The organism is Paenibacillus nanchangensis, from assembly GCF_046543445.1.
GTDB classification, from domain to species: domain Bacteria; phylum Bacillota; class Bacilli; order Paenibacillales; family Paenibacillaceae; genus Paenibacillus_AQ; species Paenibacillus_AQ nanchangensis.
This window is the reverse complement of sequence record NZ_JBHOFD010000001.1, coordinates 1-230,686: the sequence shown is the minus strand read 5'-3', so window position 1 is coordinate 230,686 and position 230,686 is coordinate 1. Positions and strand designations below refer to the sequence as shown.

Here is a 230,686-nt window from a genome sequence, read left to right as displayed (position 1 = left end):
GAGGGCAGCGGACCAAGGTCCTGCTGGCCAAGCTGCTGCTGGAGAAACCGGACATTTTGCTTCTCGACGAACCTACCAACTATCTGGACGAGCAGCACATTGTGTGGCTGAAGCGGTATTTGCAGGAATACGAAAATGCCTTTATTTTGATTTCACACGACATCCCGTTCCTGAACAGTGTCATCAACCTGATTTATCACATGGAAAATCAGTCGTTGACTCGTTATGTGGGGGATTACGACTATTTCCAGCAGGTGTACGAGGCGAAAAAGCAGCAGCTTGAATCGGCTTATAAACGCCAGCAGCAGGAAATCGCGGACCTGAAGGACTTTGTTGCCCGGAACAAGGCCAGCGTTGCAACGCGGAACATGGCGATGTCACGTCAGAAGAAACTGGACAAGATGGAGGTCATCGAACTCACGAAGGAGAAACCGAAACCGCAGTTCAACTTCAAGGATGCGCGCACGTCGGGCAAACTTATTTTTGAAACAAACGAGCTTGTGATCGGCTACGATTCGCCGCTGTCGCGGCCGCTGAACCTGCGAATGGAGCGCGGGCAAAAAATCGCGCTTGTCGGGGCAAACGGCATCGGTAAAACGACGCTGCTGCGCAGCATTTTGGGTCAGATCCCGGCGCTTTCGGGTACGGTAAGACTTGGCGATCTGCTGGAAATCGGTTATTTTGAGCAGGAAATGAAGGAAGCCAACTACAACACCTGTATCGAGGAGATTTGGAGCGAGTTCCCGGCATTCACCCAGTTTGAAGTGCGGGCGGCGCTTGCGAAATGCGGCTTGACCACCAAACATATCGAAAGCAAAGTCGCCGTCCTCAGCGGCGGCGAAAAAGCCAAAGTTCGCCTCTGCAAGCTGATCAACCGCGAGACAAATCTGCTGGTACTGGACGAACCGACCAACCACCTCGACGTCGATGCAAAAGACGAGCTGAAACGTGCGCTTAAGGCGTATAAAGGCAGTATTCTGCTGATTTCCCACGAACCGGAGTTTTACCAGGATGTCGTGACGGAGACGTGGAACTGCGAATCGTGGACAACAAAGGTATTTTAATCAATCGGCTGGCTTTAGCGCCAGTTTGGAATAACGGCCCGTAGCAGGAAGCTTTGGATCAAAGCGCCCTTTACGGGTCTTTTTCTTGATTTCAGCTTCTAATTCCATAGGAAAAGGCTGTTCCCAAGTCACAAATCACTAACTTGAGCGCAGCCCTTTCTTACGATATACGGTATAAAAGTATGCCAATGTCGACACAGCCGATGAATATGAAAATATGCACATTAACGGCTGCCTGTTACATGAAAAGTAATGCGGAGGGGACAGATTACTCCACGCTCTTAGTATTCGGCTCCGTGGTTAAAAGGATGAATCCCGCCGTCTGCGCTGCTGCCTGCCGAAGTGGAGATCAAACCGCTAGTGCTGACCAGACTCAACAAAATGGCTCCCAGGACAATTGCTTTTTTCATGTTCATTCGCTCCTTTAAAAATTTTTTTTAGTATATTGGAATACTCGTTTAATTGAGAGGCAGAAGCGTGAGTTTTGAGTATTTCAAACAAAGCGACTGACTTCTTGAAATATCCGTCATTGCCCAAGTTGTCCGATTGCATCAAGGTATGTAAGGAAAGGTCTAAAGCCTCGGAATAGCGATGGTTGCGGTACTTATAAAAAGCTAATAAGTAATGAAGCGATAAGTATTTGGCTGCCGCGATTTGATCGGAATAGCAGCCCGGGTCTTTTATGTAAGCCATCAATGTCGTAAGTTCCGTATCAACGGTGTATATATGGTGAAGCGCGGATTCAAGAATGGTAATTAGGCCGGAGAGAATTTGGTCAGGGTGTTCTTCCAGATAAAGGACATAATCATTTAGCCGCTCTCTGTTTCCCCTCAACACTTCCAGCGTTAACCCATTCGCCTTGGCAAACTGCTTGTAGTCGTCAATAATTTGTCTGGATTCTTTAGTAGAGTCGCCGAGGTAATCTAAATTGGAATAGAGGGCTACACATTCAAGTGAGGCAGAGAACTGCTCTTGTTTCTGATAGGCCAGGCCTCGCATTAAATAAGCGTATCCAAAATAATAGGCGATATGCCTGTCCATCTTGGTATAGGGTTGGCTTTCGGTAAGAAGTATTTCGTTCACCGCTTCCAGTAATTTGGCGGATAAAGTGAGTACCTTCTCCCAGTTCTCAAAAGCATAAGCCATCTTTATCATCTTCACGAGGGTATCCACCTCTACTGGCCCGGCCAGTATACTTCCATCCAAAGGCAATCACCTGCCTCATACCATTTATTTACAATCCTAGTATATGGAATGATTTACCTGCGGTCAATAACAAAATTCTCATAGGAGTGTAAATATCTGAGGTTTGGAAAATAACAGTCATCTTGTGCCCGCTATTCGCCTATTCGAATACAATACGTTATAACAATTTCCTCCAGGAGGGTGAATCATTTGAGCGGCTATTTAAACATAACACTGAATCATTCAATGCAAGGCAATCCAATTCAAGGAGCCCAGATATTTGTCACAGAGCATGGGAACAGAGGGACGGTTGTAAAAACACTTACCACAGACGGTAATGGACAAGTGAATTACATTGAATTAGAATCGGGTGAAAATGCTGGAGAGCCTCTTAGAAAATATGATTTAATCGTCCAGAACCCAGACTATCTAGGAACGGATAATAAACCGTATGAGTACACTAAATCGGGGGTTCAAATATGGAAGGACAAAGTTACGATAAATCAAGATGAATTCACTCAAATCCTAAAATTTGAGCAACTAAATGCAGAAACGAGACAGAATGTTATAAACTTACCGGAAAATAACTATTTTTCACCTGAAGAAGATAAGGTTTATCAAAATCCATTAGCTATACCAGATCCGTATGTTAATCCAGATTGGGTGTGGCCGCTGGACGTGATACCTTTTGTACCAAATGAAATAAGTATCTATCATGGCACTGTCAACCCTTATGTTGCAGGAAGTAGAATAAACCCTAAAAAAATAATTACTGAAAATTATAAAAAATATTTGAAAATAGTCTCTACTCAAGAGTTTGGAGGAATTCCAAACTTAACAGAAAATGCGGCGATTGCAAATTTACTTCTTATTAATTCATTTGCTTTAAACAGGGTGTTTACTGAAATGTATCGAAATAGTGGTTATGATTTTGTAATTACAGACTCGGTACAATTTGATCAACATTATCCCTTAGGTGGAACCATATTTGAAAATATAGAATCATACGTAGATAATAATTTTAGGAGATATATTAAACTTGCAGATAAGAAACAACCTTTGTTAGCTCAATATTGTGCAGGAAAAAAAGGAAACTGTACAAACAAAGGTGTCCCTCAGTTGGGATTGCAATCTCTTTCCTCTAAAAATAAAACATGGACACCTGAACGACTACTCAAAGAATATTATGATGCGCAAGGAATAGAATTTGAAATAGTGACCGCAGAAATAATAGAGGGTAGCCCCAAATCTTATCCTGGTTATGTATTAAAGTTAGGTATGAAAGATAATCATGTCAAAGTTGTGCAAGAATTTTTGAATACTATTCGAACACGATATCCGAGTAAAATCACCCAATTAGACGTCGATGGAGAGTTTGGACAAAAGACAAAAAATGCTGTAGTTGCTTTCCAAGAACTATTCGAGAAGACTAAGAAAAATAAAGGTGAGGTAGATGAAGCAACATGGTACAAAATGCAATCGTTATATGTAGAGATAAATAAAATGGCAGAACCAGGAAGAGGCTTTATGAAAGCATTTATGTATGAATAAGAAAAGGTACACTTATAATCATATCTAGTCAAACAGATTAGAGCCTGTACGCAAACTTATTTCAGCCATAACCTCATCGAAATCAACGCCAAAAAAGCCTTGAACATGCTCGCTTTCTTTTCATAGCGGGTTGCCAAGCGCCGATAACTTTTCATTTTATTAAAAAAGCATTCGATTACATGCCGTTCTTTATAAGTATCCTTGTCGTAAGCTCGTTTCTTTCGCCGGTTTCGCTTGCTCGGAATGACGGGAGTTGCATGTTATTTCTCCAATAAAGTAACAATGGCATCCGTATCGTAAGCCCGATCTGCCAACACTTCACGGTTCTGTAGATCCAGAGCAGAAAGCATTTCGTAGCCCATTACTGAATCATGTGCCTGTCCAGGTGTTAATTCAAAGCGTAGTGGGTTTCCCAGTGCATCGACCACGGCATGAATCTTGGTTGTTAATCCGCCCCGGGAACGTCCGATCGCTTGCTTGCTTTGCCCCCTTTTGCGCCGGCCCCCTACTGATGGACTCGGACTATGGTTGTATCAATCATCATCTGCTCAAAGTCGGGCTCAATGGTGACATGCTTCAGGATTTCATCCCAGATTCCCGCCTTCTGCAAGCGCCAGAAAAAGCTGTAGGCGGAAGACCAAGGGCCATAATAATCGGGTAAATCACGCCATGGAGCACCGGTACGGGCGACCCACAGGACGGCATTTAACATCTGACGACGGTCTTTAGGTGGTCGACCCCCTTGTGATTTTCGGGATGGCAGTAAAAACATCTGAATGACCACACTCACGGTCTGTGATCTCGTATCTTCGTCTCATAGCTCATATTTTACCAGACTATTTCCTTAATTTATAGTTTGCGTACACACCCTAATTTAACTTTTGGGATAAGGATTCTTTTGGTTCGTTCGATTGAGTAAATAGTCAGTACTTGTCATATGAAAATCTGCCAGCTTGATCAGAATCGTCGTGGGAATATCGACATCTCCACGTTCATAATTACTGTAAATCCGCTGGCTGCATTGCAAATACTCGGCCATTTGAGTTTGCGTCAAATCCTTATCTTCGCGTAAATCCCGGATACGTTGATACATATTTGAACACCTCCAACGCAAGCATATCTTAGCGATTTATTCGCTATTGACTCTTAGCGAAAAATTCGCTAAAATTATCAAGAAGATGATTTGGGAGGGGTTGTAAGTGAGTCTTTTAGAAGATCTATATTACGGAAAAATCTGCCCAAATGAACAAATCTGTTTAAATGATCCCGAGTATGCACATTACTCTAAGCTGATCTCGGAGCGTATGCACATACTGCAAGCAAACCTGTCCCTAGAAGACTTTACCATGCTCGAAGAAGTAATGGACTTGAACAATTTACTGATCTCTATTTCAACCGCTTCTGCCTATACTCTTGGCTTCAGAACGGGAGCTACGGTGCTCGTTGAAGCATTGGAACATAAGTAAAACCTCTACACACCAAGGAGAAGTTGATCTTTAAACAAATAAAGTTGGATAGGAGAGAGTTATGATAATTTTAATTCTAATTCTAAGTTGCCTATGTTGATCGACGAGCTTCTTCAGGCAGAAAGTTGGGGCATTGTTCAAGAGAAGTGGATTCCTGCTATTAGGGAAGCTATTGCCTTGCGAGAGGTTGATAAGCTGATTGAGCTTAGAGGTAGGTTTCCGTATTCTTTCGAGAACTCATTAAAGCAATTGAAAAAAGCGGAGCGGGAATTTATTCGAAATAGTTTGAAGTAAAAGAAGCCACTGTGTATAGACGTTTACGCATTGGCTTCTTTTACTTTTATAAGGTTAGGATTCTTAAAGAGAATTTACCGGACCATAAAGTGGAATCAATTTTGGACATATTGCGATGTGGTTAACGGATAACAAAATAACTACGCCATACAACATTAAGCCGGATGGAAGGGACAAGGGATGGTGACTGTGCAGAGGCTGCTGTTAAGCGAATTTCATCTTGGGTATATCACCTATGAGAAAATACGAACCAAGCGTGGTCAAGTAGAAATTGTCCCTGAAGAGGAACGAATCCAGGTCATGGGAAAACATGAGAAGTTGAAGACACAGGAAGAACATGATGCCATCGTAAAACGTTTAGTGCAGAACAGGCTGATGAATCCCAATAACCGGAGAAATATAATTTCACTTTCGGGACTACTCTACTGTGTAAATGCAGCTGTAGAACGCAGTTCAGAGTGGGCCAAAGCAAAAAACAGGGCCAATACTGGAGCGCGTTATGCTATTACCATTATAAGGATGGCAGCAAATGTGAGCAGAAGGGGAAGGTATTGGACGAAGAGTTTTTCAATGCTTTATTTTTGCGGATCATTAATGTAGACCCGAACATGTTGCAAGAGATCGAGCTACAAGGTCGCGGTTATAACGATACGAAGACTATGATTGCCGTGAAGGAGCGGGAGCTGCAAAGCATAAACGGGCATTAGATAAACTATATGAATCTTATATTATTACGAAGCAAGTATTTTTAGAACGAAAGGCTGTTAGGACAAGACAGATTGAGCATTTGGAGAAAGAATTGGAGGATTTGCGAAAGCTGCTAGTAAATGAAAGTAATTATCCTACGTTAGAGCAGATCGTTGAGCGAATTGGATAGTTTAGGGAGCTGTGGAGTGAGGCAGTGACTAGTGAAGAGAAGAATTGGGCGTTGAAGAAGTTGGTGAGCGGATAGTTTATAATCGGAAAGGGAATCGGGTCGAATTAACGGTTTGTTATAGATAATTAAGACAGTGGGATGCTGTTGTTGACTTCTGAAATTTTTTCCAGGAGTCTCTTTTTTTGTGGTACAATATACCCAAGTATTAGGAGGGATGATCTAAATTGCAGACAGAGCGTTTTAGCAAACTTAGAAAATCAGAATTAGAAAAGATATTCGAAAAAAAGAATATAATTGAGATCTGGAGAAAAATAGTAAGGAATCAATTGCGTAATATTGATCTTAAAGATCTCTTTGACCACTATGATTTTAATTTTAATATTGACGAAAGAGCAACTACAATACGAAGTGATATTTTAAGCGGGAATTATAAAGTTTCTCAGGCACTAACCTACAGAATTGAAAAGAAATTTGGCGTTTGTAGGCATCTTGTAACTCCGCAACCAACTGATGCTTTAGTTTTTCAGGTTCTTGTCGAAAGTGTATCAAAGGGAATTTTAGAAAACCAGCCTTCAAAAAATGCATTTTATTCGAGAGATAAACATAGTGTATCTAAGCCTCATGAAGTTGATGAGTATATGTTTAATTGGAGACAACAATGGAAGAAAATGCAGAAAATGATCTATAATTTTAATGATGAGCAGGATTTTATAATTGTTACTGATCTTTCTAATTATTACGACAGTATAGATATTAAGGAGCTTCGTAAAGTATTTTCTAGCTATTCAAAAATGAATGAAGTCTTAATTGATCTTGTATTTAAGATAATTGAAGAGATTTCATGGAAGCCGGATTATTTGCCTTATTCCTCAAGAGGGCTACCTACTACTAATATAGAAGGAGTACGATTACTTGCTCACTCTTTCTTATTTGAAATAGATGAAGTTATAAAACAAGAAACAAATAACAGTTTTGCGCGATGGATGGATGATATAACAATTGGTGTTAATTCAAAGAAGCATGCCGTAGAAATAATAAGTTCTATATCGGATATGTTAAAGAGTAGAGGTCTTGCTTTAAATCTTTCAAAAACAAATATTTATGATGAAAAACAGGGATATTATCATTTTCAAATCGAAGAGAATAGGTATTTAGATAGTATTGAAAAAGTTAAAAAAGGTGACTCGAATTATAAAGAAGTATGTAAAGAAGTGCATAAAAAATTCAAGCAACATTTCAAAGATCAAGGAGCGAAATATTGGGAGAAAGTTACTAAGCGATACATTACAGCCTTCGGACGTCTTGAATCAAAAAAGCTTTTAGTTGATTTGCCGAATATATATGCTGATTACCCGAATCTAAGAAGTAATTTAAATATTTACTTGCAAATACTAGGATATGAAAAAACTACTTCTGCTAAAATTTTGGAAATAATAAAATCAATTGATATATTTGATGACATTTCAATGTATCAATTATGCTTTTTAATTACTCAATGGGAAATCCCAACAAATGAAGAAGCAAAAAAATTCTTGAAAGAATTTGAAGCTCTAATTACTAAGTTTTCATTTACTAGGAAAGTAGCTTCGGACTTTTATTGTTTACTATGGTTCAAAGCCAAATACAATCATCCAGAGGATTTGCTTAAGTTTATAACTAAATATAAAAATCTATGGCAAACAGAAACCTTCCTACGAAGACAAGTAACAGCTATTATTTCAAGGTTTCTTACAACAAATGAGAAGTCCGGTGAAGCATTATTATCAAGTCAGATTTCTTCTGGTGTGCCTAATACGGTAACTTTGGCGAGTCAGATTCTAGCTTTTAGAGATTTGGAAAAATTGGAAAGCAAGATGTTATTGTATTTATTTCCCACACCTAGTCAAAGACCTTATCCACTTCCTAAATTTCTTGTATTATGTTCAGTACTAAATTCCGAAAAAATAAGGATCGACAGTTCGGTAAGAGAAAAAATTATTTCTTACATCAAAGATCCATATTACTTAAAATGGATTGACTTACAATATAATATTAACTAGAAGTAATCAACTTTTTGATATTTTTTCATTGCTGAAATTTGATGTTGTTAATTTAGACTTACCGATCACTGGAGGTAATATGGAGAAGCTTAATGACATTATAAAAAGAAGTAATCCAACTTTGTGGGAAACATTTGAATATTGTACATCAAAAATTTCAGGAGTAGCGGAAGAAGAACTTGATGATAAGGAGTTCTATTCAAGTAAAGTAAAGAATTTAGATGTAGAATATACAGAACCTTATATGATTTTTTTTGTTCTAGCTAGATTAAAAAGTTTACCATATCAATATCAACCAATGGAAAAGGTATTATATGTAATACCGTTCAAATATAAAGAACATTACTGTTTCTTCTCAATGGAAAAATTCGGACTAAAGTTTGCGAGTACTACGAACAACGAAGAGATAATACGTCAGTTATTTAAAAGTATAAATAGTGCCAATAAAATAGCGAATAGATTGCTCAGCCCATTTATTGAGAAAGCCATTAACAATGGAGAATTTACCCTGGAAAATACGTCTGGTGTATTGAGAAGACGGTATTTATATTTTCGCAATAATGTACAACTATGTTTGGATTTTGATCATGGGAAGCCAGGGGTTGATATTTCAGAAATAGTTGCTTCAATGAATAGTCGCTCTAATAAAGAATGGGAAGCTTTATTTAACACACAAGCAATGTTGGATGCTTACTTCAGTTTTCAGGAACATATTCTTATATTATTATTACCATTTAGTCAGTTTAATAAAGATGAGGATAACATAACTAATTTGATAGGAAGTGATTGGACTACAAAATTTAATCGTATCTTTAAACCGCAGCAAAACCCATCAGTAATGCAATTTTATGACTGCATAAGGGGGATTAAGGAACTTCGCAATAAATATGCTCATGGAGGATTTGAGAAAAAGAAAGGCTCGTTATTAGCTCATGTGCCTACAGTAGGTGCTATTCCGGTGGAATTACCTCAACGTAATGAAAGAGGGTATTGAATGATACCCATTGGTGATGTTAATTTCACAGAAATATGTAAAGTGTTTGATGAATTTGATTTGTATTTACAGACTTCTGAGTGGTCTAGAGCGATTCGAATTCTAGAAGCGGGTATAGATATTAGATATGATAGAGAATTTATGGAACAATTGAATATCGCAACACAATCAGATGAATCTTTAAATTCTTTTCTTCAGATAGAATCGGAAGAATATGCTCGAAATGCGAACATGGATTGGTAATAAAGAAGAGTTATTTCATATAACAATAGTACTTAAAAATACAAACATGAAGAGGAAATTGAAATGTTTAGTAATAATTTTAGAGAGGGACTATTTGATCTGTCAATAGCAAGAAATCCTAGTGAAGTAATCTTAGGTTGGAGTAAGTTGGATGATGATAAAATCAGTAAAAGTGTAATAATTTCTTTGGATGATTATGAAAAGAGTGCCTACTCCCCTGGTATATCGAATTTAATACAAAGTGATGATAGTCATTTAATACCTTATTTTAAAAATGAAAATTTGTACTTTATGAACACTGATTTATTAAATGACATGATAGCTAGTGAAAATGGGCCCTTCGAATTTAAAATAGATTACTCAATCATGTTGGATACTAACTACGCTAGCTATATTGATGATTTTATTAAGGGAAACTGGCAAAGTATATCTAATGATGTTTTCGCAACGATTGATGTATTACTAAAAAATGATTTTCACTATGACTACTTATTTTATATGATTGAAAATTATAAGAACTCATTTGTTTCGGATAGCACCGAAAAAATTTCAAATAAGAAAATTAAATTCTATGAAAACTTAGTCAATTTAGAGTTATTTAAGAGTATAGATTCAATGAAATACCAACATACAAACCAAATAGAGTATAGAATGACAAAAGAAGAAGCGTTTATTTCTGCCGATCAAATTTTTAATGGGATATTTAATTCAAGTCATGGTAGAGAAATGATGGAAATATTCTTACCAATTCATAAAAATATGGTTCTATTATTAATAGGTATCTATCAGGTGAAATTCTCAGATAAATCTAATATTAATAGCAAAACACGAAAATTATTTGATTATTCTGACAAAGTTATGGGAATTTACCTTGAGAGAGAAGTAATGATAGCCCATAAATACTTTTCAAAAGCTGAGAATGTAAAGATTCTAGCTAAAATAAATAGAGGTATGAAAACAGAGAATTTGTACAAAATAATAGAAAACATTGCTTGGGATTTTACTGTACCAAGACTAATGGAGTTTTTTCTTCCAAGAATGGGGGAAGGGCGCTTTTTCATTCCGTTCTTTCTGTCAAATGATTATCGACTCCGAGAATTGTTAAGATTATTTGCAGTAAAGGGAGTAGTTTATAACACAGAAGAAGGTATATTCTTACCTCTTTCAGATGAAAATACTGAAGATTATTATACAAGACATAACTTCGATGTTAAACCATATTTCACTAATAAAGCAATTGAAGAGAGAAATTCTGTTTATAAACGTAATTGTGAGAATAATTTTAACGTCATAGAAGAGCAATACCAAAAACTACTAGGTATTTTACATTAACTTATAATGGTAGCTAATTCTTCCTTTGATCCTTCCCCCACCTTTTTGGGTAAACTATCCTTAAGCAACACTTTACCCAAATCCAACACGAAAAGAGGTGATGCCCCATGACAACTCACAAAGTACCCAATAGATTAGCCAAGGAAAAGTCGCCTTACCTACTGCAACACGCGCATAATCCGGTGAACTGGTTCCCCTGGTCTGAAGAGGCTTTTGAAGTCGCGAAGCGCGACAACAAGCCTGTCTTCTTATCTATTGGGTATTCGTAGTGAGCCTTTAAGCGACCTGTCATTGGTGTCACGTAATGGAACGCGAATCGTTCGAGGATGCTGAGGTGGCGGAGCTGCTGAATCAGCATTTTGTGGCGATCAAAGTGGACCGGGAGGAACGGCCGGATATCGACGCGCTGTACATGTCGGTGTGCCAAGCACTGACTGGATCGGGCGGCTGGCCCTTGACGGTGCTGCTGACCCCGGACCGGAAACCGTTTTATGCCGGAACCTATTTTCCAAAAAGACGGCAGTGGGGCCGGATGGGCCTGATGGAGCTGCTGGAACAGGTACGGGTAAAGTGGGAGGAAGACGCCGCCAAAATGCACAGCTTAGGCGACGACTTGCTCGCCGAGCTGCGCAGGGCAGCGGAAGATGGCATTGAAGGGGAAGCAGGCGCAGAGGATATGCCGGATGCCGCAGGCGAGCAGCTGCTGCATGACGCCTACAGAACCTATCGCAGCCAGTTCGATGAGGCTTACGGCGGGTTTGGCGCTGCGCCCAAGTTTCCATCGCCGCATAACCTGTCCTTCCTACTCGCATACAGCCGGACTTATAACCAGCCGGAAGCGTTGGAGATGGCCGAGAAAACGCTGGAGGCAATGTACCGGGGCGGCATGTACGACCATGTCGGGTACGGGTTCGCCCGGTATTCGACGGACAAGCGCTGGCTTGTGCCGCATTTTGAAAAAATGCTGTACGACAATGCGCTGCTTGCTTATGTCTACCTGGAAGCCTACCAGGCGACGGGCAAGACCTTATATGCCGAAATTGCCGAAAGTGTGTTTGCTTACGTGCTGCGGGACATGACGTCGCCGGAGGGCGCGTTTTATTCCGCTGAGGATGCCGATTCGGAAGGGGTGGAGGGCAAGTTCTACGTCTTTTCCCGGGACGAAATTGAGGAGGCGCTCGGCAAAGAGGATATGCACTCCTACTGCAATGTCTACGGGATTACGCCGGAAGGCAATTTTGAAGGGCGCAGCATTCCTAACCTCTTAAAGGGACTCCCTGATGATCTGGCGGAGGAGCTTGGAATGAATCCGCTTGGGTTGCGGACCCGGATGGAAGAATGGCGGGAGAAGCTGTATGCTTACCGCGAGCGGCGTGTACATCCGGCAAAAGACGACAAAGTGCTGACCGCCTGGAACGGGCTGATGATCGCAGCCTTGGCCAAAGGGGCAAAAGCGCTTCAGAAGCCGGAGTACGCCCAGGCGGCTGCCCGGGCCGCGGATTTCATCTGGACAAAGCTGCGCCGGGAGGATGGCAGGCTGCTAGCCCGGTATCGTGACGGCGAAGCCGCTTATCCCGCGTATGTGGACGACTACGCGTATCTGCTGTGGGGCTTGACCGAGCTGTACGAGGCGACAGGACAGCCGGAGCCTTTGCGCCGGGCGATTGAGCTGAAGGACGGGCTGCTGGCGCTGTTCCAAGACCAAGAACGCGGCGGTTTCTTTTTTGCCGGTACGGACGGCGAAGAGCTTCCGGTGCGGACCAAAGAACTGTATGACGGCGCGCTGCCGTCAGGGAACGCGGTGGCGCTGCGGATGCTGCTTAAGCTGTCCGCGGTGACCCAGGATGCCGGGCTGCGGGAGACGGCTATCCGGACTGCCCGGCTGCTCGCCGGGGCAGCGGTGCAGTATCCGCCGGGATATGCGATGGCGCTTCTAGGCGTACTGGAGCTGACTCAAGGCGGAGCGGAATGGGTGCTGGCCGGGAAAAAAGGAGATCCTGCGCTGCACGGCATGATTGCCGCGGTGCAGCAGACTTATCTTCCGGGTGCCTCCCTGCTGGTGCATTGGACGGATGGAGACAGCTTGACCGGGCTGCTGCCCGCACTTGGCGACAAGCCGGCCATACACGGAGAAGCGACCGCTTATGAATGCCAAAACTTCGCCTGCCGCGAGCCGCTGACCAGCCTGGAGGCGGTTCGGGAGCGGCTGAGGATCAGCGTGACGGAATAACTCGTCTTTTTAGCATAGACTATATCGTATAGGCCAGAGATTAAGGTATGTAGGAGCAATTCACCGCCGTATTTTCTGTCTCCGCGGTCTAACCGTAAGGGGAGGGAGATACGGTTTTTTTGTGCCTATTTGACGACACTGGGACTGTACGCCCTTCTAGTACAGTTGTCTGGGCAGGAGCGGAACGCTTTCCTGGGCATCCGCATAGGATATGGCAAAACCAAGACGGAGGTTGAGCAGCCATGTCGACTTACCCCGGCCAGCAAACGGTGATTTACCAGGCCGATCCGGCGGTGATCCAGCATTTGCACAGTGTAAAAAACTCCCTGCATAACTGCTGCAAGCCGTATATTAATCACAAAGCGAAGGTTCAGATGATGGACGGCATGATGCATGAAGGTGTGATCTCGGGCATCGACAGCCATTATTTGTTCCTGAAGGTGACCGTAACGGAAGAAACGCGCCAATTCTACAACCCGTATTACCCGCCTCGTCCGAGACCGCCGTATCCTTATCCGTATCCGTACCCACACCCACACCCACACCCATACCCGTATCCGTATCCGTATCCCTACTATAATAACGTGATCCTGCCGCTGGCCTTGTTTGACCTGCTTGCCGTAGCACTGATTTAGACGGGAATGGCCGCATTCACGAAAAAAAAGGTTTGGCCCGGGATCGGCCAAACCTTTTTGCATCTTATCATCCGCGCGGTTTACGTATTCACGACCGCGATAATCTCGTCTTCCAGTTCCAGGCGGACATCTTCACGATACGCCCGGATGTTGTATTCGTTGTGCAGATAGCGCAGGATCGCTTCCATCAGATTGGACTCGACGAGATACTGGCTGCGCCCGTTCACCCACACTTCGGCGGTGAATCCAAGGTCTTCATCCCAGCTGAGTTCTACCATCACGTCGGTAGGCTTCACCTGCTTGCGCTCCGCCATATGCAGGCAGACCGCATTAATAATTTCATCCATCGACAAAACAGAAGGCATTAAGACTCACCCCGGCGATGACGGTCGTAATTGCGGCGGCTGGTAAAACGGCGGATCAGGTTCATGATCAGAACCACAATCAGCAGGATAAACAGTGCGTTAACCATAAAGCCGAGAATCTGGCCGAAACCGCCCATGCCGGCAAACATGCTGCCGAACAGGAAGCCGGCGATGCCGCCGATCATCATGCTGCGCATAAATCCGCCGCCGGAGAAGAAGCCGCGGCCGGAGTTTTTGCCGACGGTGGAGCTGGTTGTACCGCTATCGCTACGCTTTACGTTGTCTGTCGTCGATTTCTTCGGCGTGGTGGTGAAGCTGCGCGCGCCGGATTTAAAGCCCCGGCGGGCATCCGCCATGTCGGGAACCACGGTGGCGAAGAACAGCGTGAAAGCCATTACAATTAATAGAACGCGTTTCATTTTCATTTCGGGAAATGAGCCTCCTGTATATATAAAATAGTGGGTATGTCCGGTAATACGCAAAGGGTTCCCTAATGGTTTCAATTTTATTTTAAATTTTTGCCGCCAAAATAAAAAAAAGCGCGCGGATACCCATCCGCGCCAACAGCAGTAGAGAGATGTCTTAAAGTTGCCCGTACCCGTCCGAGACAAGCTCAAGCGCTCCGGTCGACGGATCGATGATCATGCCGTGAACGGGGACGTTGGGGGGGAGTAGTGGATGCCGCTTAATGAGCTCCACAGTTTGAATTACCCCTTCCTGCACGTTGTCAAACCCGCGCAGCCACTTTGTCAGTTTAATGCCGGAATTCTCCAATGTGGACAGCACTTCCTCGGATACGCCGCGGTCTTTAATCGTTTCGATCATCTGGTCCGGATTGATTGCGGCCATGCCGCAGTCATGGTGTCCCACCACGATGACCTCGTCCGCATTCAGGGCGTAAAGGGCGACCATGACGCTTCGCATAACGCTTCCGAAAGGCTGGGAAATGATAGCGCCGGCGTTCTTGATGATCTTGACATCGCCGTTGCGGAAGTTCATTGCACGGGGAAGCAGTTCCACCAGCCGGGTATCCATGCAGGTAATGATCAGCATTTTTTTGTCCGGATAACGGCTGGTCAGGTAGGCTTCATATTCTTTTTGTTCGACAAAGGATTTATTGTACGCCAGGATTTCTGAGATTGGATTCATGCTGGAAGCCTCCCTTAAAGTAAGTAGTGTTATTTGTTAAGCGAACAGGCTGCGGAGCTGTTTGGCACCGCGGCGGCGCCCCGAAGATCGACGGCTTTTACATTTTTGCCATACGTCATGGAGTCACTTCGAAGCGAGAAGGACGGGTAGTTCGGGTCTGCGTCCAAACGCAGCGATTCATTAAAAAAGATCTGCTGCTGCCGGTCGACCACAAAACTCAGCTTGTTCGACGCTACGGACAAATCATGCTCGGAAGGTTCGGAAACCGTCTGCAGCACGCTGATGCCGTCGCAGCCGCAGCCTTCCGTGTCGTAAAACAGCCGGAATACGCCGCCGCTTCTTCCCAGATGCTCTTCCAGCCGGCGTTCTGCCAGCGGAGTCACCTCGATGTTCATTACGAATCACGCTCCTTGTCAGGTTGTGTAATGGCTGTATGAAAATCATACAACTTTTTCATCAAATTAAAAACATCTAAATTTGACCTTCTCCCGGACCCGCCGTGAAAGTTGCGTCTCCCCGCTCTACAAAGTATCATCTAATAGAGTATGGAACAAACAGGGAAGCGGGTGTTTTATTTGGAACAACAAGTAAAGGAAGCGTGGGAACGGTTCAGCACACTGCTAGGAAAAATCAGCGGTTATAACGAAGCGATTGGACTGCTGCATTGGGATATGCGGACCGGCGCGCCGCGCAAGGGCATCGAGGTTCGTTCCGCTACGGTGGGCATGCTGACGGGAGAGGTGTTCCGCCTGGAAACCTCGGAAGAAATGGGCGAGTTTACGGCCTTATTCAGCCGTCCGGAAATTCAGGAGCAGCTGTCACCCGTCCAGAACAAAATCGTCAAGGACTGCCGCAAGGAATACGAACGCAGCAAAAGCATTCCGCCCGAGCAGTACGAAGCATACGCGGTATTGGCATCCCAGTCGGAGAGCATGTGGGAAGAAGCCAAGGAGAAGAACGATTTTGCGTCTTTTGAGCCGTATTTGAGCCGGATTATCGAGTTCAAGCAGCAGTTCATCGACTACTGGGGCGTCAAGGGCACACGTTACGATACGCTGCTGGACATGTACGAACCCGATTTGACGGTGGAAAAAGTGGACGCTGTATTCACCCGTCTCAGGGGCCGCCTGGTGCCGCTGGTCGAGCAAATCGCTGCTTCGGGGAATCAGCCGGATGTGTCTTTTTTGGAGCAGCCGTTTGACAAAGCGGGCCAGCAGGCCTTTGGGCTGTTTTTGCTGAAGGAGATGGGGTACGACTTTGAAGCGGGCCGGCTGGATGAAAGCGTGCATCCGTTTGCGACCGGCCTGAACCCGGGTGACGTGCGGATTACGACCAACTATCTCCTGGATCATGTAACCAGCTCCATCTTTAGCTGCCTGCACGAAGGCGGACACGCGCTGTATGAGCAAAATGTGTCCAAAGAGCTGGTTGGCACACCGCTTGCGCAGGGCGCATCGATGGGTATCCACGAATCCCAATCCCGCCTGTGGGAGAATATGATTGGACGGAGCCGGGCCTTCTGGCAGCGGTACTACGGCGATCTGCAGCGGCAGTTTCCGGAGCAGCTTGCGAACGTTGCGCTGGAGGATTTTTACCGGGCGATTAATAAGGTGGGGAACTCCCTGATCCGGATCGAAGCCGATGAGCTGACCTACAATCTACATATCATCGTCCGTTACGAAATTGAAAAAATGATCTTTAACGAAGGGCTGACCGCGAAAGAGCTGCCGTCCGTCTGGAACGCAAAATACCAGGAGTACCTCGGCATCACGCCGCCAAACGATTCGCTTGGTGTCCTGCAGGATGTCCATTGGTCGGGCGGTGATTTTGGTTATTTTGCCTCCTACTCACTGGGGAATATGTATGCGGCTCAAATGCTGCACACGATGCGCGAGAAGCTGCCGCAGCTGGACGAATGGATTGCGGCGGGAAACCTGCTTCCGATCAAAGAGTGGCTGACCGAGCAGATTTACCGCCACGGACAAAGCCTCACCCCGTCCGAAATTATCGAACGGGTAACAGGGGAACCGCTGAACCCGGATTATTTGGCCGACTACCTGGAAACCAAGTATAAGGAAATCTACAGCCTGTAACCAAGTGGATCACGGTCCCCGGAAGGGTTATAATAGAAGAAAACGACCGGGAGGAAGGATTTTTATATGGCAAACACCTACACTTACAGCCGCCGGGAAGAAATCGCAAATGCCATCACGCATGGTATCGGCACGGTGCTCAGCGTTGCTGCGCTGGTGCTGCTAGTCGTTTTTGCCACCCAGAAGGGGACCGCCTGGCATGTCGTCAGCTATTCAATCTACGGCACCACGATGCTGCTCCTGTACCTGAATTCAACACTCGTTCATAGTCTTAAAGAAGGCAAACTCAAAGACTTGTTCGAGTTCTTCGACCATTCGTCGATCTATTTGTTTATTGCCGGAACGTATACGCCGTTTCTGCTGATTGCCGTTCGCGGGACGCTGGGCTGGAGCCTGTTCGGCGTCATTTGGGGCATCGCTTTTGCCGGGGTGCTGTTCAAAGCGTTTTTTACGAAACGCTTCCTGTTCATGTCGACCCTATTCTACATCGGTATGGGATGGCTGATCGTGCTGGCCTGGGGGCCGCTGACGGCTTCAATCGCAAGCGGGGGAATCGCGCTGCTGGTGGCGGGCGGACTGTTGTACACGCTGGGTACGATTTTTTATGTATGGAGAGGGTTCCCTTACCACCATGCGATTTGGCATGTTTTTGTGCTCGCCGGCAGCGTCACCCATTTCTTTGCGGTGCTGATATATCTGTTGCCGATCCGCTAAGCCGCGCAGCCCAAAATTTCTTTGAAAGATGACAAGTAATAATGCTTGACATCTTTCTTTGTTTTCGGTATGATAAGGAACGTTGAAAAGCTGTAAAGTGTTTTTCCTTGACGAAGGGAGTGCCCTTGATGAGTCAGGAGAACCGGCTCGAGAAGACCAACCGGATCAATCTGCTGTTCGCTTTCTATGAGAAATTGCTGACCGATAAGCAGCAGACGTTCCTGAAGTACTATTTCCACGACGACTTCTCTTTGGGAGAGATCGCCGCGGAATTCGAGATCAGCCGCCAGGCCGTGTACGAGCATATCAAGCGGGCTGAACAGGTGCTGGACATGTACGAAGAGAAGCTGGGACTTCTGGAGAAACACGAATCCCGAATGAGATATTTGGAAGAACTCCGCAGTATGCCGGAACAAGCGGCGCTGCCTGAAACGTATAGAACGCGGTTCGCCGAGCTGGTGGACCTTTTAGAACGGTTGGAGTAAGAGGAAAGGCGGTGACCTTATGGCGTTTGAAGGCTTAACCGGAAGATTGCAAAATGTGTTCAGCAAGCTGCGGGGCAAAGGCAAGGTTTCCGAAGAAGACGTAACCGAAGCGATGCGCGAGGTGCGCCTCGCGCTGCTTGAAGCCGACGTCAACTTCAAGGTCGTAAAGGATTTCGTCGCCAAAGTAAAAGAGAAATCCGTCGGCCAGGAAGTCATGAGCAGCTTCACGCCGGGCATGGTCATCATCGACATCGTCAATAAGGAATTGACGGAGCTGATGGGCGGCAGCCAGGCGAAGCTGGCGAAGGCGAACAAGCCGCCGACCGTCATTATGATGGCGGGCCTGCAGGGCGCCGGTAAGACGACGACCTCCGGGAAGCTGGCGAAGCTGCTGCAGAAGAGCAATCACAAGCCGCTGCTGGTAGCGGGCGATATTTACCGCCCGGCTGCGATCAAGCAGCTGCAGATTCTCGGCGAGCAGATCAAGGTGCCGGTATTTTCGCTCGGTGATCAGACAAGTCCCGTCGAGATTGCGAGACAAGGCGTTCAGCACGCGAAGGACAACGGACTGGATTACGTTATTATTGATACCGCGGGCCGACTGCATATCGATGAAGACTTGATGGAAGAGCTGAAGCAGATCCATAGCACAGTGCAGCCCGATGAAGTGCTGCTGGTCGTCGATGCGATGACCGGCCAGGACGCCGTCAACGTGGCGGACAGCTTCAACAAGCAGCTCGAGCTGACCGGTGTCGTGCTGACGAAGCTCGACGGCGATACCCGCGGCGGTGCGGCCTTGTCCGTCAAAGCGGTAACCGGCTGTCCGATCAAATTCGCCGCGCTTGGCGAAAAGATCGACGCGCTGGAGCCGTTCCATCCCGACCGGATGGCGTCGCGGATTTTGGGCATGGGCGACATGCTGTCGCTGATCGAGAAAGCCCAGGCCGGCATCGATGCCGACAAGGCGAAGGAAATGGAACGGAAGATGCGCAACGCGGAATTCACGTTCGACGATTTCCTCGAGCAGATGGACCAGGTGAAGAAGCTTGGGCCGCTGGACCAGATTCTCGACATGCTGCCCGGCATGGGCAAAGCCAAGGGAATCAAGGATTTGAAGGTCGACGACAAGCAGATGGGCCGGGTCGAAGCGATTGTGCATTCGATGACGAAGGAAGAGAAACAGCAGCCTGAGATCATCAACCACAACCGCCGCAAGCGGATTGCCGCAGGCAGCGGGACGTCGCTGGCCGAGGTGAACCGGCTGATCAAGCAGTTTGATGAAATGCGGCGTATGATGAAGCAGTTCTCCGGCATGATGGGCGGAGGCGGCAAAGCATCAAAGAAAAACGCCATGAAACAGCTTAAAGGTCTCGGCAAAGGAATGAAGTTCCCGTTCCGTTAATGCCGTAATCTAAATACATCCGATTATTCTTTAAGGGAGGTGAATTTTCGTGGCAGTACGTATTCGTCTGAAACGCATGGGTGCACATAAAGCGCCTTTCTATCGTGTAGTGGTTTCCGATTCCCGGTCCCCTCGTGACGGTCGTTTTATCGAGGAAATCGGTTACTATAACCCGGTTGAACAACCGGCTGTAGTTAAGATCGATGAAGAGAAGGCTCTGAAATGGCTTCAAAACGGTGCGCAAGCATCCGATACCGTCCGCAATCTGCTGAGCAAAGCAGGCGTGATGAAGAAGTTCCATGAGCTGAAGCTGCAGAAATAAGACTGATTGCGAGGGTCCTCTATGGAAGAATTAGTTGCAATTATTGCTAAGGCTTTAGTGGATCATCCCGAAGATGTGGCGGTGCGGACCGTGGAGAAGGAGCACCTGATTGTGTATGAGCTGTCTGTACATCCCGAGGATGTCGGCAAGGTCATCGGCAAGCAGGGGCGGATCGCCAAAGCGCTGCGCACCGTCGTTACATCAGCAGCAGTCAAAAGCGACAAACGCGTGACCGTGGATATTTTATCTTGAGGAAACGCGCAAACAGGGGTTGGGATGGTATATCCCAACTCCTTTTTGTTGAAATATATAGGGTCAAGTGTTTTTTCGTTATACAGCTACTTCAGGCAAGGCAGGAAGGGGGATACCAATGTCCGAACAGCAGTTGACCGTCGGCAAACTGGTGAATACGCACGGCATCCGGGGCGAAGTGAAAGTTTTGTCGCGGACGGATTTTCCCGAAGTGCGGTTTAAAGCAGGCAGTAAGCTGTTTATTGTCCCGGAGGACAGCAAGCAGCGTCCCGTGGAAGTGACGGTGGAATCGGCGCGGGAGCATAAGGGGATGTACATTCTCAAGCTGAAGGATTACCACGACATCAACCAGGTGGAAAAATATAAGGGCAGTCTGATGAAGGTCGCCGGAGACGATCTGGTCGAGCTCCCGGAAAACGAATATTATTTCCATCAAATCGTAGGTTGTGAAGTGTACAGCGACGAAGACGAACAGAACGCGATTGGCGTCATTACGGAAATTTTGACGCCGGGGGCAAACGATGTCTGGGTTGTGAAACGCCCGCAGGGGGCGGACCTGCTGATCCCGGTGATCGGCGACGTGGTGCTCGACGTGAACGTGGAAGCTAAACGGGTGAAGGTCCATCTGATGGAGGGGCTGCTGTAATGATGCGGATCGACGTGCTGACCCTTTTTCCGGACATGTGTGAAAGCGTGTTTGGCACCAGCATTCTCGGTAAAGCGCGCGAGAAAGGGCTGGTATCGCTGCAGGCCGTCAATTTCCGCGATTATTCCGGCAACAAGCACGGCAGTGTGGACGATACGCCCTACGGCGGCGGCGGCGGTATGGTGCTGAAGCCGGACCCTATTTTCCATGCTGTGGAGGATTTGCCCGGCATGAGCGAAGAGGGCGGGGTCAAACCCCGCGTCATCCTGATGTGTCCGCAGGGACGTCCGTATAATCAGCGTATTGCGGAGGAGCTGGCCCAGGAGAGCCATCTTATCTTTATCTGCGGCCATTATGAAGGTTATGATGAACGAATCCGGGAGTACCTTGTCACCGACGAGCTGTCGATCGGGGATTATGTGCTGACCGGAGGGGAACTGCCCGCGCTGACGGTGATCGATTCCGTTGTCCGGCTGCTGCCGGGAGCACTCGGCAATGAGACGTCAGCGGTAACCGACTCCTTCAGCACCGGGCTGCTGGAATATCCGCATTACACCCGTCCGGCTGAATTCCGGGGCTGGAAGGTGCCGGATGTGCTGCTCAGCGGACATCACGCACAGATCGATTCCTGGCGCAGGGAGCAGGCGCTGCGGCGCACGCTGGAGCGCCGTCCGGATCTGCTGGATTCGGCCGACCTGTCTCCGCAGGACCGGAAGCTGCTGGAAGGGCTCCGGCAACCTGAATAAACGAGATACAAGCCTTGGCTGACTTGCTCCTGTCGGCCGGGGCGTTTTTTATATAAAAGGAGAATGAATTTCCTTCGCCGGACTTAGCTTGCACACGGCCTGATCCGGCAAATTGCCGGGTGGCAGACATCAAAGGTTCAAAAAATAATTCCGGGTGCGGGTTACTTTCTTCCTGAAGCGGGTAATAATAAGAGGCGCCGATAGATGACAACCAAGAGACGCAGCTTATCAGCGAAAGGATGAATGCAAGTGAACACGAATACCCAAGAACCTGTGAAACAGGACGCGAACCCTGTGGGCAAACCGGTGGAGCAGCTCCGCACCGTAAACGACATCATTGACTTTTACACGAACCGTAAAGCATAGAACGCCCCAGGGCACCACCATATAAGGATGGCAATCAGCCGCCCCTTTCCGTTGCAGTCCATACGGAAAGGGGCGGCTTTGTCGTAACAGATGGACGTACAAGCAATGTTATTCAACCCCCCCCCCGTATAGTAAGGGGGAATCAGGCGAACGAAGTAAGCAGGTATAAAACCACATTGATAAAGCACGTATGAATAAAGATAATGTAAAGGCAGGTGAAGAAAAGGGAGGGGAAATAGGCATTGAAGAAGAGGTTACCCAATATTTTGTCTTGCAGCAGAATGGTGTTATCAGCAGGTTTGGCAGTCACCGCAAACAATGAGTTGTTGTTTTTAGTGATCTATATGTTATGCGGTCTGACCGATGCAGCTGACGGCTATCTTGCCCGCAAATGGAATGGTATGACCTCCCTTGGAGCCAAACTGGACAGCATCGCGGACGCCATCTTTACGGGCATGATCCTTTACTTGATATACATGCATATGCATGGAATACTTAGCCGATTATTTATCCTTGGTGTACTGCTTGTTTTAGGAATACGGGTCCTGAACTTGCTAATCACAAAAACAAAATTTGGAGAATGGAATGTCATCCATACGCTGGGCAATAAAATGACGGGGCTGGCCTTGTTTGCTGCACTGCCTATTTTTTATACCATTGGCGTGACGCCAACCGGCGGCGTTGTCTTAAAGATGATTGCTGTTTTGGCGCTGCTTGCTTCAATAGAAGAAACAAGCATTCTTTTGTTGTCTAAACGTTATGATGTGAACCGCAAAAGTCTGATAAGCGGAGTGAAGTGGAGAGGGTAGCCGCTATCCGAAGAAATGGAGAAGGTAAATGTTGTTCGCAGAAATGGAGGAGGCAACCGTTATCCGAAGCAGCGAAAGGAAAACGAAGCCTGCAAATAAGAGAGATAAATAAAATGAGGTAAATAAAAAAGACCGTCCGAAGACGGCCTTTCTACCCGTGGCGCTTGTGCTGCTAAGTTCCGTATCCCGCGCCACCAGCCTGAAGCTTATTAACGGCTGGTCCGGGTAAGGGATACGTTCAGCATATCGTGATTGATGTGAACGCACCTCCTTTCCTTATACCGACAGTATAGCATAGGCGGCTGGCGATATCCATCAATTTTTAATAGATAAAGAGTGAAAATATAAAAAAGTTCGGAACATTAACTTCATCGTAAAATGAAATAAAAAACGCTCTCCGTAACGGAAAGCGCTTCTTAAAGGGAATATTCAATCGGAGTAGCGGGATTCGAACCCACGGCCTCACCCACCCCAAGGGTGCGCGCTACCAGACTGCGCCATACCCCGATAGTATGTAAGACATACCCGCGTCATACCGCGTGCTGTCAGCGTTCGTTCATTCACTATTTCCAGCGTCATTCACGAACAATAACGATTATAGCACGTAGGCGCGCGTTATTGCAAGAATTATGCGCGCGTCATTGCATCAAGCTCTTCGGTCTAATTCAGAAGGATCATGCGACAGAATCGATGCAGGAAAGCGTACGGCTCAAATGTGCTGGACTGCTGCCGGGACAAAAACGATCTAAAATTTTATCCAACACCTTTTAAAGTAGGATGATACTTTTGTATGAGGCATTATCGCGCTATTTCATCTAAAATTAAATCTATTCGAATTTTTATTTAAAACAATCTGACTGCAAATCAGGCACAAAGGGTGGGACGGTGAAACTGTGAGTAAAAAGCTTAAGAAGGCATTATTTATCTTGTCAGTAACGGTTAACTTACTATTATTAGGCGGGTTGGGGTATGTGTTTGTGAATGATTTGGGATTAGATTATTTATTCCAAAAAAGATTGGATATAAAAAATCAGGACCGGTTAGCCGGTATTGAAATTCCGGATAAGTTTGATATCTATCCAACGAATATTGATCCTATAATCATGCTCGGCGACGATATCACTGAGGGGATAAACTGGTCTGAGTTTATAGGTTCGAAGGTAGTAGGGCGCGGAGTTGAAGGAGAGACTACTCAGAACATTATAGACCGGTTGGACTCTATTGCTTCAAATGAGCCAAGCCAAGTATTTATCCTGGCGGGCGTGAATGACTTTGCTAAGGTAAAAACTGAGAAAAGTGCCGAACAGGCGAAGCAAGGGGTAATCCGTAACTACCAGATGATATTGGAGAGAATCAAAAAGTCCAATCCTCAAACGGGGATATACGTGCAGAGCATTTTGCCTGTTAACACAAAGATCTCATTTTTCTTTTATAAAGATATAAATGAACTTATTAAGGAAACGAACAAAGAGTTAAAAGAAACTGCTGAGGAGTTTGGCGCTACTTATATTAATTTATTCGACAGTTTTTACGATGGAGGAAATCTTTATTCAAACTATACGGTAGACGGTGTACAGTTAACTAGCCTTGGCTACTTAAAATGGAAAGAGATCGTTACGCCGTATATGAATCAGCGCGTACAATAAACTCCCAAATGTCAAAAAGTCCCGCACGCTTAAACGAAAGCCCCGCACGCCGTAGCGTCGGGGCTTTTGCTGCCAATTGTCTGTTATTGCACCGATGGATATCGTAATCAAAATGGCGGGGAAAACCCGTAGCTTCCCGTACAACGATTATTTCTGTTTGATGCTGATTGCGCCCACACTGCTGCGCAGAACGACTTCGGGCCCGCCTTGGCCGAGACGGCTTGTGCCTTGCGCGGCTCCGGAGATGGCTCCAAGCTCCGTATCCACCTTCAAATCGCAATCAAGCGAGGCAGGGAACGTTGCGTTCAGGCTGCCAACCTCGGTCTCGGCGGTTACACTTGCGGACGGATCCAGTTCGTTCACATCAAGCCAAATGCCGCCTGTTTGGGATTCGAATACGGATCTGCCTTTGATCACAGCTTGCTCCAGCGAAATTGCGCCAACATCACTGTCGATGTCGAAGCTGCCGGCGACGCTGGTCAACCGGACTTCGCCTACGCTGTTCTGGATTTGGAACGTATCCACACTTTCGGGGACTTCCACAACGTAGTCGATGCTGAAATCCGAATAGCCGATTTTTTTCTGCGCCCAGGACCACAAGTCGGTCCGGGGCTGATCCTGAGGATGTACGTTTACCTTCAATTTGCTGCCGCGAACGTCGATCGATAGTTCGGCTTCGTCCATGATCTTTTGCAAATCGTCCCGGTGGCTGGATTTGTCCGCCCCCCAGATCGTGGCATGCACAATGACCTGATCCCCGGTAACCGGTTTGACTTCAATTTCGCCGACTGCGTTATTTAAACTTAGCTCCGCGGAAGCTTCGACTTTTTGGCTGGCTGCAAGCTCTTCCGACATGCTGCCGGCTTTAGCGTGTTCTTTCCAGTCCGAGGCTTCGTTTTGTACCGCCTGTTCCAGGTTCACTACGGTTTGGCCAATCGTCTGCGTGATGCCTTCGGAAATGGAATCTCCGATCGTCTCTATATGGCTTTCGGATGCTTGGTTCGCGCCGGAACAGCCGGTCAATAAGGCTAAGGTAAAAGCGGCAGCGAGCAGCGGCAGTTGTTTTTTATTCATTTCAGATGTCCTCCCGGTTCCAAAAATGTTATCTGTTTCTGTGCCGATATGTATGGTTTACATTATAATCAAGATAGAAGACGGCCAAAACCGTCCAGGGGACGGCTTGCGCCCTAGACCAAAGTTGGGGATCGGACCGGATGGCGGATGTGCTACGTCGCGTGAAGTTAGCGAAGACGGATGGAATCGATTATAATGAAACATGGAGAAAGGATGGACCCGATGAAAGCTGCGCTGATCCTTATCATTGCAGCGGCCGCCGCTGCAGCCGCCTATTTTGCCGTGACGCGAATGAACCGGTCGAAACCCGTCCGGGGGAGCAACGTCATTGCGCTGGATGCCCATCGGAAAGCACGAAGCAAGTCAGGCGGGGAGCAGGTATGTTCCCACTGCCATGCCAAGGGCAAGCTGATTTTTTATGCGCAGGACAATGGTTCTGTTGTAGGGCTGTGCAAGAACTGCCGCTCCAAGGCTGACGAGCGGGACATGATGCCGCTATAACTAGCAGAGGACTGCCGGAATCTTTGATAACTGAATCTCTGGAATCAAGCATAAATCTGTTGAAATGCAGTCTGAGATATGGTACTATTATTTTTGTTGTGTGGAATACGGTGGTCCGCTGCGGATGATGAAGGAGAACGAGATTCTCCGGAAGAGGCATGAACACCTGTACGGAAGGAGGAAGTCCTTAATGAATATCCTGCAAGAGATTACGAAAGAACAGCTCCGCTCGGATATCCCTAGTTTTCGTCCTGGCGACACATTGAAAGTGCACGTTAAGGTCGTCGAGGGTAACCGGGAACGGATCCAGTTGTTCGAAGGCGTTGTAATCAAGCGCCGTGGAGGCGGAATTAGCGAGACCTTTACGGTCCGCAAAATTTCTTACGGTGTTGGTGTGGAAAGAACATTCCCAATCAACTCGCCGAAGCTTGAGAAGATCGAAGTTACCCGTCGTGGTAAAGTTCGTCGCGCCAAGCTGTACTACCTGCGTGAACTGCGCGGTAAAGCAGCAAGAATTAAAGAAATCCGCCGTTAATTTCCGGCAAAGCAGAGAGGGCTTGATTTCAAGCCCTTTTCGTTTTATTTAGATACATGCACCGGTCTCGCGCGAGAATGGACAAGATTGCAGCGGATTACAGGAACCGGCCAGGATTGCCGTGACATGCGAATAGGTATCACGGGGCAGACAGCTTCTCCGAAAAGCTTCCTGAGGCATGATGGGCGAGGAGCTTTTGCGGCGGAGTTTTTTTGTGGGCATTTATACAACCGGGCAGCTTCGCAGTGTGGCTGGCGGGATTAACAAATAACACATACTTAATCAGAATCGAACAGTGGCAACACGCCCTATCCGCCGCAGGGACATCTGAGCGTAATCTATACTTGCGGATTCAGCGGAGGACTGCGTGCCGTTTTTAATCAGGCAGTAATAAAAACAAACCATGCAGACAAGCATAAGGAAGGACGGTGAACCTATGCAGCAGGATTTGCAGCAGGGGCAAGGAGATACGGAAGAACGGAACGAGCAGCCGGTGAAAAAACCGAAAAATGAAGTGCTGGAATGGATCAAAGCCATTGTGATCGCGCTGGTGCTCGTCATCTTGATTCGTTGGCTGCTGTTCAAGCCGTTTATTGTGGACGGACCTTCGATGCAGCCGAATTTCCATACCGGTGAGCGTCTGATCGTCAATGAAATTCTGTATGACATCCGCGCGCCGAAGCGGGGCGAGATTATCGTCTTCCATGTGCCGGCGGAAGGCCGGGATTTCATTAAACGGGTCATCGGTGTAGCCGGCGATAAGGTGGAGGTAAAAGGCGATACGGTAACCGTTAACGGTGAAGTGATCGAAGAACCTTATCTGAAGGAAGCGATGGACAGCGCGCACAGCCAAAACCGGCTGTGGAACAACAAGGATTTTCCGAATGAAGAGGTAGCTGAATCCACCGTGCCGGAAGGGCATGTCTTTGTCATGGGGGATAACCGTTCGGACAGCAAGGACAGCCGGATGATTGGCTTTGTTCCGCTCGGCGATATCGTAGGGCGTGCCGATTTGATTTTCTGGCCGATTCAGGATATCGAACTGATCAAGCATTAATAAGGAAAGCCGGACGGCCGGCAAAAGGTTTAACAGCCAGGGAAGCAGGCCGTCCGGCGGGGAGGTTCGTAGATGACCATTCAATGGTTTCCGGGACATATGACCAAAGCCAGGCGGCAGATTGAAGAGAAGCTGAAGCTGATTGACGTGGCGATTGAGCTGCTCGACGCGCGGCTTCCGATATCCAGCCGCAATCCGATGATTGATGATATATTGAAGGACAAACCGCGGCTCATTATCCTCAATAAATCGGATTTGGCTGACCCTGCGGCAAATGCCCGCTGGATGGAGTATTTTAAAGCAGAGGGGCATGCCGTCCTGCTGGTGGATGCTTCGACCGGCACAGGGGTCAAAGATATTCCCGAACGCGTAAAACAGCTGCTTAAGGAAAAGATTGACCGGCAGCTGGCTAAAGGAATGAACCCTAGAGCAATGCGCGCATTGATTGTGGGGATCCCGAATGTGGGCAAATCGACGCTGATTAACCGGATGGCCGGACGCAGTATCGCGGCAACAGGCGACCGTCCGGGCGTCACCAAGGGACAGCAGTGGATTAAAACCGGGGGCGATCTGGAGCTGCTGGATACACCGGGTATTCTTTGGCCCAAGTTTGAAGACCAGGACGTCGGTTACCGGCTGGCCATTACCGGAGCGATCCGCGAAGAGATTTTAAATGTGGAGGATATCGCGTTTTATGCGGTAAAATATCTGCTGCGGGATTACGGGTCAAGGTTCCAGGAGCGTTTTGGCATCAGCGAGCTCCCGGAGGATATGGACAACCCCAACGAAATTGTTGCCGTGATGGAAGCAGTGGGCCGGAAACGGGGCTGCCTGATTTCAGGCGGACGGGTCGATTTGGAAAAAGCTTCGCGTACGCTGCTGCATGAGCTGCGGGCGGGCAAGCTGGGTCGGTTTACATTGGAGACCCCTGAATAAATGGATACGACGAGACAGTCCGCCATGGGCTGTCTTTTTTGATGCAAAGGAATGGGCTATATAGTCTGAACTATTGAAGACAGGAAAGAGGAGATGTCACGGAGGGAATTTGGAGATGGAGGTGCGGCTGCGTGAACCGAATTTTCGGAGCTCTAGGTTATATCCAGACTGAACTGTAGGAAAAACAGGATGGCGGGGAAGGCATGGAGGGAATTTGAAGCTGCGAGTGGCAGCGCAAGCCTTATTTTCGGAGTTCTTCGCTCTATACAGACTGGAACAGTTGACATACAGGATGGCGGGGATGGCACGGTGGCAATTTGAAGCTGCGGAGCGGCAGCGTAAGCCTTATTTTCGGAGTTCTTCGCTCTATGCAGACTGAACTGTTGATATACAGGAAGGCGGGGATGGCACGGGGGCATTTGGAGCTGTGGAGCGGCAGCGCAAGCCTTATTTTCGGAGTTCTTCGCTCTATGCAGACTGAACAGTTGATATACAGGAAGGCGGGGATGGCACGGAGGCATTTGGAGCTGCGGAGCGGCAGCGTAAGCCTTATTTTCGGAGTTCTTCGCTCTATGCAGACTGAACTGTTGATATACAGGAAGGCGGGGATGGCACGGAGGGAATTTGGAGATGGAGGAGCGAACGCGATTGCCTTTATTTTCGGAGTTCTCCCGCTAACTTAAATACCAATCAAGAACTCCGAAAATAACAGCAACCGGAAGTCCCAAATTCGCCGCAGTGACAGTCCCGCCCAACCTGTTTGCCATTCGTTCAGTCTATACTGCGCTCCGTTGAACTCCGAAATAACAGCAACCGGAAGTCCCAAATTCGCCGCAGTGACATCTCGCCCCACCTGTATGTCATTAATTCAGTCTATACTGCGCCCCGTTGAACTCCGAAATAACAGCAACCGGAAGTCCCAAATTCGCCGCAGTGACATCTCGCCCCACCTGTATGTCATTAATTCAGTCTGTACTGAGCACCTTTGAACTCCGAAAATAACAGCGGGCCGAAGTCCCAAATTCGCCGCAGTAACAGTCACGACCCACCTGTCCCTCTCAAGTTCAGTCTATATAGCGTTAAAAATTTATATTTGCCGGGGTAAAGGCGTTGCCGTTTGATGTGGCAGGAGAGTTCGACAGAGCACTTTCATATTTGCGCTATATATATGGAAGGAATACGCTAGTCTTCGAGCCATGGTGAAAGCAAATCCAGGCCCGGCTGGCAGGAAGGTCTACTTATTTTATACATAAGTTAAAAGATTGATGACCCTGCGCGGCCCATGTGATAAGCTGGGAATACCATTTTAGAAACAAAAGATGCGGTGGGGATGGACATGGAAGAGATGAAGCAGGTGGAAGCAATGAACGAAATGGAAGATCTCGCAGCGGGCGGAGTAATCAGCAGAGATCAGGACAGCCAAGCTGCTAAAGCGGGCAAAAAAAATAAAGAAATCCAAGAATATAAAGATATGCTGGCTTATGAAAAAGACGTGTGGAGCCGGTCATACCGGCACATTGCCGGCGTGGATGAAGTGGGCCGGGGCTGTCTGTTTGGCGATGTAATTGCCGCCGCTGTCGTGCTGCCTGAAGGGCTCGTTATCGAAGGAGTGGACGATTCAAAAAAGCTGACGGCCAAAAAACGAGAAACGCTTTACGAGCTGATTATGGAATCAGCTGTCGCGGTAAGCGTGGGCCGGGTTGCGCCGGACCGGATTGACGAAATCAACATCAAACAGGCATCAAGGCTGGCGATGAAGCTTGCCGTAGAGGGTTTGGAAATTTTCCCCGATTACATGCTGGTGGATGCCGAAAAAGTGGACGTGGATCTGCCGCAGCAGGCGATTATCAAGGGAGACGGGAATTCTCAGTCCATCGCAGCGGCTTCCATTGTGGCGAAGGTGACGAGGGACCGGCTCTGTGAAGGCGAATGGGCGGAAGCTTATCCCGGCTACGGCATTGAAATACATAAAGGCTACGCCACCAAGCTGCACCGGGAGCGGCTAAGTGAACTGGGACCAACGCCGATGCACCGGCGCAGCTTTTTGGGCAGGATTTTGTCTGAGCAGATGACGTTATTCTGAGTGTACGGGGAACGGTGTGTTTGATAAACAATAAATTCAAAGCTTAGCGGAAAGACCGTCTGGAGTGTACAGAGTGCGGACGATCTGCTTTATCAATGGCGCTTTTTGACCGATAGAGTAATAAAAGAGGAAAGGCCGGAAAACTCAAGCAGGAAAACAAGCTGTCCGCAAGCGCTTTTACAGATGCGGCGCAGCCGGATGATTCCTGGAGTACTGCTGAATGAAAGGATCTCCTCTATAGAGAGAACTAAGGAATAACAGGGGAAATGGGCTGGCACATGAGCGGCTGAAGGCTTATCGAACGTGGCGTGTACCTTTATTTTGGAAATGAAAGGTGTATCATGAAAGACCCTTCAGACACTCCAAAAACACCGCCATCATTTAAATTCGCCGCAGCGGCCGTTCTGCTTAACCTGTGTATCTTAAGTTCAACTGCTATAGAAAGGGACTTTGAAGCCACTCGGCAAACGGCACAGCATGAGAGGAGGCTGGGTTCGCGTGAACATCGGATCGCTGATACGCGGATTGATAGGCGACGTCAAACCGGGGGAACCAAAGGCGCTGGAATTAAAAGAGGGTCAAGTGGTGCGCGGCGTTGTGCTAAACGTCTCGGAGGATGGAAAAGAGGCCACGGTGCAGATTCAAGGGACGCCGGTAAAAGCGGAGCTGGAAACCCCGCTGCAGCCAGGACAATCGCTTGCACTGCGCGTCGGTGCGCCTGGAGAGCATGGTCTCCCGGTTCTGCAGCTGGCCCCGTCCGGCGATGGGGAAATCACCCCGCAAAATATGGGTGAAACGCTGAAACAGCTCGGTTTGACTGATGCCAAGCTTGGACGGGAAATCATAACTGCGCTCCGTTCGGCGGGCCTCCCGCTTACGCCCGAGACGGCCGGCCAGCTGCAGCAGGTCATGAACGCCAAACCAGCCGCCGTGCCGGCGGCGGAGTGGCTGGAAGCGGCGGTGGTGTCGATGAAACGAGGACTGCCGGTAACACTTGAGAGTGTAAAAGGGCTGCAGCAGGCGATGTTTGGGCCGCCGCTGCACCAACTGCTGTCGGCGTTGGAAGAACAGCTGAACGCATGGAGTAATACCGCAGGCGGCAAACCGGCGGCTGGAGCTGGACCCGGCGGCCCGGCGCAGGGCGCAGGAACGGGCCAAACTGGCGGTGCAGCGTTAGGAGCTGGTACAGGCCAAACGGGCGGTTCGGTGCCAGGAGCAGGTGCCGGCCAGGTAGGCGGCGCAGTGCAGGGAGCAGGAGCGGGCCAAGCTGGTAGTGTGGTGCAAGGAGCAGGTGCCGGTCAAGCAGGTGGAGCGGTGCAGGATGCAGGAGCGGGTCAGTCTGGCGGCGCAGTGCAAGGAGCAGGAGCGGGCCAAGCGGGCGGCGCAGTGCAAGGGGCAGGTGCCGGCCAGGTAGGCGGCGCGGTGCATGCCGGAGCAGGTCAGACTGGTGGAGCGGTGCAAGGAGCAGGAGCGGACCAGGTAGGCGGCGCGGTGCAAGGAACTGGTGCAGGTCAGGCTGGCGGAGCAGTGCAAGGAGCAGGGGTGGGCCAAGCTGGTGGTTCGGTGCAAGGAGCAGGAGCGGGCCAAGCTGGCGGTGCGGTGCAAGGAGCAGGTGCTGGCCAGGTAGGCGGCGCAGTGCAGGGTGCAGGAGCGGGTCAGTCTGGCGGAACAGTGCAGGGTGCAGGAGCAGGTGCCGGTCAGGCTTGCGTTGCGTTGCAAGGAGCAGGTGCGGGTCAGGTAGACGGCGCGGTGCAAGGTGCAAGTGTGGGCCAAGCAGGCGGTGCAGTGCACGGAGCAGGAGCGGGCCAAGCTGGCGGTGCCGTGCCAGGAGCAGGAGCGGGTCAGGTAGGCGGTGCGGTGCAGGATGCAGGAGCGGGTCAGTCTGGCGGAGCAGTGCAAGGAGTAAGTGTGGGCCAAGCTGGCGGTGCGGTGCAAGGTGCAGGTGTGGGCCAAGCAGGTGGTGCAGTGCAAGGAATAGTTGCGGGTCAAGCAGGGGGCGCAATGCAAGGAGCGGGCCACCCCCTGCACGCGAAGCTGCAGGGGGTGCTCACCGAGCTGCGTGCTTCGCTTCCGCAGCTCGCCTCTGTCCCGCCGGGCGAAGCGGCGGGACCCGCGCCCGCCCCCGCGCAGGCAGCGCCGCGCGGGGAGGGCGCCCCGGCCGCAGGGAACGCGGCCGGCGGGGCACCCGCCCCGACCCACGACACGGAGTCGTGGGTCGGGCGGGTGCTGAAGCTGCTCGGTGCGGAGCACGAGCAGCAGGCGGTGCGCGGCGCGGCTGCGGACGCGCCGCGGGGTGCGGCCGGCCCGGAGCTGGCCGGCCGGGCGCTGGCCGCCGAAGGGCAGGCGGCCGAACGCGCGGAGACGCTCAAGGGCGTGCTGCTGCAGCTGCTGGGTGCGGACGATGTCCCCGCGCCGGTTAAAGAAGCGGCAGGACAGCTCGTACAGCATATGACGGGTCAACAGCTGCTGCTGAATACGGACCGGACGGCGCCGTTTGCGCAGGTGACGATGTTCCTTCCGCTTCACGGACAGGACGGGGTGGAGACGGCTTCGCTGCAGATTCAGTCCAGACGGGGCCGCAAAGGCGAGCTTGATGCCGCCAACTGCCGGCTTTGGTTTGATCTGGACATGCGTGCTTTGGGGCAGACGCTGGTCGATGTGCAGGTGGTGGACCGGATTGTAAGCCTCAAGCTGCATAACGATACGCCTTGGGCATTGGAGCTGTTGGAGTCGCACAAAGAAGCGATTTCGGCGTCACTGGAGTCGATTGGCTATCAATTGTCCGGACTGCGGACCGAGCCGCTTCCCGAGCGGTACGGCCAAGGAGATGACCAGACCTTGTCCAAAGCGGAGAACTACGTTCCGGATGCCTACAAAGGAGTGGATTTCCGGATATGACCGAACCGGAGAACGACAAGCCGCTGCCGCTGAAGAGAGCGGTTGCGCTGAAATACATGCCCGAAAAAAGCGAAGCGCCGGTCGTAGTCGCCAAAGGGCACGGAGAAGTGGCGGAGGCTATCCTCAAAAAAGCAAAAGAACACGGCGTCGCGGTCCAGGAGGATGCGGCGCTGGTAGAGGTGCTGTCCAAACTCGATTTGGATCAGCAAATTCCGCCGGAGCTGTACCAGCTGGTTGCCGAAATTCTCAGCTATATCTACCGGAGCGACCAGGATGCTGCCAGCCGGCAGCGTAAGGAGCAGGCGGATGGATAACAGCCGTATTTTTGGGGAGCGGGGATCTGCTGAAGATTCTACGCCAGAGCTGGCGGTAAACCACTGGAACCGGAAACAAATCGGGGCGGCAGCCGAAGAGGCGGCCGTCCGTTATTTGCTGGCAGCGGGTTACACGATTGTGGACCGGAACTGGCGCTGCCGCAGCGGGGAACTGGATATTGTGGCGGAAGACAAGTCTGGACTGGTGGTTGTGGAAGTCCGGAGCCGGACGGCGGAAAGCCGGCGGGGAACGGCGGCGGAATCCATCAGCCCGCGCAAAATCAGCCAGGTGCGGCAAACGGCGGAACGTTATCTTTTTGCCAAAGCTTGGAGCGGACGCGCTGTTTCCTTTGATGTCATTACGGTCAAATACCGTTCGGGGATGGAGACCGCGGAGCTTAGCCATTATAAAAATGCTTTTTAGTGCATTTGCTTCCTTTTCGTGAGCCGGGGACAGCGGAATCCCGCAAAAGCTCACTTCATCGCTTAGGAATCGGCAGAATGAAAGGTGCGATGACAGCGGCAGATCCTGTTATTTGCGTAGAGGTTCCCGTTTCAATTGCTTGAGCTGGGTCACAGCAGGAGGGAATGGGGTATACATAAGTGTAAAAGAAACTACCACGTAGAGGAGGTCGGTCCGGAAATGAATACTCCACCCCACCCGATAGAGGTTAAATTCCACTGCCAGCATTGCGGACAGGCTGTCGAAGTGGTGTTCGGCCAAGAACCGGTATCAGCCGTCAGCTGCCCCAAGTGCAGCCATTTATTTACCGTAATGAAACCGACAATCGCTGAAGAGATTCTTATAGATTGGGAAAACGAAGCGCTGTTCCAGAAGATCCGCGCTGACAAATCCGAGCACAATCACATCAGTATGATGGCCCTGGTGATTCGTGTAATCGAGCTGCTGACCTGGCGGGACAAGGGGAACGGACAGGTTGAGGCGATCAAAGAGATGCGCCGGTGGCTGATGGAGAATGAACCGCTGCCTCCGTTAGCCGAGCTGATCCAGATGGATTCGGGCCGTCCGCATTTTCGGCGGGATCTGGAAAAATAGCACCTGCCGCAGCCTTGGCTCCGCTCAAACAAAGCAGCGTTTACAGGGTTGAGTGTTTTCGTAAATATGCAATTGCTCCTCCTATAGGTATCCCGGCCGCTGCCGTGCAGGGCTTCTTTGCTCTTTTCTTCCGGGTTGGTTTTTGCACCCGATGCTGCTGCTTTAAGTAGCGTTTCACACTGGATGGAGCGGATGGCGTCAGCCCTTGCGCGGCCGATCCGGTGATTGTATCCTTCGGCTCCAGAGAGTTGGGGCCGATGAGCCATAAGGTGCGTTGCGGCGAGGAATGATGAGGATAGGCCATACATAAAAGTTCGTATAGGTAACAAAATGAGAAGTAAGGAGGCGGTGCATGTGGCAGCGGTTTTTGTTACATCTGACCACCATTTTGGCCATCAAGCCATTATTGCTTATGAATCCCGGCCTTTTGCCGATGCGGAGGAAATGAACGAACGGATGATATCCGTATGGAATGAAGTTGTCGGCAAACAGGACCGGGTGTTTCATCTCGGGGATTTTTCGTTTCTGAACATGGAGCGGACCCGGGAAACAGTTGGCAGGCTGAACGGCTACAAAACGCTGATCCTGGGCAACCATGACCGCGACCGCAGCCGGAAATGGTGGCTGGAAGCAGGTTTTGACGAAGTTAGCGAATATCCGATTATTTACCGCGATTTTTTCTTTCTTTCGCATGAACCCATGTATATGAACAAACAGATGCCTTACGTAAATGTGCATGGACACATCCACGGGCAAAAATACGAGGGTATCCAGCATTTTAACGTGTGTGTGGAACACTGGGAGTATAAGCCGCTTGCTTTTGAACAAATTATGGAGCTGCTGCGTGCTCAGGGGGCGTCTGAGTAACAATCTGTTATCCTGTTAGGCTATCGTTTTTTTGCGAAAGCTCCAAAGCACTAAATGACGCAAACCGGCAGCCTGCCTTGTTCCGGCCCGCGCTGATTTCCGTTTCGTGTTTATTATAATTCTCCTGGCAATCCCGCTCTCCTATGCACTCGCACCCCAACCCATGACCGGTTACGGACGGCTGCCGCGATATCGAACCCTACCCGTTTTGAAGTATGCTGTTTTTAAGCAGAACCCCCGAAAATCCTGCCTTCTATGTTTGACATTCTCGCTGCATGCATCCGCTTCTGTATGTACTCCCCTCCTTTTCTGGAGCAACCTGTTTTGGATGGAGCATTTTCTATTCATGAGCATTTTCTTTCCGAACCATGAACTGGAACAGCTTCAGAACACCTCGTAAACGGAACAAGCTGCCCAATTCCTTGCATTAAAAGCAGTGGCTAGCTGTCATTGCTCATCGGCAACCGGGCTCCGGTCCAAATTCCGGTATTGTACGGCTTCCGCGATGTGTGAGGGCAAAATTTGAACGGCTGCCTCCAGGTCCGCGATGGTCCGGGCAATCTTGATAATGCGGTCATGCGCCCGCATGCTGAGCCCAAGATGCTCCAGCGTTCCTTTCAGCAAAGCGGCTGCTTCTTTCCCAAGCGGAGCGTACCGCCGCAGTGCGGCACCGCTCAATTCGCTGTTGCGCCTGATTCCAGTTCCGCGGTAGCGTTCGGTCTGGATGGCCAGCGCGAGCATGACCTGCTTTTTCATCTGTGCGGTTGTGGCGGATGCCTCACGGCCCGCATCTTCTCCCGGCCGCGGCACATCCACCTGCAGATCGATCCGATCCAGGAGAGGACCTGATAATCTGGAACGGTACCTGGCGATGGCGGGGAGCGAGCAGGTACAGCGTTTTTCAGGATGCCTGCTGCCGAGCAGCCCGCAGTAACATGGATTCATCGAACCAGCCAGTAAGAAAAAGGCGGGGAAGGAGCAGGAGGCCCGCGCCCTGCTTATGGTTACGCACCGGTCCTCCAGCGGCTGGCGCAGCACCTCCAGCACATTCCGCGAAAATTCAGGCAGCTCGTCCAGGCAAAGAACGCCGCGGTGTGCCAGGCTGACTTCGCCGGGTTTAGGCATGCTGCCGCCCCCGATGAGTCCCGCGGACGAGATCGTATGATGCGGCGAACGGAATGGGCGGTTCCGCAGCAGCCCGCCTGCGGGATCCTTCAGCAGGCCTGCCGCGCTGTATATTGTGGTAATCTCCAATGCTTCTTCGTCTGTCAAAGGCGGCAAAATACCGGGGAGCCGCTTGATCAGCATCGTTTTGCCTGTACCGGGAGGGCCAATCAGCAGAATGTTATGCATGCCCGCCGCCGCGATCGTCAGCGCCCGCTTAGCCTGATGCTGACCCACAACATCCTGATAATCTTCAGCCAGTTCGCCAGCTGTACCCTCTATTTCCTTCATCGTCACACGGGGCTTATAACGCAAATGTTCCAGTGACGGGACAAGCACTGGCGATTTTCTTACAGCATGTCCATCGTCAGTTGCGGCACTCCCAAGTTGTCCAGGCTCCACAAACGCCGCCGAAGTTGACGCAGCTTCTGAAACCTCATCATGGAGCGCTAGCGGGACATCCGCTAAGGCGGCGGGGACCCCATTTTCACCCGAACCAGCAGCCTCCATCCCGTACAGATCACGAAAAATCCCCCGCATATCCACGTTGACTGCAGGCATATCCAATAAACTGTCCGTTTGACCGGCATCCGCTACGTGACTGCTATCCCGCTCCAGAGACACTGACGGAGTCCCAGGCGGCGCCAGTTCCGACAAATGATTTGCTGCGTAGACAGTCATCCCCTTGATGAGAGCGGCTTCCGCCGCATTTGCAGCTGGCAGTAGAACGGAAGTGTACCCTGCCCGCCGGGCAGAATCAACCATAGGCAGCACACCGGTAACCGGACGCAGGCTGCCGTCGAGCGCAAGCTCTCCGATCAGCAGCATTTGTTCTGCCAACGGCAGAACGAGCTGCCTGCTCGTAATTAAAATACCAAGCGCGATGGCGAGGTCAAAAGCCGAGCCTTCTTTTCGAAGGTCTGCCGGCGCCAGATTGATCGTCACACGCTGCAGAGGGTAACGGTACCCGCAGTTTTTAACCGCAGCCCGCACCCGTTCCACCGCTTCCCGAATCGCCGTGTCCGGCAGGCCGATGATATAGGTGTGAGGCAAACCATTCGATATATCAATTTCCACGCCGATCATGATACCCTCTATGCCGAGCAGACAAGCGCTGTGCAGTTTCCCATACATAACAAAAAACACCTCGTTTTCAGAATACAGGCCGGATTCTATCCAGTGCCTTGTAGTTAGAAAACAGGTGCTTCCCGCTTCTTCCGGTTCGTTGAACATCTGGATATAATAGTAAGTTGGCTGGCGGCTTCTGTCAAGTTTAACTCAGCATGATTGTAAAAAGACAGGCACAATAAGGACGAGGAATTATTCGACAAATTTCGATTAAATAATTTACCAATTCGACAAAATATGATAAACTTAAAGTTAATTTCATCCAGTGTGATGAACCAAAGAAAACAACGTCACTCAAGTCCAGAATTAATCCAGCCTAAGGTATCAGCCGTTTGATTTAGTACATGTGCAGGAGGGTTTATTATGACAGCGTTTACAAACAACAGTGCAAAAAAACGGGAATTCGCAATATTCGACAAAATATCTAAAAAGATTTCATTTGTGCTGTTAGTCGCTATTGTGATTACGCTGTCGGTTACAGGTGTCTTTATTTATACGTATTCAAAGGATTTACTCACGCAGAATATTGAGGAAAACCTCGAAGCCCAAAGCGTGTCCATGGCCAAAGAAATCAACGCATTGTTTAAAGAAAAAGGAACGATTGTTAAACAATTTGCAACTAATCAAGAACTTGTGAATTTTATTAAAACCGCTAATAACCGTGATGCCGTTGCGGGTAACCCGTACAGCAAATCCCTTTATAAGACAATGGATGCCATTCGGGATACGGATCAGCAAGTGGCAATGACTTGGGTTGCCAGCGTGCCCGGAAATTTTTTGGCGGGAAGTAATAATGTGTTGTCCGCTCCGGATTATAATAACCAAGACCGTCCCTGGTTCAAACCCGCTCTTGAGGCCCCTGATGTTTTTTATTCCCAGCCTTATCAGGATCAAATATTTAACAAGGTTATCATGAGCGTGATGACAAAAGTAAAAGACGGAAACGATGTAATTGGGATCGTCGCTTTGGACATCTTTATTGATGCGATGCCTGATATTCTGAAATCCTATAAAATAGGTGAAGATGGCTATAGCTTTTTGCTGGCGGCCGATGGAACCATTATCTATCACCCTGAGCAGGATCTGATTTTGAAGAAAATGCAGGATACCGATGGTGATTTGGCTGCAGTCGCTCAGAAGATGGTTTCTGGAGAAGAAGGGCTGGAACGAATTCATCAAGACGGCCAAGAGCAGTTTATCCACTATTCCTCCATTCCGTCTGCAGGCTGGTCGGTTGCAACTGTACTACCTGTCAAGTCGGCCACTGAAAGCCTTGGCACATTGGGGAAGTTGATGTTTGTTTCGTTTGGAATTTCGCTTGTAATCCTCGTAGCTATTGTATTTATTTTGATCACTTATCTGCTGCGTGACATACCGCGTATTTCTTCTGTGATCAATGAACTGGCACAAGGCAATCTTTCGTTGCGGCTTAAACCTCGCTCTAAGGACGAGCTTGGACAGGTTGCGCACAATATAAATGAAGCTTTGGATAAATTGACCGTTATGATAAGTAATGTACATGAAAATACAGAGCTGCTTGCTGCTGCTTCTGAGCAGCTAATGGCTACCTCTGATGAATCCGTCCGGGCGACAAGTCATATTTCTTCCCTGATAGAGGCCAACGTGGAGGGCGGAAAAACCCAATTGCAAAGTACAGAGCAAACAGCAAAAGCAATGGAAGAAATGGCTGCGGGGATTCAGCGAATTGCCGAAGCGACCTCCTCGGTTTCCGAAACTTCTTTGTCCACTTTCAAGGAAGTGGATAACGGAAATCAGGTGATTGTGCAGGCTATCAAGCAGATGCAATACACCCGGGAATCCGTTGGACAAACAGCGAAGGAATTGACGCATCTTGAAGAGTACTCCAACAAAATCGGTGACATTGTGACGTTAATTAAAGAGATCTCCAACCAAACCCAATTGTTGTCGCTTAACGCTTCGATTGAAGCGGCCAGGGCAGGTGAGCAGGGGCGGGGGTTCGGCGTAGTAGCCAGTGAAGTGAAAAAGCTGGCTGAGGAATCCACCGCTTCCTCGGAGCAAATCTCCAATCTGGTCAAAGACGTGCAGATTATGGTTCAGGCGGCTGTCCAGCGGATGACCAAGGGTGTTATGGATGTGGACCAAGCGGAGAACATTATGAATGAGGCAGGGGCTGTTTTTACGAAAATCATGGAGATGAATGGCTCGGTTTCGAACGAGATTTTTGAAATTTCCACGGCTGCCGAACAAATATCCGCAGGTACGGAGGAGGTTTCTGCTTCGATGTCGGAGGTAGCCTCCATTTGTAAAGAAACCTTTAACAACTCCCAAAGCATTTCCAAATCCGCTGACCATCAATTTAATGCTTTTGGAGAAATTGCGGCCGCATCTGAAAAATTAAGTGAAATGGCCCAGCAGCTATTTGAGTATTCCAAGCAATTCAAAGTAAAATAAAACAAAGCCTTCCTTTACAAAATGGTGATGCAAGGTGGAGTTAATATGAAAAAAGGCAGCTGGTTTACGCTGTTCGCTGCGGGGATATTGGTTGTAGGGTACTTTTCCGTAACAGGTTTGCCTCATAAAAAGGATGAAATTGAACAAGAGGTGAAGACTTATTTAATGACCGAAGGATCTTATCAAGAGACAGACATCCTCGACATTAAAGGCGTGTACAGCCTAAAGTCCACTCACTATGAAGCGATTGTGGTTTACAAGGATGAGCCGCAAGTAAATTATACTTACGAAAAAATGAATGGAAGTTTTAAACTCGTTAGTACCTCCAACCTAAGTGGAAAGCACATGGACGGAACTTTTTATCAATAACTGGTGATCGTATCCCTACAAAAAAGGCAGCGATAATTCTGCTTCTCCGATACAAGTCTGTGCAAAATACTACGGCCATACAAAAAGGCCTCGCAGGAATCATGCTGAAATGATCCTGTGAGGCCTTTTTCGCTCTATAAGCTGCTTACAGTACGTTCAGCTCAACTTCAATATTGCCGCGGGTTGCACGGGAATAAGGGCAGGCTTGGTGTGCGGCTTCGGTCAGGGACAGCGCAGTCTCGCGGTCCACACCCAGCACTTTCACGTTCAGCTTGGCGGCGATGCCAAATCCGCCGTCCTCCACTTTGCCGAAACGAACGGTAGCTGTTACCTCGCTGCCTTCAATTTTAACTTTGCCAAGCCGGGCCACCATGTTCAGTGCGCTGTCAAAGCAGGCGGCATATCCTGCCGCAAATAACTGCTCAGGGTTGGTTCCCGCTCCGCCAGCTCCGCCCATTTCGCGGGGCGTGCTGATTTCGAGATGCAGCTCGGGGCTGGAGGAATCCACATGACCGCTGCGTCCGCCAACCGCGGTAACCGTAGTTTCATACATTTGTTGTTGGATCTTCATCATAAAAACCACTCCCGGTTTGATATGTATTTTACACAATTAAATATAACACAATAAAGTTTGTTGTCAAATTATTTGCAGCATTTATATGCCGGAGCGGATAAATTGTGATAAGATTAGAAACGGAAGGCAGGTGAACAGCCATGAATGATATCAATACTCACCCGGAGCTTTTGCTCGACAACCAGCTCTGTTTCACGATATACGCCTGCTCGCGCGAGATTACAAAGCTGTACCAGCCTTATCTGGACCGGCTTGGCGTAACTTATTCCCAGTACCTGGTGCTGCTGGTGCTGTGGGAGAAAAATCAATGCACCGTGAAGGAACTTGGAGAAGCGCTGTATTTGGACTCCGGTACGCTGACTCCGCTGCTCAAGCGTCTTCAGGCGGCAGGGATCATCCTGCGGGAGAGATCAACCGAAGATGAACGCAAAGTGCTGATTTCGCTGACCGAACAAGGGTTGGCGCTGCAGGAACAAGCGAAAGCCATCCCCGGGATGATGATGGAAGGGACCGGCATGGAAGCTGAAGAATTCCACGCTCTGCTCGGCCAGTTTAAGGATCTCCTGCACCGTGTGCATGAGGCGAACACCGGCGGGATGCGTAAATAGGAAAACTGGCATTTAAACCTTCATAGGCTCCGGCGGATCTGAAGAACTTTTTCGTTCTGAGGGTCCGTTTTGCTTTTCAAGCGGGCGAAAACCGGGTAATGAATGTTGAAGTATGTCTAAAGCCATACATATTGTCAATGAAATCTATATCAGATCGGTATGATATCGTTGCGAAATTGTGTGTAGATTTGGCGAATCTTTTTAAGGTAAGCGTTTTAAAATCGTGTTACAATAATCTGGGTTTCCTTTTTACCTCGGGTACGACTTGTATACCGGTCCGAACCCGACTTGCGGCAATCAATACGGAACGCGGGAGAGCCGATGCATCGGCTCAGCGCTCGCAACACTTAGGAGGCTTCCGGAATGAATATCCACGAGTATCAGGGAAAAGAAGTATTAAGGCAGTACGGCGTGTCCGTACCTAACGGCAAAGTCGCCTATACGGTAGAAGAAGCGGTCGAAGCGGCCCAAGCGCTGGGCAGTCCGGTCACGGTAGTCAAAGCGCAAATTCACGCCGGCGGCCGCGGCAAAGCGGGCGGCGTTAAAGTCGCCAAAAATTTGGACGAAGTGCGCGAATATGCCGGCGAAATCCTGGGCAAGGTGCTGGTGACGCATCAGACCGGTCCGGAAGGCAAAGAAGTCAAGCGGCTCCTGATTGAAGAGGGCTGCCGAATCGCCAAGGAATACTATATCGGACTTGTGGTGGACCGGGGCACCGGCCGCGTGGTCATGATGGCGTCTGAAGAAGGCGGCACGGAGATCGAAGAAGTTGCGGCAACGCATCCGGAGAAAATTTTTAAGGAAGTTATTGATCCGGCCGTAGGGCTGCAGACCTTCCAGGCGCGTAAGCTGGCCTATGCCATCTCCATTCCGCGCGAACTGGTGAACAAAGCTGTGAAGTTCATGCAAGCGCTGTATACGGCTTTTGTGGAAAAAGATTGCTCCATCGCCGAGATCAACCCGCTTGTCGTCACAGAGGACGGCAATGTGATGGCGCTTGACGCCAAACTGAATTTTGATTCCAACGCCCTGTTCCGTCACAAAGACATCCAGGCGCTGCGCGATCTGGACGAAGAGGACGAGAAGGAAATCGAAGCTTCCAAATTTGATCTCAGCTATATCGCACTTGACGGAAATATCGGCTGTATGGTCAACGGCGCGGGCCTGGCCATGGCAACCATGGACATTATCAAATATTACGGCGGCGAACCGGCCAACTTCCTGGATGTGGGCGGCGGTGCTACGACCGAGAAGGTGACGGAGGCGTTTAAGATTATTTTGTCCGATGCCAAAGTCAAAGGGATTTTTGTCAACATCTTCGGCGGCATTATGCGCTGTGACGTCATAGCGAACGGTGTGGTAGAAGCGGCAAGACAGCTGGGCCTGACCAAACCGCTGGTCGTGCGTCTTGAAGGAACGAATGTCGCTCTCGGCAAAGAAATTCTCGCCGGATCGGGCCTGAACATTCAGCCTGCCGACTCGATGGCGGACGGCGCGCGCAAGATCGTATCGCTGGTCCAGTAACGCTGGTTTCGACAATAATTCGCATATGACTATATAGATAGGGATGTGAACCGATCATGAGCATTCTGGTCAATAAAGATACGAAGGTGATCACGCAGGGCATTACGGGAGCAACGGGGATGTTCCACACCAAAGGCGCGCTGGACTACGGCACGCAGATGGTCGGGGGCGTTACCCCGGGCAAGGGCGGTACGCAGGTGGAGATAGAACTGGAGAACGGCGAAAAAGTCAATCTTCCCGTGTTCGATACGGTAGCCGAAGCCAAAGCCGCAACCGGTGCGACGGCCAGTGTCATCTATGTTCCGCCGGCTTTTGCCGCGGACTCCATCATGGAAGCGGTGGATGCCGAGCTAGATCTCGTTATCTGCATTACAGAAGGCATTCCGGTTCTGGACATGGTTAAGGTGTCCCGTTACATGGAAGGCCGCAAGACCCGTCTCATCGGGCCAAACTGTCCTGGCGTCATTACACCGGGCGAGTGCAAAATCGGCATTATGCCGGGTTATATTCATATGCCGGGTTATGTCGGCGTGGTCTCCCGCAGCGGAACGCTCACCTACGAAGCGGTTCATCAGCTGACAACCCGCGGCATCGGCCAGTCGTCTGCGGTGGGCATTGGCGGAGACCCGGTGAAGGGCTCGGAGTTTATCGACATTTTGAAGCTGTTTAACGAAGATCCCGGTACGAAGGCCGTTATTATGATCGGCGAAATCGGCGGTACGGCGGAGGAAGAAGCGGCGGAGTGGATCAAGGAGAATATGACCAAGCCGGTGATCGGCTTTATCGGCGGCGCCACCGCCCCTCCAGGGAAGCGGATGGGCCATGCGGGTGCGATTATCTCCGGCGGTAAAGGTACGGCGAAGGAAAAAATCGCTGTGCTGGAAGCCTGCGGGATCAAAGTCGCTCCGACTCCGGCCGAAATGGGCTCCACGCTGGTCGGCGTTCTGGAAGAGCGCGGAATTTTGACCGCTTGTACCACGCACTGATTTTTTCGTGTATAATCGATTTTAAGGTAAGCAACCTTTTATCCCTTTTGCGGATGAAAGGTTGCTTTTTTTGTTGCCCGATGGCCGGCCAGGGGGCCAGCAGGGCTATTATACGCGGGTGGACCGCAGGGAAGGGATGCTGTGGAATATGAGTGAGGGAATGAATGAACGCGAACGCAAGCTGCTGTTTGGATTAAACGAAACGCCGGGGATCGGCTGGAGGACGATCGACAAGATTTGCCGCCGTCGGCTGCTGTCGTCTTGTGGAGAAGCGCATGGCAGACCGTTTTGGGAGGAATACGGATTTGGACCGGCCGTCTCCGGGGCGCTGGAAAAAGGGCTGAGTCCGGCATGGATCGACAGCCGCCTGGAGGCGCTTGAACGGGCTGGAATCGGTTACATCCTTGCAGGGGATGCGGCTTACCCTCCGCGGCTTGCAGCGGCGCCTGAGCCGCCTTGGGTGCTGTATTTTAAAGGCAGACAGGAGCTGCTGCACTCTCCATCCATCGCAATGGTCGGGACACGGGGCCCCACTTCGTACGGAAAAAAAGCCGCAGAATCGCTCTCCGGCGCTTTGTCCGCTGCCGGGATGACGATAATCAGCGGACTGGCGCGCGGAATCGACAGCGTCTGCCACGAGGCGGCGCTGCGGAATGCGGGAAGCACGATCGCTGTGATGGCAACTTCACTCGACCAGGTTTACCCGCCCGAGAACCGGGAGCTGGCCGGACAAATTGCGAAACAAGGGCTGGTCTTGACCGAATATCCGCTGGGCACGCGGAGTCATCCGGGGCTGTTTCCGCAGCGCAACAGGATTATCGCCGGGCTTGCCCTCGGCACAATTGTAGTGGAGGCGGACCGGCGCAGCGGATCGCTGATTACGGCGGATGCGGCGCTCGAAGCGGACAGGGATGTATTCGCGGTTCCCGGGCCGATTACTTCGCCCAAAAGCAGGGGAGCGAATGACCTGATCCGGCAGGGGGCAAAACTCGTCACTTGTGCGGATGATGTGCTGGAGGAATACCCGTCCTTCCTGCCGCCGGCGCAATTGGGAAAAGCCGCAAACCGGGATTTTCAGACCCCCGCGGAACGTGCGCTTGACGAGTTGGAATTGACAAGTGACGAGTCCCGCCTATACCATATACTGTTGCAGGGGCCGTTTACTTCGGACGAACTGATTGAATGGACCAATTGGGAGTTTGGACTTTTGCATTCAGTTCTGTTATCTTTAATCATAAAAAAAGCGGTGGCACAATTACCCGGTGCTTTATATAAGGTTATATAAATGAATAAAGCAGTTTTTTTACTTGTCGAGAGGAGGACGAACCCGTGGCGGATTCATTGGTTATCGTCGAGTCGCCGGCGAAGGCGAAGACGATTGGGAAATACCTGGGCAGCAAATATATTGTAAAGGCTTCAATGGGACATATCCGCGATCTGCCGAAGAGCCAGATCGGTGTTGAGGTCGAAAACGACTTCAACCCCAAATACATTACGATCCGCGGAAAAGGGTCCGTATTGAAGGAACTGAAGGATGCAAGCAAGAAAGTGAAAAAAGTGTACCTGGCGGCTGACCCGGACCGCGAAGGGGAAGCGATCGCCTGGCATTTGGCGCATGCGCTTGAATTGGACGATACGCAGGATTGCCGCGTCGTCTTTAACGAGATCACGAAGCAGGCGGTTAAGGACGCATTCAAGACACCGCGCAAAATAAACATGGATCTGGTGAACGCGCAGCAGGCAAGGCGTATCCTGGACCGGCTTGTTGGTTACAAGATCAGCCCTCTATTATGGAAGAAAGTGAAGAAGGGGTTGTCCGCCGGGCGGGTACAGTCAGTTGCCGTCAAAATTATTTTGGACCGGGAAAATGAAATCTCCGCATTTGTTCCTGAGGAGTACTGGAGCATTACCGCCAGACTCGGCATCCGGGATTCCGTGTTTGAAGCGAAATTTTACAAAATGAACGGCGAGAAAAAAGAGCTGCAGCGCGAAAGCGATGTGCAGGAAGTGCTTGAAGCGATCAAAGGCAAGCCGTTTGTCGTCGGCGAAGTCAAAGAGAAGGAACGCCAGCGTCATCCTTCCGCGCCGTTTACAACCAGCTCGCTGCAGCAGGAGGCTGCCCGTAAGCTGGGCTTCCGTGCGGCTAAGACGATGTCGGTCGCGCAGCAGCTGTACGAAGGCGTTGAACTGGGCAAAGAGGGCACCGTCGGTTTGATCACCTATATGCGTACGGACTCCACCCGGATTTCCACCACGGCCCAAGACGAGGCAAAAGAACTGATCCTTGGCAAATACGGCGAGAAATTCGTGCCAGAAACGCCAAGACAATACTCCAAAAAGGCTGCCGGCGCACAGGACGCGCACGAAGCGATCCGTCCCACTTCGGCGCTGCGCGAACCCGAAACCGTCAAAGAATTCATGAGCCGGGACCAATTCCGTCTCTATAAGCTGATTTGGGAGCGTTTTGTGGCAAGCCAGATGGCTTCCGCCGTGCTTGATACGTTGTCGGTCGATATTACGGCTGGCACCGTTTTGTTCCGCGCGGTTGGATCCAAGGTGGCGTTTCCAGGCTTTATGAAGGTGTATGTCGAAGGCAACGACGACGGCACAACGGAAGAAGACAAGTATTTGCCGGAACTGAAAGCCGGAGATACGCTGAAGACCGAAGAAATTGAACCAAAGCAGCATTTTACGCAGCCGCCGCCCCGCTACACGGAAGCCAGGCTCGTCAAGACGCTGGAGGAGCTGGGCATAGGCCGCCCAAGTACGTATGCGCCTACGCTGGAGACGATCCAGAAACGCGGGTATGTCGCGATTGAAGAAAAGAAGTTTATGCCTACCGAGCTTGGCGAGCTGGTCATCGAGCAGATGGAGCAGTTTTTTCCCGAAATTCTTGATGTGGAGTTCACTGCCCATATGGAAGGCGATCTGGACCACGTCGAAGAAGGTTCCGAAGACTGGGTGAAGGTGCTCGGCGAATTTTATGAATCCTTCGAGAAGCGGCTGGAAGTCGCTGAAGAAGAAATGAAGGAGATCGAGATCGAAGACGAAGTCTCCGATGAACTGTGCGAAAAATGCGGGAAACCGCTCGTATACAAAATGGGCCGGTTCGGCAAGTTCCTCGCTTGCTCCGGATTTCCGGACTGCCGGAACACGAAGCCGATCGTCAAGGACATCGGCGTGGAATGCCCGAAATGCCATGAGGGCCAGATCGTGGAGCGGCGCAGCAAAAAAGGCCGGGTGTTCTATGGCTGCAACCGGTATCCCGAATGCGATTTTGTGTCATGGGATAAGCCGTCAGCCAAGCCATGCCCGTCTTGCGGCTCCTGGATGATCGAGAAGCGCAACAAGCAGGGCGTAAGACTGCAGTGCACATCCTGCGACCATACCGAAACGGTGGAAGACAACGAAGAAATGGCGGAATAACCGCTGGTATTAGGAGGTATTTTATTTTGACGCAAACAGCAGGGGTTACGGTAATCGGAGCGGGTCTGGCGGGCAGCGAAGCCGCCTGGCAGATCGCTTCGCAAGGCGTACCGGTCACCCTTTATGAAATGCGGCCCGTCGTTAAGACGCCCGCTCACCATACCAATCAATTCGCCGAGCTCGTGTGCAGCAACTCGCTGCGCGCGAACGGTCTCGGCAACGCCGTCGGCGTGCTGAAAGAAGAAATGCGCAGACTCGGCTCACTGGTGCTTCACGCCGCTGACAAGCACGCTGTGCCTGCGGGCGGGGCGCTTGCGGTGGACCGTGACGGATTCTCCGGCGATATTACCGGCACGCTCCGCAATCATCCGCTAATTACGGTTGTAAATGAGGAGCTGCAGCGTATTCCGGAAGAGGGGATCGTTGTCATCGCTACCGGACCGCTGACTTCCCCGTCCTTGTCCTCAGAGATTAAGCAGCTGCTTGGCGAAGAATATTTTTATTTCTATGACGCTGCGGCGCCGATCGTCGAAAAGGATTCGATCGACATGAGCAAGGTTTATCTGGCCTCCCGTTACGATAAGGGAGAGGCAGCGTATCTGAACTGCCCGATGACCGAAGAGGAGTTCGACACGTTTTATGACGCTTTGGTGAACGCAGAAGTGACCGCTCTCAAGGAATTCGAAAAAGAGATTTATTTTGAAGGCTGCATGCCGATCGAGATTATGATGAAGCGCGGCAAGCAGACCGCATTGTTTGGACCGATGAAGCCCGTTGGTCTTGTGAACCCGCATACGGGCAAACTGCCGTTTGCGGTCGTCCAGCTGCGCCAGGACAATGCCGCAGGCACGCTGTACAATCTGGTAGGGTTCCAGACCCATTTGAAGTGGGGTGAACAGAAACGTGTGTTCTCGCTCATACCGGGACTTGAGAACGCGGAGTATGTCCGCTATGGCGTAATGCACCGCAATACATTTATCAATTCACCGAAGCTGCTGCATCCGACCTACCAGCTGAAAGGGCAGGAACGGCTCTTCTTTGCCGGTCAGATGACGGGAGTGGAGGGTTATGTGGAATCGGCGGCCTCGGGCCTTATCGCCGGTCTCAACGCCGCACGAGCCGCCACAGGGGCAGCTGGACTGGTGTTCCCGGCAGAGACGGTACTTGGCAGCATGCCGGCTTATATTACCAGCGCGGATCCGGAACATTTTCAGCCGATGAATGCCAACTTCGGCCTGCTGCCGAAGCCGGAGCAGCGCATCCGCAACAAAAAAGAAAAAAATGAGTGGCTGGCGAACCAGGCGCTGAAGAAGCTGGCCGAGTTTGCCGAGTCCAGCGGACTTTCGCATATAACGCCGGAGGAGGCGCCGGTCCAGGGATAATCCCCTGGTTCGGCCTTTCTTCATAAACGGTGAGGAGGGTGAATATTGATGTTGCCAAGTTTTCACGCTACGACGATTTGCGCCGTCAGACATAACGGGCAGGCGGCGATTGCCGGCGACGGGCAGGTGACGATGGGCGAAAATGTCATCATGAAGACGACCGCCAAAAAAGTGCGCAGGCTCTACAGAGGACAAGTGGTTGCCGGGTTTGCAGGCTCCGTGGCCGATGCCATTACACTGTTCGAGAAATTCGAAAGCAAGCTGGAGGAGCATCACGGGAATCTGCAGCGTTCCGCGGTTGAACTCGCCAAGGACTGGCGCCAGGACCGCGTGCTGCGCAAGCTGGAAGCGCTGATGATCGTGATGGACAAACACAGCATGCTGCTTATTTCCGGCGGCGGCGAAATCATCGAACCGGATGACGATGTCCTGGCGATCGGTTCAGGCGGGAATTTTGCTTTGTCCGCGGCCCGGGCGATGAAACGCCATGCTGCCGGGCTGGATGCCGCAGGCATCGCGAAGGAAGCGCTTCAGATCGCCTCCGAGATCTGTGTGTACACGAACTCCAACATTATTGTCGAACAATTGTAGGCGGCATAGCCCCTGCCAAGGAGGAACGTTCAATGACAAACCAAGCTTTGACTCCCCGTCAGATTGTTGCAGAGCTGGATAAGTATATCGTCGGACAAAAGCAGGCGAAAAAGTCGGTGGCTGTCGCTTTGCGCAACCGGTATCGGCGCAGCCTGCTGCCCGAAGATATTCGGGATGAAGTGGTACCCAAAAATATTTTGATGATTGGCCCGACCGGTGTCGGCAAAACGGAAATTGCCCGACGTCTCGCCAAGCTTGTCAACGCGCCGTTTGTCAAAGTGGAAGCAACCAAATTCACCGAAGTCGGTTATGTCGGCCGGGATGTCGAGTCCATGGTGCGCGATCTGGTCGAAACGGCAATCCGTATGGTGAAGCTGGAGCGGACTGAAAAAGTGAAGGACCGTGCGGAGGAACTGGCCAATGAACGGATTGTCCGGATTTTGGTGCCTTCTGCCTCCAAAAACAAATCCCAGCGCAATCCGTTTGAGATGATTTTCGGCAATAACTCCGGCTCAGCGGATGAGACGAAACAGGAGGAATCCGAAACGGAGGGCGGAGTTGGCGAACGCCGCCGCCAGGTGCGGTTTAAGCTGCTTGCGGGCCAGATGGAAGACGAACTGATCGAAATCGACGTAGAAGACACCGCTCCCAATATGCTCGATATGTTTATGGGCCAAGGCAATGACCAAATGGGCATGAACATGCAGGAAATGTTCGGCAGCCTGCTGCCCAAGCGGACGAAGAAGCGTAAGCTGCCGGTCAAGGAAGCGCGTAAAGTATTGATCCAGGATGAGGCGACCAAGCTGATCGACATGGACGATGTCATTCAGGAGTCCGTCCGCCGAGCGGAGCAGTCCGGCATTATTTTTATCGACGAGATCGACAAGGTGGCCAGCCAAGGAAGAGGCAGCGGTCCTGACGTATCGCGCGAAGGCGTTCAGCGGGACATTTTGCCAATCGTCGAAGGTTCTACCGTTATGACCAAATACGGCCCGGTTAAAACCGACTACGTGCTGTTCATCGCGGCGGGCGCCTTTCATATTGCGAAGCCTTCGGATTTGATTCCCGAGCTGCAGGGGCGGTTTCCCATCCGGGTGGAGCTCAGCAGTCTGACTCTGGAGGATTTTGTGTCTATTTTGACCGAACCGGAGAACGCGCTCACGAAGCAGTATGTCAATCTGCTCAAGACGGAGAACATTGAAGTTCAATTCCAAAAGGAGGCAATTGAAGAAATTGCCCAGATTGCGGCCACCGTTAACCGGAACACGGAAGATATCGGGGCAAGACGTCTGCATACCATTTTGGAAAAGCTGCTGGAAGACCTTTCTTTCGAAGCACCGGAGCTTACCCTCGAAACTATGTCGATTACCCCGGAATATGTTCGCGAAAAACTGGCAAATATCGCTCAGGATCGCGACTTAAGTCAATATATCCTTTAAATTGCATGCATTCTCCATTTGGCTTCATAGGTAGGAAGTCCGAATAGTTTCCTATATTCCTTCTAAATACGCAAGAAAATTGCGTAAACTCGTCGTATTTATGAAAAAAACAGGCTGAAAAAGGAACAATATAGCAAATATGAGCTTTAAGCCCTCTCTTTTTCCTAAAGATAGGGCTTATTTCTTATTGTAATATTCTACAAATTCTACGAGAATCAATATATGAAAAAGTGACTGAACACAGCCTTATATGACAAAAATCGACATTACAAATGCATTTTCATCGAAAATGTGTCGAAAGGAGAAGGATTTCGCGCAAAGACGTGGAATTCTTTTCTTACGAAGATGGAAAGGAAGGGGGATTTTAATGGGACTTCTGAATAGTCTCAGCTTTCAGCGCCTGCAAGGGGGCATCGATGCCGCCAATATCCGACAGATGGTGCTTGCAAACAACGTGGCGAATGTCGATACACCGAACTTCAAACGGTCGGATGTCTCCTTTGAGAATCTGCTCCGGCAGCAGGAACGGGGACTTCAGTCCAACCTGCCCGCCAAAGTAACGGACGCAAGACATATTCGTTTCGGCGAGCAGCCTGGGATTCCGGGTGCAGCTGTTAATACCGATAAAGTCACATTGATGAACAATAACGAAAACAATGTGGATATCGACCGGGAAATGTCACTGAGCGCGGAGAACCAACTCCGTTACAATTCCTACGTGCAGCTGGTTAACAGCCAGATCACGATGATGCGAACTGCGGTTGAAGGGAGATAAGTGAAGTGAATTTTGGCAGCAGCTTTTCTATTAGCGCTTCGGCGCTGACCGCACAGCGGCTTCGGATGGATGTCATTACCTCGAATATCGCCAATGCGGAGACAACTCGCGCGTCAGTGGTGGACGGCAAAGCGGTTCCTTACCGCCGGAAGCTTGTGGAACTGGAATCGGTAAACAGCGGCAAGTTCTATGACACCCTGCAAAGTCAGCTGAACCGGGGCGAAGCAACAGGCGTAAAGGTACGGAAAATCAGCGAGGACTCCTCGCCGTTCAAACCGGTCTATAATCCTACGCATCCTGATGCCGACGCTAACGGGTATGTATACATGCCAAATGTGGATGTAACCAAGGAAATGGTCGATATGATCTCGGTTTCCCGGTCGTATGATGCCAATGTAACCATGTTTAATGCGGCGAAAGCCATGGTATCCAAAGGACTAGAGATTGGCCGGGCCTAGGCGGATATTCCGCCGGTAATCACTGGACAGAGGGCTAACGAACTAGCCGGACACATCAAGGAGGAAGACAATTGATCCCTAATATCGTAATTGGCAGCCAAAGCGTACAACCGCTGGCCATGAAGACGAACTCGGTCCAAGCCGCATCCGCACAGGATTCGGAGAGCTTCGGAACCTACTTGCAGAACGCGATCGATCAGGTGGCCGCCCAAGAACAGCAGGCCAAAGAGATGAGCAACAAATTTGTGCTTGGAGAAGTGAATGTGGATGAAGCGATGATCTCATCCCAACAAGCTTTGCTCGGTTTGCAGCTCACCACGCAGGTCCGGAACAAAGTTATCGAAGCCTATCAAGAAATTATGAGAACTCAGATCTAAATAATCTAAGCTTGGTTTCGGATGGGGTGACACTGTGAATGAAAGGTTTGCCCAGTACCGGGAGAAGGTAACCCAGTATTGGAACAGATTCAGCGGTAAACAGAAAATATTATTTTTCTCCACAATCGGCATATTGCTCATCGTAATTGTGGTGGCTACACTGCAGTTCTCCAAGACGGAATACGAAGTAGCGTTCAAGGAGCTGGACAGCACCGACGCAGCCGGCGTCATTAATTATCTGGAGTCGGCGGGCATCGATTACAAGCTGAGCCCGAACGGCAAAGACATCTCGGTCCCGAGTACGCAAGCTGCGAGAATCAAGGTGGATATCGGTTCTCAAGGAATCGTGCAGGGCGGCTCGATTGGCTACAAGGTCTTCGACGAGAGTTCATCCATGATCGGTACGACGGACAGCGAATTTAATGTCAAATACAACAACGCGCTGAACGGCGAAGTTGAAATGCTGATGAAACGGATGCAGGGCATTCAAGATGCCAAAGTGCTGGTTAATCTGCCAAAAGAAACGGTATTCGCTTCTCAGGCGGATCAGGAACAAGCTTCCGCTTCCGTAGTGCTGTCGTTTAAGCCGGGCTTCCGGCCTACACAGGACAACATTGATGGATACTTCAACCTGGTGAAGACGGCGGTGCCGAATCTCCCGGTCGAGAACATTACGATCACAAATAACGAGATTGAACTGATCCCTACAGCTAGAGGCGGTCAAGGCGGCGTTTCCAATCAGGTCGAAGAAAACTTCGCTCTCAAGAAGAAATTCGAGGAAGAAGTCAAAAAGAATGTTAAACAATTCCTCAGCACATTTACCGGGCCGGATAAAGTAGATGTACTGGTTATCTCCCAATTGAACTTCGATAAGGAAGACCGGACGGAAAACCGGGTTGAACCTGTTGATGTTGAAAACATGAGGGGGATCGAGATCAGCTCTCAGATCATCAGTAACAGCTATAGCGGTCAAGGAAGTGTGGACGGTGGTGTGGCCGGTACAGGCGAGCAGGATGTCGCCGGGTATCCGGGAGGAGCCAATTCGGGCACCTCTACTTCGGAGGAATCTTCCGAGACGCGGAACTTCGAGGTCAATCGCATTACGAAAAATGTAATCGCCAGTCCCTATACTGTTAAAGATTTAACCATTAATGTGGCGGTTGAACCACCTAATGGACAAGAAAGTTTGGATCAGCCGACATCGGATGCGATCCGGAATATTCTGGTCAACATCGTCCGCGCGTCGCTTGCTGATTCGGGTGTCACTTATACAGACGACGAATTGGCTAAAAAAGTTTCGGTTTACTCGCAGTCGTTTGGCGGAAATGAGGCGGAAGCCGCAGCAGCGGGACTACCGGCATGGATGTTGTGGGCGATCGGAGCAGCACTTTTGCTCATTGGCGCAGGCGCGGGTTATATCATTTATCGCAGACGGAAAAACAACATCGAAGAAGAAGAAGAGGAGCTTCCGCTGCAGGTTCCGACCGAATTCCCTTCCATCAATCTCGAGAGCGTAACGAACGAGAGCCAGGTCCGCAAGCAGCTTGAAGGGCTGGCGAAAAATAAACCGGAAGAATTCGTGAATCTGCTGCGCACGTGGCTTTCTGACGAACAGAGGTGAATAGGTAGTGGCTAAAGTGGCCCAACAGGGACTGAGCGGCCGGCAGAAGGCAGCCATCCTGCTGATTACGCTGGGACCGGAAGTATCGGCGCAAATCTTCAAACATCTTCGCGACGAGGAAATCGAACAATTAACGCTGGAGATCGCCAACGTCCGCAAAGTGGACAGCGGTGAAAAAGAGGCAGTCATGGCGGAATTCCACCAGATCTGTCTCGCCCAGGAATATATTTCACAAGGCGGTATCAACTACGCCAAAGAGATTTTGGAAAAGGCGCTTGGTTCGCAAAAAGCGCTTGAAGTGATCAACAGGCTGACCGCAACACTGCAGGTTCGACCGTTTGACTTCGCCCGCAAGGCGGATCCTAATCAGATTCTGAACTTCATTCAGAATGAAAATGTACAGACGATCGCGCTTGTGCTCTCGTACCTGCAGTTTGAGCAGGCGGCTTCCATTCTGTCCGCGCTCCCTCAGGAGAAGCAGGCAGAGGTGGCCCGCCGGATTGCGGTGATGGACAGCACTTCGCCGGAAGTCGTCGCCCAAATCGAGCGCGTGCTCGAACAAAAGCTGTCGGCAACCGTCACCCAGGATTACACGAACGCAGGCGGCATCGAATCGATTGTGCAAATTTTGAACGGCGTCGACCGCGGTACGGAGCGGACGATCTTGGATTCGCTGGAAATTCAGGACCCCGAGCTGGCGGAAGAAATCAAAAAGCGCATGTTCGTATTCGAGGATATCGTCAATGTGGACAACCGTTCGATTCAGCGGATCATCCGCGATATCGACAACGCCGATCTGCAGCTTGCCCTCAAGGTGGCAAGCGAGGAAGTGCGGGACGTTATTTTCCGCAACATGTCCAAACGGATGGCGGAGACGTTCCGGGAAGAAATGGAGTACATGGGGCCTGTGCGGCTGCGTGACGTAGAAGAAGCGCAGACGCGTATCGTAGGCACGATCCGGAGACTGGAAGAATCCGGTGAAATCATCATCGCCCGCGGCGGAGGAGATGACATTATTGTCTAGGCTGATCAAGAACTCCCAATACGTTCCGGTTGAAGTGCTGAAACGCCTGGAGCTGGCCCGGCAGCACGCCGGACTGCAGGAAGAGGCGGCGGACGAAACGGCGGAAACGCAGACCGTCGTCCATAAGGACCCGGCGAACGAGGAAGCGGAGCAGGCCCGCAAGCAGATGCTGGCGGACGCCAAGGAATTCGCCGAATCACAAGTGCGGCAGGCCGCGGAGCAGGCGGAGCAAATGCTGGCGGACGCGCAGGCGCAGATCGAGGAATGGTGGAGCGAACGCCGCGAACAGGATGAACACCTGATCGAAGCAGTTAAGGCGGAGGGATATCAGCAGGGCTATGATGAAGGCGTACAAAAAGCCGAAGAAGAAATGATACGGAAAATGGCGGAAATGATGGAAGAAGCGCGTACCATTTTGGCGGAGGCTTACCGCTCCCGCGATCAAATCATTCAGGAAGCCGAGCCGTTTCTCGTTGACCTGAGCTGCAATATCGCTGAGAAAATCGTGGACAAGCAGCTGACCGTTGAACCGGCTTATGCCATGGACCTTATTAAAAAGAATCTGGCGCGCAAGCGCGAGCAAGGCGTCATTTCGCTTTGCGTTTCGCCCAAGCAGTTCGCTTTTGTCAACGCGGCCCGGGAAGAACTGGCCTTGACCGTCGATTCCCAAGCCGAGCTGCAGATCCTGCCGGATTCGACCGTAAAAGATAAAGGCTGCGTCATCCGCTCTGCTTACGGCAGCGTGGATGCGCGAATTGACACACAGCTGGCCGAAATCAAAAAAGAATTGATTCGGATCGCACTGGACACCGAAGAACACGGAAATGGGGATGAAGATGCTTGACACCCGGCGATATAAAGAGCATTTGCGGAATTTCGATCCCGTCAGAGTAAACGGTAAAGTTACTCAGGTCATTGGACTGATGGTGGAATCCGAAGGACCGGATGCAAGTATCGGCGACGTATGCTACATCTACCCGTCCAAAGGAACCAAGCCGCTGCAGGCGGAGGTAGTAGGCTTCAGAGATAACAAAGTGCTGCTGATGCCGCTTGGCGAGCTGCAGGCCATCGGCCCGGGCTGTGATGTGGTCGGCACCGGGAAGCCGCTGAGCGTGCAGGTCGGCTCGGAGCTGCTCGGAAAAGTGCTGGACGGATTGGGCCAACCGCTCGACGGATCGCTTATCCCGGCGCGGATGCCATACAGTTCAACGTTTAACATTCCGTCCAATCCGCTGAACCGGCCCCGGGTACATGAGCCGATCAGCATCGGCGTCCGGGCAATCGACGGCCTGCTGACAATCGGCAAAGGCCAGCGGGTCGGCATCTTCGCCGGCTCGGGGGTCGGCAAAAGTACCCTGATGGGAATGATTGCCCGCAATACCTCGGCGGACGTAAACGTGATTGCTTTAATCGGGGAGCGGGGCCGCGAGGTATTGGATTTTATCGAGCGGGATCTCGGTCCTGAGGGACTGCAGCGGTCGGTTGTGGTCGTTGCGACCTCTGACCAGCCGGCGCTGATCCGGATCAAGGGTGCGTTGATTGCAACAACCATCGCTGAATATTTTCGCGACCGCGGGCTGAACGTCATGCTGATGATGGACTCGGTCACCCGGTACGCGATGGCGCAGCGCGAGGTCGGACTGGCCGTTGGCGAGCCGCCTGCGATGAGAGGATATACGCCTTCTGTATTCGCCAGCCTGCCGAAGCTTCTGGAGCGTGCGGGCACAGGTCCTGTCGGATCAATCACCGCCTTCTACACCGTTCTGGTGGACGGAGACGATATGAACGAACCGATTGCGGATGCGGTGCGGGGGATTCTGGATGGTCATATTGTCCTGAACCGGAGCATCGCGAACAAAGGCCATTTTCCCGCAATCGACGTGCTGGCGAGTATCAGCCGGGTGATGAAGGATATTGCTCCTGAAGACCAGATTGAAGCAGCCGAAAATGTCAAACGATTGATGGCTCTCTACAAGGATTCGGAAGATTTGATTAACATCGGGGCCTACCAACGCGGCTCCAACGCTCAAATTGATGAATCCATCCACTACATTGACAGCATCTGGAGTTTTACGAAACAGAAGGTCAATGAAAAGGTCACCCTGGCAGAAGCCCAGGAAGCGCTCATTTCACAGTTCTCAAGGAGATGATTAGCAAAAGATGAAGTTCCATTACAATTTTCAAAAAGTCGTGGACTTGAAGGGCAATGAAAAGACCCAGGCCGAGTGGATGCTGTCGACCGCAATCGGCGAGCTCCGGGCGGAAGAAAAAAGCCTCGAAGAGCTGCATGAGCAGCGTGCCAGCCTGATGGCTGAACTGCAAATGGCTGCGGAAAACTGCACGGGGATGGCTAAGATTAGAGAGCTGCAGAACTACATTGATTACACCGACCAATGCATTGCCCGCAAGCATGCCGACATTCACCGGGCGCATAAGCAGGTCGAGACCCGCCAGGGACAGCTGAACGACAAGATGCTGGACGAAAAGGTGTGGCTGAAAGCTAGAGATAAAGCGCTGATGCTGTTCCAGCAGAACATGCTGCTGCGGGAACAAAACGAGCTGGATGAGATGGCAACGGTCCGGTTTGCGATGAAGTCCTTCTAAATTAGGATGCAAACCGCCGCAGATGGTGTTTTTATGAAAGGAACTTGTCCGAAGGGACGGGGAAAGACAGAGAAGCATAGTTTTATAGTTTTGCCCGGCAAAACTTTGGGAGGTTTACGTTGTGGCTCAAAATGACGAAGAACTCGAGCAGGAAGAATCCGGCGGCGGTGGCGGTTTTGAACGGTTTTTGCTGCTGATGGTGCCCATTCTTTTTACCTTGGTCCTGCTCGGCGTACTGCTGACTCTGTTTAATATGGACATCCGCAACAGCGTATTTGCCGTGGCGAACAAGATCCCGTTCGTCGAGCGTTTTGTCCCGGATCCGCCCACAGACCCCGGTGAGCAGACCGCAAAAGACAGCAAGCAGCAGGAAAATAGCTCGGAGGCCACGATCAAGCAGCTCAAGGAGCAGCTGTCCCAGAAGGACGCCGAGCTCCAAAAGCTGAATGAAGAGAAGGCGGCTCAGCAGCAAAGTGCGGCGACGCTGCAGGCGGAGCTGGATAAGGCGAAAGCCGATGCGGCAGCGGCGCAGCAGACGGAGCAGGCGGAAGATCCTTACGAGAAGCAGCTGAAGGATGTGGCCAAGCTTTACGCATCCATGAAAGCCTCCAAGGCGGCGCCCATCCTTGAGAATCTGACGACAGACGAGGTCGTCCAGATTTTCAGCGTGATGAACAACGACAGCAGACGGGCGATCCTGGAGAAGATGGATCCGAAAAAAGCGGCAGAAGTATCCCTTAAGATGAAAGATAGTGTCGATTCGTCCGACCAGGCAATTGCGGCGCTGCAGTCGAGATTGAAACAGGATCAGCAGACAGCACCCGCGACTACGCCAAACCTTGACCAGACGGCACTCGGCCAGACGTTCGAGGCGATGAAAGCCGATGAAGCGGCCAAACTGCTGGGCGAGATGTATGCCATCAGTCCCGGCAAGGTGCTGACGATTCTGAAGTCGGTCAGTGACAGCTCCAGATCATCGATTTTGGATGCGATGACGGCCGAGAACAGCGCACGTACAGCCAAAATTGTGAACCGCCTGATGGGCGGCAGCTAAACCACTTGAAAGGAGGTGAAAACAAAATGAGTTTAGTATTTCAAATGATTTCCAGCGGCGGCGGAACCGCGGCGCAAGGTATGGCAGGAACCCAAACGGCGGCTGTATCAGCGGCGGCGGGTGTGCCTTTTGCCCAAACGCTGGTGCAGCAGATGAACGCCGGTGCAGGCCAACTAACCGCGGCAAATGCACAGACAGCCGGGATGGCGGATGTGATGGCTTTGCTGCAGGGGATGCTGATGCAGGCACAGCCTGAAGAAGCAGGACAGACACAGGCGGAAGGCGCGGAAGAGCTGCTTGCCAAGCTGCTGCAGGACGCGGAGAAGCTGGATGAACAGGTTCAAGCCGATCCGGCGCTGCTGGCCGCGCTGCAAAGCTGGCTGCTGCAGGCGGCGGCGCTGCTGACTGCAGGCGGCGGGGAAGCCGGAGAGCAGGAGCAGGCTGAACCGCAGCAGGTCACCTTGACCCCCTTGGCCGAAAAAGCCGAAACGGTCACCTTTGCAGTACAGGATGAGCTGCACAAGCTCGTGCAGGTGGTTCAATCCGCGGCTGACGGCGGCGATGCCGAACAGGGCGCGAAAGCGGCGGCTATGCTGCAGACCTTCGCGGAGCTGGCCAACCATCTTACGAAAAAATCTTCAGCAGATTCTGCTGCTCTGACGCAGCAAAACCAAACCGCCATTATGCAGGTAAGCGGTGAGGCTGGTGTAAACGCCGATTCCGGCGCGCCGCTCGTACAGCAGGAAAATAAGCCGAATGTCCCGGGCCAAAACGCAGCAGAGCTGAGTAAAACGCAGACGGCGGACGTGAAGCTTGTGGATCCGGGTGCGAAACAAGCGGAAGGCGTCAAACCGCAGGATGCGCTGCAGAAACTGGCAGCCGCGGCGGAGGCGGTGAAACCGGCGCAAACCGGCGAAACCGAACCGGCCGAACCCGCACAGGAAATCGGCTCCATGCCGGCTAAGCCTGAAGTGGTTACAGCCGGACAGCTGGCGCTTCGTTCCGGAGCTCCGGTCCTGCTGAAAGCAGAGGCGGCACCGGTGCCTGTCCAGCATTTTGCCAAAGAAATGACGGGAATGATTACAGGCAGCCTTGAAATTGTACGCAAGGGCTCGGTTGCCGAAGCGACCTTGACTTTGTTCCCGGAAAATCTCGGCCAGGTTGACGTCAAAATTACGATGCAAAACGGCCAGCTGATCGCACACTTCGTTGCCGATCACAAAGCGGCTAAAGAACTGCTTGACCAACAGATGGTTCAGCTTCGCGCATCGCTGCAGTCCCAGGGCATCCAAGTGGAGCGCCTTGAGGTAACGCAAAGCCAGGCTTCGCCGGATTCACAAATGTACCAAAGCGGACGCCAAGCCGGCGGTAACGGGCAGCAGCAGGAAGGCCGCCGCTCCAGAGAACGGGAAGAGGATAACGGGGATGCTGTACTTGCAGCCGAACTGACCGGAGAATGGAAGGAATGGCTGGAGAACGGCGAGGTTGACCGGCGTCAGGACGGCGGCTCATTCCACGCCAAGGCTTAACATAATAGAAGGAGGTGAATAATCGTGGCATCTTCAGATATCGTATCCACCAGCAACATGTGGCCGAACTATAAAGTCGGCAACAGCGCAAGCGCAGGGAAATCGAGCAGCGGTTCCGTAATGGGCAAAGACCAGTTTTTAAAAATCCTGATCACGCAGCTGCAGAACCAGGACCCTATGCAGCCGATGGAGGATAAGGAATTTATCGCTCAAATGGCCCAGTTCTCCTCGGTCGAACAGCTGATGAATATTCAAACCCTGCTGTCGCAATCGCTTGGTTCGTCCTCAAGCCTGATCGGAAAAACCGTCAGCTGGCTTGATACGGCGAATACGAAAACAAAAGAGTACGACTGGAAGGACTCAACGAACAAAACGGAGAAATTCGGCGTAGTGGACTCCATTATTTTTAAAGACGGCAAGCAGTATGCCGTAGTCGGCAAAGATCAAATCCAGCTGTCCGATATTATCAAAATCGGCGCTGCGCCGGCTGAACAACCCGCCGAACAGACAGGTCAAGCAGCTGATCAGCCAGCGGGACAGCCCGCCGAGTCTGCGGGAGGCAGCGGCACGGAGGCCGGCAAGGAAAGCGGGGGAGCGTTATGAGCGACCGGATAACTATCGGTCAAATGTACCCCGCCCAGGTTCATCCTTCGGCTTATCAGCGCCCGGCGGCCGCAAAACCGGCGGCACAAGGCGAATCATTCGAATCCGTGCTGCAGCGGAACATGCTGAAATTCAGCAACCATGCAGCAAAACGGCTTGAACAAAGAGGGATAGAGCTGGGCACGAGCCAGCTTGACCAGATTTCTTCTGCGGTCGACAAAGCCGCAGCCAAGGGCAGCAGAGAGTCATTGATTTTAATGAAAGATATGGCGCTGATCGTCAGTGTGCCGAACCGGACCGTCGTTACGGCGATGGACGGACAATCGATGCGGGACAATGTGTTCACACAGATAGACAGTGCGGTAATTATTTCTTAACCGGCCGGTCCTTTACGGGAAAGCCGGAGGGCGCCGCCGACCGACTGACGCGGCCCCAGGCACAAACAACCACCAATTACATTCGGCAGGGCTGACCGCCCGCCGCACGGGAGGACAATTATTCATGTTAAGATCCATGTATTCCGGCGTATCCGGGATGAAAGGCTTCCAGACCAAGCTCGACGTAATCGGCAACAACATCGCTAACGTAAACACCGTCGGTTTCAAATCGGGACGCGTAATGTTTAAAGACATCATGTCCCAGACCGTCTCGGGCGTCACCGCTCCGGGCGAAAACGGCGAAGGCGGCGTCAACGCCAAGCAAATTGGTCTTGGGGTCACGGTATCCTCCGTTGATACGCTGCACCTTGCAGGCAGCGCCATGACGACCAACAATCCGACCGACCTGCGGATCGACGGAGACGGATTTTTCCTCGTCAAGCTGTCAGAAGATCAGGAGACACCGTTCCTGACCCGCGCGGGCGATTTCAAGGTTGATGCAGCCCGTAACCTGGTGACTTCGGACGGCCTCCGGGTGCTTGATGCCACCGGGGAGATGATCACGATCCCGGACGAAGTTACGGCATTCTCCATCTCTCAGGACGGCACTATCGTTCAAACGATGGCTGACGGCACGACTACTCCCGGCGTACAGATCGGGGTTGGCAAGGTAAGCAACCCTTCGGGTCTGGAGAAAATCGGCGGCAATCTGTACCGGATGACGCTGAACGCCAACGCGGACGGGGCGCTTGAAGCCACCACCGCAAACAACGCCGAAGTGGGAACCGGGGCCATCATTGCCGGCCAGCTGGAAATGTCGAACGTGGATCTGACCGGTGAATTCACCGAGATGATCGTCGCGCAGCGCGGCTTCCAAGCCAATTCCCGGATCATCACTACTTCCGACGAAGTGCTGCAGGAAGTTGTAAATCTGAAGCGTTAAGAACAGCGGGGCTAACGGGAGTTAAATCGGGTTAGGCCCGGGTAAAGCGCGGCAAACGCCGTTTTTGCTTGGCGAAAATTAAACGGCGGAGCCTGGCAGCACCGCCCGGAGGGCAATTAACCGGACCGGGCGGAACGTTTTACCGCAAGCCGCTTGCTTTGGCAGCGGCGGAGTTACGGTTCCCGCGGGCAGCGACCCGACATTGGAGCCAAGACACCGCTCCGCGGGAATATTTTTAGGAGGCCAAATATGATTTCGGTAACACGTCTGAACGGCGCGCCCATGTGGCTGAACGCGCTGCTGGTGGAAGTTGTGGAAGAGACGCCCGACACGTATGTAACGCTCGTAACGGGCAAGCGGCTGATCGTCCGCGAAAAGGCCGATGAAGTGATTGCAAAGATCGGGAACTACTACAAAGAGATTGGCGTTCACGCGGCTACCATCAAAGTTCAACAAGCATTGGAGGAACAAGAATGAAAAAGATGATGCCGTGGCTGATCACGATCCTGCTTGCGATTACGCTGATTGTTTTGGCCGCATTTTTACTGATGGATAAATGGTTCTCGGAAGACACGGACGAAGTGAGCGCCGCCGTTCAGCACGTGGAAACCAAACATCTGACCGCGGATCAAATCGTGGAGATGACCGCCGAACTGCAGGAAATTAAAACCAACCTGGCGGATCCAGACTTTATTGTTATGATGGATTTTGCGTTCCAGATGAACTCGGCCGAATCCAAAGAAGAATTTGAGAAAATCAAGGAAATCAAAATCAAACCGCTCATTATCAAGACGCTGGCCGATATGACACCCGAGCAGCTTAACGGCGCCGATGGCAAAGATCAGCTCAGCAGCAAGCTTGTCAATCTGATCAACAACACCCTGACAGACGGCAAGCTCACCCAGGTGGACATCACCGAGTTCATTATGACCAGAATGTAATATTACGATGATCTACTTCTAAATGGGGGGTGAATGGTTTGGTGGATGTACTGTCGCAAAATGAAATTGACGCATTGCTCGCCGCTCTTTCCTCCGGGGAAATGGATGCCGACGAGCTGAAAAAAGAAGAAACGCAGAAAAAAATCCGCTCCTATGACTTTAAACGGGCGGTACGCTTTTCCAAGGATCATATCCGAAGCCTGACGCGAATCCACGATAACTTTGCCCGCTATCTGACAACGTATTTTTCGGCCCAGCTGCGGACCTTCGTGCAGATTAATGTCGTTCAGGTGGAACAGCTCCCTTACGACGAATTTATCCGTTCGATTCCGAAAATGACGATCCTGAATATTTTTGAAGCGGAGCCGCTTGAAGGCCGTATGGTTATGGAGGTTCACCCGAACATTGCTTTTGCCATGCTGGACCGGCTGCTGGGCGGCGTCGGTGCGGCGCCGTCCAAAATCAGCGCGCTGACCGAAATCGAGACCACGATTATGGAGCGTATTTTCAGCCGCTGCTTCGAAAGTTTGCAGGAAGCCTGGAAGACCGTCCTGGATATTTCTCCGCGGATGGAAGCGCTGGAGACGAACCCGCAATTCATGCAGATTGTCTCGCCTAACGAGACGATTGCTCTGATCTCGCTCAGCACCAAGATCGGCGATACAACGGGGATGATTAACCTGTGTATCCCGCACGTGGTCCTTGAGCCGATCATGTCGAAACTGTCGGTGCACCAGTGGTTCGTGTCCGAGAAGAAGCTACGGGCGCCCGAAGAGCAAGAGGCGATCCAGAAACGGGTCTACCGGGCCCAGCTGCCGATTGTGGCCGAGCTTGGCGAGTCCTCCTTGTCGATTTCCGAATTTCTCGGTTTGTCGGTGGGAGATGTAATCTCACTGAACAAAACCGTGGATACGGGGCTGTCGATCAAAGTAGGCAATAAATTGAAATTTATCGGAAGTCCGGGAATGGTCAAAGAACGGGTCGCCGTGCAAATAGACGAGATTGTCAGCGAAGGAGTTGAAGAACTTGACGAGTAAGGACTATTTATCCCAGGAAGAAATCGACGCTCTTCTGAGACAATCGGCGGAAGGTATGGGAGAATCGGCGCCGGCCGCAAAAACGGTGAGCGATTTTCTGACGCCGTTTGAGCAGGACGCGCTGGGAGAAATCGGGAACATCACCTTCGGCAGCGCGGCAACCGCACTGTCAACCCTGCTTGGCAAAAAAGTGGATATTACCACCCCCAAGGTTTCCATCATTACACGGGGCGAATTTGAGGAAGCATTCCCTAAACCGCATGTAGCGGTTCATGTACAGTATGTCGACGGATTCCAGGGCATCAACTCCCTGGTCATCAAAATCAAGGACGCGCAGGTTATCGCCGACTTGATGCTGGGCGGAGAGGGCATTCCCAAAGAAGAAGAGCTGAACGAAATTCATATCAGCGCCGTTCAGGAAGCGATGAACCAGATGATGGGTTCCTCCGCGACGTCGATGTCCACTATTTTCAACCGGTTTGTGAACATTTCGCCGCCCGGCATCGACATTCTGAACATGTCGAGCGGGGAGGGCGTAGGCAGCCTGCCGGATGACGAGACATTAATCCGCATTTCATTCCGTCTAACAATCGGCGATTTGATTGACTCGACGATCATGCAGCTGCTGCCCGTACAATTTGCCAAGGATATGGTGACCATGCTGCTTGGCGATGTAACGCCGGAAGTGGAAGCCGCGCCTGCGGCCGAAGCGCCGCCGCAGCCCGAGCAGCAGGCGCCGCAGCAGCAGCCAGCCGCTGCACAGCCGCCGCAGCAGCCTTACCCGCCGCAGGGGCAGTATCCTTACGGACAGCCGCCTGAAGGGTATTATTATCCGCCGGCAGGCATGCCCCCTTACGGGATGCCGGGCGTGCCGCCTTACGGAATGCCGCCGCAGCAGCAGCCGTATCCGCCGGCTCCGCAGGCCGGTCAGCCTGCCGCCAGGAACGTAAACGTCCAGCCGGTACAGTTCGGCAATTTGGGCGGCGCGGCTTTCGGGAATATTGACGAAAATAATTTAAACTTATTGATGGACATACCCCTCCGGGTGACCGTAGAATTAGGAAGGACCCAGAAGCAGATCAAAGATATTCTGGAGATGTCGCAAGGTTCGATTATCGAATTGGACAAGCTCGCGGGGGAACCGGTCGATATCCTGGTGAACAGCAAGCTGATCGCCAAGGGAGAAGTCGTCGTCATCGACGAGAACTTCGGTGTCCGGGTAACGGATATCGTCAGCCAATGGGACCGGATTCAAAAACTACAATAATAGCGTATTTTAGGGAGGATTTTGTACAATGGCCAATCGAATTCTAATCGTGGACGATGCAGCATTTATGAGAATGATGATCCGGGATATTTTGTCCAAGAACGGATTTGAAGTGGTGGGCGAAGCCCAAGACGGCTCCCAGGCGATCGAGAAATTTAAAGAACTTCGCCCCGACCTGATTACGATGGATATCACCATGCCGGAAATGGACGGCATTGCAGCGCTTAAAGAAATTAAAAAGGTGGACGCCAACGCCAAAGTTATCATGTGCTCCGCTATGGGACAGCAGGCCATGGTTATCGACGCGATTCAAGCCGGCGCTAAAGACTTTATCGTCAAACCGTTCCAGGCCGACCGCGTTATCGAAGCTATCAACAAAACGCTGGGCGTGTAGGGATTTTTTATGGCCCTTAATGCCGAAACGCTTGGACCCGGCGGGGGGAGCGGCCTGCTCAGCTTGATGAACGTAATTCTTGTGCTTGCCGTAATTATCGTTGTCATCATCCTGCTGATCCGCTTCCTGGGCCGGCGCAACCAAATCATGCAAAGCGGACGTTCGATCCGGACGCTCGGCGCCGTCGGCCTTGGGCCCAACAAATCGGTACAGGTGCTTGAGGTCGGAGGCAGCCTGTACTTGATCGGCGTAGGCGAGAACGTCACGATGCTGGACAAAATCACCGATCCTGATGAAGTGATGGCTGTGATTACCGCGTTTGAAGAGGAGTCCGCCGGCAGCGGATGGGGGTCGATGATTCAGAAACTGAAATCCAGACTGCAGGGGAAGGAAACGTCCCAGGGAACGGACCTTCCGGACGATTCGCCTTTCTATGAAGTTTTGCAGTCGAAGCTGCGCTCCCCGGGCCGCAAAGAGAAAATGGAAGAGCTTCTCCGGGATGAGCGCAAGCCGGATGATCCGAGGGAACTATGAATAAAAAGCTAATCATCTCCTTTATTATGCTTACTGTGGTTGGTCTTGTACTGCTGCAGCCGATCCATGCCGAGCCGATTCCGAATATTGATATTCAGATCGGCAACGGAGAGGGCGGGAACGGAACCAGCTCGATTTCGATTTTGCTGCTGGTGACCGTACTTAGCATCGCCCCGGCTTTTCTTGTTCTGATGACAAGTTTCACGCGGATTGTGATTGTACTCGGGTTCATCCGCACTTCGCTCGGCACGCAGCAGATGCCGCCGAACCAGGTGCTCGTCGGACTGGCGTTGTTCCTGACGCTGTTTATCATGACGCCAACGCTCACCCAGGTGAATGATGTCGCGCTGCAGCCTTATCTCAAGGGAGAGATCAATCAGACTGAAGCCTTTGACCGCGCGGCCGATCCGATGAAGAAATTTATGTTTGACCAGACACATGAAAAGGATCTCCTGCTGTTCATGAAATACACCGGATATACTGGAGACACCAAGCCGGAGACTTATTCCGACATTCCTTTGACAGTGATGGTTCCCGCGTTCGCAATCAGCGAGCTGAAGACAGCATTTACGATGGGATTTCTGATCTTTATTCCGTTTCTTGTCATCGACATCGTTGTGTCCAGTACGCTGATGGCGATGGGGATGATGATGCTGCCGCCCGTAATGATCTCGCTGCCGTTCAAGATCATGCTGTTTGTACTCGTGGACGGCTGGTATTTGGTCATACAGTCGCTGCTGAACAGTTTTAATACGTGACGTGCGCGGACAGAGAAGTGGAGGTAAGGTATGAATCCGGATTTTATTATCGGCCTGGCCGGACAAGCCGTATATCTCATTCTGGAGACGAGCGCTCCGATGCTGATTCTGGGACTGGTTGTCGGTCTGATCATCAGCATTTTTCAGGCCACCACCCAGATTCAGGAACAGACGCTGGCATTTGTGCCTAAGATTGTTGCGGTCCTGCTGGCCCTGCTTTTGTTCGGCTCCTGGATCATGACGAAGCTGATTGATTTCACCAGCCATTTGCTGGGCAATCTCGATCAGTACATCGGATGAGTTGAACGATGGAGAATATACTGCAAAGTCTTCCTGTCTTTCTGCTAATCTTTTGTCGAATAACGGCGTTTTTTGTTGTGGTTCCTGTGTTCTCCTCGCAAAATGTGCCGACTACTTTTAAGATCGGCCTTTCTTTTTATATCGCCTTGGTGGTGTTTAGCACAACCGGCACAGGGATTGTTGTGCAGGAGGACCTGGGTTATGTGCTGCTGATCTTTAAAGAAGTGCTTGTCGGGCTGCTATTGGGGTTTATCGGCTACCTGATGTTCATGACGATTCAAACGGCCGGTTCGTTTATTGATATCCAGATCGGTTTCGGGATCGCAAATGTAATCGACCCGCTGACCGGCGCGGCCTCGCCGATTTTGGGCAATTTCAAATACATCATCGCACTGCTTATTTTTCTTGGCATGAACGGTCATCATTACCTGCTTGACGCGATTGTCAACAGCTATAACTGGGTGCCTTTGAACCACGAGGTCGCCGCCCGGATGTCAGACGGAAGCCTGTCGCAGTTTCTGGTGCGTTCGTTCGCCCAGTCTTTTATTTTGGCGTTTCAAATGTCGGCTCCGCTTGTGACCGCCTTGTTTCTGACAGATGTAGGCCTGGCTTTTCTGGCCCGGACCGCACCGCAGTACAATGTGTTTGTCATCGGTGTGCCGCTTAAGATTATCGTTGGCCTGGTGCTGCTGCTGGTGCTTATGCCCACACTTACCGCGCTGTTCTCCAGTCTGTTCGACATTATGTTCGAATCGATGCGGAATTTGCTGAATGTGCTGGGGCAGGCGCCTCCGCCTGGAGGGAATCAATAATCCATGATGAATCATAACCGGCTTCCAATGGACCTTCAGCTGTTTGGAGGCGAAAAAACGGAAAAAGCGACACCCAAAAAACGCCAGGACGCCCGCAAAAAAGGGCAGGTGGCGAAAAGCGCCGAATTATCCGGCGCGGTCGTGCTTTTGGCCAGCGTGCTCAGCCTGGTCGCCTTTGGCGGCTACATGAAAGAGCGGTTTGTGTCGCTTTACACCGATATTTTTAACAATAGAATGATGATGGAAGTTACGGTCCAGAATGTGATGGATATGATGGTGAGCTACGGGATCCAGGTGCTCCTGCTGCTCGCTCCATTGTTCCTCATTGCTGTTGTGCTAGCGTTTGTCGCCAATGTAGCGCAGACCGGATTTATGGCAACAGGCGAAGGATTGACTCCCAAATTCAGCAAAATCAACCCGTTGAAAGGCTTTAAAAACATATTCTCCATGCGTTCCCTGGTGGAGATGCTGAAATCCATCCTGAAGCTGATCATTATCGCCTACCTCGTGTACAGCACGCTGTGGGGCGAAAAAAACAGCTTTGCTTCCTTGTCGCATGTCAGCTCCGAGCGGATTTTCCGTTTTGCGGCCGACATGACGATTAGCCTGGGCATTAAAATCGGCGCGGCTCTGCTGGTCATGGCCGTGCTCGACTTTATGTATCAGAAATACGAGCATGAAAAAAGCCTGCGGATGTCGAAACAGGACATCAAAGACGAATACAAGAAAATGGAAGGCGATCCCCATATCAAGGGGAAAATCCGCGAACGGCAGCGCCGGATGGCAATGCAGCGGATGATGCAGGAAGTACCCAACGCGGATGTCGTCATTACGAACCCGACCCACTTTGCGGTCGCGCTGAAATATGACGGCGGCAAAATGGATGCGCCTCAGGTTGTAGCAAAAGGCCAGGACTATGTGGCCCTTCGCATTCGCGAAATCGCCAAGCAAAACGGCGTCATGACTATGGAAAACAGGCCGCTGGCACGCGCGCTGTTTCAACGGGCGGAAATCGGGGATGTCATCCCGTCCGACCTGTTCCAGGCAGTGGCGGAGGTGCTGGCGCATGTATATAAACTTAAAGGGAAAGCCAGATAACGTGGGAGGGAAAACGCTTGAAAGCTAAGGATCTATCGGTTCTGTTGGGCATTATCGGCATCGTGCTTATGATGATTCTTCCTATCCCGACATGGCTCCTTGACGTACTGCTTGTCATTAATATCTCGATCGCCTTGACGATTTTGCTCGTGGCGATGAATACAAGAGAACCGCTGCAATTCTCCATCTTCCCGTCGCTGCTGCTCATCACCACGCTGTTCCGCGTGGCGCTGAACTTATCGACGACCAAGCTGATTCTCGGCCAGGCGGACGCCGGTTCGGTTGTCGCCACATTTGGTTCATGGATCGCGCAGGGACAGATTGCCATCGGTTTTATCGTGTTCCTGATCCTGATCGTTGTTCAGTTTATCGTCATCACCAAAGGCTCCGAGCGGGTTGCCGAGGTTGGCGCGAGATTTACGCTCGACGCAATGCCCGGCAAGCAGATGAGTATCGATGCCGATCTTAATGCCGGCATGATCAACGAGCAGCAGGCAAGAGAACGGCGGCAGAACGTGGAACGGGAAGCCGACTTCTACGGGGCGATGGACGGCGCCAGCAAATTTGTCAAAGGCGACGCGATCGCAAGTATCATTATTTTGATCATCAACCTCGTCGGCGGATTTATTATTGGCATGACCGTTCATGGGATGACTTTTCAGAAAGCCCTCTCGACTTACTCCGTATTGACCATCGGTGACGGACTGGTCAGCCAGATCCCCGCGCTGCTGATTTCGACAGCGGCCGGCCTGATCGTTACCCGCGCTTCTTCGGACGGCAATCTGGCCGAAGATTTGACCGGACAGCTGCTGTCTTATCCGAAGCTGCTGTATATCGTAGCGGCGACCGTCGCATTCCTCGGCATGTTCACGCCTATCCATGCGATTACGACGCTTCCGCTGGCAGGGCTCCTCGCTTTTGCGGCCTACCGGATGAGCCAGAATCTGAACAAAAAGCAAATCGAGGAAGAACAGCTGGTCGAAGAAAAGCAGATCGAAGAGGTCCGGAGCCCGGAGAGCGTCATCAATCTCCTCCAGGTGGATCCGATCGAATTCGAGTTCGGTTATGGACTTATTCCGCTTGCCGACACGCAGCAGGGCGGCGATCTGCTGGACCGGATTATTATGATCCGGCGCCAGTGTGCGCTTGAGATGGGACTCGTAGTCCCGGTTATTCGCATTCGCGACAATATTCAGCTAAAACCGAATGAATATGTCATAAAAATTAAAGGAAATAACGTCGGCGGCGGTGAATTATTACTTAATCACTACCTCGCCATGAGTCCGGGGTATGACGACGACTCGATTACCGGGATTGAAACGGTAGAGCCTTCCTTTGGTCTTCCGGCCCTCTGGATCGATGAGGCGGTGAAGGAACGGGCGGAATTATCCGGTTATACGGTGGTCGATCCCCCATCGGTAGTGGCCACTCATCTGACGGAGCTGATCAAACGTTACGGTCATGAGCTGCTTGGCCGCCAGGAAACGAAACAGCTGATCGACAATGTTCGCGAGCATTATCCGGTGCTTGTCGACGAGCTAATTCCTTCCGTGCTTTCCATCGGCGATGTGCAGAAGGTGCTGGGCAAGCTGCTGCGCGAGAAGATTTCGATCCGGGATCTGGTTACCATCTTCGAGACTTTGGCCGATTACGGGACCTACACCAAAGACCCGGATGTGCTCACCGAATACGTCCGTCAAGCGTTGTCGCGGCAGATTACCCAGCAGTTCTCCCAGAAAGGCGAAACGCTTCGTGTGATCACGGTGGGTCCGTCGCTTGAGAAAAAGATTGCCGAAAGCGTGCAGCAGACGGAGCAGGGCAGCTACCTTGCGCTCGACCCGGTATCGACCCAGACGGTGTATCAGCGGCTGATGGAGCAGATCAACCGTCTGCTGCAGACCGGACAGCAGCCGATCGTGCTGACGTCCCCGACCATCCGCATGTATCTGCGGCAGGTGATCGAGCGGACGATGCAGGATATCCCGGTGCTGTCCTACAGCGAGCTGGAGCCGAACATTGAAATTCAGAGCGTTGGAGTGGTGAACTTATGAGAGTGAAGCGCTACGTGGTCGACACGATGCCGGACGCCATGCAGTCCATCCGCAGCGAACTGGGCGGCGATGCTGTAATCTTGAGCACAAAAGAGATCAAGGTTGGCGGATTTATGGGCATGTTCCGAAAGAAAAAGATCGAAGTCGTCGCCGCTGTGGAAAAAGAAGAAAAAGCCCAGGGGCGCAAACAACAGCCCGCGCCGCCGGCTCCGGCTCCGGTTCCCCGCAGCGCGGTGCCAAACGCCTACCGGCAGGCGGCGTCCGCGTCCAAGCCTTCTGCTAGAAACGGAGAAGGCGGAAACAGCGCGTACGCGGATTTTGCTTCCGCCCTCACCGAAGCAGCGGCAATGCAGGACGGCCGGTTTTCACTCGCTAAGGAACCTGAAACTGCGCCGGAAGCGCCGGTACCCGCATTCTCCATACCGGAGCGCGGCGCGACGGGAAATGAGAAACCACGTGAAGCGGCGGCTGTACAGCCTGCCGCGTTCGTGTCCGCGGAAACAGGGAGCGGTCCGGCCGGCGGAGACAGCGAACTGCTGAGCGAGGTGCGGCAGATGAAACAGTGGATGGAACGGATTGCGAAGCAGTCGGTCCAGCCGCAGTTTCTGCCGGAAGCGCTGGAGCAGCTGCGCACCCGGCTGATCGACCAGGAGACGGATGCCGTGCTGATCGAAGAATGGATCGGCAGCGTTTATGACGAATGGGAGCAAGAAGGGCGCAGCTGGCCTGAGGAGCGGTTCGAAGCTGCTTTGCGGGCGCGTATCGCGGGTTTTGTCTCGCCGAGAATCGGAGCCGGCATCGCTCCCGAGACGCGCGTCCTGTTTGTGGCCGGTCCGACAGGGGTCGGCAAAACGACCACCATCGCCAAGCTGGCTGCCGAGCAGCTGTTTAAGCAGGGCCGCAAGGTGGGTCTCGTTACCTCGGATACGTACCGGATTGCGGCGGTTGACCAGCTGCGCACCTATGCCTCGATTCTTGGCGTTCCGCTGGAAGTCGTGCAGTCACCCGGCGATCTGCAGCGGGCGATGAGCAAGCTGGAGGATTGCGATCTGGTTCTGATGGATACGGCCGGCCGGAACTACCGGAACGAGCTGCTGGTGTCCGAGCTGCAGAGCCTGCTTCCGGGCAGCCGCAGCCGGACAGAGACGTACCTGGTGCTCAGCTTGACCTCCAAGAGCAAAGACATGAAGAAAATCACCGAACATTTCAGCAAATACGATCTCGACAAAGTGGTGTTCACCAAGCTGGACGAGACGGGCACGTACGGTCCGCTTTTTAACCTGCTGAATGATTACCCGCTTGGGCTGTCGTATATGACGGACGGACAAAATGTGCCGGACGATCTGCTGATGGCCGATGAGCGGCGGCTGTGCGAGCTGCTGCTTGGAACCGGGGTGAACTGATGGATCAGGCGCAATCGTTAAGACAACTGGTTTCCGGCAGAGAAGCTTCCGCAGAAGAAGCGGGAGGAACGAGCGCAAAGATCATCACGGTGTGCAGCGGTAAAGGCGGGGTAGGAAAGTCGAATTTTACGCTGAATTTTGCGCTGACCCTGCAGGCGATGGGCAAAAAAGTGCTGTTGTTCGACGCCGACATCGGGATGGCGAATATTGATGTTCTGATGGGAGTAAGACCTAAATACTCCCTGTACCACCTGCTGAAGCGGGAGGCTGAAATCGAGCAGATTATTGAACGCGGACCGGCTTCGCTCCCTTTTATCGCCGGCGGGTCGGGTATGCAGGATTTATTCGATTTATCCGACGAGGACTTAAATTACTTCACCTCGCAGCTCAGCAGAGTGTCGGACTCGATGGATTACATCCTGTTTGACACCGGGGCGGGCCTCAGCAAGGAAACGCTGAAATTCATTGTCTCAGCGGATGAATGCCTTGTCGTGACGACTCCGGAGCCGACGGCAATAACCGATGCGTACGCACTGATGAAAGTGGTGCGCGGCTCGCACCCCGAGGTATCGTTCCAGCTTATTGTCAACCAGGCGGGGGACGCCAAAGAAGCGGAGATGGCCAGCGAAAAAATCCGGCTGACGGCAAGCCGGTTTCTGGAACTTAATCTCCCTTTCCTGGGTTATATCAGCAGCGATACCCATGTGGTACAGGCTGTCAAGAAACAGGTGCCTTTCTCTATGGCTTATCCTAACAGTCCGGCAGCAAGAGATGTACACAAGCTGGCCCAGGTTTATCTGGCCAGCAATCTGACACGCAGGCGGGAACCCGGCGGCGGCATCAAGACTTTTTTGAAGAAGTGGCTGCGCCGCGGCAAATAACGATTCTGCATTCACAAGGACAGAGGTGGAAATGACATGACGCCATATCAGGTATTAGTGGTTGACGACTCGGCATTTATGCGCAAAATCATTTCCGATTTGATAGAGAAGGACCCGGAATTCCAAGTAGCGGGCACGGCGTCGACCGGCAGGGAGGCCATCGAGACCGTAGCCCGGCTGAAACCCGACCTCGTTACAATGGACGTGGAAATGCCGGAGATGAACGGGCTGGAAGCGCTGAAGTCCATTATGGCTGCCCGGACGCTGCCGGTCATTATGCTTTCGGGAATTAACGAACAAGGGATGAAGGAGACGATCATGGCGCTGGAGTGGGGCGCGTTTGATTTTATCCGCAAGCCATCCGTAACCAATTCCCAGGATATCTCGCAGGTGGGGGAAGAGCTTCGCATGAAGCTGCGCGAAGCGATCGCAGCGCGCCGGCCGCATCCGGCGGCACCGTCTTCCGCGCAGCCGGAGGCTCCGCAATCGGCTGCGCCTGCGGCCTCGCCGGTGACGCGGCCGGCGGATGCGGGCCGACCGGCGGAGCCGCCGGCACGTCCGGCAGCGGCGAAGCCCGCAGAGCCGGCAGCACGGCCGCAGGAGCGGCCGGCGGCCCAGGCGGAGCCGAAGCCGGCTCCGCGCCGGGCACGCGCGGCCGAGCCGGCGCCGGGCCGGCCCGGGCAGCCGCCGAGAAGCGCGGACGCGGCAGCTTCGGCCAAGGCGCCGGGAACCGCGGCGCAGCCGAAGCCGTCCGCTGCAGCGCCGGCCGGCTCTTCGGCGAAGCCTGCTGCCGCAGCGCAGCCGCCGCAGCCGCCGGCCGGGCAGCCGGACCGGAAGGCTGCCGCCGGATCGCTGCGCAAGCTGGTCGCCGTAGGCACGTCGACGGGCGGACCCCGGGCGCTGAAGGCGCTGCTGGAGAAGATCCCGGCGGATTTTCCGGCGCCGGTCGTCATCGTCCAGCATATGCCCGCAAGCTTCACCAAATCGCTGGCCCAGCGGCTGAACACCTTCAGTCCGCTTGAGGTGGTGGAGGCGGAGCAGGGCATGGTGCTGAAGCAGGGCATGGCCTATATCGCACCCGGCGGCTATCATATGAGGATTGTCCCAGCGTCCGGCGGGCAATACGCCGTATCTTTAAATAAAGAAGAGACGCGCAACGGACACCGTCCTTCAGTCGATACGCTGTTCGAATCGCTGCTGCCGCTGACCTCGCTGGAGCGCCATGCGGTGCTGATGACAGGAATGGGCAACGACGGCGCCAAAATGATGAAGGCCCTCTACGACTCCGGCGTCACGTCGACGTTTGCGGAGAGCGAAGAGACCTGCGTCGTTTACGGGATGCCGAGATCGGCCGTAGAGCTGGGATGCGTCACGCATATCCTTCCGCTGCAGTCCATCGCTCCCAAGCTTACACAAATCGTTAAATAACGGAAATGCGAACTTAGAGGAGGTGTCTCACAATGGACATGAACCAATACCTATCCATGTTTATTGATGAGTCAAATGATCATTTGCAGTCACTAAACGAAAATATGATGGGACTGGAGGCAAACCCGGAGGACCTGGGCATTGTACAGGTCATTTTCCGTTCCGCTCATACCCTGAAGGGGATGGCGGCGACCATGGGATTCGAAGATCTTGCGTCGTTGACCCACCAGATGGAGAATGTGCTTGATTTGGTGCGTAACGAAAAGCTGAAGATGCAGGATTTCATCTTCGACACGTTGTTCAAAGGCCTGGACGCCTTGGAATCCATGGTTCAGGACATTACGGCGGGCGGACAAGGCAAAGCCGACGTCTCTTCGATCGTGGCCGACCTGCAGACGATCGTCCGCGGTGAAATCCCATCGGGCGGCTCCGCCGCCGCAGCAGCGGCTCCTGCCGCTCCGGCGGCCGCCGAGACACCTATCCTCCTCGACGAATTTCAGCTTTCCGTATTAGAGCAGTCCGTACAGGAAGGGCATCACGTGCTCTATCTTGAAGTGGGCATCCGCCCCGATTGCCAACTGAAAGCCGTTCGCGCCTATATGGTCTTCGATCTGCTGGAGCGCTCCGGCGAGGTCGTCAAATCGTTCCCGTCGGTGCAGGACATCGAGCAGGAGAAATTCGAAAACGGCTTTTCGTTATATTACATAACGCAGAAGACGGGTAAAGAAATTGAAAGCATGGTGCTTGGCCTCTCCGAGATCGACAAAGCTAATGCCGTGGAGCTGGATGTAGAGTCCTTGACCCAGCTTGGCGCCGGCGCCAAGGAAACCGCGGCAGCGGCAGCAGCGCCTGCTCAGGCGGATGCGCCAAGCTCATCCCAGCCGGCGGCAGCTCCCGCCCCGGCAGCAAAAGCGGCGGACGAGTCCCGCAAGCCGGCCGCCCAGCGTTCGGCGGGCGCACCGTCGCGCACGATCCGGGTCGATATCGAACGGCTGGACGTGCTGATGAACCTGTTCAGCGAGCTGCTGATCGACCGCGTCCGGCTGGAGCAGCTGGCGGCCGAAGCCCAGAATCAGGATCTGACCGAAACAGTGGAGCATATGAGCCGGGTCAGCGCCGATCTGCAAAACATCGTCATGAAGCTCCGGATGGTTCCAGTAGACACCGTGTTCAACCGGTTTCCGCGGATGGTCCGGGATTTGGCGAAATCACTGGACAAAAAAATCGACCTCGTCATTACCGGGGCCGAAACGGAGCTTGACCGGACGGTTATTGACGAGATCGGCGATCCGCTTGTGCATCTGCTGCGCAACGCGATCGACCATGGCGTGGAATCGATCGCGGACCGCGTAGCCGCCGGCAAACCGGAGACCGGCACGGTGCAGCTGCGCGCATTCCACAGCGGCAACCATGTCTTCATTGAAATTGAAGACAACGGGGCAGGCATTAACCGCGAGAAGGTGCTTAAGTCCGCCATTAAAAAAGGCGTGCTCACCGCTGAAGAAGCCGCCGCGCTGTCCGATGAGGAAGCGTATCAGCTGCTTTTTGCGGCCGGGTTCAGTACAGCAGAGGTCATCTCCGATATCTCCGGCCGCGGCGTTGGCCTGGATGTCGTCAAGTCGAAAATCGCTTCGCTCGGCGGCAATGTGACGGTATACTCGACGCTCGGCAAAGGAACAACCTTCTCCGTGCAGCTGCCGCTTACGCTGTCTATCATCTCCGCCATGCTGATCCGGCTCGGCTCCGAGAAATATGCGATTCCGCTGTCGTCCATTGTGGAAACCAGCATCATCAAGCAGAATCAGATCCGGACCATTCACGGCAACCGGATGATCGAGTTCCGCAATTCGCATATTCCGCTTGTATCGGTGGCCAAGCTGTTCCAGGTGCCGGATTTTGACGAAACCCAAGAGGAAGAAACCGAAGTGGTCGTTATCCGCAAAGGCGAGCGGCTTGCGGCGTTGGCCGTTGACGACTTTATCGGGCAAAACGAAATCGTCATCAAAAATCTCGGCAAATATTTGCCGGAGGTGCTCGGCATTTCGGGAGCTACCATCCTTGGCGACGGCCAGGTAGCGCTGATCATCGATCCCAACGCTTTCATCAAATAATCAGGGTAATTCAGGGAGGGCTTTTCCATGGCGGAAGATATCAAAGTGATAGTGTTTAAACTGGGCACCGAGGAATACGGCATTGAAGTGGACAAGGTTCAAACCATCGAACGCATGATGCCGATCACCCGTGTCCCCAAAACGTATGCGTTCATCAAAGGCGTCATCAATTTGCGCGGCGTTGTTATTCCGGTCATTGACCTGCGCGGCCGCTTCGGGCTGCAGGAAGCCGAGCCAACCGATCAGACGCGGATCATCATCGTTGCGGCAAACGAAATGGAAGTAGGCTTCATTGTGGATTCCGCAAATGACGTCATCGATCTGAACCGCGATTCCATCGATACGCCGCCGGATGTTGTCGGAGGGGTGAAGGCCAAGTATCTGGACGGCGTGGCCAAAGTCGGCGAAGATCGTCTGCTGATTATGCTGAACTTGTCCGAAGTGCTGAACAAAAGCGAAATCTCCATGCTGGAAAGCCTAGAGGACTAAACCGATGGAACTGTTCAAGCACCAGAAGGATTTTAAAATGGACGTGCTGCGCGAGGTCGGCAATATCGGTGCCGGCAACGCCGCCACGGCGCTGTCCAGACTGCTGAACAAACCGATCGACATGGCGGTGCCCAAAGTGCAGTTCCTCGGGTTCGACGAGATCACCGAGAAGGTGGGCGGAGCGGAGGAACTGGTCTACGCGGTGTTTTTCCGGGTGGAGGGGGAAGCTCCCGGCAACCTGTTTTTCATCCTGACGCCGGAAGCGGCCCGCAATCTGCTTGGACGTGTGGCCGGTCTTGAGGTTTCGGAGGACGGCGACCTGTCGGAGATGGAGCTGTCGGCCTTAAACGAGATCGGCAATATTTTGGCCGGTTCCTACCTGTCGTCGCTGGCAGATTTTACCCGGTTGTCAATGTACCCGACCGTCCCTGGACTGGCGATGGATATGGCCGGCGCGATTTTAAGCTACGGGCTGTTGCAGTTTGGCCAAATGGGCGACGACGCCCTGCTGATAGATACTACCTTCCTGGAAGGTCATGACGAAATCGAAGGCCAGTTTTTCCTGATCCCCGATCCGGAATCGTTTACCAAAATTTTTCAGTCCCTGGGAGTGCCGGTCGAGGATGATTGATGATAAAAGCCTGATTAAAGTGGGAATGGCCGATCTGAATGTCGGCAGCGGCGACAGCTTTATCCGGACAACGGGACTTGGCTCCTGTGTAGGACTAACCTTGTTTGATCCGGTTACCAAAATCGCGGGGATGGCGCATGTGATGCTGCCCTCCTCCGATATTTCCAGAGACGGGCAGCTGAACGTGGCGAAATTCGCGGACACGGCGGTTCCCGAGCTGCTGTCCCGGATGCTGGCGCAGGGAGCGGCGCGCAGCCGGCTTGTCGCCAAAATGGCCGGCGGGTCCCAGATGTTTGCTTTTACCTCGGGCAACGATACGATGCGGATTGGTCCGCGCAATGTAGAGTCCTGCAAGCAGATGCTCGAATCGCTGAACATCCCGCTGGTGGCTGAAGATACCGGAGGGAACTATGGCCGGACGATCGAGATTGCCTGCAGCACCGGTATTTTATATATTCGCAGCGTGCAAAAGGGCGTTAAGGAATTATAATGATGATAGGAAACCTGTTCTTTAATATCGTGTTTGGGTTGATCGGTTTTGTCCTTACTTTTCTCGTGACTATGGGAAATAATCTGCTCATGACCAGCCTGATCCGGGGAATCTTCGGTTTTATTTTGTGGTTTCTGCTTGCTTTTATATTAAGATGGGTATTGGGTTTTATTGTAAAGCAATCGGCTCCTCCTGAACCCGACTTCACATTGCAGGAAGAAAGTGAAGCTGGCCTCGGCGAACAGCTGGACTTGACCACGCCGGACGAGGACGAGGAACTGAACAATCTGCTTAAGCCTAAGCCGGACCCGGCAAGCCAAAGCAGCGATCCGGGCTTTACGCCGCTTCAGCCACCGAAGCTGGTCTCCATGAAAGATCCTGAAGAATTGGCCAAGGCCGTTCGTCACCTGAAAGAAGAAGAATAGGCGGCTGCCGGGGAGAGGACAAGCAGCACCGGTGCTTCCCCCTTGCATTAGCCGCTGACTACACTTTGGGAAGGGTGAAAGCTATTGAACGAGCGTAAAGCTTCTAATGTGGAAAACGACTCGCTCTGGGAACGCTGGAAAGAACACGGCGACCTGGAAGCCAAAAAAAAGCTGATCGAAAATTATCTTCCTATCGTGGACTATGTATCTAGCCGTCTGGCCGTAGGTCTTCCCAAAAATGTGTCAAAAGACGATCTGGCGAGCAACGGGGTTATGGGCCTGATCGACGCGATAGAGAAATTCGACTACAAACGGGGGCTGCAGTTTCAGACCTATGCCTCCTGGAGGGTCAGAGGCGCGATTCTCGATTCGCTCCGGCAGGGGGACTGGGTTCCCCGGTCCGTAAGGGAAAAAGCCAAAAAAATCGAGGACGCCTACCAGCAGCTGGAGCAAAAATATTTAAGGTCGGTATCCGACGAGGAAATGAGCCGCTATCTGAATATCAGCGAGCAGGAGTTCCAGACAATGCTTCAGGACGTGGCGGTCATGTCGTTATGTTCCCTGGAAGACCCGATTCGCGAAGAAGAGTCCGAAACCCGGATGTCCATCCTGGTCGACGACAAAGCGAAGAACCCGGACAGCCGGGTCAATGAATTTTATTTGCGCGAGACGCTCGCGAAAGGCATTGAAAAACTGACTGTGAAAGAAAGGACCGTCGTGTCCCTATTATATTATGAGGATTTATCCTTGAGCGAAATTGCGGAAGTGATGTCACTGTCGCCATCGAGGATATCTCAGCTTCACTCGAAAGCCATCTTGCGGCTCCGGGGGACGCTGGACAAGAACCGGGATCTTCTGATGCAAAACGATTAATTTTAACGGAGGGTGTTAAGGAGGAGTATCCATGATTGGGAATTACGCCTTGGCTGCTTACTTAAGCGTTACACTATCGGACGACAAAGGAATCGCATACTTGCAATTCTCCAAGAGAGACGAGAACTTCTCCTGCACCGAAGAAGACATCAATGGGTTCTTGCAACAAAATGGAATTGTATACGGGATTCAGCGGGACGTCGTCCGGCGCCTGGCCAGTCATCCGGAGGAGTATTTTTGGAGCCGGACGCCGATTGCAATCGGCGATGAACCAGAGCACGGCAGCGATGGCCGTGTCGTGCTGAACATCGATCTCGACGGGGGGGACGAGCACCGGCCGCTGGAGAAGGAAGACGGAAAGGTCGACTACAAAGAGCTGGTCCGGCTGAACAATGTCAACAAAGGCCAGCTGATCGCTAGACGGCTTCCTCCGTCCACGGGCAAACCGGGCCGTGCCGTTACCGGTGAAGAGATTCCCTGCCGTCCGGGCAAAGAAGCGAAATTCAAGGTCGGCAAAAACGTGCTGGTCGACGCCGAGGAGACGGCGATGTATGCAGCGATGGACGGGCTCATTACCAAGACAGACAACGGCAAAATCAATGTGTTCCCGGTATTTGAAGTAAACGGCGATGTCGATTACAGCACCGGCAACATCGATTTTGTCGGCACGGTCGTTATCCGGGGCAACGTGCTGACGGGATTTACGGTCAGATCCGCCGGAGATATCCGTGTTGTAGGCGGCGTGGAAGGCGCGGAACTGACGGCCGGCGGCTCGATTGAAATTACAGGCGGCATTATTGGTTACAACAAGGGTTCGGTCAGCGCCGGGCGCAATGTGAAAGTTTCCTTTATTCAGGACGGGAACGTAGTGGCCGGGGAGGATGTGATCGTCTCCCAGAGCATTATGCATTCCACCATCCGCGCGGGCAGAGATGTGCTCTGCAACGGAACCAAAGGTCTTATTGTAGGCGGTACCATTCAAGCAGGAGAGCGGGTCGTCGCCCGAACCATCGGCAACACGATGTCCACGGCGACGGCGATTGAAGTGGGTGTACTCCCCGAGCTGCGCAATGAAATGACTGACCTCCGGCAGCAGCTGAAGCTGATCGCCGACAATGCGGACAAAACCAACAAAGCGCTGTATCTGCTGAATCAGCTGGCGGCTAGCGGCCAGCTTCCCCCCGACAAAGTCGCAATGCGTGTGAAGCTGAATGCGACAAAGCACTCCCAGGCCCGTGAAGAGGCGGCTATCCGGGAACGAATTCTTGAAATCGAAAAGCTTCTGGAAGACACCGTGCGGGCCAAAGTGGAGGTTGTGCGCACGATTTACGGGGGCTCTAAAATCGTAATTGGAAGATATACCCGATTTATTAAGGATCCTACAGAACGGGTTGCGTTTGTGTTCCGGAACGGCGATATTGACATGATTCCCAAAATTTAGCCGGCGCCCGCCGCCGGCAGGAACAGGGAGGAAAAGCGATGAGTCTTAAGCCCGTTGAGCTTCAAATCGCCGTGCCCCGCAGCACCGAAGCGGGCCGGATCCAGAATGAACTGATGCACCGGCAGGCCGCCGACCAGCAGCAGCTGGCCGGCCAGAATATTAAGGAAAGCCGGGAAATCAGCCAGCGCAGCACCGAAGTCGACGAGACGTTTGAGACAGCGGTGCGGGACGACGGCAGACGCGGACAAGGCGGCGGCGAATCCTCCCATCCGGGACAAGAGCGGGAGACTGAAACGGCGCAGCCCGCGGCGCATCCGTACAAGGGCCGCCGGATCGATCTTTCGCTTTGACCGCCGGCCGATACCATTAATTAATCAAAGGGGAACGAACAGCTTGGAACCATGGGTATACATCGTACTGCTTGGAGGCGCGGCGTTTGGCTATGCGCTGATGCTGCCGAAAAGGGCGGCGGAAGGAGGCGCGGGCGCAATGGATCGCAAAGATATCGAATCCGCATTGGAGCTGTATATGGCGGACGTGGAGCGGGAGAACGAACAGCTGATTGAGCTTGTGACGCAGCTGAAACAGCAGGCGGAAGACAACCAGACCGCGTATCAGCGCCAGATGCAGAACATGCAGGCCCGTCTGGAAGAGCTGGAGCGGAGGTCGCTTCAGCTTGACGCAAGGGTGGCGGCCGGAGAAAATGGCCTGCTCCAGCTTGCGATGACAATTGGCTCCGCTCCGGGCAGCCGGCCTACGGAAATCGCATTTCCTGAAGGCCAAGAGGCGGCGCCGGCGGCTGAAGAGCCGGCCGAGACGAAGCCGTCCATCAAGCAGCGGTATCCGGAGCTGTTCGAACTGCATGAACAAGGCAAGTCGGTCGATGCAATTTCCCGGGCCTGCGGCCTGCAGCGCGGTGAAGTGCAGCTGATTCTCCAACTCGCGAAACAGGAGGAATCGGCGTGATCAAAAACCGTACGTTTATGCTCGGCCTGGGAGCTGGCCTCGTTGCCGGCGCGCTGCTGCTGCAGCTGATGAATGCGTCCAGGGATTTGCAGGCCGCAAGCCAGCCTCTGACGAAGGAGCAGGTGATCCAGGAAGCCGAACGGCTGGGACTTGCGGTGTCGGACCCTGCAGCCGGCGGACCGGAAGGCGTGAGCGCTTCGGCTCCGCCGCAGACGAGTCCGGCACCAGCGGCTTCTTCGCCGGCAGCTTCCGCTCCCGCGGCGAGCGCAAGCCCCAAGACGCCGCCGTCCCCGCCGGCTGCAGCGTCGGCTCCGGAGGCTGCAGCCGCGCCTTCGTCGCCGGCGGCACCGGCAGAGGCGAAGCCGGAGAGCGCCGCGGCCCCATCGGCTGAGCCAATAGCCAGCGCGAAACCGCCCGCTAACGCCAAGCCGCCGGTCAGCGCGAAGCCGCCAGCCAGCGGAATGACTTCCGCGAATGCGAAAGCGCCAGCGGATGGCAAAACACCGGCTAGTGCGAAACCGCAAGCCAGTGCCAAGCCGCCAGCAGGCGTAAAAACACCGGCTAGCGCGAAGCCGCCTGTAAGCCCGAAACCGCTCGCTACCGCACGGCCCGCAAACACGGAATCTTCCGCTACCGCGCCGCCCGCAATTGCCAAACCGTCCGCAGCCCCGCCGGCGGCCACGGCTGCTGCCGTACCGCAGACGGATGCGGCCGGGCGGATTGAATTGAGCATCCCAAGCGGGCTCAACTTGAGCGACGTGGCCGACTTACTGCAGGAAAACGGCGTGATCGCGGATAAAAATGAATTTTTACGCAAAGCCGACGCGCGCGGGATCAACAAAACGATTCAATACGGACCGTATTCATTCGACAAAGGGGAGAGCAGTGAATCAATTATTACAAAGCTCTCGACCCCGAAGTAACCGGTCTCGCTCAAAAAAAGCTATACAGTAGGCGTTGCATCCCGCCCGTTCGTATGGTATATTAATTGACGGTGTTAAAACACACGCCGGTTGATTTCGACAAGCGGTGCTTTCTTCTGAAGAAAGTCTTGGCGAAAAATGACCCCGGCGGAGGACACACACAAAAACCAAATTAGGAGGTGCGTGAAGATGGCAGTAATCTCCATGAAACAGCTTCTCGAAGCTGGGGTGCACTTCGGACATCAAACCCGTCGCTGGAACCCGAAAATGGATCGTTATATCTTCACCGAAAGAAACGGAATTTACATTATTGACCTGCAAAAAACGGTCAAAAAAGTGGAAGAAGCTTATAACTTCGTGAAAGGTCTGGCTGGCGAAAACGGCACGATTCTTTTCGTAGGTACGAAGAAGCAGGCTCAAGACTCCGTGAAAGAAGAAGCTGAACGCTGCGGAATGTACTACATTAACCAGCGCTGGCTCGGCGGAACGCTGACCAACTTCCAAACGATCCAAAAGCGGATCGACCGTCTGAAAACTCTTGAAAAATGGGAAGAAGACGGCACATTTGCTGTCCTGCCTAAAAAAGAAGTAATCATTCTCCGCAAGGAGAAAGACCGTCTCGAGAAATTCCTCGGCGGTATCAAGAACATGAGAGGCCTGCCGAGCGCCCTGTTCATCATCGATCCTCGTAAAGAGCGTATCGCGGTTGCGGAAGCCCGCAAACTCGGTATCCCGATCGTTGGTATCGTTGACACGAACTGCGATCCGGACGAAATCGATTATGTTATCCCGGGCAACGACGACGCAATCCGCGCCGTTAAACTGCTCACCGGCAAAATGGCCGACGCGGTTGTGGAAGCTCACCAAGGTGAAGACACAACAACGGCTTAAGGCATTAACCAACAAGAATTGAAATGAAAAGGGTGGTTGGCAGGTGAATAACCTTTCACTGCCCTTTTTTTGGGATTAAGCAGCAATTGCATTTCGACAACTAAACAATGTGGAGGTTTTAATCAATGGCAGTAGACGCAAAATCCGTTAAAGAACTCCGTGAAAGAACGGGCGCAGGCATGCTGGACTGCAAAAAAGCGCTGGAAGAAGCAGGCGGCGATCTGACGAAAGCAGCCGAGCTGCTCCGCGAAAAAGGCTTGTCCGCAGCGGCTAACAAAGCCGGCCGCGTAGCGACTGAAGGCGTTGTAGAATCCTACATCCATGCCGGCGGCCGTATCGGCGTACTGGTTGAAATCAACTGCGAAACCGACTTTGTAGGCAAAACGGACCAGTTCAAGGAATTTGCCCGCGACATCGCCATGCAAATCGCCGCAGCGAGCCCGCGTTATGTTCGCCGTGAAGAAGTTCCGCAAGAAGAAGTAGAGAAAGAAAAGGAAATCCTGAAGGCACAAGCCCTCAACGAAGGCAAACCGGAAAAAATCGTCGAGAAAATGGTGGAAGGCCGCATCAGCAAGTTCTATGAAGAGCACTGCCTGATGGAACAAGCGTTCATCAAAGACCCTGACAAAACGATCTCCAACCTGCTGAACGAAAAAATCAGCACGATCGGCGAAAACATCACGATCCGCCGTTTTGTCCGCTACGAGCTGGGCGAAGGCCTGGAGAAGAAAGTCGACAACTTCGTAGAAGAAGTTATGGCTCAAGTTAAACAATAATCAAAGCGCCAAGAACAATCTTGTCTGCTGCGAATATAGATCAGCATCCAAAAGAGCGGAACACATTGTGTTCCGTCTTTTGTAAAAAAACAAGCGCGTATATAGCCTGCAAAGGCCCGCTGCAAAGTGAGGGTATTGAATTTGGAACAGCCTGTATTTAAAAGAGTGGTTCTCAAAGTCAGCGGGGAATCGCTGGCGGGACAAAACGGATACGGCATCGACGCCGAAACGATTATCTCCATCGCCGAACAGGTGAAAGAGGTCGTTGAGCTTGGCGTACAGGTGGCCATCGTTTGCGGCGGCGGCAACATTTGGCGCGGCATCGCGGGCAGCGCCAGCGGAATCGACCGGGCGACCGCCGATTATATGGGCATGCTGGCGACCGTCATGAACTCGCTGGCCCTTCAGGATGCGCTGGAGCAGATCGACGTGCCGACCCGTGTCCAAACGTCAATCTCCATGCAGCAAATCGCCGAGCCTTACATTCGCCGCCGGGCGATTCGTCACCTGGAAAAAGGCCGGGTTGTTATTTTTGCCGCCGGCACGGGCAATCCGTTTTTCTCTACCGATACAACCGCGGCGCTGCGCGCGGCGGAGATCGAAGCCGAAGTCATTCTGATGGCGAAGAACAAGGTCGACGGCGTTTATTCCGCCGATCCGTTCAAAGACAGCACGGCCGAGAAATACGATACGCTTACTTACCTGGATGTGCTGAACAAGAATCTGGGTGTCATGGATTCCACCGCATCCTCCCTCTGCATGGACAATAACATACCGCTCATCGTGTTTGCCATTACGGAACAAGGCAACATCAAACGCGTCGTTCTCGGCGAAAAAATCGGAACGATAGTTAAAGGGAGTGTATAATCATGCCGCAAGGAATTAAAAACAGCGCGGCCGAGCGCATGGAAAAAGCAATCGGCGCGCTCAAACGCGATCTGTCGACCCTGCGGGCCGGACGCGCCACCCCGGCGCTGCTGGACCGGATTCAAGTCGATTACTACGGAACGCCGACGCCGCTCAACCAGCTGGCTAATATCAACACGCCGGACTCCAGAACGCTGCTGATTCAGCCTTGGGATAAGTCTTCCCTGGCCGATATGGAGCGGGCGATCATGAAGTCCGATCTTGGACTTACCCCGGCGAACGACGGGAGCAGCATCCGTCTTTCGATTCCGCCGCTTACGGAAGAGCGCCGGAGCGAACTCGTCAAGATGACGAAGAAATTTGGCGAGGAAGCCAAGGTTGCGATCCGCAACATCCGCCGCGATGCCAACGACGACATCAAGAAGCTGGAGAAAAACGGCATTTCCGAAGATGAGTCGAGAGGCCACCAGGAAGAAATCCAGAAGACGACGGACAAGTTCATTGCCGAAGTCGACAAAGTGCTTTCGGCCAAAGAAAAAGAGATTATGGAAGTATAAAGAATTGCAAGAGACCTGCGGCCCCTCCGATTATGGTGGGGTTTGTCTCTTTCTCATATGAGCTTGGAGGAAACGTCACATGATTAAACGGGTTCGATCGTGGCTCGGCCAAGAACCAGCGCCGCAGCCGGTGGACATTACGCCGGACAATATTCCCGAACACGTTGCCGTCATTATGGACGGTAACGGACGCTGGGCCAAACGGCGTGGGCTTCCGCGCATCGTTGGCCACCAGAATGGCATGAAGGCGGTCAAGCGCGCGACGATCGCCGCGGATGAGCTGGGAATTAAATATTTGACGATGTACGCCTTTTCGACGGAGAACTGGAAGCGGCCCAAAGAAGAAGTTGATTTTTTGATGCGGCTTCCGGAAGAGTTTTTGGCGATCGAGCTGGACGAGTTGATCGAGAAAAACGTTCGGGTACGGGTAATGGGCGATTGGGACGGCCTGCCTTCCTACACCCAGCGGGCGATGGAAGAAGCGGTCTCGCGCACGTCGATGAATAATGGACTTATCCTTAATTTTGCTTTGAATTACGGCGGACGAAAAGAGATCGAAGACGCGGTGCGCGAACTGGCACGCGAAGTGCAGGCAGGGAAGCTGTCGCCTGAAGAGATCAGTTCGGATCTGATCGGAAGCCGGCTCCTGTCGGGCGGACTGCCCGATCCGGATCTGCTCATCCGTACAAGCGGGGAAATGCGCCTGAGCAACTTTATGCTGTGGCAGATGGCATACAGCGAGCTCTGGTTTACAGATATATATTGGCCCGAGTTCGGCAAGGAGCATCTGCTGCAAGCCGTCGCCGAATATCAGCGCCGCAACCGCCGTTACGGCGGCCTCAAGTAAGCCTGACGGGAGTTGAACATCTTTGAAGCAGCGATTGATCACCGGAGTTATCGCCGGAGCCTTATTTATCGGATTATGTCTGCTTGGCGGCTGGTGGTATCATCTTCTTCTGATCGGCATGGCTTTAATCGGGTATTACGAGTTCGTCAAAATGACGGGGGTTTCGCCAGCAGGCGGAACGGCGCTCTGGGGTTACCTCGGTATCATTGCCTTTATGGCACCGTGGGGACTTATGGATTCCCGCGCTCCGCTGACCTGGGAACAGCTCGTCTGGTTTGTGCTGTTCGGTTTTTTGTTAATCACCGTGCTGACCAAAAACAAAACGGACATCCGCCAGTCGGCGCTGCTGTTTACCGCGGTTGTTTACATCGGCTCAGGATTTTACTACATGGCATTTACCCGCTCGGCTCCGGACGGCCATGGACTGCTGTGGACGTTCCTGCTGCTGTTCTGCATCTGGGGCAGCGATGCTGGGGCTTATTTTGTCGGCAAGGCAGTGGGCAAACATAAGCTCTGGCCGGCAATCAGCCCGAACAAAACGGTCGAGGGCGCTGCCGGAGGAATTGTAATCTCCATGATTATTGCGGCTGGATTCGCCGTATTTGGACCCGATTCGCTGTCAATTGGACGGGCCTTGGCCATTGGCCTTTCCTGCGCGGTTGTCGGCCAGTTGGGCGATTTGGTTCAATCTGCATACAAAAGAGCTTACGGCATCAAGGATTCGGGTTCGCTGCTGCCGGGGCACGGGGGCATTCTGGACCGCTGTGACAGCTGGATCGTTGTGTTTCCGTTTGTACATATGATTTTGCTGATGCCCTATTGACGCCTTGAAGGCGGTTTGCCGAAAAAGCGGCGGAGAAATCAAGAGAGAACAAAGGAGCGGTTATGAAAAAAATCAGCGTACTTGGTTCCACAGGCTCCATCGGCACGCAGACGCTTGATGTGGTAGCCATGCATCCGGGCGAATTTGAAGTGGAGGGACTGGCCGCTGGCAGCAACACCGGACTGCTGCTGGAGCAGGTGCGCCGCTTCCGGCCCAAACGTGTCTCCGTTGGTTCGGCTGAGCTGGCGGAGCAAATCCGGCCGGATCTTCCCGCGGGCGTAGAGCTGTTCAGCGGCAGCGACGGGCTTGTTGAGATTGCCGGGGGCGGTGATGCGGAGCTGGTCGTCACGGCGGTCATGGGCAGTGTTGGACTGCGCTCCACACTGGCTGCGATTGAAGCCGGCAGAGATATCGGGCTGGCCAACAAAGAAACGCTCGTAACCGCCGGACACCTGGTGACGGAACGCGCCCGGGCCAAGGGCGTGCAGCTGCTGCCGGTGGACAGCGAGCATTCGGCGATTTTCCAGTGCTTGAACGGGGAAATCCTGGCCGAAGTCGAGGCGATTACGCTTACGGCTTCAGGCGGCTCGTTCCGGCACTTGAGCCGGGAAGAGCTGGCCGGGGTGACGGTGGACGATGCGCTCCGCCATCCGAACTGGTCGATGGGAGCCAAAATTACGATCGATTCCGCGACGATGGTAAACAAAGGGCTGGAGGTTATTGAAGCACACTGGCTGTTTGGTCTGCCTTACGATCAAATCCGGGTGCTGCTTCATCCCGAAAGCATCGTGCATTCGTTTGTGGAATTCCGCGACAGCAGTATCATCGCGCAGCTGGGCAACCCCGACATGCGGGTGCCGATCCAGTACGCGTTAACTTATCCGCGCCGCTGGCCTTCGCCCGCACGGCGTTTGTCTCTGGCGGAAGCCGGCAGTTTGACGTTCCGGGAGATGGATCTTACGCGTTATCCTGCGCTTAGACTGGCCATGGACGCCGGGAGAGCCGGCGGAACCACGCCAACGGCGTTTAACGCCGCAAACGAGGTAGCAGTTGCCCGTTTTTTGCGGCATGAAATTTCGTTTCTGCGGATTGAAGAGATCATTGCGGAGGTGCTTGAACGGCATTCCAACCAAATGCAGCCTTCTCTGGAAGCAATCGAGGCCTGCGACAAGCGGGCACGGGAACTGGCTGAGCAGCTGTAGCGTTAGCAGAAGACTTGGACTGTTTGATTCTCTTGTGCCGGATCGGAGAATAATGATAAATTAAGAGGACAGACTTCGATCTCACACCTAAAGGGGGATGTTAGGCTTGGAAACGGTTCGGGTCGTATTTTTGACGGTGCTCATGTTCTTCGTCCTGGTGACGGTTCATGAATGGGGCCATTTTTATTTTGCCCGGCGCGCCGGTATCTTGGTAAGGGAGTTCGCTATCGGTTTCGGTCCGAAACTGTTTTCTTATAAACGCAAAGAAACCCAGTTTACGCTGCGCTTGCTGCCGTTTGGCGGTTACGCCCGCATGGCCGGCGAAGATCCGGAGATCGTTGAGATTCAGAACGGCCAGACGATTGCGGTGCGGATCGGCCAGGACGGCAAGGTCAAGAACATTTATACAGATCAGCTCGATAACCGGCGCAACGTGATCCGCGGCGAAGTGGAGTCCATTGATCTTGAGGATACGCTGCATGTTGAACTGAATGTCGATGGAGAGCGGGTCCGGTATGACGTGCACCCGCAGGCCATGATGATCAAAGGCAGCCAGCAGACGCAGATTGCGCCGCGCGACCGCCAATTTGGCAGCAAAACGGTCGGGCAGCGTTCGATGGCGATTGTAGCCGGGCCTGTGATGAATTTTCTGCTTGCTTTTGTTTTGTTTGCACTGCATATTCAGATGACCGGTGTTGTGCTGGAGAACCCGGCATACGTGAAGATCGGCAACGTCAGCAGCGGGATGCCGGCTGAAAAGGCCGGACTGAAGGAAGGCGACATCGTGGTGGCGATCAACGGCGAGCAGATTGGCGGGGATTACGAGCGGATGATTAATGTAACCGCCGCTTCCAAAGGAAAGCCGATGGATTGGACGATCCAACGGGGGGAGGAGACGTTTCACGTTAATCTGACCCCGGAAGAAATGGAAGGCCAGCAAGGCGGCAAGGTTGGTATTTCACCGGAGCTGCCAACACGCTCCGCAGGTTTCGGGGAGACAATTTCGGGAGCCGGACAGGACATGGTTGATACGACCAAAATCATTTTTGTCGGCTTCAAAAAGCTGATCAACCAGTTTAATATGAATGATATTAGCGGTCCGGTCGGCACCTTCCAGGTGACGGGCCAAATTGCCCAGCAGGGCATTGTACAGCTGACATATTGGACGGCGATTTTGAGCTTATACCTGGGGATTTTTAATCTGCTGCCGATCCCGGCGCTGGACGGAAGCCGTCTGATCTTCCTCGGCGTGGAGGCGGTGCGGGGCAAGCCCATCGATCCCAGCAGGGAGGGGATGGTGCATTTTGTCGGGTTCGCTATGCTGTTCCTGCTGATGCTTGCCGTCACCTACAACGATATTTTGCGGCTGATCAGCGGCTGACGCGGGACGCCGGCTCAGGCGTGCGGCGATAGAAGAATCAATTACGGGAGGAATTCCATTTCATGTCCAATAATAACAACAAACAATTTGTTACGGAGATTACGCCGCAAGGCGAAGACTTCTCCCGCTGGTATATCGATGTCATCAAAAAAGCGGACCTGATGGATTACTCGCCGGTTCGCGGCTGTATCGTCTTCAAACCCGACGGGTATGAGATTTGGGAGCATATCCAGCGTGAAATGGACCGCCGTTTCAAAGAAACGGGCCACCGCAACGCTTATTTCCCGATCTTTATTCCGGAGAGCTTTTTCCAGAAGGAGAAGGAGCATGTCGAAGGCTTTAATCCCGAGCTTCCGTGGGTAACCGAAGCCGGCGGCGACAAGCTGGAAGAACGTCTGGCGATCCGCCCGACCTCCGAGACGATGTTCGGACATATGTATTCGAAATGGATTCAGTCCTACCGCGATCTGCCGGTACTTATCAACCAGTGGGCAAACGTTGTCCGCTGGGAGAAACGTACGCTGCCGTTCGTCCGCACAAGCGAATTCCTGTGGCAGGAAGGGCACACGGCGCATGAAAATGAAGCCGAAGCCCGCCAGGAGACGATGCAGATGCTGGAGATTTACCGTGATTTCGTCGAAGGTTATCTGGCGATTCCGGTCATCACCGGGCAGAAGACGCCGTCCGAACGGTTTGCGGGTGCGGTCGATACGTATTCGATTGAAGCGATGATGAAAGACGGCAAAGCGGTACAGGCGGGAACGTCCCACTACCTGGGCACCAAGTTCGCCGTCGCTTTTGATATTCAATACCTGAACCGGGATAACGTGCTGGAGCATGTGCACACCACTTCCTGGGGAACGAGCACACGGCTGATCGGATCGATGATTATGGTTCACGGCGACGACCGCGGTTTGGCCCTGCCGCCAAAGGTGGCGCCGACCCAGGTAATTATGATCCCGATTGGGCCTCCGAAGACCCGCGAAGCGGTGATGAAACGCACGGACGAGCTGTTTTATGAGCTGAAGCAGGCCGGCATCCGCGTGCGTGTTGACGACCGCACCGACGTAACGCCGGGCTGGAAGTTCAACGAATACGAGATGCGCGGCGTACCGGTGCGGCTCGAGCTTGGACCGCGGGATATGGAGAACGGCGTCTGCGTGCTTGTCTCCCGGATTTCGGGCGAGAAGCGGGTGGTGCAGCAGGACCGTCTCGCCGAAGAAGTGCAGGCGATGCTGGAGCAGGTGCATCAAGAAATGTTCGAACGTGCGCTGAAGTTCCGCGAAGATCACTTCTACATCGTTGATACGCTGGATGAAATGAAAGCGGCAATGGATGAGAAGCGGGGCTTTGCGCTGGCAGGATGGTGCGGCTCGGACGAATGTGAAGCAAAGGTGAAGGAAGTGACCGGCGCAACAAGCCGGAACATTCCGTTTGAACCGCAGGAGAAGAAACCGCAGTGCATCTGCTGCGGCAAGCCGGCAGAGCACACGGTTGTTTTTGCCAAAGCGTACTAGAATGCATGAAGTAGTTTGACCGAAATGTAGCTTCTGGCGAAACGAGTCGGCGGGTGCTTTGTCCCAATGCTTTGACGCCGGAAGCTTTTTTTTCGCAGTGGGGAATCCGTGGAGGGGGAAATTATGGAGCACAGCCAAGAGAGAAGACAACGGTTCGAGCTGCTGATGAAGCAGGGGGAAATTCCTCCCGCTATCATCGATCCTTATTTTTTGGACGGGGAAATCGACCGTGTGGAGATCAGCCGGGGCAACCGGGACTGGCATATCGTTATTGCCAAAACCAGCCTGGTGCCCGCCCAAGCCTACCGTACCTTTTGTCTGCGCATGCGCGAGAAGCTGCAGCATATCGCCAAAGTCAGCTTCAAATTTCAATATGATCCGGCGGTGGAACGGGAGAGTATCGTCCGCGAATATTGGGGAATGTTCCTTGAATGGGCGCAGCGGGAAATTCCGTCCGTTAACGGCTGGCTGACCCGTTCGGCGCAGGAGCTTCAGGACGATCAGCTGATCGTAACGCTGAATGACTCCATGGGATTGGAGCTGGCGCGCAAAAAATCAATCGACCAGGCAATCATTACGTTTTATTCCACCTATTTCGCGCTGCCGCTGAAGGTAAAGCTGCAGGTTGCCGACGACAAGGCGGGGCGGGAGCAGGCGTTTGAGGAATTCCAGCAGAAGCTGCAGCAGGAGGAGCGCGAGGTCATCGAGCTGCTGATGTCCAGCATTGAAGCGGAAAATGCCCAGGAAGAGGACGAGTCAGGCGAGCCTGTGAAGCTGCAGGTTGGCTACGACATCAAAGAGCCGCCGGTGCCGCTAATCGAGCTGCAGGACGAAGAGAAAAAAATCACGATTCAAGGCACGATTTTTGGCCTGGACTCGAAGGAGCTCCGCAACGGCAGCACGCTGTTTACCTTCTATCTCACCGATTTTACCGATTCGCTGCAGATGAAGATGTTCGCCAAAACCAAAGAAGATCTCAAGGTCATGGGCCTGCTCGCAAACGGCAAATGGGTAAAAGCGCGCGGCCGGGTGGAATATGACCGGTTTATGCAGATTCCGGAGCTGGTGATGATTCCGTCCGATCTAAACGAAGTTTCGGCGCCGCCGGGACGCAAGGATAATGCGCCTATGAAACGGGTGGAATTCCACCTGCACACGACCATGAGTACGATGGATGCGGTCACGCCGGTGGATGCTTATATCAAAACGGCGGCGAAGTGGGGACATCCGGCCATTGCGGTGAGCGACCACGGCGGCGTTCAGTGCTTCCCTGAGGCGGCCAAAGCCGCCAAGAAAAACGGCATCAAAATGCTGTACGGCATTGAAGCCAACGTGGTTAATGACTCGGTGAACGTGGTGGAAAATCCGCTGCCGATCGATCTGAAAACCGCTACCTACGTTGTTTTCGATATCGAGACCACCGGTTTGTCCATCACCCGGAACAACATTACGGAGCTTGCGGCGGTGAAGCTGCAGGGCGGACAGGAAATCGGACGGTATACCACTTTTGTTAATCCGCATGAAAAAATCCCGTATCATATTCAGCAGCTCACCAACATCACGGATGAGATGGTCAAGGACGCGCCGGACCTGGAGCCGGTGCTGAAGGAGTTTGTAGAGTTCGTTGGAGACGGAATTCTGGTCGCGCATAACGCGCGGTTCGATATGGGCTTTATACAGGCGTCGCTGCGCAAATACGGCATGCCCGAGCTGCCAAATCCGTTCCTGGATACACTGGAGCTGGCCCGCCTGCTGTTCCCGACCATGAAAAACCACCGGCTGAACACGCTGGCCGACAAATACAAGGTGCTGCTCGAAAGCCATCACCGGGCGGTTGACGATACGGTGGCGCTTGGCGGTATTTTAAACGGCCTGCTGAACGATGCGGAAAAAATGCTGAACCTGACGCAGCTCGACCGGCTGAATGATTATGTCGGCAAGGATTTGTCCAACAGCCGTCCGTTCCACTGCGGGATTTACGCCCTGAACATGACCGGCAAAAAAAATCTGTACAAGCTGGTGTCGCTGTCCCACACTGAATATTTTAAACGCGTTCCCTGCATTCCGAAGTCGAAGCTGGTGGAGCTGCGCGAGGGTCTGCTCATTATATCCGGCTGCGAACGCGGCGAGTTTTTTGAAGCGGTGCTGAACAAGACGATGGAAGAAGCGATGGAGGTCGCCCAATTCTACGACGTGCTGGAGATTCAGCCGTTGACCATGTACATGCATCTTGTCGACAAAGGGCTGGTGGGCAGCCCCGAAGACCTGCGTTCCGCGCTGCGGACGGTGTGCGAGATTGGCGAGAAGCTGAGCAAGCCGGTCATCGCCACCGGCAATGTGCATTACCTGGAACCCCGGGACAAGCTGTACCGCGATATTACAATCCATGGCATTACGGGTTTCAGTCCGCTAAAAGACATGCGCAAGCCGGACGCCCACTTCCGTACGACGGAGGAAATGCTGGCGGAATTTGAGTTCCTCGGAGCCGAAAAGGCGATGGAAGTCGTAGTCACCAACACGGTTGAACTGGCGGACCGGTTTGAGGAGCTGGTGCTGTTCCCGGACAAGCTGTTTACGCCGATTATCGACGGGGCTGATCAGGAAATTCGCGACACCTGCTACAATACGGCGAAGTCCATCTATGGTGAGGATCTGCCCGAGGTGGTCGTGGCCCGGCTGGAGAAGGAGCTGGAGCCGATTATCAAATACGGCTTCTCCGCGAACTATCTCATTTCCGAGCGTCTGGTTAAAAAATCGAACCAGGACGGCTACCTCGTCGGCTCGCGGGGTTCGGTCGGTTCTTCGGTTGTCGCCACGTTTCTTGGCATTTCCGAAGTGAATCCGCTGCCGGCCCATTACATCTGCCGCAATTCCGAGTGCAAGCACAGCGAGTGGTTCCTCGACGGCAGCGTGCCAAGCGGCTTTGACTTACCCGACAAGCCTTGTCCAAAATGCGGGCAAATGCTGAAAGGCGAAGGACAGGACATTCCGTTTGAAACCTTCCTCGGTTTCAAAGGCGACAAGGTTCCCGATATCGACTTGAACTTCTCCGGCGAATACCAGCCGCACGCGCATAACTATACAAAGGTGCTGTTCGGTGAAAAAAGCGTGTTCCGGGCCGGCACAATCGGTACGGTCGCGGAAAAAACAGCCTTCGGTTTCGCCAAGAAATACGAAGAGGACCACCATAAGTCTTGGCGCGGGGCCGAGCTCAGCCGGCTGGCCGCCGGTTGTACCGGCGTCAAACGCAGTACCGGCCAGCATCCCGGCGGCATCGTTGTTGTTCCCGATTATATCGAGGTAGAGGATATTACGCCGGTTCAGTTCCCGGCGGACGACGTGAATGCGGAGTGGAAGACCACCCACTTTGATTATCATGCCTTTGACGCCAACCTGCTGAAGCTCGATATTCTGGGACACGATGATCCGACGATGATGCGGATGCTGCAGGATTTGACCGGCGTCGATCCGACCACGATTCCGATGAACGATCCGAAGGTCATGAGCATGTTCAACTCGACCGAAGCGCTTGGAGTGACGCCGGAACAGATCCGGACACAGGTGGCGACCTACGGCGTCCCCGAGATGGGCACGAAGTTCGTCCGCCAGATGCTTGTTGAATCGCAGCCGTCGAGCTTCGCCGACCTGCTGCAGATTTCGGGTTTGTCCCACGGAACCGGGGTCTGGCTGGGCAACGCCCAGGAACTGATTAAAAACAACACCTGCAACATCAAGACGGTTATCGGCTGCCGTGACGATATCATGCTGTTTTTGATTTATAAAGCCGGAATGGATGCGGGTCTCGCGTTCAAAATCACGGAGAGCGTGCGGAAGGGCAAAGGCCTGACGCCCGAGTGGGTCGAGGAAATGAAGCGGTGCAAGGTGCCGCAGTGGTACATCGATTCCTGCCTGAAAATCCAGTACATGTTCCCGAAGGCGCACGCCGCCGCTTACGTTATTTCGGCTGTGCGGACCGCCTACTTCAAGCTGTACCATCCGATTGAATATTATGCGACGTATTTCAGCGTGCGCGCGGAAGACTTTGACATCGAGCTCTGCTGCCAAGGCTACGACGCGATCCTGAAGAAAATTATCGAGATCGAGCAAAAAGGTTTCCAGGCGCTGCCGAAAGAAAAGGCGATGCTGCCGATTCTGGAAATGGCGCTGGAGATGACGGCACGGGGCTTTTCTTTCAAAAGCATCGACCTGTACCGGTCGGACGCAACCCGCTTCACCGTGGATGGGGACAGCCTGATTCCGCCGTTTTCAGCAATGGCCGGTATCGGCGACAATGCGGCGCGCAGCATCGCGGCGTCTAGGGAGGCCGGCGAATACCTGTCGATCGAAGACTTCCAGCAGCGCTCGAAGGCGAGTAAGACGATCGTTGAACTGCTGAACGGACTCGGCTGCTTCCGCGGTCTGCCGGAGAGCAACCAGCTGTCTTTGTTCTGATATTCCTAAGAGACGGCAGCTAACGGAATACGCAAATTATCATTCCTTTAATCACATCATCAATGAGCAAAACCGGAGTCCGATCCGTCCAAATCCCGCTTGGGAGGCGGGCGGGCTGTATAATTCTGGTGATTTTTGGCCTATATTAAGTAGTATCCTGTACTCACCGAAACGGCTTTTTCTCGAGAGGGTGTCCCGCTTGGCAGGCTGCCGCGTAAAGTGTGCACACTTGTCAGTACTGGCGCTCTATGGTATAATTTTTATGGCATTAATGAGATAAGTCCGTTGTGTAAAGAGTGGGGAAACCCACTCTTTATCTTTGGTATACAGCAAAAGAACAGTTCGTGGAGGTAATATTCTTTTGAGCGCATCCAAAATTAAAGCGGCGGCAGAGCAAATGCTTCGCCCCTATCTCGACAGCAAAGGGTTCGAACTGGTGGACATCGAATATGTAAAGGAAGGCTCCAACTGGTTCCTGCGGGTATTCGTGGACAAGGAGGGCGGCATCGATATCGATGACTGCGGCATGATCAGCGAATACCTCAGCCAGAAGCTGGACGAGAACGACCCCGTCCCCACGGCTTATTTTCTGGAAGTCTCTTCACCTGGGGCGGAGCGCCCGCTGAAGAAAGCGGCCGACGTGGCCAAGGCGGTTGGCAAGGACGTGTATGTGACGGTGTACGAACCGATTGACGGCATGAAGGAGTTCGAAGGCAGACTGGAGTCGTTCGAGAACGAGGAAATGCTCGTTTCCGCAGGTAAGAAACAACACGTCATACCGTACAGCAAAGTCGCCAGCGCCAGACTGGCCATTATTTTTTAATGATTGAAAGGGGGACCGGGTTTTCATGAGTATGGATTTTATCGAGGCCATGAACGAACTGGAGAGAGAAAAAGGAATCAGCAAGGATGTGCTGTTTGAAGCGATCGAAGCGGCGCTGATCTCCAGCTACAAACGAAATTTCAATGCGGCGCAAAACGTGCGGGTCGACATGAACCGCAACACCGGCGTGATCAAAGTCTTCGCCCGCAAGCTGATTGTGGAAGAAGTATTGGATCCCCGCACGGAGATTTCCGTGACGGCCGCGCGCGAAATTAATCCGCATTTTCAGCTGGAGGACATCGCCGAGCTCGAAGTGACGCCGCGCGATTTCGGGCGGATTGCCGCCCAGACCGCAAAGCAGGTCGTGACTCAGCGCATCCGTGAAGCGGAACGCGGACTGATCTATAATGCTTTTATCGATAAGGAAGAGGATATTGTTACAGGTCTGGTTCAGCGCCAGGACATGCGGAATATCTACGTCGATCTTGGCAAAATCGAAGCAGTGCTGCCGCTGAACGAACTGATGCCCGGCGAGAAGTTCAAGCACGGCGAGCGGATTAAAGCCTACATCACCAAAGTCGAAAACACGACGAAAGGGCCGCAGATTTTGCTGTCCCGCAGCCATCCGGGCCTGTTGAAACGTCTGTTTGAGCTGGAAGTGCCGGAGATTTTCGACGGTGTGGTTGAGATTCGTTCGGTGGCGCGCGAGGCGGGATTCCGCTCGAAGATTGCCGTCTACTCGCGTAATCCGGAAGTCGATCCGGTTGGATCGTGTGTCGGACCGCGGGGGATGCGGGTACAGACCATTGTGACGGAGCTTCGCGGCGAGAAGATCGATATCGTCCGTTTTTCGGAATCGGTTGAAGAGTACGTAGCGAATGCGCTCAGCCCGTCCAAGGTGCTTGAAGTTCAGGTGTTTGAAGCGGAGAAGATGGCGCGTGTCATCGTTCCCGACTACCAGCTGTCGCTTGCTATCGGCATCAAGGGCCAGAACGCAAGACTGGCTGCCAAGCTAACCGGCTGGAAGATCGACATCAAGAGCGAAACCCAGGCCGAGCAGGAGTTTGGCAGACCGAAAACGTCCAATGACGAAATGCATCAGGATTCCGTCTCCATCGATTAATACGAAGCACGAGGGGGCGTCAGGATGAAGCAGAAAAAGATACCGCTGCGCAAATGTGTGGCATGCCAGGAAATGATGCCGAAGAAAGAGCTGATCCGGGTAGTGCGGACGCCGGAGGGCGAGGTGCTGATCGACCTCACCGGCAAGAAGTCGGGCCGGGGAGCCTATCTATGCGGCAAGCTGCCGTGCTTCAAGCTCGCGCAGAAGAACAAAGCGCTGGACCGCGCGCTCAAGAATCCGGTGGACCCCGAGATTCATGAGCAGCTTGCCCGGGACTTTATGAAGGCGGAACCCGAGTTTCTAGCTGCAAAGGACAGCATGGCCGATGAATAAGGCGCTGTCGAATTTGGGGCTTGCAATGCGGGCGGGCAAGCTGGTTACTGGAGACGAGGCAGTGCTTAAGGCGGTCCGGTCAGCCGAAGCGAAGCTGGTGATCTTGGCCGCCGACGCTTCGGACAACACGCAAAAAAAGTTTCGCGACAAATGCGGAACTTACGATATCCCGCTGGTGATTACGATGGACCGCGAGACGCTCGGAGCCAGTATCGGCAAGGATAGCCGCGTGGTGCTGGCCGTAACGGAGCAGGGGTTCGCGGATATGATCGCAAGGCGGCTCGAAGAACATGCCGGAGGTGGTTTTATTGACCAAACAAGACAATAAAGACAAGCTGCGGGTTTACGAATACGCCAAATCGCTCAATATGAGCAGCAAAGAAATCATCACCATATTAAAACGTCTGAACGTTCCTGTGAATAATCATATGAGCGTAATGGAGAACGACACTGTATCGAAGGTGGAACAGTTCTTTAAGGATATTAAATCCAATGCGGCAGCCAAACGGGAAGGCGGCGCAGGCAGCAAGCCGGCGTCCCAGGGAAGCCAGCAGGACCCGCAAGCGAGCCGGAATACGAACAAAAATCAATCGGAAAAGCAGGTAGGTATGAATAAAACAAACGGAACTCAAACGATGAATCAACGTCCGCAGGGCAGTCAGGATCAGCGCAGAAATCAAAATGGAGGACCAACCGCAGGACAGGGCGGCCAAGGCGGCCGCAGCCAGCAGTCCGGCGGAGGCCAGCGTCAAGGCGGGGGCAACCGTCCGCCGCAGGGCCAAGGCTCGCGTCCAAATGACGGACGTCCGCAGGGCGGCCAGCGTCAAGGCGACCGTCCGCAAGGCGGGAACCGTCCGGCAGGCAGCGGCGACCGTCCGCAGAACACTCGTCCGCAGGGTCAGGGCGGCGGCGCCCGTCCGCAAGGCCAAGGCGGCGCTCCGCGTCCGCAAAGCGACAACCGCACTGGCGGCCAGCGTTCCGGTGATAACCGTCCGGCCGCTCAAGGCGGCGGCGATTTCAACCGGGGCGGCAACCGCGGCAGCAGCAGCGGCAAGCCCGGCGGTAATAACCGCGGCGGCAATAACCAGAAGCGCTTCGAAGACGGCCGCGGCGGCAACTTCAGAGGCGGCAACAACCGCGGCGGTAAGAACCAGCGGGGTAGAAACCAGCCGCAAGAACGCCGCGAGAAGATCGACAACACGCCGAAGAAAATTATCGTCCGCGGTAATATGACGGTCGGCGAAACGGCCAAACTGCTGCACAAAGACGCTTCCGAAGTCATCAAGAAGCTGATTTCCATGGGTGTTATGGCGACGATCAACCAGGAGCTGGATATCGATACGATTCTGCTGCTGGCCGGTGAATTCGGCGTCGAAGTTGAAGTGAAGATTCCGGTCGAAGAAGACCGTTTTGAAACGATGGAAGAAAACGATGCGGAAGAGGATCTGCGGAGCCGTCCTCCGGTCGTGACGATTATGGGTCACGTCGACCATGGTAAAACGACGCTGCTGGACGCTATCCGTTCCACCAACGTAACAAGCGGCGAAGCCGGCGGCATTACCCAGCACATCGGCGCATACCAAGTCGAAATCAACAACAAAAAGATCACGTTCCTGGATACGCCGGGCCACGAAGCCTTTACGGCGATGCGTGCCCGCGGTGCGCAGGTTACGGACATTACGATTATCGTGGTGGCGGCGGACGACGGCGTGATGCCGCAGACGGTGGAGGCGATTAACCACGCCAAAGCCGCAGGTCTGCCGATCATCGTAGCGGTCAACAAGATCGACAAGCCCGGTGCGGATCCGGACCGGGTAAAGCAGGAACTTACGAACTACGAGCTGGTTCCCGAAGAGTGGGGCGGAGACACCATCTTTGTCAACGTTTCGGCGAAGCAGCGTATGGGTCTCGAAGACCTGCTTGAAATGATTTTGCTGGTAGCGGAAGTCAACGAATACAAAGCCAATCCTGACAAACGCGCACGCGGTACGGTCATTGAGGCCGAGCTGGACAAAAACCGCGGTCCGGTGGCCCGGATTCTCGTGCAGCACGGTACGCTCAAAGTCGGCGACGCGTTTGTAGCGGGCAACTGCTTCGGCCGGGTCCGGGCAATGGTCAACGACAAAGGCCGCCGTCTGAAAGAAGCGGGTCCGTCGACGCCGGTTGAGATTACCGGTCTGACGGAGGTTCCGCAGGCGGGCGATCCGTTTATGGCGTTTGAAGACGAGCGCAAAGCCCGTCATATCGCCGACAGACGTGCGATTACCCAGCGCCAGTCCGAGCTGAACACCAACACGCGGGTTACGCTGGACGATTTGTTCAAGCATATTAAGGAAGGCGAGATCAAGGACCTTAACGTCATCATCAAAGGCGACGTACAAGGCTCGGTCGAAGCGCTTAAAAGCTCGCTCGCCAAAATCGAAGTGGAAGGCGTACGCGTGAAGATCATTCACAGCGGAGCGGGTGCGATCACCGAATCCGATATCACGCTGGCGGCTGCTTCCAATGCGATCGTCATCGGCTTTAACGTCCGTCCAGACGCGCAGACGAAAGCGGCTGCGGAGCAGGAGAAGGTTGACGTGCGTCTGCACAACGTCATCTACAATGTCATCGAAGAAATCGAGCAGGCAATGAAGGGGATGCTGGATCCGATCTACAAAGAGCAGGTTATCGGCCATGCCGAAGTCCGCAACGTATTTAAGATCAGCAAGGTCGGCAATATCGCAGGCTGCATGGTTATCGACGGCAAAATCACCCGAAATGCGGAAATGCGCCTGATTCGCGGCGGCATCGTCGTCTTCGAAGGCAAGATCGACTCCCTGAAACGCTTCAAGGATGATGCAAAAGAAGTAGCCCAAGGTTATGAATGCGGCATTACTTTGGAACGCTATAACGACATCACCGAAGGCGACATCATCGAAGCTTTCGTGATGGAAACCGTGGAGCGCTAACATAAAGAGGTGAGACATCATGGCTAAAATCCGGGCCGGACGCGTCGGCGAGCAGATTAAAAAAGAGCTCAGCCGGCTGATTCAAACGGAACTGAAAGACCCGCGCATTGGCTTCGTTACCGTAACTGGCGTTGACGTTACGAACGACCTGTCGCAGGCCAAAGTATATTTAAGCGTACTGGGCGATGACGAGCAGAAGGCGGCTTCCCTCAAAGCAATCGAAAAGGGGAGCGGCTTCCTCCGCTCGGAGCTCGGCAAAGCGATCCGGCTGCGCCATACGCCGGAGCTGATTTTCAAGTTTGACGAATCCGTCGAATACGGCAGCCGCATTGAGCAGCTGCTCGGCGAACTCGGGAAAAACGACGAAAGCTAGCAGATTCAATAAAGGAGACGGCGAATGCAGAGCTATGATGAAAGTCTCCGGCAGACTAAGGATTACCTGCTGGAACACGATGATTATCTTGTAGTGTCGCATGTACAGCCGGACGGAGACGCAGTCAGCTCCACCCTCGCGGTGGGCTGGCTTCTGTCATGTCTGGGCAAAAAATACACTCTGGTCAATGAAGGGCCGATTCCGGAACGGATGCGGTTTCTATGGCAAGCGGAACAGATTGTGGACCTGTCGGTTACGCCGCTGGACCGGACCTTCCGCAATGTGGTATGCGTCGACTGTGCGGATTTTGCCCGCGTCGGGCTTACCCGCAACCTGTTCGCGGAACAGGCAGAGATCGTGAACATCGACCATCATCCGACGAACAACGGTTATGGTACGGTTAATTTGATCAAACCGGATGCGGCGGCTACCGCGGAGATTTTGTTTGATCTGCTGTCCCTGTTCGAGCTGGAATGGAACCCGGATATCGCCGAAGCGCTTTATACGGGCCTGCTGACAGATACCGGAGGTTTCCGTTATTCCAACACGACGCCTAAAGTAATGGAGGCGGCTTCCGCGCTCCTGGAACACGGTGTGGATGGACCTAAGCTGGCGGAGTCGCTGCTTGAGGAAATGACGCTGGCGCAGGTCAAGCTGCTCGCTAGAGCGCTGGAGTCACTGCAGCTTACTCCTGAAGGCGATGTCGCCTGGGTGGTGATTACGCCGCAGGATATGCTGGACTGCGGCGCGGCCAACGAGGATTTGGAGGGGATCGTCAATTACCCCCGGAATATCCGCGGCGTTGAGGTCGGCATGCTGTTCAAGGTCATCCGCGACGATGTTGTTAAGGTGTCGCTGCGGTCCGCCGGCCGGGTCGATGTAGCCGCGCTGGCGCAGGTGTTTGGGGGCGGCGGGCATGTGCGGGCCGCCGGCGTGCGGATTGAGGAACCTTTGGAGAGCGTGGTACCCAAAATCCTCGGCGAAATCAGGCGGCGTCTATGAGCGAGCTGGAAGGTGTGCTCGCCGTCTGGAAACCCGCCGGATTTACGTCGCATGATGTGGTCGCCAAAATCCGCCGCATTCTTGGCATGAAACGGATCGGCCATACCGGAACACTTGACCCGCAGGTAACGGGCGTGCTGCCGTTATGTCTCGGCAAGGCGACCCGTGTGGTAGAATATATGCAGGAAATGCCCAAGGAATATCGCGCAACGCTCCGGCTTGGTCTCGCAACCGATACGGAGGATCTTACCGGCAAGGTTATTGAATCCGCTGTGTCACCCCGTGTAACCGAAGCAGAAGTGCGCGAGGTGCTGGAGTCATTCCGCGGTGTCATCACGCAGGTGCCGCCAATGTATTCGGCGGTCAAGGTCGACGGCAAACGGCTGTACGAGCTGGCGCGGGAAGGCAAAACCGTTGAACGCAAAAGCCGGGAGGTTACGATTCACGAGATCGAAATGACAGGCTTCGACTCTTCCGGTCCGTACCCGGATATTTCGTTCCGGGTGCTATGCTCTAAAGGCACCTATATCCGGACGCTCTGCGTGGACATCGGCAGGGCGCTGGGGCTCCCGGCCGTTATGGTGGAGCTGACCCGGACCTTGTCCGCCGGCATCCCGGCTTCCGCCTGCCTGACCTTTGAGCAGATTGCCGCTCTTAAGGAGGCGGGCGAGCTTGAGGCCAAGCTGATCCCGGCTGACCAGGCGATTGCCCATCTGTCGGCACATACGGTGACTGCCGACAAGGTAAGACCCGCGCTGCAGGGGCAGCGCCTGTCAGTCCGTTGGGTATCGCCTGAACTGAAACAGCCGGGGCCGGTCCGCCTGTACGACGAACAAGGCTTCTTTTTGGGGATTTACGGTCTGGACGAGACAGGTGCGGTTGCCCCGGTCAAAGTATTTGCCGATCTCGGCGAGTATTCTCAATCAAGTTGAATTGCAGGTGAAAAGCGCATGAGAACCGTAACGTTAACCTACCCCTTGTCCGCAGAGACGGCCGCCGAATGGGCCCAGCCCCAGGTAGCCGCACTGGGACAGTTCGACGGCCTGCATCTGGGTCATGCCAGCGTTATTAACGCCGCTATCCGCATCGCCAGGGAGCAGGGGGTGCCCGCGTCCGTCATTACGTTTCATCCGCATCCGAAGGATGTCATGCGCAAAGGCGATTACGAAGGGTATTTGACGCCTGCAGCGGACAAGCAGGAGCTGCTTGCATTGATGGGCGTCGACAGAATGTATGTGATCGAATTTAATGAAACGCTGTCGCGCGTAAGTCCGCGGGATTTTTACGAAACCATGCTCCGGCCGCTGCAGCTTGTTACTGCGGTGGTTGGCTTTGACTTCCGCTTCGGATACCTGGGCGAAGGCGACGCGGCGCTTCTCCGCCAGCTTGGTGAAGGAACAACAAGCGTAACGACCGTCCCTCCTTTTCAGCTCCATGGAGAGAAGGTCAGCAGCTCGGGAATCCGCCGCAGCCTGCAGACAGGCGAGATCGAACGGGCCAACACCTGGTTCGGCCGCTGCTACCACCTGCGGGGTGTCGTCAGCCATGGGGAGAAACGCGGGCGGACCATCGGTTTCCCCACCGCCAATCTGGCTTTAACCGACCGGTATGTGGTCCCGGCCAAAGGCGTTTATGCCGTTCGTGTGCGGGTGGGCCGAGAAACGCTCACCGGCGTCATGAACCTGGGCGTCAAGCCGACGTTTCATGAAGGCGAGACGGCTCCGAGCTTTGAGGTCCATCTTTTTGATTTTGACGGCGATTTGTACGGCCGCGAACTGACGGTTGAACTGGTGTCCTATATCCGGCCGGAACGCAAATTCGGCTCCGTCCAGGAGCTGGTGCAGCAGATCGGAGAAGACGCGGAACGCGCCAAAACCCTGCTGAACCGTTAAATGCGGAAGTTTACGGCCTCATGACATTTACTTTTGCAGGCGATAATGCTATACTGAATAACGTTGCCGGACAAAGGCAGCATTAACCTTGGCTTGGTTGCCCGCTCTCACCGGCGGCTACGAGGCCAACGGCGATTCCTAAGATTGAAGGAGGTGAACAGGATGGCATTGACTCAAGAACGTAAACAGCAACTGATCGATGAGCACAGAACTCATGAATCCGATACCGGATCCCCAGAGGTGCAAATTGCTATCCTCACGGAGAACATTACGAATTTGACAGACCACCTGCGTACGCACAAGAAGGATCATCATTCCCGCCGCGGACTGCTGAAGATGGTTGGCCAAAGACGTAAACTGTTGGCGTATTTGAAGAACAAAGACGTCAAACGTTACAGCGCTCTGATCGAGAAGCTCGGATTGCGCCGTTAATTTTCCAATAGGAATGACCTTGAAGCAGCCTGGTTGTGAACCGTATGTCCTTTTCGGAGCGACAACGGCGCAGCCGGGTTGCTTTTTGGTAAGACGCAAAATTGTGTAACCGCCGTGAACCGGCATTTTTTTTGCACGCCCGGGAAAAACCTGGGTTTGGATGAACATTTTCGCAACATGCCTGACATTTTAGATGGACAAGTCTTTGAAGTTCGTCCAATCTCGCTTAAAAACCGGGTAAATCGGCCACCCTTGTATCAGAGGGGCCATGCCTCGCTTCGGGGTCCCGGTCATCCGGTATCACATATATCTTCGGAATACAACAATCAACGTACCAACGGGCCCGCTGACGCGGCAGCCCCAATTAAGGAGGGACTTTATGGAACAACGTGTTGAAATGCTGCTCGGCGGCAGAAAGCTGGTGCTGGAAACAGGCAGATTGGCCAAACAGGCCAATGCGGCGGTTATGGTCCGCTATGGCGAAACAGCCGTACTCTGTACAGTGACCGCTTCCAAAGAGCCAAAGGATCTCGATTTTTTCCCGCTTACGGTCAACTATGAAGAAAGATTATATGCGGTCGGCAAAATTCCCGGCGGTTTCATCAAACGTGAAGGCAGACCCAGCGAAAAAGCAATTCTGTCGAGCCGTCTGACGGACCGTCCGATCCGCCCGCTGTTCCCGGAAGGGTTCCGGAACGACGTTCAGGTGCTGAACCTGGTGATGAGTGTGGATCAGGACTGCGAACCGGAAATCGCGGCTATGATCGGCACATCCGCCGCGCTCAGCATTTCCGACGTGCCGTTTAACGGCCCGATCGGCGGCGTGGCTGTCGGCCGGATTAACGGGGAGTTCGTCATCAACCCGGACATTGCTCAGCAGGAAGCAAGCGATATTTATCTTGTTGTCGCCGGCACCAAAGACGCCATCATGATGGTGGAAGCCGAAGCAAACGAAGTGCCGGAAGAAGTCATGCTGGAAGCCATCATGTTTGGACATGAAGAAATCCGCAAGATCGTGGAAACGATCGAAGAGCTGGTCAAAGTGGCCGGTAAAGAGAAAATGGAAGTCAAGCTGCACGCGGTAAACGCCGAAGTAAACGAAGCGGTACGCGCTTACGCTGCGGAGCGTCTGGTTGAAGCTGTCAAAATCGGCGAGAAGCACGCGCGTCAGGAAGCGATCGATGCAGTCAACAACGAAACGGTGGAGTATTTCACAGAGAAATACATAGAGACGCCGGAGCTGCTGAAAGACGTGAAGGAAGTCCTGCATGACATCGTCAAAGAGGAAGTCAGACGCCTGATCACCCATGACAAGGTGCGTCCGGACGGCCGGAAGCTGGACGAGATCCGTCCGATCGAATGCGATACGAACCTGCTGCCGCGCACGCACGGCTCCGGTCTGTTTACCCGCGGCCAGACGCAGGCCCTCAGCGTATGTACGCTTGGTGCGCTCGGCGACGTGCAGATTCTGGACGGAATCGATCTGGAAGAAACAAAGCGGTTTATGCATCATTATAACTTCCCGCCGTTTAGCGTAGGGGAAGCCCGTCCGCTTCGCGCGCCAGGCCGCCGCGAAATCGGTCACGGCGCACTTGGCGAACGCGCTTTGTCCAAGGTTATTCCAAACGAAACCGAGTTCCCGTACACGATCCGTCTGGTGTCTGAGGTTATCGAATCCAACGGTTCGACTTCCCAAGCGAGCATCTGCGCCAGCACGCTGGCGATGATGGATGCGGGCGTGCCGATCAAGGCGCCGGTTGCCGGTGTGGCGATGGGTCTGATCAAAGACGGCGAGCATGTGTCGATCCTCACCGATATTCAAGGCATGGAAGACCATCTCGGCGATATGGACTTTAAGGTGGCCGGAACGTCCGCCGGCGTAACGGCGATTCAGATGGATATCAAAATCGACGGGATCGACCGGAACATTTTGCATGAAGCTTTGGAACAGGCCAAAGCGGGACGGATGCATATCCTGGGCAAGATGATGGAAGTCATCTCCGAGCCTAGAAAGAACTTGTCCCAATACGCTCCAAAAATCATCATTATGCAGATCAACCCGGACAAAATCCGCGATGTCATTGGCGCAGGCGGCAAAATCATCAACAAAATCATCGAAGAAACCGGCGTAAAAATCGACATCGAGCAGGACGGCCGCGTCTTTATCGCCTCGTCCGATCAAGAGATGAACGAAAAAGCCCGTTCTATTATCGAAGGCATCGTCCGCGAAGTTGTTGTTGGCGAGATTTATGTCGGTACGGTAAAACGGATTGAGAAATTCGGCGCGTTCGTCGAAATTTTGCCGGGCAAAGATGGCCTGGTTCATATTTCCCAGCTGTCCACCGAGCGGGTCGGCAAGGTTGAGGACGTGGTGGCTATCGGCGATACCGTCACCGTCAAAGTTACGGAAATCGACCAGCAGGGCCGGGTTAACCTGTCCCGCAAAGCGGTGCTGACCGCCGAAACCAAAGCGTAAGCAGCCAAAATTCCAAAGTGTAAGCGGCCGGAGGACCGGCGGCTTACTTCAGATAGGATCCGAAGAAGAGGCAGAAGCGGTTCACGTTCTGGCTCTTTTTTGGGTTATTCCGGAATCAACGTTATTCTTCCGCTCAGCGTTTTGGCCGATTGGCCTAGCATTCTGATCGGCTGGCCTAGCCTTGTGATCGACTAGCCTAGCATTGTAATCGACTGGCCCAGTGTTCTGACCAATTTGATGACAGAGGCGTCTTACGGGCCGGTTATTTTGCGGCAAACATCTGGTTGCTGTATAAACCCTCCGCTTGTTTCATAAGATGGACAAGGGAGGGCTGAACAATGAGAACGGAAAAAATTGCAGTGATTACAGCTTGTATCGCAATTGTTATCGGTATCGGCAGCTCGGCCGGTCCAATTCGCGACACCATCGCAGGGATAAGCGAAGCGGAGGTTCAACCCGTATGGGCACCTCAGCCTTCAGCAGCGCGTGAACCGCTGATGCAGCGGATCGAACGCGCAGCGGCGGAGCTGCGGATCGCGCCTATTGATGCGCGTATGGACCGCGTGTGGAAAGCGATTCCCGGCTATAATGGCCTGGAGGTTGATGTGGAAGCGACGTACCGTGACACGCTTGCCAAAGGGCTGCAGGATCCGGCTGAGTACATATACAAAGAGCTGCCCGCCAAGATTACGCTCGCCGATCTGGGAGCGCAGCCGACCTATAGGGGCAATCCCGCCAAGCCTATGGTGTCGTTAATGATTAATGTGGCCTGGGGCAACGAATATCTGAAGCCGATGCTGGATACGCTCGACCGGGAAGGGGTCAAGACCACCTTTTTCCTGGACGGCAGCTGGCTGAAAAAAAATCCGGAGCTGGCGGAGGAGATTCGCAAAAGAGGGCATGAGCTCGGGAACCATGCCTATTCGCATCCGAGAATGAGCGTGCTGGGCGCTGACCGCGCCTCCGCCGAAATCACGAAAACGCAAGCGCTGCTGAAAGCGATGGGCGCCGAAAGCCCGTGGTTTGCCCCGCCGTCGGGTGACTATGACCAGGAGACGGTGGACATCGCTTACCGTCACGGCCTGCGCACTGTTCTCTGGACGCTCGATACGGTCGATTGGCGCAATCCCGCACCTGAGGCGGTCATTTCCAAGATTGTTTCGCAGGCGGAGCCGGGATTCCTGGTGCTGATGCATCCGACCTCCGCTTCGTCCCGGGCGCTGGAGGCGATGATCCGCGGCATCCGCAAAAAAGGATTGTTGATCGGAACGGTCAGCGAGACGCTGTCTCCGCAGCGGGTGAATGCGGGAAGTTGAGCCCGGTCCCAAATTCTGATAGCATAGAATGCACGCGGTGAAATAGCACCGGTGGAATCAACGGCTGGACCAGGAGGACTTTTTAGTGAAGAAAATACACTTGTCAAACGGCATACGAGTCGTGATGGAGAAGATCCCGTCCGGACGTTCCGTTTCTTTCGGTATCTGGGTCAAGACCGGTTCCCGAAACGAGACGCCCGAGATCAACGGGATCTCCCATTTTATCGAACATATGCTTTTTAAAGGAACGGACCGGTTTAACGCCAAGGAAATCGCGGAGCAGTTTGATGCGATCGGCGGCAATGTCAACGCATTTACTTCCAAAGAGTACACCTGCTACTACGCCAAAGTGCTGGACGAGCATTTGCACATCGCCGTGGATACGCTGGCCGACATGTTTTTCCGCTCCAAGCTGGACGCGGAAGAGCTTGCGAAGGAAAAAAATGTGATTTTGGAAGAAATCGCGATGTATGAGGATACGCCGGACGATCTCGTGCATGATCTGATGTCGGTGGCCGCTTACGGTGATCATCCGCTGGCTTATTCTATCCTTGGTCTGAAGGAACGGCTGCAGGCGATGATGCCTGATGATCTGCGGGCCTACATGAAGCAGCGCTATACGATTGAAAATACGGTGATCAGCGTCGCAGGCAATTTTGACGATCGTATCGTGGAGCTGCTTGAGCGTCATTTTGGCTCGTTTGCCGGCATCGGCCCTGCGCAGATCGTCACGCCGCCAGTGTTTAAAGGCGAGTTCGTCTTCCAGCGCAAAAAAACGGAACAGCAGCATATTTGCCTGTCGCTGCCCGGGTGCCGTACAGGCGACCCGCAGCAGTATGCCATGGTACTGCTCAACAATGCGATCGGCGGCGGCATGAGCTCGCGCCTGTTCCAGGAAATTCGCGAAAAGCGCGGTCTGGCTTATTCCGTCTATTCGTACCACAGCTCCCATGCCGACAGCGGCTTGTTTACGGTATACGCCGGTACTGCGCCGAAGCAGACCAAAGAGGTGCTGGAACTAACCAAAGAAATGCTGTTTGAGCTGGCCGACAAGGGACTCAGCGAAGACGAACTGAAGAAAGGCAAGGAGCAGCTGAAGGGCAGCCTGATCCTCAGCCTGGAAGGGACCGGCAGCCGGATGAACCGTCTTGGCAAAAACGAATTGATGCTGGGACGCCATGATTCGCTTGATGATATGATAGCGAAGATTGAGCGCGTAACGATGGAGGATGTCGACAGCGTTCTGAACCGGATGTTTGCCGAACCGCTGGCGATGGCCATGGTCGGCTCCTCCGACAAAGCAGTTGCCAATGTAAGGAGAGATGATCTTGTCGCATTACGTACAAATTAACAAGCTTCCAGGGAATGAAGACCTGCCTCTTCCCCGCAAAATGTCCGAGCAGGCGTCCGGCTACGATTTGTTTGCCGCCGTGGAGCGGGAGACTGTTCTGGCGCCAGGCGAGCGGGCGCTGATTCCGGCCGGGATCGCTCTTGCGATGCCGGACGGCTTGGAAGCGCAGATCCGCCCCCGCAGCGGGCTGGCTTACAAACACGGCATTACTTGTCTGAACACGCCGGGAACGATCGACGCAGACTACCGGGGAGAAATCAAAGTTCTGCTAATCAATCTCGGCCAGGAGCCGTTTGCAATTGCCCGCGGCGAGCGGATCGCCCAGATGGTGTTCCAGACCGTTCCGGCTGTAACGCTGGCGGAAGTGGAGGAGCTGTCCGAGACGGCCCGCGGAGCTGGCGGATTTGGACACACCGGGAAATAGTCGGCAAGTTGGCCGAAAGGACGAGCGTCCGGCTGCAGGATTAGGATTGCGGCGTAACTCCGTTTTTTACTTGGATAGTTTGGCCAATTATACAGGCCGGTCAGAGATGAATGACACGTTTTATGCAGGCAGACCTTAATAGAGCGGTCTGTCAGACATCGAAGCGAAGTCGGCATCTTTGGCCGGCTTGTTTTTTTGTCTGCAGGCATTTTCTGTCTGCAGGCATTTTCTGTCTAGAGGCGCTTTTTGTCTGCAAGCAATGGTCCGCTTGTGTTTTTTTACTTTGCCTTCGCATAAAAAAAGGGTCCGCCTCCGGCTTTCACCCATTCCGGGCGGGGTGCATAAACTGCTGTTAAGTCAGCATTTTGCATAAACCCCGGTGAAGCGCACTGCGCCGGAGAACCGGTGAACGACGCGAACCTGCCGGCCGGCAGGGAAGGTCCGGGAGCGGGCCGGTTAGTGAACGGGCCCGGTTCGGGTAATGCGAAATGCGAAGTGGAAAGGAGCGTCAACCCTATGCTGACAGGTGTCAGAATCGTGTTTCTGGGCGGGGACGCACGACAGATTGAAGTCATCCGAAAATGTGTGGATCTGGATGCGACGGTAAGCGCCGCCGGATTCGAAAAATGGGAGACTCCGTGTGAAGGAGTCTCTTTCGCGCCGCTTAGCCCGGAGCTGTTGGCTGACGCGGACGCCTTGGTTCTGCCCGCCGTAGGCTGCGACGAGGAGGGACGGATCCGGGCGGTCTTCACCGATTTGCCGCTGCAGCTGCTGGAGGAACATATTGCCGCCATTCCGGCACAATGTACCGTCTACACCGGCATGGCCAAAGCTTATCTGCGCAAGTTGTGCCAAAAACACGAGCGCAAGCTGGTTGAACTGCTCAACCGCGACGATGTTGCCATCTACAATTCGATCCCAACCGCCGAAGGGGCGCTGGTGATGGCGATTCAAAACACGGATTTTACGATTCACGGTTCTTCCTCGCTTGTCCTCGGTATGGGCCGGACGGGGTTTACAATGGCCAATGCCCTTAACGGCCTGGGAGCACAGGTAAAAGTAGGCGTGCGCAAGCAGGAGCATTACGCCCGGGCGGAAGCAATGGGCTGGAAGCCGTTTATGACCAGTGAGCTGGCGCAGCACGCTGCTGAAGCCGATTTGATTTTTAATACGATCCCGGACCTGGTGATTACGGCAAGAATCCTGTCCAGGATGCCCCGGCACGCCGTGATTATCGACCTGGCTTCAGCACCGGGCGGCTGCGATTTCCGGTATGCGGAAAAGCGGGGGATCAAAGCGATCCTGGCGCCGGGACTGCCCGGGATCGTCGCGCCGAAGACAGCCGGCATGATTATGGCGGGAGCGCTGGTCCAGTCGATATCCGACGATTATCTGAACAGGGGGGAGAAGCGATGAACTGGAAAGGTAAAACAGTTGGATACGCGATCACCGGCTCGCACTGCACCTTCGCGGAGGTCATGCCCCAAATCCGGCGTTTCGTGGAAGAAGGGGCAAACGTGGTTCCTATCGTGTCCGGGTCGGTGCTCGGGACGGACACCCGCTTCGGGACTTCGGAAAATTGGCTAAAACAGTTGAAAGATATAACGGGGAATGATATCATTTCTACAATTGTTGAAGCGGAACCGCTGGGCCCATCCAAGCTGCTCGATGTATTGACGATTGCTCCCTGCACGGGAAACACAACCAGCAAGCTGGCGAATGCGATGACCGACAGTCCTGTTTTGATGGCCGCCAAAGCGCAGATGCGCAACGGCCGTCCCGTCGTGCTGGCCATATCCACTAACGACGGCCTGGGACTGAACGCGGCGAACATCGCCAAGCTGCTTGTGGCCAAAAACATTTACTTCGTTCCGTTCGGACAGGATAACCCGGAGCAGAAGCCGAACTCGCTGGTAGCGCGCATGGATCTCATTCCAGAGACATGTTATGCGGCGCTCCAGGGCGAACAGCTCCAGCCGATGATTATCGAACGGTTTCATTCAGCATAGTACAACGCACTACAGATTCAGCTGTAATTCATAGAAGGGGAGATGCGCCAGATGAGCAACAAAGCCTTTAATGTCGCCGTAGTCGGTGCGACAGGAGCCGTCGGAGAACAAATTATAGGTCTTTTGGAGAAACGGAATTTTCCGATAGCGAAGCTGAAGCTTCTGTCTTCCAAACGTTCTGCGGGTACGGTGATTCCTTTTAAAGGTCAAGATATCGTAGTGGAGGAAGCAACCCCCGACAGTTTTGAAGGGATTGAAATCGCGCTGTTCAGTGCGGGCGGAGATGTAAGCAAGCAGCTTGCCCCGCATGCGATTGCGCATGGCGCGGTCTGCATTGATAACACGAACGCTTACCGCATGGATCCGAATACCCCGCTGGTCGTTCCGGAGGTAAACCCGGAGCAGATTGGCAACCACCAGGGGCTGATCGCGAACCCGAACTGCTCGACCATTCAAATGGTGGCGGCGCTGAAGCCGCTGCATGACGCTTATGGCATCGCGCGGATTATTGTATCCACCTACCAGGCGGTTTCCGGAGCCGGAGCCCGCGCCATCGACGAGCTGAAACGCCAGAGCCGCGAGGCGCTGGAAGGGGGCGAAGTGCGTCCGGATATTTTACCGGTCGGCTCGCTGCCGGTGAAGCATCAGATTGCCTTTAACGCCATTCCGCAGATCGACAAATTCCAGGATAACGGTTATACACTGGAAGAAATGAAGATGGTCCGCGAAACGAAAAAAATCATGGGCGACGATTCCATCGAAGTGACGGCGACCTGTGTGCGGATTCCGGTCGTATACGGACACTCCGAATCCGTCTATGTCGAATTCAAGAAAGACTACGAGCTTGGCGACGTGCGCGAGCTCCTCGCAAATGCTCCGGGCATTACGCTGACCGACGATCCGGAACGTCAGCTGTATCCGCTCGCGACCGAATCCGCCGGCAAGCCGGACGTATTCGTCGGCAGATTGCGCCGGGACCTCGGCCACAGCCGGGGCCTGAATATGTGGGTGGTTTCCGACAACCTGATGAAAGGCGCGGCATGGAACGCCGTTCAGATTGCGGAGATTATCGCTCGACAATCCTAATTTACAGTGGAGAAACGGGTCGCGCCCCTTTGGGGAATTGCGCCGTTTTTCGCGATTGGCAGCATATGGAGGAATTTTAGATGGGAATTTTGGTGCAAAAATTCGGCGGCACTTCGCTGTCCACGCCGCAGGCGCGCGAGCATGTCGTCCGTCATGTAAAACGGGAGCTGGCCGGCGGCTTCAATCTGGTCATCGTTGTATCGGCGATGGGCCGGCGGGGAGAACCTTACGCCACCGATACGCTGCTTGACGTGGCGGTGCAGAACGGCAACGCCCTGCAGGACCGGGAGAAGGATCTGCTGATGGCCTGCGGGGAGATTATTTCCGCAACCACGCTCTGCAGCCTGCTGGGAAGCGAAGGGATTCAAGCGACAGTGCTGACCGGAGGGCAGGCCGGTTTCATGACGGACGGCCAATACGGCAATGCCCGCATCCTGGATGTCCGTCCTGAACGGATCCTCAGAGAGCTGCGGGAGCAGAAGGTCGTCATTGTTACCGGGTTCCAGGGCATGACGGAATCGGGCGACTTCACGACGCTTGGACGCGGAGGCAGCGACACGTCGGCGACGGCGCTTGGCGCAGCCCTGCGGGCCGACATGGTGGATATTTACACCGATGTCGACGGCATCCTGACGGCGGATCCGCGGATTGTGGAAGACGCGAAGCCGCTTCCGTATGTCACGTATACGGAAATCTGCAATATGGCGTACCAGGGAGCAAAGGTGATCCATCCCAGAGCGGTCGAGATCGCAATGCAGGCCCAGATTCCGGTCCGGGTCCGCTCCACCTTTTCGGAGGGAGAGGGAACACTGGTAACGCATCAGGAGGGCTTCAAGGATGAGCGTGCCGGAATCGTAGACCGTTATGTGACCGGGATCGCCTACGTAAGCAACATTACCCAGATCTCCGTCGACTGTCCGGAAGGCAACGGCTCGGGCATTCAGCTTCAGATCTTCAAGACGATGGCGGAAAACGGAATAAGCGTTGATTTTATTAATGTTACACCGACGGGTGCGGTCTATACCGTGTTCGATAATGTGTCCGAGAAGGCGATTCACGCGCTGCAGGAGCTGGGACTCCGGCCCAAAAGCCTGTCCGGCTGCGCCAAGGTATCCGTCATCGGGGGCGGCATCAACGGTGTCCCGGGCATTATGGCGCGGATCGTGGAGGCGCTGAGTGCGCAGAATATCCAGATCCTCCAGTCTGCCGACTCCAACACGACCATATGGGTACTCGTAAAAAAAGAAGACATGGTTCAATCTTTACGCGCCCTGCATCATCAATTCGAACTGCACCGATAAAAAACCGAATATCGTCTCCCGGCCGGCCGCATGCAAGTGCCAGCGCTTTTGGGCTTTGGGCTGACAAACCAGCGCACCGCGCCAGCCGCGCCGGGAAGAACGGTAAGGAGGGGAAGCCAAGTGGATTTCGGAAGATTGATCACAGCCATGGTAACACCGTTTGACAAGTCGGAGGCAATTAACTGGGACGCTGCCGCCAAGCTGGTCGATTATTTGATCGAAGAACAGAAATCAGAGGCCCTCGTCGTATGCGGCACAACCGGCGAATCGCCCACGTTAACCGATGAAGAGAAGCTGCAGCTGTTTGCTTTTGTGAAGGAGCGTGCCGCGGGCCGGGCCAAAATTATTGCCGGCACCGGAGGCAACAGCACGCAGCATTCCATAGAACTCACTAAAGAAGCCGAAAAACTCGGCGTGGACGGCATTCTGCTGGTCGTGCCCTATTACAACAAGCCGAACCAGGAAGGACTGTACCGCCATTTTGCCGCCATCGCGGCGCAAACGTCGCTTCCGGTGATGCTGTACAATATTCCCGGCCGCACCGGGATCTGTATGAGCGTGGCGACAACGCTGAAGCTGGCGCAGATCCCGAATATCACCGCAACAAAGGAATGCGCTTCCGTCGAGCAGGTCACCTGGCTGGCCAGGGAATGCCCGGAGAATTTTTATATTTATTCGGGGGACGACTCCTCCGCGCTGCCCGCACTTGCTGTTGGCGGACACGGCCTGGTGAGCGTGGCGAGCCATATTGTCGGCGCTGACATCCGGCGGATGATCGAAGCGTTCCTGTCTGGGGACGCCAGGGAAGCAGGCAGGCTGCACCGGGAGCTGTACCCGGTCTTTAAGGGGCTGTTTGAATGTCCCCACCCGCTGCCCAACCCGTCCGCGGTGAAATATGCGCTTGGACTGCAGGGTCTTGACGTCGGAACCGTCCGGCTGCCGCTTGTGGCGCCCAGCGAAGATGAGGCGGCGTTTATCCGCGAGCTTTTGAAGAAGTAAAGAAGGCGTAAACGCCTTATTGAAGGGAACGGATAACCCTTAACCGAATAGGTGAACAAACGACAAAGCCGGTCTGGATAAGACCGGTTTTTTTGCGCAGCAATGTCGGGGTCGGCGGTGCTAACACCATTGTATTTTTGCCAAACCCAAGAAGGAGGGGCAGACCCCTTTGAAACAGCCCTTTAAGGCGCGGAAAGTAACGCACAGATGGCGGGCCCGGAAGAAATAAAGCAGGGCTTTTGCGGCAAGAATAGAGGACAGGAAAGTGGACGACTTGTTTTTTGACAAAATTATCAGGTATAATGTGGTTAAGTGACTGGGTGCGGTTAAAATTAAATATGCGGAAACTTCCGTCAACGTTATGCATGGAGAGACAGAATCCTTGTATACGTCTGTTCGTTATAACAGCATGTTCGCGTAGGGGCGCGGCGGTGAAGCTTGACGGAACGGCCCGCATGGTACGGGTTTCCTGGTACGGAAGCTGAATCTGTTATGATACGGATCGGAATGTGTGTTTCTGCGTCTTAAATGGCCATTCATTCCGGAATTCTCCGCAGTTTGAAAGTGTTCAGCGCTAGGTTACCGTCTGGTCTTCCTCTGCTTCGGAGTCGCGGCAGCGGCGGTCTTTTCTTAAGCTTTGTCTTTTTTAGGTCTCATGCTTAAGGGAGCAGTCTATCCGCATATCCGCATACCGTGAGGTTGACTGCAAATCGGCACATGGCATCTATTTTAATACAAGAATATACGTCCACAATTTAGGAGGGTTAGATTCATTTGTCCAAAAAAAACAACAACGATAAATTGTCTATTTTCGCATTGGGCGGAGTCGGCGAGATCGGAAAAAACATGTATGTCGTGCAGTACGGAAACGACATTGTCGTCATTGACGCGGGACTGAAGTTCCCTGAAGAGGATATGCTGGGTATCGATATCGTTATTCCCGATATTTCTTACCTCACCGAGAACCGCGACAAAGTCAGAGGCATCGTCTTGACCCACGGTCACGAAGACCATATCGGCGGTCTGCCTTATGTCCTGAAGCATCTGAATGTTCCGGTATACGGCACAAAGCTTACGCTTGGCCTGGTCGAGAACAAATTGAAGGAAGCGAACCTGCTTGGCGAAACGAAACGGATTCTCATTCACGAGGATTCTGAGGTGGAGCTCGGCAATTCGCTGAAGGTTACGTTTTTCCGTACCAATCACAGCATTCCGGACTCTGTAGGCGTCTGCGTCGAAACACCGGAAGGCAATGTCGTCCACACTGGCGACTTCAAATTTGATCATACCCCTGTCAATGATCAATACGCGAACCTGCACCGGATGGCTGAAATCGGCCAAAAGGGCGTACTGGCGCTGATGTCGGACAGCACGAACGCAGAGAAACCTGGATTCACACCTTCTGAGAAAAATGTCGGCGTTGTGCTGGAAGATATTTTCCGCAAAGCCGAACAGCGTGTCGTTGTGGCAACGTTCGCTTCAAACGTTCACCGGATTCAGCAGGTGGTTAATGCAGCGGAATCGACCGGCCGTAAAATCACCGTTATCGGACGCAGCATGGTCAACGTCGTATCGATCGCCTCCGAGCTGGGATATCTGCATATGCCGGACGGCATGCTGATTGAGCCGGAAGAGATGAACCGCATGGCGGCGAACCGCGTGGTCGTATTGTGCACAGGCAGCCAAGGCGAGCCGATGTCCGCGTTGACCCGTATGGCCCGTTCGAGCCACCGCAAAGTGGATATCCTGCCTGGCGACACGGTAATTATCGCCGCTACGCCGGTACCGGGGAACGAGAAGTATGTAGGCCGCACGATTGATGAGCTGTTCCGCCTCGGCGCGAACGTCATTTACAGCGGATCGAATTCAGGCGTGCACGTATCGGGCCACGGCAGCCAGGAAGAGCTGAAGCTGATGCTGAATCTGATGAAGCCCAAATACTTCATTCCGATTCACGGTGAATACCGGATGCAGCGCCGCCACTCCCTGCTGGCCGAATCGGTTGGCGTCGACCCGGATAACATCTTTATTACCGAGATCGGCGAGATAGTGGAAATCCAAGGCGGCTCGGCGCGCAAGGCCGGCAAGGTAACCGCAGGCAACGTGCTGATCGACGGTCTTGGCGTAGGCGACGTAGGCAACATCGTGCTGCGCGACCGCAAGCTGCTGTCGCAGGACGGCATTCTGGTGGTAGTGGTGACCCTGAGCAAGCAGAACGGTTCGATAGTATCGGGCCCGGACATTATCTCGCGCGGTTTTGTGTATGTACGGGAGTCCGAAGGACTGCTTGACGAGGCAAACCGCATCGTGTCGAGCACGCTGCAGCGGCTGATGAGCGAAAAAGTTAACGAGTGGGCGTCCCTTAAAACAAATGTCAAAGACGCGCTTGGACGTTTCCTCTATGAGCAGACCCGCCGCAGACCAATGATTTTGCCAATTATTATGGAAGTGTGATCCGGCCAGTCCGTATCCGCACAGTATAGAACCTCCGCTCTCCCGCAGGAAATCGCACATGATTTCCCGCAAGGGACGGAGGTTTTTTCGGCTGCGCTGCCAGATGTCGATGGTCCGCTTTATCTGGATTGGTCTCTGCTCGTTGTACGCGTGAATAAGTCATGTCCGCCTGACGTCATACTAACGGCAGACTCATGCGGGTAATGGACTTAACGACGGAAGGGGACATGCATCATGTGGAAGGGAAGCGAATTGGCAATCAGCGGGACGGAAAAGGAGGCGGGGGCCATTCCCGAGGGGGAACCGGCACAACTGCCGGTGACGGAGCAGGGACTTCCGGCAAGCGCAACAGTGCCGGTCAAAGAGCTGGGCGTATCGGCGGTGCCCGCACCGGAGCCGGACGTGTTTTGCCTGACGATCATCGGACAAATTGAAGGCCATATCGTCATGCCGCCGCACAATAAAACGACCAAATATGAGCATATTATCCCGCAGCTGGTTGCGGCGGAGCAGAGCCGGACGATCAAGGGGCTGCTGATTATTTTGAATACGGTCGGAGGCGATGTGGAGGCGGGGCTGGCGATTGCGGAGATGATTGCGTCGCTGACCAAACCCACGGTCACCGTTGTTGTTGGCGGAGGGCACAGCATCGGCGTACCGATTGCCGTGGCCGCAAGCCACTCTGTCATCGCTGAAAGCGCAACGATGACCATCCATCCGATCCGGATGAACGGACTGATTATCGGGGTGCCGCAAACTTTTGAATATATGGAAAAAATGCAGGAGCGGGTGGTCAGGTTCGTAACCAACCACTCGCGGATTACCGAAGAGCAGTTCAAGGATCTGATGTTCAAAACCGGCGAACTTAACCGGGATATCGGCACAGCGGTGGGCGGGTATGACGCCGTCAAATACGGGCTGATGGATGAGGTAGGGGGAATCGGCACCGCGCTGGCCCGGCTGAATGAGATGATTGCCGGATCATCGTCGCCCGGGGGGCTCACCCAATGACACTGCATACGGTAATGCCCATGGAGCAAGTGTGGAACGGGGCCATCCAGGTAGGGGAGTTCCGGGAGATGAAGGTCGGCGGAATGCTGATGCAAATCGCGCCGGCGGGCGGAGGCAAAGGCCGGATCGTCCGGCTGATCGGCTGCCCGCTGCACGCATATCTCGATCCGTCGCTGGCTCCCGGGAGCCTGATTGATTGTCCCGGCACGGACTGAAGCACCGAATAGGAAACGGCAAGCCTGTCGAACCGGCAGGCTTATTGCCAGTTCCGCACGAAAAAAAAGAGAACATAGGTACGCCACGCCATTATATGGTATAATGTTGTTCCGGGGGTGGCAGGCGTGGCCAAACGCAGAAAAAAGAAGAAGAAAGCGCTGCTCGGCAGCGTTTTAAAATATGAAATCTACGGCATCGTTCTGATTACGCTGTCTGTTATCGCTTTGTCCGGAGAGGCGGCTGTCGGTGAGGCGCTGTCGCAGTATTCGGCTTTTTTGTTCGGCCGTTTTTATTTTGTGGTGCCGATGATCGGCATTTATTTTGGGTTAAACGTCATGATCCACAGGCGCTGGCCTTCCGCGTGGACAAGCCGTCATACAGGCATTCTGCTGCTGGTCATGGCGCTTACGTTAATGAGCACCATTTCCGCAATGGAGCGGAAGCTCGGCCCGCTTACGACAACAAATGCGGCAGGAGAGACATTTACGGCGCTGACGCCGAAGGGCGTGCTGTCGCAGATACATAATGATTTAACGGGCGCTTTTCAGCCGCCCGGTGATAAAGGTGCGGCGTACGTATTGGGCCGGGATATTAGCGGCGGTTATGTCGGCGCGCTGGAGTTTGCTTTGCTGCTGCTGCTGTTCGGGACGCTTGGCGCCAAGCTGATTATGATTGTCATGCTGGCGATCAGCTTTATGCTCATCACGAACCTTTCGTACGTGGAGCTCTTTGGGCTGCTGCAGAACCAGACCAGGTCGCTGGTGAAGATGCTTCGGACCCGGGCCGCCAACCGGCCCAAGGCCGTCCCGGTGCGCTCGAAGCCAGCCGTTTCCAAGGCGAAGCTGAAGGCTGCGCCGCCAATTGACGAGGAGGAAGAGGATGAGGAAGAAGACATCCGTCCGCGCGCTCCCAGAAAGCAGCCGCTGTTCTTCCAGCGGCTGGCGCAGTGGGCCGTTCCCGGCGACAGCAGCCGGGCGGCGGATCATCCGGATGGCGCCGGGCAGGCGGAGACTATCACAACCGCGCCGCATACCGAGACGCAGCTTCCAGCCTTTACCGGATGGGAGCCGGAAGCTAATGAGCCGGAGGATCCAAACGAAATCGAGGAGGACATGCCGATTATCCGCGATTTCTTCGAGCATATCCGCTCGGAAGGCTTAAGCGAGGAGGACCGGGAGGAATGGGCGGAGTTTTCTCCCGCAGCGCGCGGCACGGCGCCGGGAGGAACGGGACCCGCTGCAGAGAACCAGCCTAACGGGGCGGGAGAACATCTGCTGCCTGCTTCAGGCGGGGGTGAGCTGCCACCGGATGCATCTCCCGATGCTGCGGCCGATGCCACCGGCGGCGAAGCAGCGGCGGAAACGCCTGCCGAAGCGAAACCGGCTCCGCCGCCGAAGCCGTACCGGCTGCCGCATTTCCGGCTGTTGTCCAAGCCGAGCGGGGCGGGCAAAGGCGGCGACCAAAGCGACTACATGCAGACCGCGCGCAAGCTGGAAGCAACACTCGAGAGCTTTGGCGTGCGGGCAAAAGTGCTTGAGGTTGTCCGTGGTCCTGCCGTAACGCGCTATGAAATTCAGCCGGACATCGGCGTTAAAGTCAGCCGGATCGTCAATTTGACGGACGATATCGCGCTTGCGCTTGCTGCCAAGGATATCCGGATGGAAGCGCCAATTCCCGGCAAATCGGCGATCGGGATCGAGGTGCCGAATCCGGAGGTGTCGGTCGTCACCATGCGCGAGGTTATGGAAACCCAGATTTTCCAGGATTCCACCGCCAAGCTGTCGATCGCGTTCGGCAGAGATATTTCGGGCCAGACCATCGTTGGCAATCTGGCGAAGATGCCCCACCTTCTGGTCGCCGGCGCAACAGGCTCCGGCAAGTCGGTCTGCATTAACGGGATTATCACCAGTATCCTGTATAAGGCCAAGCCGAATGAGGTCAAGTTTTTGATGGTCGATCCAAAGATGGTTGAACTGAATGTGTATAACGGCATTCCCCATCTTATGGCGCCGGTAGTTACCGATCCGAAGCGGGCCAGTCTGGCGCTGAAAAAAATTGTTGTGGAGATGGAGAAACGCTATGAGCTGTTCTCCAAGTCCGGCACCCGGAACGTTGAAGGCTACAACCTGCTGATGAAAGACAATCCTGCGGCGGTTTTGCCTTATATTGTTGTTATCGTCGACGAGCTCGCCGACCTGATGATGGTTGCCGCCAATGATGTAGAGGATGCGATCTGCCGGCTGGCCCAAATGGCCCGGGCGGCGGGAATTCATCTCATTATTGCTACCCAGCGGCCTTCGGTGGATGTCATAACCGGCGTCATCAAAGCAAATATCCCATCCCGGATCGCCTTTGGCGTATCCTCGCAGGTGGACTCGCGCACCATTCTGGACATGGCGGGCGCGGAGAAGCTGCTTGGCCGGGGTGATATGCTGTTTATGCCGATGGGCGCCTCCAAACCGGTCCGCGTACAAGGCGCATTCCTGAGCGACCAGGAGGTTGAAGCGGTTGTGCATTTTGTCAGCAGCCAAGGCGAAGCGGTGTACGATGAATCGATCGTGCCGGAAGTCGAGGAAGCCGACGGCGATGGTGATGAACCGCAGGACGAACTGTACGAGCAGGCGGTGCAGATTGTGCTGGAAGCCAAGCAGGCTTCCGTCTCCTTGCTGCAGCGGAGAATGCGCGTCGGTTACACGCGGGCGGCACGTCTGATCGATTACATGGAGTCCAAAGGCGTAATCGGCCCTTATGAAGGCAGCAAGCCAAGGGAAGTGCTTGTATCCGCGGAGCAGTACCAGCAGAACCGGATCAGCTCATAAAATAAGGTGAAATGCCGGCTGCGGTCGGCCTGATGAACCGCTGCTCTCATATGAGAGCGGCGGTTTTTCTATACGTTCCATGAAAAGGCGGGGTGAGGAAAGGGGTCATGGTCTAGCCTTTCTCACAGATCTCCGGTGCGTGCATAGGATCAACTCTTGGTCGTCATAATAACGGTAGCCATCCATTGCGAAAACTTCCAAGAGAAAGGCAGAGCGATAAGATGAAAAACCAGAAGCTGTGGGTAATTGCCGCAATGACCCTTGCATTAACTGCCGCCCCGCTCGCGGGGTATTTGACCGGTTTCCCGGGGGCGTCCGTCAAAAACGAAGCGGCCAGCCAAGAACATCTCCTTGCAGAAGAAGCCCTGCCGGTATTCAGCACAACCCTGGTTAAGTTTGGTTCGTCCGGTCAGGATGTTTACGAGCTGCAGGGCCGGCTAAAATTCCTGGGGTTCTACAACGGGAAGATCGACAGTACGTTTGGATCCAAAACTTTAAATTCGGTAAAGTGGTTTCAGTGGGAATTCGGGATGAAAGCCGATGGGGTTGTAGGCCCAAAAACGAAGCTGAAGCTGTATAACGCCACAAAATCGTGGAGACCGACCGAGCCAAAAACCGGTACTGCGGCTGCAGGAGGAGGAACTCCCCCCGCAAACCAAAATACTGGCGGAGGAGGCGGCGGCTCCAAGGCCGCGTTGTCTTCCGGCAATACGATGGGACTGTCCGAAAACGACCTCAAAATTATGGCGAACGCCGTGCACGGCGAAGCCAGAGGCGAGCCGTTTGAAGGCCAGGTGGCGGTGGCAGCCGTTATTTTGAACCGTGTCAAATCGCCAAGCTTCCCGAATTCGCCGTCCGGTGTTATTTTTCAGCCTGGTGCGTTTACCGCGGTGGCTGACGGACAAATTTATCTGGAGCCAAACGAAACGTCGCGCAAAGCTGTGCAGCAGGCGCTGAACGGCTGGGATCCGACAGGCGGCTGCCTGTATTATTTTAATCCGAGAACGGCCACCTCCAAGTGGATTTGGACCCGTCCGCAGGTCAAAACGATTGGCGAGCATATTTTTTGTATGTAGCGGCTGTACCAGCCGTATTCAGAACCAGGAAGCAACCGGGGTTGTCCTTCGGTTGCTTCCTGTCTTTGGGATGGTTTAGAATGGATATTACTTAATGCGCCTAATAAGAGCAAATGCAAGCAGGATCACCGCTCTTTATTCTAACTGCTCCATACACGGCAGCTGTGCCGTGGTGATTTTCAGGCTAATTAGGACGCAAAGACGTGACATGATCCGGTCTGGGTTTGTTGGGCCGGTCCATTAAAGCAATTCCCATTTCGCCGTAAAGGAGTTTTGGACTTGAACAATTTACATTTTCAGCATGGCAGCTCCGCCGGCCTGCGCATCCATGTTCTGCCTACAACAACTTTCAAGACGTTTGCTATCTCTTTGTATGCCGGAGTTCCGCTGAATTCGGACACCGTAACTTCCACCGCGCTTATTCCTTTTGTGCTCCGCAGAGGAACCGCCGCTTATCCCGAGACGATTCAGTTTCGTGAACGATTGGAGCAGCTGTATGGAGCCGGCTTTGGCTTTGACGTGTATAAACGGGGCGATTACCAGATCGTTCAATTCCGGATGGATACCATTAACGACTCCTTTGTCCAAAGCGCCGAAAGCCTGCTCGATCAATCATTTGCCTTTTTGGGCGGCGTGCTTACCCGTCCGCTAACCGAACAAGGCCGCTTCCGGCCATCTTATGTGACAACCGAACGCGAAACGGTCCGCAAAAAACTGGAGAGCATTGTCAACGACAAAATCCGGTATGCCGCGGAACGCTGCATTGAAGAAATGTGCCGGAATGAACCGTACCGGCTGCATCCGCTTGGACAGCGGACGGATCTGGACGGCATTACACCGGAAGGCCTGTACCGCGCTTATGGCGACTGGCTGAACCGGGCTAATTTCGACTTGTATGTGGTTGGCGATACGACTCCGGAAGAGGTGGAACGTCTCGTCCAGCGCCATTTCAACCTGCCGTCCGGGCAAGCCGGTGAATACAAGTCTAGCTCTCCGCGTGTGACTGTTCAGGAGGTTAGACGGGTGGAGGAGCGGCTTGACGTGAACCAGGGCAAGCTGAATCTCGGACTCCGCACATCGATCACTTACCAGGATGACGACTATGCCAAAGCGCTGATGTACAACGGAATATTGGGCGGGTACCCGCATTCCAAGCTGTTCGTCAATGTGCGGGAAAAAGAAAGCCTGGCTTACTATGCCTCATCCCGGTATGACGGGCATAAAGGCCTCGGCACCATTCAGTCGGGGATTGAAATCCAAAATTACGGCAAAGCGCTCGATATTATCAACCGCCAGCTGGAAGAGATGCGGGCAGGCCGGATCACCGACCTGGAGTTGACCCAGACCCAGGCGATGATCCGCAATCTGCTGTCTGAAATTCAGGACTCCGCATTCGAGATGATCTCCTACGATTTCAACCGCCAGCTGTCGGGGCGCGACCGGTCCACCTCGGAGCTGCTGTCCCAGGTGGAGCAAATCGGTGCGGCGGAAGTAAAAGCCGCGGCGGAGACGTTCCAGCTTGATACGGTGTATTTTTTGACCGGGAAGGAGGCGTAACCCATGGAACAAATTCGCTACGATCAGCTGCAGGAGACCCTCTATCACGAGGTGCTTGATAACGGGCTTCAGGTGTACGTGCTGCCAAAACCGGGATTCCGCAAAACCTATGCCACGTTTGCCACCAAATACGGGTCGGTTGATAACCATTTCCGGGTGGAAGGTCAGGAGGAAGTTAGCGTACCCGACGGGATTGCGCATTTTCTGGAGCACAAAATGTTTGAAGAGCCGGAAGGCGACATCTTCGCCACTTTTGCGTCGAACGGGGCATCGGCCAACGCGTTTACCAGCTTTGAACAAACGGTGTACCTGTTTTCGGCCACTGAAAACATCGAGACCAACTTGTCGACGCTGATTGATTTTGTCCAGCGGCCGTATTTTACCGACCAAAATGTGGAGAAGGAAAAAGGGATCATCGGGCAGGAAATCAACATGTACCGCGATAACCCTGACTGGCGGGTGTATTTCGGTCTGATTGAAGCGATGTACAGCAAACATCCGGTCCGGATCGATATCGCCGGCACAGTCGAGTCGATCGGTACGATCACCAAGGAAACGCTTTACACCTGCTATAACGCTTTTTATCATCCAAGCAATATGCTGTTGTTTGTAGTCGGCGGAGTGGACCCGGAGAAGGTCATCCAGCTTATCCGTGACAACCAGGCCGCCAAAACGTACGGCCCGCAGGGCGAAATTGCGCGTCTGTTCGAAACCGAACCCCAAGCGGTGGCGACAAAACGGCTGGAGAACCGTCTGCCCGTATCGCTGCCGAAATGCCTGTTTGGCTTCAAGGAGAAACAGACCGCGGAAGGCGAGGCTGGCATCCGCCGCGATCTGACAACCAAGCTGATGCTGGACCTGCTGTTTGGCACAAGCACTAAGCTTTACCAGAAGCTGTACGATTCGGGGCTCATTTCAGACAGCTTCGGTCATGAATACAGCAGCTCGCCGCAGTATGCGTTTTCGGCTATTGGCGGGGATACGAAGGACCCCGACGAGCTGCTGCGCGTCATCCGGGAGGATGTGGACGCGCTGCTGAAGACCGGATTTGCGGAAGCGGATTTTGAGCGGGCCCGCAAGAAAAAAATCGGCGGATACCTGCGGATGCTCAATTCGCCCGAAAGCATCGCTCATGAATTTACCCGCTACCGGTTCCGCGGCGGCGATCTGTTTACGGTCGTGCCGCTGTATGAGTCTCTGACTCTGGACGAAGTAAATGAACGTTTCCGTTCGCATGTGGATTGGGATCAGCTGGCCGTATCTGTGGTGGTGAGCCCCGAGTGACGTTCACGGGAGAGAACGGGAAACCGATCGGGGAGACAACGGTGCTCGTAACGGGCGGCAGCGGAGGAATCGGCGGGGCAATCGCAGAGCGGTTCGCCTCCGTCGGCATGAACGTGGTCATTCATTATATGCATTCGCATGAAGCGGCCAACGAGGTCGCGCGCCGATGTATGGCACATGGGGCTAAGGTGATGACCATAGCGGCCGATATGAAGGACCGGCAGCAGCTTCAGCGGATGGCGGACCGGCTGGAGGGCAGCGGGCTGATGCCGGATGTGCTGGTCAACAACGCGGGGGTGTCGCTTTACGGCATGCTTGCGGACGTGACAGAGGAACAATGGGATCATGTCATGGGCGTCAATTTAAAAGGCACCTTCCTCTGCAGCCAGATTTTTATGCCATATATGGTCTCGCAAAAATATGGACGGATCATCAATGTCTCTTCCGTGTGGGGATTATCCGGCGCGTCCTGCGAGGTGGTGTACTCGGCCAGCAAAGGCGGGGTGAACGCCTTCACCAAAGCGCTTGCGAAGGAGCTGGCGCCGTCCGGGGTGACGGTTAATGCCGTCGCGCCCGGTGCGGTCCGGACGGAGATGCTGTCCGGGTTTGCTCCGGACGAAATCCGCTCGCTTGAAGAGGAGATCCCTGCCGGACGGCTTGCGACGCCTGAGGAAATCGCGTCGGTCGTGTATTTCCTTGCGCTTCCCGAATCCGGCTACATCAACGGGCAGATCATCAGCCCCAACGGGGGCTGGATGACCTGACGGCAGCCTAGCGCTGCCGTTTTGGCCTGCATGAGGGAAGGATAATTTGGCAGCATAGCGGGGCCTGCCAAAGGACATATTACAACTGTTGCTATTAAATCTTGCGTATGCGGGTGAAGGACGGCTTGTACACGTGCTTCACTTACGCAACCCCGAAGGAGGATTTAAGATGTCAACAGTAATCAAGAATTTTGATAATTGGAAGAAGTTCCTTGGTGAGCGTGTCGTTCAAGCGGAGCGGGCAGGACTGAGTGAAGACACAATTTCGAAACTTGCTTTCGAGATCGGCGAATTCCTCGACCGCAAAGTCGATCCGCAGAACGCATCGAACCGCGCGATCAAGGAGCTGTGGGACGTCGGCGACGACTCGGAGCGCCAGACGATCGCAAGACTGATGGTCAAGCTGGCAAAGGAAAACGCATAAGCTTGACGGAACAAGCTCCCCTGCCGGGGAGCTTTTCTGTAATTGTTACAGGTCTGTTCTTGCCTTTCAAAATTTTTTTATATATCATTGAACATGACTCAGACGAAACCAGAGGTGCACGCGATTGGAACCTAAACAATGGTACATGGAATACAAGATACATAAGAACCGGCCAGGACTGCTGGGTGATATTGCTTCGATGCTCGGCATGCTGGAGGTTAATATATTGACGATCAACGGCGTGGAAGGCAAAACAAGGGGCATGCTGCTTGAGACGGACGATGACGACAAGATCAAACTGATGGGCGAGATGCTGCGGAAGGTGGACAGCATCACCGTTACCGCGCTGCGTTCTCCGCGGCTGGTCGACAAGCTGGCCGTGCGCCACGGCCGGTATATCGACCGCGATTCGGACGACCGGAAGACGTTCCGTTTTACACGGGACGAACTTGGGCTGCTTGTCGATTTTTTGGGCGAGCTGTTTAAAAGGGAAGGCAAACAGGTAATCGGATTAAGAGGTATGCCGCGTGTTGGCAAAACGGAGTCGATTATCGCGGGCAGCGTATGCGCCATGAAGCGCTGGACCTTTGTTTCGTCGACCCTGCTGCGGCAGACCGTCCGCAGCCAGCTGGCCGAAGACGAAATGAACCCTAACAATGTGTTTATCATCGACGGCATTGTGAGCACCATCCGTTCGAATGAAAAGCATTACCATCTGCTCAAGGATATTATGGCGATGCCGAGTACGAAGGTGATTGAGCATCCCGATATTTTTGTGCGGGAATCGGAATACAATTATGAAGATTTCGACATTATTATCGAACTGCGGAACAACCCGAATGAAGAAATTTTGTATGACACCTTCACGACAAGCTACAGCGACGAGCTGTAACGTGAAGATAACGCAAGACCAATTACAGCATGACGGCACATAACCTTGAAGCCAGAGCCAAGGCTTCGTTATATGATTAGGAGGATGATGGTATGTCTGAACTGGGCCAGCAGCTAAAAGAGGCTCGTCTTCAGCGGGGGATGAGTCTCGATGATGTCCAGGAAGTGACGAAAATACGCAAAAAATACCTGGAAGCCATTGAAGCTGGGGATTATAAAGTGCTGCCCGGTAATTTTTATGTCCGGGCGTTTATCAAAACCTATGCGGAAGCGGTAGGGATGAATCCGGACGATCTGTTGGACGAGCATACGAGTGTACCGAAACCGGAGCCCGAAGCGACGATGGAAACGGTCATTACCAAACGCAGCCGCCGGCCTGAAACGGAACGTAGCGCCAAATGGCTGCCGACCCTGCTCATGTGGATTTTTCCGGTGCTGATCGTAGCGGTGATTTATCTCTATGCCACCGAGTGGAGCAAGCCGGATGAAGAAACCAATCCGCCGGCCGTCGCTAATGTAACCAACCCGGCGGCATCCGCGGCTCCGCCTGCTGCAGGCGGAGCAACGCCGGCTCCTTCGGCCGACGCGGGCGCCGGCGGCGAAGCATCGCCTGCCGCTTCGCCGGAGGTCTCGCCGTCCCCATCCCCATCGCCGTCTCCGTCGCCTCAATCATCGGTAGCAGTTACGCAAGACCGCAAGTCGGGCAAAACGACGGTGTTCAAAGTGAGCGCACCTGCAGGCTCACCGGTTAACGTTGTAATCGACGCCACCGGCAAAAGCTGGCTGGAAGTTTACAAAGGTGAAAATTCCAAAGGCGAAAAGCTGCAATACGGCAATACCGAAAGCGGTGATCACCTGACCTTCCAGCTGGATGGTGAAGGAATGTACATCAAATCGGGCGCCTCTTCCGCAACGACCATCACGGTCAACGGGCAAGAAGTGACGGACGGCAAGCCAACCACCCGGATCCGGCTTGAGCTGGATAACGCCGGCGGAACCGGACAACAGGCCGGAGCGGAGGGCGGCGCCTCCTCGGACGAAGGACAGACGGACGCTGCTGAATAGAAATAGCTTCCTTTGGACAAGATAGGGATGATTTTAAGTCTTGCGCCAAAGTGAGGTGTATCCCATGACCGCTAGTTGGATTGTAACCGTGCTTGGTATCATCGTCAGCCTGCTCGGCTATTATTTGACGCCGAGTGCTTGGGGCTATGGAATTCTTGGCTTCGGACTCGCGCATGTCGTGCTCGGCATTCTGGATATGTTCCGGAATCCGGCCCGCAGCCGGTAGGCCGACATACACAAGTGACGCTTCCCGTATACAGACGGGGAGCGTTTTTTGTTGATTTCGATACAGAACAGGGTCTGCGAAGATTCGGGGAAAGCTTGCTTTTGTCCAGCCGGGGCGGTCCATTAGACTTGCGCAGCGGTTTCTTTTATAATAGGAGGCGTATATTTGCAGAAAAAGGACGTGAAGGCATGGCATCCGAAAGCTCGTTCGATATTGTATCCAAGATGGATATGCAGGAATTGACGAATGCGGTTCACCAGACGGAGAAGGAAATCGAGAACCGCTTTGACTTCAAAGGCAGCAAAAGCAGCCTCAAACTGGAAAAGGACGCCCTGATCATCGTATCGGACGATGAGTACAAGCTGGGCGCCGTAATCGACATCCTCCAGTCCAAGATGGTTAAACGCGGAATTACACTGAAGAACATGGACTTTGGCAAAGTCGAACCGGCTTCCTCCGGAACGGTGCGCCAGCGGCTCGGTCTCAAACAGGGGATCGACCAGGAGAACGCCAAGAAGATTAACATTCTCATCCGCGACTCCAAGCTGAAGGTGAAAAGCCAGATCCAGGGGGACCAAATCCGCGTAACCGCCAAAAGCCGGGACGATCTCCAGCAAATCATCCAGCTGCTGCGTAAGGCGGATCTTCCGCTCGACCTGCAGTTCACCAATCTCAAGTAGCGCGATGTGCCTCGCCACCCTGTTAACGGAAGGGGTGCGGGGTGCTTTGCGTTTTGACAGCCGATTCAGGCATAGTTTATACTTGTTGAGATCATAGGGTACACGGCCTAAGAAGGTTTGGGGGATGACCGATGACGGAGAAAATTAAAATTGTGACGCTCGGCTGCGAAAAAAATCTGGTCGACTCAGAAATTATGTCCGGTCTTGTTCATGAGCGCGGTTATACGCTTGTTGACAACAAGGAGGACGCCACAGTCATCATTGTGAATACCTGCGGATTTATTGACGCGGCCAAGGAAGAGTCCGTGAATACCATTCTTGACCTGGCTGAACTGAAGGAAACGGCCCGGCTCAAAGCGCTGATCGTGTCCGGGTGCCTGACTCAGCGCTACAAGGAAGCGTTGATGGAAGAAATGCCGGAAATTGACGGAATTGTAGGCACCGGTGATTTTCATAATATCGTGCAGATTGTGGACGAGGCTGTGCGGGGACGCCGTCCGGTTTGGGTCGGCAATCCTGTGTTTAATTATGAACAGACACTGCCGCGCAAGGTTTCGACGCCAAGGTATACCGCGTTTGTTAAAGTTGCGGAGGGCTGTGACAATAATTGTACGTTTTGCTCCATCCCGATCATGCGCGGCGCGTTCCGCAGCCGTTCAATGGAGTCGATTGTTGCCGAAGTGGCGGATCTAGCCAGCCAAGGCGTCAAGGAATTCAGCCTGATTGCGCAGGATTCGACCAACTATGGCACCGATTTGTACGGCGACTTTCGTCTGCCCGAACTGCTGAACCGGGTCAGTGGAGTGGAGGGCGCATCGTGGGTTCGGCTGCATTATGCGTATCCGGGCTTTTTTACGGACGAGCTGATTCGTGTGATGGCGGAGAATCCGAAGGTGTGCAAATACGTGGACATGCCTCTGCAGCACAGCGAAGACACCATCCTCAAAAGAATGCGGCGTCCCGGCAGACAACGCGACGTCCGGGAGCTTATTGCGAAGATCCGCGCATCGATTCCAAACGTGTCGATCCGCACCTCGCTGATTGTGGGTTTCCCCGGCGAAACCGAAGAGGAGTTCGAGCGGCTCTGCGACTTTGTCCGGGAGATGCGTTTCGACCGTCTGGGGGTCTTTACATACTCAAACGAAGAGGATACCCCGGCCTCCAGGCTGCCTAATCATGTGCCGGACGAGGTAAAAGAGTGGCGCGCGAATACGCTGATGGAAATCCAGCGATCTGTGGCCAGAGACAGCGGAAGCCGGCATGTCGGCCAGGTGCTGGACGTGCTGCTTGAGCGCTACGACGGCAGAAGCGACGTTTACGTCGGCCGCTCCCAATATGACGCTCCGGAAATCGACGGTGAGGTGTTCGTGTCCGGCTGCACCGCCGACATTGGCACAATTACGAAGGTGCGCATCACCCATGCTTTTGAATACGACCTGTCCGGGGAGGAACTGCAGTGAACTTGCCTAACCGAATTACACTGGCGCGCATCTGTCTGATACCGATCATGATGTTCTTTTTGCTGGTGAACCTGAGCATCTACCCCGAACCGCTACACTGGGGTTCCTTCCAGCTGTCTTTCAATCATCTGATTGCGGCTGTTATCTTTTTGCTTGCGGCCAGCACCGACGGAATCGACGGTTACATCGCACGCAAATACAATCTCGTCACCAATTTGGGCAAGCTGCTGGATCCGCTGGCGGACAAGCTGCTTGTATCGGCGGTTCTGATCTCGCTGGTGGAACTGGGACGCTGCGATTCCTGGATCGCTATCGTCATTATCAGCCGGGAGTTCGCGGTAACCGGTCTCCGTCAAATCGCCCTTTTGGAAGGAAAAGTCGTCGCCGCAAGCAAATGGGGCAAAGTGAAAACGATCATCCAGATCGTAGCCATTTCGCTGCTGCTGCTGAACAACTTCCCGTTCCAGTTTGTCGGCATCCCGTTTGACGACATCGCCATTTGGCTGGCGGCGATCATCACGATTATTTCCGGGGTCGACTATTTTGTCAAAAATAAAGATCTGCTTCAGCTGCACAACGCTTAAATCGGGAGAAGGACAATGGGAGTACGCCTGTTGTCCTTTTTACAATGAATTTTACGGACTGAGCCGCCAGGGAGCAGGAAAGCGGGGCTGGCGCGGAGTCCATTCGAGCTGCTAATTCTTAATCATGGAGGAGAAAACGAGATGAAAGCCGAACTGATCGCTGTAGGAACCGAGCTTTTGCTAGGCCAGATTGTGAATACCAATGCGCAGTATTTATCCGCGGAGCTTGCGGCTCTGGGAATTGATGTCTATTTTCAAACCGTGGTCGGAGACAACATGGGCCGGCTGCAGGATGCGATCCGGATTGCGCAGTCCAGAGCGGATGTGATTTTGTTCACCGGCGGCATTGGACCAACGGAAGATGATCTCACCAAAGACGCGTTGGCCGCGGTGCTGGGCCGTTCGCTGCATCATGACAGACTGGCGATGGATCATGTGCAGCGTTTTTTTGACTCGCGTGGAGTGACTATGACGGAGAACAACCGTAAACAGGCGATTGTGATTGAAGGAAGCACGCCGCTGCCGAACGATACGGGGCTTGCTGTTGGCATCGCGCTTGCAGAGGAAGGCAAGTTCTATATCGTATTGCCGGGCGTACCGCGTGAAATGAAGCCGATGTTTGAGGGACCGGCCAAAACGTGGCTGCTCCAGCATGCCTTGACCGATGAAATGCCAATCTACTCGAAAATGCTGAAGTTCGCCGGGATCGGCGAGTCGCTGCTCGAAACCAAACTGATCGACCTCATCACCGGCCAGACCGACCCGACGATTGCGCCTTACGCCAAAGAAGGCGAGGTGACAATCCGGATTTCGACCAAAGCGCCAAGCGAAGCGGAAGCGATGAAAAAGCTTGAAGCGCTGGAAGCGGAGATTCGCAGCCGTCTGCCGGAGCATCTGTACGCCGATGAAGACATGCCGATCGAAAAGACGATCGTCGACTGGATGGCTGATGCCGGGTTGACGCTTAGCGCAGCCGAGAGCTGCACCGGCGGTCTGCTGATGGGGAGCATTACCAGCGTGCCCGGCAGTGCCTCCATGTTCCTTGGCGGTATCGTCTGCTACTCCAATCAAATGAAGGAAAAGCTGCTGAACGTGCCGCACGACTACCTGGAAGGTCCCGATGCGCCAGGAGCCGTCAGCCGGGAGGTGGCTGAAGTGCTGGCCGAGCAGGTCCGGATGGTGACAGACAGCGATTACGGCCTCTCCATTACAGGCGTGGCAGGGCCGGGTTATTCCGAACGCAAGCCGGTGGGGCTGGTCTACATCGGCATTGCGGAGCGCGGCGGCAAAACTGAAGTATTCGAGCTGAATCTGCACGGCAACAGGGAGACGATCCGCATCCGGTCCGTAAAATCGATTTTGTACCGCTTGTGGCGCCGTTTGGCCGAGCGCAAGGATGTGCCGACGCCGCTGAACGGATCCGACTTGTAATCTCCCGCAGCAGGAAGGTATAATGAGAGAAGCGGAAGAACCGCGGCAATGATAACCTCCTTGCCGCGGTTTTTTGTTTGATCATCGCCCTCTTTGAACAGCCGGCGGGGGATTTTTACAGACTCGGGAGAGGGAACGGGAGCGCGGAAAGGAGGTTTACAATAATAGGGAAAAGTCCCTTGCCGGATAAAAAAAACGAATGTATGTTCGAAAAAAAGCTTGGCAAACGTTCCAAAACACGGTATGATAGATATATAAACAGTGAAGGATGTGGTCTGATTGTCAGATCGTCGTGCAGCGCTGGAGATGGCGCTCCGTCAAATCGAAAAGCAATTCGGTAAAGGTTCGATCATGAAATTGGGCGAATCTACACATATGCAGGTTGAAGTTGTGCCCAGCGGTTCGCTGGCTCTTGATATTGCCCTTGGTACGGGCGGACTTCCTAAAGGACGGATTATTGAAGTATACGGACCGGAATCTTCCGGTAAAACAACGGTTGCGCTTCACGCGATTGCCGAAGTACAGAAAGCCGGCGGACAAGCTGCTTTCATCGATGCCGAGCACGCGCTGGATCCGAGCTATGCCAGCAAGCTTGGAGTCAACATCGATGAGCTGCTGCTGTCCCAGCCGGACACAGGTGAACAAGCGCTGGAAATCGCCGAAGCGCTTGTACGAAGCGGCGCAATCGATATTATTGTTGTCGACTCGGTAGCCGCATTGGTGCCGAAAGCGGAAATCGAAGGCGAGATGGGCGACTCCCACGTCGGTCTTCAAGCTCGTCTGATGTCCCAGGCTCTGCGCAAGCTGTCGGGTTCGATCAACAAATCGAAGACGATTGCTATCTTTATCAACCAGCTGCGTGAGAAAATCGGTGTCATGTTCGGTAACCCGGAGACTACACCGGGCGGACGCGCGCTGAAATTCTACTCCACGGTACGTTTGGATGTACGCCGTGTAGAGAGCATTAAGATGGGTAACGACATTGTCGGTAACCGTACGCGTGTCAAGGTCGTGAAGAACAAAGTTGCTCCTCCTTTCAAACAAGCCGACATCGACATTATGTACGGCGAAGGCATCTCGAGAGAAGGCAGCATCATCGATATCGCGACGGAGATGGATATCGTGAACAAGAGCGGCGCCTGGTATTCTTATGAGGGAGAGCGTCTTGGCCAAGGCCGGGAGAACGCAAAGCAGTTCCTGAAAGAACATCAAGACATCTCGCTTGTGATCGAGAACAAGATCCGCGAAGCCAGCAACTTGACGACACTGGTAGCGCCTCCTAGCGAAGCAGAGATCGAAGCGGAGAAACAGGAAGAACAGGCTCTGCTGGAAATCGAATAATCAGCTTGCATTATGCGGCGCCCTGTAGTTAATATCAGGGCGCCTTTTTATTGATTTCATAAAGTTGGCGGTGATAACGATGTTTCAGGATGACAATGGTGCGGAGCAGGAGGTGGACCGGGGGCTGTCGGCTTTTCCGGAAAACGAAGCGCTGGAGATTACCAAGGTAGAGCGGACCAAACGTTATGATCACCGGTATATCATTTATTTCGGCGAGCTGCAGTTAAGTGTCCATGAAGATGTGATGATTAAATACCGGATGACCCGGGGGAGCTGTTTTACCCGGGCGGAACTGGAGGAAATCGTCGTTGCGGACGAGCGGCAGCGGGCGTATCTGGAAGGACTGCGTTATCTCGGCCGGAAACCGAGAACGGCTAAAGAAATGGCCCGAAAGCTGAAGGACAAGGAAATTGCGGAGTCCATCGCGTCCGAAGTGATACAGCGTCTGATGGAGGAACGTCTGATCGACGATCCGCTGTATGCAAAGATGTGGACGGAGCAGCGGATACGCAGCCACCGCAAAGGCAAAATGTGGATCCGTCAGGAGCTGCGGGAGAAAGGAATTGACAAAACCGTTATTTCCGAAGCACTTGATGCGGTATCCCCTGAAGAGGAAGAACAAAGTGCGCTTGAGCTTGCGCGGAAGAAATGGCGTTCGACCCGCGGCGAACCGTTTGAACGGAAACGTAAAGCAGGCGCCTTTCTCATGCGGCGCGGGTATCCGGGTGAAATGGTAAGAAGAGTACTGGGAAAAGTGGCCGAGGAGGAAAATGCGGGAGAGGACGAGGAATGGGAAGAGTTGTGGTAGCCGTCTAGCGGCCGAGTATGCAAATTCAATATGGGAGCGGCTAAGTGTAGCGGCGGCTGAGTTTAGCCGGGCTAAATGTGGTGGCGGTTAAAGCCAGCTGGTCTGCTTGGGCTTAGCGTTCTGCCAAAATCAATCATTCCTGATATTGCTAATGGGGCAGGCTCTGATGGAGTCGCGCCGCGCTTGACTTTGTTGCCCGTTTCGACTCTCTTGACAACATCTTTTTATAAAATATAAAATATATCATGAATCCGCATAAATAAAAATCCTTTTTCCTTCCCAAAAAGGCCGTATTTATAGCGGTTCACGTATCAACTTCATCTGAAAGTTATCGCCGGAAACGGCGGACATGTACATGTGTTACATGTGCAGTGCAACAACCGGTGAGGTTTACCGGTTTTTTGTATGGTGATGAACGGGTATTGTGACAACTGCATGAGTCCCAGGGAATGCCTTGGAGGAACCAACGAGGAGGTGAACAGATGGAAACTTGGATCTGGGTCATTATCGTTCTCGTTGTAGCGACATTATTCTTTGGGTTCGGTTATTTTATTCGGAAATCCCTTGCAGAAGCTAAAATTTCCAGCGCAGAGCAAGCCGCAGCCAATATCGTGGACAACGCGAAAAAAGAAGCGGAAGCGCTGAAGAAGGAGACGGTACTGGAAGCCAAGGATGAGGTGCACAGAATCCGTACCGAGGCTGAGAAAGAGACCCGTGAACGTCGGAATGAAATCCAACGTCAGGAGAGACGGTTGCTGCAAAAGGAAGAATCGCTGGATAAAAAAATGGAATCGCTTGAACGAAAAGAAGAACAAGTGGCTAACAAAGAGAAACGAATCGATGAAACCCAACAACAAATCGATGTAATCTACAAAAAACAAGTCACAGAGCTGGAGCGCATCTCCAATCTGACGATGGAGGATGCCCGAAGCATCATTCTCAGCAATGTGGAACAAGAAGTTCGCCACGAAACCGCTCAGATGATCAAGGATATCGAGCAGCAGGCCAAGGAAGAAGCGGACAAGAAGTCCCGCGAGATCATTACACTGGCCATTCAGCGCTGCGCGGCCGATCATGTGGCGGAGACGACCGTATCGGTGGTCACCCTGCCGAACGAAGAGATGAAAGGCCGGATTATCGGCCGCGAAGGCCGGAACATCCGTGCGCTTGAGACGCTCACCGGCATTGATCTTATTATTGATGATACGCCGGAAGCGGTGATCTTGTCCGGTTTCGATCCGATTCGCCGCGAAGTGGCCCGTACGGCGCTGGAGAAACTGGTGGCCGACGGACGGATACATCCGGCACGGATTGAAGAAATGGTCGAAAAATCGCGCAAAGAAGTGGATGAACGAATTCGCGAGTACGGCGAGCAGGCCACCTTCGAGGTAGGCGTGCACGGGCTGCATCCGGATTTGATCAAAATCCTGGGCCGCCTGAAATTCCGTACCAGCTACGGTCAGAACGTGCTGAAGCACTCCATGGAAGTCGCCTATTTGGCCGGTCTGATGGCCGGTGAACTTGGGGAAGACATCGTGCTTGCCAAACGTGCCGGACTGCTTCATGACATCGGCAAAGCGCTGGATCATGAAGTCGAAGGCTCGCATGTGGAGATCGGCGTCGAATTGGCGAAGAAGTACAAGGAGCACCCGGTGGTTATCAACAGTATCGCCTCTCATCACGGCGACTGCGAAGCCACATCGGTTATTGCTATGCTTGTCGGCGCGGCGGATGCTTTGTCCGCAGCCAGACCGGGCGCACGCCGGGAAACGCTGGAGACGTACATCAAACGGCTGGAGAAGCTGGAAGCCATCTCCGAATCGTTCGAAGGCGTGGAGAAATCCTACGCCATCCAGGCCGGACGCGAGCTTCGCGTCATGGTGCAGCCTGAGAAGATCGACGATGCCGAAGCGTTCCGTCTGGCGCGCGACATTACGAAGACGATCGAAAATGAACTGGACTATCCGGGGCATATTAAAGTTACCGTCATTCGTGAGACGCGGGCTGTTGAATACGCGAAATAAAGGATTAAATGAGAATGGCGCCTGCTCGGGCGCCATTTTTCTTTCATTCCTTGCAAGATAAGAGGAACCTCCCGCATACGCGGGAATCAGCTAGGAGGAGAAGACCTATCAAAGTATTGTTTATCGGCGACATTGTCGGGAATACCGGGCGGAAAGCGCTGCGCGAGACGCTGCCGCAGCTGAAGCAGAAATACCAGCCCCACATCATCATTGTGAATGGGGAAAATGCGGCGCATGGCCGCGGCATCACGCCGGCTATTGCCAATGAATTTTTTAACTGGGGCGTTCACGGAATTACGATGGGCAACCATACGTGGGACAACAAGGCGATTTTTGAATTTATCGATGATGAACCCCGTATTATCCGTCCGGCGAATTTTCCGCCCGGAACACCGGGACGGGGTTATACCGTCATCAAAGCAAACGGCAAACAGCTGGCGATCGTCAATTTGCAGGGCCGCACGTTTTTGCCGGCGATTGACGACCCGTTCCGGATTGGAGAAGAAATTGTGCAGGAGCTGCGGCGGGAACATAAATGCATTTTGGTTGACTTTCATGCCGAAGCCACTTCGGAGAAAATTGCGATGGGCTGGTTCATGGACGGCAGCGCGTCAATCGTCGTCGGTACGCACACTCATGTGCAAAGCAATGACGATGTTATCCTGCCGGGAGGCACGGCATATTTGACAGATGCGGGCATGGTTGGTTCACGCGAAGGAATTTTGGGTATGGAGAAAGATGGAGTTCTGTATAAATTTACTACTCAGCTGCCTTCCCGTTTTACAGTAGATGAAGGCAAATGGCATCTGCACGGCCTGTTTGCGGAACTGGACGAGACCACCGGGCAAGCCCTCCGCATGGAGAAAATCCGGATGCGTGAGGATGAGTGGGTCATGAACTAGTTCCGGGGATTAGAGAAGGGCAGGATTGGGCTGGAAAATAAGCTGAAATATCCTGCCTGCTCCAACCGCGGGCCGTCGGTGAAAGTTCGTGGAATTGGGAGTTTGTGTGAAGTGTGATCTTTTGTATATCGAAAAACAGTATCTTTTGTACCATTTTCTGCCGTGTCGTTCGTAAAAAGAAGGAATTAAATCTTCAGCCGCGAATAACATCTAAAGTAGTGGAAGAACACCATTATTTTTCCCAGGGGAGGTACTTACTATGGATGTATTAAAAGTATCAGCTAAATCAAACCCAAATTCCGTCGCCGGCGCACTGGCAGGTGTTCTTCGTGAGCGTGGGGCGGCAGAGCTTCAAGCCATTGGAGCGGGAGCGCTGAACCAGGCCATTAAAGCGGTTGCCATCGCCCGGGGTTTTGTTGCACCGAGCGGAGTCGATCTGATCTGTGTCCCTGCCTTTACAGACATTGTTATCGATGGAGAAGACCGGACCGCAATCAAACTTATTGTAGAACCAAGATAACGGCTACCGCAGCTGAAGACAACCTGTTTACCGTGTGTAGACAGGTTTTTTTGCATCTTAGGGCTGCGCGAATAGAGTTGCACGATAGACCCCGCTAAGCGGCTGCGTAAGTGAGACGGCCGGGTGTTCACTAGGCGGGGTTTATTTTGCTGTGTTTAGCAGTTTCAAAATAGGATTACCGGGAGGACGGGGAAAAATGAAGGGACCGTTTGCTGATTTTCACTGCGACGCATTAAGCAAGCTGCTGGAATACCCGGAAGCGTCATTTACGCATGACGCCAGGCTGGATGTGACGCTGAACCGGCTGCGTGAAGGCGGCGTAGCCCTGCAGTGTTTTGCAGTCTACCTGTCGCAGCGCTGGGGGCGTCCCAGAATGGAGCTGATTTTGTCCCAGCTGGAACAGTTCCGGCGCAAAGTGGCAGAAGCATCTGGTGTACGGCCGCTGCTGTGGAGAGAGGAAGCGGGGGATCTGCTGCGGGAGGCTGAGACCAGCTCTTCTAATATCCGGGGGTTGTTATCTCTGGAAGGGGTAGACGGGCTGGAGGGGAATTTGTTTTACGCCGAACTGGCCTATGAGCTTGGGGTACGGGTAATGGGACTCACCTGGAATTATGCGAACTGGGCGGCGGACGGTGTGCTGGAGCCAAGAGGCGGAGGGCTGACGGTTCAGGGACGCCAGCTTGTCGATTGGTGCGGCCAGCACGGGATACTGCTGGATGTATCGCATTTGTCCGAAGCTGGGTTTTGGGAGCTGACCGAACGGGCGGCTAAACCGCTTCTTGCGTCCCATTCCAACAGCGCGGCCGTCTGCCGTCATCCGCGGAACCTGACGGACGACCAGATCCGGGCGCTGATCACTATGGATGGACGGATCGGCCTCACCTTCGTGCCCTGGTTTGTGCGGGAGCAGGAGGGCAGCGTATCCATGGAGGATATGCTGCCGCATATTGAGCAGGTCTGCAGTCTGGGCGGGGAGCGGCATCTGATGTTTGGCTCGGACTACGACGGCATCGAGGAGTGGGTCCGCGGCCTGGAGCATCCGGGCACCTATCCCGCTTTTGCCGAGCTGCTGCTCCGGCATTATCCCGAACCGTTGGTCCGGGGCTGGATGTTTGGAAATGCTGTTTTCTTTCTGGCTGAACATCTGCCGGCAAAGCCTGAATAATAGGCAAACTAAGGACTGGTCTAAGCCAATACAAAAGGCCCTGCGCCATCAAATTCGGACCCCATTTCGGGCCCCAATCATGCCCCCATTCCGGCCAAATCGTTGCCAAAATGACACAAAACGAGAAAAACCGGCGCGAAAATGGCCGGCTTCCTTTTTATTTTCGGGTAATTAGAGGTATAATGATCAATGGCTTGTACAGATACTAGAGAAAATACAAGGAGTGTGTTACAAATGAGCAAGACTGTACCCGTAGGTGTGTCGGCCCGGCATATTCACCTTACGCAGGAGCACATTGAAGCGCTGTTCGGCGCAGGTTATCAACTGACTGAATTTAAACCGCTGTCCCAGCCCGGCCAATTCGCCGCTAACGAAACGGTAGCGGTCATCGGTCCAAAAGGACAGTTTGACAAAGTCCGCATTCTCGGTCCGGCCCGTCCGGCTTCGCAGCTGGAAATCTCCCGTACCGATTCTTTCGCGATTGGGGTAAAAGCTCCGGTGCGCGAATCCGGCAACATTGAAGGAACACCCGGTATTACGGTTAAAGGTCCGGCCGGCGAAGTACAACTGGAGCAAGGCGTTATCGTGGCAGCCCGCCACATTCACTTCCATACCTCCGATGCGGAGAAATGGGGAATCGCCGACAAGCAGCTGTTGAAGGTGCGTCTGGGCGGCGAACGCGGTCTCGTGCTCGAGAACGTGATTGCCCGCGTATCCGACAACTTTAAGCTTGATATGCATATCGATACAGACGAAGCCAATGCCGCAGGCGCAGCCACTGGCGATACGGCTGAAATCGTGGAATAGTTTTATTTTCTCTAACGAAACACCAAAGGCGGGAGACTCCGGTAACGGGGCGCTCCCGTTTTTTTATTGCATCATGCAGGTAAAGAGAGAAGACGAGCCGCAGCGGCTTTTAATGCGCATACATAGCTACCGGGTGGGAGTTATGTTATAATTTCAGTTGGCTAATCCCCGCAAACTTAAGGATCGACATTCATAGAGGAAGTGAATTTGACATGACGAAGGAGAACAGCTCACCGGACTTAAAATCCGGCAAGGGTTCGAAAGACTACTCCAAATATTTTGATTTCTCGGATGCCAAGGTGCTGAGCGAAGACGAAAGCGGCAAACGGATCCGGATCAAGGGCCGGGAAATTCATATTTTATCGGAGCCCAATCACCGTCAGGAGAAGCAGCGGGGCAAACAAGACGTCCAGGTGCTGTACGAAGACGCGGTCCCTGAGGAACTCAAAGGACTGGGAGCCGGCAAACGTTATCTTATTTATACCTACGGCTGCCAGATGAACGAGCATGACACCGAAACGATGAAAGGTCTGCTGGAAGAAATGGGCTACACGGCTACGGAAGAGCGGGCCGAAGCGGACATTATTTTGCTGAATACGTGCGCGATCCGTGAAAATGCCGAAGACAAGGTGTTTGGCGAGCTGGGACACCTGAAGCGGCTGAAAACCGAGAAACCGGGCCTGCTGCTTGGGGTCTGCGGCTGCATGTCCCAGGAAGAAGGCGTTGTCAACCGGATTATGTCGAAGCATGGTTTTGTCGATATGATTTTTGGTACCCATAACATTCACCGTCTGCCGCATTTGATTAAAGAGGCCTTGTTCAGCAAAGAGCTGGTGGTCGAGGTGTGGTCCAAAGAAGGCGACATCATCGAGAACCTGCCCAAAAAGCGGGAAGGCATGCGCGCCTGGGTCAACATTATGTACGGATGCGACAAGTTCTGCACGTACTGCATTGTCCCGTTTACCCGGGGCAAAGAACGCAGCCGCCGTCCGGAGGACGTGATATCCGAGGTGCGGGAGCTTGCGCGTCAAGGCTTTAAGGAGATTACGCTGCTTGGCCAGAACGTAAACGCTTATGGCAAGGATTTTGAGGATCTGGATTATACCTTTGGCGACCTGATGGACGATATGCGCAAAATTGACGTGCCGCGTATCCGGTTTATGACCTCTCATCCGCGAGATTTTGACGATAAGCTGATCGAGGTGCTTGGCAAAGGCGGCAATCTGATGGAACATATCCATCTGCCGGTGCAGTCGGGCAGCAGCGCCATTTTGAAGCGGATGAGCCGCAAATATACCCGCGAAAGCTATCTGGAGCTGGTACGTAAAATCCGCGCCGCTGTTCCGGATGCCGTGCTGACGACGGACATTATCGTCGGATTCCCCGGCGAGACCGAAGAACAGTTCGAGGAGACGTTGTCGCTGGTACGGGAAGTCGGTTACGATTCAGCGTATACCTTCATTTATTCCCCGCGTGAAGGCACACCGGCTGCCGCGATGGAAGACAATGTGCCGATGGAAGAAAAATCGCGCCGCCTGCAGCGCCTGAATGACGCCATCAACGAACACAGCCGGTTGAGCAACGACAAGCTGTTTGGCGCGGTTGTGGAAGTATTGGTGGAAGGCGAAAGCAAAAATAATGCCGAGGTGCTGTCCGGACGGACCCGCACCAATAAGCTGGTGCATTTTGAAGGACCAAAGGAACTGATCGGCAGCTTTGTACATGTGCGCATTACCGATACGAAGACCTGGTACATCAAAGGCGATCTGGTGGCGGAGGCCGCTGCTGTTAACTAATCCGTAAACGAATGGAGCGATGGGCATTGACGCAGGAGAAGGGCCGTTTGAATCAATTCGGAATGATGTCCTACGATACCCGGGATTTGATCGTCCGGGACGACATTATGCACAAGGCAAAAGAGCTGGCTGCGCTCATCTCCACCAGCGAGGAAGTGCAGCATTTCCGCAAAGCTGAAGAGAAAATCCAGAATCATGAACGGGTACAGAAGCTGATCGCTATGATGAAGAAAAAGCAGAAGGAAATCGTGGCTTTTGAAAGCTTCGGCAACAAAGAGATGGTAGCCAAAATTGAACGTGAAATCGAAGAACTGCAGGACGAAATTGACGGGATACCGCTTGTCAACGAATTCCAGCAGAGCCAAAGCGACATTAATTACTTGCTGCAGCTGGTCGTTTCAGTGATCCGCGATACGGTATCGGAGAAGATCAGTGTGGAAGCCGGGACGGATGCGCCTCCGGCCAAATGCGGCGAATAAAGTAGCGGCTGGACTGAGCTATGGAATGACAGGAAGGCGGAGAGTATCTGTATCACGCTTACCAGCTGGGTTATACCGCTGGACCGAGCCTTGAAATGACAAGAAAGCGGAGAGGGCGCGTAAGCAATACTAAAAAGAGGGCGGATAGCGATTATCCGCCCTTTTGCTGTCAAAAGAAGCGAAAAAAGCGCGGGATATGGCAGGATATGTTGCGTTCATCGTCCGGGGTTTGGTACATTAAATAGATACAAAATCTATCTCAACTGCCGTAAAGGATGATTCATGTGAGCGAGAACGGGGAACCAAACTATAATCCGAAGAAATATCGTACGCCTGACGGGGTCCCGGCCGACATCGTCATGTTTACTTTAACCAAACGCGAACGGAAGACTGTAACCAAAACGCTGCCGATCCGTGAGCTCAAGGTCATGCTGATCAAGCGGAAATCCTGGCCGTACGCAGGCATGTGGGCACTGCCGGGCGGATTCTGTCAGGAAGACGAGTCGATTTATGACGCGGCCAAACGGGAACTGAAGGAAGAGACCGGGGTCGATGGCGGTCATCTCGAATATTTGGGCGTGTACAGTACACCGGGGCGTGACCCGCGGGGCTGGATTATCAGCCATGCTTTTTTTGCGCTGGTTGAGGAGTGGATGCTGGAGCACCGCCAGGCGTCGGACGATGCCGGCGAAGTTGGCTTGTTTACGGTCCAGGAAGCGCTGCAGGAGCTGGAGCTGGCGTTCGACCATCATAATATCATCAACGACGCTTACCTCCGCATTCAGCAACAGATGCTGCAGACGACGATTGCGCGGCAGTTTTTGCCCAGGCATTTTACGCTCAGCGAACTCTATCAGGTCATTCAGACGGTGGTGCCGGAATTTAAAGAACCCAATTTTATCCGCAAAATCACCTCTACCCGCAGCCGTCAAGGCATCCTGCAGGAAGTGCGCGACGAAGCGGGGAACCCCGTCAGCTCGAACCAATATTCCCAGCGGCCGGCTCAGCTGTATATGTTCACGGACCACGAACCGCTGCTTTCGATTTACACCTGAACACCTGAAGCCTGCTTAGGAAGCCGGCCAAGGATGTATAGACTACAGGCAAACGCCCGATAATCCAGAGGAGGAATGACGATGCGAGCGCTGATCGTGATTGATTATACGAAGGATTTTGTGGACGGCAATCTTCCGGTCGGGGAACCGGGCATTGCAATTGAAACGCGGATTTGCGAACTGACGGAGCAGTTTATCGAAGCCGGCGATTTTGTGGTGATGGCGGTTGATCTGCATGAAAAAAACGATTCTTATCATCCGGAGAGCAAGCTGTTTCCGCCGCATAACCTGCGGGGAACGCCCGGACGCGACCTGTACGGCAAGCTGGCGGAGGTTTACAGCCGCAATCAGCAGGCGGTGTATTGGATGGATAAGACGCGTTACAGCGCGTACTGCGGCACCGACCTGGCGCTGAAGCTGCGCGAACGGGGCATCAGTGAGGTGCATTTGATCGGCGTATGCACGGATATTTGCGTCCTGCATACGGCGGTTGACGCATATAATCTCGGTTTTGACATCACGGTTTATGAGGATGCTGTGGCAAGCTTTAATCCGGACGGCCATGTATGGGCGCTGGGGCATTTCCAGGGCAGCCTGGGAGCGAAAGTCATCAAGGGCGAATGAACAGGAGATGAATGGGACGTGAAAAGGGATCTGGCCCTGCATACGGATAAATATCAAATCAACATGATGTACGCCCACTGGGTGAACGGTACCCACAAACGCCGGGCGGTGTTTGAAGCTTATTTCCGCAAGCTTCCGTTCGGCAACGGGTTTGCGGTATTCGCCGGCCTGGAGCGGATCGTGGGCTACATTGCGAACCTGCGTTTTACCGAAGAGGATATCCGCTATCTGTCGGAGCAGGAGGAGAACTACAATCCGGCTTTTCTTGAAGAGCTGCTGCAGTTCCATTTCCAAGGCACGATTCATGCCATGAAGGAAGGCGCGCTGGCCTTCCCGGACGAACCGCTGGTACGGGTGGAAGGGACCATTATGGAAGCCCAGCTGGTCGAGACGGCGATTCTGAATTTCATGAACTACCAGACGCTGATCGCGACCAAAGCGGCGCGGATCAAGCAGGTAGCCGGCGACGATATTTTGCTTGAGTTCGGCACCCGGCGCGCGCAGGAAGCCGATGCGGCGGTATGGGGCGCCCGGGCCGCTTATGTCGGCGGCTTTCACGCGACCTCCAACATGCTGGCAGGCAAGGTGTTTGGCATTCCGACAAAAGGCACACACGCCCATTCGTGGGTACAGAGCTTCGGCAGTGAGCAGGAAGCGTTTGATGCGTATGCGAAGGTGCTGCCCGATCAGGTGACACTCCTGGTCGACACGTTTGATACCCTGCGCAGCGGGGTGCCTCATGCGATTGAGACGGCCAAGAAGCTGGAGGCGCAGGGCAAACGGATGAACGCCATCCGCCTGGACAGCGGCGACTTGGCTTATCTGTCCATTCAGGCCCGGAAGATGCTGGACGAAGCCGGATTGTCCTATGTCAAAATCGTTGCGTCAAACGATCTGGACGAAAACACGATGCTGGACCTGAAGTCCCAAGGCGCGGCAATTGATACATGGGGCGTGGGTACCCAACTGATTACGGCTTCCGACCAGCCGTCGCTCGGCGGCGTTTACAAGCTGGTGGAGATGGAATCGGCCAGCGGCGAAATGGTGCCGACGATCAAAATCTCCTCCAACCCGGAAAAGGTCTCCACCCCGGGCAAAAAGGAGGTTTACCGGATTATCGGCAAATCGGGCAAAGCGATGGCCGATTATATCGCTTTTCCGGAGGAGGAAGCGCCGCGCAAACGCCAGAAGCTGCGGCTGTTTAATCCGCTGCATCCTTATCTCCAGAAGTTCATCAGCCACTATGAAGCGATTCCGATGCTGGAGCCGATTTTCGTTAACGGACTGCAGGTGTATCAGCCTCCAGGGCTGGAGGAAGTCCGCGCGTATCACCGCCAGCAGCTGGATTTGTTTTGGCCGGAATACCTGCGTAAGCTGAATCCCGAAGTCTACCGCGTCAACCTGAGCGAAACGGTCTGGGACCGCAAGCAAAAGCTGATCGCGGAGCACATGATGACCGACCACGATTAAACCGCAACGTTAAGCAGAACCATGAATCAAGCCTCGCAGCATCAGCTGCGGGGCTTTTTTGCGAGCTATAAAGACTGAGCCATTCGGATTTTATGCAGGAAAAGTGCTCTTAGCTGTCCCTTTCTCAGTCCCTATGAATTCCTCTATGCATTTATGGTGCAAGTTCCTTTTTTGTGTTCGTATCACTGCTCAAAATACCGCTGAATAGAAAAGTGATCAACGAACCGGCAAAGCATATAGCCGCAAAGATGCCTACGGCGAAAAAACCATTAAAAGCCGCGTAAAGCAGGCCTGCAATCCAAGAACCAAGCGCTGTCGCAGTGTACATGATTGAATTAGCCAAGCTGGAGATTGTGCCGCGGATGGTTGGATTTAAAGAGTTTAGCATTCCTAATATTAGCGGAAAAGCTATCCCCATATTAACGAATATGAAAAAGTAAACACTTTCGAAAGCCGCTACCGACGGCAAGTGAGGCAAAATAATAAAACATGCGATAGAGACAAGAAAGCCCGCAATCAGCGTATTGGAACGGTTTAACGTTTTGATCACATAGGCACCGCCGAAGCTCCCGATTATATTTCCAAGGCCTAGATAAAACATCACGTACCCCGCTTGATCAATTGAAAGGTGAAAGCGATCCGTCACCCATTTTCCAATGAAAGAGAAGGCAGCAAAAAATCCGCATTGAAATAAGAAATGAGCTAGGAAAGCTTTTCTCGCCATTTGGCTATTCAATAGGGGAAGATATCTGCTGAAGATTGGAGTTTTGGCGGTTTGGTCTTGATTCGGTTTCATTTCGGGCAAAGCATAGAAGATGAATACCGCTACCAATAATGCACATGCACCGATTGTAAAAAAAGGATAATACCAATGGGTTGAGGCAAGCAGACTTCCAATAGGGATGCCAAACGCTTGGGAAGCAGCCAGGCCTGCCATGACGATTCCTGATACTTTGGCGATTTTTGACGTTGGAACCAGAGCAGGGATCGAGGCCCAGACTTGAGGTGCCGTAAATGCTGCGCTGACGCCGGCTAAAAAACGGAAGAAGAACATCGACCAAAAACCAGTGGCAAAGCCGCAAGCGATCGTTGAAACCGAGAAGCAGACCATGCCGGAAAACATTACTTTTTTGCGGTCCCATCCATCCGAAAGCGGTCCGGCTATCAGTGCAAATATGGCATAACCTAAAGCATATGCCCCCACCATCCAACCGGAATATTCGGTTGGAATATGAAACAAACGCTGAAGAGTGGGGATAAGCGGAGAAATTAAAAACGTATCTGTACCGATTACAAACATGATGAGAAAAAATAAAGCTGTTAATTTGATCATTCTATTCACCCTTTTCTGTTGATTAGTTCTATAGTTCAATGATTATTGAACAATAGAAGAAAAAAAGGGATTTCTTTCTACAACGTATCCAGAAATCCGGGTAAGTAAGTTTGAAATGTCTCTAAATCGATGCTCATATACTTCGCTTGAGCTTCTTTTCGTACCTTGATCAATTTCGCCTCCTTTAAAGTACGCAGGTGATACGAAGTATTCGATTTCGTAGTATCACGAATGAGTCCTACTTCTCCACAATTCATCTCCTTTTTGGTGGCGTATAGTGCTCGTATGATGTCCAATCTTGTTTCATCAGCTAACGCCTTAAATACTTTGATTCTGAGCTCATCTGTTATTGTTGTTTGAGTAGTCATAAAACCATTGTACTAAGAAATCACAACAAATCAAGTCTTTAGAAAAATACCATCATAATCCCCGATTTTTTAAGCGGGGTTACCAATAAAACCACCCGAATTTATATCCGGCAGCAAAAAATAAAACAATCCATCCCCACAGCATTAATAAGCGGAAGGGACGGGGAATGACCAAGTACTCGGCGCACAGCTTCTTCAAGGTATTGGCGGACAGCTGCTTCAAGTGGTTCATCATCACTCGCCTCCGTGCGTTTTCTTTCATTTTAGCATAGAGTTAGCACAGAACTGGAAGGTTTTATGTTTTCTTCTTAATCGGTTTATGGCCCGATTGTGACTTTTATCATGTAGAATGTGATGAATTTAACATCTTAATTTTTAATTTTACGGCTAAATAAAGAAGTAACGAGAAACCGGACGGAGCAGGCCGCCGTACTCGAATGACACAAATTGGACAACAATCGGCGCGTGAATGGAAGGTTTGCTGCTTTCCAGCTGACGCTGCGCCGCTACGTATAAGCAATGCCGCGGCTACTAATAAAGGATTGTGATGTCCAACCGGCCGTGAATGCAAAATAGATCACTTCGCGTCCTGCCGAATCACGTTACAATCTTTGAAACAGTCAAAAGGATATTATTCAATTCGAGTTTTAGAAAGGGGCTATGTCGGTGGTACAGTTGCCAATAGTGAACGAACTCGGCTTTTTCGAGATTCGTCTGGAGTCGATCGGGGGGCTGGGCGCCAATCTGGCGGGCAAAATGCTGGCGGAAGCCGGAGTCGTCGGAGCAGGGCTGAACAGCGTCAGTTTTTCATCTTATGGATCGGAGAAAAAAGGTTCGCCCGTCAAAGCGCATATCCGGTTCTGCGATATGAAGACGCCGATCCGCGATACGTCGCCGGTTGAACGCCCGCATGTCGTCGGCGTGTTTCATGAAGCGCTGGCCAAAACCGTGAACGTTACCAGCGGCATTCGCGAAGACAGCACGGTCCTCGTCAATTCCGCCAAATCGCCGGAGGAACTCAAAGCGGCGCTTGGCATGAAAGCTGGAACGCTTGCCGTGGTCGACGCAACTACGATCGCGCTGGAGGAGACCAACCGGGTGAATATGGCGATGCTTGGCGCGCTGTTCCGGCTGTGCACGTTCCTCGATCCGGAGATTATGAAGGACGTCATCGAGAAATCGCTGGGCAAAAAATACCCGCAGGCCGTCCAATCGGCGATCCGCACGTTTGAACGCGGCTACGAAGAAGTGAAATTCATGCATTTTGCGCTGCCTGAAGGCGAATCCATGCCGGTGTTTATGCGCTCGGATATTTCGGCGCTGGGTTACGAAACCCAGCCGATGGGCGGCAGCGTGGTGAACCCGGGCAACAGCATTCTGAAGAACCTCAGCATTTCCCGTTCGGGTCACCTGCCCGCGTTTGCGCTGGACGAGTGCATTCACTGCGCGCAGTGCGATACGGTATGTCCCGATTTGTGTTTTGTGTGGGAGGAACAGCCGGATAAAAAAGGGCGTCCGCAAATGTTCCTGACCGGCATTGACTACCAATACTGCAAAGGCTGTCTGAAATGCGTGGAGGCCTGTCCGACGACGGCGCTGTCCGTACTGCGCGAGGAAGACGGCTATGCAGAGGCGCATACGGTGCCTCACCGTTTTGATTTGATCGGCCAAGCTTAAAGTTCGCAAGGAAAGGCGGTACACATATGGCAATCGATTATGAAAAAGAAACCGGCTCCACCCGGGCGGAGCAAAAATCCGTCTACGAATCCGGCAACGAAATGGCCGCATTTGCGGCGCAGCAGATCAACTATCATGTCATGGGTTATTTTCCGATTTCACCTTCGACGGAAATCGCACAGTTCCTCGACCTGACCAAAGCGGGCGGGCAGCATGACATCAAGCTGGTCCCTTCCGACGGCGAGCACAGCTCGGCGGGGATCTGTTACGGCGCCAGCACGGCAGGCGGACGTGTCTTTAACGCGACAAGTGCGCAGGGCTACCTGTATATGCTGGAGCAGCTGCCGGTACAAGCCGGTACGCGGATGCCGATGGTCATGAACCTGATCTGCCGCTCGATTTCGGGCCCGCTGAATATTCACGGCGATCATTCCGACCTCTATTTTGCGCTGAATACCGGCTGGCCGATCCTGCTTTGCCGGGACCCGCAGGCGGTATATGACATGAACATCATGGCGCTGAAGCTGGCCGAGCACGCCAAAGTGCGCCTGCCGGTGCTGGTGGCCTCCGACGGCTATTTTACTTCCCACCAAAAACGCCTGGTGCAGACCTTCGCCCGCAGCGAAGATGTGCGCGCTTTTGTAGGCGAGCAGCCGCCGGTAGGCTTTACCGATACACTGGACCGGGAGAACCCGGTAACGGTTGGCCCGTACATGAATGAACCGGACTACATCAACAACCGGTACCAGCAGTCGGTCGCCATGTATAATGCCGGCGAGGTGTTTGAGGAAATCGCCAAGGAATACGGCGAGCTGACCGGACGTTATTACCCGATGCTTGACCTGTACCGGATGGAGGACGCCGAAGTAGCGGTGTTCCTGGTGAACTCCGCCGCGGAGATCATCAAGGATGTGGTGGATCAGCTGCGCGCGCAGGGCATCAAAGCCGGTTCGATTTCGCCAAACATGATCCGGCCGTTCCCGCAGGCTCAAATCGCGGAAGCGCTGAAGCATGTTAAAGCGGTAACGGTTGGCGACCGCGCCGATTCGGTTGGCGGACACGGCGGCAACATGGTTAATGAAATCAAGGCGGCCCTGTTTACGCACGGCAACACGTCAACACAGGTGATCAGCCGGATTTACGGGCTGGGCGGCAAAGATTTTTACGCGGAGGACGGACACGAATTGTTCCGGCTGGCTATCGACGCCGCGGCTGCGGGCAAAGTGGCAGTGCCGTTCGATTATTACGGCCATAACCCGGGGACGCCGGACAAAGCGCCGAAGCGGCTGCTGAAGCCGATGAAGTTTGAGGATTTGAAGACCGGCCTGATTACCGTGAAGCAGGATGAAGCCACAGGCAAGCTGAGCGTGCGGATTCCGCCGCTGCGCTCTCTGACGAAGAAGCCGAAGCGGCTGGCTCCGGGCCATGGCGCGTGTCCGGGCTGCGGGATTTTTTCAGGATTGGAGACCTTTTTTAAAGGAATCGAAGGCGATATTGTTGCCTTGTATCACACTGGCTGCGCCATGGTTACCACAACCGGGTATCCTTATTCGTCGCATAAATCGACGTTTATTCACAACCTGTTCCAAAACGGTGCGGCAACGCTGTCCGGCGTAGTGGAAATGTTCTGGGAACGCAAACGGCGCGGGGAGCTGGACGGCCTTGGATTAAAAGAAGATTTTACGTTCGTGATGGTGACCGGCGACGGCGGAATGGACATCGGTATGGGACCGGCCATCGGCGCGGCGCTGCGCGGCCACAAAATGATTATTGTGGAGTATGATAACGAAGGTTACATGAACACGGGCGCCCAGCAGTCGTATTCGACGCCAATCGGGCACCGGACCTCCACGTCCAGCATCGGCAAAACCCAGCAGGGCAAAGGAACGCAGCATAAGGATACGGCGCAAATTATGGCCGCCACCAACATCCCTTACGTGTTTACGGGCTGCGAGGCTTATCCGCAGGACCTGGTGAAAAAAGCCGCCAAAGCTCAGTGGTACGCCCAAAACGAAGGGCTTGTATACGGCAAAATTTTGATCAACTGTCCGCTGAACTGGATGACCGAAGACAAAGCCGGCACAAGTGTCGTTTCGGCTGCGGTTGAATCCTGTTTTTTCCCGCTGTATGAAGTGGAGCAGGGCATCACCAATATCACGTACAACCCCGAGGACAAAGGCAAGCGGGTGGAATTGGCCGAATGGCTGAAGCAGATGGGCAAAACACGCCATCTCTTGAAGCCGGAGAACGAAGGCGCGCTGCAGAGCTTCAAGGATGAAGTGGAACGCCGCTGGAGCAGACTGAAAGCAAAGCACGAGCACCCCGAGCTGTAAACTAGCAACGATCTGTAAATCACAATGATCTGTAAGTCACAACGATCTGTAAGTCACAATGATCGGCAGCAACTGTTTTAACACAGCGGTTCCGGACTTTTCCCGGGCCGCTGTTTTGCGTGCCTGGAGCCGGCTGTGCGGTATGCGCGGGACATGCCCCTGCTGCAGCGTTATAATGGGTACGACACAACAGTGATAAAGGAGAGCGGATAAGGATGGAACAGACTTTTGAAGCGTTTGTGGTGCGGAAGGATGACGAAGGGTTCCGTACAGGCATAGAGCAGTGGACAACGGAGCAGCTGATGGACGGCGATGTGACCGTTCGGGTGGAGTATTCCGGCATTAACTATAAAGATGCATTGGCCAGTACGGAGAATGGAAAAATCGTCCGCAGCTACCCGTTTGTGCCGGGCATCGATTTAGCGGGAACGGTGGCCGACTCCTCGCACCCGCGCTTTCAGCCGGGGGACAAGGTGCTGTGCACCGGCTACGAGACGGGTGTATCGCATTTTGGCGGATACAGCGGATTGGCCCGGCTGAACGGCGATTGGCTGGTGCCGCTGCCGGACGGGCTTGACGCCAGAGACGCCATGGCGATTGGTACCGCCGGTTTTACCGCGGCGCTGTCCGTCCAGGCGGTTCTGCACGCTGGTGCGGAGCCGGCGGATGGGCCGGTCCTTGTCCGCGGCGCGGCGGGAGGCGTCGGCAGCATGGCGGTCGCTATCCTAAGCCGGCTCGGCTTCCACGTGACGGCCAGCAGCGGGAAAAAGGACGAGCAGGGCGAGTGGCTGAAATCGCTTGGCGCAGCCGAGGTCATCGGCCGGGAGGAGGCTGCTCCGGCGGCAAGAGGAGCGCTTGCTGCGGAAACCTGGAGCACGGTCATCGATCCGGTTGGCGGTCAGGGTACGGCGGACACGGCCAAATATGTAAAATACGGAAGAGCCATTGCTTTGTCGGGCTTAACCGGCGGCGGCGGATTCGAGGGGACGGTCTACCCTTATATTCTGCGCGGTGTTCAGCTGATCGGGATCGACTCGGTTTATTGTCCGATGGATAAGCGGCTTGGCGTATGGAGCAAGCTGGCCGGGGAATGGAAGCCTGAAAAGGCGTTGTCTTCGGGCATTCAGGAGATTGGACTGGACGGGCTTCGCCCCGCGCTTGATCGGATTTTGGCGGGCGGAGCCGTCGGACGGTATGTTGTGAAGCTGGGCTGAGCAGACGGTCTTCAGCCCGCCTGACTAGCTCAGCGGTTCAGCGAGGCGTAGCCCGTCTAACTAGCACAGCGGTTAAGCTTGGGGGCAGCCCGTCCGACTAGGTAAATGTTCGTATTTGCATTTACGTCACAAAGGCCACAAAAAGACCTTCTTTTTTGGCTCCCATCTTTGACCTTGTCGCCAGCTACCATCGATAGTCCAAACGAATTGACGATAGCTTAAAATAGGAGATTGTTAGGAATGGATATGGGAGATCAAATGAAAACGGAAAAAGAACAAACTGGACAACCTACAAAAAAGGGCATGACGTTGGGAAACGTTTGGTTTGCTTCTAAGGAACACGGAGAAAACTACATTCAACTAATAGATAGATTTAATGCTTACAAAAACCCAAAATATGCGGCTGCTTGTTACGTTGTTTCCCACCCTGAAATTTATAACAGAGTAAATTGGAGTGAGTCTGAAACGCCGATAGGATGGTGCTGGGGCGAGTGGATCGGAGAGGATGATTACGACGAAAATGGTTATCACCCTGAATCTGAAATCGTCGGGCAACTTTCTAATGCATATCGAGGGTTGATCAGATCAACAGTTGAATTATTTACGGGTAGTCATCATTACTTTGACTTGAGTAGCTGGCTTGGGAATGCTGGTGATGAAGTGTATAAGCTATTCTTACAATCGTTAGAACTGCGCAGGGATCGATTTGTGATTGAAATTATGTAACTTCAATGAATAAGGAATGTAGTGGCACTATGGATTAACTGATTGCTGGAGTTAAGCAAAACAACGCCTGCTTCGAGCGTTCCGGATGGACCGGAAACGCCGCAAGCAGGCGTTGTTTTTGATTTTCACCCGTAAGCCGCACGCCGTTTCCGCTTAGAACATCGTCCAGCTGCCTTTTCGCCGGGCGTAGCGTTCCGCATAGCGCAGCAGCAGAAAGGATAAGCCGAGTACCGCGAGGTCGAAGACCAGCAGCGTCAGACAGGCGTTTCGCCACCCGGTTCCGAGAGAGCCGTAGAGGGCGCCCCGCACGAGGATCAAGCTGTACGTCACTGGAAACAGCAGCGACAATCCGGCGGCCCAGCCGGGAAATACCTGCGGCGGCACGCGGACGCCGCCGAACAGCTCCATTGGCGCTTGAAAAATGTAATACAGAAATCCGGCGTCCCGCGAGAACAAGGCGAGCGCGCTCAGCAGAGCGCCCCAGACTGCAGCCGACGCCACAATGAGCAGTAGCGCCCCAATCAGTGCAAGCCAGTGGACCCGGGTAACGTCCGCAACAAACAGAAACGTCAGCACGGCAAAAACCGCAAACATCCAAATTCCATGCAGAAGCGAATACAGCGACCTTCCAAACAGAAACGCCGTTTTGGATGAAGGCGTCATAAAAACAAGCTCCAGCGTGCCTTCCCGGCGTTCCCGCTCGAACAGCCAGGCGGACTGGACGACCGTCCAGAACAGCTGAAACACCAGATAACCGCTCAGGAGGAACAGCGGAATATTCCCGTCCGGAATCACCCTGGACAGCACCGAACCTTCGCCAGTCCGGTACGGACGCATGGAGAAATAGGCGGTTACAAAACCCAGCTCCGGCCAAAGCAGCAGCGAAAAGAAAACGGCTTTACCTGCGGTTCTGGATCTGTGCTGCTTCAGAATTTCCGCGCCGAGTGAAGTCAGCCAAGCTCCCGGCTTCATGACGCTTTTCCTTCGGAGAGCAAAATGATGGCATCCTCCAGCGACGGCTTTTCAGCCGTAAAACCAACGATCCGCATGCCATGCCGGTCCGCCCAAGGCAGCAGCTCGGAAATCACCCGTTCCGCGGAAGGCGTGCGGACTGAAATTCGGCAGGCCGTCCCGGACTTGCTGTTTTCGTCGCGGCGGATTTCCGTCGTGTCTTCGCGCAGCCCGGACAGCAGGAACAGCTCAGGACGCAGCAGTTCATTCCAGCCTTCCAGCTCCAGGTGAGCGGTTTCCGCCCCCGCGATCCGGCTGACGATCCGCTCCGGCCGGTCCTGCAGCAGCAGCCGGCCTTGATCCAGGATGTAAACGCGGTCGCAGAGCTCCTCCACTTCCTGTAAATAGTGGCTGGTCAGCAAAATGCCTTTGCCCTGTTCCTTTGCCAGCGAAGCGACCGTGGACCGGAGCTGCCTTGCAATCGGCGCATCAAGCCCTAGCGTCGGTTCATCCAAAAACAGATAGTCCGGATCGTTAATCAGCCCCCGGGCAATCTGCAGCCGCTGCTTCATGCCTTTGGAATACTGCTCGACCGGACGGTCCGCGGCGTCACCAAGTCCAACTTCCGTAAGAAGCCGGCTGGAGATGTCCTTAAGGATGCGGGCATCGAGTCCGTACAGCTTCCCGAAATACTCCAGATTCTCGCGGCCGGTCAGCCGCCAATACAGCATTCGTTCGCCCCCGGCAATCATGTTGATTTTGCGCTGAATTTCTTTTCTGTGACGGTTCATCGCCAGACCGTCCACCTCGATGGTGCCTAAGGTCGGATCAAGCAGGGTGGACAGCATACGGATGGTGGTGGTTTTTCCCGCGCCGTTTAGCCCCAGCAGTCCAACAATTTCACCCGGTTCAATGGTCATCGTCAGTCCGGTTACGGCCTGAACCTGCTTGGTCTGGCGGCGCAGCCAGCCGGCGCGCTCTTTTGTTTCGTAAATTTTGCTAACCTCGTTCATTAAAATCATACGGATCATCCGTCCCTTACTTCATTATTTGGCTGCAGCTTCTCTTTTTTCAAAACCGTTCAAACACGGTCCGCTCGATTCGGCGGTGCAGGAACAGCCCGGCAAGCACGTACACCACGCATAAGGCAATAATGGCGGCCGCCCGTCCCGGCTGGACGGGAGCGCCCGTAAGCAGCCCGGACCGGAGCAACTGCAGCGAATCCGTGATCGGCAGCACTTCGGCTGCCCACTGCAGAGGCTCGGGCAAATATTGACGCGGAAACTGGAATCCGCACAGCAGGGAGGTGAGCGTGAACAGTGTATTTTGCACATAAAACGTATCTCGTGTATACAGCATGATACAGCCTAACACAACCCCCATTGCAAAGCAGGAGCACAAATACAGCAGCGCCCCAAGCGCGGCCGCTCCCCAGTCCGCTTCATTCAGACGCAGTCCGGCCCAAAGGCCAACCGCCAGCACTGCCATCAGCTCCAGACCACAGCGGTAAAGCTGCTGAAGCGCCGTACCCGCAAAATAACCGGCCCTGCCCGAAGGGGTCAGCAGAAGGCTCTCCAGCGTTCCTTCGCGCCACTCGGTGATCACCGCACGCGAGACGTTCATGATCATACTGACCGACAATAGATGAAGCATGCCGCCGACAATGGAAAAGGACAGATAATCGTCCGTTCCGGCGTAGGCCGGGAAGCTCCCTGCGAGCTCGCCCCGGATCAGATACACGTAAGAAAAATAAGACACAAGCACAAGATATACGCCGTCAATAATATGGCCAAATGTAAATGTCCAAGGATAGGCCCGCATATTAGCTTTTTGATTGCGGACGGCCGTAGCGACGGCTGTCTGCCACATAACAAACCCTTCTTTCCTGTGGCCGTGATCTGACGTTCCGCCGCGGTTTAAGCGGATTATTGCTCGAGAAACTGCCGCTGCAGGACCGTCGTCATGTCCACTTCTTTTTTATTGACCGCGTAAAATAAATAGTTGCCCCGCCGGACAGGCGCCGCCAGCCCCGCTTCCGTCAGCAGCTTCAGATGTTTGGAAACCGCGGCTTCCGAAATTCCCAGAGCGGGCGCCAGCTGTTTTGTGCAGTGCGGCTCCTTCCACAGCAGCTTGATCAGCTTAAGCCGCGTCGGGTCCGACATCGCCTTGAGGCGGAGCATCAGGTCGCGCGGCGGTTCTTCATCCGGCACCCAGCCCGGCACGTTTACGTCCAGCGGCAGTTTGATTGCGCCCGGACTCCAGTCGATCAGCAGATGGGGATAAATGAACGCAGAAGGGTAGACGTAAATGGCCTGAAGCTGGTCCAGCGGAAAGTTGTAGCTGACCGCTTTGTGCGCCGTGATCACGCCGTTTTCGACCACCAGCCGGGGATGAAGCGTCCGCAGCGCCTGTTCAGCTCCCTTGGCCGCAAGCTCCTCATATTCGGCGGCTGCTTTGTTCATCCAGGGCTCCAAATAGTCCCACTCTCTTGAAAAATAAAAGGTGCAGCACGCCTCAAGCACGTCCGTAAGCTGCTTCCGCACGGCTCCAATCCGGTGGAGCCAGCTGCCGCCCGCAGCGGCGAAGGCCAGCTTCATCCCGTCCGGGTCCTTGCCCTGCAGCCAGCCGATGACTTGATCAAGCGGATGGATTTTGCCTGTGAGCAGCCAGACCAGCTCGGCGTCGGGCAGGCGCCGCAGCCCGCGGATGCCAGCCTCGCAGGTCTGCGGACCGGGATGCTCCCGGGGAAGATCCAGCAGCGTCGTCCATCCGTCGGCAAGTTTGCCGATATCAAAAATGGCATCCAGCAGGCTGCCCGGCAGCTCGGGGCGGAGCGCCCGCGACCAGTTTATACGGCGGGGATGATGGTCGGGCTGGTTCAGTACGTGTACGCTGCAGAGAAGCTCGTGAAACGGGCTGACCACAGTGTGGATGCGCTGGGATAAAGGTTTGACTGAGCTCATATCGTTCCTTTCCGATTAACCAAATAGTTAATCAAAAACCACTTTCGCGAAAAGTGTTCAAAATTATAGAGCAGGGTAATGATCCTGTCAAGCGGGAAAAACAAATAACCGTCCCGGGATTCAGGACGGTTATAGGACGGTTGTTGACTGGTCGAGACGGATGCTCCATTTATTCTTTTTTGCGGATTTCCCGCATGACATGGCCAAGCTCGGGCACAATGAGACGCTCCATCGCCAAACGGACGGCACCGGCCGACCCGGGCATGGAAAACACAGCGGTGCCGCTGACCGTACCCGCAATTGCCCGGCTGAGCATGGCGGCAGGTCCGATATCTTCCGTGTAGCTGAGATAGCGGAACAGCTCGCCGAAGCCAGGCAAAGTTTTGTCAAGGAGGGACGAGACCGCTTCAAACGTTGTATCTCTCGGCGAGATTCCCGTGCCTCCGGTGAGAAGAATAACATCGGTTTCCGCCTGGGCCGCACAGTGGTAGACGAGCTCACGGATCTGTTCGAAATGATCTTTGACGATTGAATAGCCGGAAACAGTATGGCCTGCTTGCTCCAGCAGCTCGCGGATCAGCGCTCCGCCTTTGTCCGTGTCTGGTGTACGGGTATCCGAAACAGTGATGATATAGCAGGAGACGGAAGCGGGCGCTTCACTCCGGTGTTGATCGACGGATTTCATAACTATCAGCTCCTTACTTCTTAGTAAAAAGGGTTGCTCTGAACCCGCAGGGGTGGGTTGGTAACTCCATATGATGTTTCAGCAACCGCACATATCTTAGGACAAGTATAGCGCTGATGCTTGCGGGGAGCAAAGAAGATCGCGGTCCGGGACGGTTTTGCCGTAAAAATGATCTATTTGTACCTGTAAAAAAAACCGGCCGCCTCTGGTCGCGCCGCTGCCTGTTTCCGAGCGCGCGGCTGCTTCTGTTTCCGAGCGCACCGCTGCCTCTGTTTTCAAACCTTCCGCTGCCTCTGATCCGCCACACGGGTCCCAAGTTGCCAACACCGCGCCGCTGTAGTACACTCGTCACATTACTTGCAGGACAAGGAGTGTGCAACGAACATGAAAGAAGCCGTGCCCGTATACATCTTATCCGGATTCCTCGGCAGCGGCAAAACGACGCTGCTGGGGCAGCTGCTGGAGCATTTTAAGCAGGAAGGCAAAAAACCAGCGGTAGTGATGAACGAACTGGGTGAAGTGAATTTGGACGGCCAGATCGTCGGGTCCACCGTTCCGATGGCGGAACTGCTGGGCGGCTGCATCTGCTGCTCGATCCGCGGCGATCTCAGCACAGAGCTTGCGACCCTGATCAAACAGGAGCAGCCTGATGTCGTCATTATCGAGGCGACGGGAGCCGCCAATCCGCTGGAGGTCGTTGACGGCGTAACGGAAGTTTCGCTGTATCTCAAGGTAGAGCTGAAAGGGCTGATTACCGTTGTGGATGCAGCCCATCTTCTGGAGCTGCACCGCGCGCAGAAAGGGGCAACCTACCGGCTGATGCAGGAGCAAATCCGCTGCGCATCGGTGCTGCTGATGAACAAAACCGACCGCATCAGTCCGGAGGAAGCGGAGGAAGTGCGGTCGATTTTGGAAAAATGGAATGGCGCCGCGCCCGTACGGTTTACGGAGTACTGCGCCGCCGATCCGGCGGAAGTGCTGAGCCTGTCCGAAGGCGGCGGAGCGGACTGGGAGCAGACAGCCGAGCCGCATGACCAGGCCGCCGATGGTGAAGGAGAGACGGACGCGAACCCTCTCCATGACCATGTGATGGCTTACACCCATTATTTTAGCGGGCCGGTGAATAGCGAAAGCTTTGAAGCCTTGATCAAAGATCTCCCGAGAGACGTTTACCGTGCAAAAGGAATTGTCAGCTTCAGCGATACGACAGGACGGTTTCTGTTCCAATATGCGTACCGGGAAACGGATTTTATGAAAATTACGCCGCAGGGCGACGTCCCTGACGTAGCGGTGTTTATCGGCGAACAGTTCTCCAGGGAAAAGCTGCGGACACAGCTTCTTCGCCTGGAAAAAGGAGCAAGCGCGCTCCCGGGCAAGGTACGCAGAGGGCTGTGAATTTGTGTGTCTTGGCAAAGGGCTGGAACATAAACCCTGCAGCGGTTCTCCCGGCAGGCCTGTCTGAATCAGGAGTTTTGCATGAGGAGAAGCCTGCTGCGCAAGGCAGCGGGTGAAAGGAGAAAAAGGGAAACAGGCCACCCTGTTTGCCGCCTCTCCGCCCCGGTTCCTCTCCTCTAACAGACGTAAATGCGTACTATTTACCCATCATTTCATGGAGTTAAACATCTGTGCGGGAAATGGTTCGGCGGCAAACAGCCAGGTTAATACATAGGCATAACCCATTACCAACTAGGAGGTTATACCCATGAACCGGATGTTATATCAAGACTGTATCGAAGCTTGCGTGGAGTGCATGAACGCATGTAACTATAGCTACGTCAGCAATCTGAAGCAGTATGAGATTGAATCGCTGCGCGAGTGCATTCAACTCGACCGCGAGTGCGCGGACATCTGCGCGTTTGCCGTGCAAGCCATGACCCGCCACAGTCCGTTTGTAGCCGAAATTTGCAAGCTGTGCGCCAAAATTTGTGAAGCCTGTGCGGAAGAATGCGGCAAGCATGTACATACCCACTGCCAGGATTGCGTGAGCGCCTGCCGGCGGGCAGCAGAAGCCTGCCGGGCCGTGTACGAAGCGGTTGCGGTTTACGCCTGATCCTTATCTGAACAAAAATAAACCGGCGGATGGCACCAGCTCCGCCGGTTTTTTTTGCGTCTTTTGCGGTTACTCCTTATCTTCTATGATCATTGAGGTGTTAGGTGTAGAATGGTAGTAAGATTGCGAATTGATGGGGAATGATGGAGGGGCATATACAAGGAGATGATCACAATGCGTAAAAGCTGGAACAATCCCCATGGCGTTAGGCTGTCGCTAGGAGTAAGAAGCAGTCACCCCTTGGAAGGTTTAATTGTTCAGCCTTCAGCGTTGTCTCAGCACGATATTGGATCGATCATGAGAGACGGAAAAAAGCGCATGAGAGAAAATCATGACACAGTGGCTTTGCAGTAAGCCTTTTCAGATATTGAGCGGCATTTGGATCGAAGCGACCGTAAGGGAGTCCGGTTATAAACTGGGCTCTTTTTTTGTGCGTTCATTTTGACTCCGTTTATTCAGGGATATATTGGGGGAGAGAGCACGTGAATGCTTGTCCAAATATGCAAGAAGACACGGCCAATGAATTTAGAGAGCTGTAGTGTAACCGACTGAACCAGAACAGTGACTCGGATTGCAGACGATTAAACAAAGAATCCTAGGCTCAACTGGCAAGTAGGTGACCTCTGATTCATCGGGGGTCATCTTCTTTAATATCTACTGGTATCTTCTTAGTTGTAGAAGTTGGTGTAATCCCGAACATGAACTCGTATTTCGCTCAATCGTTCGGCAATCGATAAAATCAACCTCGACTTTCTTAACCTAACATACTCTGAAGGCAGCTGCCCTGTGAAAGTATATTGAGCGGGGCCTGGAATCCTCGTATACTTGAAATAAACTATAGAGAGAATGCGAGTGATGGATATGGAGATTCGAATCGACGACTTAAGCGGCCCCCAGGTGGCCCGGCTGATCGGGGAACATCTGCAGGGAATGGCCGAGCATTCGCCGCCTGAGAGTGTACATGCCCTAGGATTGGAGCGACTAAAGCAGCCCGATGTGACGTTCTGGAGCGTATGGGACGGTGAAGAGCTGCTGGGCTGCGGGGCACTTAAGGAGCTTGATCCCGGGCACGGTGAAATCAAATCGATGCGGACGGCAAGCGCCCATCTGCGCAAAGGAGTGGCTGTACGCCTGATGTCCCATATCCTTGAAGAAGCGGCAAACCGGGGATACCGGCGGCTTAGTTTGGAGACAGGCTCTATGGAAGCTTTCGCTCCGGCAAGAAAGCTGTACGCCGCGCACGGATTTGAAGAATGCGGGCCTTTTGGCGATTATGCAGAGGACCCTTACAGCATTTTTATGACACGTATATTATGAACAACGCTAACGCAAACGCAAACGAGCAGCATGGTCTGCTTGAACTGATTCAAGCCGGTAAAGTGTATCAGCGCCGCGAGGTGTTGACCGGAATTACTTTGAAGCTGGAGGCAGGTCAGGCGCTTGCCCTTCTGGGACCCAACGGCTCCGGCAAAAGCACGCTGCTGACTCTGCTAGCGGGCTTGTCCCGTCCGACAAGCGGACAGCGGAGGCTGCTGCAACCCGGACTACGTATCGGTTATGCTCCGGACCGTTTTCCCGCTTCCCGGCTGACTCCGGATGAATATTTGACCGGACTCGGGAAGCTTCACGGTCACTCCGGCAATACGTTTGCCGCATCGCTTGACCGGTTGTACGCCGTTTTTCAAATGGAGACGCTTCGCACGCGCCCGATGAAGAGCTTTTCCAAAGGCCAGCTGCAAAAAATCAATCTGATTCAGTGCCTGTTGTCTGAGCCGGAGCTGCTGCTGCTGGATGAACCGATGTCCGGACTGGACCCCGCTGCCAAAGATACACTGCTGGTTCTGCTTCAAGAGAGAAAAAAACAAGGGACGGCGATGGTATACATCATTCATGATCCGCAGTGGATTCAGCCTTTGGCGGATCAAGTGCTGAGCTTGCAGGCTGGGCAGCTCCGGGTAACCCCGGTAACCCCGCCGGGACCCTCGGGAACCCCAGGAGCCCCAGGAACCCCAGGAACCCCAGGAACCCCAGGAACCCCAGGAACCCCAGGAACCCCAGGAACCCCGGCCGCTTCATTCAGCATAGAGCGTCAGACGGCCGCCAAACAGGATGCGGTAATCCGCTGCTCCAATTTAACGGGTCAGACGCTGGAACAGGTGCTGGAGCTGGAAGGTGTCCGGACCGCCGAGCCGCCTGGAAATGAGACGGAAGCCGGGCTGATCACCCTCCACGCCGCGGCTGACCGGTCCGATGAGGTTTTGCGGCGCATTCTGGCAGGCGGCGGATCGGTGGAGTCGCTCGTCCGCGTTGGGGGCGAAGCAGCATTCCCGAAGCCGGACCTGCAAACTGCATTCGCCGGAAGAAAGGAGGAGCGGAAAGAGTGAGCGTCCCCCTGATCAAGTATCTGCTGCAGAGCTATTCCCGGTCCCGCCGTTATTTTGGTCCGCTGGCCGGGTTAATGATTGCCATGGCGCTGTTTTACTCATATAAGCCGAATCCGGTGATGAACAGTTATGGTGCAACTTCGGTCATCCAGTTCATCTGCTGTGCGGCACTCGGGCTTAGCTTCCTGAATCACCGTCATCCTGTACATAAGCAAATTACCATCGTACACCTGCGAAGCGCAAAACGTTATTATACCGGTGAATTGTTTGTGCTGGTGCTGTACGCCGCCGTACTTGCCCTATGCATTGTCGCCTACCCGCTGGTTACCGGCAGTTTCGGCGAACCGGCAGGCTGGCCGCGAATCGGCTTTGCGCTGACGGCGCATTTTCTGCTTGGACTGCTTGGCATCGCTGTGTCGCTGTACCTGCAGTCGGCCTGGATCCCGGAAACCAGTTATTCGACGGGGCTGTTCCTGATTGTTGTAGTGCTGTCCGTTGGAGGCTCAGGTATCGCCGATAAGCTGCCAGAGTCCATTCGCGGCCTCCGTCTGCTGCTGCCGCCCGCAGCAAGCGTGATGGAATTATTTATGCGCGATGACATGCCAGGCACGGCAAAGGCTGCCGGGGTGTTTGGCTATACTCTTTTTTACTCCGGTGTTTTGATCACAGTCTATCTATGGGCTGCCGGGAAAAGAGACATTGCAAGAAGATAAAACCGCCGGGGCGGCAGGGAACACAGGAAGGAGAAAGCGATGCCTGATAATGAACAATCCAAAGAACTATTCGCCTACTTCGGCCTTGCCGTCTATTATTCCCAGGCGCTGGAGCAGCAGCTGACCAATCTGCTGGTGCTTGCCCGTCTGTCGGATGGAGATTTGCCGGACGAATCCGAAATTGAGGAACTGTATCAGCGGAAGCTCGGCAACTCCTTTGGCCAGCTGGTCAAAGAACTGGAGCATTATTACCCGCTGTCGGAAGACGAGGGGCGTGAGCTGCAGCGGCTCTGGAAGCAGCGTAATCACATCGTACATGACTATTTTAAGGAACGGATTTATGACACATTTACTCCGGCCGGGCGGGCGGCAATGATCCGCGAACTCAAGCGTTTCAAAAACAAAGCGGCCGCAATGGAAGCCAAGCTGCAGCGGTACTGCAACGACCTGTACCTGCAGCTTGGGTCGGAGGAGGGCAGCCGGTCTCCGCTTGTGGCCGCACCATCCCTCGGATTAGGCCAGGGTTGGCCGGGCGCGGAAGGCAGCTTGTCTTCTATGGAAGAGGCGTTCCGTCCGGCAGCTTTTACAGGACCTGTGTCCAACAAAAAATCTGCAGGCAGCAAAAATAAAAAACCATGAAGCCGAAGCTTCATGGTTTTTTTTGCGAACAAACAGGAAGTGGCGCGGCACGTCTACTCTTTGTCCAGTACCGGCTGGAGTCCGCCGGCGGTATGGGCCTGTGCGGGCTGTGTCTGCGAGCTTCCCGGGGAAGCGGCGCCTGTCTGCAGCTGGTACATCCGGAAATACCGTCCGCCGAGCGCCATCAGTTCGTCGTGGGAGCCGCGTTCGACGATTTCGCCGCGGTGGAGAACCAGAATCTGATCCGCGCTGCGGATGGTGGACAGACGGTGGGCGATAATGAACGTGGTCCGCCCCTTTTTGAGCACCTCCAGCGCATTTTGAATCAGGCTTTCGGTCTCCGTATCAATATTGGAGGTGGCTTCGTCCAGAATCAGAATGGCGGGATCAAACGCCAGCGCCCTGGCAAAAGAAATCAGCTGCCGCTGGCCCGCCGACAGCGTGCTGCCTTTTTCGATGACCGGCTCGTCAAAGCCTTGGGGCAGATTCGCCAGCAGGCGGTCGGCTCCGACCTCGCGCAGTGCCCGTTCGGCCCGTTCTCTGGAAATCCGTTTGTCTCCAAGGGTTACATTGGACAAAATCGTGCCTGTGAACAGATAAGGGTCCTGAAGCACAATCCCCATGTGGCTGCGGATCCACTGCTTCGGAATGCTGGTCACTTCACGGCCGTCGATCGTAATCGAACCCGACTGCGGGTCGTAGAAACGGAACAGCAGGTTGATGATGGAGCTTTTGCCTGAACCGGTGTGGCCGACCAGCGCGACCGTCTGGCCCTGACGGGCTTCAAACGAAATATTGCGCAGCACCGGGTCTTTTTTGTATGCAAACGTGACGTCGCGGAAAACAACTTCCCCTTTATAGCGTTCCATCGATCCATCGGTTACGTCTTCACCCGTTTCGTCCATCAGCTTGAAGACGCGGGAAGCGGAAACCATCGACGTATCAAGGTTGGCCAGCTGGTTCACCATGCCGGTAATCGGCTGGAACATCCGGCCGAGCACATCGACAAATGCGTACAGCACGCCGAGGGAGATCGCGGTGGAGCCGCCAAGTGTACCGAACCCGAAATACCACAGCACAAGGACAAAAGCTGCATTCCGCAGCACGTTAACCAGGTTGTGGGAGGTGAACGAGTTCAGGTTAAGCATTTTGTTCTGATAGGTCAGATAATCTTCGTTCAGCCGCTCGAACTCCTCCGAACGCTGCTTCTGCTTCCGGAAAATCCGGATGATCGACATCCCCTGAATCGACTCATTGATGATGGCATTCAGCTCACTGAGCCGGGAGCGGATAATCGTATTGTATTTGGTGGCGATTTTGCGGTACAAAACAATCCACAGCACGAGCACCGGCAGAATAAACAGGCTGACAAGTCCCAGCCGGAAATCCAGCAGGAACAAAGCGATATATACGCCAACAATGTTGATGATCCCTGAACTGAAGTTGGCCAGCACTGCGATAAACAAATCTTTGATCGCTTCCGTGTCGTTGGTGACACGGGAGACGACTTTGCCCGCCGGCAGGTTATCGAAAAAATGCACCGGAAGCCGCTGGATTTGGCCGTATACGTCCATTCTCAGCTTGCGGATGACCTGATTCGCGGAAGACTGGAGCCAATAGGTTTTGCCGAATTCCGCGATGATCGAGATGACCAGGAACAGCGCATACAGCCCCACCAGCTCATAAATTCCGGGCAGCTCCGGTTTATAAAAAGCAAACAGCTCATCCGCAGACAATTTGGCAGCAGGGTAGACGGCTGTACCGGAAGATCCTGCTATTGTCAGCTGTCCGTCCGCATACGTACGTTCGCCTTCGGTCGAGGCAACAGGTTCACCAATAAAATAGAAGCTCCGTCCCGCCTGAAGGATGCGGATCTCGCCGCCTTTGGTTTCGTCCGGGGTAAACCGGTCGGCGCGTTTGTAATAGGTTCCTTGATATTCGGCCGCCTGATCGGCGCTTGCGGTCTGATAATACGGCCGTTCGATCGCCAGCATATGATCGTCGATCATGCTCCGGGCGATAAACGGTCCGGCCAGCTCCGCCGCTACCCCGATGGACAGCAGCAGCAGCGCCAGAATAAACGTTTTTTTGGCGGTTAATGCATATTGCAGCAGGCGTTTGCCTGTACTTTGTGTCAAAATGGACACCTCCTTGATTCTGAACCGCTTTGAAGGATAACGGGAAAGTCCCATCATATATACAAAATGATGTCAAGTTGATGATATCAATATAAATGCAGTCCGGCTGGATCTATAGACGGAATTTATTCACCGGTCAAATTGTTTTCTACCTGTTGGCGTTCATACTGCTCTTTGTACCATCCGCCTTGGGCTAAAAGCTCCTGATGCGTGCCGCGTTCGGTGATGCGGCCGTCATCCAGAACGACAATTTGGTCCGCATGCTCCACGGCGGACAGCCGGTGGGTGGCGATCAAGGTCGTTTTGCCGGAGCGGCGGGCGCGGATGTTCTCAATAATCCGGGTTTCCGTCCGCGCATCAACCGCCGACAAGGCATCGTCGAGGATCAGAATCTCCGGATCGGAGATAAAAGCTCGGGCCAGGGACACGCGCTGTTTCTGCCCGCCCGAAAGCGAGACGCCGCGTTCACCGACCAGCGTATCGAGTCCGTCTGAAAGTGTCGTCAGGTCTTCTTTGAATGCTGCGGCGTCGATGGCGTCCAATATGGTCTCATCATCCGCACCCGCGCGGCCAAACTGGATGTTTTCGCGGACGGTTTTGGAGAACAAAATTTGTTCCTGCGGCACGTAACCCATCCACGAGTGCAGCCGGTCCAAAGCGATATTCGGGATCGGTACCCCGGAAATGAGAGTCTCGCCGGTGCCCATCGGGTATTCGTGCAGGAGCTGCTTCAGCAAGGTGGATTTGCCGCTGCCGGTCCGTCCGACGACGCCAAGCGTTTCCCCGCGTTTCAGTGTCAGGTTAACACCCGTCAAATTATCCACCGTGGAGGAGGGGTAGCGGAACGTGACGTCGCGGAATTCGATCGTTTCTGGTGTCTTTACATCGGCAGGCTGGGCCACGTCGGCCACATCCGGGTTGACGTTCAGCGTTTCGTCGATCCGTTCCAGCGACGCGCCGCCGCGCTGCATAATATTGATCAGCTCGCCGATCGCGAACATCGGCCAGATCATCATGCCGAGATACATATTAAACGAGACAAGATCGCCAAGTGTGATCTGATTCCGGAACACAAGAAAAATCCCGTAGGTCAGGCCGATAATATAGCTAAGCCCGACGCAGAAGCGGATGGTGGGTTCGAAAAAGGCGTCGACCTTGGCGACGGCGAGATTTTTGCGGTAGACGTCTTCGGTGACATCGGCAAACCGCTGCTCGTCGTGCCGCTCCTGGACATACGCCCGGATAACCCGGACACCTGAGACCGACTCCAGCACCTGGTCGTTCATGTCGCCGAACGCATCCTGCGCCAGTGTGTACCGGTCGTGAATGGCTTTGCCGTAAAACGCCATCGCGATAGCGATAAGCGGCAGCGGAAGCACGGCGGCAAGCGTCAGCTTCCAGCTGACCAAGACGCCCATTGCCAGCAGCACCACGGTCAGGTAGGCGGTCGAATCGACCAGCGTCAGCATGCCGAATCCGACGGTTGCGGCAACGGACCGGATGTCATTGGTCGCCCGGGCCATCAGGTCACCGGTGCGGTTGCGCTCGAAGAACGACGGCGTCATCACCATCAGGTGATTCATGAAGCGGGAACGCAGCAGCCGTTCCACCAGGTTCGATCCGCCGAACAGCTTATGCATCCATATGTAAGTGATCCAGTAGATAACGGCAAGCAGCAGAATAATCAGCAAAATATAGCGGATCAGTGAAGCCGAAGTGACCGAACCGCGCACGATTTCATCAATCGCGTTGCCCAAGAGCCGCGGCGGGCCCAGTTCAAGGACGCCAACCACGATCAGCATGGTCATGCCGATGAGATAGCGTTTCCGTTCGCGGCTGAAGAACCAGCCCAGATTTTTGAGTACAGAAAACAAGTTGCATCCCTTCCTTTCGGAAAATAATAACGTCGGCAGTGCTGGGAATGAAGTAGGATATGCCGGATTTAGACCAAAAAAGGCATATCATCCGACAACGGACGATATGCCTTAGAATATCTACGACTTATCATGCGCACGGCTTGGAGCAGCCGCGTGCGGTCAAGGAAGCCTCTCTGCAACCGGAATGATTGCAAATCCGGTTCAAGAAAGGTGATCCAGCAGGGCTGCTTCGATATGATGTTGTAAATTACCGCCGAACCGGTCCATTTGAATGGTAATGAGATTTACAAACATCGAAGCGTACCCCTTTCTTGTTAATTTTTTGAAATCCCCTTCGCTCTGTCAAGAGTGTATCACCGTGTTTCAGGCATTGTCAAATGAAAAATTGTAAATATTTCGAAATCAAACCGGACGGCAAGAGGGCAAGCATTTGGATTACATGCGGTTTTTCAGTATGATAGAGTATATTCACAGCATGAAGAAGGAGGGGGAGCACATGAAGCTTGAGGTACAACAAGAAGCTGCGGAGTGGTTCCGGCGGGAGCTGGATTTGAAGGCAGGCGAAGCCGTCCGTCTCTATCCGCGTTACAGCTCGGGCGGAGGCCTGCATCCGGGGTTCTCGCTGGGCGTATCGGCGGAACAGCCGGGCAGACCGGGACTCCGCATCGAAAGCGGCGGTCTTGCGTTCTATATGGAAGAACATGATTTGTGGTATTTGGAGGGATATCGGCTGTCGGTGCTGTATTCGGCGGACGAAGACGATATAGAATACCGGTACGAAGCGGAGACCGCGTCCACCTAAAGCAGACGCTGCGGGGAAGCGACGAATGCCGGCCGGATGCAGGGCGCATGCAGTCAGGGCGGGGACAGCGAAACCTGAAGCAGACAAACCTGGAGCAGACAAACCTGAAGCAGGACAAACCTGAAGCATATAAAAACATTAAGCAGGCAAACAAAGAGGCTGTCCACTAAGAGGGGAAACTTAGTGAGACAGCCTTCAACACTCAGGGAAACTAAACAAACCTTGGGTATCCGGTACAGAACGCGGGGAACCGATACAAAACGTGGGTAACCGGACAGAACGCGGGGAACTGATACAGAACTTGGGTATCAGGCACAGAAGGTAAGTAACCGATCAAATACAGAAAAACCGAATTGAAAAGGGAAGACCCTCACCAGGTTCGGCTGTTTCTGTGGACATAGACGGTTTATTGAATAAGTAAGATAAAAAGGGAGCTCCCGTTCCCGCTTGGTTTCCGGTTGTACGAAAAAACGTACAAAAATGCCGGTCTGGCGCCTCGAGGGACCTGTTTTGTACGTAAAATAGCACAAAAATGCCGATTGGACACCCCGCGTGACAATGTGCCCTTTTGTTCGAGAACCTACAGATGTGGGCGGAAATTTTACGCAAAACGGGCTTGGGCAACTTGGACAGCAGACGAAGTCAGCCAAGCCTGTTATGCAGCCAAGCCTGTTATGCCAAGCCTGTTATGATAGAGGGACCGTTCTGCATCCTTTTGTGCTTATGGAAACACTATCGCAGCCGCGGCCGTAACCCATCGCAGCCGCGGCCGTAACCCGCTTGTCACACCTAAGTTAAGGCGAACTCCGGAAGGATTCTTCCTCCATGGCATAGTCGAAATCGTCGATATCATAAACCTGGACGGGAACGCCGCCTTCGATAATGCGCTGAATCAGTTCGAACTGGTCGGTCAAAATCGGCGCATTCTCCCGCTGCGAAGCAAGCAGGAGCTCGCTTTCGATCGGATCAAACAGCTCCCCGTAGGGCGCCGTATCCACACTGTTGAGTACGGTGATCTGCGCCATGCCGCCCAGCAGAATCGCCGGGCTTTTGGACCACGGAATCTGCAGACAGCGGTTAATTTTCTTTTTGTTCAGCGGCTCTTCGAAATATGCGATCAGCTCGCTGATCTTGGCTTTGACATGTTTGTCGTCGTCCGGACGGTTCATCAGCGGTTCGTCCTGTTCCCGCAGTTCGTACAGCTCCAGTACGGTGGTATAAGGCACTATATATTCTACAGGCCGCTGAGGCACGAGAAGCTGTCCGTATATCGCCATCATGACCGCTTCCGTTACAAATTGTCTAGACATCGTTATCCTCCATTACTGTTGACGAACTTCCTTCGTCCAAAAGGGACTTAAAAATATAAAAACACTGTACGCGGTAAAAGTCAACCGGACAACCGGCCAGCCGCATACGGAGGAGCCGGATCTGGACTTCCGGCCGGAAAGGAACTACAAGTGAAGTCATGGAAAGCTTTTTATCAATTCGTAAAACCTTACCGTAAATGGATTGCGCTCACACTGGTCGTGGGAATGATCAAATTCAGCATTCCGCTGGCGCTGCCGATGATCCAAAAATACGTAGTCGACGATCTGCTGCTGGACAGCACACTGGACGCCTCCGCCAAAATTTCCAGGCTGCTGGCCGTCATTGCGGGGGCCTTTGTGCTGTTTGTGGTGGTGCGCGGTCCGGTGGAGTATTACCGCCAGTATTTTGCCCAGTTCATCACCAGCAAAATATTATTCGATATGCGCAACCGGCTGTACGCCCATCTGCAGCGGCTGTCGCTCCGATACTACCAAAACACCAAAGTGGGCGAAGCCATCTCCAGGTTCATTAACGATGTGGAGCAGACCAAAAATCTCGTCGAAGTCGGCATGATGAACGTCTGGCTGGATATGTTCACGCTTTTGATTGCGCTTGGGTTCATGTTTTATTTGAATCCTGCTTTGGCCCTTGTATCCATTATTGTACTTCCATTTTACGCTTACGCTGTAAGCAAGCTGCACAAGCGGCTTAAACGGTTGACCAAAGACCGTTCACAGGCCTTGGCCGGGATCCAGGGTTATTTGCACGAACGAATTCAGGGCATTGCGGTCATTCGCAGCTTTACGATGGAGCGGGTGGACCGGGAACGGTTCCGCGGCATCAACGGGCGTTTTCTGGACAAAGCGATGGACCAGACCCGCTGGAACGCACTTACTTTTTCCATTATCAATACGCTGACGGATATCGCGCCGCTGCTGATCATCGCTTATGGGGGATACCGGGTCATTCAGGGCGATTTGACGCTGGGTACATTTATTGCTTTTTTCGGATATCTTGACCGGATGTATGCCCCGCTTAGAAGGCTGATCAACTCTTCGACGGTGCTGACCCAGGCTTCGGCCTCTTTGGAGCGGGTGCTGGAGCTGCTGGACGAGCCGTATGATATTGAAGACGCGCCAAATGCCCGAACATTGGACCATCCCCAAGGAAAAATTGAATTCCATGACGTCTGGTTCAGCTACGGCGCGGGGGAGGATGGATATGTGCTGCGGGGAATCGACCTGGAGATTAAGCCGGGACAGACCGTGGCCTTTGTCGGCATGAGCGGAGGCGGTAAATCTTCCCTCGTCAGTCTGATTCCAAGATTCTATGACATTACCAAGGGCAGCCTCAAGGTGGACGGCCAGGAGGTGCGTGAAATTACACAGGAAAGCCTGCGGCGGAACATCGGCATGGTGCTTCAGGACAACTATTTGTTCAGCGGAAGCGTGCGGGACAATATTTTGTTCGGCAATCCGGAAGCAACAGAGGAGCAGGTGATGGCAGCCGCCCGGGCTGCAAATGCACACGATTTTATCATGCAGCTGCCGCAGGGCTATGACACCGAGGTCGGCGAGCGGGGAGTCAAGCTGTCAGGCGGGCAAAAGCAGCGGGTGGCGATCGCACGTGTCTTTTTGAAAGACCCCAAAATTCTTATTCTCGACGAAGCAACATCGGCGCTGGACCTGGAATCGGAGCATCTGATTCAGCAGTCCCTGGCTTCGCTTACCTCCGAGCGTACCACGCTTGTTGTCGCCCACCGGTTGTCCACGATTACCCATGCGGATCAGATTGTCGTGCTGGAGCACGGCATCGTCACCGAACGGGGGACGCATGAAGAGCTGATGCAGCTGGACGGCAGCTATGCGCGGCTGTTTAACGTACAAAGGCTCGGCGGTGCGGAGGAATAAGAAATAAGGGATAGGCCGCAACTTTTTCCAGCACTTTCCGTCTTGTATATAGGAAAATGCTGATTAACAGAAAAAGGAGACGCAGCTATGAAACGATCCAAATGGCTTGCGGCGGCAGCCGCGGCGGGACTGCTGTTCACTTCGGTTCCCGCACAAACGACCATCGTCCATGCGGAAGCGGTCGAACTCAAACAGGTGGACCAGGAGACAAAGGCTGCACTCGACAAGGCGTTGTCCGATGTGTCCGGCGGACGTAAAGGACAGATCGCAGATGTAGTCCGTACCGACATTTCCAGCACGGATAAGCGGCTTGACGTGTCGGGAACGCTGCTTGGCGACATCAAAGGACGCTTTGATCAGACCTACGACACACTGAAGAAGCGCGTGTCTCAGACCACCATTATCTATAACGCCAAAGACCGCAGCCGCGTATTGAGTCCTGAACTGGACGCTCGGATCACCACGTTTTTGAAATCCTTTGATCCGCACGGCAAATTCCAGCCGGATGCCCTGTGGCGGGTTCACTCTCCGTACCAGCTCAACGAGCCGCGGAATTATTGGGTATTCTTCGGTAATGATCAGAATCTGTATGTGGATCTGGACAAAAACAACCATCTGACGGCGAGTATGGCCTATTCCCTGAAATCCATGCCTCCTGCGATGATTAACAAGTATGCAAGAGTGCTGAAGACGCTGGGCTGGGGAGGAAATCCGGTGCAGTATGCCACCAAGGTGCAGGAAGGTTCAAGCCGGCTTGTATGGCAGCTGAACGACCGGTCGGATTTGCAGCGCGTCGAGTTTGGAGTCAACACAAGCAAGGTCTGGTTGGCGGAAAATGATCTGCTGAAGGACTGGAAGGATGACGACGATTTCGCGAAGTCGTTTGCCAAACCCAAATACAGTGCTGCCCAAGCGATCAAAGCCGCAAAGCCTGCGGTCAGCTCGCTGTTTGGCGTTAATTTGACCGGATATTCGGTTAAAGTGAAGGCGAACGAATACACATTCACCAAAAAAGGCAAACCGACCGTTACCGGCAAGATCAACAAACAAGGCAAATTTTATTCGCTTGCGGCTGCGCCGGTTTCGGGTATGGTGCAGTAAAAGACAAGGGATTTAACGATCCGGATGAACAGATCATTCGGCCATACCGCTACAAAAAAAGGCCGGTCAAGGAGGAGATTCCTTGACCGGCCTTGTGTGTATTTAAGACTTGCCCAGAAGCAGCGACAGGATGCCCGCAGCGATAAGCGGTCCAACAGGCACACCCTTGAAGAACGCAACGCCGATAACGGTGCCGATGAGCAGCCCGGCGACAACTGTCGGCTGGGCGCCCATGAGCAGAGCTCCCCGGCCGCCCAGATAAGCGACCAAAATCCCGACAGCGATGGCGCTGAGCGACTTCCAGTGCAGAAACGACTCTCCGATCGTCTGCAGGGAGATTTTGCCGCTGGCGAGCGGGGTCATGACTCCGATAGTCAAAATAATAATGCCGACCGTAAGGCCGTATTTCTCCAGCCATGGAAACGTCTGATGCAGGCCCAATACCCGAAGGAGGAGCAGCACCAGCATGGCGATCGTTACCGGAGAATTGCTGCTGACGATGCCGAGTCCCGCCAGGGCAAGCAGAACGAGCGAAATCGAGTCCATTTTACCCGTTCAGCTCCCCTTCGTGCACGAGCCGCTTTTCCGCGATATGGCGGGCGATCAGCCCGCCGTGGCGTCGGCCCGTCTCAATGAAGATTTCGTTTGCGTTCCGGCCCGAAGCGATGACGCCCGCCACATATAGACCTTCAATATTCGTCTCCATGGAGGCCGGATCGAACCGGGGTTTATCCATGGAGTCATCCATTTCCACACCGGCCGAGCCGAGCAGGGCCCGGTCCGGGCGGAAGCCGGTCATGGCCAGGACAAAATCGTTCACCAGCGTATCGTTGATGCCGGAAGGCCCCGCTGCTTCGATGCGCACGCTGTCCGGTGTGATTTCTACAACCCGGGATTCCAGATACAGGTTAATGCTGCCCTTCTGAACCATACTTTCAAAAATGGGGCGGACCCAAGGCTTGATATTGTCCGAAATGCTGGCCCCGCGGTACACCATATCGACGGAGGCGCCGACCCGGATCAGCTCCAGCGCGGCATCGACGGCCGAGTTGCTGCCCCCGATCACAGTCACCCGGGTACCCGCGTAAGGATGGGCTTCCCGGAAATAGTGGGTAACCTTTGGCAGCTCTTCTCCCGGAATGCCGATTAAGTTCGGGTGATCAAAATAGCCGGTCGAAATCACCACATTCCGGCCAAGCCGGACCAGCTGTTCGCCGCGCCGGTTCACAGTGTGGACGGCAAACGAGCCGTCCGGCTGTTTCTCGATCCGCACCGCCTCCTCGTACGAAGTGATGTCGAGGTTATACTGAGCAGCCGCTTTGCGGTAATAGACGAGCGCTTCATGCCGGTACGGCTTGTCGTTTGGCGTGGTGAACGGAAGCCCGCCGATTTCCAGCAGCTCCGGGGTGCTGAAAAACTGCATGTTGGTGGGATACAAAAAAATCGAATGGACGATGCAATGCTTTTCGATAATTTCAGCGGACAGGCCTTGCCGGCCGCATTCGATGGCAGCGGACAGGCCGCACGGCCCTGCGCCGATAATAATGACATCTTTCATGCTAGTTCCTCCCTGGTTGCTTGTTTCGGGGCCAAACGGCTCCGAATCCGTAATTTCAATCCTACCGCAAAAACGCGGGTTTTGCCAATTGCCTTGCCGCAGACGTTTCCTGTATACTTTGATTGTTGTCTAATTAGAAGTGTCGTACGTAAACCTATGCACATAGATCCTATTTACGTAAATCCTTAGCATATAACCTCATTCACGTAAACCCAAATCAAAGGATGATTGAAGATGCAGCTCGACAAAATTGTAGCTTATCATAAAGCGCTGGCCGACCCGACCCGGCTGCGGATCCTGCTGCTCCTCTCCGGGGGAGAGCTTCACGGACAAGGACTGGCCGAAAAGCTGGGTTTATCCCAGCCCACGGTGACGCATCACGCCTCCAAACTGCGGGAAGCCGGCCTGCTCAAGGAACGCAGGGACAAAAACACGGTGTACTTCAAGCTGAACTCCGAATACATTCGGGTGGGCGGCGAGGAATCGCTGCGGTTTATTTTTTCGGGTGAAGGTCACGAAGAAGTCCGGCTTGACGGGAAACAGCAAATTTTCGATGCGGTGATCCGCAACTTTTTCTCCAAGGACGGCAGGCTGCGCCATTTACCCGCGCAATACAAGAAAAAACTGATCGTGCTGGAGCATTTGGTCCGCCAATTGGAGCCGGGCAGGGTGTACAGCGAAAAAGAGATCAACGACTATATTTTAAAGTTTCACGACGACTACGCCACCATTCGCAGAGAATTCATCATGCATCACTTCATGTTTCGCGAAGCGGAAAAATACGAATTGAACCCGCCGGAGATGTGGAGGAAGTGGGAAGAGATTTAATCGGGCGGAAAATCGTACGTTTTTGTGACAAATGGCGAAATCGCGGTTGCACTGCCGGAAAAACGCATAAAATGGAATTGTAAGCGTTATCCTAATCCTCACTGGAAAGGAGCCGGTCCGTATGCTGTTCAAAAGAACCAAAAAGAACCTTCCCCGGGTGACTGTCACGCTTGGTGAAGTGAAGCAGGCAATCCGTCAGTTCGAGTCCGACATGCCCGCCCCGATTAACCGCACGGCGCTGCTCAATGAAGACCGGAGTCTGGATCTGTCCAGGCTGAGCCGGTATCTCGGCGGTGTATCCGACCAGAAGTTCTATATGTCCCGCGAAACCTATGAGGTATTCGAGGAAGAAGACAAGCTGATCCCGTATTATCTGGATCTGGTACAGTCGGCTGTCGACAGCTATATCAGCGACACGGGCCAACTGCCGGTGCTGGAAGACGCGATACTGCCTGAAGTGCACTATCGTCTGCTGTCTACCCAGCGGTATTTGAAGGAGACGCCGCCTTTTCCGCTATACATCACGGAAGAGGAAATGATGTTGACCCACCGTGCGGAGAGATTTGAATAACCGGAAAGGCATGAAACCAATGAATGGCATTTGTTTATGAAGACCGTACGGATGAAGCGGAAACGCTCCTGGCCGTGCGGTCTGTTTGTGCTGCACTGCGAGTTAAATCGAAAGTTTCGGGATTTGCGGATGTTCTTCCTACCTGTCGCGTAGTACAATATAGGTCTGTGACGAGCCCTTGAGAGAGCTCGGGTTAGGGGGAACACCGAATATGACGAAACCGTTTACGACACTGCTGTTTGATTTGGACAATACGCTGATGGACCGCGACCGGACCTTCCGCAGCTTCAGCGAGACTTTCGTCCGCGACCACCTGGCGCATCTTGAACCTGCCGGGCAGTCGGCTGTAGTTGAGGAGATGATTGTGAGAGACGCCGACGGATACCGGGATAAAGACGGTTTTTTCGCCGAGCTGTCGGAGGTGCTGCCGTGGCGAACACGGCTCACGGCAGCGGAGATCCGGGAATATTACGACCGGAGTTATATGGGACATGGAGCCGCGATGGACGGGGCGGAGGAGCTCCTTGCTTACTGCCGGGACAAAGGATATCGACTCGGGATGATCACGAATGGCGCCAGCAGTATTCAGAACACTAAAATCGATTTGCTGGGTCTGCGCGGCCATTTTGACGATATTGTGATTTCCGGTGAGGTTTCCTTGCGCAAACCCGCGCCGGACATTTACCGGCTGGCCTTGGAACGGATTGGAGCCCAGCCCGAAGAGACGCTGTTTATCGGCGACCATCCGGTGAACGACATCTGGGGGGCCGGCAAAGCGGGGATCCGCGGCATCTGGCTGCGCAGGCAGCATCCGTGGGACCCAGAGCTGGATGTGCTGCCTTGGCAAACGGTGGACAGCCTGCAAGAACTGAAGGGGATTATTTAATTTTTTTGCGCTCCTGCTTGACAGACGGGTAGCGTCCCGTTATGATTACTACCAGATTATCCCTGAAAGGAGACGATGAATAATGAGAGCCTACCGTACTGGCAAGTTTGATGTAATGACGGTTGTGACCGATACGCGTCTTCCGGATAGGGCTGCTGCTGTGCTGATCCAATAAGATTAGCCCGGCTTGCAATTTGCTAATGCCTTAACGCCGCGGAACCGTATCGGGTTCGGCGGCTTTTTTGTGCGCTTTTTTACCCATGGCTACCCTGCAAGGGGAGCTATCCGGGGAGGCGCAATTTTGCCGCCGGACCACGTGTCCAGCGGCTTTTTGGCGTTTTTTAATCAGAGGAGGAATTGAATGAAGTTAGTATCAAAAGGTTGGAACTCCCGGTGGCAGACAATATGGGACGAATTGAGTGAACAGCACGACGGACTGGAACCGGCCCGGATTGCCAGCGACCACGGCAGCCGCTGCAGGGTGGTTTTAGAGGATGGCGAATGCTGGGCAGAACCTTCTGGCAGGCTGAGGCATGCTGTTGAGACTGGCGAAGGGCTTCAGCCAGCGGTTGGCGATTGGGTGGCGGTCCGGCGGCTGGAGGAGGGGCATGCAGTAATCGTGCAGATTTTGCCGCGCTCCAGTGTTATCTCCAGACGGGCTGCCGGCAGTGTTCCGGCGGAGCAGGTAGTGGCCGCAAACGTCGATATCCTGTTCCTTGTGAGCGCGCTGAATGACGATTTTAATGTGCGGCGGATGGAACGTTATTTGATTATGGCCTGGAACAGCGGCGCTTCACCGGTGGTGCTGCTGACCAAATCGGATTTATGTCCGGACGCGGCGCTGCAAATCGCCGAAATGGAGGCCGTGGCGCCCGGCGTGCCGGTGCTTGCTGTCAGCGCGCATGAAAATATAGGCGGCGAAGCCCTTCAGCCGTATTTGGGCCCGGGACGGACGATTGCGCTGACGGGATCCTCAGGCTGCGGCAAATCCACGCTGGTTAACTGGCTGTGCGGCCGGCCGCTGCAGCGGGTTCAGGAAATCCGGCTGGACGACAGTAAAGGCCGGCATACCACGACGCACCGTGAGCTGTTCGAGCTGCCATCGGGCGGGGTTATCATCGACACGCCCGGAATGCGAGAACTTCAGCTATGGGAAGACGGCGGCGGTCTAAGCCTTGCGTTCGCCGATATAGAGCAGCTTGCAGCCGGCTGCCGGTTCGCCGATTGCAGGCATGAACGCGAAGCGGGCTGCGCTGTGCTGGAGGCGGTGGCGACCGGCGGCCTGGAGGAGAAACGGCTGCTGAATTACCGGAAGACGCAGCGGGAGCTGGCGTACTACAGCGCAAAAGAAGATAAAGCAAAACGGACAGTCCAGCGCGGCAAGCAGGCGAAACCGCCGAAGCCGCGCGCCCGGGATTGGAAGTCAGAGCTTGAGTAGGGAAAATCCGGAACTTTTTGCTGCTCACGAGCGTCTACAAAAGGGTAAGTAAAAAGGAGAGGTGAGACAAATGAGTACAAACCAAACCAAACGGCGGTTGAACCGCTTCACAGCCTTCGCCGCAGCCCTTGCGCTCGCCGTGCCGCTGGCCGGCATCGGTCCCCAGGCTTCCGCGGCGCGAGCAGCAGCAGCCGCCGCACCCAAAGCGGCGTGCCAGAACAATGGCGCCGAGCTGGTGAAGAAGATGGAAACCCACCCATCCCGTAAGCATTTTGAGGAGGGACCGTATTTTGATACCATCCAGTTCCTCAGCGGCAACATCGGCCGGGTGGCCGGCAATGGTTTCATGATCGGCACGTCCGACGGGGGCTGCAGCTGGCAGACGATTTACACGGGCGAATACAACTTTCATAAGCTGGAGTTCGTGACCAACAGCGTTGGATACGTTATCGGGACGAAACCGGACAGTCCGGTGCCGATTCTGCTGAAAACAACGGATGGCGGCAGCACGTACCAACCGCTGAAAAATGCGCCGTATGGTACGCTGGATATTGATTTTTCGGATCAAAAAAACGGTTTCTTGTACACTTATGCGTTGGTGTACCGGACTTCGGACGGCGGGACAACGTGGACGCGTATCCCGACACCGGCTAATTCCCGAGGCGCGCTGTTCACCGATGCCGATCATGGCTGGACTGTACAGGTTCGCACAGGCGGATACAACATAATGAAGACGGAAAACGGCGGCAAGACCTGGCATAAAACGCTGGTGGTCGATACGAAAGGCTCGAATCCGGCCGGCAAGCTGTACAGCAAGGACGGGAAAAGCATCTACGCGCTGCTGTACGGCGACTCAGGCATGTCCCAGATCTCCTATTCACTCTACCATTCCGCCGAAGGCGGGAAAAACTGGGTGAAGCTTACTTCGATCTCTTCGTCTGGCGGCGGACCCGCGCCTGGCGATCCGACCGGAACCAAACGTTACGGCGGCCCGGAAGGCTTCCCTGGAAATTTGGAGATCAGCGGAGATGCGGCGTACCTCGTAGCGGGCGGACCGGCCACGGAGAAGGTTTCATTTGCCCGGTCGCTGAATAACGGCAAAACCTGGAGCAATCTGAAAGCAACCCTGCCGGGGTATGAAGGAGTGATTTCATTCCCGGCCGAGAAAAAAGGGTTTGCGATTGTGGCGGGATCCAGCAGTATTCCCGCAGTATATTCGACAGAGGACGGCGGTTTGACCTGGAATAAAAAATTGTCTTTCCCTGCCCCTATTCAATAACTGCTTATGTACGGCGTTTAATCGCCTAAGCGGCTACGCAGGGATATCGGGCCAAAACAACAGACAATAGGAAAGTGTCTAATTGGATGCACTCCGGGCCATCCCGGCAAAAAAACGGAGGGGATCGCAGCAGTAGTTAAACTGCCGGCGATCTCCTCCGTTTTTATCTTTCCAATAACCTATTACAGGAGATTGGAAAACTAATGAATAAGGTTTGTTGCGTGTTAGTTAACATAATGTTAACTAAGTTAACTTAATGCAGGTACCGTATTTTGCGGTAACAAGAAAACCGCCCGGCTGCCTCTTTAAAAGAGACGCCGGGCGGAACAAGGAAACGATAATTAGAATGTTGCAGCCGTGTCTTTGGCAAGGGCCAAACCGCGGGCCACGATGTCGGCGGACTGCTCAGGGAGCTGGTTATGTCCTTCCACGATGACCTGCGTGATGTCGGTGATGCCCCACTGGTTCAGGTTTTTCACCACAAAGTTAACGGCCATTTCCGCAGCTGCGGCCGGGCCTTCGGAGTAAATGCCGCCGCGTGCGTTCAACACGGCGGCTTTTTTGCCGGTCAGCAGGCCAACTGGACCTTCAGCCGTATATTTAAACGATTTGCCTGCTTGGTTCAGGTAATCGATATAGGTATGCAGCACAGCCGGAACGGTCATGTTCCAAAGCGGGAACGCGATCACAATTTTATCTGCTGAAGCAAATTGGTCGAAATAGGCGTTTACGGCTTCAGCCGCCTGCCGCTCCTCAGCTGTAGCTTCCAGGCCGCGGCCAAGCTTGAACAAACCGGTCATGATGGTATTGTCGTAATAAGGCAGGTTTACCGCGAACAAATCCAGTTCCGTTACGCTGTCTTCCGGATGCGAAGCCTTGTAGCTCTCAAGAAAAGCGTTATACAATTGCACACTGACAGCCTGTTCGGCCGGGCGGTTATTGGCTTTAATAAACAAAACATTGGACATTTAGAAACACTCCTTCGGTGATTATGTAAAATAATTATATTTACTATACAAAGTATAGTTAGGTTCTTCAGGTTTGTCAACAACGCCGAAAAAATATTTTTTTGCTAAAAATATTTAATGTCCTTTAGGCTGTTGTACTAGAAATTGAGCAAGGAGCGGGAGAAGGGGAACAAGACACCCAATATATGGGTTGCGGTGAATAAAAACGAGGGAGCAATCCCGCCGCCGGACGGCCGGAGGAGAGGTTTAATTTCGATTTTGGGAGGTTATATATGGGATACGAGGGGGACGAATCCAACTTCGTCCTGCTTGACGATACGTGATAAAGGAGCGATTGACATGTCCATTGACCGATTTATTCTGAAAAAATTGGACACTTGTCACGAGGAGCGCACCCGCATCAATTTGTTGAGGTTGTTCAAGCTCCGGATACAAAAAGCGGAGAAAGCGGAATCCCGTTATCCTCGGATCGGTTAAGCGAGTTCCAGCACCCTAGCTCAGACTTAAATAGGTATAGCCCAGTATTCTAGCCGAGACTTAAATAGGCATAATTCAGCATCCTAGCCGAGACTTAAATAGGCATAATCCAGCATCCAAGCCGAGACCTAAACAGGCATAGCCCGGATTGCGGGACTATGCCTTATTTGTGCGCCGGGTAATTGACCGGTCTTTTGGTGTAGCGGGGCCATGGCGGGAAGTAAACGCACATGATGACAAAACAACCTCTGCATTATCGGAAAAAATAAAAAACCCTCTATATTAATAGAGGGACAAAGCCAAGGAATCGTTTTCGCTGTAGCTGTGAAGAATCGCTTCCGAGCCTTTGATTTCGATGCTTATAAGGGAATTCAGGCATTTTTGCAGCGCGCTCTTGCCTTTTCTGATTTTCAGATCCAAGGTGCTGGTCAGCAGTCGAAGCACTTTTTGTGGAGGTTGTTTGTTCTCCGCTGTAATATACACAGGTACGGATCGGTTCTGGAACGTAATGAGTGTTCTCATTTGACATCACCTCTGTGAAAGTTATCTCTTGCTACTGATCTTACCCGCCTATTATTAATTTTACCTTAAAATTAGCTTATGATAACATAAAGATTCCATTTTTCATGCGGTTTCGCCGAACGAAGCTTGTCCTGGGCGCACAATGTCCTCCCCACACGGACAAGCGGGGCGGCTGACGATCGAAAGGACCTTCAGGCGTGTACTTCACCAGCTTAACAGAAGTTCAATTCAAGATGAAATCTATTAATTATGATGAAACCTATCATTTAAGCTTGCACCCTATCAACCCATGATGAAAATCTATCACTTTTACTCCCCGGATGCTATTTTACCGAAACGCCGAGATTTCCTTCGCCAAAGCACGCTGTTCCAGCAGGTCAACCATAGGATTCCCCCGCATGATTGACCTTCTACATCCGTAACACTGCAAAAAAACTCGCTCCGCCAGATTGTCTGCGATGTCCGCAGGATGATTCTCTAAGCACCGCAAGCAGTTCCGTTTCCGCTTTCTTTCCGGCTGCCCGGCTTGTCTGACGCCTATTTTCATCATTCCGCTTCCCGGCGCGGGGGCGCGGGCCGAACCCCAATATCTTTGTTCGCATACGATGTATGGGGAAAAATCCAGCGGGAAAAGGAGCGGTAGGAATGAAAAGGAAACCATGGAGGCTGTCGCTGCTGCTGGGACTGGTTCTGCTCCTGCTCGCCTCGGGCTGCAGCGGCGGCTCCGGCGTTACGGTCCGAGTCGGTGAGGTCACGCGATCGATATTTTATGCTCCGCAGTATGCGGCGCTGTCGCAGGGATTTTTTGAAGAGGAAGGGTTAAAGGTGGAGCTTCAGACAATCCCGGGCGGAGACAAAACGATGACGGCGCTGCTCGCAGGCTCGATTGACGTCGCGCTGGTCGGTTCGGAGACTTCCATATATGTGTATCAGCAGGGAGCCGAGGATCCGGTTATCAATTTCGCCCAGCTCACCCAGAAGGACGGCACATTTTTGTTCGCCAGACAGCCGGAGGGAAGTTTTGACTGGGAGATGCTGCGGGGCAGCACCTTCCTTGGACAGAGAAAAGGGGGCATGCCCCAGATGGCCGGCGCCTATGTGCTTCAGCAAAAGGGAATTCAGCCGGAAACCGACCTGGAATTAATCCAAAACATCGATTTTGCCAATATCGCCGGGGCATTCGTTTCGGGAACAGGGGATTATGTACAGTTGTTTGAGCCCCAGGCTTCGATCTTTGAGCGGGAAGGCCGGGGCAAAGTGGTTGCTTCCTTTGGTGTTGAAGGCGGGCGCCTGCCGTATACGGCCTTTATGGCCAAAGGCAGCTATCTGAAGGAGCATTCGGAAACCGCGCAAAAATTCACCAATGCCCTCCAGCGTGCCCAAACCTGGGTGATGGAACAAAGTCCGGAAAAAGTGGCCGACGCCATTCTTCCTTACTTTGAAAACACCGACAGGGAAATCGTTATTTCGGCGGTAAAAAGGTATAAGGAGCAGGAAACTTACGCATCCGATCTAAGGATTGACGAAGGGGAATGGACGAATCTGCAAAATGTGATGGAATCGGCCGGGGAGCTCAAACAGCGGATTCCGCTGGATGCGATTGTGGATAACCGTTTTGCCGAAGCGGCCTTTCAGGCTCACGGTCATAAAAAGTAGAAACGTTATGCAGAGGGCGGCTGATCCTGCCGCCTCCTGCGACATTCAGGATGATTTGAGGGGGGATTCTATGCTGCCGGCAGTACAGCTTCAAGCGGTAACGCATGTGTATCTGGGAACCGGGCGGGCATCCCTGGCGATTGAGGATTTTAACCTGGACGTCATGCCTGGCGAGTTCATTAGTCTGGTGGGTCCCAGCGGCTGCGGCAAAACAACGCTGCTCTCGATCATTTCAGGCCTGTTTGCTCCCACGAAAGGGGAGGTTAAGGTCTATGGCCGGCCGGTAGCCGGACCCAGTCCGGATGTAGGCTATATGCTGCAGCAGGACTATCTGTATCCATGGCGGACCATTCTGGACAACGCCTTACTTGGCCTCGAAATTACCGGACGGATGGATGAAGCCTCCCGCTCCCGGACTCTTGAATTATTGCGGGATATGGGGCTGGAAGGCACGGAGCGAAAATATCCGCACGAATTGTCGGGAGGCATGCGCCAGCGCGTCGCCCTCGTTCGGACGCTGGCCACGGACCCCGGCCTGCTGCTGCTGGACGAACCGTTTTCCGCACTGGATTATCAAATCAAGCTGCAGCTGGAGGATCTGGTCGCTGAAACCCTGCGCCGGCGGGGGACGACAGCCGTATTGGTCACACATGATCTTTCTGAAGCGGTGGCGGTCAGCAGCCGGGTTGTTCTGCTTGGCCGGAATCCCGGGCGGATCCGCAAAATTTTTGACGTCCCGCCGGCAATCCGGGAGGTGCCTCCTTTATATGCCAGGGAGCAGCCGGGATTTGGCGAGTTGTTCCGGGAAATTTGGAAAGAGATGGAGCAGGCGGAGGAGGAACGAACAGAGGCAGAAAGAAACGAAGAAGAATGGATCGAACCAGCCAGAGGGAATCGAAGCACAGATGAGCGAATCGAACCAGCCATAGGAAACCGAAGCGAAGAGGGGCGAATCGAATCTGCCCAAGGGAAACGAAGCAAAGAGGAGACAACTTCAAAGGAACAAAACGCTAAGGAGCGAACCGGGGAGGGGAGGAAGCGCCATGATGGTTGAACACGAAACCGCAACCGGCCTAACCGGCCGGACACCTGGCAGGGAACACTGGCTGCGTGAGCTGCACCGGACATTTTTGGCGGCAAGGAGAAAACGGCGTGCTTCAGTGTTCGCCGTACAGGGCGGGCTGCTCGTGCTGTTGTTTGCGTTATGGGAAATGGCTGCCCGGCTGAAATGGGTGGATCCTCTGCTGTTCAGCTCTCCAAGCAAAGTGTTTGCTCAGATCGCTTCAACTGCGGCGGACGGCAGCTTGTGGCCGCATCTGTTTATTACTGTCGGCGAGACAGCGGCTGGATTTTTGCTTGGCACACTAGTCGGCACACTGCTTGCGGTGCTGATTTGGTGGTCGCCGTTTTTATCCGAAGTGCTGGATCCCTATATGGTCGTGTTCAATAGTATGCCAAAGGTGGCGCTTGGGCCGATTTTTATCGTGATGTTTGGTGCGGGCTTTACTTCCATTGTTGTAACTACCCTGTCGATTACTGTGATTGTAACCACGCTGGTCGTCTACAACAGTTTTTCCAGCGTTGATCCTAACCTGCTCAAGGTCGCCCAATCGTTTGGAGCTACGCGCAATCAGCTGTTTGCCAAAGTGATTTTGCCTGCGTCTTATCCCGCCATTGTGTCCACTTTGAAAGTTAATGTGGGGATGTCCTGGGTAGGCGTAATTGTCGGCGAGTTCCTTGTGGCCAAAGCAGGTCTCGGATATTTAATTATCTACGGATTTCAGGTGTTCAATTTCACGCTGGTGATGTCCAGTCTGCTTATCATTGCGGTGGTCGCTACGCTCATGTATCAGCTGGTGGTGTGGGCCGAGCGGAAGATGCTGTCGGGCAGGTAAGCACCTGGCTGATAAACATCTGGCGGGTAAACATCTGGCAGAATCGCTGCACACATGAAAGGCGCCAGCCCCTGTCCAAAAGCGGCCCTTGCCAACACTCAGGTGTACCTCCCCTGTTACCAGGGCGGTATTTATGCAGACCCCGTGTCACATTGTGCCGGTTGGCAAAATCAAGTACCATGTAGGGGACGGTACACGACATTATTTACGGAATAAAGAGGGATGGCATGGGATTTCGCATCATCAAGACGGCTGCTGCTACGCTGCTGTCCATTGTATTGGCTGCTGCCGCAGGGATACCGAACGCCCAGAGCGCGGGGCTGCTGGCGATTTTGGGCGTGGAGGTGACCCGGAAAAGGAGTCTGCGGACGATTTCGGCCCGGTTTTTCGCTTCGCTTGTGGGACTCCTGTTTGGATGCGCGCTGTTTGCGCTGTTAGGCTTTCATTATTGGGTACTGGGCTTGTTCGTCCTGTTTGGGTTTCCGCTTATCGTCCGGGCGGGCTTCAAGGAGGGGATTGTAACAAGCTCAGTTGTGGTTTTCCGTGTGTTTGGACAAGCTGAGCTGAACATTTTTGTCCTGCTGCAGCAGATCGAGCTGCTGATCATTGGCCTTGGATCGGCCGGTCTGGTCAATTTGGCTTATATGCCCAAGGCGGATGCGACGATTTCACAGATCCGCAGGGAGGTGGACGGTGTTTTTTCGGTCATCTTTGCCCAGATGGCGAGGACGCTGCGCGAGCCGGAGTATATGTGGGACGGCAAAGAGCTGATCCAGGCGGGGGAAGCGGTCCGGCGCGGCGTAACCGCCGCGGAGCGGGAAATGGAGAACCATGTGATTCATCCGGATGAGGCGTGGAACGTATATTTTTACATGCGAAAGGAGCAGCTGGAATCGATCCAGAATATGCTCCAGCTGTTGTCCCAGGTCTATACGCATCTGCCCCACGGTGAAATGGTGTCCGAGCTGTTCGAGCAGCTCAGCCGCGATGTAATGGACGAGACCTACACAGGCCGGACCGAGAAACTGCTGACCGGTCTGGAGGATGAATTCCGGGGAATGGAACTTCCGGCAACCCGGGAGGAATTTGAAGTCCGTTCCGCGATTTTGCAGCTGTGCCGGGAGCTGGCGCTATATTTGAAGATTGCCAAGGAAAATAAGGGTCCGGTTTATCAGGCAAATACGGCGCGTACACCGAAAAAAATGGCGTGACATCCAGCCATATAGGTAGAAAAAGAGACGGCTTCCTTTGCGGAAGACCGTCTTTTTGATATTTTTCCAAATGAAAAACCGCCTAAAGGCTTATGCGGAACAACCCATTGAAAAACCGCCAAAAAGGCTCTTGGGAAACAACCCATTCCACGGGGAAAACGGTTCCCGGCACAAGGGGATTTTGGCATGTATTTTTTTTCGCCCAATTCCTTCACAACGTGGTATCAACATTCGCCCATGTCCTGCATACACTTAAGTGAATGATTGTATGGAGGAGGTTCAAAGCATGTCATTAGCTAAGCGTCAGACAAGGGAGATCATTACAAAAGCGATCTGCGGTAAAGGTCGTAAGTTCTCCACCGTCACGCATACCGTGACTCCGCCACATCATCCGACAAGTATATTGGGGGCATGGATCATCAACCACCAGTACGAAGCGGTTGCCGCCGGAAACGGAATCGAAGTGATCGGTACTTACGATATTAACATCTGGTACTCGTACGACAAGAACAAGCAGACCGAGGTTGCCAAAGAGACGGTCTCCTATGTCGAGCTTGTTCCGCTGTCCTATCTGGACCCGAGACACCGGGCATCCACGGTCGAGGTTTCTGCGGAGGCGACACAGGAGCCCAATTGTGTGGAAGCCGGCATCTCATCCGGCGGAGGCGGTGTTACGATCCGGGTGGAACGTGAATTTGAAGCGGAGCTGGTGGCCGAAACCAAGGTCCGCGTGTATGTCAGCGATCAGGCCGACGATTACGAAGACAAGGACTATGATTACGAAGGAGAGAGCTTCGATTATGAAGATCTCGATCCCGACGCGCTGGACGATGACCTGTAAGGAAGCGGCGCCGCCGGTTGCCGCTGTGCCATAGTCTATATTATGACGCCGGCACGGCGGCGAAGCGGGCGGATGCCCGGAGGGCTCCGATTTATTTTGCAGCGCGGCCGCAGCGCCGCCAAGGAGGCGCATTCCTTCGGCCCCGCGGATCGGCCCCCATTTCGATTCATCCTGAACGCAGGCGAAGCTTTTGCTGTGTCCGGATGGGGATTTGGGGTTATTTTTTATGTTTGCGGGAGGCTGGTCCGCTGGCGCGGGATGAGTACTGGCTGCGGGCACAGGAGTGTCCGTAGGCTGCTGAGCAGGAGAGGGCCGCTGGGTTCCGGAGTGGAGATTCTGCAGGCGGCAAGAAGGGGACGATCATGGGGCCTGAGCAGGGATAAGCAGGAGTGCTGGGTATAAGATTCTACGGGCGGCAGGTGACGGAGTGTCTGTAGGCTGCTGAGCAGGGGATGGAGATTGGAACGGGCGGGTGTGCCCATAGGGCGCCGATCAAAAGGAGTATACAGGCCGCCGGGCAGAGAGTGTCCATGGGCTGCTGTTAAGGGAGTGTCTACGGGTTGAAGAGCAAAATGGGCAAAAGGTACACTTCAGACTGATGGTCGGGTAAGGGGGCCAGAAAGGGATCTCCTTCAGCCCATGTGCCAAAGATGCCCTCCGACCGCAGAAAGCTGACGCGGATGTAGATAGGGGAGTTCGGATGGAAACGGAGTTGGCGGTTTACGACAAGCTATCCGAGGAGGAGCGGGAACGGCGCTTGATCCGAAGCGGACTGGAGGCGGACTTGACCGGCGGTAAGCGGGACGGTGCTGTCCGCGGTAAGTACAGCCAGACGAAAGTCCGCGTGCCGAACATGCGACCGGAGCGTCAGGCGTATAATGTGTGCGTTTTTGGGTTATCGGCGTTTTCCTTGGCGGAACAAGGGGCGGGGAAAGGGATGCGAGCGGTCAGGAGGCCTTTTGCCGCGGCCGAAACGGGGCTGGTGGCGCCTGATATTTCGGCGGAGTGGGATGAAGTGTGGGCAGATTCCGCCGGGACGCAGATCCCCAGCCGTATGACCCTCAGCCGGGCCGGTGAGCGTGCTGGCCGCAGAGCGGAGGTTGAGGATGCAGAAGCTGGCACCGGTGGGGGAGCAGGTGCATATCTTCCGGACGCACTCCCCCGCCTAAGATCGAGCCGGACGCCTGAGTCCCGTATTTTCCGGCGGCTGGAACGCCTTGCGGTGAAGACGCTGTACACGCTTGGCCTGGAGGCGGGTGAGGTGACACTCACGTCGCTTGGCGACCGCCAGTTCGCCGTGACCGGTGTCCGCCCCATCCGCCGGGACGCATCCGGGGAGCTGCCGGAGCCCTGCCGGACCGCCGAACGGATGCTGCGGGAGCAGCGCCGCTCGGAGCTGCCGGGACGGCCGGGTCTCCTGATGGGCATGGACCCGGAGTTCGTGCTGTTTGATGCCGAAGCGCAGCGGGTGGTGCCGGCATCGCGGTTTTTCCCGGCGGATGGAATCGCCGGGTGCGACGGCGGCCCGCCGGGAACACGCGGGCTGTTCCCGGTGGCCGAGCTGCGCCCGCCGCCGCGTGCGGAGCCGCGCGCGCTGCTGGCGCAGCTGATGTCCGCCCTGCGTGCGGCGGACAACGGGGTATCCGACCGCTCGCTGAGCTGGCGGTCGGGGGGCATGCCGCTGCGGGGCTGGTCGCTCGGCGGCCATCTGCACTTCAGCGGCGTGACGCTGACGGCGCCGCTGCTGCGCGCGCTCGACAACTATCTCGCGCTGCCCGTGGCCCTGCTCGAGGACGAGCGCGCCAGGGCGCGCCGTCCCCGCTACGGCTCGCTCGGCGATTTCCGGCTCCAGCCGCACGGCGGCTTCGAGTACCGGACCCTGCCGAGCTTCCTGGTATCTCCGGCCGTCGCCCGCGGAGCGGTTGCCCTGGCTCACTTGATCGTGAGCCGGTATGAAGAGCTGACGCACCGGCCGCTCGACGACGAACCCGTTCACGCCGCCTTTTACGGCGGCGGCCGGGAACCGCTGCGCGCGGCGTTTCCAGCGCTCGCCGCGCAGCTGCGGGCGCTGGACGGGTATGCGCCTTTGGCCCGGTACATTGACCCGCTGTTCGCCCACATCGAGGCGGGACGGACCTGGGATGAAACACGGGATATCCGCACTGCCTGGGGACTCGTGAACTGAATACGCTCCGATGCAAACCGGCCGGGTGCCGGTTTTTTTACGTATAGGTTAGGGGATTGTATTTTATTACGGACATGACAAAAATCATCTAAGCAAACGGCCCGACAACAGCCCGATGCTAATTAATGATAATTTCAATATATGAGAAATTCACAATAAACCACCAAAAATCTCCCCCTAACAATCCAGCAAATCCATCCTCTGTGTCTACGCACCCGGTGGTTTGTTTTTTACGAGGTGAATTTAAAAACATGGGAATCAGCAATAAATCGGCATAAAATGCCACCTTTATTTTTAAATCCGAAGGTGGCATATTCATTGTATGAAATTAATTAATGGAGTATTTTAAACTTCTGATATTGATGCGGCCGCCTTGGCATTCTCTGCTTCTTGATATTCTATATCTAAATTAAACGAACTTCTAAATATATCAGTTACTATTAACTTCCACAAAGGAGAGACAGAGTCCCATCCGCTAGTCCAGTTAGTATTTATATACTTGAAAGACCTATACGGTTTTTCATTAGCAGAAGCTTTATATCCCAGGACATCCTCTATGCAGTTTGTTAGCATTATCCTTCTATTCTCGTCACCCACAGCTTCCAAAATTGGAGCGTTAAACACTTCTGCACGTTCATTACCTTCATCTTTATCATGAATGACAATGGGGTTTATTCCCATAGACCTCAAATATTTGACTAAAGCAATTATTGTTGCTTTTCCCCTTGCTTTAACGATTTGCCAATTGCTTTCTATATCTTTTCTTACTATTTCAGGAAGCCTATTTATAGTTTCTCTAAGAACAAGATCTTCAGTATCTCCCTCAACTATTAATACATACTTTGAAAAAAAGACTCTGGATATATGGTCATCTAGTTTCAATAACATTTTTACATAAGTCTTATCATCGCCTTGGAGTTTTAAGAACTCTTCACTGGTATTAAATGCACTACAACATAATTTTTCAACTTTAATTTGACGCTCATCAATTACATACTCGTCATCCATTCTTGATAGACAGTTCAACACTTGCAGAGGCTTTTTACTCAAATCAATCATATATGGGGAGTGGGTTGTGCATACGATTTGATTATTGTTAGTCCCGGCTAAATCGTAAATAGTATCTCTCATCTGCTTTGCAGCATTTGGATGTAAGTATATTTCAGGTTCCTCAAAACCAATTATTAGAGGTCTCTGTTCTTGCCCAATTAACTTCCTATTATTACGTAGATTTCTATATCGGAGTAATGCAAAAACAGCCGAACGAATTATTCCAGTACCTTGTAAATTTACTGAAGTAGTGATATTACTGAACATTGAAATTGTAAACTGTGGCTTAATAACTTTGTCTGCGTCTGAAAGACTTGTAACTGCCTTTAATCCAGTGTTTGGAAAAACATCCTTCATAACTAAATTTAGTTCGGTCATCATTTGCCCGAATTCACTTTGAGCGTTTGCTGGATCAAGTTCCTCAGCAAGCTGATTTAAATATTGTTGGGCTTGCTTATAATTCTCTGAAGAGTCTCTCACATCATTAAATAACTCAACTAAAGTAGAAGCTAATGTACCTGAAGTACCTGATAATTCTTCAGTTTTGTCTTGGGCGGGAATCAATAAAAATTTCGGTAGCCTACTTAAAACATTTGCCGGGATTCCACCTGGGTTCTTAAACCATTCCTCTGCCTCTTCATCATAATCATACAATTCATCAACTTCCTCAATAATTGCTTTTTCTACTTTGGTTAACTTTTTATCACGATCAATCTTTGAAGTTTTCGTTTCTACAGAAGTAAAGTCAAGACCAGCCTCTATGTATTGATTAATAGTACTGCATTCTGAAAATTGTGTCTTTACCGTCTTTATTTGCTGACGAAGTTCTACAATGCAATCCGAGCCTGGTGTAAAAGTTTTTCTATAAATTACTCTTAGTTCAGCATCTCCATCATCATTAATACATTTTAGTACTCTCCCTTTGAAACCCTTCCATTGTTTAGCTTCCTCAGGAACCCTTCTGAATTCAGCAGTCAAAATCACCTTATTGGCTCCACGTCTCATTATGTCTCCATCCATGTAGGAGTAGAACTCTTCATCTGAAAGTTTCTTGACATCATTTAATAAGAGGTTAAGTGCTGAAAGTATAGAACTTTTGCCTACATTATTCTCACCGATGAGAAAAGTAGCATCAGAAAACAATACTTCAGAATCCATGTGTCTTCGATATCCTTCAATTTTCAATTTATATAACTGCACTCATAATCCCCTCCAAATTTTATGGTTAGATTATATTTTCGTCAATAAAAACCAAATTCCTCCAATATCATGAGTGGAATGAACTAAATTTATAGGCTTTATCTTAGGTGAATTTTAAATGTGACGCGAGAAAGCAACTAAAGTCTTGTGTTATTTGAGTCTGAAGATATCTATTCTATTGTACAAGTTGGGAAATGGGTCTTAGTGGGGGCCTGACAAGTGAATTTAGATACCCTAATTCAGTGCTGCTTCAACACAAGACATTCATCCTCTATAATAAAATAACCTGCCGAAAGAAAAATATTTATCGGCAGGTTATTTACGTTGATTTTTTGTTGCTACATTAATATACTTATTGTGGACACAAAAAGCGGGGTGAAGCAATGTCGTCCAAAAAGATGGGGCGTCCACCGTCTGATAATCCCAAAAGTGAATTGATTCGAGTACGTGCTGATCAGGAAATTTTGAGCAAGCTGGATGCTTGCACCGAAAAGCTCCAAACGACCCGTTCCGATGTTATTCGCAAAGGGATTGAAAAGGTGTATGACGAGCTCCAAAAATAAAGAAGGAAGCAGCGTGAGTCCGACGAAGAACACCGCTACTTCCTATCCCGCAACCGCTTTAATAAGCAGACTGCATAAATATCCTACCATGTGCAGGAGTCTCATTCAAGCGATGCGATGATAATAAATGGGAGGATGAACATGAAAACCATTTTGGAAGCCCTGTATCACGGACAAATTAAACCCGACGAGATCATTGTTCCGTCTCAGCCGGAATACCGCTCTGTAAGCCAACAAGTGTCAGCTCAGACGGTGCAATGGCGTGAACGATTAGGTGAGGAAGTATTTCGTGAACTTGAGGAATATTTTGACCTGTGCGATAGCGCAAGTAGTATGCATGTGGAAGCTGCCTTTCTCCACGGTTTCAGGCTTGGAGCGAACCTGCTTATTGAGGTCATGAGCAATCGGGAGGAGATGATTCCAGATGCAAATTCGAGCATGCCATTATGATGATGGTACCGACATATGCATCTCGCTGCACGTTCCCGTTTAAAACGGAAGAAGGAAAATGAACCCTCATTCGCTGAGTCATTCAAGGCGATGTGAAGCAATTTGCTAAGGAGTACAGTAGAGAGTATCTAAAGCAGCAAAATAAATTAGAGGAACAGCTTACACTTCATTTTCAAGACAAGTTATATGCTCAGGCGATTGCCAGAGAAATGATGATGTCCAGGATTTGATTGAAATGTTAACTATGTGTTGAATAGGGGAAGCGAATGTAGCAGTAGCCTTTAGTCATTAGATCACAAATGGGATAACGTGGAAGGCAAGATGCCGCTCGTTCGCTTTTCTTTTTCTCGGTTGGTAGATGTTCAAGCGACACGTGACAACTGTCTTGTGTTGTAGTAAGCACTGAATTTGGTCTCCCAGGGGTACGCCCCTGATACCCCTATCTATTACATACTTCAATCAAATGATCATATCGACTGTTAATATAGCAACTGAACTCAAGGTGATTATGGTATAATTTGAAACATTGACTGTTATTTTTTTGGGGGAGTTGTGGGATGTGACAAAGCCAAATGTTTTTATAGGATCTTCACGAGAAGCGATGGATTTAGCGAATGCTATTCATTCACAAATGAGTTACCATGCTCAGGTGACTCCGTGGTATAGTGGTGCTTTTCAAGGAAATGAATATACGATGGAGTCCCTGGAAAAACAATTAGACAATAATGATTTTGGGGTATTCGTTTTTGCTCCAGATGATGTTGCATTCCATCGGGGGAAGTATGTTTTCATCACCCGAGACAATACAATATTTGAAATGGGTTTATTTTGGGGAAGATTGCGACGACAACGTGTGTTTGCCATTGTCCCTCAACAAGTAAAAGAACGCGATGATCTCATAAACGAAGAGAAGGTTAGTGATTTTCATATTCTGACTGATCTTCAAGGTTTGACGTTACTCAAATATGAGGTGCGTACTGATGAGAATTACGAGTCTGCAGTTTCAGTGGCTTGTCAATTTCTGATAAAGAGAATTCAGCGTGAAGGCTATTATTTAGACCCTCGCATTGAATTGAAGAAACTGGAAGTGGAAAATGAACGTAAACGACGAATTTTACACTTCTTTTGGACATACAACAAAAATGCTACAATTCCTGATGAAAAAGAGCGTTATAATTCCCTGAGTGAGGCAATCAGAACGTCTATAATTCCACCAACGGAATGTATTGTTACAGGTGCGGCACTTTGGAAGATACAAGGAAACGATGGAATTGGACAAGTTGGAGGCAATGTTGGAAGAGGACGTTTTTTTGCTTTTAGTGAAAACCAAGAACGAACAGAGTCGGGGAAACAACCTATATATGTTTTAGATGCATATTTGAATTCAAAGTGGTCTTTTTATAATCGAATTGAAGTTGAACAGGTATATATTTTATGCTATCCTTTAGGTAAAGAGCATGTTCTATCCATTCATTTTTCAGGCAGATATACACTTGATGATGCTCAGTTGAGTGCTATCGTTACAAATAATAATGAGCTTTTACGAACGATTAATCTTCTAATAGGAGGGGATTCTGTATGAAGCATAGCAGACGTAACCGTCGACATGGAGTCACTCCGGATTATAAAATGTCAAAGTTGCTATCTCAATCAATAATTATTGACACTCAGGGCAAAGATCATGTTGATCAAGCATCAAAAGTGTTATTGGCTACTAAAAACGGTGGAGTTGGCGTTATCTACGTTGGTCCCTCAGTTGAAGGTGTAGATAAAGAATACGTAAAAGTTCTTACAGGAAACGTTGATACAAGAAAGCCGTCGTTTGTTTAGAGTAAAAATGTTTACTGAAGGCTCCCACATATTTGGGAGCCTTTTATGCTTTAGAATGACATTAGTTAGAACACAATAATTTTGCAAGGAACAGCCTAATCAATATTGTTCATATTTGCTACATATTCATTTATAACCACTCTAAAAAAGCTTCAACAGTGATCTTTCCACGCAGAAGCATCCCGATTGAGCTTAGCAAGCTCAGCCCACTGATAAAAAAGTTCAGTGAGAACAATGACACCGCCAAAGGTGAAGACGACTTCATGGAGCTGCGCAATCTGTTCAATGTATGGTTTGTTCGCGATACGAGTCGAAAGGTTAAGAGCGGCTACCGCCAGCGGGTTTTAAACGGCGACTATACAGGTGCTTTTGCTCCCTATGGCTATCGGAAGGATGAGCAGAACAAGCATAAGCTGATTCCAGATGAAAACACGGCTCACATTGTGCAACGCATTTTTCGATTAGCAGTGGAAGGTCACAGTCCTTACAAAATCGGCTGACTGTTAAGACAGACTGTATTTTAACGCCACGCGCTTACCTTTCCGAATAGCATCAGCGTTATTTGAAGGTGGTTAATACGAAGTATCCTTATGATTGGGGCACAACAACGGTCAAGGTTATTCTCCAGAACAAGGTGCAACTAGGACATATTGTGAGCCATAAGACGACAAAGCCTTCTTTTAAGCGAAAAGTAACCGTCACTGTGCCAGAGGAGGAATGGATTGAGGTTCCGCATACGCATGAGCCGCTGATGAAGAAACCTTTGGTCTAGCAAAAAAGGTTATTCGCATAAAGAAGCGTCCAACGAAGGAAGGCGAGTACCAGATTTTTGTGAGATTCCTGAAATGCTCGACTTGCGGACAAGGGTATCCTTTGCTCGTGGCGGCAGCAGTAAAACGGTTGGCCGTAAAGAAGGACGTGGTAGCTTTGCATGCAACCAGTCGAGAACGCGCGGCATAGCCTATTGCAGCTTTCATTACATTAGCTACGTGGATATTTACCAGATTGTTTTGGCGGATATTCAGCGTCATGCTTGGATTGCTAGGGAGCAGGAAAGCGCCTTTGTGGAGATGGTGGCGATCATGAGTCAGAGCCAGCAGAAGAAGCAGTGGGGAACAGCAATTAAAGAGCGGGATAAGCTGGTTAGGTGGGGAAGTGAGCTGCAAACGATTCAACGGAAGCTGTATGAGGACAATGCTTTAGGAAAAATCACAGACGAGCAATGTGTGGCGTTGTCACGAGATTTTACAGTAGAACGAGGGCAATTGAAGGAGAGGCTCAAGCTGCTGGAGGAGCAGCTTCAAAAAGCACAGAGCAAGCGAGAGAATACGACTCGATTTTTAGAACTGATGCGAGAGTATACGGATATGAAGGAATTAATGAAAGCAATATTGAATGAACTGATTGATAAGGTTGTTGTGTATGATGCTGAGAAGGTTGACAGCAAGCGTGTACAGCGCATTGATATTTATTACCGATTCGTCGGTCTAATTTCGTAAAGATTCTATTAACATATAAAAATGAGGGTAGTTATGAGAATACTTAGATCGCCACAGAGTATTGTGATTTCACTTTTTTTATTGGGATTAGCTGTTGCAATGATTAATAATTTTGCTGGGGCAATTATATTTTTTTGTGGACTTCTTTACTCTTTTTATGTTGTCGCTAGAAATTTCGCAGGAAATTTCCTTCTTATTTCTATTTGGTTGTTTTTCGGCCCATTATTCATTTCGACATTTATTTGGGTCTTTCTGTTTGAATATTTTTCAGACTTCCTCTTGAATGTTGGGGATGGTAAATTCATATTTCTTTCAATTCCAATTATTTCGGTTGTATTTGTTTATAGTTTCCGGAGGCTAGAAGGCTTTTTTGATAGGCTTAAAATATCTTTGAAAATCAATAATGTTATTGTAGTCTGTCTTACATTTGGATTTATTTGGTATGCATACTCCACTGAAGATTTTTCTCAGATAATACCTTCTATTAATGAATTAAAGGAGTATAATATTGGCCCGCGAGAATTTATTACTTTGATGCTTCAAGTTATCACCTTTCCATACATTATATCTAACCTATTATCGGATTTAGTAATAGAAGTAGCAACTTATCTAAGGAGAGCTAGAAACAGAAGTAGTTGAAACAATGAAGAATAGTATATACGAGATTGTTTATTAAGTACTTTCTTTTGATTTTCCAGCTATATAGAAGATTAAGAGTAAGGATGAAATAGAAGGACATGTTCTCTGCCTTATTTCGTAAACAACAGAGGTTATTACCCCGTTAAAAATAGATTACTCCTTTGGACTAACGACCACATCCCCCTGTTTTTTCCACATCATAGAGCTGTTTAATTTCTCTTAATTCAGATTTAATTTCTCGTAATTCTAATTTGATTTCTTTTAATTCAAGTATAGTTCCTCTCTTAAAACTGATTTAATTCCTCTTAATACTGATTCGATTTCTCTTATTTCGGATTTTAATTCTCCCATTTCGGATTCTTCCATTAGAGGAACGCCAAGTCTTTTCTAACTCTTGTTCAGCCCCCGCCTTCCAGGGTGCCCGGTCTCCCGCAAAGCCAAGTTTCTGTTATAATGAAAGGATGAACTCGCATGGAGGTTAACCATGGCTAAATACACGCCGATGATTGAACAATATTTGACTGTGAAGGAAAAGGCGAAAGATGCCTTTCTTTTTTTCCGGCTGGGAGATTTTTATGAGATGTTTTTTGACGACGCCCTGCTGGCATCCAAGGAACTGGAGATTACGCTCACGGGACGTGAAGGCGGGGGCGAGGAACGCATCCCGATGTGCGGGGTTCCTTACCACTCGGCGGAGGGCTATATTCAGCGTCTGATTGAAAAAGGCTACAAAGTCGCCATCTGCGAACAGCTCGACGATCCGGCCACCACCAAAGGTATGGTCCGGCGGGACATCGTCCGGGTGATTACGCCAGGCACTGTGATGGAAGGCCGCAATATCGCCGACAAAAATAACAATTATCTCGTCTGCGTCACCGAAGCGGACGGCATGACGGCGCTGGCGGCGTGCGATTTGACGACCGGCGAGCTGTACGTAACGTCGGTGCCGTCGGGGACCGATTGGCTCCGCGACGAGGCGGGCATCTATGAGCCGGCCGAGATCATCGGCGATGAGGCGCTGCTTGCACAGCTGCAGGCCGAAGCTTCCGCCACCGCGAAGCCGGTGGTGCTGACGCCTTGGGACCGGCGCGACGAAGAGCTGGTCCGGCGCCAGTTCGGCGAAGCAGCCTGGGCGAGACTGGAGCGGGAGCGCGGGCAGTGTCTGGCGCTGCTGCTCTCGTATCTGCAGGAGACGCAAAAACGTTCCTTGGGCCAGCTGAGCCAGATTTCGCCGTACGAGCCGGGCAATTTTATGATTCTCGACCCGTTTACACGGCGGAATCTGGAGTTGACCGAAACGGTCCGCGAACGGTCCAAAAAAGGCTCGCTCCTCTGGCTGCTCGACCGGACCGAAACGTCGATGGGCGCGCGGCTGCTCCGGCGGCGGATCGACAAGCCGCTGCTGCAGCGTTCCGCCATTGAGCGGCGGCTGGAAGCGGTCGAACGGCTGTACGGCCAGTTTATTGTCCGCGAGGATTTGCGGCTGGCGCTGCGCGACATCTATGATTTGGAGCGGCTCGTGGGCCGGATCGCTTTTGGCAGCGCAAACGGCCGGGACCTAAACGCACTGAAACGTTCGCTTGAGCAGATCCCCGCATTAAAAGAGCACTGTCTCGCTTCAGGCTCCCGGACCTTAAGTGAACTGGGCGAAGCGATGGACATCTGCGCGGATCTGAAAGAGCAGATTGCCGCGGCAATCGTCGATGAACCGCCGGTATCGGTGCGGGACGGCGGTCTCATACGTCCCGGATATCATGAGCGGCTGGACGAGCTGCGGGAAGCGAGCAGCAGCGGCAAGCAGTGGATTGCCGAGCTGGAAGCGAAGGAGCGCCAGGTGACCGGCATCAAATCGCTGAAGATCGGGTTTAACAAAGTCTTCGGCTATTATATAGAGGTAACCCGCTCGAATTTGGCTTCACTGCCGGAAGGGCGGTATGAGCGGAAGCAGACGCTGGCGAATGCGGAGCGTTTTGTTACGCCTGAACTGAAGGAGAAGGAAGCACTCATTCTGGAAGCGCAGGATAAAATGACCGATCTGGAATACAGCCTGTTTGCGGAGCTGCGGGACCGGCTGAACGAGGAAATCCCGCGCCTGCAGGGTCTGGCGGAGAAGGTGGCGGAGATTGACGTCTACCAGAGTCTGGCCGCTGTCAGCGCTGAGCAGCGGTTCGTCAAGCCCGAGCTGTCTGACGGCTACGATCTGAAAATTGAAGCCGGCCGGCATCCCGTGGTGGAGGCTGTGCTGAAGGATGCTGCGTTTATTGCAAACGGCACGAATCTTAGCGAGCAGGACGGCAGTATTTTGCTGATCACCGGACCCAATATGGCGGGCAAAAGCACCTATATGCGCCAGGTTGCCTTAATTTGCATTATGGCGCAGATCGGTTGTTTTGTTCCGGCGGACAAGGCGGTGGTGCCGCTGATCGACCGGATTTTTACCCGGATTGGGGCGGCGGACGACCTGATTGGCGGGCAAAGTACGTTTATGGTGGAAATGGCGGACATCCAGGTAATGACGGAAAAAGCGACACCGCGCAGCCTGATCATTATCGACGAGCTGGGACGGGGCACTTCGACCTCCGAAGGGATGGCGATCGCTCAGGCGGTGATCGAATATGTGCATGACCATATCGGCTGTAAAGCGCTTGTCTCGACGCATTTTCACGAGCTGGCACATCTGGAGGGCAGTCTGCGGGGCCTCAGCAACTGCTCGATGGCGGTGCAGGAGAGCGGGGATACGGTGCATTTTCTGCGCAAGCTGGTTCCCGGTGCGGCGGACAGCAGCTATGGCATTTATTGCGCAAGGCTTGCCGGACTGCCGGAGGGCATTATTGAGCGCGCCTACGGCCTGCTCCAGAGCATTGAACAGGCATCCATTCCTGGAGGAGGTCAGGGTGTTCAGCCTGCTGGGCGGGACGGTCAGGATTCGGTTGTACCGGCTGGTAAACCCCAAGTCCCGGCATCGGCTGAAACAGCCTTCTCCGAGCCGGAGCCGCACCCTGCTGTCCGATCGGCACAAGCTGTCTTGACGGAAACAGCGGCAGCGGCCGAGACTGAACCGGCAATGAACCGGCGGGAAGAAGTGGTGCAGCTGTCGATGTTCGGCGACGAGGAGCCGGCGAAGATACCGGCTCAGCCGACCAAAGCCCAGCGGCAGACGGACGAGCTTGTCGCCCTGGTGCGGGACGCCGACTTAATGAACATGACGCCTTTGCAGGCGATGCAGCTGCTGAACGACCTGAAACAAAAAGCTGCCCGGCTGTAAACCTGTAAATCCAAGGAACCCAAGCAACCCAAGCAACCCAAGCAACCCAAGCAACCCAACATTTTGCAGAAAACAGACGGGAAGCAATCTGTAAATAACCTTGGAAGTAATCCGCAATTATGCTAAAGCAATTAAGCGAAAATTTAACCGTATTCCTGCTAAAGCAAGTTGGCGGAACTAATCCGTTTTACCTCGCAAGTAACGTTTACCGCATATCACAGGTTTTAAAATGGCGCAACAAATCAAGGGGGGAGACGCGTGGCTAAAATCCACGTTTTGGACGAGCACATCGCGAACCAGATCGCGGCGGGCGAGGTGGTGGAACGTCCCGCTTCCGTAGTCAAAGAGCTGGTGGAGAACGCCATTGACGCGGGTGCAACCCGCATCGAGGTGATCATTGAGGAAGGCGGCTTGCAGAGCATCCGCGTCAAGGACAACGGCTCAGGGATTGAGCCGGAGGATTGCGAGACCGCTTTTTACCGCCATGCCACCAGCAAAATCACCAGCGGCCGGGACTTGTTCCAAATCACCAGCCTCGGTTTCCGCGGCGAAGCGCTGCCGAGTATCGCGGCGGTGTCCAAAGTGACGCTGCTGACCGCCTGCAGTGATGATGGCAAAGGCCGCCGTCTCATTATTGAAGGGGGGCGGCTGATTCAGAATGAGGATGCGCCTGCGCCGAAGGGAACGGATTTAACGGTTGGTGAAATTTTTTACAACACTCCGGCGAGACTGAAATATATGAAAAGCATCCAGACCGAGCTGGGCCACATCTCCGACGTCATGTACCGTACGGCGCTTGCTCATCCGGATATCGCCATCACCCTGCAGCATAACGGGAATCCGCTGCTGCGTACGCTGGGCAACGGCGACCTGCTGCAGGTGATTGCCGCTGTTTATGGCACGTCTGCGGCCAAAGCGATGCTGGCGGTCTCTGCGGAAGATCCCGATTACCGGATTGACGGCTATATCAGCCGTCCCGAGTGGACGCGCTCCAACCGGAACGCAGTGACTACTATTGTAAGCGGGCGGCATATCCGCAGCCACGGGCTGAATCAGGCGATTTTGCGCGCTTACCATACACTGCTGCCGATCAACCGCTACCCGCTGATTGTGCTGAACCTGCAGATGCACCCTTCGCTGGTCGATGTGAACGTGCATCCGTCCAAAATGGAGGTGCGCTTCAGCAAGGAACCCGAGCTGTATGCGCTGGTGGAGCGTGAAATCCGCCGTGCGCTGATGGGAGAGACACTGATTCCGCGGCCGGGCAAAGCGTATATCGCCGGCAAGGAAGCCGGATCGTTTATTCAGGAGCAGTTTGCTTTTCCAAAAAGTCCGCAGCCGGACGAAGCGGGACAAGCCGCCGGAGTTAGCGGAGGACAAGCCGGCCCGTACAGGGAGGCATCCGGCCAGCAGTTTCCGGGCGAGCAGTTCCCGGGTGCGCAGCGGCCGGCCGGCCAGCTGCCAGCCGGTCAGACATCCGCAGGCCGGACATCGGCAGGCCAGCTGCCGGACAGTCGGCAGATTCCAGCCGGGCAGCCGTCAAACAGCCAGCCAGCGGCAGCTGAGTCATCCGGCAGCGGACAGCCAGGCGCGCACGTGCAGGACAGCGATCTGCCGGGCAGCCGGGCGCCGGAAGTGCCCCAGGCGGCTGCGCAAGCAGGCTGGAGCGCAGCCGCCGCCGCATTTACCGGCTCCGCACCGCTGCCGTCCGGCAGCGGGCAGGACACAGCCGGGGCGCGGGGCAGCGCCGGAAGCAGCGCTCCGGCCCAGCGGCCCGGCGGCTACCGCGAGAACGGCGTGCGCGAATCCGCAGCGCCGTACCGCAGCCCGGATGCGCCGGCCCGAGCGCTGCCTCCGGGCCTCGGCGAACGGCTGTGGGCGCCGCCTGAAGGCGCGGAGCCGTCGCTGCCCGCTTTTCCCGAGCTGAATTACATCGGCCAGCATCACGGCACTTACATTATTGCGCAGAATGATGAAGGCCTGTATTTGATCGACCAGCATGCCGCGCATGAACGGATCAATTACGAATATTACTATGAGAAATTCGGCAAGCCGGCGGATGTCTCGCAGGAGCTGCTGCTGCCGATTACGCTGGAATTTACGCCCTCGGAGAGCCGCCAGCTGACGGAGCGTCTGCACTGGTTTGAGCAGGCGGGCGTTTATTTGGAGCATTTTGGCGGCCAGACGTTCCTGGTGCGCTCGCATCCTTATTGGTTCCCGAAGGGGGACGAAAAAGAGATCATCGAGGAAATGGCCGAATGGGTGCTCAGCGAACGGCAGATCGATCTCGCCAAACTGCGGGAAAAATCCTCGATTTTATGCTCCTGCAAAGCTTCGATCAAAGCAAACCAGAAGCTGACGGAGCAGGAGGTCGACAAGCTGCTGAGCCGGCTTGCCGCCTGCAAACAGCCGTATACCTGTCCGCATGGACGCCCGATTTTGATTTCGTTTTCCGCATACGATCTGGAGAAGTTGTTTAAACGGGTGATGTGACGGTTGGAAAAAACTACGCAATTACGCATACTATACTTCGTCGAACCAAGATTCGAGTTTTGGAGGAATTATGATTATTACAACTGGCGACAGGCCGACTCCTGAAGAGGCCGAGCGCGCGCGGAACCTTGCCGGCCGGACAGGCTGTCCATATGTAGAACGGGCCGGCAATTCCGTGGCGAAGCTGTCCGCCCGCGCCGGCGGCGCCGCAGTGCTCGTCGTACTGCATGAAGGCGTCCGGCTGATCCGGCCCGGTATGCCGCCGCTGCCGTTTCATCCGAGCATGGGCTTTATCCGCGCCAAGCGGATTTTGGCCGGAGACCGGGACCCGATGCTGGAAGCGGCCGACATGAAGCCGGGGGACAGTGTGCTGGACTGTACGGCCGGACTTGGCACAGACGCGCTCGTCTTCGCTACTTACGGAGGCGGCCGCTCCGCCGTCACGGCGCTCGAAAGCTCGCTGCCGCTTTACGCGCTGCTGCATGAGGGGATGCGCAGCTATGTGAGCGGATTGCCCGAGGTGGACGAGGCACTGCGCCGTATCCGGGTGGTGCGGTCAGGCCATGCCGAATATTTAGCCGGGCTTGCGGACAACAGCATCGATATCATCTATTTTGACCCCATGTTCCGCGAGCCGCTGTTCGACTCGTCGGCGATTGCACCGCTGAGGTCCTTTGCGAACGCGGACGCACTCCAGGCGGGCAGCATCCGGGACGCGGTTCGCGCAGCACGCAAAAGCGTCGTTCTCAAAGAAAAACACGGCAGCCCGGAATTTGAGCGTCTGGGCTTCCGCGAGCTTCCGCGGGCCGGCTCGAAAACTTCGTACGGGGTGATCCGAATTGACGACTGACAACAAGCCGAAGCTGCTGGTGCTGCTGGGGCCAACTGCCATCGGAAAAACCGCGCTTAGCCTGGAAATCGCCTCGCATTTTGGCGCCGAGATTATCTCCGGCGATTCCATGCAGGTGTACCGGGGCATGGACATCGGCACCGCGAAAATCCGGCCGGAGGAGATGCGGGGCATTCCGCATCATCTCATCGATATTCATGAGCCGGAAGAACCGTATTCCGTGGCCGAGTTTCAGGAACAGGCCGGGGCGCTGATCCAGGAGATCGGCGGCCGGGGAAAGCTGCCTTTTATCGTGGGCGGAACGGGGCTTTACATCGAATCGCTGTGCTATGGCTTCCAGTTCTCCGCCGCACCGGCGGACGAAGCGTTTCGTGCAGAACAGGAAGCGTATGCCGAGACACATGGCGCCCAGGCGCTGCACGACAGGCTAGCCGCGGTGGATCCTGACAGCGCGCGGCGGCTGCACCCGAATGACCGCAGGCGGATTATCCGGGCGCTGGAGATCCAGCACCTGACGAAGACGACCCTCAGCGAATCGCTGGCCAGCCAGGAAAAGCAGTCCCCGTATGATCTTCTGCTCATCGGTTTGACAATGGACCGGCAAATGCTATATAACCGTATTGAAGACCGAATCGACGACATGCTGGCGGCCGGCCTGGTCGCCGAAGTGGAAGAACTGCTGCGCCGGGGGTGTCACCGGGGACTGGTGTCCATGCAGGGGCTTGGCTACAAGGAAATCGCCGCTTATCTGGAAGGCGAGATGACCTACGAGGAAGCCGTGACGCTGCTCAAGCGGGACACGCGGCGATTCGCCAAGCGGCAGCTGTCCTGGTTTCGCCACATGAAGGATATCCGGTGGGTGGACGTCGGCGGGCACCCTAACTTTTCTGAGAATTTTGCGAAAATCCGTGATATAATAGCAGGAAAGTTTCTTCCAGGTCTTGAATATACTTAACAATCTAATTGAACCATTGGGGGTACGGCTATGAACAAGTCCATTAACATCCAGGATACATTTCTGAATCAGCTGCGCAAAGAGAATATCCCTGCTACCGTATATTTGACCAACGGCTTCCAGATTCGCGGCACGATCAAAGCGTTTGACAACTTTACGATCGTGATTGACAGCGACGGGCGCCAACAAATGGTGTACAAGCATGCGATCTCCACGTTTACTCCGCAGCGCAGCGTCTCTCTGATGCAGGAGAACGGAAGCGACGAATAAGCCCCCGCGGGACAAGCCATCGCCTGTTTTTTACGGGTAACGGAATAACGAAATGAAACCTTTTTTGTGAACCATTCGTTTGAATAGAGAGTGAGAGAGCAACCTGCAAAGGTTGTTCTTTTCATTCAGGCATACACTACAGAGAGATTTTCCTAAAAGGGAGTCAGGAGGGCATCATGTCAGGTAACGAGATGACAAGGGTGAACCGGAACAAGGGGAAGGAACCGCCCAAGAAGCCAAAGAAGAAAAAACGGGTGACCAAAAAGCGGGTGCTGTGGACGCTGTTTTTTACAGTGGCGGTTGCGGTATTCTGCGCGCTTGGCGGCTACTTGTTTATCATGATCAACGGGGAGAAGCTGCTCCAGGCGAACCAGGATAAGCTGACCATTAACCCGCCCACCAAAATCTACGACCGGAACGCCAATCTCATCGCCGAGCTGTCGCTGGAGAAAAGCGAACCGGTGGAGTATGAAGAGCTGCCCAAGCAGCTGGTCGATGCGTTTATCGCAACGGAGGACCGGCGGTTCTGGGAGCACAGCGGCGTTGACCTGTGGTCGATCGGGCGTGCGGCAGTGAAGGACGTTATGGCCCGCAGTCTGGTGGAAGGCGGCAGTACGATCACCCAGCAGCTGGCGAAAAACATTTTTTTAACCCGGGACAAAACCTTCTTCCGCAAGGCGACGGAAATGTCGATCGCCATGGCGCTCGAACGGCAGAAATCCAAAGAAGAAATCATCACGATGTATCTAAACCGGATTAATTTCGGCGGAACGACTTACGGCATCAAGGCGGCTTCAATCCGCTATTTTGGCAAAAGCGATCTGAAACAGCTGAAGCTGTGGGAAATCGCGACGCTGGCGGGGATGCCGCAGGCGCCTTCCCGTTACAATCCGCTGCGCAATCCGAACAATTCCAAGGAGCGCCGCGGCGTCGTGCTTTCGGTCATGCATGAGCAGGGACTCATCACCGAACAGGAGATGAATGAAGCGAAGGCGGTTGATTACAACTATAAGCCGCCGGAGAAGAAACAGCGGTACCAGGCGTTTATCGATTATGCGATCGACGAAGCCGAGGAGAAATACGGGCTGACGGAAGACGATCTCAACATCGGCGGATACAACATTTATACGACGATGGATGCGGATGCCCAGTCCGCGGTGGAGGACGCGTTTGCCGACGCCGACAATTTCGAAAAAAGTGTGGACGACAAGCCGGTTCAAGGGTCGATGGTGATCATGAACCAGGAGAACGGAAGTATTGTGGCGATGCTCGGCGGACGCAATTACGAGAAAAAAGGCTACAGCCGCATCCGGGACAGCCGGCGCTCGCCGGGTTCCTCCATCAAACCGCTCGTCGCTTACGCGCCTGCGCTGGAGAGCGGGAAGTTCTCGATGGATTCCCGCATCAGCAACCAGAAGCAGTGTTTTGGCAAATATTGTCCAAACAACCTGCATGGCTATTCCAGCACAATTGACATGGCCAGCGCGTTAACCAAATCGGAGAACATCCCGGCGGTTTGGCTGCTGAACGAAATCGGTGTGAACACCGGAGTGGAATTTGCCCGCAAACTGGGACTTAGCATTCCGGACGAGGACAAAAACCTGTCGATCGCGCTTGGCGGCATGTCCAAAGGAACCAACACCTTTGAAATGGCGCAGGCGTTCAGCGCCTTTGCCAACGGGGGGACGCTGAATCAAGCGTATGTAATCAAGTCGATTGAAGACAGCTCGGGCGAGGTGCGGTTTAAAGCGAACCCGGATCCGAAACGTGTCATGAAAGAAAGCACCGCGTATCAAATGACACAGATGATGCAGAACGTTGTTCAGAGCGGTACCGGTAAAAAGGCGAGAATCGACCGGCCGGTTGCCGGCAAAACGGGGACGACGCAAAGCGGATTCAAGGGCGTCAGCTCTAACCGCGACGTCTGGTTTGTCGGGTATACGCCGGAGCTGACGGCTGCGGTTTGGATGGGATATGACGATCCCGACCGGGAGCACCTGCTGAAGCACAGCAGTCCGCTGGCCGCGGCTTTCTGGGGCAAGGTAATGGAGCAAGCGCTCAAGAATTTCCCGGCCAAATCGTTTCCCGAACCGGATAAAGAAGAAATACCGGCTCCGCCAAGCGAAGAACCGCTTGTTGTGGAAGGCGTGTCAGGTTTGAGCGGCTCTTACGATCCGGCGACGATGACGGTAAGCCTCAGCTGGAACGATGCGCCAACGCCTGGCGCGCAGTACCGGGTGTACCGGAAGGAAACGTCAGAGAACGCGTTTACGCGGATCTTGGATACGCAGGAGACGGCGGCCGAGGATATCAGCGCCATGCCGGGCTTGACGTATGATTATTATGTAACGGCTTATTATCCGGAAGAGGGCGCTGAAAGCGGACCTTCCAATATGGTCAGTATCCTGATTGAGGATGCGGAGCCAAGTCCGGAGCCTTCCCCTTCTCCTTCTCCGACTGTTTCCGAACCGTCTCCGACGCCTACGATGGACGGCGGGTTTGGCGAAGAGACACCGGGTAACGGCGGCGAAGACGGCTGGGAGGAACTGCCGTCACCCGATAACGGCGGGGGCGGAGCGAATTCAGGCTCAGGGATGGAAGGCAACAACGGGAACGGCAATGGGAATGGCAGCGTAAACGGCAATGGAAACGGGAATGCCGGCAATGAACCGGGCAACGGGAACAACGGCAGAGGGAACGGCCGGGGCAATGGCAACGGCCAAGGCCAAGGCAGCGGTGGAGGAACAGTAAGTACACCGGACCAGGTGCCGGCCGATTCGGCGCCGTCCCCGGTTCCGCCGGATGCCCCGGTTTCCGGGCAGTCTGATCCTGCGCTGAATGCGCCGCAAGACGTAAACGGAACTGTGGAAGGAACCGTTCAGTCGCCGTAATTGCGGCTGTTTACTGCGGACGAACACTTCCAGCATTGGCGGGTGACCGGCTTCGGCTTATGCCCGCCGGATTGGCAGGTATAACAGAACATAGATTTATGACAGCGGGACGTCCATTCAGGGCGTTCCGCTTTTTTCCGTTGTTTCGATAGAAAGCAACGCTTCAGCCGGAAAAAAACAACGTATGAACAGGCAGTTCACGCATTCTTTTGAGTGTCGCGGGTAAATATGGTAAGCTGAATACACCATTACTAAAGAGGTCATTCCTATGAAACGTAAATTTGGAGATCGTGCCAACTGGCGCCGGATCACGCGCCGCCAGTTCGCCTGCCGCTATGTGGAGACCCGTGATTTCAGCGGCTATATTACCCTTTATACAATTTACGGATTAAAGGAACCGCTGTGGAAGAGCTACGGAAGGCATACCTACCGTATTGCGGACAAAGGTTATTCTTGGCTGCAGTATTTTCCGAAGGACAGCCATTTCATCGTGACCGCGATGTTCGATGAACGCCAGAATATTGTCCAGTGGTATATCGACACCTGCAAGACGCAGGGAGTAACCGACCAAGGGGTTCCCTGGTTCGACGATCTGTATCTTGATGTCGTCGTCTTGTGGAACGGAGAGGTGTTTTTGCTTGATGAAGATGAGCTGGAGGAAGCGCTGGAGCGGGGAGATATCGACGAGAACGACTACCGGCTTGCCTGGTCGACAGCAAGAAGCATTATGAAAAGCATCGATGCCCATACCTTTCCCTTTTTCTCTCTGTCGCTTAAACACCGGGGCGAGTGGTTTCATCACGGAGATTTCAGGAGGAAGCCGTAATGCAGAAGTTTGAGGAGCGGACGGGTACGGACCTGATCCGCAAAGCCAGCAAGAGAGGCTGGAGCCGGCGGCGCAAGCTGTCGGCCCTTTTCCTTGCATGCGCTGCACTGCTGGTCATCTGGCTTGGCTATTGTCTGCTCATGATCAACAGCGTGGGAAATGAACCGCCGGTACGCAAGGCGGATGTCGGCATTGTGCTTGGCATGTCCATGTGGGGGGACAACCCGAGTCCGGGGCTGAAAGAACGGCTGGATCGCGCGCTGGAGATGTACAAGGAAGGCAAGGTACCCAAGCTGATCGTCTCGGGAGGGCTTGACCGTCCGGACTACAAATATACAGAAGCGGAAGGAATGCAGCGGTATTTGGTGGCACAGGGCGTCCCGGAAACGGATATTTTGATAGAAAATGAAGCGACAAGCACGGTGGAGAATCTGCGGTTCAGCCAGGACATCATGCGGCGCGAGAACTGGTCGTCGGCCATCATCGTTACGCATACCTATCATGGACGGCGGGCGCTGGAAATTGCGGAAACTTTGGACTATGCCGAGCCCGAACTGGCTGTGACGGAATCCAAGGTGATGTCGATGGCCAAACACAAAAGCCGTGAAGTGCTGGCCTACACGAAATGGAAAGCCGAGCAGCTCATGCTCCGGCTTGGCTTTTAAAACCGGAATCTGCTAATAACGCCTCTTTGGAAGGAATAGACTGAAATAGAGCAGTCAGCCTAAATAAGAGGTGAAATGATGAACGGACGCATTGCGGCTGCGGGTGGCCGGGAAGAAGGGCGCCCGTCCCGGCAAATTAATGTCATTTTGCGCAATCAGGAGCCGCCTGCCGTCAGCAAGCCGGCTCCAGCCGGTGATCCGGCAGCCCAGAAGCCCCAGGGAGGGGCCGGCTTGTTTCAGGAAATCGGCAAAGAGCTGGACGCTCTGGTCGGGCTTGACGCCGTCAAAGAGCTGGTCTACGAGATTTACGCGCTTCTGCAGGTGGCAAAAATGCGCAGCGAAGCCGGCCTGTCCAGCGGCGGGCAGGTCTATCATATGGTGTTCAAAGGCAATCCGGGAACTGGCAAGACGACGGTAGCGCGGATTGTCGCCAAGCTGTTTCAGCGGATGGGCGTGTTGACCAAAGGGCATCTAATTGAGGTAGAACGTGCCGATCTCGTTGGGGAATATATCGGGCATACCGCGCAGAAGACACGTGATCTGGTTAAAAAAGCAATAGGGGGCATTCTTTTTATCGACGAAGCCTACAGTCTCGCGCGCGGGGGAGAAAAGGACTTCGGCAAGGAAGCGATCGACACGCTGGTCAAATCGATGGAGGATCACCGGAATCAGTTTGTGCTGATTTTGGCGGGGTACTCCGGGGAAATCGACGATTTTTTGATGAGCAATCCCGGTTTGCCTTCCCGGTTCCCGATCCAGGTGGAATTTCCGGACTATACGGTGGATCAGCTGCTGCAGATCGCGGAGCTGATGGCCAAGGAGCGGGATTATATTTTGATGCCCCAGGCGATACTCAAACTAAAGCAAAGGCTGCTGCAGGAAAAAAACGAAAGTCTGTACGCGTTCAGCAACGCGCGTTATGTGCGCAACGCCATCGAGAAGTCCATCCGCAGCCAGGCGGTCCGTCTGCTGAACCAGTACGAGCACGGGAATCCGGGCAAGCTGGAGCTGATGACCCTGCGTACGGAGGACTTCGGAATATAATCATGGAAGTGAAGCGCCGAGACTGAAGGGATCTGCTGCGGCCGGTGGAAGGAGCAAACAAACGATGAGCAATACGACCTATGATACAACAACCGAGCTCAGGGACCGTGCGATTCTGGTCAGTCTGGTGACGGATGCGGTAAAACGGACGGGAGTTGATCCCGAGCATTCGCTGCAGGAGCTGGTGCTGCTTGCCGAAACCGCTGATGTTGAAGTGCTGGATGTCATCCGGCAAAACCGGGAAACCCCCGATTCCAAATGGTTTATCGGCAAAGGCAAAGTGGAAGAGCTGCGTATGGCGGCGGACGGGCTGGGAGCGAACACCGCCATTTTTGACCAGGAGCTGTCGGGCGCCCAGGTTCGTAATCTGGAGGAAGCGCTTGACCTGAAAATAATTGACCGGACACAGCTGATCCTTGATATTTTTGCGGGCCGGGCCAAAACAAGAGAAGGGATTATCCAGGTAGAGCTGGCGCAGCTGAGCTATTTGCTGCCCCGTTTGTCCGGGCACGGCAAAAACTTGTCCCGGCTCGGCGGCGGGATTGGCACCAGGGGCCCGGGGGAAAGCAAACTGGAGACCGACCGCCGTCATATCCGCGACCGGATCAGCGAGCTGAAACGGCAGCTCGACGAGGTGGTCAAGACACGCAATCTGCACCGTGAACGCAGACGCAAAAGCGGCACCATTCAGGTTGCTCTCGTCGGCTATACCAACGCGGGCAAATCGACTTTGCTCAAGCAGCTGACCGATGCGGATGTCTATATTCAGAATCAGCTGTTCGCTACTCTGGACCCGACTTCGCGTGTTCTGGAGCTGCCCGGGGGCAAGGAGGTTGTGCTGACTGATACGGTAGGATTTATCCAGAACCTGCCGCATGATCTCGTTGCGGCATTCCGTGCAACGCTGGAGGAGGTTAATGAAGCCAATCTTGTATTGCATGTGGTGGACGCTTCTTCAGAGATGCGTGACGAGCAGATGCAGGTTGTGCAAAAAATACTGGAGGAGCTTGGCGCCGGAGGCAAACCGCAGATCGTGTTGTTCAACAAAACCGATTTGTGTCCGCCGGAACAATTGGAGATGCTGCCTGCCGGGGAGGGGTACTTAAAGATCAGTGCCTTCCGTCCGGAGGATTTGGAGCGGATCAAAAATGCGATTCAGGAGCAGCTTGTTGGCGATACGCTTTTGTTCCGCATACCGGCCGAACGCGGCGATTTGTCTTCCCTCTTGTACCGGGTGGGGGAAGTGCTGGAGCAAAATTTTGAAGGCAACGATATGCTGTTTGATGTCCGGCTGAACCGTGACGATTATGCCAAATGGGAATACATGCTGCGCGATTTTGTCGATCCAAATTCGCCGGATCAGCTGAATCAGAATGAAGCAGGGGATCAGTAACCGAAACAAGGAATCAGTAACATGGCAAGAAGTCAGCAACGAGGCAAGGAATCAGCAACGTAAGGAGAGACGGGGAAGTTATGGCGGTTTTTGCGGAGGAAATTTTACAAGCGGCGGAAGCCGCGGAGCAGGAAATCACGGAGGCGGTCCGGGCGCTTGACCGGCTGGTGGACCGAAACCAATGGAAAGTGATTGAGGCGTTTCAAAAACACCAGGTCAGCGACTTTCATTTTGCCGGTTCAACGGGTTATGCCTATAATGACCGGGGCAGGGAAGTGCTAGACCTCGTTTACGCCGAGGTGTTTGGAGCGGAGGCCGCGCTGGTGCGGCCTCATTTCGCGTCCGGCACACATACGATTGCGACTGCGCTGTTTGGAGTGCTGCGTCCGGGGGATGAGTTGCTTTATATTACCGGCCGCCCCTATGACACGCTGCATAAAGTGATAGGTAAGGAGGGAGACGGCACAGGTTCGCTGAGGGACTACGGAATCGGATACCGCGAAACGCCGCTCACTGAGTCTGGACAGCCAGATTGGGATCTGATCGCCCAGGCCATCACGGACGCAACCAAGGTGATTGGGATTCAACGGTCACGCGGTTATGATTGGCGTGCTTCATTTACTGTAGCGGAGATCGGCGAAATGGTGCAGCGGGTCAAAGCGATTAAACCGGATGTGATCGTCTTCGTCGATAACTGCTACGGCGAATTTACGGAAGACAAGGAGCCGACGCAGGCCGGCGCCGATCTGATCGCCGGATCGCTGATCAAAAACCCCGGCGGCGGTATCGCCGAGACGGGAGGATATATCTGCGGACGGGCGGATTTGGTTGAGCTTGCCGCGTACCGCTTAACCGCCCCAGGCATCGGAGGCGAAGTGGGGGCCATGCTGGGCACAACACGCGGCCTGTATCAAGGCCTGTTTCTGGCGCCGCATACGGTTGGACAAGCGCTGAAAGGCAGCATGTTTGCCGCTTCCGTGTTCGCGCGCTGCGGATTTCAGACGAAGCCGGCATGGAACGAGCCGCGTACCGATTTGATTCAGGCGGTCGCGTTCGACGGATCGGAGTCTTTGATTGCTTTTGTACAGGGTATCCAGCGGGCGGCCGCGGTGGACAGCCATGTTGTGCCGGAGCCGTGGGATATGCCTGGTTATGAACATCCGGTCATTATGGCGGCAGGCACCTTCATTCAGGGCGGAAGCCTGGAGCTGTCGGCCGATGCGCCGGTTAGAGCGCCTTATATCGGATATATGCAGGGCGGATTAACCTATTCGCATGTAAAATACGGCGTATTGATGGCGCTGCAGTGTATGAAGGAACGGAACCTGCTATAGGCATACTGAACCATCATTTGTGTTTTTCTCCACCCGCATTCGTACAGGCACCCCTTGGAGCAGTCTCATAGAATGTATTATCTTCCGGAAGATAATATATTTGAAAAAGAGGTGCGTCTTTCATGCCAATCGTATTTTTGGATTCCAGAGTGTCGACCGCTCTCGCAAGCTCGACGGGGACTACAGCTCTCACCACTGCTCCCTTTTTGCTTGGCGACATCGGACTTCAAGTCAATGAAGTCCTCGGAACTCCTAATGAAGGTGACGTCCGGGTCGAACTGATGGGTTCGGTAAATCTTACCGGCACTCCTGCGAACCAGGTCACCATCACAATCGAACGTAACGGCACGGGCACACCAGGTACAGGTACCGTGATTTACACGGCTGTGGTTGACTTTGGCGCCACCGGGAACAATCTGATTGGGTTCTCCGCTGCCGACTTCCATCCGCCGGTTCCGACTACAGGAGCTAACATCGGCCAGCTTCGTTATACGATGTTTGTTGCGGACACAAGCACTGCAGCGGCTCCCATCACGATTGTGGGTCCGGTCAACTTTAACGGCCTTGCTCAAGCCGGCCAGTAATGTTTTTTGATGCCGGTTCATGTCTGGTCCGCGGACACTGGAGATTGAATGGAGCATCAACCTATTTTTGAAGGGGAACCCTGCGTATGCAGGGTTCTTCTTTTTGACTTATTGTGTGAATTTGACATGGCTGGTGCCGGTGTTCTCATTTAAACAATCGTTTGGAATTTGCCGCACATTTCGTAATTTGCTGCGAATTTCGTAACATGCTGCGCAAATTGGGAACTTGCAGTTCATTTCGTAACATGCTGCGCCTATTCGGAACTTGCAGCTCATTTCGTAACTTGCTGTACACACGGTGTAACCCTTTATTGAGGCGACTCTCAGATGAGTGGGAATTTTCCTGCCTGCTTTGATTGTCTCATTCGGGATATGATATACTGCGAGAGACGAAATTCCACGTAGCTTACGCCTGAAAGTGCATAAACTGGCAGAAGGTAAAATAAACTTGTGAGTATATCTTACATACCATTGACACGCTGCATACACCAAATGTACAATGAGGGTAGAAAAAGATCATTGGAAGGTTGGATGAGTCATGGGAGATGAAATCCGCAGAAATATGGCGCTGTTCCCGATAGGGATTGTAATGAAGCTGACCGATCTTTCGGCGCGTCAGATTCGTTACTATGAACAGCACAGTCTGATCGTTCCCGCACGGACATCGGGTAATCAGCGTTTGTTTTCCTTCAACGATGTCGAACGGCTGCTGGAGATCAAGGCTTTAATTGAAAAAGGCGTCAACATTGCCGGAATCAAGCAGGTCATGAATCCGGTATCCAAAGAATCGGAGGAAGCGACCGTCATCACGCCGGATACGGAAGTCAGACGCAGAGAGCTATCCGAAACCCAGCTTCACCGTTTGCTGAAGCAGGAACTGGTTTCCGGAAAAAGACCGGGACAAGTCTCATTGATTCAAGGTGAATTATCCCGGTTTTTTAATAAATAATAATTATACCGATAGCGTGAAAGGGAGAGGGTATTGTGAGCTATACTAAAGACGATATTTTGCGGATTGCCAAAGAAGAGAATGTGCGTTTTATCCGTTTGCAGTTTACTGACCTGCTTGGCACGATCAAGAATGTGGAAATTCCGATCAGCCAGCTGGAGAAAGCGCTTGATAACAAAATGATGTTTGACGGCTCTTCGATTGAAGGTTACGTGCGCATCGAGGAATCCGATATGTATCTTTATCCTGATCTCAGCACCTGGGTCATTTTCCCTTGGTTTGCAGAAGATAAAGTCGCCCGCTTGATCTGCGACGTCTATATGCCTGACGGCACTCCGTTTGCCGGCGATCCGCGCGGCATTCTGAAGCGCTGCCTGCAAGAAGCGGAAGAAATGGGCTTTACGGCCATGAATGTAGGTCCGGAGCCGGAATTTTTCCTTTTCAAGACGGACGAGAAAGGCAACCCGACTACCGAGCTGAACGACCAAGGCGGATATTTTGACCTGGCTCCGACGGACCTGGGAGAGAACTGCCGCCGTGAGATCGTTTTGACATTGGAGAAAATGGGCTTTGAAATTGAAGCCTCCCACCATGAGGTAGCTTCCGGTCAACACGAAATTGACTTTAAATATGCGGATGCCATTACTGCGGCCGACCAGATCCAGACGTTCAAGCTGGTGGTTAAGACGGTAGCGCGCCAGCACGGATTGCATGCTTCCTTTATGCCGAAACCGCTGTTCGGGATTAACGGCTCCGGTATGCACGCGCACCAATCCTTGTTCAAAGGTAATGTGAACGCATTTTATGATGAAAACGATACCCTTGGACTCAGCGATACAGCAAGATACTACATGGCCGGTATTCTGAAGCATGCCCGCGCTTTTGCGGCAATCACGAACCCGACCGTTAACTCTTACAAACGCCTTGTTCCCGGTTATGAAGCGCCATGTTATGTGGCTTGGTCAGCCAGCAACCGCAGCCCGATGATCCGGATTCCGGCATCCCGCGGACTGAGCACCCGGGTTGAAGTGCGCAACCCCGATCCGGCAGCTAACCCGTACCTGGCTCTAGCGGTAATGCTGAAAGCAGGTCTCGACGGCATTAAACGTCAGTTGGATCTGCCGGCTCCGATCGACCGCAACATTTACATCATGTCCGAAGAAGAGCGGATTGAGGAAGGTATCCCTAGCCTGCCGTCCGACCTGAAGGAAGCGCTGAATGAAATGATCCGCAGCCAGGTGATTACGGAAGCGCTCGGCGACCACGCCCTTGCACACTTCTACGAACTGAAAGAAATCGAGTGGGATATTTACCGCACCCAGGTTCACCAATGGGAACGCGATCAATATCTGACCTTGTACTAAGATGGAGAACCCTTGGGGCCGTAAGGCTCCGGGGGTTTTTTGTTTGTGGGCGCGGGCATTGAATCAGGGCGGTGCTTTTTACATGCCCACAAAATGCCTATAACAAACATTTATCATGCTTTAGTCTTCAAGCGGAGTGGGAAAATAGTCAGCATTTCAGCATGATAGCAAAAAAAGCCATAATAAAAGCCGTGGGAATTGCTTCACGGCTTTTTTTGAATCACTGCCGGATCGTTACTCTCGTTTGGAGCGGAACCAGATCCTTCAGTTGAAGCACATCTTCGTTGTACATCCGGATGCAGCCTCTGGAAACCTCTTTGCCTATCGATGAGGGATCATTGGTTCCGTGAATGCCATAATGAGGTTTGGATAAGCCCATCCAAAACGCCCCGTAAGGGCCACCGGGATTGTCCAGCTTGTTAATAATCGTATATTCGCCTTCCGGGGTCCGGCTTAACATCTTGCCGATTCCGATAGGAAATCCCCGCACAACGGTATTATGATCCAGCAGATACAGCATCCGGTCGGATAAGTCGACGATAATCCGGTAATTCGGCATGGTCTCATATCACTCCTCGGCATAGATTATGAACATGTTTCTAATGCTTCATATTATGCAGGGTACCTCCTTGGGATGTACCCAAATCTTATGGGAGCCGGGGTCTAAATTGCTATCCTGCTATCCTGTTATCCTGGTATCAGATGCTTCCCCGTTCTTCGGTAATGATCCTCCTAATCGCAGTCTTAAATCCCCCTAAACACAAAGAACCGGGCGTTCCGCAATTAATGTGCGAAACGCCCGGTTCTTCCCTTATATAAAACTCAGTGAATGTCACGGAACAGCCCGATGACCTTGCCGAGAATGCTGACCCGGTTCAAACGGAGAGGCTCGTACGATGGATTCTCCGGCTGCAGGCGGATGTGGTCGCGTTCCTTGTAGAAGGTCTTGACCGTTGCTTCGTCGTCTTCCGTCATAGCTACAACGATATCGCCATTATCGGCAGTTTGCTGTTGACGGACAATAACGTAATCTCCATTCATAATTCCGGCTTCGATCATACTGTCGCCGGATACCGACAGCATAAATACTTTGTTGTCGTTGACGAAATGGGTAGGAAGAGGGAAATAATCTTCAATGTTCTCGGTGGCCGTAATCGGCACACCCGCTGTAACTTTGCCGACGACAGGTACACGGGATACCGTGCTGGCAAAGTGATGCACATTCTCCGATTCTTCCTGGCCAAGAAGCTCGATGGCGCGAGGTTTGGTCGGATCACGGCGGATCAGGCCTTTCTTCTCGAGCCGGTCCAGATGGCCGTGCACCGTAGAACTGGAAGCCAGTCCGACAGCTTCGCCGATCTCGCGCACAGACGGAGGATAGCCCTTGCTGCGGACTTCGTTACGTATGAATTCCAGGATCGCCAGCTGACGACTCGAAATCTTTGACATCGGAATACACCCCATATAGTAATGTTTGGGAAAATTATATCATAGAACCTCCGTTCGTACAAACATAAGTTCTAAAATAGGTTTTGAAAAAACAGGCAGCCGAAAACCTAAGCAGAATGCGGTGTTTTCGCCGCTTAAAAATAAAGGGAACAATTGTTCGAAAAAACCTATTGATCGAAACACATGTTCGTGTTATATTATTTTTCGAAAGAGAGAACACACGTTTGGAGGGTGATCTTGATGTTAAAATACAGTACTTATCGCAGCATTTATGAGAATCAGAATGAAGTGCGTTCCGGCGGCCAAAGCGCCGCGGCTATCGGGACTCCCGCTTCCTCCTATAACATGGTGAAATGGCTGGAGAGCGCGAGAACGCTGCTCACCGAGAAGGGATTAAAGATTGTGCTTCTGTTTGTCCTTGTTCTTGCCGGATTGTCGCTGGTGGGCAATGTGTTCGCCGGACCGGTATCGATGGCGAAGGAAGGCAAGCGGGTTGTCGTGTCGAGCGGGGATACGCTTTGGGAAATTGCCAGTGTACATAAACCGGACAATATGCGGACTGCAGTATATATAGAAGGAATTAAGCGGGCAAATGGCTTAAACGGCAGCGAGATTCGGACGGGGGATATTTTAACACTGCCCGTCTATGATTAAATAAGAACTAAAGTGGTTTATTTCGGATAAGAGCTTGTAAGGGGCACACCTTGACAAGCTCTTTTTCTCATGGCAAAGTTAAACTGACTGATAAGGGAAGGGTGAACGCATGAATATAGATGAAGTGGTCGACCGCATCAACGAATTGGCCCGCAAGCAGAAATCCGTCGGCCTGAATGAAGAAGAGCTTGCCGAGCGGGCGAAGCTCCGCGAGATTTATTTGGGCAACATCCGGCGCAATTTCCGCGCCCAGCTGGATTCGATCGAAATTGTGGATGGGAACTCCGGAGACGACAAGCGGCCTCAACACTGACGCTTGTTTTCTTTTTTTGCCCGCCGGCTCCCGGGATGACCGGCTGCTGGCCATATGTCAGGAGATCATGAAGAAGAATTAGGGGGAAACGCGATGGCCCGTTCTTGGGAAAGAATGGTTCAAAAAAACTCACAGCAGTTGAACAAACAGCGCAAAAAGCAGGGGAAAGACGGCATTCACGCTGTTCGGGGGAGTCAGGATACCGAAATCTTTAAAGGCCGTAACTTTATCCTGCCCATAACACTGGTTGGTCTTGGCGTGTTGTATTGGCTGATCGGAACGGTCGATCAGCAGCGCGGCAACGGTTCACTGATGAACTGGCTGGGTGTGGTGCTGTATTTTGCGCTGGCGGCGATGATTTTTTTCCGCAAGCCTTATCTGAAAGTGGAACGCAGCCGGCTGTCCACCTTCAAGTTCAACCGGGAACGCATTTTGCACACTGGCGATATTGAGAAAATTTCTGTCTCGAAGGGTGCTGTGGTAATCCATCACAAGGCCAAACGTTCGAAATGGGTGTTCTCCCGCTTGACGAACCGCTTTAATACGGAAGCGATGGGGGAGAAACTGGAATCGTTCGCCAAGACCAACAAAATTACGTTTGAGAGAGAATAATTTCGCCTAGGGAGAAGGAGCTGCCGAACATGACGATTGAAGCCGTTTTGTTTGATTTGGACGATACGCTGCTGTGGGACGAACGCAGTGTCGAGGAGGCTTTCGCCGCTGCAAGCCGGGCGGCCGGTCCGGAAGTGAATCCGGAAGAACTGCAGGCTGCTGTGCGCAGGGAAGCGCGCGCATTGTATGAAACCTATGAGTTTTATCCCTTTACCCAAATGATCGGTATTAATCCCTTTGAAGCGCTGTGGGGGCATTTTACCGGAGGCAACCAGCCCGAATTCCGGCAGATGGAGCAGCAAGCCCCGCTGTACCGCAAGGAAGCTTGGCGGCGTGGACTGGCAGCGGTTGGTGTAGAAGATGAAGCGCTGGCCGAGACGCTGGCTGAACGTTTTGCCGCGGAACGCAGAGGTCTGCCTTATATGTATGAAGAAACGATTCAGGTGCTCGAACAGCTGCATGGCAAAGTGAAGCTGCTGCTCTTGACCAATGGCTGCCCGGTACTGCAGCAGGAGAAGCTGGACAGCGTGCCTGAACTGACTCCTTTTTTCGACCAAATTGTGATTTCCGGCACGTTCGGGAAGGGGAAACCGGATGTCTCGATTTTTGAACATGCGCTGCAGCTGCTGGATACCCGGCCTGAACACGCGGTTATGGTCGGGGATAAGCTGTCGACAGATATCCGGGGCGGACTTGCTGCAGGGATGACCACCGTCTGGATTAACCGGACGAACCGTCCGGAACACTCCGGCATCAAACCGCATTACCGGATTGCGAGTCTGTCTGAGCTGCTGCCCTTGCTTGATCAGATGGAAGTCCGTCAGTCAAACCTGTAGATCAAACTGGGCAAGCCTTGTTTTCCCTGTTGGGAGGACAGGGCTTTTTTGTTATGAAGACTTATGACAATGACTTTCTTCATATTTAATAACATGAATCGTAAGCTTTTTCGTCAATTTGGACGCAATCTATGTATAATGGAAGAAATGAAAGGCTGCCCTAATCAAAGAGTCGATACATAGAACCGAAGGAGACGGATGATATGAACCGATGGAAGGCAGGATCGCTTGCGCTGTTTCTCGGCGCAGCACTCACTGTTGCCGGGTGCTCCGGAAAAAACTCCCAGGCTGCGCATGAACATATGGCGGACCTCTCCATGGACCCGATCAAAGTGGAGCTAAGCTTGGAGCCCGCTGCTGCAAAGGTTAATGAAACCGTGCGGCTTCAGGCGTTGGTTACTCAGAAAGAAGAGCCGGTTGATGATGCAAAAGAAGTGACGTTCGAAATTACGGGACCGGACGGCACAGCGGATTCCATAGAAGTGGAAGGGGAACGTCAGGAAGGCGGTACCTACACTGCGGAATATACGTTTGATGCCGCAGGCGAATATAAGGTGACGTCACACGTTACCGCCAGGGCGCAGCATTCCATGCCCTCACAGAAGATCAAAGTTGAACCTTAAACTAAGGGATGGCCGGGACGGCAGCTGATGGATAGCGGGGCGCCCTCTTAATACCTGGGGGTGTCCGCAATGCCGCTGCCTGCGTTGTCCGCAAAAATGACAGCAAAATGCAGGAATTCCAGATGGACAAGCAAGTCTTTCCGAAATCCCTCTATTCTGCTAAACTTACTCTAACGTTTGACATGGAGGGATAGCAAGTTGGTCAAGTTAACGATTGCAGAAGCGATGCAACAACGGATATTAATACTCGACGGCGCCATGGGCACCATGATTCAGCAGGTGCCGCTCACGCCCGACGATTTTGGCGGCGAAGAACTCGAAGGCTGCAACGAAATGCTGGTGCTAACCCGTCCGGAAGTCATTGAACAGATCCATAGACAGTACCTGGAAGCAGGGGCTGATCTGATTGAAACCAATACCTTCGGCGCGACGTCGGTCGTGCTCGCGGAATACGACATTCCCGACAAAGCACGCGAAATCAACTTGGCCGCAGCGGCGATCGCCCGGTCGGCCGCCGACGCATACAGTACACCGGAACACCCGCGTTATGTGGTTGGGGCGATGGGACCTACAACCAAAACGTTGTCGGTTACCGGCGGCGTGACTTTTGCAGAACTGATAGAGAGCTATGAGGAGCAGGCGGTGGCGCTGATCGAAGGCGGCGTTGACGCACTGCTGCTGGAGACTTCCCAGGATACGCTGAACGTCAAAGCGGGCAGCATTGGTATCCGCCAGGCGTTTGACCGTACGAACATTACACTGCCGGTTATGATTTCAGGCACCATTGAACCGATGGGCACCACACTGGCCGGTCAAAATATCGAGGCGTTTTACATTTCGCTGGAGCACCTGAATCCGGTCTCCATCGGGCTGAACTGTGCAACCGGACCGGAGTTTATGCGCGACCATATCCGTTCGCTTGCGGCGATGTCTTCCGCGGCGATCAGCTGTTATCCGAATGCGGGTCTGCCCGACGAAAACGGGAATTACCACGAGTCCCCGGATTCGCTGGCTCGTAAAATCGCGGCGTTTGCGGAAAAGGGATGGCTGAACATCGCGGGCGGCTGCTGCGGCACAACGCCGGAGCATATCCGGGCCATGGCCGAGCTGCTGAAGAACTACCCGCCGCGTCCTCTGGACGGCACCCATCCGCCCGCTTTGTCGGGCATTGATCCGGTATACATCGAAAACGATAACCGCCCGTACATGGTCGGCGAGCGGACGAACGTTCTCGGTTCGCGGAAGTTTAAGCGCCTGATCGTGGAGGGGAAATACGAAGAGGCGTCTGAAATCGCTAGAGCCCAGGTGAAAAACGGCGCGCAAATTATTGACGTGTGCGTGCAGGACCCGGACCGGGATGAGAGCGCGGATATGATCCGCTTTTTGGAGCTGGTCGTGAAGAAGGTTAAGGTTCCGCTCATGATAGACACAACCGATCCGAAGGTCATCGACCTTGCGCTGCAGTACAGCCAAGGAAAAGCGATAATTAACTCCATTAACCTTGAAGACGGCGAAGAAAAGTTTGAGCATGTCACCCCGCTGATCCACAAATACGGCGCCGCCGTCGTAGTGGGCACGATTGATGAGCAGGGACAAGCTATCAAGGCGGAGACGAAGCTTGAAGTGGCCCGCCGCTCCTATGATCTGCTGGTGAACAAATACGGCCTGCGGCCGGAGGACCTGATTTTTGATACGCTTGTTTTTCCGGTCGGTACGGGCGATGAACAGTATATCGGCTCCGCAAAGGAGACGATCGACGGCATCCGGCTGATTAAAGAAGCCATGCCGGAATGCCATACGATTTTGGGCATCAGCAATGTATCGTTTGGTCTGCCTGAGGCGGGGCGCGAGGTGCTGAATTCGGTCTTTTTATATGAGTGTACGAAAGCTGGTCTCGACTATGCGATTGTGAACACGGAGAAAGTGGAGCGGTATGCTTCCATTCCCGAAGAGGAACGGCGTCTGGCGGAGGAGCTCATTTACAACACAAACGATGCGACATTGGCTGATTTTGTAGCAGCCTTCCGCGGCAAAAAAGTCGAGAAAAAAGAAAAGATCACCAATCTTTCGCTTGAGGAACGCTTGGCCTCCTATGTGGTCGAAGGGACCAAGGAAGGACTGATACCCGATCTCGGCGAGGCGCTTAAAAAGTATTCGGCGCTTGAAATTATTAACGGACCGCTGATGGAAGGCATGTCGGAGGTCGGGCGGCTGTTCAATAACAATGAGCTGATTGTGGCCGAGGTGCTGCAGAGCGCTGAAGTGATGAAAGCTTCTGTGGCGTATCTGGAGCCGTTTATGGAGAAAAACGAAACCTCGGTGAAAGGGAAAATCCTGCTCGCGACGGTTAAAGGCGACGTGCACGACATCGGCAAAAACCTGGTAGAGATCATCCTCTCCAACAATGGTTATCAAATTGTCAATTTGGGTATAAAAGTACCACCGGAGCACATTATCGAAGCCTACCGCCGTGAAAAAGCCGATGCGATCGGCCTGTCGGGCCTGCTCGTAAAGTCGGCCCAGCAGATGGTGCTAACCGCACAGGATTTGCGGACGGCAGGCATCGACGTGCCGATCCTGGTCGGCGGCGCAGCGCTGACGCGCAAATTCACCAAAACCCGGATCCGGCCGGAATACGACGGATTGGTGCTGTATGCCAAAGATGCGATGGATGGATTGGATTTGGCGAACAAGCTGATGAATCCCGCGGAACGCGCCCGGATCGCGGAAGAGGCGGCCGCCGAAGCGGAAGCGGAACGTCTGGCTGCAAGCCAGCCGAAGCCGGAGCTGCCCCGGTTGACCCGGGCGGTCCGCTCGAACATCTCGCCGGATGCACCGGTGTTTGTTCCGCCCGATCTGGAGCGGCATGTCATACGCAATTATCCGATCAACCATATCGTGCCTTATGTGAATATGCAGATGCTGCTCGGCCATCACCTTGGTATCCGGGGTTCGGTGGAATCGCTGCTCGCCTCGGGCGATCCGCGGACAACCGAGCTGAAGCAGACGGTTGATGATATTTTGCGGGAGGCTTCGGAGAAAGGGACGATTTCACCCCAGGCGATGTACCGCTTTTTCCCGGCGCAGTCGAGCGGCAACGATATTTTGATCTATGATCCAAACGATCACAGCCAAGTGCTGCATACCTTTACATTCCCGAGACAGCAGGTTGAACCTTACCTGTGCCTGGCGGACTTTTTGAAACCGGCGGGCGGCGAAATGGATTACGTCGGGTTTCTTGTCGTAACCGCGGGCCGGGGGATTTCGCAGCTGTCGGCCGAACTGAAGGACAAAGGCGACTATCTCCGCTCGCACGCGCTGCAGGCGGTGGCGCTGGAGGTGGCCGAAGGCCTGGCGGAACGAATTCACCATATGATGCGGGATATGTGGGGATTCCCCGACCCTGCGGATATGACGATGAAGCAGCGGCATGGCGCCCGCTACCAGGGCATCCGGGTCTCCTTCGGTTATCCGGCCTGCCCGGATCTGGAGGATCAGGGGCCGCTGTTCAAGCTGATGTCGCCCGAAGATATCGGCATCCATTTAACCGAAGGGTTTATGATGGAGCCCGAAGCCTCCGTTTCGGCGATGGTGTTTGCTCATCCTGAAGCGCAGTATTTTAATGTGGAAAAGGTATAGCAAGGTGACGCGGGGGCCGGAGCGCCCCCGCCTTTGCATCTGCGGCCGGACCTCCCGAGAGATCGGGAGGTTTTTTACAAGCCCGGGCGGCCGACCGTGGTGAAAGTCCATTCTTGGGCGCCCCATCAATTAAGGGGAAACACACGCCAGGAAGCCGGGCGGGCTAACGGAAAAGGCGTGACTGTACGAGCTGCCAGCAAAGGGGGATACTAAGCCCGGAACGGCACGCGCGGAGGCTCAACATCGCAACGCCTGTCCAACCCCCAAGGCGAAGAATTTGTAAACCTGAGCCAACTGTCATTTTGAACAGAACGGTTCATGTATTATACTGTATACTTGCGAGGATGCGGTTGGGCGGCAGAAGGTCAGAACTATGATTTTGCCGCCGGGAAAAGGACACTTCCGGCATCCACAGGAAAGGGATTGAAACGATGGAACTGTATTTTTTAGGAACCAACGCCGGCGTCCCGACGCTGCAGCGGAACGTGACCTCACTGGCGCTGCGCTTATTCGAGGAGCGGGGCGTGTTCTGGATGTTTGATTGCGGGGAAGGCACCCAGCATCAGGTTCTCCGGTCGCCGCTGCGGCTGGGCAAGCTGGAGAAGCTGTTCATTACGCATCTGCACGGTGATCATCTATACGGGCTTCCTGGGCTGCTGTCGAGCAGAGGCTACCAGGGCGGGACGTCTCCGCTGACCGTGTACGGACCGCCGGGCATCCGGACGTTTGTTGAGATGGCGTTAACCGTCAGCCAATGCAGAATCCCATATACGCTGGAGATCATCGAGCATACGGGCGGCATGCTGTTTGAGGACGAGGGTTTTCAGGTTGAAGCGGCGCTTTTGGAGCACCGGATTGACAGCTATGGATACCGTGTGATTGAAAAAGACCGTCCGGGCAGCTTGAATACCGAACTGCTGATGAGCCACGGGCTGAAGCCGGGTCCGGTCTACGGCAGGCTCAAGCGCGGGGAGGACGTGACCGCCCCGGATGGCGTGCTGATCCGGGCGGCGGATGCGCTGAGTGAACCCAAAAAAGGCCGGGTGGTCACTATTCTTGGCGATACCCGGCCCTGCAGCAATGCGGTCAAGCTGTCGCAGGACGCCGATCTGGTTGTTCATGAAGCGACTTTTGCCCATGAGCTGGCATCCATGGCGCGGGAATATCACCACAGCACGACCGTTCAGGCGGCTGAAACCGCTGTGTCTGCCAATGCCCGGTCCCTGCTGCTCACCCATTTCAGCTCCCGCTACAGTACGCCGGAAGACCTGCAGCCGCTCCTGGAAGAAGCGCGCACCGTTTTCCCGAACACCATGCTGGCCGAGGAATTTTGTTTGTTCCCTGTACACCGGCGGACGGGGAAATAGAAATTATTTTCCGGGAAAGCGCAGGATGTGACAACCTTGCGTCAAAACGCGCGAAAACCGCTGAGCTTCGATGCCATTCGACCGGGAGTGTCAGCGCATGACGGGGCTCCGCGGCAGGCGGCACAGCCATGCGGGCGCTGGTGATTATACTTAACGCGCTAAATGAATCAGCGCATGAAGGATGACGGCAATCTGGTGCTTGCAGGGCTCGAAACGGTTCCGCGTTTTCCGCAGGAGCACTGCCGTGGAAGGAGAAAAAACATGAACAACTACGATGCGCTGCTGATCGATCTGGACGGCACGCTGTACCATGGAAGACGCATGATTCCAGGAGCGGATGAACTGATTTCGGGCCTCCGAAAGGCTGCGATTCCGTTCCTGTTTGTGACGAATAATTCCTCCCGCACGCCGGAGGGCGTAGCTGAGCACTTAAGCAATATGGGTATCCCTGCAAAGCCGGAAGAGGTGGCTACGTCATCGCTAGCGGCCGCGGGTTATATCGCTGGACGGACGCCGGGCGCGAGGGTCATGCCGATAGGAGAAGACGGGCTCCGGCAGGCGCTTGCGGCTGCGGGCCTTTTTTTGACCGAAGAACAACCCGACTATGTGGTGCAGGGAATCGACCGTTCCTTCAATTACGAGACGTTGACCCGGGCTGCGCGCGCGATTCAAAACGGCGCGGAATTTGTGCTCACCAATCCGGACCTCATGCTCCCGTCGGACGACGGGCTTATGCCGGGCGCGGGTACCTTGGGCGCCGCCATTGAGGCGGCATCAGGTATGAAACCGGTGGTGATCGGCAAACCTTACAGCCATCTGATGACCTACTCAACTTCGAGACTCGGCATTGACCCGAAGCGTGCGCTCGTAGTGGGGGATAATATGCGGACGGATATCGCGGCTGGGGTGAATGCCGGCTGCCGGACCATCCTGGTGCTGACTGGTGTGACGACCTCATCCAACCTGGAACGGCATCAAGCGGAGACGGGTCTTACTGCGGATTATATCTGCGGAGATTTGCAGGAACTCCACAAGCTGCTCAGCCTGTAGTATAGTGTAGACGAACATTACCCGAGGAGAGATCGAACTTATGCCCGAACTGCCAGAAATGGAGAATTACCGGATGCTGCTGTCGCGGCATCTCATCAATAAACCGATAACCGAAGTCCGGGTGACCCGGGCGAAGTCCATTAATGTGGAACCGGAACAATTCGCCGGGCAGCTGAAGGGCTGCCGGATTGTTTTTGTAGAGCGCAGAGGTAAAAACCTGCTGTTTCATTTGAATGACGGCCGCCGTCTGCTGCTGCATCTGATGCTTGGCGGCCTGATGTTTTTTGGCACGGAAGAGGAGCGTCCGGACCGGACTACGCAGGTGGAAATCGTCTTTGGCGGCGAGATTTTGTATTTCATCGGCCTGCGGCTGGGTTATCTGCACCTGCTTACCGTCAAAGAGGCCGAAGCGGCGCTGGCCAAGCTTGGTCCGGAGCTGCTGGACCGCAGAATGAACGAAGAACGGTTCGCACAGCTGCTTAAAGGACGCAGAGGATCGCTCAAAAGCCTGCTTGTGAACCAGCAGGTGTTCGCGGGCATCGGAAACTGTTATTCCGACGAAATCGCGTTTGAGGCGGGGCTGCTGCCTACCGCGCAGGTTCAGCAGCTGGATGCGGATGCGGTCAGCCGCCTCTATTCCGCCGTTAGGCGTACGCTGATGAACGCAACGGAAATAGGAGGATATATGGAAATGCCGTTTATGAACGGCGACCGGGTGACTGGGGCGTACAATGACCGCTGTCTGGTCTATGACCGCGAAGGGGAAGCTTGTCCGCGCTGCGGCGGGACGATTGTCAAAACGGAGCTGTCGGGACGCAAGGCGTTTTACTGTCCCGGCTGCCAGCATGAACGCTAAACCGGTTATCGGCTGCCATGTCAGCATACGCGGCGGATACCGGGATGCCGCACGCGCCGCAAGGGAGACCGGTGCGGGCGGCTTTCAATATTTTCCGAAAAATCCGCGCAGCCTGGAGCCAAAGGCTTTTGATGCACGAGACGCCCGCGCCTGTGCTGAATACTGTAAGGAACACGGGCTGGTTTCGATCGCCCACACGCCATATCCGACCAATCTGGCGGCCGCAGGCGTAGGGGCGGATTCGCGGGCGCGGCACGCCGCCTCGCTCCGCAATGATCTGGAGATCGCCGAAGCCTGCGGTTCGATTGGAATTGTGGTGCACTTCGGCAGTGTGAAGGAAACGGACCCGGTCGGAAGTTACCGGGAGATGATCGAATGTCTAAACGAAGTGCTGGACGGCTGGAGCGGCAGGACGCTGCTGCTGATCGAAAATTTGGCCGGGAACCGGGGGCCGGCAGGCACCACGCTGGAAGAATTGGTGACCATCCGCCGGCTGGCGAGACGTCCGGAGTGCATCGGCTTTTGCTTCGATACGTGCCATGCGTTTGCTTCGGGATTATGGAAGCCTGAGGCGACTGGCGATTTGCTCCGTCACGGCAGCGAGCTTGGCTATTGGCCGGAGGTCAAGGCGGTGCATCTGAATGATTCCCGCTACGGCTACGCTTCGCGCAGGGACAGGCATGCCCGGACGGGTGAGGGCCACATCGGGCTGGAGGCGCTGCTCGCCCTGCTGAAGACGGACGAATTAAACGGTGTTCCGGCCATACTGGAAACCGATAAGGGGCCCGACGGAACGCACCGCGAGGAAATCGGGCGATTGTTAGACAGACTGAAGGGTTGAGCGGAAGGAAAGCCGGGCTGGCGGTGTCTATTTGGGACTGGCGGGGGGCACGGAGGCAATTTGGAGCTGTGGAGCGGCAGCGTAAGCTGTATTTTTTGAGTTCAAGGTTCTATCCAGACTGAACTGTAGGATTACAGGATGGCGGGGAAGGCACGGAGGCAATTTGGAGCTGTGGGAGCGGCAGCGTAAGCCGTATTTTTGGAGTTCTAGGTTCTAACCAGACTGAACGTGGGATT

General features: G+C 53.3%; 218 protein-coding genes, 1 tRNA gene and 2 pseudogenes (1 of these 221 cut by a window edge). 192 read left to right on the top strand and 29 right to left on the bottom strand.

Annotated elements, in window-relative coordinates:
• Nucleotides 1-1,064, top strand: the 3' portion of a protein-coding gene (locus tag ACE6ED_RS01105) for an ABC-F family ATP-binding cassette domain-containing protein (protein WP_410825099.1). Its footprint begins 493 nt before the window's first position; the window shows 1,064 of its 1,557 coding nt (coding positions 494-1,557); its start codon lies beyond the left edge, outside the window; the stop codon is at nt 1,062-1,064.
• Between the two features lie 357 nt (nt 1,065-1,421).
• Here the strand turns inward: ACE6ED_RS01105 and ACE6ED_RS01100 are convergent, their stop codons facing one another.
• On the bottom strand, nt 1,422-2,225 hold the full coding sequence (locus ACE6ED_RS01100; RefSeq protein WP_410825098.1) for a hypothetical protein: 804 nt from the start codon (nt 2,223-2,225) through the stop codon (nt 1,422-1,424).
• Nucleotides 2,226-2,459: 234 nt separating this feature from the next.
• On the opposite strand from ACE6ED_RS01100, the gene ACE6ED_RS01095 reads away from it, so the two are divergent.
• On the top strand, nt 2,460-3,800 hold the full coding sequence (locus ACE6ED_RS01095; protein WP_410825097.1) for a peptidoglycan-binding domain-containing protein: 1,341 nt from the start codon (nt 2,460-2,462) through the stop codon (nt 3,798-3,800).
• A 56-nt stretch (nt 3,801-3,856) separates the two neighbouring features.
• Here the strand turns inward: ACE6ED_RS01095 and ACE6ED_RS01090 are convergent.
• Both ACE6ED_RS01090 and ACE6ED_RS01085 read right to left on the bottom strand, forming a co-directional pair.
• Nucleotides 3,857-4,572 (bottom strand): annotated as a pseudogene (locus ACE6ED_RS01090) (IS5 family transposase).
• A gap of 102 nt (nt 4,573-4,674) precedes the next feature.
• Nucleotides 4,675-4,893 (bottom strand): helix-turn-helix domain-containing protein, encoded by a 219-nt coding sequence (locus ACE6ED_RS01085; RefSeq protein ID WP_410825096.1) that lies wholly within the window; start codon nt 4,891-4,893, stop codon nt 4,675-4,677.
• Nucleotides 4,894-4,999: 106 nt separating this feature from the next.
• Here ACE6ED_RS01085 and ACE6ED_RS01080 point away from each other — a divergent pair, with 106 nt between their 5' ends.
• The 9 genes from ACE6ED_RS01080 to ACE6ED_RS01040 all read left to right on the top strand — a co-directional run bounded on the left by ACE6ED_RS01080 (nt 5,000) and on the right by ACE6ED_RS01040 (nt 13,910).
• Nucleotides 5,000-5,266 carry a DUF6809 family protein gene (locus tag ACE6ED_RS01080; protein ID WP_410825095.1) on the top strand — a complete coding sequence of 89 codons (267 nt, stop codon included), beginning with the start codon at nt 5,000-5,002 and terminating at the stop codon, nt 5,264-5,266.
• Between the two features lie 474 nt (nt 5,267-5,740).
• A complete protein-coding gene (locus tag ACE6ED_RS01075) occupies nt 5,741-6,160 on the top strand; it encodes a recombinase family protein (RefSeq protein WP_410825094.1) in 420 nt (139 codons plus the stop codon).
• A 501-nt stretch (nt 6,161-6,661) separates the two neighbouring features.
• Nucleotides 6,662-8,476 (top strand): RNA-directed DNA polymerase, encoded by a 1,815-nt coding sequence (locus ACE6ED_RS01070; RefSeq protein WP_410825093.1) that lies wholly within the window; start codon nt 6,662-6,664, stop codon nt 8,474-8,476.
• Nucleotides 8,477-8,555: 79 nt separating this feature from the next.
• Nucleotides 8,556-9,470 carry a hypothetical protein gene (locus ACE6ED_RS01065; protein WP_410825092.1) on the top strand — a complete coding sequence of 305 codons (915 nt, stop codon included), beginning with the start codon at nt 8,556-8,558 and terminating at the stop codon, nt 9,468-9,470.
• Nucleotides 9,471-9,713 (top strand): hypothetical protein, encoded by a 243-nt coding sequence (locus ACE6ED_RS01060; protein WP_410825091.1) that lies wholly within the window; start codon nt 9,471-9,473, stop codon nt 9,711-9,713. It abuts the gene before it with no gap.
• Between the two features lie 63 nt (nt 9,714-9,776).
• The gene (locus ACE6ED_RS01055; RefSeq protein WP_410825090.1) at nt 9,777-11,045 is read left to right on the top strand and encodes a hypothetical protein; all 1,269 of its coding nucleotides are present in this window, start codon (nt 9,777-9,779) and stop codon (nt 11,043-11,045) included.
• A 107-nt stretch (nt 11,046-11,152) separates the two neighbouring features.
• On the top strand, nt 11,153-11,314 hold the full coding sequence (locus ACE6ED_RS01050; protein ID WP_074108930.1) for a DUF255 domain-containing protein: 162 nt from the start codon (nt 11,153-11,155) through the stop codon (nt 11,312-11,314).
• Between the two features lie 35 nt (nt 11,315-11,349).
• Nucleotides 11,350-13,275 (top strand): thioredoxin domain-containing protein, encoded by a 1,926-nt coding sequence (locus ACE6ED_RS01045; protein ID WP_410825089.1) that lies wholly within the window; start codon nt 11,350-11,352, stop codon nt 13,273-13,275.
• Nucleotides 13,276-13,517: 242 nt separating this feature from the next.
• Nucleotides 13,518-13,910 carry a hypothetical protein gene (locus ACE6ED_RS01040; protein WP_410825088.1) on the top strand — a complete coding sequence of 131 codons (393 nt, stop codon included), beginning with the start codon at nt 13,518-13,520 and terminating at the stop codon, nt 13,908-13,910.
• Between the two features lie 80 nt (nt 13,911-13,990).
• Here the strand turns inward: ACE6ED_RS01040 and ACE6ED_RS01035 are convergent, their stop codons facing one another.
• The 4 genes from ACE6ED_RS01035 to ACE6ED_RS01020 form a co-directional block, all read right to left on the bottom strand.
• Nucleotides 13,991-14,275, bottom strand: coding sequence for a YxcD family protein (locus ACE6ED_RS01035; RefSeq protein WP_410825087.1), 285 nt, complete (start codon nt 14,273-14,275; stop codon nt 13,991-13,993).
• Nucleotides 14,275-14,700, bottom strand: coding sequence for a hypothetical protein (locus ACE6ED_RS01030; protein WP_410825086.1), 426 nt, complete (start codon nt 14,698-14,700; stop codon nt 14,275-14,277). The genes ACE6ED_RS01035 and ACE6ED_RS01030 overlap by 1 nt, the downstream gene beginning before the upstream one ends.
• Nucleotides 14,701-14,857: 157 nt before the next feature.
• The gene (locus tag ACE6ED_RS01025; protein WP_410825085.1) at nt 14,858-15,424 is read right to left on the bottom strand and encodes a beta-class carbonic anhydrase; all 567 of its coding nucleotides are present in this window, start codon (nt 15,422-15,424) and stop codon (nt 14,858-14,860) included.
• A 29-nt stretch (nt 15,425-15,453) separates the two neighbouring features.
• On the bottom strand, nt 15,454-15,819 hold the full coding sequence (locus ACE6ED_RS01020) for an iron-sulfur cluster biosynthesis family protein (protein WP_410825084.1): 366 nt from the start codon (nt 15,817-15,819) through the stop codon (nt 15,454-15,456).
• 180 nt (nt 15,820-15,999) lie between these two features.
• On the opposite strand from ACE6ED_RS01020, the gene ACE6ED_RS01015 reads away from it, so the two are divergent.
• The 9 genes from ACE6ED_RS01015 to ACE6ED_RS00975 all read left to right on the top strand — a co-directional run bounded on the left by ACE6ED_RS01015 (nt 16,000) and on the right by ACE6ED_RS00975 (nt 23,259).
• The gene (locus ACE6ED_RS01015; protein ID WP_410825083.1) at nt 16,000-17,517 is read left to right on the top strand and encodes a carboxypeptidase M32; all 1,518 of its coding nucleotides are present in this window, start codon (nt 16,000-16,002) and stop codon (nt 17,515-17,517) included.
• 66 nt (nt 17,518-17,583) lie between these two features.
• Nucleotides 17,584-18,231, top strand: a complete 648-nt coding sequence (gene trhA, locus ACE6ED_RS01010) for a PAQR family membrane homeostasis protein TrhA (RefSeq protein WP_410825082.1) — start codon at nt 17,584-17,586, stop codon at nt 18,229-18,231.
• Nucleotides 18,232-18,359: 128 nt separating this feature from the next.
• Nucleotides 18,360-18,716: a YlxM family DNA-binding protein gene (gene ylxM, locus ACE6ED_RS01005; protein ID WP_410825081.1), complete on the top strand. Its 357-nt coding sequence runs from the start codon at nt 18,360-18,362 to the stop codon at nt 18,714-18,716.
• A 19-nt stretch (nt 18,717-18,735) separates the two neighbouring features.
• Nucleotides 18,736-20,118 (top strand): signal recognition particle protein, encoded by a 1,383-nt coding sequence (gene ffh / locus ACE6ED_RS01000; RefSeq protein WP_410825080.1) that lies wholly within the window; start codon nt 18,736-18,738, stop codon nt 20,116-20,118.
• A 49-nt stretch (nt 20,119-20,167) separates the two neighbouring features.
• Nucleotides 20,168-20,440 (top strand): 30S ribosomal protein S16, encoded by a 273-nt coding sequence (rpsP, locus tag ACE6ED_RS00995; RefSeq protein ID WP_150457196.1) that lies wholly within the window; start codon nt 20,168-20,170, stop codon nt 20,438-20,440.
• Between the two features lie 21 nt (nt 20,441-20,461).
• The gene (locus ACE6ED_RS00990; RefSeq protein ID WP_410825079.1) at nt 20,462-20,692 is read left to right on the top strand and encodes a KH domain-containing protein; all 231 of its coding nucleotides are present in this window, start codon (nt 20,462-20,464) and stop codon (nt 20,690-20,692) included.
• A gap of 118 nt (nt 20,693-20,810) precedes the next feature.
• Nucleotides 20,811-21,338: a ribosome maturation factor RimM gene (gene rimM, locus ACE6ED_RS00985; protein ID WP_410825078.1), complete on the top strand. Its 528-nt coding sequence runs from the start codon at nt 20,811-20,813 to the stop codon at nt 21,336-21,338.
• A 2-nt stretch (nt 21,339-21,340) separates the two neighbouring features.
• Entirely contained in the window at nt 21,341-22,084 is a 744-nt protein-coding gene (gene trmD, locus ACE6ED_RS00980) for a tRNA (guanosine(37)-N1)-methyltransferase TrmD (protein ID WP_410825186.1), read from the top strand.
• A gap of 608 nt (nt 22,085-22,692) precedes the next feature.
• Complete coding sequence (locus ACE6ED_RS00975) at nt 22,693-23,259, top strand: CDP-alcohol phosphatidyltransferase family protein (protein WP_410825077.1); 567 nt, start codon at nt 22,693-22,695, stop codon at nt 23,257-23,259.
• Between the two features lie 433 nt (nt 23,260-23,692).
• Here the strand turns inward: ACE6ED_RS00975 and ACE6ED_RS00970 are convergent.
• A tRNA-Pro gene (locus ACE6ED_RS00970) sits at nt 23,693-23,766 on the bottom strand.
• 386 nt (nt 23,767-24,152) lie between these two features.
• On the opposite strand from ACE6ED_RS00970, the gene ACE6ED_RS00965 reads away from it, so the two are divergent.
• Nucleotides 24,153-24,905, top strand: a complete 753-nt coding sequence (locus tag ACE6ED_RS00965; protein WP_410825076.1) for a GDSL-type esterase/lipase family protein — start codon at nt 24,153-24,155, stop codon at nt 24,903-24,905.
• A gap of 147 nt (nt 24,906-25,052) precedes the next feature.
• On the opposite strand, the gene ACE6ED_RS00960 is transcribed toward ACE6ED_RS00965, so the two are convergent.
• Nucleotides 25,053-25,979 (bottom strand): DUF4097 family beta strand repeat-containing protein, encoded by a 927-nt coding sequence (locus ACE6ED_RS00960; RefSeq protein ID WP_410825075.1) that lies wholly within the window; start codon nt 25,977-25,979, stop codon nt 25,053-25,055.
• A gap of 213 nt (nt 25,980-26,192) precedes the next feature.
• Between ACE6ED_RS00960 and ACE6ED_RS00955 the strand changes: the two genes are divergently transcribed.
• The 11 genes from ACE6ED_RS00955 (at nt 26,193) to ACE6ED_RS00905 (ending at nt 36,227) form a co-directional block, all read left to right on the top strand.
• The gene (locus tag ACE6ED_RS00955) at nt 26,193-26,480 is read left to right on the top strand and encodes a hypothetical protein (protein WP_410825074.1); all 288 of its coding nucleotides are present in this window, start codon (nt 26,193-26,195) and stop codon (nt 26,478-26,480) included.
• 190 nt (nt 26,481-26,670) lie between these two features.
• Nucleotides 26,671-27,015, top strand: coding sequence for a 50S ribosomal protein L19 (gene rplS, locus ACE6ED_RS00950; protein ID WP_410825073.1), 345 nt, complete (start codon nt 26,671-26,673; stop codon nt 27,013-27,015).
• Between the two features lie 436 nt (nt 27,016-27,451).
• A complete protein-coding gene (gene lepB / locus ACE6ED_RS00945; protein WP_410825072.1) occupies nt 27,452-28,072 on the top strand; it encodes a signal peptidase I in 621 nt (206 codons plus the stop codon).
• A 72-nt stretch (nt 28,073-28,144) separates the two neighbouring features.
• Nucleotides 28,145-29,008: a ribosome biogenesis GTPase YlqF gene (gene ylqF / locus ACE6ED_RS00940; RefSeq protein WP_410825071.1), complete on the top strand. Its 864-nt coding sequence runs from the start codon at nt 28,145-28,147 to the stop codon at nt 29,006-29,008.
• A 368-nt stretch (nt 29,009-29,376) separates the two neighbouring features.
• On the top strand, nt 29,377-29,691 hold the full coding sequence (locus ACE6ED_RS00935) for a hypothetical protein (RefSeq protein ID WP_410825070.1): 315 nt from the start codon (nt 29,377-29,379) through the stop codon (nt 29,689-29,691).
• Nucleotides 29,692-30,338: 647 nt separating this feature from the next.
• Entirely contained in the window at nt 30,339-31,091 is a 753-nt protein-coding gene (locus tag ACE6ED_RS00930) for a ribonuclease HII (RefSeq protein WP_410825069.1), read from the top strand.
• 498 nt (nt 31,092-31,589) lie between these two features.
• Nucleotides 31,590-33,989, top strand: a complete 2,400-nt coding sequence (locus ACE6ED_RS00925; RefSeq protein WP_410825068.1) for a DNA ligase — start codon at nt 31,590-31,592, stop codon at nt 33,987-33,989.
• Complete coding sequence (locus ACE6ED_RS00920; protein WP_410825067.1) at nt 33,986-34,303, top strand: EscU/YscU/HrcU family type III secretion system export apparatus switch protein; 318 nt, start codon at nt 33,986-33,988, stop codon at nt 34,301-34,303. The genes ACE6ED_RS00925 and ACE6ED_RS00920 overlap by 4 nt, the downstream gene beginning before the upstream one ends.
• Nucleotides 34,296-34,727 carry a YraN family protein gene (locus tag ACE6ED_RS00915; RefSeq protein ID WP_410825066.1) on the top strand — a complete coding sequence of 144 codons (432 nt, stop codon included), beginning with the start codon at nt 34,296-34,298 and terminating at the stop codon, nt 34,725-34,727. Before ACE6ED_RS00920 ends, ACE6ED_RS00915 begins: the two co-directional genes overlap by 8 nt.
• Before the next feature lie 219 nt (nt 34,728-34,946).
• The gene (locus ACE6ED_RS00910) at nt 34,947-35,360 is read left to right on the top strand and encodes a hypothetical protein (protein ID WP_410825065.1); all 414 of its coding nucleotides are present in this window, start codon (nt 34,947-34,949) and stop codon (nt 35,358-35,360) included.
• Nucleotides 35,361-35,714: 354 nt separating this feature from the next.
• A complete protein-coding gene (locus ACE6ED_RS00905) occupies nt 35,715-36,227 on the top strand; it encodes a phosphoesterase (RefSeq protein ID WP_410825064.1) in 513 nt (170 codons plus the stop codon).
• A gap of 447 nt (nt 36,228-36,674) precedes the next feature.
• Here ACE6ED_RS00905 and ACE6ED_RS00900 read toward each other — a convergent pair whose 3' ends face one another.
• Nucleotides 36,675-38,525, bottom strand: coding sequence for a YifB family Mg chelatase-like AAA ATPase (locus ACE6ED_RS00900; RefSeq protein ID WP_410825063.1), 1,851 nt, complete (start codon nt 38,523-38,525; stop codon nt 36,675-36,677).
• Between the two features lie 357 nt (nt 38,526-38,882).
• On the opposite strand from ACE6ED_RS00900, the gene ACE6ED_RS00895 reads away from it, so the two are divergent.
• Nucleotides 38,883-40,952 carry a methyl-accepting chemotaxis protein gene (locus ACE6ED_RS00895; protein ID WP_410825062.1) on the top strand — a complete coding sequence of 690 codons (2,070 nt, stop codon included), beginning with the start codon at nt 38,883-38,885 and terminating at the stop codon, nt 40,950-40,952.
• 45 nt (nt 40,953-40,997) lie between these two features.
• The gene (locus tag ACE6ED_RS00890; protein ID WP_410825061.1) at nt 40,998-41,321 is read left to right on the top strand and encodes a DUF3139 domain-containing protein; all 324 of its coding nucleotides are present in this window, start codon (nt 40,998-41,000) and stop codon (nt 41,319-41,321) included.
• A 145-nt stretch (nt 41,322-41,466) separates the two neighbouring features.
• Here ACE6ED_RS00890 and ACE6ED_RS00885 read toward each other — a convergent pair whose 3' ends face one another.
• On the bottom strand, nt 41,467-41,895 hold the full coding sequence (locus tag ACE6ED_RS00885; protein ID WP_410825060.1) for an organic hydroperoxide resistance protein: 429 nt from the start codon (nt 41,893-41,895) through the stop codon (nt 41,467-41,469).
• Nucleotides 41,896-42,035: 140 nt separating this feature from the next.
• On the opposite strand from ACE6ED_RS00885, the gene ACE6ED_RS00880 reads away from it, so the two are divergent.
• The 102 genes from ACE6ED_RS00880 to ACE6ED_RS00375 all read left to right on the top strand — a co-directional run bounded on the left by ACE6ED_RS00880 (nt 42,036) and on the right by ACE6ED_RS00375 (nt 148,606).
• Nucleotides 42,036-42,503 carry a MarR family winged helix-turn-helix transcriptional regulator gene (locus tag ACE6ED_RS00880; protein WP_410825059.1) on the top strand — a complete coding sequence of 156 codons (468 nt, stop codon included), beginning with the start codon at nt 42,036-42,038 and terminating at the stop codon, nt 42,501-42,503.
• A gap of 363 nt (nt 42,504-42,866) precedes the next feature.
• Entirely contained in the window at nt 42,867-44,027 is a 1,161-nt protein-coding gene (sucC, locus tag ACE6ED_RS00875) for an ADP-forming succinate--CoA ligase subunit beta (protein WP_410825058.1), read from the top strand.
• A 56-nt stretch (nt 44,028-44,083) separates the two neighbouring features.
• On the top strand, nt 44,084-45,013 hold the full coding sequence (gene sucD / locus ACE6ED_RS00870) for a succinate--CoA ligase subunit alpha (protein ID WP_410825057.1): 930 nt from the start codon (nt 44,084-44,086) through the stop codon (nt 45,011-45,013).
• 148 nt (nt 45,014-45,161) lie between these two features.
• Nucleotides 45,162-46,298 (top strand): DNA-processing protein DprA, encoded by a 1,137-nt coding sequence (gene dprA / locus ACE6ED_RS00865; protein ID WP_410825056.1) that lies wholly within the window; start codon nt 45,162-45,164, stop codon nt 46,296-46,298.
• Between the two features lie 44 nt (nt 46,299-46,342).
• Complete coding sequence (topA, locus tag ACE6ED_RS00860; protein ID WP_410825055.1) at nt 46,343-48,439, top strand: type I DNA topoisomerase; 2,097 nt, start codon at nt 46,343-46,345, stop codon at nt 48,437-48,439.
• Between the two features lie 26 nt (nt 48,440-48,465).
• Nucleotides 48,466-49,821 (top strand): FADH(2)-oxidizing methylenetetrahydrofolate--tRNA-(uracil(54)-C(5))-methyltransferase TrmFO, encoded by a 1,356-nt coding sequence (gene trmFO / locus ACE6ED_RS00855; RefSeq protein ID WP_410825054.1) that lies wholly within the window; start codon nt 48,466-48,468, stop codon nt 49,819-49,821.
• 48 nt (nt 49,822-49,869) lie between these two features.
• Nucleotides 49,870-50,412, top strand: coding sequence for an ATP-dependent protease subunit HslV (gene hslV, locus ACE6ED_RS00850; RefSeq protein ID WP_410825053.1), 543 nt, complete (start codon nt 49,870-49,872; stop codon nt 50,410-50,412).
• A gap of 32 nt (nt 50,413-50,444) precedes the next feature.
• Nucleotides 50,445-51,851 carry an ATP-dependent protease ATPase subunit HslU gene (hslU, locus tag ACE6ED_RS00845; protein WP_410825052.1) on the top strand — a complete coding sequence of 469 codons (1,407 nt, stop codon included), beginning with the start codon at nt 50,445-50,447 and terminating at the stop codon, nt 51,849-51,851.
• 367 nt (nt 51,852-52,218) lie between these two features.
• Complete coding sequence (gene flgB / locus ACE6ED_RS00840; RefSeq protein WP_410825051.1) at nt 52,219-52,626, top strand: flagellar basal body rod protein FlgB; 408 nt, start codon at nt 52,219-52,221, stop codon at nt 52,624-52,626.
• A gap of 5 nt (nt 52,627-52,631) precedes the next feature.
• Nucleotides 52,632-53,084, top strand: a complete 453-nt coding sequence (gene flgC, locus ACE6ED_RS00835) for a flagellar basal body rod protein FlgC (protein ID WP_410825050.1) — start codon at nt 52,632-52,634, stop codon at nt 53,082-53,084.
• Between the two features lie 71 nt (nt 53,085-53,155).
• On the top strand, nt 53,156-53,461 hold the full coding sequence (fliE, locus tag ACE6ED_RS00830) for a flagellar hook-basal body complex protein FliE (RefSeq protein ID WP_410825049.1): 306 nt from the start codon (nt 53,156-53,158) through the stop codon (nt 53,459-53,461).
• A 34-nt stretch (nt 53,462-53,495) separates the two neighbouring features.
• Complete coding sequence (fliF, locus tag ACE6ED_RS00825; protein WP_410825048.1) at nt 53,496-55,082, top strand: flagellar basal-body MS-ring/collar protein FliF; 1,587 nt, start codon at nt 53,496-53,498, stop codon at nt 55,080-55,082.
• 7 nt (nt 55,083-55,089) lie between these two features.
• Nucleotides 55,090-56,106 carry a flagellar motor switch protein FliG gene (gene fliG, locus ACE6ED_RS00820; RefSeq protein WP_410825047.1) on the top strand — a complete coding sequence of 339 codons (1,017 nt, stop codon included), beginning with the start codon at nt 55,090-55,092 and terminating at the stop codon, nt 56,104-56,106.
• Nucleotides 56,099-56,950, top strand: coding sequence for a FliH/SctL family protein (locus ACE6ED_RS00815; protein WP_410825046.1), 852 nt, complete (start codon nt 56,099-56,101; stop codon nt 56,948-56,950). Before fliG ends, ACE6ED_RS00815 begins: the two co-directional genes overlap by 8 nt.
• Entirely contained in the window at nt 56,937-58,256 is a 1,320-nt protein-coding gene (fliI, locus tag ACE6ED_RS00810) for a flagellar protein export ATPase FliI (protein ID WP_410825185.1), read from the top strand. Before ACE6ED_RS00815 ends, fliI begins: the two co-directional genes overlap by 14 nt.
• A 10-nt stretch (nt 58,257-58,266) precedes the next feature.
• Nucleotides 58,267-58,710: a flagellar export protein FliJ gene (gene fliJ / locus ACE6ED_RS00805; RefSeq protein ID WP_410825045.1), complete on the top strand. Its 444-nt coding sequence runs from the start codon at nt 58,267-58,269 to the stop codon at nt 58,708-58,710.
• Between the two features lie 121 nt (nt 58,711-58,831).
• Nucleotides 58,832-59,764 carry a MotE family protein gene (locus ACE6ED_RS00800; protein ID WP_410825044.1) on the top strand — a complete coding sequence of 311 codons (933 nt, stop codon included), beginning with the start codon at nt 58,832-58,834 and terminating at the stop codon, nt 59,762-59,764.
• 26 nt (nt 59,765-59,790) lie between these two features.
• On the top strand, nt 59,791-61,293 hold the full coding sequence (locus tag ACE6ED_RS00795; RefSeq protein WP_410825043.1) for a flagellar hook-length control protein FliK: 1,503 nt from the start codon (nt 59,791-59,793) through the stop codon (nt 61,291-61,293).
• A gap of 21 nt (nt 61,294-61,314) precedes the next feature.
• Nucleotides 61,315-61,896 carry a flagellar hook capping FlgD N-terminal domain-containing protein gene (locus tag ACE6ED_RS00790; protein ID WP_410825184.1) on the top strand — a complete coding sequence of 194 codons (582 nt, stop codon included), beginning with the start codon at nt 61,315-61,317 and terminating at the stop codon, nt 61,894-61,896.
• The gene (locus tag ACE6ED_RS00785; protein WP_410825042.1) at nt 61,893-62,273 is read left to right on the top strand and encodes a TIGR02530 family flagellar biosynthesis protein; all 381 of its coding nucleotides are present in this window, start codon (nt 61,893-61,895) and stop codon (nt 62,271-62,273) included. Before ACE6ED_RS00790 ends, ACE6ED_RS00785 begins: the two co-directional genes overlap by 4 nt.
• Nucleotides 62,274-62,397: 124 nt before the next feature.
• The gene (flgG, locus tag ACE6ED_RS00780) at nt 62,398-63,216 is read left to right on the top strand and encodes a flagellar basal body rod protein FlgG (protein ID WP_410825041.1); all 819 of its coding nucleotides are present in this window, start codon (nt 62,398-62,400) and stop codon (nt 63,214-63,216) included.
• Nucleotides 63,217-63,465: 249 nt separating this feature from the next.
• On the top strand, nt 63,466-63,693 hold the full coding sequence (locus tag ACE6ED_RS00775; RefSeq protein WP_410825040.1) for a flagellar FlbD family protein: 228 nt from the start codon (nt 63,466-63,468) through the stop codon (nt 63,691-63,693).
• Nucleotides 63,690-64,157 (top strand): flagellar basal body-associated FliL family protein, encoded by a 468-nt coding sequence (locus ACE6ED_RS00770; RefSeq protein WP_410825039.1) that lies wholly within the window; start codon nt 63,690-63,692, stop codon nt 64,155-64,157. The genes ACE6ED_RS00775 and ACE6ED_RS00770 overlap by 4 nt, the downstream gene beginning before the upstream one ends.
• 38 nt (nt 64,158-64,195) lie before the next feature.
• Entirely contained in the window at nt 64,196-65,194 is a 999-nt protein-coding gene (gene fliM, locus ACE6ED_RS00765) for a flagellar motor switch protein FliM (RefSeq protein WP_410825038.1), read from the top strand.
• The gene (gene fliY / locus ACE6ED_RS00760; protein ID WP_410825037.1) at nt 65,184-66,461 is read left to right on the top strand and encodes a flagellar motor switch phosphatase FliY; all 1,278 of its coding nucleotides are present in this window, start codon (nt 65,184-65,186) and stop codon (nt 66,459-66,461) included. Before fliM ends, fliY begins: the two co-directional genes overlap by 11 nt.
• 28 nt (nt 66,462-66,489) lie before the next feature.
• Entirely contained in the window at nt 66,490-66,855 is a 366-nt protein-coding gene (locus ACE6ED_RS00755) for a response regulator (RefSeq protein WP_019910416.1), read from the top strand.
• 9 nt (nt 66,856-66,864) lie between these two features.
• Nucleotides 66,865-67,389 carry a flagellar biosynthetic protein FliO gene (locus ACE6ED_RS00750; RefSeq protein WP_410825036.1) on the top strand — a complete coding sequence of 175 codons (525 nt, stop codon included), beginning with the start codon at nt 66,865-66,867 and terminating at the stop codon, nt 67,387-67,389.
• The gene (fliP, locus tag ACE6ED_RS00745) at nt 67,386-68,147 is read left to right on the top strand and encodes a flagellar type III secretion system pore protein FliP (RefSeq protein ID WP_410825035.1); all 762 of its coding nucleotides are present in this window, start codon (nt 67,386-67,388) and stop codon (nt 68,145-68,147) included. Before ACE6ED_RS00750 ends, fliP begins: the two co-directional genes overlap by 4 nt.
• Nucleotides 68,148-68,177: 30 nt before the next feature.
• On the top strand, nt 68,178-68,447 hold the full coding sequence (gene fliQ / locus ACE6ED_RS00740) for a flagellar biosynthesis protein FliQ (RefSeq protein ID WP_410825034.1): 270 nt from the start codon (nt 68,178-68,180) through the stop codon (nt 68,445-68,447).
• 8 nt (nt 68,448-68,455) lie between these two features.
• The gene (gene fliR / locus ACE6ED_RS00735; protein WP_410825033.1) at nt 68,456-69,259 is read left to right on the top strand and encodes a flagellar biosynthetic protein FliR; all 804 of its coding nucleotides are present in this window, start codon (nt 68,456-68,458) and stop codon (nt 69,257-69,259) included.
• Nucleotides 69,260-69,262: 3 nt separating this feature from the next.
• Nucleotides 69,263-70,357 (top strand): flagellar biosynthesis protein FlhB, encoded by a 1,095-nt coding sequence (gene flhB / locus ACE6ED_RS00730; protein ID WP_410825032.1) that lies wholly within the window; start codon nt 69,263-69,265, stop codon nt 70,355-70,357.
• A gap of 17 nt (nt 70,358-70,374) precedes the next feature.
• Nucleotides 70,375-72,408 (top strand): flagellar biosynthesis protein FlhA, encoded by a 2,034-nt coding sequence (gene flhA / locus ACE6ED_RS00725; RefSeq protein ID WP_410825031.1) that lies wholly within the window; start codon nt 70,375-70,377, stop codon nt 72,406-72,408.
• Nucleotides 72,405-73,811, top strand: a complete 1,407-nt coding sequence (flhF, locus tag ACE6ED_RS00720; RefSeq protein WP_410825030.1) for a flagellar biosynthesis protein FlhF — start codon at nt 72,405-72,407, stop codon at nt 73,809-73,811. Before flhA ends, flhF begins: the two co-directional genes overlap by 4 nt.
• A complete protein-coding gene (locus ACE6ED_RS00715; protein ID WP_410825183.1) occupies nt 73,808-74,692 on the top strand; it encodes a MinD/ParA family protein in 885 nt (294 codons plus the stop codon). The genes flhF and ACE6ED_RS00715 overlap by 4 nt, the downstream gene beginning before the upstream one ends.
• A gap of 36 nt (nt 74,693-74,728) precedes the next feature.
• Nucleotides 74,729-76,120 carry a protein-glutamate methylesterase/protein-glutamine glutaminase gene (locus ACE6ED_RS00710; RefSeq protein ID WP_410825029.1) on the top strand — a complete coding sequence of 464 codons (1,392 nt, stop codon included), beginning with the start codon at nt 74,729-74,731 and terminating at the stop codon, nt 76,118-76,120.
• A 32-nt stretch (nt 76,121-76,152) separates the two neighbouring features.
• The gene (locus tag ACE6ED_RS00705) at nt 76,153-78,231 is read left to right on the top strand and encodes a chemotaxis protein CheW (RefSeq protein ID WP_410825028.1); all 2,079 of its coding nucleotides are present in this window, start codon (nt 76,153-76,155) and stop codon (nt 78,229-78,231) included.
• A 27-nt stretch (nt 78,232-78,258) separates the two neighbouring features.
• A complete protein-coding gene (locus tag ACE6ED_RS00700; protein WP_410825027.1) occupies nt 78,259-78,720 on the top strand; it encodes a chemotaxis protein CheW in 462 nt (153 codons plus the stop codon).
• A 4-nt stretch (nt 78,721-78,724) separates the two neighbouring features.
• Nucleotides 78,725-79,351 (top strand): chemotaxis protein CheC, encoded by a 627-nt coding sequence (locus tag ACE6ED_RS00695; RefSeq protein ID WP_410825026.1) that lies wholly within the window; start codon nt 78,725-78,727, stop codon nt 79,349-79,351.
• Complete coding sequence (locus ACE6ED_RS00690) at nt 79,344-79,841, top strand: chemotaxis protein CheD (RefSeq protein ID WP_410825025.1); 498 nt, start codon at nt 79,344-79,346, stop codon at nt 79,839-79,841. The genes ACE6ED_RS00695 and ACE6ED_RS00690 overlap by 8 nt, the downstream gene beginning before the upstream one ends.
• Nucleotides 79,841-80,266, top strand: coding sequence for a hypothetical protein (locus tag ACE6ED_RS00685; protein ID WP_410825024.1), 426 nt, complete (start codon nt 79,841-79,843; stop codon nt 80,264-80,266). Before ACE6ED_RS00690 ends, ACE6ED_RS00685 begins: the two co-directional genes overlap by 1 nt.
• Before the next feature lie 84 nt (nt 80,267-80,350).
• On the top strand, nt 80,351-81,139 hold the full coding sequence (locus tag ACE6ED_RS00680; protein ID WP_410825023.1) for a FliA/WhiG family RNA polymerase sigma factor: 789 nt from the start codon (nt 80,351-80,353) through the stop codon (nt 81,137-81,139).
• A 31-nt stretch (nt 81,140-81,170) separates the two neighbouring features.
• Nucleotides 81,171-82,580 carry a DUF342 domain-containing protein gene (locus ACE6ED_RS00675; protein ID WP_410825022.1) on the top strand — a complete coding sequence of 470 codons (1,410 nt, stop codon included), beginning with the start codon at nt 81,171-81,173 and terminating at the stop codon, nt 82,578-82,580.
• Nucleotides 82,581-82,618: 38 nt separating this feature from the next.
• A complete protein-coding gene (locus tag ACE6ED_RS00670; protein ID WP_410825021.1) occupies nt 82,619-82,930 on the top strand; it encodes a hypothetical protein in 312 nt (103 codons plus the stop codon).
• Nucleotides 82,931-82,973: 43 nt separating this feature from the next.
• Nucleotides 82,974-83,546: an MPN domain-containing protein gene (locus tag ACE6ED_RS00665; RefSeq protein ID WP_410825020.1), complete on the top strand. Its 573-nt coding sequence runs from the start codon at nt 82,974-82,976 to the stop codon at nt 83,544-83,546.
• The gene (locus ACE6ED_RS00660; RefSeq protein WP_410825019.1) at nt 83,543-84,469 is read left to right on the top strand and encodes a hypothetical protein; all 927 of its coding nucleotides are present in this window, start codon (nt 83,543-83,545) and stop codon (nt 84,467-84,469) included. Before ACE6ED_RS00665 ends, ACE6ED_RS00660 begins: the two co-directional genes overlap by 4 nt.
• Nucleotides 84,470-84,658: 189 nt before the next feature.
• A complete protein-coding gene (gene rpsB / locus ACE6ED_RS00655; protein WP_410825018.1) occupies nt 84,659-85,360 on the top strand; it encodes a 30S ribosomal protein S2 in 702 nt (233 codons plus the stop codon).
• 125 nt (nt 85,361-85,485) lie between these two features.
• Entirely contained in the window at nt 85,486-86,136 is a 651-nt protein-coding gene (tsf, locus tag ACE6ED_RS00650) for a translation elongation factor Ts (RefSeq protein ID WP_410825017.1), read from the top strand.
• 141 nt (nt 86,137-86,277) lie between these two features.
• Nucleotides 86,278-87,003, top strand: a complete 726-nt coding sequence (gene pyrH, locus ACE6ED_RS00645; protein WP_410825016.1) for a UMP kinase — start codon at nt 86,278-86,280, stop codon at nt 87,001-87,003.
• A 2-nt stretch (nt 87,004-87,005) separates the two neighbouring features.
• Nucleotides 87,006-87,560, top strand: a complete 555-nt coding sequence (gene frr / locus ACE6ED_RS00640) for a ribosome recycling factor (RefSeq protein WP_410825015.1) — start codon at nt 87,006-87,008, stop codon at nt 87,558-87,560.
• Between the two features lie 79 nt (nt 87,561-87,639).
• A complete protein-coding gene (locus tag ACE6ED_RS00635) occupies nt 87,640-88,407 on the top strand; it encodes an isoprenyl transferase (RefSeq protein WP_410825014.1) in 768 nt (255 codons plus the stop codon).
• A 22-nt stretch (nt 88,408-88,429) separates the two neighbouring features.
• Nucleotides 88,430-89,230 (top strand): phosphatidate cytidylyltransferase, encoded by an 801-nt coding sequence (locus tag ACE6ED_RS00630; protein ID WP_410825013.1) that lies wholly within the window; start codon nt 88,430-88,432, stop codon nt 89,228-89,230.
• 62 nt (nt 89,231-89,292) lie between these two features.
• The gene (locus ACE6ED_RS00625; RefSeq protein WP_410825012.1) at nt 89,293-90,432 is read left to right on the top strand and encodes a 1-deoxy-D-xylulose-5-phosphate reductoisomerase; all 1,140 of its coding nucleotides are present in this window, start codon (nt 89,293-89,295) and stop codon (nt 90,430-90,432) included.
• 106 nt (nt 90,433-90,538) lie between these two features.
• Nucleotides 90,539-91,813, top strand: coding sequence for an RIP metalloprotease RseP (rseP, locus tag ACE6ED_RS00620; RefSeq protein WP_410825011.1), 1,275 nt, complete (start codon nt 90,539-90,541; stop codon nt 91,811-91,813).
• A 62-nt stretch (nt 91,814-91,875) separates the two neighbouring features.
• Entirely contained in the window at nt 91,876-93,330 is a 1,455-nt protein-coding gene (gene proS / locus ACE6ED_RS00615) for a proline--tRNA ligase (protein ID WP_410825010.1), read from the top strand.
• A 123-nt stretch (nt 93,331-93,453) separates the two neighbouring features.
• On the top strand, nt 93,454-97,782 hold the full coding sequence (locus ACE6ED_RS00610; RefSeq protein ID WP_410825009.1) for a PolC-type DNA polymerase III: 4,329 nt from the start codon (nt 93,454-93,456) through the stop codon (nt 97,780-97,782).
• A gap of 361 nt (nt 97,783-98,143) precedes the next feature.
• Nucleotides 98,144-98,605, top strand: a complete 462-nt coding sequence (gene rimP, locus ACE6ED_RS00605) for a ribosome maturation factor RimP (protein ID WP_410825008.1) — start codon at nt 98,144-98,146, stop codon at nt 98,603-98,605.
• Between the two features lie 25 nt (nt 98,606-98,630).
• Nucleotides 98,631-99,728 (top strand): transcription termination factor NusA, encoded by a 1,098-nt coding sequence (gene nusA / locus ACE6ED_RS00600; protein WP_410825007.1) that lies wholly within the window; start codon nt 98,631-98,633, stop codon nt 99,726-99,728.
• 24 nt (nt 99,729-99,752) lie between these two features.
• Nucleotides 99,753-100,061, top strand: coding sequence for an RNase P modulator RnpM (gene rnpM, locus ACE6ED_RS00595; protein WP_410825006.1), 309 nt, complete (start codon nt 99,753-99,755; stop codon nt 100,059-100,061).
• Entirely contained in the window at nt 100,054-100,389 is a 336-nt protein-coding gene (locus ACE6ED_RS00590; RefSeq protein ID WP_410825005.1) for a L7Ae/L30e/S12e/Gadd45 family ribosomal protein, read from the top strand. The genes rnpM and ACE6ED_RS00590 overlap by 8 nt, the downstream gene beginning before the upstream one ends.
• On the top strand, nt 100,370-103,012 hold the full coding sequence (infB, locus tag ACE6ED_RS00585) for a translation initiation factor IF-2 (protein WP_410825004.1): 2,643 nt from the start codon (nt 100,370-100,372) through the stop codon (nt 103,010-103,012). Before ACE6ED_RS00590 ends, infB begins: the two co-directional genes overlap by 20 nt.
• 19 nt (nt 103,013-103,031) lie before the next feature.
• Nucleotides 103,032-103,385 carry a 30S ribosome-binding factor RbfA gene (gene rbfA, locus ACE6ED_RS00580; protein WP_410825003.1) on the top strand — a complete coding sequence of 118 codons (354 nt, stop codon included), beginning with the start codon at nt 103,032-103,034 and terminating at the stop codon, nt 103,383-103,385.
• A 24-nt stretch (nt 103,386-103,409) separates the two neighbouring features.
• Entirely contained in the window at nt 103,410-104,387 is a 978-nt protein-coding gene (locus ACE6ED_RS00575) for a DHH family phosphoesterase (protein WP_410825002.1), read from the top strand.
• Nucleotides 104,384-105,319, top strand: coding sequence for a tRNA pseudouridine(55) synthase TruB (truB, locus tag ACE6ED_RS00570; protein ID WP_410825001.1), 936 nt, complete (start codon nt 104,384-104,386; stop codon nt 105,317-105,319). The genes ACE6ED_RS00575 and truB overlap by 4 nt, the downstream gene beginning before the upstream one ends.
• 18 nt (nt 105,320-105,337) lie before the next feature.
• Nucleotides 105,338-106,279, top strand: a complete 942-nt coding sequence (locus tag ACE6ED_RS00565) for a bifunctional riboflavin kinase/FAD synthetase (RefSeq protein WP_410825000.1) — start codon at nt 105,338-105,340, stop codon at nt 106,277-106,279.
• Nucleotides 106,280-106,441: 162 nt separating this feature from the next.
• A complete protein-coding gene (gene rpsO / locus ACE6ED_RS00560) occupies nt 106,442-106,711 on the top strand; it encodes a 30S ribosomal protein S15 (protein WP_379246857.1) in 270 nt (89 codons plus the stop codon).
• A gap of 379 nt (nt 106,712-107,090) precedes the next feature.
• Complete coding sequence (pnp, locus tag ACE6ED_RS00555; RefSeq protein WP_410824999.1) at nt 107,091-109,187, top strand: polyribonucleotide nucleotidyltransferase; 2,097 nt, start codon at nt 107,091-107,093, stop codon at nt 109,185-109,187.
• 338 nt (nt 109,188-109,525) lie between these two features.
• The gene (locus tag ACE6ED_RS00550) at nt 109,526-110,503 is read left to right on the top strand and encodes a polysaccharide deacetylase family protein (RefSeq protein ID WP_410824998.1); all 978 of its coding nucleotides are present in this window, start codon (nt 109,526-109,528) and stop codon (nt 110,501-110,503) included.
• Nucleotides 110,504-110,588: 85 nt separating this feature from the next.
• Complete coding sequence (locus ACE6ED_RS00545; protein WP_410824997.1) at nt 110,589-111,854, top strand: M16 family metallopeptidase; 1,266 nt, start codon at nt 110,589-110,591, stop codon at nt 111,852-111,854.
• Nucleotides 111,832-112,278, top strand: a complete 447-nt coding sequence (gene dut / locus ACE6ED_RS00540; protein ID WP_410824996.1) for a dUTP diphosphatase — start codon at nt 111,832-111,834, stop codon at nt 112,276-112,278. The genes ACE6ED_RS00545 and dut overlap by 23 nt, the downstream gene beginning before the upstream one ends.
• Nucleotides 112,279-112,794: 516 nt before the next feature.
• The gene (gene dpsA / locus ACE6ED_RS00535) at nt 112,795-113,694 is read left to right on the top strand and encodes a dipicolinate synthase subunit DpsA (RefSeq protein WP_410825182.1); all 900 of its coding nucleotides are present in this window, start codon (nt 112,795-112,797) and stop codon (nt 113,692-113,694) included.
• Complete coding sequence (locus tag ACE6ED_RS00530) at nt 113,691-114,287, top strand: dipicolinate synthase subunit B (RefSeq protein ID WP_410824995.1); 597 nt, start codon at nt 113,691-113,693, stop codon at nt 114,285-114,287. The genes dpsA and ACE6ED_RS00530 overlap by 4 nt, the downstream gene beginning before the upstream one ends.
• Nucleotides 114,288-114,338: 51 nt before the next feature.
• Nucleotides 114,339-115,373, top strand: a complete 1,035-nt coding sequence (locus ACE6ED_RS00525) for an aspartate-semialdehyde dehydrogenase (RefSeq protein ID WP_410824994.1) — start codon at nt 114,339-114,341, stop codon at nt 115,371-115,373.
• An 80-nt stretch (nt 115,374-115,453) separates the two neighbouring features.
• The gene (gene dapG, locus ACE6ED_RS00520; RefSeq protein WP_410824993.1) at nt 115,454-116,674 is read left to right on the top strand and encodes an aspartate kinase; all 1,221 of its coding nucleotides are present in this window, start codon (nt 115,454-115,456) and stop codon (nt 116,672-116,674) included.
• A 120-nt stretch (nt 116,675-116,794) separates the two neighbouring features.
• Entirely contained in the window at nt 116,795-117,673 is an 879-nt protein-coding gene (gene dapA, locus ACE6ED_RS00515; RefSeq protein ID WP_410824992.1) for a 4-hydroxy-tetrahydrodipicolinate synthase, read from the top strand.
• A gap of 774 nt (nt 117,674-118,447) precedes the next feature.
• Complete coding sequence (locus tag ACE6ED_RS00510; RefSeq protein ID WP_410824991.1) at nt 118,448-120,127, top strand: ribonuclease J; 1,680 nt, start codon at nt 118,448-118,450, stop codon at nt 120,125-120,127.
• Between the two features lie 234 nt (nt 120,128-120,361).
• Nucleotides 120,362-121,138, top strand: a complete 777-nt coding sequence (locus ACE6ED_RS00505; protein WP_410824990.1) for a ClpP family protease — start codon at nt 120,362-120,364, stop codon at nt 121,136-121,138.
• On the top strand, nt 121,135-121,353 hold the full coding sequence (locus tag ACE6ED_RS00500; protein ID WP_410824989.1) for a YlzJ-like family protein: 219 nt from the start codon (nt 121,135-121,137) through the stop codon (nt 121,351-121,353). Before ACE6ED_RS00505 ends, ACE6ED_RS00500 begins: the two co-directional genes overlap by 4 nt.
• A gap of 126 nt (nt 121,354-121,479) precedes the next feature.
• Nucleotides 121,480-124,173, top strand: a complete 2,694-nt coding sequence (locus ACE6ED_RS00495) for a DNA translocase FtsK (protein ID WP_410824988.1) — start codon at nt 121,480-121,482, stop codon at nt 124,171-124,173.
• A gap of 221 nt (nt 124,174-124,394) precedes the next feature.
• On the top strand, nt 124,395-125,249 hold the full coding sequence (gene sleB / locus ACE6ED_RS00490; RefSeq protein WP_410824987.1) for a spore cortex-lytic enzyme: 855 nt from the start codon (nt 124,395-124,397) through the stop codon (nt 125,247-125,249).
• A gap of 279 nt (nt 125,250-125,528) precedes the next feature.
• Nucleotides 125,529-126,806 carry an EF-P 5-aminopentanol modification-associated protein YfmF gene (gene yfmF / locus ACE6ED_RS00485; protein WP_410824986.1) on the top strand — a complete coding sequence of 426 codons (1,278 nt, stop codon included), beginning with the start codon at nt 125,529-125,531 and terminating at the stop codon, nt 126,804-126,806.
• A 3-nt stretch (nt 126,807-126,809) separates the two neighbouring features.
• Complete coding sequence (gene yfmH / locus ACE6ED_RS00480) at nt 126,810-128,090, top strand: EF-P 5-aminopentanol modification-associated protein YfmH (RefSeq protein WP_410824985.1); 1,281 nt, start codon at nt 126,810-126,812, stop codon at nt 128,088-128,090.
• Complete coding sequence (gene ymfI, locus ACE6ED_RS00475; protein WP_410824984.1) at nt 128,087-128,854, top strand: elongation factor P 5-aminopentanone reductase; 768 nt, start codon at nt 128,087-128,089, stop codon at nt 128,852-128,854. Before yfmH ends, ymfI begins: the two co-directional genes overlap by 4 nt.
• A gap of 169 nt (nt 128,855-129,023) precedes the next feature.
• A complete protein-coding gene (locus ACE6ED_RS00470) occupies nt 129,024-129,278 on the top strand; it encodes a DUF3243 domain-containing protein (RefSeq protein WP_410824983.1) in 255 nt (84 codons plus the stop codon).
• Nucleotides 129,279-129,402: 124 nt separating this feature from the next.
• Nucleotides 129,403-130,170: a DUF3388 domain-containing protein gene (locus tag ACE6ED_RS00465; protein WP_410824982.1), complete on the top strand. Its 768-nt coding sequence runs from the start codon at nt 129,403-129,405 to the stop codon at nt 130,168-130,170.
• Between the two features lie 92 nt (nt 130,171-130,262).
• Nucleotides 130,263-131,234 (top strand): helix-turn-helix domain-containing protein, encoded by a 972-nt coding sequence (locus tag ACE6ED_RS00460; protein WP_410824981.1) that lies wholly within the window; start codon nt 130,263-130,265, stop codon nt 131,232-131,234.
• Between the two features lie 64 nt (nt 131,235-131,298).
• Complete coding sequence (locus tag ACE6ED_RS00455) at nt 131,299-131,460, top strand: hypothetical protein (protein WP_410824980.1); 162 nt, start codon at nt 131,299-131,301, stop codon at nt 131,458-131,460.
• 188 nt (nt 131,461-131,648) lie between these two features.
• Complete coding sequence (locus ACE6ED_RS00450) at nt 131,649-132,140, top strand: YajQ family cyclic di-GMP-binding protein (RefSeq protein WP_410824979.1); 492 nt, start codon at nt 131,649-131,651, stop codon at nt 132,138-132,140.
• 131 nt (nt 132,141-132,271) lie between these two features.
• The gene (rimO, locus tag ACE6ED_RS00445; protein ID WP_410824978.1) at nt 132,272-133,600 is read left to right on the top strand and encodes a 30S ribosomal protein S12 methylthiotransferase RimO; all 1,329 of its coding nucleotides are present in this window, start codon (nt 132,272-132,274) and stop codon (nt 133,598-133,600) included.
• A complete protein-coding gene (pgsA, locus tag ACE6ED_RS00440) occupies nt 133,597-134,184 on the top strand; it encodes a CDP-diacylglycerol--glycerol-3-phosphate 3-phosphatidyltransferase (protein WP_410824977.1) in 588 nt (195 codons plus the stop codon). Before rimO ends, pgsA begins: the two co-directional genes overlap by 4 nt.
• Before the next feature lie 141 nt (nt 134,185-134,325).
• The gene (locus ACE6ED_RS00435; RefSeq protein ID WP_410824976.1) at nt 134,326-135,615 is read left to right on the top strand and encodes a competence/damage-inducible protein A; all 1,290 of its coding nucleotides are present in this window, start codon (nt 134,326-134,328) and stop codon (nt 135,613-135,615) included.
• 279 nt (nt 135,616-135,894) lie between these two features.
• Nucleotides 135,895-136,956 carry a recombinase RecA gene (gene recA, locus ACE6ED_RS00430; RefSeq protein ID WP_410824975.1) on the top strand — a complete coding sequence of 354 codons (1,062 nt, stop codon included), beginning with the start codon at nt 135,895-135,897 and terminating at the stop codon, nt 136,954-136,956.
• Between the two features lie 79 nt (nt 136,957-137,035).
• Complete coding sequence (locus tag ACE6ED_RS00425; protein ID WP_410824974.1) at nt 137,036-137,764, top strand: regulatory protein RecX; 729 nt, start codon at nt 137,036-137,038, stop codon at nt 137,762-137,764.
• 482 nt (nt 137,765-138,246) lie between these two features.
• Nucleotides 138,247-139,788, top strand: coding sequence for a ribonuclease Y (gene rny / locus ACE6ED_RS00420; protein WP_410824973.1), 1,542 nt, complete (start codon nt 138,247-138,249; stop codon nt 139,786-139,788).
• 107 nt (nt 139,789-139,895) lie between these two features.
• On the top strand, nt 139,896-140,690 hold the full coding sequence (locus ACE6ED_RS00415) for a TIGR00282 family metallophosphoesterase (RefSeq protein ID WP_410825181.1): 795 nt from the start codon (nt 139,896-139,898) through the stop codon (nt 140,688-140,690).
• Nucleotides 140,691-140,949: 259 nt separating this feature from the next.
• Nucleotides 140,950-141,210, top strand: a complete 261-nt coding sequence (locus ACE6ED_RS00410) for a stage V sporulation protein S (RefSeq protein ID WP_028558349.1) — start codon at nt 140,950-140,952, stop codon at nt 141,208-141,210.
• Between the two features lie 196 nt (nt 141,211-141,406).
• Nucleotides 141,407-142,375 (top strand): dipeptidase, encoded by a 969-nt coding sequence (locus tag ACE6ED_RS00405; protein WP_410824972.1) that lies wholly within the window; start codon nt 141,407-141,409, stop codon nt 142,373-142,375.
• A 234-nt stretch (nt 142,376-142,609) separates the two neighbouring features.
• Entirely contained in the window at nt 142,610-143,182 is a 573-nt protein-coding gene (gene pduL, locus ACE6ED_RS00400) for a phosphate propanoyltransferase (protein WP_410824971.1), read from the top strand.
• A 212-nt stretch (nt 143,183-143,394) separates the two neighbouring features.
• The gene (miaB, locus tag ACE6ED_RS00395) at nt 143,395-144,978 is read left to right on the top strand and encodes a tRNA (N6-isopentenyl adenosine(37)-C2)-methylthiotransferase MiaB (protein ID WP_410824970.1); all 1,584 of its coding nucleotides are present in this window, start codon (nt 143,395-143,397) and stop codon (nt 144,976-144,978) included.
• A gap of 62 nt (nt 144,979-145,040) precedes the next feature.
• Nucleotides 145,041-145,457, top strand: coding sequence for a RicAFT regulatory complex protein RicA family protein (locus ACE6ED_RS00390; protein ID WP_410825180.1), 417 nt, complete (start codon nt 145,041-145,043; stop codon nt 145,455-145,457).
• Nucleotides 145,458-145,741: 284 nt separating this feature from the next.
• The gene (locus ACE6ED_RS00385) at nt 145,742-146,512 is read left to right on the top strand and encodes an NUDIX domain-containing protein (RefSeq protein ID WP_410824969.1); all 771 of its coding nucleotides are present in this window, start codon (nt 145,742-145,744) and stop codon (nt 146,510-146,512) included.
• Nucleotides 146,513-146,593: 81 nt separating this feature from the next.
• Nucleotides 146,594-147,136, top strand: coding sequence for a cysteine hydrolase family protein (locus tag ACE6ED_RS00380; RefSeq protein ID WP_410824968.1), 543 nt, complete (start codon nt 146,594-146,596; stop codon nt 147,134-147,136).
• 18 nt (nt 147,137-147,154) lie between these two features.
• The gene (locus ACE6ED_RS00375) at nt 147,155-148,606 is read left to right on the top strand and encodes a nicotinate phosphoribosyltransferase (RefSeq protein WP_410824967.1); all 1,452 of its coding nucleotides are present in this window, start codon (nt 147,155-147,157) and stop codon (nt 148,604-148,606) included.
• A 151-nt stretch (nt 148,607-148,757) separates the two neighbouring features.
• Here the strand turns inward: ACE6ED_RS00375 and ACE6ED_RS00370 are convergent, their stop codons facing one another.
• The 3 genes from ACE6ED_RS00370 to ACE6ED_RS00360 form a co-directional block, all read right to left on the bottom strand.
• On the bottom strand, nt 148,758-149,939 hold the full coding sequence (locus tag ACE6ED_RS00370; RefSeq protein WP_410824966.1) for an MFS transporter: 1,182 nt from the start codon (nt 149,937-149,939) through the stop codon (nt 148,758-148,760).
• 77 nt (nt 149,940-150,016) lie between these two features.
• Nucleotides 150,017-150,307 carry an ArsR/SmtB family transcription factor gene (locus ACE6ED_RS00365; RefSeq protein WP_410824965.1) on the bottom strand — a complete coding sequence of 97 codons (291 nt, stop codon included), beginning with the start codon at nt 150,305-150,307 and terminating at the stop codon, nt 150,017-150,019.
• Between the two features lie 79 nt (nt 150,308-150,386).
• A complete protein-coding gene (locus ACE6ED_RS00360; protein WP_410824964.1) occupies nt 150,387-150,542 on the bottom strand; it encodes a hypothetical protein in 156 nt (51 codons plus the stop codon).
• A 431-nt stretch (nt 150,543-150,973) separates the two neighbouring features.
• Here ACE6ED_RS00360 and ACE6ED_RS00355 point away from each other — a divergent pair, with 431 nt between their 5' ends.
• The 4 genes from ACE6ED_RS00355 (at nt 150,974) to ACE6ED_RS00340 (ending at nt 156,257) form a co-directional block, all read left to right on the top strand.
• Entirely contained in the window at nt 150,974-151,984 is a 1,011-nt protein-coding gene (locus tag ACE6ED_RS00355) for a 2-oxoacid:acceptor oxidoreductase family protein (protein ID WP_410824963.1), read from the top strand.
• 26 nt (nt 151,985-152,010) lie between these two features.
• Nucleotides 152,011-154,317, top strand: coding sequence for a thiamine pyrophosphate-dependent enzyme (locus tag ACE6ED_RS00350; protein WP_410824962.1), 2,307 nt, complete (start codon nt 152,011-152,013; stop codon nt 154,315-154,317).
• A 215-nt stretch (nt 154,318-154,532) separates the two neighbouring features.
• On the top strand, nt 154,533-155,531 hold the full coding sequence (locus ACE6ED_RS00345; RefSeq protein WP_410824961.1) for an acrylyl-CoA reductase family protein: 999 nt from the start codon (nt 154,533-154,535) through the stop codon (nt 155,529-155,531).
• A 240-nt stretch (nt 155,532-155,771) separates the two neighbouring features.
• Entirely contained in the window at nt 155,772-156,257 is a 486-nt protein-coding gene (locus ACE6ED_RS00340) for a DUF2538 family protein (protein WP_410824960.1), read from the top strand.
• Nucleotides 156,258-156,410: 153 nt separating this feature from the next.
• On the opposite strand, the gene ACE6ED_RS00335 is transcribed toward ACE6ED_RS00340, so the two are convergent.
• From ACE6ED_RS00335 to ACE6ED_RS00315, 5 genes are all read right to left on the bottom strand, one after another.
• The gene (locus tag ACE6ED_RS00335) at nt 156,411-157,229 is read right to left on the bottom strand and encodes an ABC transporter permease (protein WP_410824959.1); all 819 of its coding nucleotides are present in this window, start codon (nt 157,227-157,229) and stop codon (nt 156,411-156,413) included.
• A complete protein-coding gene (locus ACE6ED_RS00330) occupies nt 157,226-158,230 on the bottom strand; it encodes an ABC transporter ATP-binding protein (protein ID WP_410824958.1) in 1,005 nt (334 codons plus the stop codon). The genes ACE6ED_RS00335 and ACE6ED_RS00330 overlap by 4 nt, the downstream gene beginning before the upstream one ends.
• 49 nt (nt 158,231-158,279) lie before the next feature.
• A complete protein-coding gene (locus ACE6ED_RS00325; protein ID WP_410824957.1) occupies nt 158,280-159,077 on the bottom strand; it encodes an ABC transporter permease in 798 nt (265 codons plus the stop codon).
• 56 nt (nt 159,078-159,133) lie between these two features.
• Complete coding sequence (locus ACE6ED_RS00320) at nt 159,134-160,171, bottom strand: ArsR/SmtB family transcription factor (RefSeq protein WP_410824956.1); 1,038 nt, start codon at nt 160,169-160,171, stop codon at nt 159,134-159,136.
• 169 nt (nt 160,172-160,340) lie between these two features.
• Entirely contained in the window at nt 160,341-160,856 is a 516-nt protein-coding gene (locus ACE6ED_RS00315) for a MogA/MoaB family molybdenum cofactor biosynthesis protein (protein WP_410824955.1), read from the bottom strand.
• Nucleotides 160,857-161,240: 384 nt separating this feature from the next.
• On the opposite strand from ACE6ED_RS00315, the gene ACE6ED_RS00310 reads away from it, so the two are divergent.
• The 6 genes from ACE6ED_RS00310 (at nt 161,241) to ACE6ED_RS00285 (ending at nt 166,642) form a co-directional block, all read left to right on the top strand.
• Nucleotides 161,241-162,251: a CobW family GTP-binding protein gene (locus ACE6ED_RS00310; RefSeq protein WP_410824954.1), complete on the top strand. Its 1,011-nt coding sequence runs from the start codon at nt 161,241-161,243 to the stop codon at nt 162,249-162,251.
• Nucleotides 162,252-162,558: 307 nt separating this feature from the next.
• A complete protein-coding gene (locus tag ACE6ED_RS00305; RefSeq protein WP_410824953.1) occupies nt 162,559-162,906 on the top strand; it encodes a four-helix bundle copper-binding protein in 348 nt (115 codons plus the stop codon).
• Between the two features lie 861 nt (nt 162,907-163,767).
• Entirely contained in the window at nt 163,768-164,223 is a 456-nt protein-coding gene (locus tag ACE6ED_RS00300) for a GNAT family N-acetyltransferase (RefSeq protein ID WP_410825179.1), read from the top strand.
• Nucleotides 164,220-165,290, top strand: coding sequence for an ATP-binding cassette domain-containing protein (locus ACE6ED_RS00295; RefSeq protein ID WP_410824952.1), 1,071 nt, complete (start codon nt 164,220-164,222; stop codon nt 165,288-165,290). Before ACE6ED_RS00300 ends, ACE6ED_RS00295 begins: the two co-directional genes overlap by 4 nt.
• A complete protein-coding gene (locus ACE6ED_RS00290; protein ID WP_410824951.1) occupies nt 165,287-166,003 on the top strand; it encodes a hypothetical protein in 717 nt (238 codons plus the stop codon). The genes ACE6ED_RS00295 and ACE6ED_RS00290 overlap by 4 nt, the downstream gene beginning before the upstream one ends.
• Before the next feature lie 39 nt (nt 166,004-166,042).
• A complete protein-coding gene (locus tag ACE6ED_RS00285) occupies nt 166,043-166,642 on the top strand; it encodes a hypothetical protein (protein ID WP_410824950.1) in 600 nt (199 codons plus the stop codon).
• 53 nt (nt 166,643-166,695) lie between these two features.
• Here ACE6ED_RS00285 and ACE6ED_RS00280 read toward each other — a convergent pair whose 3' ends face one another.
• Both ACE6ED_RS00280 and ACE6ED_RS00275 read right to left on the bottom strand, forming a co-directional pair.
• Nucleotides 166,696-168,780, bottom strand: a complete 2,085-nt coding sequence (locus ACE6ED_RS00280; RefSeq protein ID WP_410824949.1) for an ABC transporter ATP-binding protein — start codon at nt 168,778-168,780, stop codon at nt 166,696-166,698.
• Between the two features lie 125 nt (nt 168,781-168,905).
• On the bottom strand, nt 168,906-170,654 hold the full coding sequence (locus tag ACE6ED_RS00275; protein WP_410824948.1) for an ABC transporter ATP-binding protein: 1,749 nt from the start codon (nt 170,652-170,654) through the stop codon (nt 168,906-168,908).
• Nucleotides 170,655-171,153: 499 nt separating this feature from the next.
• Here ACE6ED_RS00275 and ACE6ED_RS00270 point away from each other — a divergent pair, with 499 nt between their 5' ends.
• Nucleotides 171,154-171,459, top strand: coding sequence for a HesB/YadR/YfhF family protein (locus ACE6ED_RS00270; protein WP_410824947.1), 306 nt, complete (start codon nt 171,154-171,156; stop codon nt 171,457-171,459).
• Nucleotides 171,460-172,253: 794 nt separating this feature from the next.
• On the opposite strand, the gene ACE6ED_RS00265 is transcribed toward ACE6ED_RS00270, so the two are convergent.
• A complete protein-coding gene (locus ACE6ED_RS00265; protein ID WP_410824946.1) occupies nt 172,254-172,769 on the bottom strand; it encodes an ADP-heptose synthase in 516 nt (171 codons plus the stop codon).
• Between the two features lie 150 nt (nt 172,770-172,919).
• Between ACE6ED_RS00265 and ACE6ED_RS00260 the strand changes: the two genes are divergently transcribed.
• Both ACE6ED_RS00260 and ACE6ED_RS00255 read left to right on the top strand, forming a co-directional pair.
• Entirely contained in the window at nt 172,920-174,680 is a 1,761-nt protein-coding gene (locus tag ACE6ED_RS00260; RefSeq protein ID WP_410824945.1) for an ABC transporter ATP-binding protein, read from the top strand.
• 87 nt (nt 174,681-174,767) lie between these two features.
• Nucleotides 174,768-175,781, top strand: coding sequence for a hypothetical protein (locus tag ACE6ED_RS00255; RefSeq protein WP_410824944.1), 1,014 nt, complete (start codon nt 174,768-174,770; stop codon nt 175,779-175,781).
• A gap of 102 nt (nt 175,782-175,883) precedes the next feature.
• On the opposite strand, the gene ACE6ED_RS00250 is transcribed toward ACE6ED_RS00255, so the two are convergent.
• Together ACE6ED_RS00250 and ACE6ED_RS00245 are read right to left on the bottom strand one after the other, a co-directional pair.
• Nucleotides 175,884-176,327, bottom strand: coding sequence for a DUF441 domain-containing protein (locus tag ACE6ED_RS00250; RefSeq protein ID WP_410824943.1), 444 nt, complete (start codon nt 176,325-176,327; stop codon nt 175,884-175,886).
• A gap of 1 nt (nt 176,328) precedes the next feature.
• Complete coding sequence (locus ACE6ED_RS00245) at nt 176,329-177,339, bottom strand: YpdA family putative bacillithiol disulfide reductase (protein WP_410824942.1); 1,011 nt, start codon at nt 177,337-177,339, stop codon at nt 176,329-176,331.
• A gap of 234 nt (nt 177,340-177,573) precedes the next feature.
• Between ACE6ED_RS00245 and ACE6ED_RS00240 the strand changes: the two genes are divergently transcribed.
• The 5 genes from ACE6ED_RS00240 to ACE6ED_RS00220 all read left to right on the top strand — a co-directional run bounded on the left by ACE6ED_RS00240 (nt 177,574) and on the right by ACE6ED_RS00220 (nt 182,341).
• Nucleotides 177,574-178,167, top strand: a complete 594-nt coding sequence (locus ACE6ED_RS00240) for a DUF2087 domain-containing protein (RefSeq protein ID WP_410824941.1) — start codon at nt 177,574-177,576, stop codon at nt 178,165-178,167.
• Nucleotides 178,168-178,288: 121 nt separating this feature from the next.
• Nucleotides 178,289-178,738, top strand: coding sequence for a DUF3939 domain-containing protein (locus ACE6ED_RS00235; RefSeq protein WP_410824940.1), 450 nt, complete (start codon nt 178,289-178,291; stop codon nt 178,736-178,738).
• A 211-nt stretch (nt 178,739-178,949) separates the two neighbouring features.
• A complete protein-coding gene (locus tag ACE6ED_RS00230) occupies nt 178,950-179,624 on the top strand; it encodes an HAD family hydrolase (protein ID WP_410824939.1) in 675 nt (224 codons plus the stop codon).
• A gap of 361 nt (nt 179,625-179,985) precedes the next feature.
• Nucleotides 179,986-181,062, top strand: a complete 1,077-nt coding sequence (gene rsgA, locus ACE6ED_RS00225; protein ID WP_410824938.1) for a ribosome small subunit-dependent GTPase A — start codon at nt 179,986-179,988, stop codon at nt 181,060-181,062.
• 70 nt (nt 181,063-181,132) lie between these two features.
• Nucleotides 181,133-182,341 carry a beta propeller repeat protein gene (locus ACE6ED_RS00220; protein WP_410824937.1) on the top strand — a complete coding sequence of 403 codons (1,209 nt, stop codon included), beginning with the start codon at nt 181,133-181,135 and terminating at the stop codon, nt 182,339-182,341.
• Between the two features lie 341 nt (nt 182,342-182,682).
• Here the strand turns inward: ACE6ED_RS00220 and ACE6ED_RS00215 are convergent, their stop codons facing one another.
• Nucleotides 182,683-183,309, bottom strand: a complete 627-nt coding sequence (locus ACE6ED_RS00215; RefSeq protein ID WP_410824936.1) for an FMN-dependent NADH-azoreductase — start codon at nt 183,307-183,309, stop codon at nt 182,683-182,685.
• 759 nt (nt 183,310-184,068) lie between these two features.
• Entirely contained in the window at nt 184,069-184,308 is a 240-nt protein-coding gene (locus ACE6ED_RS00210; protein WP_410824935.1) for a hypothetical protein, read from the bottom strand.
• 645 nt (nt 184,309-184,953) lie between these two features.
• On the opposite strand from ACE6ED_RS00210, the gene ACE6ED_RS00205 reads away from it, so the two are divergent.
• The 6 genes and pseudogenes from ACE6ED_RS00205 (at nt 184,954) to ACE6ED_RS00180 (ending at nt 192,096) form a co-directional block, all read left to right on the top strand.
• Entirely contained in the window at nt 184,954-185,964 is a 1,011-nt protein-coding gene (locus tag ACE6ED_RS00205; RefSeq protein ID WP_410824934.1) for an ABC transporter substrate-binding protein, read from the top strand.
• Nucleotides 185,965-186,034: 70 nt separating this feature from the next.
• Nucleotides 186,035-186,790, top strand: a pseudogene (locus ACE6ED_RS00200) (ABC transporter ATP-binding protein); the annotation flags it as partial.
• Nucleotides 186,791-187,007: 217 nt separating this feature from the next.
• On the top strand, nt 187,008-187,859 hold the full coding sequence (locus ACE6ED_RS00195) for an ABC transporter permease (protein WP_410824933.1): 852 nt from the start codon (nt 187,008-187,010) through the stop codon (nt 187,857-187,859).
• 227 nt (nt 187,860-188,086) lie between these two features.
• Nucleotides 188,087-189,070 carry an aromatic acid exporter family protein gene (locus ACE6ED_RS00190; protein ID WP_410824932.1) on the top strand — a complete coding sequence of 328 codons (984 nt, stop codon included), beginning with the start codon at nt 188,087-188,089 and terminating at the stop codon, nt 189,068-189,070.
• A 286-nt stretch (nt 189,071-189,356) separates the two neighbouring features.
• Complete coding sequence (locus tag ACE6ED_RS00185; RefSeq protein ID WP_410824931.1) at nt 189,357-189,911, top strand: outer spore coat protein CotE; 555 nt, start codon at nt 189,357-189,359, stop codon at nt 189,909-189,911.
• A gap of 700 nt (nt 189,912-190,611) precedes the next feature.
• Nucleotides 190,612-192,096 carry a putative amidoligase domain-containing protein gene (locus ACE6ED_RS00180; RefSeq protein WP_410824930.1) on the top strand — a complete coding sequence of 495 codons (1,485 nt, stop codon included), beginning with the start codon at nt 190,612-190,614 and terminating at the stop codon, nt 192,094-192,096.
• Between the two features lie 345 nt (nt 192,097-192,441).
• On the opposite strand, the gene ACE6ED_RS00175 is transcribed toward ACE6ED_RS00180, so the two are convergent.
• The gene (locus ACE6ED_RS00175) at nt 192,442-194,346 is read right to left on the bottom strand and encodes an AAA family ATPase (RefSeq protein WP_410824929.1); all 1,905 of its coding nucleotides are present in this window, start codon (nt 194,344-194,346) and stop codon (nt 192,442-192,444) included.
• A gap of 383 nt (nt 194,347-194,729) precedes the next feature.
• Between ACE6ED_RS00175 and ACE6ED_RS00170 the strand changes: the two genes are divergently transcribed.
• The 22 genes from ACE6ED_RS00170 to glnA all read left to right on the top strand — a co-directional run bounded on the left by ACE6ED_RS00170 (nt 194,730) and on the right by glnA (nt 218,210).
• Nucleotides 194,730-194,909, top strand: coding sequence for a hypothetical protein (locus ACE6ED_RS00170; protein ID WP_059054051.1), 180 nt, complete (start codon nt 194,730-194,732; stop codon nt 194,907-194,909).
• A 141-nt stretch (nt 194,910-195,050) separates the two neighbouring features.
• A complete protein-coding gene (locus ACE6ED_RS00165) occupies nt 195,051-195,359 on the top strand; it encodes a DUF6809 family protein (protein WP_410824928.1) in 309 nt (102 codons plus the stop codon).
• Nucleotides 195,360-195,918: 559 nt separating this feature from the next.
• Nucleotides 195,919-196,941, top strand: coding sequence for a TIR domain-containing protein (locus ACE6ED_RS00160; RefSeq protein ID WP_410824927.1), 1,023 nt, complete (start codon nt 195,919-195,921; stop codon nt 196,939-196,941).
• Nucleotides 196,938-197,189 carry a hypothetical protein gene (locus ACE6ED_RS00155; RefSeq protein WP_410824926.1) on the top strand — a complete coding sequence of 84 codons (252 nt, stop codon included), beginning with the start codon at nt 196,938-196,940 and terminating at the stop codon, nt 197,187-197,189. The genes ACE6ED_RS00160 and ACE6ED_RS00155 overlap by 4 nt, the downstream gene beginning before the upstream one ends.
• Before the next feature lie 158 nt (nt 197,190-197,347).
• Complete coding sequence (locus tag ACE6ED_RS00150) at nt 197,348-197,689, top strand: serine integrase family protein (protein WP_410824925.1); 342 nt, start codon at nt 197,348-197,350, stop codon at nt 197,687-197,689.
• Between the two features lie 68 nt (nt 197,690-197,757).
• On the top strand, nt 197,758-197,961 hold the full coding sequence (locus tag ACE6ED_RS00145; RefSeq protein ID WP_410825178.1) for a recombinase family protein: 204 nt from the start codon (nt 197,758-197,760) through the stop codon (nt 197,959-197,961).
• Nucleotides 197,962-198,034: 73 nt separating this feature from the next.
• Nucleotides 198,035-198,688: a DUF4368 domain-containing protein gene (locus ACE6ED_RS00140; RefSeq protein ID WP_410824924.1), complete on the top strand. Its 654-nt coding sequence runs from the start codon at nt 198,035-198,037 to the stop codon at nt 198,686-198,688.
• Between the two features lie 33 nt (nt 198,689-198,721).
• Complete coding sequence (locus tag ACE6ED_RS00135; protein ID WP_410824923.1) at nt 198,722-199,327, top strand: hypothetical protein; 606 nt, start codon at nt 198,722-198,724, stop codon at nt 199,325-199,327.
• 484 nt (nt 199,328-199,811) lie between these two features.
• Nucleotides 199,812-202,592, top strand: a complete 2,781-nt coding sequence (gene mutS, locus ACE6ED_RS00130) for a DNA mismatch repair protein MutS (protein WP_410824922.1) — start codon at nt 199,812-199,814, stop codon at nt 202,590-202,592.
• 258 nt (nt 202,593-202,850) lie between these two features.
• Nucleotides 202,851-205,085 (top strand): DNA mismatch repair endonuclease MutL, encoded by a 2,235-nt coding sequence (gene mutL, locus ACE6ED_RS00125; protein WP_410824921.1) that lies wholly within the window; start codon nt 202,851-202,853, stop codon nt 205,083-205,085.
• 70 nt (nt 205,086-205,155) lie between these two features.
• Entirely contained in the window at nt 205,156-205,935 is a 780-nt protein-coding gene (locus tag ACE6ED_RS00120; protein ID WP_410824920.1) for a class I SAM-dependent methyltransferase, read from the top strand.
• Nucleotides 205,925-206,890 carry a tRNA (adenosine(37)-N6)-dimethylallyltransferase MiaA gene (gene miaA / locus ACE6ED_RS00115; protein ID WP_410824919.1) on the top strand — a complete coding sequence of 322 codons (966 nt, stop codon included), beginning with the start codon at nt 205,925-205,927 and terminating at the stop codon, nt 206,888-206,890. The genes ACE6ED_RS00120 and miaA overlap by 11 nt, the downstream gene beginning before the upstream one ends.
• 30 nt (nt 206,891-206,920) lie before the next feature.
• Nucleotides 206,921-207,160 (top strand): RNA chaperone Hfq, encoded by a 240-nt coding sequence (gene hfq, locus ACE6ED_RS00110; protein ID WP_410824918.1) that lies wholly within the window; start codon nt 206,921-206,923, stop codon nt 207,158-207,160.
• 176 nt (nt 207,161-207,336) lie between these two features.
• Nucleotides 207,337-210,051: a transglycosylase domain-containing protein gene (locus ACE6ED_RS00105; RefSeq protein WP_410824917.1), complete on the top strand. Its 2,715-nt coding sequence runs from the start codon at nt 207,337-207,339 to the stop codon at nt 210,049-210,051.
• 268 nt (nt 210,052-210,319) lie between these two features.
• Nucleotides 210,320-210,877: a DUF402 domain-containing protein gene (locus ACE6ED_RS00100; protein ID WP_410824916.1), complete on the top strand. Its 558-nt coding sequence runs from the start codon at nt 210,320-210,322 to the stop codon at nt 210,875-210,877.
• A complete protein-coding gene (locus tag ACE6ED_RS00095; RefSeq protein ID WP_410824915.1) occupies nt 210,877-211,542 on the top strand; it encodes a YdcF family protein in 666 nt (221 codons plus the stop codon). The genes ACE6ED_RS00100 and ACE6ED_RS00095 overlap by 1 nt, the downstream gene beginning before the upstream one ends.
• A 78-nt stretch (nt 211,543-211,620) precedes the next feature.
• Nucleotides 211,621-212,586, top strand: a complete 966-nt coding sequence (locus tag ACE6ED_RS00090; RefSeq protein WP_410825177.1) for an AAA family ATPase — start codon at nt 211,621-211,623, stop codon at nt 212,584-212,586.
• Between the two features lie 64 nt (nt 212,587-212,650).
• A complete protein-coding gene (gene hflX, locus ACE6ED_RS00085; RefSeq protein WP_410824914.1) occupies nt 212,651-213,979 on the top strand; it encodes a GTPase HflX in 1,329 nt (442 codons plus the stop codon).
• Nucleotides 213,980-214,059: 80 nt separating this feature from the next.
• Nucleotides 214,060-215,313 (top strand): methionine gamma-lyase family protein, encoded by a 1,254-nt coding sequence (locus ACE6ED_RS00080; protein ID WP_410824913.1) that lies wholly within the window; start codon nt 214,060-214,062, stop codon nt 215,311-215,313.
• 122 nt (nt 215,314-215,435) lie between these two features.
• Entirely contained in the window at nt 215,436-215,897 is a 462-nt protein-coding gene (locus ACE6ED_RS00075; protein ID WP_410824912.1) for a hypothetical protein, read from the top strand.
• Between the two features lie 538 nt (nt 215,898-216,435).
• Entirely contained in the window at nt 216,436-216,846 is a 411-nt protein-coding gene (locus ACE6ED_RS00070; protein WP_410824911.1) for a MerR family transcriptional regulator, read from the top strand.
• Nucleotides 216,847-216,881: 35 nt separating this feature from the next.
• Nucleotides 216,882-218,210 (top strand): type I glutamate--ammonia ligase, encoded by a 1,329-nt coding sequence (gene glnA, locus ACE6ED_RS00065; RefSeq protein ID WP_410824910.1) that lies wholly within the window; start codon nt 216,882-216,884, stop codon nt 218,208-218,210.
• Between the two features lie 220 nt (nt 218,211-218,430).
• Here the strand turns inward: glnA and ACE6ED_RS00060 are convergent, their stop codons facing one another.
• Nucleotides 218,431-218,769: a L,D-transpeptidase gene (locus ACE6ED_RS00060; RefSeq protein ID WP_410824909.1), complete on the bottom strand. Its 339-nt coding sequence runs from the start codon at nt 218,767-218,769 to the stop codon at nt 218,431-218,433.
• 263 nt (nt 218,770-219,032) lie between these two features.
• Entirely contained in the window at nt 219,033-219,659 is a 627-nt protein-coding gene (gene lexA / locus ACE6ED_RS00055) for a transcriptional repressor LexA (RefSeq protein WP_410824908.1), read from the bottom strand.
• Nucleotides 219,660-219,899: 240 nt separating this feature from the next.
• On the opposite strand from lexA, the gene ACE6ED_RS00050 reads away from it, so the two are divergent.
• The 10 genes from ACE6ED_RS00050 (at nt 219,900) to ACE6ED_RS00005 (ending at nt 230,450) form a co-directional block, all read left to right on the top strand.
• A complete protein-coding gene (locus ACE6ED_RS00050) occupies nt 219,900-220,313 on the top strand; it encodes a LysM peptidoglycan-binding domain-containing protein (RefSeq protein WP_410824907.1) in 414 nt (137 codons plus the stop codon).
• Nucleotides 220,314-220,422: 109 nt separating this feature from the next.
• A complete protein-coding gene (locus tag ACE6ED_RS00045; protein ID WP_410824906.1) occupies nt 220,423-220,626 on the top strand; it encodes a DUF896 domain-containing protein in 204 nt (67 codons plus the stop codon).
• Between the two features lie 93 nt (nt 220,627-220,719).
• Nucleotides 220,720-221,238 (top strand): hypothetical protein, encoded by a 519-nt coding sequence (locus ACE6ED_RS00040; protein ID WP_410824905.1) that lies wholly within the window; start codon nt 220,720-220,722, stop codon nt 221,236-221,238.
• Nucleotides 221,239-221,267: 29 nt separating this feature from the next.
• Entirely contained in the window at nt 221,268-222,074 is an 807-nt protein-coding gene (locus tag ACE6ED_RS00035; RefSeq protein ID WP_410824904.1) for an HAD family hydrolase, read from the top strand.
• Nucleotides 222,075-222,277: 203 nt separating this feature from the next.
• A complete protein-coding gene (locus ACE6ED_RS00030) occupies nt 222,278-222,697 on the top strand; it encodes a FixH family protein (protein ID WP_410824903.1) in 420 nt (139 codons plus the stop codon).
• A gap of 225 nt (nt 222,698-222,922) precedes the next feature.
• The gene (metH, locus tag ACE6ED_RS00025) at nt 222,923-226,336 is read left to right on the top strand and encodes a methionine synthase (RefSeq protein ID WP_410825176.1); all 3,414 of its coding nucleotides are present in this window, start codon (nt 222,923-222,925) and stop codon (nt 226,334-226,336) included.
• A gap of 431 nt (nt 226,337-226,767) precedes the next feature.
• Nucleotides 226,768-227,703 carry a ribonuclease Z gene (rnz, locus tag ACE6ED_RS00020; RefSeq protein WP_410824902.1) on the top strand — a complete coding sequence of 312 codons (936 nt, stop codon included), beginning with the start codon at nt 226,768-226,770 and terminating at the stop codon, nt 227,701-227,703.
• 261 nt (nt 227,704-227,964) lie between these two features.
• A complete protein-coding gene (locus tag ACE6ED_RS00015; protein ID WP_410824901.1) occupies nt 227,965-228,753 on the top strand; it encodes a TIGR01457 family HAD-type hydrolase in 789 nt (262 codons plus the stop codon).
• Nucleotides 228,754-228,793: 40 nt separating this feature from the next.
• Nucleotides 228,794-229,609, top strand: coding sequence for a DNA-formamidopyrimidine glycosylase (gene mutM / locus ACE6ED_RS00010; RefSeq protein ID WP_410824900.1), 816 nt, complete (start codon nt 228,794-228,796; stop codon nt 229,607-229,609).
• Nucleotides 229,599-230,450 carry a deoxyribonuclease IV gene (locus ACE6ED_RS00005; protein ID WP_410824899.1) on the top strand — a complete coding sequence of 284 codons (852 nt, stop codon included), beginning with the start codon at nt 229,599-229,601 and terminating at the stop codon, nt 230,448-230,450. The genes mutM and ACE6ED_RS00005 overlap by 11 nt, the downstream gene beginning before the upstream one ends.
• Nucleotides 230,451-230,686: the final 236 nt, after the last annotated feature.

What these genes read in the sequence shown, in the direction of transcription:
- miaB (WP_410824970.1), top strand. Translation starts at nt 143,395, where the DNA reads ATGACGAAGGAGAACAGCTCACCGGACTTAAAATCCGGCAAGGGTTCG.
- ACE6ED_RS00900 (WP_410825063.1), bottom strand. Translation starts at nt 38,525, where the DNA reads ATGTATGGGAAACTGCACAGCGCTTGTCTGCTCGGCATAGAGGGTATC.
- ACE6ED_RS00315 (WP_410824955.1), bottom strand. Translation starts at nt 160,856, where the DNA reads ATGAAATCCGTCGATCAACACCGGAGTGAAGCGCCCGCTTCCGTCTCC.
- ACE6ED_RS00070 (WP_410824911.1), top strand. Translation starts at nt 216,436, where the DNA reads ATGGGAGATGAAATCCGCAGAAATATGGCGCTGTTCCCGATAGGGATT.
- dprA (WP_410825056.1), top strand. Translation starts at nt 45,162, where the DNA reads ATGAGTGAGGGAATGAATGAACGCGAACGCAAGCTGCTGTTTGGATTA.
- ACE6ED_RS01065 (WP_410825092.1), top strand. Translation starts at nt 8,556, where the DNA reads ATGGAGAAGCTTAATGACATTATAAAAAGAAGTAATCCAACTTTGTGG.
- ACE6ED_RS00750 (WP_410825036.1), top strand. Translation starts at nt 66,865, where the DNA reads ATGGCCCTTAATGCCGAAACGCTTGGACCCGGCGGGGGGAGCGGCCTG.
- ACE6ED_RS00155 (WP_410824926.1), top strand. Translation starts at nt 196,938, where the DNA reads ATGAAGCATAGCAGACGTAACCGTCGACATGGAGTCACTCCGGATTAT.
- ACE6ED_RS00135 (WP_410824923.1), top strand. Translation starts at nt 198,722, where the DNA reads ATGAGAATACTTAGATCGCCACAGAGTATTGTGATTTCACTTTTTTTA.
- fliR (WP_410825033.1), top strand. Translation starts at nt 68,456, where the DNA reads ATGGAGAATATACTGCAAAGTCTTCCTGTCTTTCTGCTAATCTTTTGT.
- ACE6ED_RS01085 (WP_410825096.1), bottom strand. Translation starts at nt 4,893, where the DNA reads ATGTATCAACGTATCCGGGATTTACGCGAAGATAAGGATTTGACGCAA.
- rbfA (WP_410825003.1), top strand. Translation starts at nt 103,032, where the DNA reads ATGGCTAAAATCCGGGCCGGACGCGTCGGCGAGCAGATTAAAAAAGAG.
- ACE6ED_RS00955 (WP_410825074.1), top strand. Translation starts at nt 26,193, where the DNA reads ATGGACCCGATGAAAGCTGCGCTGATCCTTATCATTGCAGCGGCCGCC.
- ACE6ED_RS00165 (WP_410824928.1), top strand. Translation starts at nt 195,051, where the DNA reads ATGAAAACCATTTTGGAAGCCCTGTATCACGGACAAATTAAACCCGAC.
- fliI (WP_410825185.1), top strand. Translation starts at nt 56,937, where the DNA reads ATGAAGATGCTTGACACCCGGCGATATAAAGAGCATTTGCGGAATTTC.
- ACE6ED_RS00500 (WP_410824989.1), top strand. Translation starts at nt 121,135, where the DNA reads ATGACACTGCATACGGTAATGCCCATGGAGCAAGTGTGGAACGGGGCC.
- sucC (WP_410825058.1), top strand. Translation starts at nt 42,867, where the DNA reads ATGAATATCCACGAGTATCAGGGAAAAGAAGTATTAAGGCAGTACGGC.
- ACE6ED_RS00755 (WP_019910416.1), top strand. Translation starts at nt 66,490, where the DNA reads ATGGCCAATCGAATTCTAATCGTGGACGATGCAGCATTTATGAGAATG.
- ACE6ED_RS00505 (WP_410824990.1), top strand. Translation starts at nt 120,362, where the DNA reads ATGTGGAAGGGAAGCGAATTGGCAATCAGCGGGACGGAAAAGGAGGCG.
- ACE6ED_RS00180 (WP_410824930.1), top strand. Translation starts at nt 190,612, where the DNA reads ATGGAAACGGAGTTGGCGGTTTACGACAAGCTATCCGAGGAGGAGCGG.
- flhB (WP_410825032.1), top strand. Translation starts at nt 69,263, where the DNA reads ATGATGAATCATAACCGGCTTCCAATGGACCTTCAGCTGTTTGGAGGC.
- ACE6ED_RS00910 (WP_410825065.1), top strand. Translation starts at nt 34,947, where the DNA reads ATGAATACTCCACCCCACCCGATAGAGGTTAAATTCCACTGCCAGCAT.
- ACE6ED_RS00670 (WP_410825021.1), top strand. Translation starts at nt 82,619, where the DNA reads ATGAGTCTTAAGCCCGTTGAGCTTCAAATCGCCGTGCCCCGCAGCACC.
- ACE6ED_RS00250 (WP_410824943.1), bottom strand. Translation starts at nt 176,327, where the DNA reads ATGGACTCGATTTCGCTCGTTCTGCTTGCCCTGGCGGGACTCGGCATC.
- ACE6ED_RS00785 (WP_410825042.1), top strand. Translation starts at nt 61,893, where the DNA reads ATGAGCGACCGGATAACTATCGGTCAAATGTACCCCGCCCAGGTTCAT.
- ACE6ED_RS01075 (WP_410825094.1), top strand. Translation starts at nt 5,741, where the DNA reads ATGGTGACTGTGCAGAGGCTGCTGTTAAGCGAATTTCATCTTGGGTAT.
- truB (WP_410825001.1), top strand. Translation starts at nt 104,384, where the DNA reads ATGAGCGAGCTGGAAGGTGTGCTCGCCGTCTGGAAACCCGCCGGATTT.
- ACE6ED_RS00365 (WP_410824965.1), bottom strand. Translation starts at nt 150,307, where the DNA reads ATGACTACTCAAACAACAATAACAGATGAGCTCAGAATCAAAGTATTT.
- ACE6ED_RS00435 (WP_410824976.1), top strand. Translation starts at nt 134,326, where the DNA reads ATGAAAGCCGAACTGATCGCTGTAGGAACCGAGCTTTTGCTAGGCCAG.
- ACE6ED_RS00935 (WP_410825070.1), top strand. Translation starts at nt 29,377, where the DNA reads ATGCAGACTGAACTGTTGATATACAGGAAGGCGGGGATGGCACGGGGG.
- flgG (WP_410825041.1), top strand. Translation starts at nt 62,398, where the DNA reads ATGTTAAGATCCATGTATTCCGGCGTATCCGGGATGAAAGGCTTCCAG.
- ACE6ED_RS00255 (WP_410824944.1), top strand. Translation starts at nt 174,768, where the DNA reads ATGAAACGATCCAAATGGCTTGCGGCGGCAGCCGCGGCGGGACTGCTG.
- ACE6ED_RS00575 (WP_410825002.1), top strand. Translation starts at nt 103,410, where the DNA reads ATGCAGAGCTATGATGAAAGTCTCCGGCAGACTAAGGATTACCTGCTG.
- ACE6ED_RS00330 (WP_410824958.1), bottom strand. Translation starts at nt 158,230, where the DNA reads ATGATTTTAATGAACGAGGTTAGCAAAATTTACGAAACAAAAGAGCGC.
- ACE6ED_RS00295 (WP_410824952.1), top strand. Translation starts at nt 164,220, where the DNA reads ATGAACAACGCTAACGCAAACGCAAACGAGCAGCATGGTCTGCTTGAA.
- ACE6ED_RS00140 (WP_410824924.1), top strand. Translation starts at nt 198,035, where the DNA reads ATGCTCGACTTGCGGACAAGGGTATCCTTTGCTCGTGGCGGCAGCAGT.
- ACE6ED_RS00915 (WP_410825066.1), top strand. Translation starts at nt 34,296, where the DNA reads ATGGATAACAGCCGTATTTTTGGGGAGCGGGGATCTGCTGAAGATTCT.
- ACE6ED_RS00095 (WP_410824915.1), top strand. Translation starts at nt 210,877, where the DNA reads ATGCAGAAGTTTGAGGAGCGGACGGGTACGGACCTGATCCGCAAAGCC.
- ACE6ED_RS00305 (WP_410824953.1), top strand. Translation starts at nt 162,559, where the DNA reads ATGAACCGGATGTTATATCAAGACTGTATCGAAGCTTGCGTGGAGTGC.
- ACE6ED_RS00380 (WP_410824968.1), top strand. Translation starts at nt 146,594, where the DNA reads ATGCGAGCGCTGATCGTGATTGATTATACGAAGGATTTTGTGGACGGC.
- ylqF (WP_410825071.1), top strand. Translation starts at nt 28,145, where the DNA reads ATGACCATTCAATGGTTTCCGGGACATATGACCAAAGCCAGGCGGCAG.
- ACE6ED_RS00635 (WP_410825014.1), top strand. Translation starts at nt 87,640, where the DNA reads ATGATTAAACGGGTTCGATCGTGGCTCGGCCAAGAACCAGCGCCGCAG.
- ACE6ED_RS00300 (WP_410825179.1), top strand. Translation starts at nt 163,768, where the DNA reads ATGGAGATTCGAATCGACGACTTAAGCGGCCCCCAGGTGGCCCGGCTG.
- proS (WP_410825010.1), top strand. Translation starts at nt 91,876, where the DNA reads ATGTCCAATAATAACAACAAACAATTTGTTACGGAGATTACGCCGCAA.
- ACE6ED_RS00190 (WP_410824932.1), top strand. Translation starts at nt 188,087, where the DNA reads ATGGGATTTCGCATCATCAAGACGGCTGCTGCTACGCTGCTGTCCATT.
- ACE6ED_RS00325 (WP_410824957.1), bottom strand. Translation starts at nt 159,077, where the DNA reads ATGTGGCAGACAGCCGTCGCTACGGCCGTCCGCAATCAAAAAGCTAAT.
- ACE6ED_RS00410 (WP_028558349.1), top strand. Translation starts at nt 140,950, where the DNA reads ATGGATGTATTAAAAGTATCAGCTAAATCAAACCCAAATTCCGTCGCC.
- ACE6ED_RS00880 (WP_410825059.1), top strand. Translation starts at nt 42,036, where the DNA reads ATGAATGATATCAATACTCACCCGGAGCTTTTGCTCGACAACCAGCTC.
- yfmH (WP_410824985.1), top strand. Translation starts at nt 126,810, where the DNA reads ATGGAACAAATTCGCTACGATCAGCTGCAGGAGACCCTCTATCACGAG.
- ACE6ED_RS00205 (WP_410824934.1), top strand. Translation starts at nt 184,954, where the DNA reads ATGAAAAGGAAACCATGGAGGCTGTCGCTGCTGCTGGGACTGGTTCTG.
- ACE6ED_RS00030 (WP_410824903.1), top strand. Translation starts at nt 222,278, where the DNA reads ATGAACCGATGGAAGGCAGGATCGCTTGCGCTGTTTCTCGGCGCAGCA.
- ACE6ED_RS00005 (WP_410824899.1), top strand. Translation starts at nt 229,599, where the DNA reads ATGAACGCTAAACCGGTTATCGGCTGCCATGTCAGCATACGCGGCGGA.
- sucD (WP_410825057.1), top strand. Translation starts at nt 44,084, where the DNA reads ATGAGCATTCTGGTCAATAAAGATACGAAGGTGATCACGCAGGGCATT.
- ACE6ED_RS00390 (WP_410825180.1), top strand. Translation starts at nt 145,041, where the DNA reads ATGATGTCCTACGATACCCGGGATTTGATCGTCCGGGACGACATTATG.
- hslU (WP_410825052.1), top strand. Translation starts at nt 50,445, where the DNA reads ATGACAAACCAAGCTTTGACTCCCCGTCAGATTGTTGCAGAGCTGGAT.
- ffh (WP_410825080.1), top strand. Translation starts at nt 18,736, where the DNA reads ATGGCGTTTGAAGGCTTAACCGGAAGATTGCAAAATGTGTTCAGCAAG.
- rimO (WP_410824978.1), top strand. Translation starts at nt 132,272, where the DNA reads ATGACGGAGAAAATTAAAATTGTGACGCTCGGCTGCGAAAAAAATCTG.
- rnz (WP_410824902.1), top strand. Translation starts at nt 226,768, where the DNA reads ATGGAACTGTATTTTTTAGGAACCAACGCCGGCGTCCCGACGCTGCAG.
- ACE6ED_RS00625 (WP_410825012.1), top strand. Translation starts at nt 89,293, where the DNA reads ATGAAAAAAATCAGCGTACTTGGTTCCACAGGCTCCATCGGCACGCAG.
- lexA (WP_410824908.1), bottom strand. Translation starts at nt 219,659, where the DNA reads ATGTCAAAGATTTCGAGTCGTCAGCTGGCGATCCTGGAATTCATACGT.
- ACE6ED_RS00960 (WP_410825075.1), bottom strand. Translation starts at nt 25,979, where the DNA reads ATGAATAAAAAACAACTGCCGCTGCTCGCTGCCGCTTTTACCTTAGCC.
- pduL (WP_410824971.1), top strand. Translation starts at nt 142,610, where the DNA reads ATGAGCAAGACTGTACCCGTAGGTGTGTCGGCCCGGCATATTCACCTT.
- ACE6ED_RS00270 (WP_410824947.1), top strand. Translation starts at nt 171,154, where the DNA reads ATGAAGCTTGAGGTACAACAAGAAGCTGCGGAGTGGTTCCGGCGGGAG.
- trhA (WP_410825082.1), top strand. Translation starts at nt 17,584, where the DNA reads ATGGCAAACACCTACACTTACAGCCGCCGGGAAGAAATCGCAAATGCC.
- ACE6ED_RS00050 (WP_410824907.1), top strand. Translation starts at nt 219,900, where the DNA reads ATGTTAAAATACAGTACTTATCGCAGCATTTATGAGAATCAGAATGAA.
- nusA (WP_410825007.1), top strand. Translation starts at nt 98,631, where the DNA reads ATGAGTATGGATTTTATCGAGGCCATGAACGAACTGGAGAGAGAAAAA.
- rpsO (WP_379246857.1), top strand. Translation starts at nt 106,442, where the DNA reads ATGGCATTGACTCAAGAACGTAAACAGCAACTGATCGATGAGCACAGA.
- ACE6ED_RS00220 (WP_410824937.1), top strand. Translation starts at nt 181,133, where the DNA reads ATGAGTACAAACCAAACCAAACGGCGGTTGAACCGCTTCACAGCCTTC.
- lepB (WP_410825072.1), top strand. Translation starts at nt 27,452, where the DNA reads ATGCAGCAGGATTTGCAGCAGGGGCAAGGAGATACGGAAGAACGGAAC.
- fliQ (WP_410825034.1), top strand. Translation starts at nt 68,178, where the DNA reads ATGAATCCGGATTTTATTATCGGCCTGGCCGGACAAGCCGTATATCTC.
- ACE6ED_RS00530 (WP_410824995.1), top strand. Translation starts at nt 113,691, where the DNA reads ATGAACTGGAAAGGTAAAACAGTTGGATACGCGATCACCGGCTCGCAC.
- ACE6ED_RS00795 (WP_410825043.1), top strand. Translation starts at nt 59,791, where the DNA reads ATGAGTTTAGTATTTCAAATGATTTCCAGCGGCGGCGGAACCGCGGCG.
- rsgA (WP_410824938.1), top strand. Translation starts at nt 179,986, where the DNA reads ATGAAGTTAGTATCAAAAGGTTGGAACTCCCGGTGGCAGACAATATGG.
- trmD (WP_410825186.1), top strand. Translation starts at nt 21,341, where the DNA reads ATGCGGATCGACGTGCTGACCCTTTTTCCGGACATGTGTGAAAGCGTG.
- ACE6ED_RS00045 (WP_410824906.1), top strand. Translation starts at nt 220,423, where the DNA reads ATGAATATAGATGAAGTGGTCGACCGCATCAACGAATTGGCCCGCAAG.
- ACE6ED_RS00320 (WP_410824956.1), bottom strand. Translation starts at nt 160,171, where the DNA reads ATGAGCTCAGTCAAACCTTTATCCCAGCGCATCCACACTGTGGTCAGC.
- ACE6ED_RS01040 (WP_410825088.1), top strand. Translation starts at nt 13,518, where the DNA reads ATGTCGACTTACCCCGGCCAGCAAACGGTGATTTACCAGGCCGATCCG.
- ACE6ED_RS00700 (WP_410825027.1), top strand. Translation starts at nt 78,259, where the DNA reads ATGGCGGAAGATATCAAAGTGATAGTGTTTAAACTGGGCACCGAGGAA.
- ACE6ED_RS00705 (WP_410825028.1), top strand. Translation starts at nt 76,153, where the DNA reads ATGGACATGAACCAATACCTATCCATGTTTATTGATGAGTCAAATGAT.
- ACE6ED_RS00525 (WP_410824994.1), top strand. Translation starts at nt 114,339, where the DNA reads ATGAGCAACAAAGCCTTTAATGTCGCCGTAGTCGGTGCGACAGGAGCC.
- ACE6ED_RS00590 (WP_410825005.1), top strand. Translation starts at nt 100,054, where the DNA reads ATGAATAAGGCGCTGTCGAATTTGGGGCTTGCAATGCGGGCGGGCAAG.
- ACE6ED_RS00425 (WP_410824974.1), top strand. Translation starts at nt 137,036, where the DNA reads ATGTTTCAGGATGACAATGGTGCGGAGCAGGAGGTGGACCGGGGGCTG.
- ACE6ED_RS00345 (WP_410824961.1), top strand. Translation starts at nt 154,533, where the DNA reads ATGGAACAGACTTTTGAAGCGTTTGTGGTGCGGAAGGATGACGAAGGG.
- ACE6ED_RS00675 (WP_410825022.1), top strand. Translation starts at nt 81,171, where the DNA reads ATGATTGGGAATTACGCCTTGGCTGCTTACTTAAGCGTTACACTATCG.
- ACE6ED_RS00685 (WP_410825024.1), top strand. Translation starts at nt 79,841, where the DNA reads ATGATGATAGGAAACCTGTTCTTTAATATCGTGTTTGGGTTGATCGGT.
- ACE6ED_RS00695 (WP_410825026.1), top strand. Translation starts at nt 78,725, where the DNA reads ATGGAACTGTTCAAGCACCAGAAGGATTTTAAAATGGACGTGCTGCGC.
- ACE6ED_RS00360 (WP_410824964.1), bottom strand. Translation starts at nt 150,542, where the DNA reads ATGATGAACCACTTGAAGCAGCTGTCCGCCAATACCTTGAAGAAGCTG.
- ACE6ED_RS00215 (WP_410824936.1), bottom strand. Translation starts at nt 183,309, where the DNA reads ATGTCCAATGTTTTGTTTATTAAAGCCAATAACCGCCCGGCCGAACAG.
- ACE6ED_RS00690 (WP_410825025.1), top strand. Translation starts at nt 79,344, where the DNA reads ATGATTGATGATAAAAGCCTGATTAAAGTGGGAATGGCCGATCTGAAT.
- fliJ (WP_410825045.1), top strand. Translation starts at nt 58,267, where the DNA reads ATGAAGTTCCATTACAATTTTCAAAAAGTCGTGGACTTGAAGGGCAAT.
- ACE6ED_RS00885 (WP_410825060.1), bottom strand. Translation starts at nt 41,895, where the DNA reads ATGATGAAGATCCAACAACAAATGTATGAAACTACGGTTACCGCGGTT.
- ACE6ED_RS01020 (WP_410825084.1), bottom strand. Translation starts at nt 15,819, where the DNA reads ATGAACATCGAGGTGACTCCGCTGGCAGAACGCCGGCTGGAAGAGCAT.
- ACE6ED_RS00245 (WP_410824942.1), bottom strand. Translation starts at nt 177,339, where the DNA reads ATGAAAGATGTCATTATTATCGGCGCAGGGCCGTGCGGCCTGTCCGCT.
- mutS (WP_410824922.1), top strand. Translation starts at nt 199,812, where the DNA reads ATGGCTAAATACACGCCGATGATTGAACAATATTTGACTGTGAAGGAA.
- ACE6ED_RS00565 (WP_410825000.1), top strand. Translation starts at nt 105,338, where the DNA reads ATGAGAACCGTAACGTTAACCTACCCCTTGTCCGCAGAGACGGCCGCC.
- ACE6ED_RS00015 (WP_410824901.1), top strand. Translation starts at nt 227,965, where the DNA reads ATGAACAACTACGATGCGCTGCTGATCGATCTGGACGGCACGCTGTAC.
- ACE6ED_RS00210 (WP_410824935.1), bottom strand. Translation starts at nt 184,308, where the DNA reads ATGAGAACACTCATTACGTTCCAGAACCGATCCGTACCTGTGTATATT.
- tsf (WP_410825017.1), top strand. Translation starts at nt 85,486, where the DNA reads ATGGCAGTAGACGCAAAATCCGTTAAAGAACTCCGTGAAAGAACGGGC.
- ACE6ED_RS00895 (WP_410825062.1), top strand. Translation starts at nt 38,883, where the DNA reads ATGACAGCGTTTACAAACAACAGTGCAAAAAAACGGGAATTCGCAATA.
- ACE6ED_RS00195 (WP_410824933.1), top strand. Translation starts at nt 187,008, where the DNA reads ATGATGGTTGAACACGAAACCGCAACCGGCCTAACCGGCCGGACACCT.
- ACE6ED_RS00235 (WP_410824940.1), top strand. Translation starts at nt 178,289, where the DNA reads ATGCTGTTCAAAAGAACCAAAAAGAACCTTCCCCGGGTGACTGTCACG.
- ACE6ED_RS00265 (WP_410824946.1), bottom strand. Translation starts at nt 172,769, where the DNA reads ATGTCTAGACAATTTGTAACGGAAGCGGTCATGATGGCGATATACGGA.
- ACE6ED_RS00550 (WP_410824998.1), top strand. Translation starts at nt 109,526, where the DNA reads ATGAGAACGGAAAAAATTGCAGTGATTACAGCTTGTATCGCAATTGTT.
- ACE6ED_RS00350 (WP_410824962.1), top strand. Translation starts at nt 152,011, where the DNA reads ATGGCAATCGATTATGAAAAAGAAACCGGCTCCACCCGGGCGGAGCAA.
- ACE6ED_RS00775 (WP_410825040.1), top strand. Translation starts at nt 63,466, where the DNA reads ATGATTTCGGTAACACGTCTGAACGGCGCGCCCATGTGGCTGAACGCG.
- ACE6ED_RS00040 (WP_410824905.1), top strand. Translation starts at nt 220,720, where the DNA reads ATGGCCCGTTCTTGGGAAAGAATGGTTCAAAAAAACTCACAGCAGTTG.
- ACE6ED_RS01045 (WP_410825089.1), top strand. Translation starts at nt 11,350, where the DNA reads ATGGAACGCGAATCGTTCGAGGATGCTGAGGTGGCGGAGCTGCTGAAT.
- ACE6ED_RS00060 (WP_410824909.1), bottom strand. Translation starts at nt 218,769, where the DNA reads ATGCCGAATTACCGGATTATCGTCGACTTATCCGACCGGATGCTGTAT.
- ACE6ED_RS00105 (WP_410824917.1), top strand. Translation starts at nt 207,337, where the DNA reads ATGTCAGGTAACGAGATGACAAGGGTGAACCGGAACAAGGGGAAGGAA.
- ACE6ED_RS00770 (WP_410825039.1), top strand. Translation starts at nt 63,690, where the DNA reads ATGAAAAAGATGATGCCGTGGCTGATCACGATCCTGCTTGCGATTACG.
- ACE6ED_RS00120 (WP_410824920.1), top strand. Translation starts at nt 205,156, where the DNA reads ATGATTATTACAACTGGCGACAGGCCGACTCCTGAAGAGGCCGAGCGC.
- ACE6ED_RS00090 (WP_410825177.1), top strand. Translation starts at nt 211,621, where the DNA reads ATGAACGGACGCATTGCGGCTGCGGGTGGCCGGGAAGAAGGGCGCCCG.
- ACE6ED_RS00890 (WP_410825061.1), top strand. Translation starts at nt 40,998, where the DNA reads ATGAAAAAAGGCAGCTGGTTTACGCTGTTCGCTGCGGGGATATTGGTT.
- ACE6ED_RS01060 (WP_410825091.1), top strand. Translation starts at nt 9,471, where the DNA reads ATGATACCCATTGGTGATGTTAATTTCACAGAAATATGTAAAGTGTTT.
- dapG (WP_410824993.1), top strand. Translation starts at nt 115,454, where the DNA reads ATGGGAATTTTGGTGCAAAAATTCGGCGGCACTTCGCTGTCCACGCCG.
- ACE6ED_RS00405 (WP_410824972.1), top strand. Translation starts at nt 141,407, where the DNA reads ATGAAGGGACCGTTTGCTGATTTTCACTGCGACGCATTAAGCAAGCTG.
- sleB (WP_410824987.1), top strand. Translation starts at nt 124,395, where the DNA reads ATGAAAAACCAGAAGCTGTGGGTAATTGCCGCAATGACCCTTGCATTA.
- ACE6ED_RS01025 (WP_410825085.1), bottom strand. Translation starts at nt 15,424, where the DNA reads ATGAATCCAATCTCAGAAATCCTGGCGTACAATAAATCCTTTGTCGAA.
- ACE6ED_RS00080 (WP_410824913.1), top strand. Translation starts at nt 214,060, where the DNA reads ATGGCGGTTTTTGCGGAGGAAATTTTACAAGCGGCGGAAGCCGCGGAG.
- ACE6ED_RS01035 (WP_410825087.1), bottom strand. Translation starts at nt 14,275, where the DNA reads ATGCCTTCTGTTTTGTCGATGGATGAAATTATTAATGCGGTCTGCCTG.
- ACE6ED_RS00460 (WP_410824981.1), top strand. Translation starts at nt 130,263, where the DNA reads ATGTCTGAACTGGGCCAGCAGCTAAAAGAGGCTCGTCTTCAGCGGGGG.
- ACE6ED_RS00340 (WP_410824960.1), top strand. Translation starts at nt 155,772, where the DNA reads ATGGATATGGGAGATCAAATGAAAACGGAAAAAGAACAAACTGGACAA.
- ACE6ED_RS00370 (WP_410824966.1), bottom strand. Translation starts at nt 149,939, where the DNA reads ATGATCAAATTAACAGCTTTATTTTTTCTCATCATGTTTGTAATCGGT.
- ACE6ED_RS01050 (WP_074108930.1), top strand. Translation starts at nt 11,153, where the DNA reads ATGACAACTCACAAAGTACCCAATAGATTAGCCAAGGAAAAGTCGCCT.
- ACE6ED_RS00335 (WP_410824959.1), bottom strand. Translation starts at nt 157,229, where the DNA reads ATGAAGCCGGGAGCTTGGCTGACTTCACTCGGCGCGGAAATTCTGAAG.
- mutM (WP_410824900.1), top strand. Translation starts at nt 228,794, where the DNA reads ATGCCCGAACTGCCAGAAATGGAGAATTACCGGATGCTGCTGTCGCGG.
- ACE6ED_RS00610 (WP_410825009.1), top strand. Translation starts at nt 93,454, where the DNA reads ATGGAGCACAGCCAAGAGAGAAGACAACGGTTCGAGCTGCTGATGAAG.
- rnpM (WP_410825006.1), top strand. Translation starts at nt 99,753, where the DNA reads ATGAAGCAGAAAAAGATACCGCTGCGCAAATGTGTGGCATGCCAGGAA.
- ACE6ED_RS00170 (WP_059054051.1), top strand. Translation starts at nt 194,730, where the DNA reads ATGTCGTCCAAAAAGATGGGGCGTCCACCGTCTGATAATCCCAAAAGT.
- metH (WP_410825176.1), top strand. Translation starts at nt 222,923, where the DNA reads ATGCAACAACGGATATTAATACTCGACGGCGCCATGGGCACCATGATT.
- hflX (WP_410824914.1), top strand. Translation starts at nt 212,651, where the DNA reads ATGAGCAATACGACCTATGATACAACAACCGAGCTCAGGGACCGTGCG.
- ACE6ED_RS00930 (WP_410825069.1), top strand. Translation starts at nt 30,339, where the DNA reads ATGGACATGGAAGAGATGAAGCAGGTGGAAGCAATGAACGAAATGGAA.
- rny (WP_410824973.1), top strand. Translation starts at nt 138,247, where the DNA reads ATGGAAACTTGGATCTGGGTCATTATCGTTCTCGTTGTAGCGACATTA.
- ACE6ED_RS00470 (WP_410824983.1), top strand. Translation starts at nt 129,024, where the DNA reads ATGTCAACAGTAATCAAGAATTTTGATAATTGGAAGAAGTTCCTTGGT.
- ACE6ED_RS00075 (WP_410824912.1), top strand. Translation starts at nt 215,436, where the DNA reads ATGCCAATCGTATTTTTGGATTCCAGAGTGTCGACCGCTCTCGCAAGC.
- ACE6ED_RS00990 (WP_410825079.1), top strand. Translation starts at nt 20,462, where the DNA reads ATGGAAGAATTAGTTGCAATTATTGCTAAGGCTTTAGTGGATCATCCC.
- frr (WP_410825015.1), top strand. Translation starts at nt 87,006, where the DNA reads ATGCCGCAAGGAATTAAAAACAGCGCGGCCGAGCGCATGGAAAAAGCA.
- ACE6ED_RS00310 (WP_410824954.1), top strand. Translation starts at nt 161,241, where the DNA reads ATGAAAGAAGCCGTGCCCGTATACATCTTATCCGGATTCCTCGGCAGC.
- pnp (WP_410824999.1), top strand. Translation starts at nt 107,091, where the DNA reads ATGGAACAACGTGTTGAAATGCTGCTCGGCGGCAGAAAGCTGGTGCTG.
- rpsB (WP_410825018.1), top strand. Translation starts at nt 84,659, where the DNA reads ATGGCAGTAATCTCCATGAAACAGCTTCTCGAAGCTGGGGTGCACTTC.
- rimM (WP_410825078.1), top strand. Translation starts at nt 20,811, where the DNA reads ATGTCCGAACAGCAGTTGACCGTCGGCAAACTGGTGAATACGCACGGC.
- rplS (WP_410825073.1), top strand. Translation starts at nt 26,671, where the DNA reads ATGAATATCCTGCAAGAGATTACGAAAGAACAGCTCCGCTCGGATATC.
- ACE6ED_RS00185 (WP_410824931.1), top strand. Translation starts at nt 189,357, where the DNA reads ATGTCATTAGCTAAGCGTCAGACAAGGGAGATCATTACAAAAGCGATC.
- hfq (WP_410824918.1), top strand. Translation starts at nt 206,921, where the DNA reads ATGAACAAGTCCATTAACATCCAGGATACATTTCTGAATCAGCTGCGC.
- flgB (WP_410825051.1), top strand. Translation starts at nt 52,219, where the DNA reads ATGGGACTTCTGAATAGTCTCAGCTTTCAGCGCCTGCAAGGGGGCATC.
- ACE6ED_RS00230 (WP_410824939.1), top strand. Translation starts at nt 178,950, where the DNA reads ATGACGAAACCGTTTACGACACTGCTGTTTGATTTGGACAATACGCTG.
- ACE6ED_RS00100 (WP_410824916.1), top strand. Translation starts at nt 210,320, where the DNA reads ATGAAACGTAAATTTGGAGATCGTGCCAACTGGCGCCGGATCACGCGC.
- ACE6ED_RS00035 (WP_410824904.1), top strand. Translation starts at nt 221,268, where the DNA reads ATGACGATTGAAGCCGTTTTGTTTGATTTGGACGATACGCTGCTGTGG.
- ACE6ED_RS00285 (WP_410824950.1), top strand. Translation starts at nt 166,043, where the DNA reads ATGCCTGATAATGAACAATCCAAAGAACTATTCGCCTACTTCGGCCTT.
- ACE6ED_RS00920 (WP_410825067.1), top strand. Translation starts at nt 33,986, where the DNA reads ATGACCGAACCGGAGAACGACAAGCCGCTGCCGCTGAAGAGAGCGGTT.
- hslV (WP_410825053.1), top strand. Translation starts at nt 49,870, where the DNA reads ATGTTGCCAAGTTTTCACGCTACGACGATTTGCGCCGTCAGACATAAC.
- ACE6ED_RS00240 (WP_410824941.1), top strand. Translation starts at nt 177,574, where the DNA reads ATGCAGCTCGACAAAATTGTAGCTTATCATAAAGCGCTGGCCGACCCG.
- dpsA (WP_410825182.1), top strand. Translation starts at nt 112,795, where the DNA reads ATGCTGACAGGTGTCAGAATCGTGTTTCTGGGCGGGGACGCACGACAG.
- ACE6ED_RS00455 (WP_410824980.1), top strand. Translation starts at nt 131,299, where the DNA reads ATGACCGCTAGTTGGATTGTAACCGTGCTTGGTATCATCGTCAGCCTG.
- ylxM (WP_410825081.1), top strand. Translation starts at nt 18,360, where the DNA reads ATGAGTCAGGAGAACCGGCTCGAGAAGACCAACCGGATCAATCTGCTG.
- flhF (WP_410825030.1), top strand. Translation starts at nt 72,405, where the DNA reads ATGAGAGTGAAGCGCTACGTGGTCGACACGATGCCGGACGCCATGCAG.
- fliP (WP_410825035.1), top strand. Translation starts at nt 67,386, where the DNA reads ATGAATAAAAAGCTAATCATCTCCTTTATTATGCTTACTGTGGTTGGT.
- ACE6ED_RS01055 (WP_410825090.1), top strand. Translation starts at nt 9,777, where the DNA reads ATGTTTAGTAATAATTTTAGAGAGGGACTATTTGATCTGTCAATAGCA.
- ACE6ED_RS01030 (WP_410825086.1), bottom strand. Translation starts at nt 14,700, where the DNA reads ATGAAAATGAAACGCGTTCTATTAATTGTAATGGCTTTCACGCTGTTC.
- ACE6ED_RS00710 (WP_410825029.1), top strand. Translation starts at nt 74,729, where the DNA reads ATGACGCCATATCAGGTATTAGTGGTTGACGACTCGGCATTTATGCGC.
- ACE6ED_RS00450 (WP_410824979.1), top strand. Translation starts at nt 131,649, where the DNA reads ATGGCATCCGAAAGCTCGTTCGATATTGTATCCAAGATGGATATGCAG.